General features: G+C 61.9%; 183 protein-coding genes and 3 pseudogenes (1 of these 186 cut by a window edge). 103 read left to right on the plus strand and 83 right to left on the minus strand.

What is annotated here, in order from left to right; all coding sequences use genetic code 11:
- Positions 1–804, minus strand: partial view of an ABC transporter substrate-binding protein gene (locus tag NCT05_RS26855; protein ID WP_008347733.1) — the 5' portion only. Its footprint begins 213 nt before the window's first position; only the first 804 of its 1,017 coding nucleotides appear in the window; its start codon is at positions 802–804; its stop codon lies beyond the left edge, outside the window.
- Between the two features lie 138 nt (positions 805–942).
- Positions 943–2,031 carry a LacI family DNA-binding transcriptional regulator gene (locus NCT05_RS26860; RefSeq protein WP_008347735.1) on the minus strand — a complete coding sequence of 363 codons (1,089 nt, stop codon included), beginning with the start codon at positions 2,029–2,031 and terminating at the stop codon, positions 943–945.
- A gap of 211 nt (positions 2,032–2,242) precedes the next feature.
- Here NCT05_RS26860 and NCT05_RS26865 point away from each other — a divergent pair, with 211 nt between their 5' ends.
- Both NCT05_RS26865 and NCT05_RS26870 read left to right on the plus strand, forming a co-directional pair.
- Positions 2,243–3,043, plus strand: coding sequence for a phytanoyl-CoA dioxygenase family protein (locus tag NCT05_RS26865; protein WP_008347737.1), 801 nt, complete (start codon positions 2,243–2,245; stop codon positions 3,041–3,043).
- Positions 3,040–3,972, plus strand: a complete 933-nt coding sequence (locus tag NCT05_RS26870) for an aldose 1-epimerase (protein ID WP_250503585.1) — start codon at positions 3,040–3,042, stop codon at positions 3,970–3,972. The genes NCT05_RS26865 and NCT05_RS26870 overlap by 4 nt, the downstream gene beginning before the upstream one ends.
- A 10-nt stretch (positions 3,973–3,982) precedes the next feature.
- Here NCT05_RS26870 and NCT05_RS26875 read toward each other — a convergent pair whose 3' ends face one another.
- The 3 genes from NCT05_RS26875 to NCT05_RS26885 form a co-directional block, all read right to left on the minus strand.
- The gene (locus NCT05_RS26875) at positions 3,983–4,282 is read right to left on the minus strand and encodes a hypothetical protein (protein ID WP_008347741.1); all 300 of its coding nucleotides are present in this window, start codon (positions 4,280–4,282) and stop codon (positions 3,983–3,985) included.
- Positions 4,283–4,590: 308 nt separating this feature from the next.
- The gene (locus tag NCT05_RS26880; protein WP_250503586.1) at positions 4,591–4,896 is read right to left on the minus strand and encodes a hypothetical protein; all 306 of its coding nucleotides are present in this window, start codon (positions 4,894–4,896) and stop codon (positions 4,591–4,593) included.
- A 107-nt stretch (positions 4,897–5,003) separates the two neighbouring features.
- Complete coding sequence (locus NCT05_RS26885) at positions 5,004–5,225, minus strand: hypothetical protein (protein ID WP_008347744.1); 222 nt, start codon at positions 5,223–5,225, stop codon at positions 5,004–5,006.
- Positions 5,226–5,338: 113 nt separating this feature from the next.
- Here NCT05_RS26885 and NCT05_RS26890 point away from each other — a divergent pair, with 113 nt between their 5' ends.
- Together NCT05_RS26890 and NCT05_RS26895 are read left to right on the plus strand one after the other, a co-directional pair.
- Positions 5,339–6,550, plus strand: a complete 1,212-nt coding sequence (locus tag NCT05_RS26890; protein ID WP_250440877.1) for a putative DNA modification/repair radical SAM protein — start codon at positions 5,339–5,341, stop codon at positions 6,548–6,550.
- A pseudogene (locus tag NCT05_RS26895) lies at positions 6,550–7,970 on the plus strand (UdgX family uracil-DNA binding protein). Before NCT05_RS26890 ends, NCT05_RS26895 begins: the two are co-directional and overlap by 1 nt.
- A 5-nt stretch (positions 7,971–7,975) precedes the next feature.
- Here the strand turns inward: NCT05_RS26895 and NCT05_RS26900 are convergent.
- Entirely contained in the window at positions 7,976–8,764 is a 789-nt protein-coding gene (locus tag NCT05_RS26900) for an SDR family NAD(P)-dependent oxidoreductase (RefSeq protein WP_008347750.1), read from the minus strand.
- A gap of 258 nt (positions 8,765–9,022) precedes the next feature.
- On the opposite strand from NCT05_RS26900, the gene NCT05_RS26905 reads away from it, so the two are divergent.
- From NCT05_RS26905 to NCT05_RS26915, 3 genes are all read left to right on the plus strand, one after another.
- Entirely contained in the window at positions 9,023–9,802 is a 780-nt protein-coding gene (locus tag NCT05_RS26905) for a DUF4410 domain-containing protein (protein WP_250503587.1), read from the plus strand.
- A gap of 78 nt (positions 9,803–9,880) precedes the next feature.
- Entirely contained in the window at positions 9,881–11,152 is a 1,272-nt protein-coding gene (cls, locus tag NCT05_RS26910; protein WP_250503588.1) for a cardiolipin synthase, read from the plus strand.
- 106 nt (positions 11,153–11,258) lie between these two features.
- Complete coding sequence (locus tag NCT05_RS26915) at positions 11,259–13,328, plus strand: putative bifunctional diguanylate cyclase/phosphodiesterase (RefSeq protein WP_008347756.1); 2,070 nt, start codon at positions 11,259–11,261, stop codon at positions 13,326–13,328.
- Positions 13,329–13,411: 83 nt separating this feature from the next.
- Here NCT05_RS26915 and NCT05_RS26920 read toward each other — a convergent pair whose 3' ends face one another.
- Complete coding sequence (locus tag NCT05_RS26920) at positions 13,412–14,953, minus strand: DHA2 family efflux MFS transporter permease subunit (protein WP_250503589.1); 1,542 nt, start codon at positions 14,951–14,953, stop codon at positions 13,412–13,414.
- A gap of 145 nt (positions 14,954–15,098) precedes the next feature.
- On the opposite strand from NCT05_RS26920, the gene NCT05_RS26925 reads away from it, so the two are divergent.
- Complete coding sequence (locus tag NCT05_RS26925; RefSeq protein ID WP_008347760.1) at positions 15,099–15,542, plus strand: MarR family winged helix-turn-helix transcriptional regulator; 444 nt, start codon at positions 15,099–15,101, stop codon at positions 15,540–15,542.
- Positions 15,543–15,629: 87 nt separating this feature from the next.
- Complete coding sequence (locus tag NCT05_RS26930) at positions 15,630–15,917, plus strand: DUF4148 domain-containing protein (RefSeq protein ID WP_008347763.1); 288 nt, start codon at positions 15,630–15,632, stop codon at positions 15,915–15,917.
- 45 nt (positions 15,918–15,962) lie between these two features.
- Here NCT05_RS26930 and NCT05_RS26935 read toward each other — a convergent pair whose 3' ends face one another.
- Complete coding sequence (locus NCT05_RS26935) at positions 15,963–16,145, minus strand: hypothetical protein (RefSeq protein ID WP_008347765.1); 183 nt, start codon at positions 16,143–16,145, stop codon at positions 15,963–15,965.
- Here NCT05_RS26935 and NCT05_RS26940 point away from each other — a divergent pair.
- The gene (locus tag NCT05_RS26940; protein ID WP_250503590.1) at positions 16,144–18,051 is read left to right on the plus strand and encodes a M60 family metallopeptidase; all 1,908 of its coding nucleotides are present in this window, start codon (positions 16,144–16,146) and stop codon (positions 18,049–18,051) included. The two genes, NCT05_RS26935 and NCT05_RS26940, sit on opposite strands and share 2 nt — an antisense overlap.
- Before the next feature lie 77 nt (positions 18,052–18,128).
- Here NCT05_RS26940 and NCT05_RS26945 read toward each other — a convergent pair whose 3' ends face one another.
- Both NCT05_RS26945 and NCT05_RS26950 read right to left on the minus strand, forming a co-directional pair.
- Positions 18,129–18,998 carry an EAL domain-containing protein gene (locus tag NCT05_RS26945; RefSeq protein WP_008347768.1) on the minus strand — a complete coding sequence of 290 codons (870 nt, stop codon included), beginning with the start codon at positions 18,996–18,998 and terminating at the stop codon, positions 18,129–18,131.
- A 454-nt stretch (positions 18,999–19,452) separates the two neighbouring features.
- A complete protein-coding gene (locus NCT05_RS26950) occupies positions 19,453–20,574 on the minus strand; it encodes an ABC transporter ATP-binding protein (RefSeq protein ID WP_250457200.1) in 1,122 nt (373 codons plus the stop codon).
- A gap of 190 nt (positions 20,575–20,764) precedes the next feature.
- Between NCT05_RS26950 and NCT05_RS26955 the strand changes: the two genes are divergently transcribed.
- The 6 genes from NCT05_RS26955 to NCT05_RS26980 are packed head-to-tail and all read left to right on the plus strand — an operon-like array spanning position 20,765 to position 26,840.
- On the plus strand, positions 20,765–22,135 hold the full coding sequence (locus NCT05_RS26955; protein ID WP_008347772.1) for an ABC transporter substrate-binding protein: 1,371 nt from the start codon (positions 20,765–20,767) through the stop codon (positions 22,133–22,135).
- Positions 22,136–22,163: 28 nt separating this feature from the next.
- The gene (locus NCT05_RS26960) at positions 22,164–23,093 is read left to right on the plus strand and encodes a carbohydrate ABC transporter permease (protein WP_235366216.1); all 930 of its coding nucleotides are present in this window, start codon (positions 22,164–22,166) and stop codon (positions 23,091–23,093) included.
- Positions 23,094–23,104: 11 nt separating this feature from the next.
- A complete protein-coding gene (locus NCT05_RS26965; RefSeq protein WP_008347776.1) occupies positions 23,105–23,956 on the plus strand; it encodes a carbohydrate ABC transporter permease in 852 nt (283 codons plus the stop codon).
- Between the two features lie 34 nt (positions 23,957–23,990).
- Positions 23,991–24,971, plus strand: coding sequence for a sugar-binding transcriptional regulator (locus tag NCT05_RS26970; RefSeq protein WP_008347778.1), 981 nt, complete (start codon positions 23,991–23,993; stop codon positions 24,969–24,971).
- Positions 24,972–24,981: 10 nt separating this feature from the next.
- Positions 24,982–25,728, plus strand: coding sequence for an SDR family oxidoreductase (locus NCT05_RS26975; RefSeq protein WP_008347780.1), 747 nt, complete (start codon positions 24,982–24,984; stop codon positions 25,726–25,728).
- Between the two features lie 41 nt (positions 25,729–25,769).
- Positions 25,770–26,840, plus strand: a complete 1,071-nt coding sequence (locus tag NCT05_RS26980) for an alcohol dehydrogenase catalytic domain-containing protein (RefSeq protein ID WP_250440884.1) — start codon at positions 25,770–25,772, stop codon at positions 26,838–26,840.
- A 120-nt stretch (positions 26,841–26,960) separates the two neighbouring features.
- Here the strand turns inward: NCT05_RS26980 and NCT05_RS26985 are convergent, their stop codons facing one another.
- On the minus strand, positions 26,961–28,085 hold the full coding sequence (locus NCT05_RS26985) for a VIT1/CCC1 transporter family protein (RefSeq protein ID WP_008347784.1): 1,125 nt from the start codon (positions 28,083–28,085) through the stop codon (positions 26,961–26,963).
- A gap of 770 nt (positions 28,086–28,855) precedes the next feature.
- On the opposite strand from NCT05_RS26985, the gene NCT05_RS26990 reads away from it, so the two are divergent.
- From NCT05_RS26990 to NCT05_RS27000, 3 genes are read left to right on the plus strand one after another with little or no spacing between them, the layout of a single operon-like run.
- The gene (locus NCT05_RS26990; RefSeq protein ID WP_008347788.1) at positions 28,856–29,311 is read left to right on the plus strand and encodes a (2Fe-2S)-binding protein; all 456 of its coding nucleotides are present in this window, start codon (positions 28,856–28,858) and stop codon (positions 29,309–29,311) included.
- A 1-nt stretch (position 29,312) separates the two neighbouring features.
- Positions 29,313–31,547 (plus strand): xanthine dehydrogenase family protein molybdopterin-binding subunit, encoded by a 2,235-nt coding sequence (locus NCT05_RS26995; RefSeq protein ID WP_250503591.1) that lies wholly within the window; start codon positions 29,313–29,315, stop codon positions 31,545–31,547.
- A gap of 10 nt (positions 31,548–31,557) precedes the next feature.
- Positions 31,558–32,817 carry a c-type cytochrome gene (locus NCT05_RS27000; protein ID WP_008347792.1) on the plus strand — a complete coding sequence of 420 codons (1,260 nt, stop codon included), beginning with the start codon at positions 31,558–31,560 and terminating at the stop codon, positions 32,815–32,817.
- A gap of 9 nt (positions 32,818–32,826) precedes the next feature.
- Here the strand turns inward: NCT05_RS27000 and NCT05_RS27005 are convergent, their stop codons facing one another.
- Positions 32,827–33,096 carry a DUF1488 family protein gene (locus NCT05_RS27005; RefSeq protein WP_008347794.1) on the minus strand — a complete coding sequence of 90 codons (270 nt, stop codon included), beginning with the start codon at positions 33,094–33,096 and terminating at the stop codon, positions 32,827–32,829.
- A gap of 460 nt (positions 33,097–33,556) precedes the next feature.
- Here NCT05_RS27005 and NCT05_RS27010 point away from each other — a divergent pair, with 460 nt between their 5' ends.
- A complete protein-coding gene (locus NCT05_RS27010; RefSeq protein WP_250503592.1) occupies positions 33,557–33,997 on the plus strand; it encodes a DUF3331 domain-containing protein in 441 nt (146 codons plus the stop codon).
- Between the two features lie 296 nt (positions 33,998–34,293).
- A complete protein-coding gene (locus NCT05_RS27015) occupies positions 34,294–34,695 on the plus strand; it encodes an H-NS histone family protein (RefSeq protein WP_250440886.1) in 402 nt (133 codons plus the stop codon).
- 14 nt (positions 34,696–34,709) lie between these two features.
- Here NCT05_RS27015 and NCT05_RS27020 read toward each other — a convergent pair whose 3' ends face one another.
- The 6 genes and pseudogenes from NCT05_RS27020 to NCT05_RS27045 form a co-directional block, all read right to left on the minus strand.
- On the minus strand, positions 34,710–36,182 hold the full coding sequence (locus tag NCT05_RS27020; RefSeq protein ID WP_250503661.1) for an amidase: 1,473 nt from the start codon (positions 36,180–36,182) through the stop codon (positions 34,710–34,712).
- Between the two features lie 26 nt (positions 36,183–36,208).
- A complete protein-coding gene (locus NCT05_RS27025) occupies positions 36,209–37,144 on the minus strand; it encodes an LLM class oxidoreductase (protein ID WP_250503593.1) in 936 nt (311 codons plus the stop codon).
- A 128-nt stretch (positions 37,145–37,272) separates the two neighbouring features.
- Entirely contained in the window at positions 37,273–38,754 is a 1,482-nt protein-coding gene (mctP, locus tag NCT05_RS27030) for a monocarboxylate uptake permease MctP (RefSeq protein WP_175980636.1), read from the minus strand.
- On the minus strand, positions 38,751–38,951 hold the full coding sequence (locus tag NCT05_RS27035) for a DUF3311 domain-containing protein (protein WP_309780095.1): 201 nt from the start codon (positions 38,949–38,951) through the stop codon (positions 38,751–38,753). Before NCT05_RS27035 ends, mctP begins: the two co-directional genes overlap by 4 nt.
- A 269-nt stretch (positions 38,952–39,220) precedes the next feature.
- Positions 39,221–39,949 (minus strand): annotated as a pseudogene (mnmC2, locus tag NCT05_RS27040) (tRNA (5-methylaminomethyl-2-thiouridine)(34)-methyltransferase MnmC2); the annotation flags it as partial.
- Positions 39,950–39,952: 3 nt separating this feature from the next.
- Positions 39,953–40,660, minus strand: a complete 708-nt coding sequence (locus NCT05_RS27045; RefSeq protein ID WP_250457206.1) for a YceH family protein — start codon at positions 40,658–40,660, stop codon at positions 39,953–39,955.
- A gap of 433 nt (positions 40,661–41,093) precedes the next feature.
- Here NCT05_RS27045 and NCT05_RS27050 point away from each other — a divergent pair, with 433 nt between their 5' ends.
- Complete coding sequence (locus NCT05_RS27050; RefSeq protein WP_250440888.1) at positions 41,094–42,566, plus strand: circularly permuted type 2 ATP-grasp protein; 1,473 nt, start codon at positions 41,094–41,096, stop codon at positions 42,564–42,566.
- Positions 42,567–42,626: 60 nt separating this feature from the next.
- Positions 42,627–43,622, plus strand: coding sequence for an alpha-E domain-containing protein (locus NCT05_RS27055; RefSeq protein ID WP_250436408.1), 996 nt, complete (start codon positions 42,627–42,629; stop codon positions 43,620–43,622).
- Positions 43,623–43,632: 10 nt separating this feature from the next.
- Here the strand turns inward: NCT05_RS27055 and NCT05_RS27060 are convergent, their stop codons facing one another.
- Positions 43,633–44,703 (minus strand): zinc-binding metallopeptidase family protein, encoded by a 1,071-nt coding sequence (locus NCT05_RS27060; RefSeq protein WP_250503594.1) that lies wholly within the window; start codon positions 44,701–44,703, stop codon positions 43,633–43,635.
- A gap of 165 nt (positions 44,704–44,868) precedes the next feature.
- Between NCT05_RS27060 and NCT05_RS27065 the strand changes: the two genes are divergently transcribed.
- From NCT05_RS27065 to NCT05_RS27080, 4 genes are all read left to right on the plus strand, one after another.
- The gene (locus NCT05_RS27065) at positions 44,869–48,303 is read left to right on the plus strand and encodes a transglutaminase family protein (RefSeq protein ID WP_250503595.1); all 3,435 of its coding nucleotides are present in this window, start codon (positions 44,869–44,871) and stop codon (positions 48,301–48,303) included.
- Between the two features lie 37 nt (positions 48,304–48,340).
- Positions 48,341–50,965 (plus strand): circularly permuted type 2 ATP-grasp protein, encoded by a 2,625-nt coding sequence (locus NCT05_RS27070; protein WP_250503596.1) that lies wholly within the window; start codon positions 48,341–48,343, stop codon positions 50,963–50,965.
- Positions 50,962–51,858 carry a transglutaminase family protein gene (locus NCT05_RS27075; protein WP_008347810.1) on the plus strand — a complete coding sequence of 299 codons (897 nt, stop codon included), beginning with the start codon at positions 50,962–50,964 and terminating at the stop codon, positions 51,856–51,858. Before NCT05_RS27070 ends, NCT05_RS27075 begins: the two co-directional genes overlap by 4 nt.
- 115 nt (positions 51,859–51,973) lie before the next feature.
- Positions 51,974–52,951: an aldo/keto reductase gene (locus NCT05_RS27080; RefSeq protein ID WP_250503597.1), complete on the plus strand. Its 978-nt coding sequence runs from the start codon at positions 51,974–51,976 to the stop codon at positions 52,949–52,951.
- Between the two features lie 6 nt (positions 52,952–52,957).
- Here NCT05_RS27080 and NCT05_RS27085 read toward each other — a convergent pair whose 3' ends face one another.
- From NCT05_RS27085 to NCT05_RS36860, 4 genes are all read right to left on the minus strand, one after another.
- Positions 52,958–54,472, minus strand: coding sequence for a phospholipase D family protein (locus NCT05_RS27085; RefSeq protein ID WP_250503662.1), 1,515 nt, complete (start codon positions 54,470–54,472; stop codon positions 52,958–52,960).
- A gap of 69 nt (positions 54,473–54,541) precedes the next feature.
- A complete protein-coding gene (locus NCT05_RS27090) occupies positions 54,542–55,882 on the minus strand; it encodes a TAXI family TRAP transporter solute-binding subunit (protein WP_502800898.1) in 1,341 nt (446 codons plus the stop codon).
- A gap of 171 nt (positions 55,883–56,053) precedes the next feature.
- Positions 56,054–57,118 (minus strand): hypothetical protein, encoded by a 1,065-nt coding sequence (locus NCT05_RS27095; protein ID WP_250503599.1) that lies wholly within the window; start codon positions 57,116–57,118, stop codon positions 56,054–56,056.
- A 135-nt stretch (positions 57,119–57,253) separates the two neighbouring features.
- Positions 57,254–57,379: a hypothetical protein gene (locus NCT05_RS36860; protein WP_284507572.1), complete on the minus strand. Its 126-nt coding sequence runs from the start codon at positions 57,377–57,379 to the stop codon at positions 57,254–57,256.
- Between NCT05_RS36860 and NCT05_RS27100 the strand changes: the two genes are divergently transcribed.
- Positions 57,378–58,331, plus strand: coding sequence for a D-2-hydroxyacid dehydrogenase family protein (locus tag NCT05_RS27100; protein WP_250503600.1), 954 nt, complete (start codon positions 57,378–57,380; stop codon positions 58,329–58,331). The two genes, NCT05_RS36860 and NCT05_RS27100, sit on opposite strands and share 2 nt — an antisense overlap.
- A gap of 1 nt (position 58,332) precedes the next feature.
- Here the strand turns inward: NCT05_RS27100 and NCT05_RS27105 are convergent, their stop codons facing one another.
- Positions 58,333–58,887 (minus strand): TetR/AcrR family transcriptional regulator, encoded by a 555-nt coding sequence (locus NCT05_RS27105; RefSeq protein ID WP_250440893.1) that lies wholly within the window; start codon positions 58,885–58,887, stop codon positions 58,333–58,335.
- Between the two features lie 63 nt (positions 58,888–58,950).
- Positions 58,951–59,376 (minus strand): hypothetical protein, encoded by a 426-nt coding sequence (locus tag NCT05_RS27110; protein WP_250503601.1) that lies wholly within the window; start codon positions 59,374–59,376, stop codon positions 58,951–58,953.
- A 145-nt stretch (positions 59,377–59,521) separates the two neighbouring features.
- Between NCT05_RS27110 and NCT05_RS27115 the strand changes: the two genes are divergently transcribed.
- Entirely contained in the window at positions 59,522–60,631 is a 1,110-nt protein-coding gene (locus tag NCT05_RS27115; RefSeq protein ID WP_284504395.1) for a peptidyl-alpha-hydroxyglycine alpha-amidating lyase family protein, read from the plus strand.
- Between the two features lie 5 nt (positions 60,632–60,636).
- Here the strand turns inward: NCT05_RS27115 and NCT05_RS27120 are convergent, their stop codons facing one another.
- Positions 60,637–62,607 (minus strand): MFS transporter, encoded by a 1,971-nt coding sequence (locus NCT05_RS27120; protein ID WP_250503603.1) that lies wholly within the window; start codon positions 62,605–62,607, stop codon positions 60,637–60,639.
- Positions 62,608–62,800: 193 nt separating this feature from the next.
- Entirely contained in the window at positions 62,801–63,724 is a 924-nt protein-coding gene (locus tag NCT05_RS27125; RefSeq protein WP_250503604.1) for a DNA-3-methyladenine glycosylase family protein, read from the minus strand.
- Positions 63,725–63,884: 160 nt separating this feature from the next.
- Here NCT05_RS27125 and NCT05_RS27130 point away from each other — a divergent pair, with 160 nt between their 5' ends.
- The gene (locus NCT05_RS27130; RefSeq protein WP_167561845.1) at positions 63,885–64,052 is read left to right on the plus strand and encodes a hypothetical protein; all 168 of its coding nucleotides are present in this window, start codon (positions 63,885–63,887) and stop codon (positions 64,050–64,052) included.
- Between the two features lie 12 nt (positions 64,053–64,064).
- Here the strand turns inward: NCT05_RS27130 and NCT05_RS27135 are convergent, their stop codons facing one another.
- A complete protein-coding gene (locus NCT05_RS27135; RefSeq protein WP_250503605.1) occupies positions 64,065–64,427 on the minus strand; it encodes a hypothetical protein in 363 nt (120 codons plus the stop codon).
- Positions 64,428–64,505: 78 nt separating this feature from the next.
- Entirely contained in the window at positions 64,506–65,261 is a 756-nt protein-coding gene (locus NCT05_RS27140; RefSeq protein ID WP_250503606.1) for a GntR family transcriptional regulator, read from the minus strand.
- 164 nt (positions 65,262–65,425) lie between these two features.
- On the opposite strand from NCT05_RS27140, the gene NCT05_RS27145 reads away from it, so the two are divergent.
- The 7 genes from NCT05_RS27145 (at position 65,426) to NCT05_RS27175 (ending at position 75,400) form a co-directional block, all read left to right on the plus strand.
- Positions 65,426–66,646: a pyridoxal-phosphate-dependent aminotransferase family protein gene (locus tag NCT05_RS27145; RefSeq protein WP_008347825.1), complete on the plus strand. Its 1,221-nt coding sequence runs from the start codon at positions 65,426–65,428 to the stop codon at positions 66,644–66,646.
- Positions 66,643–67,407: a 2-keto-4-pentenoate hydratase gene (locus NCT05_RS27150; protein ID WP_250503607.1), complete on the plus strand. Its 765-nt coding sequence runs from the start codon at positions 66,643–66,645 to the stop codon at positions 67,405–67,407. Before NCT05_RS27145 ends, NCT05_RS27150 begins: the two co-directional genes overlap by 4 nt.
- Positions 67,408–67,461: 54 nt before the next feature.
- Complete coding sequence (locus NCT05_RS27155; RefSeq protein WP_250503608.1) at positions 67,462–70,500, plus strand: FAD-binding and (Fe-S)-binding domain-containing protein; 3,039 nt, start codon at positions 67,462–67,464, stop codon at positions 70,498–70,500.
- 253 nt (positions 70,501–70,753) lie between these two features.
- Positions 70,754–72,043, plus strand: coding sequence for an MFS transporter (locus NCT05_RS27160; RefSeq protein ID WP_008347831.1), 1,290 nt, complete (start codon positions 70,754–70,756; stop codon positions 72,041–72,043).
- A gap of 65 nt (positions 72,044–72,108) precedes the next feature.
- Positions 72,109–72,918 carry an enoyl-CoA hydratase/isomerase family protein gene (locus tag NCT05_RS27165; protein WP_284504388.1) on the plus strand — a complete coding sequence of 270 codons (810 nt, stop codon included), beginning with the start codon at positions 72,109–72,111 and terminating at the stop codon, positions 72,916–72,918.
- Between the two features lies 1 nt (position 72,919).
- The gene (locus NCT05_RS27170; RefSeq protein WP_250503610.1) at positions 72,920–74,158 is read left to right on the plus strand and encodes a CaiB/BaiF CoA transferase family protein; all 1,239 of its coding nucleotides are present in this window, start codon (positions 72,920–72,922) and stop codon (positions 74,156–74,158) included.
- 93 nt (positions 74,159–74,251) lie between these two features.
- A complete protein-coding gene (locus NCT05_RS27175; protein WP_250503611.1) occupies positions 74,252–75,400 on the plus strand; it encodes a DSD1 family PLP-dependent enzyme in 1,149 nt (382 codons plus the stop codon).
- Here NCT05_RS27175 and NCT05_RS27180 read toward each other — a convergent pair.
- From NCT05_RS27180 to NCT05_RS27205, 6 genes are all read right to left on the minus strand, one after another.
- Positions 75,397–76,446 (minus strand): FUSC family protein, encoded by a 1,050-nt coding sequence (locus NCT05_RS27180; protein ID WP_250436432.1) that lies wholly within the window; start codon positions 76,444–76,446, stop codon positions 75,397–75,399. The genes NCT05_RS27175 and NCT05_RS27180 overlap by 4 nt on opposite strands.
- A 245-nt stretch (positions 76,447–76,691) precedes the next feature.
- Positions 76,692–77,888 (minus strand): c-type cytochrome, encoded by a 1,197-nt coding sequence (locus NCT05_RS27185; RefSeq protein WP_250503612.1) that lies wholly within the window; start codon positions 77,886–77,888, stop codon positions 76,692–76,694.
- A 74-nt stretch (positions 77,889–77,962) separates the two neighbouring features.
- Positions 77,963–79,702: a methanol/ethanol family PQQ-dependent dehydrogenase gene (locus tag NCT05_RS27190; protein WP_250457230.1), complete on the minus strand. Its 1,740-nt coding sequence runs from the start codon at positions 79,700–79,702 to the stop codon at positions 77,963–77,965.
- Between the two features lie 240 nt (positions 79,703–79,942).
- Positions 79,943–80,224 carry a pyrroloquinoline quinone biosynthesis peptide chaperone PqqD gene (gene pqqD / locus NCT05_RS27195; RefSeq protein WP_175980691.1) on the minus strand — a complete coding sequence of 94 codons (282 nt, stop codon included), beginning with the start codon at positions 80,222–80,224 and terminating at the stop codon, positions 79,943–79,945.
- 66 nt (positions 80,225–80,290) lie between these two features.
- Positions 80,291–80,365 (minus strand): pyrroloquinoline quinone precursor peptide PqqA, encoded by a 75-nt coding sequence (gene pqqA / locus NCT05_RS37045; protein ID WP_008347847.1) that lies wholly within the window; start codon positions 80,363–80,365, stop codon positions 80,291–80,293.
- 206 nt (positions 80,366–80,571) lie between these two features.
- Complete coding sequence (locus NCT05_RS27205) at positions 80,572–82,515, minus strand: sigma-54-dependent Fis family transcriptional regulator (RefSeq protein ID WP_250503613.1); 1,944 nt, start codon at positions 82,513–82,515, stop codon at positions 80,572–80,574.
- A gap of 352 nt (positions 82,516–82,867) precedes the next feature.
- Here NCT05_RS27205 and NCT05_RS27210 point away from each other — a divergent pair, with 352 nt between their 5' ends.
- A complete protein-coding gene (locus NCT05_RS27210) occupies positions 82,868–83,062 on the plus strand; it encodes a hypothetical protein (RefSeq protein WP_008347853.1) in 195 nt (64 codons plus the stop codon).
- Positions 83,063–83,203: 141 nt separating this feature from the next.
- On the opposite strand, the gene NCT05_RS27215 is transcribed toward NCT05_RS27210, so the two are convergent.
- From NCT05_RS27215 to NCT05_RS27225, 3 genes are all read right to left on the minus strand, one after another.
- A complete protein-coding gene (locus tag NCT05_RS27215; RefSeq protein WP_250436438.1) occupies positions 83,204–83,848 on the minus strand; it encodes a LysE family translocator in 645 nt (214 codons plus the stop codon).
- Between the two features lie 96 nt (positions 83,849–83,944).
- Positions 83,945–85,468 carry a sensor domain-containing diguanylate cyclase gene (locus NCT05_RS27220; protein WP_250503614.1) on the minus strand — a complete coding sequence of 508 codons (1,524 nt, stop codon included), beginning with the start codon at positions 85,466–85,468 and terminating at the stop codon, positions 83,945–83,947.
- Between the two features lie 255 nt (positions 85,469–85,723).
- On the minus strand, positions 85,724–86,560 hold the full coding sequence (locus NCT05_RS27225; RefSeq protein ID WP_008347857.1) for a FadR/GntR family transcriptional regulator: 837 nt from the start codon (positions 86,558–86,560) through the stop codon (positions 85,724–85,726).
- A gap of 213 nt (positions 86,561–86,773) precedes the next feature.
- Here NCT05_RS27225 and NCT05_RS27230 point away from each other — a divergent pair, with 213 nt between their 5' ends.
- The 7 genes from NCT05_RS27230 (at position 86,774) to NCT05_RS27260 (ending at position 94,182) form a co-directional block, all read left to right on the plus strand.
- Positions 86,774–87,982: an ABC transporter substrate-binding protein gene (locus NCT05_RS27230; RefSeq protein WP_008347858.1), complete on the plus strand. Its 1,209-nt coding sequence runs from the start codon at positions 86,774–86,776 to the stop codon at positions 87,980–87,982.
- Positions 87,983–88,066: 84 nt separating this feature from the next.
- A complete protein-coding gene (locus NCT05_RS27235; RefSeq protein ID WP_250436444.1) occupies positions 88,067–88,927 on the plus strand; it encodes a branched-chain amino acid ABC transporter permease in 861 nt (286 codons plus the stop codon).
- A 29-nt stretch (positions 88,928–88,956) separates the two neighbouring features.
- Entirely contained in the window at positions 88,957–89,946 is a 990-nt protein-coding gene (locus NCT05_RS27240) for a branched-chain amino acid ABC transporter permease (RefSeq protein WP_235366230.1), read from the plus strand.
- Positions 89,943–90,710 (plus strand): ABC transporter ATP-binding protein, encoded by a 768-nt coding sequence (locus NCT05_RS27245; protein WP_008347861.1) that lies wholly within the window; start codon positions 89,943–89,945, stop codon positions 90,708–90,710. Before NCT05_RS27240 ends, NCT05_RS27245 begins: the two co-directional genes overlap by 4 nt.
- The gene (locus NCT05_RS27250; RefSeq protein ID WP_175980699.1) at positions 90,707–91,408 is read left to right on the plus strand and encodes an ABC transporter ATP-binding protein; all 702 of its coding nucleotides are present in this window, start codon (positions 90,707–90,709) and stop codon (positions 91,406–91,408) included. The genes NCT05_RS27245 and NCT05_RS27250 overlap by 4 nt, the downstream gene beginning before the upstream one ends.
- 36 nt (positions 91,409–91,444) lie before the next feature.
- Positions 91,445–92,704, plus strand: a complete 1,260-nt coding sequence (locus NCT05_RS27255; protein ID WP_008347863.1) for a Zn-dependent hydrolase — start codon at positions 91,445–91,447, stop codon at positions 92,702–92,704.
- Entirely contained in the window at positions 92,701–94,182 is a 1,482-nt protein-coding gene (locus NCT05_RS27260) for a M81 family metallopeptidase (RefSeq protein ID WP_250503615.1), read from the plus strand. The genes NCT05_RS27255 and NCT05_RS27260 overlap by 4 nt, the downstream gene beginning before the upstream one ends.
- Positions 94,183–94,206: 24 nt before the next feature.
- Here the strand turns inward: NCT05_RS27260 and NCT05_RS27265 are convergent, their stop codons facing one another.
- Together NCT05_RS27265 and NCT05_RS27270 are read right to left on the minus strand one after the other, a co-directional pair.
- Positions 94,207–95,028, minus strand: coding sequence for a hypothetical protein (locus tag NCT05_RS27265; protein WP_250503616.1), 822 nt, complete (start codon positions 95,026–95,028; stop codon positions 94,207–94,209).
- Positions 95,029–95,122: 94 nt separating this feature from the next.
- Positions 95,123–96,589, minus strand: coding sequence for a mannitol dehydrogenase family protein (locus tag NCT05_RS27270; RefSeq protein WP_250503617.1), 1,467 nt, complete (start codon positions 96,587–96,589; stop codon positions 95,123–95,125).
- A gap of 121 nt (positions 96,590–96,710) precedes the next feature.
- Between NCT05_RS27270 and manD the strand changes: the two genes are divergently transcribed.
- The 12 genes from manD (at position 96,711) to NCT05_RS27330 (ending at position 109,519) form a co-directional block, all read left to right on the plus strand.
- Positions 96,711–97,919, plus strand: a complete 1,209-nt coding sequence (gene manD / locus NCT05_RS27275; RefSeq protein WP_008347871.1) for a D-mannonate dehydratase ManD — start codon at positions 96,711–96,713, stop codon at positions 97,917–97,919.
- Positions 97,920–97,966: 47 nt separating this feature from the next.
- Positions 97,967–99,337 (plus strand): MFS transporter, encoded by a 1,371-nt coding sequence (locus tag NCT05_RS27280; protein WP_033536187.1) that lies wholly within the window; start codon positions 97,967–97,969, stop codon positions 99,335–99,337.
- Positions 99,338–99,392: 55 nt separating this feature from the next.
- Positions 99,393–100,430 carry an L-idonate 5-dehydrogenase gene (locus NCT05_RS27285; RefSeq protein WP_008347875.1) on the plus strand — a complete coding sequence of 346 codons (1,038 nt, stop codon included), beginning with the start codon at positions 99,393–99,395 and terminating at the stop codon, positions 100,428–100,430.
- A gap of 91 nt (positions 100,431–100,521) precedes the next feature.
- Positions 100,522–101,820, plus strand: coding sequence for an MFS transporter (locus NCT05_RS27290; protein ID WP_250503618.1), 1,299 nt, complete (start codon positions 100,522–100,524; stop codon positions 101,818–101,820).
- Positions 101,821–101,885: 65 nt separating this feature from the next.
- The gene (locus NCT05_RS27295; RefSeq protein ID WP_008347879.1) at positions 101,886–102,692 is read left to right on the plus strand and encodes a GntR family transcriptional regulator; all 807 of its coding nucleotides are present in this window, start codon (positions 101,886–101,888) and stop codon (positions 102,690–102,692) included.
- A 132-nt stretch (positions 102,693–102,824) separates the two neighbouring features.
- Positions 102,825–103,979: an efflux RND transporter periplasmic adaptor subunit gene (locus NCT05_RS27300; RefSeq protein WP_239294906.1), complete on the plus strand. Its 1,155-nt coding sequence runs from the start codon at positions 102,825–102,827 to the stop codon at positions 103,977–103,979.
- 1 nt (position 103,980) lies between these two features.
- Complete coding sequence (locus tag NCT05_RS27305) at positions 103,981–104,673, plus strand: ABC transporter ATP-binding protein (protein WP_008347883.1); 693 nt, start codon at positions 103,981–103,983, stop codon at positions 104,671–104,673.
- A 6-nt stretch (positions 104,674–104,679) separates the two neighbouring features.
- Entirely contained in the window at positions 104,680–105,834 is a 1,155-nt protein-coding gene (locus NCT05_RS27310) for an ABC transporter permease (protein WP_250457249.1), read from the plus strand.
- Between the two features lie 9 nt (positions 105,835–105,843).
- Positions 105,844–107,010, plus strand: coding sequence for an ABC transporter permease (locus tag NCT05_RS27315; protein ID WP_250436463.1), 1,167 nt, complete (start codon positions 105,844–105,846; stop codon positions 107,008–107,010).
- Between the two features lie 103 nt (positions 107,011–107,113).
- On the plus strand, positions 107,114–107,506 hold the full coding sequence (locus NCT05_RS27320; RefSeq protein ID WP_008347888.1) for a tautomerase family protein: 393 nt from the start codon (positions 107,114–107,116) through the stop codon (positions 107,504–107,506).
- Between the two features lie 29 nt (positions 107,507–107,535).
- A complete protein-coding gene (locus NCT05_RS27325; RefSeq protein WP_008347889.1) occupies positions 107,536–107,907 on the plus strand; it encodes a GFA family protein in 372 nt (123 codons plus the stop codon).
- A 142-nt stretch (positions 107,908–108,049) separates the two neighbouring features.
- Positions 108,050–109,519 (plus strand): alkaline phosphatase family protein, encoded by a 1,470-nt coding sequence (locus tag NCT05_RS27330; RefSeq protein WP_008347891.1) that lies wholly within the window; start codon positions 108,050–108,052, stop codon positions 109,517–109,519.
- 16 nt (positions 109,520–109,535) lie between these two features.
- Here the strand turns inward: NCT05_RS27330 and NCT05_RS27335 are convergent, their stop codons facing one another.
- The gene (locus tag NCT05_RS27335) at positions 109,536–110,054 is read right to left on the minus strand and encodes a GNAT family N-acetyltransferase (RefSeq protein ID WP_250503619.1); all 519 of its coding nucleotides are present in this window, start codon (positions 110,052–110,054) and stop codon (positions 109,536–109,538) included.
- A 245-nt stretch (positions 110,055–110,299) separates the two neighbouring features.
- Between NCT05_RS27335 and NCT05_RS27340 the strand changes: the two genes are divergently transcribed.
- The 5 genes from NCT05_RS27340 (at position 110,300) to NCT05_RS27360 (ending at position 115,654) form a co-directional block, all read left to right on the plus strand.
- A complete protein-coding gene (locus tag NCT05_RS27340; protein WP_008347896.1) occupies positions 110,300–111,385 on the plus strand; it encodes a linear amide C-N hydrolase in 1,086 nt (361 codons plus the stop codon).
- 107 nt (positions 111,386–111,492) lie between these two features.
- Entirely contained in the window at positions 111,493–112,179 is a 687-nt protein-coding gene (locus NCT05_RS27345) for a DUF3348 domain-containing protein (protein WP_250436469.1), read from the plus strand.
- 10 nt (positions 112,180–112,189) lie between these two features.
- Positions 112,190–114,436 carry a DUF802 domain-containing protein gene (locus tag NCT05_RS27350; protein WP_250503620.1) on the plus strand — a complete coding sequence of 749 codons (2,247 nt, stop codon included), beginning with the start codon at positions 112,190–112,192 and terminating at the stop codon, positions 114,434–114,436.
- Positions 114,433–115,080 (plus strand): OmpA family protein, encoded by a 648-nt coding sequence (locus NCT05_RS27355; protein ID WP_008347904.1) that lies wholly within the window; start codon positions 114,433–114,435, stop codon positions 115,078–115,080. The genes NCT05_RS27350 and NCT05_RS27355 overlap by 4 nt, the downstream gene beginning before the upstream one ends.
- Positions 115,073–115,654, plus strand: a complete 582-nt coding sequence (locus tag NCT05_RS27360) for a DUF2894 domain-containing protein (protein WP_250503621.1) — start codon at positions 115,073–115,075, stop codon at positions 115,652–115,654. The genes NCT05_RS27355 and NCT05_RS27360 overlap by 8 nt, the downstream gene beginning before the upstream one ends.
- 42 nt (positions 115,655–115,696) lie before the next feature.
- Here NCT05_RS27360 and NCT05_RS27365 read toward each other — a convergent pair whose 3' ends face one another.
- The 8 genes from NCT05_RS27365 to NCT05_RS27400 form a co-directional block, all read right to left on the minus strand.
- On the minus strand, positions 115,697–116,680 hold the full coding sequence (locus NCT05_RS27365) for a transketolase family protein (RefSeq protein ID WP_250503622.1): 984 nt from the start codon (positions 116,678–116,680) through the stop codon (positions 115,697–115,699).
- Complete coding sequence (locus NCT05_RS27370; RefSeq protein WP_008347910.1) at positions 116,677–117,519, minus strand: transketolase; 843 nt, start codon at positions 117,517–117,519, stop codon at positions 116,677–116,679. Before NCT05_RS27370 ends, NCT05_RS27365 begins: the two co-directional genes overlap by 4 nt.
- Before the next feature lie 24 nt (positions 117,520–117,543).
- Complete coding sequence (locus tag NCT05_RS27375; protein WP_250436473.1) at positions 117,544–118,872, minus strand: MFS transporter; 1,329 nt, start codon at positions 118,870–118,872, stop codon at positions 117,544–117,546.
- Between the two features lie 55 nt (positions 118,873–118,927).
- Positions 118,928–119,677 carry an SDR family NAD(P)-dependent oxidoreductase gene (locus NCT05_RS27380; protein ID WP_008347913.1) on the minus strand — a complete coding sequence of 250 codons (750 nt, stop codon included), beginning with the start codon at positions 119,675–119,677 and terminating at the stop codon, positions 118,928–118,930.
- 93 nt (positions 119,678–119,770) lie between these two features.
- A complete protein-coding gene (locus NCT05_RS27385) occupies positions 119,771–120,664 on the minus strand; it encodes a LysR substrate-binding domain-containing protein (protein WP_175980739.1) in 894 nt (297 codons plus the stop codon).
- A 6-nt stretch (positions 120,665–120,670) separates the two neighbouring features.
- Complete coding sequence (locus tag NCT05_RS27390; protein WP_250503623.1) at positions 120,671–121,258, minus strand: peroxidase-related enzyme; 588 nt, start codon at positions 121,256–121,258, stop codon at positions 120,671–120,673.
- A gap of 48 nt (positions 121,259–121,306) precedes the next feature.
- Entirely contained in the window at positions 121,307–123,916 is a 2,610-nt protein-coding gene (locus NCT05_RS27395) for a PAS domain-containing hybrid sensor histidine kinase/response regulator (protein WP_175980743.1), read from the minus strand.
- Between the two features lie 230 nt (positions 123,917–124,146).
- Positions 124,147–124,332 (minus strand): hypothetical protein, encoded by a 186-nt coding sequence (locus NCT05_RS27400; RefSeq protein WP_250503624.1) that lies wholly within the window; start codon positions 124,330–124,332, stop codon positions 124,147–124,149.
- A 178-nt stretch (positions 124,333–124,510) separates the two neighbouring features.
- Between NCT05_RS27400 and NCT05_RS27405 the strand changes: the two genes are divergently transcribed.
- A complete protein-coding gene (locus NCT05_RS27405; protein WP_250503625.1) occupies positions 124,511–125,617 on the plus strand; it encodes an aldose epimerase family protein in 1,107 nt (368 codons plus the stop codon).
- A gap of 205 nt (positions 125,618–125,822) precedes the next feature.
- Here NCT05_RS27405 and NCT05_RS27410 read toward each other — a convergent pair whose 3' ends face one another.
- Positions 125,823–126,119 carry a hypothetical protein gene (locus NCT05_RS27410; RefSeq protein ID WP_008347927.1) on the minus strand — a complete coding sequence of 99 codons (297 nt, stop codon included), beginning with the start codon at positions 126,117–126,119 and terminating at the stop codon, positions 125,823–125,825.
- A 272-nt stretch (positions 126,120–126,391) separates the two neighbouring features.
- On the opposite strand from NCT05_RS27410, the gene NCT05_RS27415 reads away from it, so the two are divergent.
- Positions 126,392–127,444, plus strand: coding sequence for a helix-turn-helix transcriptional regulator (locus NCT05_RS27415; protein WP_250503626.1), 1,053 nt, complete (start codon positions 126,392–126,394; stop codon positions 127,442–127,444).
- On the opposite strand, the gene NCT05_RS27420 is transcribed toward NCT05_RS27415, so the two are convergent.
- Positions 127,395–128,684 (minus strand): MFS transporter, encoded by a 1,290-nt coding sequence (locus NCT05_RS27420; protein ID WP_250503627.1) that lies wholly within the window; start codon positions 128,682–128,684, stop codon positions 127,395–127,397. The two genes, NCT05_RS27415 and NCT05_RS27420, sit on opposite strands and share 50 nt — an antisense overlap.
- A 145-nt stretch (positions 128,685–128,829) precedes the next feature.
- On the opposite strand from NCT05_RS27420, the gene NCT05_RS27425 reads away from it, so the two are divergent.
- From NCT05_RS27425 to NCT05_RS27450, 6 genes are all read left to right on the plus strand, one after another.
- The gene (locus NCT05_RS27425) at positions 128,830–129,711 is read left to right on the plus strand and encodes an RNA polymerase sigma-70 factor (RefSeq protein ID WP_250503628.1); all 882 of its coding nucleotides are present in this window, start codon (positions 128,830–128,832) and stop codon (positions 129,709–129,711) included.
- 117 nt (positions 129,712–129,828) lie between these two features.
- Entirely contained in the window at positions 129,829–130,308 is a 480-nt protein-coding gene (locus NCT05_RS27430) for a carboxymuconolactone decarboxylase family protein (RefSeq protein WP_175980753.1), read from the plus strand.
- 38 nt (positions 130,309–130,346) lie between these two features.
- Entirely contained in the window at positions 130,347–130,754 is a 408-nt protein-coding gene (locus NCT05_RS27435; RefSeq protein WP_250503629.1) for a cupin domain-containing protein, read from the plus strand.
- A gap of 76 nt (positions 130,755–130,830) precedes the next feature.
- On the plus strand, positions 130,831–131,844 hold the full coding sequence (locus tag NCT05_RS27440; protein WP_250482013.1) for a LysR family transcriptional regulator: 1,014 nt from the start codon (positions 130,831–130,833) through the stop codon (positions 131,842–131,844).
- A 118-nt stretch (positions 131,845–131,962) separates the two neighbouring features.
- On the plus strand, positions 131,963–132,136 hold the full coding sequence (locus NCT05_RS27445) for an NAD-dependent epimerase/dehydratase family protein (protein ID WP_250436482.1): 174 nt from the start codon (positions 131,963–131,965) through the stop codon (positions 132,134–132,136).
- 39 nt (positions 132,137–132,175) lie between these two features.
- The gene (locus NCT05_RS27450; RefSeq protein WP_250503630.1) at positions 132,176–132,709 is read left to right on the plus strand and encodes an Ohr family peroxiredoxin; all 534 of its coding nucleotides are present in this window, start codon (positions 132,176–132,178) and stop codon (positions 132,707–132,709) included.
- Here NCT05_RS27450 and NCT05_RS27455 read toward each other — a convergent pair.
- The 4 genes from NCT05_RS27455 to NCT05_RS27470 form a co-directional block, all read right to left on the minus strand.
- Positions 132,691–134,055, minus strand: a complete 1,365-nt coding sequence (locus NCT05_RS27455) for an MFS transporter (RefSeq protein ID WP_250503631.1) — start codon at positions 134,053–134,055, stop codon at positions 132,691–132,693. The two genes, NCT05_RS27450 and NCT05_RS27455, sit on opposite strands and share 19 nt — an antisense overlap.
- 71 nt (positions 134,056–134,126) lie before the next feature.
- Positions 134,127–134,462 (minus strand): NIPSNAP family protein, encoded by a 336-nt coding sequence (locus NCT05_RS27460; protein ID WP_250457266.1) that lies wholly within the window; start codon positions 134,460–134,462, stop codon positions 134,127–134,129.
- A complete protein-coding gene (locus NCT05_RS27465; protein ID WP_250503632.1) occupies positions 134,459–136,204 on the minus strand; it encodes an FAD-dependent oxidoreductase in 1,746 nt (581 codons plus the stop codon). The genes NCT05_RS27460 and NCT05_RS27465 overlap by 4 nt, the downstream gene beginning before the upstream one ends.
- A 60-nt stretch (positions 136,205–136,264) precedes the next feature.
- Positions 136,265–137,104, minus strand: a complete 840-nt coding sequence (locus tag NCT05_RS27470; protein ID WP_175980766.1) for an SDR family NAD(P)-dependent oxidoreductase — start codon at positions 137,102–137,104, stop codon at positions 136,265–136,267.
- Positions 137,105–137,240: 136 nt separating this feature from the next.
- On the opposite strand from NCT05_RS27470, the gene NCT05_RS27475 reads away from it, so the two are divergent.
- A complete protein-coding gene (locus NCT05_RS27475; protein WP_250503633.1) occupies positions 137,241–138,134 on the plus strand; it encodes a helix-turn-helix domain-containing protein in 894 nt (297 codons plus the stop codon).
- A 133-nt stretch (positions 138,135–138,267) separates the two neighbouring features.
- Positions 138,268–139,917 (plus strand): alpha,alpha-trehalase TreA, encoded by a 1,650-nt coding sequence (gene treA / locus NCT05_RS27480; protein ID WP_250503634.1) that lies wholly within the window; start codon positions 138,268–138,270, stop codon positions 139,915–139,917.
- 60 nt (positions 139,918–139,977) lie between these two features.
- Here treA and NCT05_RS27485 read toward each other — a convergent pair whose 3' ends face one another.
- Positions 139,978–140,214: a tautomerase family protein gene (locus tag NCT05_RS27485; protein ID WP_008347957.1), complete on the minus strand. Its 237-nt coding sequence runs from the start codon at positions 140,212–140,214 to the stop codon at positions 139,978–139,980.
- A 69-nt stretch (positions 140,215–140,283) separates the two neighbouring features.
- Positions 140,284–140,994 (minus strand): SDR family NAD(P)-dependent oxidoreductase, encoded by a 711-nt coding sequence (locus tag NCT05_RS27490; protein WP_175980772.1) that lies wholly within the window; start codon positions 140,992–140,994, stop codon positions 140,284–140,286.
- Positions 140,995–141,180: 186 nt separating this feature from the next.
- Here NCT05_RS27490 and NCT05_RS27495 point away from each other — a divergent pair, with 186 nt between their 5' ends.
- Positions 141,181–141,903, plus strand: coding sequence for a haloacid dehalogenase type II (locus tag NCT05_RS27495; protein WP_008347961.1), 723 nt, complete (start codon positions 141,181–141,183; stop codon positions 141,901–141,903).
- A gap of 33 nt (positions 141,904–141,936) precedes the next feature.
- On the opposite strand, the gene NCT05_RS27500 is transcribed toward NCT05_RS27495, so the two are convergent.
- On the minus strand, positions 141,937–142,230 hold the full coding sequence (locus NCT05_RS27500; protein ID WP_008347963.1) for a DUF1330 domain-containing protein: 294 nt from the start codon (positions 142,228–142,230) through the stop codon (positions 141,937–141,939).
- 228 nt (positions 142,231–142,458) lie between these two features.
- Between NCT05_RS27500 and NCT05_RS27505 the strand changes: the two genes are divergently transcribed.
- Positions 142,459–142,758 (plus strand): DUF4148 domain-containing protein, encoded by a 300-nt coding sequence (locus NCT05_RS27505; protein ID WP_008347964.1) that lies wholly within the window; start codon positions 142,459–142,461, stop codon positions 142,756–142,758.
- A gap of 48 nt (positions 142,759–142,806) precedes the next feature.
- Here the strand turns inward: NCT05_RS27505 and NCT05_RS27510 are convergent, their stop codons facing one another.
- The 3 genes from NCT05_RS27510 to NCT05_RS27520 form a co-directional block, all read right to left on the minus strand.
- A complete protein-coding gene (locus tag NCT05_RS27510) occupies positions 142,807–143,688 on the minus strand; it encodes an isocitrate lyase/PEP mutase family protein (RefSeq protein ID WP_008347967.1) in 882 nt (293 codons plus the stop codon).
- A 97-nt stretch (positions 143,689–143,785) separates the two neighbouring features.
- A complete protein-coding gene (locus tag NCT05_RS27515; protein WP_502800899.1) occupies positions 143,786–144,655 on the minus strand; it encodes an amidohydrolase family protein in 870 nt (289 codons plus the stop codon).
- A gap of 7 nt (positions 144,656–144,662) precedes the next feature.
- Positions 144,663–145,946: an MFS transporter gene (locus NCT05_RS27520; RefSeq protein WP_250457278.1), complete on the minus strand. Its 1,284-nt coding sequence runs from the start codon at positions 145,944–145,946 to the stop codon at positions 144,663–144,665.
- 126 nt (positions 145,947–146,072) lie between these two features.
- Here NCT05_RS27520 and NCT05_RS27525 point away from each other — a divergent pair, with 126 nt between their 5' ends.
- From NCT05_RS27525 to NCT05_RS27540, 4 genes are all read left to right on the plus strand, one after another.
- On the plus strand, positions 146,073–146,954 hold the full coding sequence (locus NCT05_RS27525; RefSeq protein ID WP_250503635.1) for a LysR family transcriptional regulator: 882 nt from the start codon (positions 146,073–146,075) through the stop codon (positions 146,952–146,954).
- Between the two features lie 29 nt (positions 146,955–146,983).
- Positions 146,984–148,156 carry an alpha/beta hydrolase gene (locus NCT05_RS27530; RefSeq protein ID WP_250436493.1) on the plus strand — a complete coding sequence of 391 codons (1,173 nt, stop codon included), beginning with the start codon at positions 146,984–146,986 and terminating at the stop codon, positions 148,154–148,156.
- A gap of 144 nt (positions 148,157–148,300) precedes the next feature.
- Positions 148,301–149,497 carry an acyltransferase family protein gene (locus tag NCT05_RS27535; protein WP_250503636.1) on the plus strand — a complete coding sequence of 399 codons (1,197 nt, stop codon included), beginning with the start codon at positions 148,301–148,303 and terminating at the stop codon, positions 149,495–149,497.
- A 14-nt stretch (positions 149,498–149,511) separates the two neighbouring features.
- Positions 149,512–150,216 carry a class I SAM-dependent methyltransferase gene (locus tag NCT05_RS27540; protein ID WP_250503637.1) on the plus strand — a complete coding sequence of 235 codons (705 nt, stop codon included), beginning with the start codon at positions 149,512–149,514 and terminating at the stop codon, positions 150,214–150,216.
- Here NCT05_RS27540 and NCT05_RS27545 read toward each other — a convergent pair.
- Together NCT05_RS27545 and NCT05_RS27550 are read right to left on the minus strand one after the other, a co-directional pair.
- The gene (locus NCT05_RS27545; protein WP_250503638.1) at positions 150,201–151,508 is read right to left on the minus strand and encodes an MATE family efflux transporter; all 1,308 of its coding nucleotides are present in this window, start codon (positions 151,506–151,508) and stop codon (positions 150,201–150,203) included. The genes NCT05_RS27540 and NCT05_RS27545 overlap by 16 nt on opposite strands.
- Before the next feature lie 357 nt (positions 151,509–151,865).
- Positions 151,866–153,239 carry a sigma-54 dependent transcriptional regulator gene (locus tag NCT05_RS27550; RefSeq protein WP_008347976.1) on the minus strand — a complete coding sequence of 458 codons (1,374 nt, stop codon included), beginning with the start codon at positions 153,237–153,239 and terminating at the stop codon, positions 151,866–151,868.
- Between the two features lie 172 nt (positions 153,240–153,411).
- Here NCT05_RS27550 and NCT05_RS27555 point away from each other — a divergent pair, with 172 nt between their 5' ends.
- Positions 153,412–154,557 (plus strand): response regulator, encoded by a 1,146-nt coding sequence (locus tag NCT05_RS27555; protein ID WP_250503639.1) that lies wholly within the window; start codon positions 153,412–153,414, stop codon positions 154,555–154,557.
- Positions 154,558–154,560: 3 nt separating this feature from the next.
- On the opposite strand, the gene NCT05_RS27560 is transcribed toward NCT05_RS27555, so the two are convergent.
- The gene (locus tag NCT05_RS27560) at positions 154,561–158,649 is read right to left on the minus strand and encodes a response regulator (RefSeq protein ID WP_250503640.1); all 4,089 of its coding nucleotides are present in this window, start codon (positions 158,647–158,649) and stop codon (positions 154,561–154,563) included.
- Positions 158,650–159,000: 351 nt separating this feature from the next.
- Between NCT05_RS27560 and NCT05_RS27565 the strand changes: the two genes are divergently transcribed.
- A complete protein-coding gene (locus NCT05_RS27565) occupies positions 159,001–159,174 on the plus strand; it encodes a DUF3563 family protein (RefSeq protein WP_235366224.1) in 174 nt (57 codons plus the stop codon).
- Positions 159,175–159,199: 25 nt separating this feature from the next.
- A complete protein-coding gene (locus NCT05_RS27570; RefSeq protein WP_081851823.1) occupies positions 159,200–160,024 on the plus strand; it encodes an alpha/beta fold hydrolase in 825 nt (274 codons plus the stop codon).
- Here NCT05_RS27570 and NCT05_RS27575 read toward each other — a convergent pair whose 3' ends face one another.
- Both NCT05_RS27575 and NCT05_RS27580 read right to left on the minus strand, forming a co-directional pair.
- Positions 160,025–160,672, minus strand: coding sequence for a VC0807 family protein (locus tag NCT05_RS27575; protein WP_008347981.1), 648 nt, complete (start codon positions 160,670–160,672; stop codon positions 160,025–160,027). It lies immediately after the preceding gene.
- A gap of 147 nt (positions 160,673–160,819) precedes the next feature.
- On the minus strand, positions 160,820–161,131 hold the full coding sequence (locus NCT05_RS27580; RefSeq protein ID WP_250503641.1) for a hypothetical protein: 312 nt from the start codon (positions 161,129–161,131) through the stop codon (positions 160,820–160,822).
- 222 nt (positions 161,132–161,353) lie between these two features.
- On the opposite strand from NCT05_RS27580, the gene NCT05_RS27585 reads away from it, so the two are divergent.
- Together NCT05_RS27585 and ppk2 are read left to right on the plus strand one after the other, a co-directional pair.
- Positions 161,354–161,575 carry an HP1242/YdcH family protein gene (locus NCT05_RS27585; protein WP_008347983.1) on the plus strand — a complete coding sequence of 74 codons (222 nt, stop codon included), beginning with the start codon at positions 161,354–161,356 and terminating at the stop codon, positions 161,573–161,575.
- 52 nt (positions 161,576–161,627) lie between these two features.
- Positions 161,628–162,719 carry a polyphosphate kinase 2 gene (ppk2, locus tag NCT05_RS27590; protein WP_250503642.1) on the plus strand — a complete coding sequence of 364 codons (1,092 nt, stop codon included), beginning with the start codon at positions 161,628–161,630 and terminating at the stop codon, positions 162,717–162,719.
- On the opposite strand, the gene NCT05_RS27595 is transcribed toward ppk2, so the two are convergent.
- Positions 162,716–163,606 carry a LysR substrate-binding domain-containing protein gene (locus tag NCT05_RS27595; protein WP_175980791.1) on the minus strand — a complete coding sequence of 297 codons (891 nt, stop codon included), beginning with the start codon at positions 163,604–163,606 and terminating at the stop codon, positions 162,716–162,718. The genes ppk2 and NCT05_RS27595 overlap by 4 nt on opposite strands.
- Before the next feature lie 82 nt (positions 163,607–163,688).
- Here NCT05_RS27595 and NCT05_RS27600 point away from each other — a divergent pair, with 82 nt between their 5' ends.
- On the plus strand, positions 163,689–164,456 hold the full coding sequence (locus tag NCT05_RS27600; RefSeq protein WP_250503643.1) for a sulfite exporter TauE/SafE family protein: 768 nt from the start codon (positions 163,689–163,691) through the stop codon (positions 164,454–164,456).
- 223 nt (positions 164,457–164,679) lie between these two features.
- Here NCT05_RS27600 and NCT05_RS27605 read toward each other — a convergent pair whose 3' ends face one another.
- Complete coding sequence (locus NCT05_RS27605; protein ID WP_250503644.1) at positions 164,680–165,030, minus strand: hypothetical protein; 351 nt, start codon at positions 165,028–165,030, stop codon at positions 164,680–164,682.
- Positions 165,031–165,060: 30 nt separating this feature from the next.
- Between NCT05_RS27605 and NCT05_RS27610 the strand changes: the two genes are divergently transcribed.
- On the plus strand, positions 165,061–165,330 hold the full coding sequence (locus tag NCT05_RS27610) for a hypothetical protein (protein ID WP_250503645.1): 270 nt from the start codon (positions 165,061–165,063) through the stop codon (positions 165,328–165,330).
- 69 nt (positions 165,331–165,399) lie between these two features.
- Here NCT05_RS27610 and NCT05_RS27615 read toward each other — a convergent pair whose 3' ends face one another.
- A complete protein-coding gene (locus NCT05_RS27615) occupies positions 165,400–165,603 on the minus strand; it encodes a cold-shock protein (RefSeq protein WP_008347993.1) in 204 nt (67 codons plus the stop codon).
- A 242-nt stretch (positions 165,604–165,845) separates the two neighbouring features.
- Here NCT05_RS27615 and NCT05_RS27620 point away from each other — a divergent pair, with 242 nt between their 5' ends.
- Positions 165,846–166,634: an aldolase gene (locus NCT05_RS27620; protein ID WP_250503646.1), complete on the plus strand. Its 789-nt coding sequence runs from the start codon at positions 165,846–165,848 to the stop codon at positions 166,632–166,634.
- Between the two features lie 109 nt (positions 166,635–166,743).
- Here the strand turns inward: NCT05_RS27620 and NCT05_RS27630 are convergent.
- Positions 166,744–167,328: pseudogene (locus NCT05_RS27630) on the minus strand (DUF1349 domain-containing protein).
- 171 nt (positions 167,329–167,499) lie between these two features.
- Between NCT05_RS27630 and NCT05_RS27635 the strand changes: the two are divergent.
- Positions 167,500–168,912, plus strand: coding sequence for an HdeD family acid-resistance protein (locus tag NCT05_RS27635; RefSeq protein ID WP_250503647.1), 1,413 nt, complete (start codon positions 167,500–167,502; stop codon positions 168,910–168,912).
- Positions 168,913–168,929: 17 nt separating this feature from the next.
- On the opposite strand, the gene NCT05_RS27640 is transcribed toward NCT05_RS27635, so the two are convergent.
- Positions 168,930–169,187, minus strand: coding sequence for a hypothetical protein (locus tag NCT05_RS27640; RefSeq protein WP_033536198.1), 258 nt, complete (start codon positions 169,185–169,187; stop codon positions 168,930–168,932).
- Between the two features lie 38 nt (positions 169,188–169,225).
- The gene (locus tag NCT05_RS27645) at positions 169,226–169,678 is read right to left on the minus strand and encodes a Rossmann-fold NAD(P)-binding domain-containing protein (RefSeq protein WP_250503648.1); all 453 of its coding nucleotides are present in this window, start codon (positions 169,676–169,678) and stop codon (positions 169,226–169,228) included.
- Positions 169,679–169,720: 42 nt separating this feature from the next.
- Between NCT05_RS27645 and NCT05_RS27650 the strand changes: the two genes are divergently transcribed.
- A complete protein-coding gene (locus NCT05_RS27650) occupies positions 169,721–170,041 on the plus strand; it encodes a hypothetical protein (protein WP_250497375.1) in 321 nt (106 codons plus the stop codon).
- 13 nt (positions 170,042–170,054) lie between these two features.
- On the opposite strand, the gene NCT05_RS27655 is transcribed toward NCT05_RS27650, so the two are convergent.
- Positions 170,055–171,116, minus strand: coding sequence for a glycosyltransferase family 2 protein (locus NCT05_RS27655; protein ID WP_144403691.1), 1,062 nt, complete (start codon positions 171,114–171,116; stop codon positions 170,055–170,057).
- A 339-nt stretch (positions 171,117–171,455) separates the two neighbouring features.
- On the opposite strand from NCT05_RS27655, the gene NCT05_RS27660 reads away from it, so the two are divergent.
- Positions 171,456–171,830, plus strand: coding sequence for a hypothetical protein (locus NCT05_RS27660; protein ID WP_250503649.1), 375 nt, complete (start codon positions 171,456–171,458; stop codon positions 171,828–171,830).
- On the opposite strand, the gene NCT05_RS27665 is transcribed toward NCT05_RS27660, so the two are convergent.
- Positions 171,809–172,861: a LacI family DNA-binding transcriptional regulator gene (locus NCT05_RS27665; protein WP_008348007.1), complete on the minus strand. Its 1,053-nt coding sequence runs from the start codon at positions 172,859–172,861 to the stop codon at positions 171,809–171,811. The two genes, NCT05_RS27660 and NCT05_RS27665, sit on opposite strands and share 22 nt — an antisense overlap.
- 146 nt (positions 172,862–173,007) lie before the next feature.
- Between NCT05_RS27665 and NCT05_RS27670 the strand changes: the two genes are divergently transcribed.
- Both NCT05_RS27670 and NCT05_RS27675 read left to right on the plus strand, forming a co-directional pair.
- Positions 173,008–174,087 carry a fatty acid desaturase family protein gene (locus NCT05_RS27670; RefSeq protein WP_250503650.1) on the plus strand — a complete coding sequence of 360 codons (1,080 nt, stop codon included), beginning with the start codon at positions 173,008–173,010 and terminating at the stop codon, positions 174,085–174,087.
- Between the two features lie 17 nt (positions 174,088–174,104).
- A complete protein-coding gene (locus NCT05_RS27675; protein ID WP_008348011.1) occupies positions 174,105–174,413 on the plus strand; it encodes a non-heme iron oxygenase ferredoxin subunit in 309 nt (102 codons plus the stop codon).
- Positions 174,414–174,494: 81 nt separating this feature from the next.
- Here NCT05_RS27675 and NCT05_RS27680 read toward each other — a convergent pair whose 3' ends face one another.
- Entirely contained in the window at positions 174,495–176,450 is a 1,956-nt protein-coding gene (locus NCT05_RS27680; protein ID WP_175980809.1) for a methyl-accepting chemotaxis protein, read from the minus strand.
- A gap of 401 nt (positions 176,451–176,851) precedes the next feature.
- On the opposite strand from NCT05_RS27680, the gene NCT05_RS27685 reads away from it, so the two are divergent.
- Positions 176,852–178,141: an MFS transporter gene (locus NCT05_RS27685; protein WP_175980811.1), complete on the plus strand. Its 1,290-nt coding sequence runs from the start codon at positions 176,852–176,854 to the stop codon at positions 178,139–178,141.
- Between the two features lie 75 nt (positions 178,142–178,216).
- Here the strand turns inward: NCT05_RS27685 and NCT05_RS27690 are convergent, their stop codons facing one another.
- On the minus strand, positions 178,217–179,206 hold the full coding sequence (locus NCT05_RS27690; protein WP_008348017.1) for a LacI family DNA-binding transcriptional regulator: 990 nt from the start codon (positions 179,204–179,206) through the stop codon (positions 178,217–178,219).
- Positions 179,207–179,404: 198 nt separating this feature from the next.
- Here NCT05_RS27690 and NCT05_RS27695 point away from each other — a divergent pair, with 198 nt between their 5' ends.
- The 3 genes from NCT05_RS27695 (at position 179,405) to NCT05_RS27705 (ending at position 182,719) form a co-directional block, all read left to right on the plus strand.
- The gene (locus tag NCT05_RS27695) at positions 179,405–180,235 is read left to right on the plus strand and encodes an NAD-dependent epimerase/dehydratase family protein (RefSeq protein ID WP_008348019.1); all 831 of its coding nucleotides are present in this window, start codon (positions 179,405–179,407) and stop codon (positions 180,233–180,235) included.
- Entirely contained in the window at positions 180,232–181,140 is a 909-nt protein-coding gene (locus tag NCT05_RS27700; protein WP_250503651.1) for an SMP-30/gluconolactonase/LRE family protein, read from the plus strand. The genes NCT05_RS27695 and NCT05_RS27700 overlap by 4 nt, the downstream gene beginning before the upstream one ends.
- 232 nt (positions 181,141–181,372) lie before the next feature.
- Positions 181,373–182,719 (plus strand): MFS transporter, encoded by a 1,347-nt coding sequence (locus NCT05_RS27705; protein WP_008348022.1) that lies wholly within the window; start codon positions 181,373–181,375, stop codon positions 182,717–182,719.
- A gap of 43 nt (positions 182,720–182,762) precedes the next feature.
- Here NCT05_RS27705 and NCT05_RS27710 read toward each other — a convergent pair whose 3' ends face one another.
- A complete protein-coding gene (locus NCT05_RS27710) occupies positions 182,763–183,524 on the minus strand; it encodes a FadR/GntR family transcriptional regulator (RefSeq protein ID WP_175980814.1) in 762 nt (253 codons plus the stop codon).
- Positions 183,525–183,668: 144 nt separating this feature from the next.
- On the opposite strand from NCT05_RS27710, the gene NCT05_RS27715 reads away from it, so the two are divergent.
- From NCT05_RS27715 to NCT05_RS27745, 7 genes are all read left to right on the plus strand, one after another.
- Positions 183,669–184,514 carry an NAD-dependent epimerase/dehydratase family protein gene (locus NCT05_RS27715; protein ID WP_250503652.1) on the plus strand — a complete coding sequence of 282 codons (846 nt, stop codon included), beginning with the start codon at positions 183,669–183,671 and terminating at the stop codon, positions 184,512–184,514.
- Between the two features lie 103 nt (positions 184,515–184,617).
- Entirely contained in the window at positions 184,618–185,364 is a 747-nt protein-coding gene (locus NCT05_RS27720) for an amino acid ABC transporter permease (protein WP_250503653.1), read from the plus strand.
- Positions 185,361–186,014 carry an amino acid ABC transporter permease gene (locus tag NCT05_RS27725; protein WP_008348026.1) on the plus strand — a complete coding sequence of 218 codons (654 nt, stop codon included), beginning with the start codon at positions 185,361–185,363 and terminating at the stop codon, positions 186,012–186,014. The genes NCT05_RS27720 and NCT05_RS27725 overlap by 4 nt, the downstream gene beginning before the upstream one ends.
- Entirely contained in the window at positions 185,998–186,726 is a 729-nt protein-coding gene (locus NCT05_RS27730; protein WP_175980819.1) for an amino acid ABC transporter ATP-binding protein, read from the plus strand. The genes NCT05_RS27725 and NCT05_RS27730 overlap by 17 nt, the downstream gene beginning before the upstream one ends.
- A 47-nt stretch (positions 186,727–186,773) precedes the next feature.
- Positions 186,774–187,571 carry a transporter substrate-binding domain-containing protein gene (locus NCT05_RS27735; RefSeq protein ID WP_008348028.1) on the plus strand — a complete coding sequence of 266 codons (798 nt, stop codon included), beginning with the start codon at positions 186,774–186,776 and terminating at the stop codon, positions 187,569–187,571.
- A gap of 302 nt (positions 187,572–187,873) precedes the next feature.
- The gene (gene poxB / locus NCT05_RS27740) at positions 187,874–189,595 is read left to right on the plus strand and encodes a ubiquinone-dependent pyruvate dehydrogenase (protein WP_250503654.1); all 1,722 of its coding nucleotides are present in this window, start codon (positions 187,874–187,876) and stop codon (positions 189,593–189,595) included.
- Positions 189,596–189,598: 3 nt separating this feature from the next.
- The gene (locus tag NCT05_RS27745; protein WP_250503655.1) at positions 189,599–190,450 is read left to right on the plus strand and encodes an alpha/beta fold hydrolase; all 852 of its coding nucleotides are present in this window, start codon (positions 189,599–189,601) and stop codon (positions 190,448–190,450) included.
- Between the two features lie 29 nt (positions 190,451–190,479).
- On the opposite strand, the gene NCT05_RS27750 is transcribed toward NCT05_RS27745, so the two are convergent.
- From NCT05_RS27750 to NCT05_RS27760, 3 genes are all read right to left on the minus strand, one after another.
- Positions 190,480–191,142, minus strand: a complete 663-nt coding sequence (locus NCT05_RS27750) for a hypothetical protein (RefSeq protein ID WP_008348031.1) — start codon at positions 191,140–191,142, stop codon at positions 190,480–190,482.
- 219 nt (positions 191,143–191,361) lie between these two features.
- The gene (locus NCT05_RS27755) at positions 191,362–192,135 is read right to left on the minus strand and encodes a DUF899 domain-containing protein (RefSeq protein ID WP_175980823.1); all 774 of its coding nucleotides are present in this window, start codon (positions 192,133–192,135) and stop codon (positions 191,362–191,364) included.
- Positions 192,136–192,284: 149 nt separating this feature from the next.
- The gene (locus NCT05_RS27760) at positions 192,285–192,794 is read right to left on the minus strand and encodes a DUF6622 family protein (protein ID WP_008348033.1); all 510 of its coding nucleotides are present in this window, start codon (positions 192,792–192,794) and stop codon (positions 192,285–192,287) included.
- 314 nt (positions 192,795–193,108) lie between these two features.
- On the opposite strand from NCT05_RS27760, the gene panS reads away from it, so the two are divergent.
- Entirely contained in the window at positions 193,109–194,068 is a 960-nt protein-coding gene (panS, locus tag NCT05_RS27765) for a ketopantoate/pantoate/pantothenate transporter PanS (RefSeq protein WP_008348034.1), read from the plus strand.
- 60 nt (positions 194,069–194,128) lie between these two features.
- Here panS and NCT05_RS27770 read toward each other — a convergent pair whose 3' ends face one another.
- The 3 genes from NCT05_RS27770 to NCT05_RS27780 all read right to left on the minus strand — a co-directional run bounded on the left by NCT05_RS27770 (position 194,129) and on the right by NCT05_RS27780 (position 197,732).
- Complete coding sequence (locus tag NCT05_RS27770) at positions 194,129–195,388, minus strand: MFS transporter (protein WP_250440957.1); 1,260 nt, start codon at positions 195,386–195,388, stop codon at positions 194,129–194,131.
- 83 nt (positions 195,389–195,471) lie between these two features.
- Complete coding sequence (locus NCT05_RS27775) at positions 195,472–196,377, minus strand: LysR substrate-binding domain-containing protein (protein WP_250503656.1); 906 nt, start codon at positions 196,375–196,377, stop codon at positions 195,472–195,474.
- Between the two features lie 59 nt (positions 196,378–196,436).
- Positions 196,437–197,732: a sugar efflux transporter gene (locus NCT05_RS27780; protein WP_250503657.1), complete on the minus strand. Its 1,296-nt coding sequence runs from the start codon at positions 197,730–197,732 to the stop codon at positions 196,437–196,439.
- Positions 197,733–197,986: the final 254 nt, after the last annotated feature.

Below are 197,986 nucleotides of genomic sequence, written 5' to 3' on the forward strand. Positions count from 1 at the left end.
AACGATATCCTTGCCCGGCTGCTTGCCCGCCGCCTTGATCGCCGCGATCGCGCCGAGCGCCATTTCGTCGTTGTGCGCGTAGACCGCGGTCACGTCGGGATGCGCCTGCAAGAGCGTCTCCATCACCTGACGGCCCTTGTCGCGCGCGAAGTCGCCGCTTTGCGACGCAACGATCTTCATGCCGGGATTCTTCGCGATGACATCGTCGAAGCCTTTCTTGCGATCGTTCGCGGCGGACGCGCCCGTCGAGCCTTCCAGCTCGATGATGGTCGCCTTGCCGTTGGTCGCCTTCACGAGCCAGTCGGCGGCGCGCTGACCCTGATCGATGAAGTCCGAGCCGATGAACGTGATGTAGTCCTTGCCCGCCTTCGCCATCGACTGATCGATGTTGCGGTCGACCAGAATCACGGGAATGCCGGCTTTCTTCGCCTGCATCACGACCGGCACGAGCGGCTTTTCCTCGCGCGGCGGGAAGACGAGCAGATCGACGTGCTGCGCGATCATGCTCTGGATGTCCGAGACCTGCTTCGCCGCGGAACTGTTGGCGTCGGTCATGACCATCTGCCAGCCGCATTTCGCCGCGATGTCCTTGAAGCTCTTCGTCTCCGCGAGACGCCACGGATTATTGCTCTCGGTCTGCGCAAAGCCGACCTTCAACGGCTTCTTGTTCGGGATCTTCGGCAGGCCGTCGTCGGCGGCGTGGGCGGCGGTGAAGCCGGCCGCGAGCGTGAGTGCGGTCAGGGCGGTCAGTGCGGCAGCGAGCGGGCGCAGGCCCAGGCGCGATTTCTTATCTAATGACAGCATGTCTTCCTCCATTGAATGGTTAGGCTTTTTCTAATGACGCCGATGCTTGGTGTTGCCCGGTCTGCCTGCTGCGAGAGTCAAACTGCGTACCGCGTTCCGTGCGAATGCGGCGATTGCTTCAGCGCATTTCATTAACGATCAATCGCTAATATTATTAATGGCCAACTGTTTCGCCTCGGTGTTTTCCGCGACGGAGCCGCGCTCGATCAGCGGTCCGTCCAGCTTCACGGTGCGACGCCGAACGGGCGCGCCCGCGGCCCGGTTCTCTTCTTCCTGCAGCAGCGTCTCGACCGCCCAGCGCCCTAGCTCATAGTTCGGCAGCACGACGGTCGAAAGCGGCGGATGCGTATGCCGCGCGATTTCCTGATCGTCGTAGCCGAGCACGGATACATCGTCGGGCACGCGCAGTCCGAGCTGCTTCAACGCCTCGATCGCGCCGAGCGCCATCAGGTCGTTCGCGCAAAAGATCGCGGTCGGCGGATTCGGCTCGCGCATTAGCGAGAGCGTCTGTTCGAAGCCGGTGTCGGGACTCCAGTCGCCTTCGCGCACCAGTTCCGGCGCGAACGGCAGATCGGCTGTGGCGAGCGCGGTCCGATAGCCCTTCAGACGATCGCGGGCCGCGTCCTGCCACGGCTCGCCGTTGATATAGCCAATGCGCTTGTGCCCCGCGGCCAGCAGATGATCCGTCGCGGTGTGCCCGCCCGCGACTTCCGCCGGCACCACCGAAGACACGCTCGCATCGCTCGTGTAGCAGTTGAGCAGCACGGTCGGCACCTTGGCGAGCACGGCCGGCAGCGTGACGCGGCGGGTATAGACCGTCGCGTAGATCACGCCGAGCACGTTCGGATTGCCGAGCGTCGCGTCGAGCACGCGCGCCTCGATCTCCGCATTGCCGTGCGTCGAATAGACGGCGAGCATGCGCCCGTTGGCGAAGGCCGCGTCCCGCGCGCCGTCGATGCTTACGACCGGATGTGGGCTCGTCGAAATTTCGTCGGCGAGATAGACGATCAGATTGCGCTCGCGCTGGCTATCGAGCGCGGCGACCGGTTCGCGCTGCGTCATGCGATAGCCGAGATCTTGCGCGGCGCGCAGCACCTTGTCGCGCGTGGTGTCGGAGAACTTCGCGCCGCTTGCGTTGTTCAGCACGAGCGAGACCGTCGATTGCGAGACTCCGGTGAGCTTCGCGATGTCGGTCATCGTCGGGCGGCGTTGCGTGGATTTTTTCATTGTGCGTGCCGCGCCGGGCGGCTGAACTCTGCGCGAAACCTGTCTCGCGGGCCGGAGAAACTTGCCACTAATATTAGTGATGAACGACGCGGAAAGCACGTTTTTATTGGTCATTTCTGCTCAGGGTTTTCACTGGTTATTACTAATAATATTGACGAGCGGATTACACGCATGCGATTCTGTTTTCGGACTCGCAACGAGGAGAAAGTGCATGGGCAAGTACGATGAGAGCGCGCGAGACGCGCTCGCCGAAGCGTTCGAACGAGACGGCTTCGTCCTGCTGCGCGATCATTTCCCGCGCGCGACGATCGACGCATGGCGCGATGCGTTCGCGCCGCTTCTGCAACCGCACGTCGATGCAGCGCGCGAGGCGTCGGCGAGCGGCAATCGCGGACCGGGCCGCTATTACGTCACCCTGCCGTTCGAAGGCGAGTTCGCGGACCCGTCGGTCTTTTGCGATGAAGACATCGTCGGGATCGTCGAACGCGTGGCCGGGCGCGATCCGGTGATGTGCCAGCTCGCCACCGACACCCCGGTGCTCGGCTCCGAGTTCCAGGACTGGCATCGCGATACGCCGCCGCTCTTCGACGATGCGCCGGAAACGCCTTCGTTTCAGCTAGCGGTGAATTTCCCGCTCGTCGATGTCGATGACCGCAACGGTCCGCTCGAAACGACGCGTGGCACGCATCGCATGTCGCGCGATGAGGCGCTGGCCGGTCTCGAAGCAGGGCGCTTCCCCGCCGAGCGCGTGCCGATGAAAGTCGGCGACGTGATGATTCGCGATGTGCGCGGCCTGCATCGCGGTACGCCGAATCTCATCGGCGAGCCGCGTCCGATGGTCGTGATCGGCTACAGCCGCGCGTGGTATTTCCGGCCCGAGGTGCATATCGACGTGCCGCGCGACGTCTTCGCCGCGTTGCCTCCGCGCGCGCGGCGGCTGCTGCGCTTCAATCCTCAGGTGGAAACGACGGCGCGCACCTTCGACGAAAGCTATCGGCAGTTTGCATATTGAGCGCCGCGCCGTCCGATCCCCTCGTCGAACTGCGTCATGGCGCGCGGCGCGTGCTGCTTGCGCCGCACGTGGGCGGATCGATCGCGGCCTTCGACGAAACGCGCGACGGACGTACGATCGACTGGTTGCGTCCCGCGACGCCCGCCGCGCTGGCCGCACGCGATCCGCTCGGCATGGCGAGCTTTCCGCTCCTGCCGTACTGCAATCGCATCCGCGATGCGCGCTTCGTGTTCGACGGTGCGCTCATCGATCTTTCCGGCGACGGCAACGCCTTTGCGCACGCGCTGCACGGCAACGCGTGGCGCTTGCCGTGGCGTGTCGGCGATGTGTCGGACGCGCGCGCGCGTCTGCATTTTTTGCACGAACCCTCGCGCGATGCCGCGCGTCACTGGCCGTTCGCATACGAGGCGACGCAGGACATCGCGCTCGATGACCACACGCTAAGCGTGACGCTCTCCGCGCGCAACCTGTCCGATCGGCCGATGCCGTTCGGCATGGGACATCACCCGTACTATCCGCGCACGCGCAATACGCGCGTTCACGCACGCGTCGCGTCGATGTGGCACAGCACGCCCGATCTGCTGCCCACGCATGCGGGCGCGCATCCGTGCGTCGATGCGATGGCGTCGCAAGAAGGCATGCCCGCCGATGCCTTCGATCTCGACAACAACTTCGCCGGTTGGTCGCGCACGGCGACGATCGCGTGGCCCGACGAACGCCGCGCGGTCACGCTCAGCGCGCAAGCGCCGTTCGATGCCCTGGTGGTGTATGCACCGAAGTCGCATCCCGATTTGCTCTGCGTTGAGCCGGTGAGCAACGTGGCGGACTGGGTCAATCTCGATGTCGACCGCGCCGCGAAGGGCGGCGCGGTGCTGGAACCGGGCGAGTCGGTCAGCGCGACATTCGCCTGGACGACTCACACGGAATAAGGCGTCGCGCCTACTGACCGAAGAAAACGTTGCAGTTCGCCGGGCTGCAGTCGCTATCGCGATGTCCGCTCGCGGAGGCGGGCTTCATGCCGCCATACGCGGAGTCGCCGCCGGAGGCTTGTTGCGGCGTCGCGGCGGTTTGCGTCTGAGATTCATCGGGCATGGCCTGCGACATGTACATCGGGCGCATCGTCTGGACGAGTTGCTGCGCATCGGCGGGCATGCCTTGCGCGTGCGCGACACCGATTCCTGACACGACCGCGCATGCTGCCATCATCGCGAGAAATTTCGGGTTGATCTTTGCCTTCATGTTCCAGCTCCTTGAAACGAATGCACAAGCAGCCGGGAACGCGAGTCTCGGACTCCTTGCCGCTTTGCCGATGGACGGATGAATGGATCGAGCGCGGGCTCGCTTCGTCCGACGCGACAAATGACGACGCACCGGGCGCGACGAATGGCGCTCGGGGATTACCTTACGGCGATGGGAAGGCGCGAGAAATCCCTATCTGGCAGGGATACCTTGGTGGGGATAGGCGTGCGGGTTTAAAGAAGAAGCACGAAAAACGCGCCCGGACTTGCGAAAGTCCGGGCGCGCCGAAACGTGGAAACTCAATACGTTTATTCCGACTTGCCGGAGGTGCCGCTCGACATGTTCGATCCCGAGCTGCCCTTCTTGTGCATCTTGCTGCTGCCCTTGGACGAATCCATCGTGTTCGAGCCCGATGCGCCCGACGTCGAGCCGGTTACACCGTTGCTGTTCGGCGTGCCCATTCCGGTGCCGCCCTGACCGGCCCCGTTGCCGCCCGCCGTGCCGCCACCCGCGCCGCCGCCGCCGGCACCGCCGCCCGCGCCTTGCGCGAATGCCGCGCCCGACAAGCCCAGAATCATGGCCGACACAATCAAACTTCTCTTGGCGTTCTTCATGGTTTCCTCCCGTTGATCAATGATCTCGATGCGCGCCGCCTTGCGCAAAGCTGCGGCGTCGCCGATTACATTGCGCAATCACCGTGCCGCGGGAAGAAATCGAATTGTCATGCAGTCGCCTCGTCACACCACTCGATGGCCCACGCCCGCGCGCAATGGACGGCATCCGACTCGCTCGCGAACGCATCCAGCTCGCCGGATTCGAATACTTCCGCATGCGCGGTGCGCTCGTCCGCCGGACGCGTGATGCGTGCGTGCGCGTAGTAGCTGCCGTCTTCGTCGTGATGGGCGGTGCAGTCGATGTGAAACGTCTTGTAGTCGAATCGCATGAAAGGCTCCGAAAGAGATTGCGAGGGCAGGCGCGAAGCGTGCGATGCCGTGATTACCTTTGACTCCGCGCCTCTCGTGAGGTACTGTATAAACATACAGTACCATAATCAAGATGGATCTCTCCGAAAAGCTCGAAATTCTCGCCGACGCCGCCAAATACGACGCGTCGTGTGCGAGCGGCGGCGCGCCCAAACGCGAGTCGCGCGGCATCGATGGCCTCGGCGCGAGCACCGGCTCCGGCATCTGCCATAGCTTCACGCCCGACGGGCGCTGCGTCTCGCTGCTCAAGATTTTGCTGACGAACTTTTGTCTGTACGACTGCCGGTACTGCATCAATCGCCGGTCCAGTAACGTGCCGCGTGCGCGCTTCACGCCGGAAGAAGTCGTTACGCTCACGCTGGATTTCTACCGTCGCAATTACATCGACGGGTTGTTTCTCAGTTCCGGAGTGATTCGTTCGTCGAACTACACGATGGAGCAGCTCGTTCTCGTCGCGAAATTGCTGCGTGAGCAGCACGGATTTCGCGGCTACATCCATCTGAAGACGATTCCCGATGCCGATCCAGAACTCATCGCGCAAGCGGGACGCTATGCCGACCGTCTGAGCGTAAACATCGAATTGCCGACGGAAATCAGCCTCGAGCGGCTCGCGCCGGAAAAGAGCGGCCGCACGATCAAGCTGGCGATGGGCAACATCCGCGTCGCGCGCGAGGAATCGGAAGCGGAGCCGCGCGCGCCGAAGTTCGCGCCGGCGGGGCAGAGCACGCAGATGATCGTCGGCGCCGATGAAACCGACGACCGCACGATCCTCGGCACCGCCGAAACGCTGTACGGCTCTTATCAGCTAAAGCGCGTGTATTACTCGGCGTTCAGCCCGATTCCTGACAGCCCCTCGGGCGTGCCGTCGAAAGCGCCGCCGCTCTTGCGCGAGCATCGGCTGTATCAGGCGGATTTTCTGATGCGCGGCTACGGTTTCGCCGCCGCCGAACTGCTCGGCGATGCCGGCAACCTTCCGCTCGATGTCGATCCGAAACTCGCGTGGGCGCTTGCGCATCGCGAGCGCTTTCCCGTCGATCTGAACGCCGCGCCCGCGCGCATGATCGCGCGCGTGCCGGGCATCGGCATGCGCAACGCGAAGCGCATCGTGGAGTTGCGGCGCGAGCGGCGCGTGCGCTATCACGATCTCGTGCGGCTGCGCTGCGGCATGGACAAGGTGAAGCCGTTCGTCGTCACGGCGGATTACCGGCCGCCGCTCGACGAAGCGCCTTCGGACAGTCTGCGGCGCGCGCTCGCGACCGGCCCGGTGCAGCTCTCGCTGATCTGATGCACGTCATCGCCATCGACGACGAATTCGACGCCTGGCGCGTCGCCGCGCTCGATGCGCTCGCGCAAAAGCTCCCGCCCGAATCGATCGACTGGCGTACGGCTCAGGCGGAGCCGGCGTTGTTCAACGAGTCGGCGCGATCGGCAAAAGCGGCGAAGGCAGCGGATGCGCCGCCTATCCGCGTGTCGCGCGAACTCGCATCGCTGCTGAAAGACGCCGCGCATTTTCGCGACGCGCGCCGCTGGAGCTTTTTATATCGCGTGCTGTGGCGCTGGGCGCAGGGCGACCGCTCGGTGGCATCGCCCGCCGATGAAGACGGCGCGCGCCTCTACAAGATGGCGAAGGCGGTGCGCCGCGCGCAGCACGACATGATCGCGTATGTGCGCTTCCGGCAGCGCGACGCGTCGCTCGGCGCGCCGGAATTCGTCGCGTGGTACGAGCCGGATCACGACGTGCTCGCGTGGGGGCGGAGCATTTCGCCGCGCGCATGGGACGCTCGACGTGGCTCATCGCAACGCCCGACGGCGCCGCGATGTTCGACGGCGAGCGCCTGCAACTGGAGCGCGGCCGCGCGCGGGCGTCGGATCATGCGGCGGTCTTGCCGGATGCCGCCGAAGCGCTCTGGATGACCTACTACCGCAGCATCTTCAATCCGGCGCGACTGAACGAATCCGCGCTCGAACAGCATATGCCGGTGCGTTTCTGGAAAGGGCTGCCGGAAGGCGCACTGATCCCGAAGCTCGTCAGCGATGCGCGCGGCGGCGCGCGACGCGTCGCGCAGGCGCAAAACGTCGGCGCGCTCGGCGGCAAGGCGGTTCAGGTCGATGCGCTCGCAGCGCAGCCGGAGCGGGACGCGCCCACATCGCTCGATACTTGCCGCCGCTGCGATCTGTGGCGCAACGCGACGCAGGCAGTGCACGGCGCCGGTCCGTCCGATGCGCGCATCATGCTGCTCGGCGAACAGCCCGGCGATCAGGAGGATCTGAAGGGCGAGCCGTTCGTCGGACCGGCCGGGCAACTGCTTCAGGACGCGATGCAGCGTGCCGGCGTCGTGCGCGAGCATGTCTATCTGACCAATGCGGTGAAGCACTTCAAATGGGAGCCGCGCGGCAAGCGCCGTCTGCACAAGACGCCCGCGCAGCAGGAGGTCGAAGCCTGTTCGTACTGGCTCGAACAGGAACTGCACGACGTCGGCGCGAAGGTGATCGTCACGCTCGGCGCGACCGCGTTGGCCGCGCTTTTCGGACGGCGCGCGACGCTTTCGGCGCATGTCGGGCGCGTCGTGCCGTATCGGGACAAGCTGGTCGTCGCGACGTATCACCCGTCCTACGCGCTGCGCCAGAACGACGAAGCCGCGCGCGAAAAAACCGTCGCGGCTATCGTTGCGGCGCTGGAGCTGGCGTCGTCGTTGAAGGCCTAGCGCGCTCAGAACGCCGCGCGCACGACGCCGCCATCCGCGCGCAACGCCGCGCCGTTCGTCGCCGATGAAAGCTCCGAGCACACGTACGCCACCATGCTGCCGATTTCCTCGGGCGTGATGAAGCGCTTGAGAATCGACGTGGGCCGCGCTTCTTCGAAGAACTGCTTCTCGAATTCGCCGAAGCTCTTGCCGCCCGACAGTTTCTCGACGAACTCGGTGACGCCTTCGGAACTCGTCGGCCCCGGCAGCACCGAATTGACGGTCACGCCGGTGCCCGCGCAGGTTTCCGCGAGGCCGCGCGCGAGCGAAATCTGCGCCGATTTGGTCACGCCGTAATGAATCATCTCGACGGGAATCTGAATGCCGCTCTCGCTGCTGATGAACACGACGCGGCCCCAGTTCTTCTCCTTCATCTTCGGCAGATACGCGCGCGACAGGCGCACGCCCGACATCACGTTGGTGTTGAAAAAGCGCAGCCATTCGTCGTCGGGAATCTCTTCGAACGGCTTCGGATCGAAGATGCCCATGTTGTTCACGAGAATATCGACGTGCGGAAAGCGCTTTACGAGCGCGTCGACTTGCGCTGCGTCGGAGACGTCGCCGGCGAAGCCTTCGCCCTGCGCGTTGGGCACGAGTTCGCGCAGTTTAGCCAGCGCCGCATCGACAGACGCCTGCGAACGGCCGTTGATGATCACGCGCGCGCCTTCACGCGCGAGCGCCACGGCAATGGCATGTCCGATGCCCTTCGTCGATCCGGATACCAGCGCGAGCTTGTTGCCGATCTTGAGATCCATATCTGCTCCTTCGATTGGGTTGGCGGAATGCGCCGGCGATTTCGCCACGACGCGTTCCGGGATGTTAGCCATAAGCGCAGTACGTTGCTGAAGCCGCGTCCGGCAAGCGTTCGCCGCCCGTGAAACCCCGCGACATAAATGCTCGATGGCTTCCGCCGCGGTCATCGTCCATAGTTGCGTCCAGCGTGAAACGAAGCAGATGCAGCAGCGAGAACCGAGCCGTGTCACGCATCCACGAATCCACACAGGAGGTGCAACATGTCCAGCCCGATCAACTTGTTCAAGAAAGTGCGCGGCGCGGCGCTCGCCGGTTTCGTCGTCGGCACGGCGCTGCTTGCGGGATGCGCGAGCAATCCGGCGCAGGCATCGAATCAGTACGGGCAGTACGTGCAGACCGTCGCGGCTGCGCCCGCCGTGCGCCCCGACACGATCTACGTCTACGCATTCGCCAGCGACGCGAACGACGTCAAGCTCGACAATCACGGCCTGATTTCGAAGCTCGGCTCGGCGATGTCCGGCGATTCGCAAGCGCGGAAGCAGACGCAAGACGCCATCGCGGCGCGCCAGGAAGTCGCGAACGAAATCGTCGCCAAACTGCAATCGATGGGTCTGCCCGCGATCCGCGCCGACGTGCCGCCGCCGCAAGATCGGAGCGTGCTCGTCGTCGAAGGAAGCATCAATACGATCGATGCGGGCAATCGCCGCCGCCGCATGGTGATCGGCCTCGGCGCGGGCGAAAGCAAGGTCGGCGCGACGGTGCAGGTCGTCCTCAAGCCCGCGAACGGCGTGCCGCAACTGCTCGAACAATTCGACGCGAAAGCCGACAGCGGCCACGCGCCGGGCGTCGCGGAAATGGCGGGCGTCGGCGCGGCGGCGGGGCACGTCGCGACATCGCTCGCGGTGTCGGGCGGGCTGCACGCGGTGTCGGAGACGAAGCACGCGGATGTGTCGTCCGATGAAAAGCGCCTCGGCGACACCATCGCCAAGCAGATCGCCAAGCTCGGCCAGGAGCAGGGCTGGATGCCGGCGAAGAGCTAAGGAAAGCGGCGGCCGTTGCGCGGTCCGGAACGTGCTTGCACTAGAATCCGGACGAATGTTCGCTTCGCGAGGCTGCGCATGCCGACGATTGCCCTGATTGTCCTGACCGTTGTCGTGACGCTCGTCGTCGTGCTGGTGATCGCGAATCTGACGAGCGGCGAAAAGAAGATCGAGCACAGGATCGAACGGCTGTACGCGAGCGACGACCCGCAGTTTCTCCGTTCGATGGGTTTGCTGCTCGGTCCGCCCGTGGTCGGCGGCAACCGCTTCGAGGTGCTCGTGAACGGCGACGAGATTTTCCCGTCGATGCTCGAAGGCATTCGCGCGGCGCGAGAGACGATCACCTTCGAAACCTTCATCTACTGGTCGGGCGCGATCGGCGAGCAAATCGCGCAGGCGCTCTCCGACAAGGCTCGCGCGGGCGTATCGGTGCATGTGCTGCTCGACTGGGTCGGCACGTCGAAGATGGACAAGCGCTATCTGCGCATGCTGCGCGACGCGGGCGCGGAAGTGATCCAGTATCACAAGCCGCACTGGACCGGGCTCGGCCGCATGAATGACCGCACGCACCGCAAGCTGCTCGTAATCGACGGGCGCATCGGCTTCACGGGCGGCGTCGGCATTGCCGAGGAATGGACCGGACACGCGCAGGACGAGAAGCACTGGCGCGACACGCATTTTCGCGTCGAAGGCCCGGCCGTCGGGCAGATGCAGGCCGTGTTCATGGACAACTGGATCAAGACGACGGGCAACGTGCTGCACGGCCCGCGCTATTTCCCGGACATCGACGATGCGGGCGACGGCTTCGCGCACATGTTCAGCAGCTCGCCGTCCGGCGGCAGCGACGACATGCAGCTGATGTACCTCATGGCGATCACCGCGGCGACGCGTTCCATCCACTTGTCGAGCGCGTACTTCGTGCCGGACAAGCTGACGATCAACGCGATCGTCGAGGCGGCGCGGCGCGGCGTGCGGGTTCGCATCATCACGCCGGGCAAGCGCATCGACACGCATACGGTGCGCGAGGCATCGCGCGCGTGCTGGGGCGACCTGCTCGCGGCGGGCGTCGAAATGTTCGAATATCAGCCGACGATGTTCCACTGCAAGCTGATCGTCGTCGATGAGTATCTGGTGTCGGTCGGCTCGACGAATTTCGACAGCCGCTCCTTCAAGCTGAACGACGAAGCCAATCTGAACATCTACGACCGCGACTTCGCGCGCCAGCAAACGGCGATTTTCGATGACGACGTCGCCCGCGCGAAACGCATCACGCTCGAAGACTGGCGCCGCCGTTCGCTCACCGAGAAGCTGCTGGAGCGCGTGGCCGCGCTGCTCGATCCGCAGCTTTGACTTTCGCGCATTCCGTGTTGCGAATATTTCTCATCTTGGCCTAAAGATCGCCTGACGAAAGCCGATAAGACGCTCACGCAAACGGGTCTCTCGGTCTACGGCAATCATGCACGGCACCTATAACTTTTGGCTGGTCGCGGCATCGCTCGTAGTCGCCACGCTCGCTTCCTTTACTGCGCTCGATATCTCGGGCCGCATCGCATCGCTTGCGCAGTCGCGCACGCGGCACGTCTGGCTCGCGGGCGGTGCGGCGTCGATGGGCATCGGCATCTGGTCGATGCATTTCATCGGCGTACTCGCGTTCGAATTGCCTATCCCGCTCGGCTATGACCTGAAGATCACCGCCGGGTCGCTCGGCATCGCGGTGCTCGTGTCGTTCTTCGCGCTGCTCGTCATCACGAGCAGGCGTCTGACGATGAAGCGCCTCGTCGCGAGCAGTCTCTTGATGGGCGCGGGCATCGCGGCGATGCACTACACGGGCGATGCCGCGATGCGGATGCAGCCCGCGATCACGTACGACCCGCTGCTGTTCGCGGCGTCGATCGTGATTGCGGTGGTCGCATCGGGGGCGGCGTTGTGGATCGCCCATACGCTCTCGGATGCGAACCAGACCAACGTGCTCGCCAAGCGACTCGGGTCGGCGCTGGTGATGGGCCTCGCGATCACCGGCATGCACTACACGGGCAACGCGGCGGCGGAGTTTCTGCCGGGCTCGATCTGCGGCGCGGCCAACGACATCGACTCGCGCTGGCTCGCGACGACTGTCGTGCTATTCACGCTGACCATTCTGATCATCACGCTCGTGCTGTCGCGCTTCGATGCGCGCACGGCGCTGCTTGCAGGTTCGGTGTCGCGGCTGAACGGGCAGATCGTACGCATGGCGACCTTCGATACGCTCACGGACCTGCCGAACCGCCGCACGATGAACGAGCGCATCGATCGCGCGATCCGAAACGCGCGTCACAGCGACAGCCGTTTCGCGATTCTCTTCATGGACCTGGATGGCTTCAAGACGATCAACGACTCGTTGGGCCATACGGTCGGCGACGAAGTGCTGAAGGCATTCGCGCGACGTCTGCAGGAATGCGTGCGCGGCGGCGACACGGTGGCGCGTCTGGGCGGCGACGAGTTCGTCGTGATGCTCGAACACCTGCACGCGCCGACGGATGCCGAGAAGATGGCCGAACGCATCCTCGATACGATGAAAAAGGGACTCGTCGTCGGGAGTCATCCGTTGCAGGTGATGCCGAGCATCGGCATTGCGCTCTTTTCGCAGGATGGCGACAGCGTCGAATCGCTGCTCAAGCACGCGGACGTCGCGATGTACGAAGCGAAGCGCGGCGGGCGCAGCACCTATCGCTTCTTCGAGGCGAGCATGAACGAGGCGGCGGTGCGGACGCTGCAGATTCAGCAGGCGTTGCACGAGGCGCTGAATGGCGGCCATTTCTATCTTCTGTTTCAGCCGAAGTTCCGAGGCAAAAGCGGCGAGCTGGCGGGCGCGGAAGCGTTGATCCGGCTGGATCATCCGGAGATCGGCACGTTGACGCCGCTCGAGTTCATCCCGATCGCGGAGCGTTCCGGACAGATCGTGCAGATCGGATACTGGGTCGTGCGCGAAACGTGCCGGCACATGTCGCGTTGGCGCGCGGAAGGGCGTCCGCCGGTGAAGGTGGCGATCAACCTGTCGCCGCGGCAGATGCACGAGGCGGATCTTGTCGCGAACATCATGACGATCGTGCGCGAGGAAGGCGTCGAGAGCGAGCAGATCATGTTCGAGATCACCGAGTCGGTGGCGATGCAGGACGCGCCGCGCACCATCGAGATGATTCGCGCGTTTCAGGAGAACGGTTTCGAGATCGCAATCGACGATTTCGGCACCGGATATTCGAGCCTCGCGTATTTGCAGCGGTTTCGGGCGAAGCAGTTGAAGATCGATCGGTTCTTCACGAACGGGCTGGATGAGAACGGGCAGGAGGGGCGCGCGATCGTATCGGCGATTATTGCGCTCGCGCATTCGCTCGATATGGATGTCGTGGCGGAAGGCGTCGAGACCGGGTCGCAGCTCGATCGCTTGCAGGACATGATGTGCGATGAGATGCAGGGGTTTTTGCTGGCGATGCCTTTGTCGGCGGATGCGTTTGGGGGGATGCTGGAGAAGGCTGCTGTCGGTGTTTGATTTTTGGTCGTGGAATCCTGTGAAATCAGGATTTCACGAAACGAGCCCGAGGGAAAGCCACACAAAAGACGCAAACACGAACCTCAATCCATCGCCGCATGCGCCACCGACTCCTCCGCCGCGGTCTTCTTCGCCGGCCGGATCAGCAGCAGCAACGGCACCACCAACAACGTCGCGACAAACATCAGCTTGAAGTCGTTGAGATAAGCAATCATCGAAGCCTGCTGCGTGATCGTTTGATTGAGCATCGCCATGTCCGTCATCGAGCCGCCGGACAGCATCGGCTGCATCGCCGGATTGAACGGCGTCACCTGCGCGGCGAGGTCCGCGTGGGCGACCTGCGTGTTGCGCGTCATCAGCGTCTGCACGATCGAAATACCGATACTGCTGCCGATATTGCGCATCAGGCTGTAAGTCGCGGTGCCATCCGCGCGCAACTCGGGCGTGAGCGTCGAAAACGTCAGCGCCGACAGCGGCACGAACACGAGTCCCAGCCCGAAGCCCTGAATCACGCCCGGCCAAACGATATCCGATGCCGACAGCACGATCGTGTAATGCATCATCTGCCAGAGCGCGAACGCCGAAATCAGAAATCCCGACAGCAGCAGCACACGCGCATCGATGTGCTTCAGCAGGCGTCCGGCGACGAGCATCGCGATCATCGTGCCCGCGCCGCTCGGCGCCGTGACGAGGCCTGTCGTCGCGACCGGATAGTTCATCAGGTTCTGCAACATCGGCGGCAACAGCGCGCGCGTCGCGTACATCACCGCGCCGATCACGAAGATGAAGCACGTTCCGGTCGCGAAGTTGCGGTCCTTCAGCAACTGATATTTGAAGAACGAGCGCGACCCGGCCGTCGCCGTATGCGCGATGAAGAACACGAAACTCAGCGCCGCGAGAATCGCCTCGATGCGGATTTCCATCGATCCGAACCAGTCGAGTTGTTCGCCGCGATCGAGCATCGCCTGGAACGCGCCGATCGCAAGGCCGAGCGTCGCGAAGCCGAACGCGTCGAACTTCACCGCGCGGCGCGCGACCTGCGCGGGCAGAAACGTCACTACGCCGAAGAGCGCGAACGCACCGATCGGCACGTTGATGAAAAAGACCCAGCGCCAGTTGTAGCTGTCCGTGAGCCAGCCACCGAGCGTCGGACCGAGAATCGGACCGACCATCACCCCCATGCCCCAGACGGCCATCGCCTGGCCCTGTTTCTCGCGCGGATTGATGTCGAGCAGGATCGATTGCGACAGCGGCACGAGCGACGCCCCGAACACGCCCTGCAACAGCCGCGACGCGACGATCTGCGTGAGCGTCTCCGACAGCCCGCAAAACGCCGACGCGACGGTGAAACCCGCAATCGAAATACACAGCAGCTTCTTCACGCTCAACTGGTCCGAGAGCCAGCCAGTGAGCGGCGTAGCGATCGCGGCGGCGACGATATACGAGGTCAGCACCCAGGTGATTTCGTCCTGCGACGCCGACAGCGTGCCCTGCATATGCGGCAGCGCGACGTTCGCGATGGTGCTGTCGAGCGTCTGGATCAGCGTGGCGAGCATGATCGAGACAGTCAGCATGCCGCGGTTCAATGGCGCTGCGGCGCGTTCCGTGGGGACTTCGAGGGACATGGACGTGGCCGCAAGGCGGCGGCTTTTGTAAGTACGATGATGATAAGCAGGCTTATTATAGAGCGGCCGCGATCTCGCGCAATGCGGTCAATTACCGGGTGTGCACGAGATGCGCGCATCGAAAGGCGCTACATATAATCGCGCGATGGAAACCCAACTCGACAAACGCTTCGGCTTTCTGGTCGCGGACGTGGACCGCCTGTGCGGCAACCGCTTCGACGTGCTGGCGAAGTCATCGCTCAATCTGACGCGCGCGCAATGCCGCGTGCTCGCGTATCTCTCGCATTACGGCGAGGTCAATCAGGCGCGGCTCGCCGAGCTGCTGGAAGTCGCGCCGATTTCCGCCGGCCGTCTGCTCGATCGCATGGAAGAGGGCGGCTGGATCGAGCGCCGCCCGAATCCCGACGATCGTCGCGAGCGTCAGGTTCGCATGACCGCGAAGGCGGAGAAGGCGCTCGACCGCGCGCGGCGCGTCGGCGACGAGATCGCAGCAGAAGCGCTCGCGGGCTTCAGCCGGCAGGAAAGCGAGCAATTGATCGCGCTTCTGCAACGCGTGCGCGGCAATCTGAGCCGTATCGTCGATCGGTGATTCATCCGCGCTTGGATCGCCGATTGCTTCAGCGTTGTCCGCAAGCGTCGTTGTCCAGTGCCGCCATCCATCCGGAGAAGATCGATCATGAACAAACGCACCGCACCGTTGGCCGTCCTCGCGCTGTCCGTCGCCGCTTTCGTCTCGATGCCCATCGCGCAGGCGCAAGACACGGCCGCATCCACGCCGAAGCAGATCAAGAAAGCCCAGCGAAAGGAAGCGCGCGCGAAGAAGAACGCCGAGCTGAAGCAACTCGAGCAGAACGGCTACAACCCCGCTGGCGAGCAGACCAACTATCCGCAGAATCTGCAAAACGCGCAGTCGAAGATCAATGCGCAGAAGGCGGGCAAGCCGGCGCCGGCATCGACGCCGTAATCGGACGCTTGTTCCGGGACGACGCGGAAAACGCCATCCGCTTCATTAAGGCAGTCGATACGACGAGATCGCGTTGATCGCAAAGCGCGCGACGCATGATGCGGCAATCGCGTGATGTCCGGGCTCGACGCCGACGGCGGGATACGGCAGTATCTCGGCATCAGGCGCAAGTTCCAGATATGCGACGAAGAGCCGGAATACGGCCGATGTATCGGGGAGGCCACGCATGCGATGGCGGTCATGGCTGTTGATCTTCGCCCTGTGCGACGCACACGCGGCATCGCGCTACTACGCGCCCGTGACGTTTTATCCGCACGACGCGGTGCGGGTATCGCGTTTCGCATCGAAGACCGGGGCGATGCAGGTGCCTTACGGCGCAGGCGCGAAAGTCGAGGAAGGCGACTTCTATATCGTTTCGAATGCAACTTTCAAGGCGCTGACCGCGCAAGTGCAACGCGATGGCACGATCGCGCTCGTGCAGTCCGAGTGGACGCCCGAACGCGCCGCGAGCCAGATCTGGACCATCGACAAGGAAGGCAGCGGCTTTCGTCTTTACTCGAAGCTATATGGACGTTACGTGACGCTCGGCGCGCGTGTCGAGCTCGAAGCGCCATCGGGCGATGCGCGGCAGAACTGGAGCATCGAAGCCGATGCGAACGTCGTGACCATCGCGGCCACCGGCACGAAGACGGGACTCGTCGTCGGGCATCATGCGTTGCGCGACGGTGCGTCCGTCGAAGTCAATGCGCAGGCCGGACAGTGGCGTCTGTACAAGACCGGAAGCGATGGCGGCGATCATGCGTATCGCACGCTCGATGCTTCGGCGCGCTCGACTTACGACAACATCGGCAGGCGCTATCACTTGAGCGCGTATGCACCCGATGCGATCGAGGCCGAACGGCTCGGCGGTTTTCGCTGGACTGACTATCATCCGTCGGGGCTGCATGTGTCGAAGGGCGAAACCGTCGTGATCGATGTGAACGGTCTCGCCGACGATGGTCCCGATGGCCTCATCGTCATGGTCGGCAACAAGAACGGCTTCTATCGGCGGCAAGCCGCGGGCGATCCGCAAACGATCCTCGCGACCGAAGGACGCAACGCGTTCGTCGCATCGCGCGATGGCTTGCTCTACTTCGAATACATCGACAGCGGATACAACGAGAGGCCACGTACGTCGATCGATGTCATCGTGCGCGAAGGCGGCAAGCCGGTGCCGTTCTATGTCGAAGGTGCGACGACGCCCGCCGAATGGCGCGCGATGCTGCAGCGTCATGCGGATGCGCCGCTCGTCGAGATGGTCGGCAAGCGCACGATGTTCACCGTCGCGCGCGCCATGTACGACAAGTCGGGCGCAGCGGATCCGGCCGCATTGCTCGATTATGTCGAGCGCATCATGGGCTATCACGACGAACTGTCCGGACTCGATGGCACGGAAGCACTCGATGCGCCGTCGCCGTTGCGCGTGCATTTCGTGCAGGACGCGATTTCGACCCACGCCGAGTTGCAGAACACGTATCTCTACGCGACGTACTACATGATCGGCCTGCCGCTCAATAGCGCGGCCGAGACCTTGCTCAAGCCCGCGAAAGCCGACGAATGGGGCGTATGGCACGAGATGGGACACATGTATCAGCAATGGGACTGGACATGGCCGGGCGTGACGGAGACGACGGTGAACGTCTATTCGCTGCATGCGCTGGAACGCCTCGGCACGCCGATGCCTTCGCCGCTGCTGCAAGTCGTCGACGCGCGCGGCAAGAAGAATCGCATCGATCTCGCGGCGCAGTATTTCGCGCAGCCGTCACGCAATTTTCTCGACGATGCGTCGTTTCCGATGCCATCGGAAGCGCTCTGGATCAGGCTCGTCATGTACGAGCAGTTGCGCCGCGCACTCGGCAACGGCTTCTATGCGCGGCTGCACAAGCTGTATCGGCGGCATCCGCTGACGGAGGATGAAGGCGGCGACCAGAACGAAGTGCAACGCTTCGTGCTGCGTGCGTGCATGGCGGCCAATCTCGATCTGACGGATTTCTTCGAGCGATGGGGACTGCCGGTCGATGCTGGCACGCGTGCGGCGATTGCCGGGCTGAAGCTGAGCGCGCCGAAGACCGATTTGACGCGCACGCGGATTTAAGGCAAAAAAACGCCGACGCATGCACGCGTCGGCGAAGTCCTGGCTTTTACGAGGGCTGCCAGAAACGCTTCAGTTCCTCATGCTGCATCCGCGAGCCGAATGGTCTGCTGTTCTTTGCGCCGCGTCCCCGGCCGGCCGATGAGCGCGCCCGGCACATTACCGATGCCGAACGCGGGTCGCGCGAGAAAGAAACCCTGCGCGAGCACGTGCGGCCACTGCGCAATCCATTGCGCCTGCGCGGCCGTTTCCACACCTTCGACGACGATCGCCACCTTCAGCCGCGTAAGAAGCGTGAGCACCGACGAAAAGACCAGACACGCGTTCGGGCAGCGCGGCGCTTCGGCGAGCAGTTCCTTCGCGATCTTGACGGTGCCGAAGTCGATCGGTCCGAGCGCGGCGAGACATGAATAGCCGGTGCCGAAATCGTCCATCGCGACGCTCACGCCCTTGTTCTTGAGACGCCGCACGACCTTGCGCATCGCCGGCATGCGCGCGAGATCTTCGCTTTCCAGCAGTTCGAGTTCGATGCAATCGGGCGTGATGTCGTGCGCGCGGCAAATCGATTCCATCCGCTCGGCGAAGCCCGGCAACGCCGCGACCGATGGCGGGACGTTCACGGCGACCGAATAGTGTGCGCCGCCACTTTCGCGCCACTCGCCAATCTCGGACGCGACCGCGTCCAGCACGAACCATGTCAGTTCGCGCATGATGTCGGCGTCCTTGAACGCCTCGCTGAATGCGCCTGGCAGCAATACGCCGTATTCCGGATGACGCCAGCGAATAAGCGCTTCCATTTGCGCGAGTTCGCCGCCGTGGACTCGGTAGATTCCCTGATAGGCGATGCAGAATTCTCCGGCCTTGAGGCCTTCGAGTATGCGATGCCTGAATGCATGATCTGACTCCGGCGCGGCTTTCGCGACAGGCGAGCCGTGTGTCGTTCTTTTCATGCTCTAGCCATCCCTCCCAGTTGGTCGTGGAAGCGGTTGCACGAGTCGTGCCAGAAACTATGATCGCGCGTCGTCCAATCCAAGTAAATTCGGTGAGCCCCTTGGAGACAACGTTTGCCTCTTAAGGGGAGCGTTTGCGCTTGCGTGTGGACGCATCGTTCAGCCATCCCGAGTCACGTAACGCAACCGTAACGCGTGATGATCTGTGTGGGCTGGCGCACATAACGCAAGCACATATTGCGCTGCATCGGCATGGCGTTTTGCAGTTTTGTATATAGCGATTCCGGAACATTTGTAATCCCGACTAGTGCCGGCGCCGGGAAAATGATCGCTGCGAACGGCGGGCGCGCACCAAAAATGGGACACGCGGCGCTTCCGCACAGGCGACCGCCGGTCGATGAGCATGGGTATGCCGCTGTCTTCGCTTACGAGAGTCTTTCCGCGACGTCGATCGTCAGGCGGTCGCGGTTTCGGCGACAGGGCGCATGCGTTCCAGCGCGCTGCCATCCTCGCGGAACAGATGCACATGGCGAATGCTGAAGCCCGCGTTCAGGCGCTGTCCTTCGACGGCCGTCGATTCGCCCGAGCCTTTCACCTGAATCACGAGTTCGTTCGGCAAACGGACATGCAGCAGCGTCTCGCCGCCGAGATGCTCGATCACCATGACTTCGCCTGCAAGGCCGCTGTCGATATCCCCGCCGCCCGATTCGACGAAATGCTCGGGCCGGATGCCAAGCGTAAGCGTCTCGCCCGCGTGCACGGACGAAGCCGCGAACGGCAGCGTCAACGACTCGCCGCCCGGCAATTCGATGGTGACGCCCATAGCATCCACGCGCATCACGCGCACATCCATGAAGTTCATTTTCGGCGAGCCGATGAAACCCGCGACGAAGCGATTGTGCGGCGTGCGATACAGCTCCAGCGGCGAGCCGATCTGTTCGACGCGTCCATGATTCAGCACGACGATGCGATCGGCCATCGTCATCGCTTCGGTCTGATCGTGCGTGACGTAGATCATCGTCGCATTGAGCTGCTTGTGCAGCTTGATGAGTTCGAGGCGCATCTGCACGCGCAATGCGGCGTCGAGATTGGAGAGCGGCTCGTCGAAGAGAAAGACTTTCGGCTCGCGTACGATGGACCGGCCGATCGCCACGCGCTGACGCTGCCCGCCCGACAGCGCGCGCGGACGCCGTTCGAGCAACTGGCCGATCTGCAAGATCTCGGCCGCGCGATGCACGCGTTCCTTGATCTGCGCTTCGGGCAACTTGAGCATGCGCAAACCGAACGCGATGTTCTCGTACACCGACATGTGCGGATAAAGCGCATACGACTGAAACACCATCGCGACGCCGCGTTGCGAAGGCTCGAGTTCGGTGACGTCCTCGCCGCCAATCAGTACTTGCCCTGAGTCGCAGCGTTCGAGTCCGGCGATGGTGCGAAGCAAGGTCGACTTTCCGCATCCCGAAGGACCGACGAAAACCATGAACTCGCGATCGGTCACTTCTATGTCGACGCCCTTCAGCACGTCGACGCCAGCGAATGCCTTGCGGATCTGCTGCAAATGAACTGCGCTCATGCGTTGTCTCCCGTTTGCTGCTGCGGCAGCGCAGCATCCGATGCGTCGTCGAATTTGTTCTTGACAAGCTGTTCGCGCCAAAATATACAATTGTAAAACCGAAATTACAAGTGAAACGACGCGCACCAGGGATCACGAACGAACGCACCAGAGAAGCCGTATCCGCTCGAAAAATACCAAGGAGACAGGCATGAAGAAGCGCTTCATTCCGGCCATGCAAGCCGGTCCGATCAAACACGCCGCGGCAGTCGCGCTCCTCACGGCGAGCGCGGCGTTCGCAACATCGAACGCGCAGGCCTGGACTCTGAAGGAAGCGGCGCAGCCGTATTCGGGCACCACGATCAAGGCCATCTTTCTCGATCGTCCCGGCTACAAGGCCGCGCAGCAACTCATTCCGCAGTTCGAAAAGGAAACGGGCATCAAGGTGCGCTGGGAAGTGATTCCCTATGAGAATACGCGCGAAAAGGAAGTGCTCAACTTCGTCGGCGGCGGCGACCAGGACATCGTGCTCGTGGACGTCGTGTGGATCGGCGAATTCGCGAGCAACAAGTGGCTCGTGCCGATCAAGAAGTTCACCGACGATCCGAAGCTCGCGGATCCGAATCTCAACCTGAAGGGCTTCTTTCCGATCCTGCTCGATTCGTTCGGCTCCTGGGACAAGGTCACCTACGGCCTGCCGTTCGATAACTACTCGGGCCTGATGTTCTACAACAAGTGCATGTTGAAGGACGCGGGCTTCGACGAGCCGCCGAAGACCTGGGACGACTTGCTCAACACCTACGCGCCGAAGCTCACGAAGGGCGACAAGTTCGCGTTCGCGCTGCAATCGCGGCGAGGCGAAACGCAGTCGGCCGATAGCTTCATGCGCGTGCTGTGGCCGAACGGCGGGTCGCTTCTCGATGCGAAGTTCAAGTCGAATCTGATGTCGCCGCAATCGCAGGCGGGCCTCGAATATCGGCAGAAGCTGATGAAGTACATGCCGCCGGGCATCGTCGACTTCGATCACGCCGAAGCGGTCAACGCGCTTGCGCAAGGACAGGTCGCGATGATTACCGAATGGTCCGCGTTCTATCCCACGCTCACCGATCCGAGCAAGTCGAAGATCGGCAACTGTCTCGCGATCACGACCGAACCGAAGGGACCGGCCGGACTTAAGCCCGCGCTCGGCGGCTTCTCGCTTGCAGTGAACGCGAAGTCGAATGCGAAGAAGCAGGCCGCGTCGTGGCTCTTCATTCAATGGATCACGTCCGAAGCCATGGCGAAGCCTTATCTCGAAGCGGGCGGCGTGCCGGCGCGCATGGCGATCTATGAGGACAAGGCCGTGCAGGACAAGTATCCGTTCGTGAAGCCGATGGTCGAATCGTGGCAGGGCGGCGTGCCGGATTATCGTCCGCGCTTCCCGGAGTGGCCGGCGATTTCAGAAGTCATCGGCGAATGGGGCAGCAAGATGATGCTCGGCCAGGTGACGGTGAAGGAGGGCGCGCAGACCATCGGTCAGAAGACCGAGGACATCCTGAAGAAAGCGGGCTATTACGACGGCAAGAAGCCTTTGCTGAAGTAATTCTGTTCACGGGACCGGAGGCGATCGAATGGCATCACCTGTAATGCATGCGCGCGGACCGCGCAAGCCCGCGCGCTACTTCGGCGTCCTGCCGCGTTCGCCCGCCTTCTGGTTCCTGATACCCGCGATCGCGGCGCTCGCGATCATCGGCATCTATCCGCTGCTGCTTGCGCTCTATAACTCGTTTCATCAATACAAGCTCGCGGACCTGGCCTCGGGCACGCCGTTCGTCGGCGTCGATAACTACATCGCGACGCTGACCGATCCGACCTTCTGGGAAGCGCTCGGACGCACGGCATTGTTCCTGTGCGTGACCTTGCCGATCGAAGTCGCGCTCGGGCTCTTTGCAGCGCTGCTGTTGCATCGCACGGAGCTGCCGTGGATGCGGGCGGCGGCGCGCGTGAGTCTCGTCATTCCGATGGCGACGACGTATGCGGTGGTCGGGCTCATCGGCCGCCTGATATTCAATCGGCAGTTCGGCGTGGCGAACTATCTGACAGGTCTCATCGGCATTCCGCCGCAGGACTGGCTTGCGGACCCGACGCTCGCGTTCGTCTCCGTGATGATCATGGATATCTGGCAATGGACGCCCTTCTGCGCGCTGATCCTGCTTGCCGGGCTTTCGATGGTGCCGAAGGAAGCCGAAGAAGCAGCGCGCCTCGAAACGCCGAAGTGGAGCATGATTTTGTGGCACCTGCAGCGTCCGTATCTTCTTCCGGGTCTCACTGCGATTCTTATTCTTCGTTCCGCCGATATGCTGAAGATGTTCGACGCCGTCTTCACGATGACGCGCGGCGGGCCCGGCGCCGCGACGGAATTCATCAGCGTCTATATCCAGCGCGTCGGCTTTCGTCTCTTCGATCAGGGCATGGCTTCCGCACAGGCGATCATCCTGCTCATTCTGACGATCGTGCTGTCGCGTCTCTATATTCGCTTCGTGTATCGGGAGGCCGCGTGAGTTCGATAGGCATGCAAGGCACGCAACGCGCAAAGCGCGCACGCGCGGCAAGAAAACGCGCTACTGTATGGCACTTTCTGGGCCTCGTCGTAGTGTTCATGTCGTCGGTGTTTCCGTTCTACTGGATGGTCACGACGAGCCTCAAGAGTCAGGCCGATGCGCTCGCGTATCCGCCGAAATGGCTGTTCTCGCCGACGTTTCATCACTACTCGGCAGCACTGTTCGAACATGACGTCGCGAGTAGTCTGCTGAACTCGCTCATCATCGCGAGCAGCACGACCGTCCTCGCTATCCTGCTTGGCACGCCAGCCGCTTATGCGCTCGCGCGCTACGAATTTCGCGGCAAGGAAGACCTCTGGTTCTGGTTCATCTCGAACCGCATGGTGAGCCCCGTCGTGCTCGCGGTGCCGTTCTTTCTGATCGCGACGAAGCTCGATCTCGTCGATACGCATATCGTGCTGATCCTGCTGTATCTGACGTTCTCGCTGCCCATCGTCGTATGGATCTGCACGGACCAGTTCCGCAACATTCCCGTCGAGCTCGACGAAGCCGCGCGTCTCGATGGCGCATCGCCGTGGCGCGTGTTCTGGCGCATCAATCTGCCGCTCGCGATGCCGGGCATCGTCGTATCGGCGATCTTCGCGTTCATCTTCTCGTGGAACGATCTGCTCTATGCGCTCGTGCTCACGCGCAGCGACGCGATTACCTCGCCGGTTGCGGCGACGAGCTACATGAGCGGTTATGAATTGCCCTGGGGCGAGATCATGGCGACGGGCACGCTGATCGTGCTGCCCATGGTCGTGTTCGCGCTGGCCGTGTCCGGGCGATTGGTGCAAGGGCTCACGATGGGCGCGGTGAAATAAAATCGCGCGGCCTTTCATTGAACAACAGGACAACATGAGCAAGAGCGCACCGCCCATCGCCATCGCGGAAGCGGACGATTCCATCGATTCGGAAGAAGAACTGCAGGCGCGCGTCGCGTGGCATTACTACGTCGGCAATCTGACGCAGCAGGAAATCGCGCAGCGCATCGGCAGCAATCGCGTGCGCGTGAACCGGCTGCTTGCGGCGAGCCGCGAGTCCGGCCTCGTGCAGATCACGATCAATAGCAAGATCGTGCCATGCGTCGCGCTGGAAGAAGCGCTCGCGAAACGCTTCGGCCTCGAATGCGCGGTGGTCGTGCCGAGCGGCGCGAACAACGAGGCGAACAATGCGGCGCTCGGCATCGGCGCGGCGTCGTACTTCGCGAGGCAGATAGTTGCAGGGCAAACTATCGGCCTCGGCTGGGGCCGCACGATCCGCGCCGTGTTGCGCGCGCTGCCGCAGCGCACGTACGGCGCGGTGTCGGCGGTGTCGCTGCAGGGCGGGCTGTCGCATTGCCCGAGTATCAATACGTTCGATATCGTGTCGGACTTCGCGAACATCTGCCGCGCCGACAGTTATCTGTTCGCCGCGCCGATCTACGTGAGCAGCCAGAAAGCGCGCGACGTGATCCTGCAGGAAGAAACCGTGCGCGAGACCTATGAACTCGCGCGCAGTGCCGATCTCGCCTTGCTGACGTGCGGCGATCTGACGGAATCGCTCGTCGTGACATACGGCATCGACAATCCGGAGCAATTGCGCACGTTGCAGAAGGCGGGCGCGGTCGGCGACATGCTCGGCCACTTCATGGATGAAGACGGGGAGCTGATCGATCATCCGTTGAATCGACGCACCGTTGCGATCACGCTGGACGACCTGCGCAAGATCAAACGCGTGATTCTCGTGAGCGGCGGCAAGAAGAAATTTCATGTCACGCGCGCGGCATTGCGCGGGCGTTATCCATCCGTGCTCGTGACCGACGAGGACACCGCAAGACGCCTGTGCGACGAGCCCTGAAGACGACACCATGACGACCATCGACAGAAATCGCGAATTCGCGGGCAAGACCGTGCTCGTCACGGGGGCGGGCAAGGGCATCGGCCATGCAACGGTTCATCTGCTGATCGAGCGTGGCGCGCGTGTCATTGCATTGAGCCGCAGCGCAGCCGATCTCGATCTGCTGAAGAAGGAGACGGGTTGCGAGATCATTGCCGCCGATCTCGCCGATGCCGACGCCGCACGCGAAGCGGCGCGCGCCGTTCAGCCCGTCGATCTGCTCGTGAACAACGCGGGCATCGCGGTGTTGGAGCCGTTTCTCGATACGACCGTCGAAGCCTTCGATCTGACGATGAACGTCAACGTGCGCGCAGCGATGATCGTCGCGCAAGAGTGCGCGAAGAACATGATCGCGCGTGGCGCGGGCGGTTCGATCGTGAACGTATCGAGCCTGTCGGCGAATGTGGGCTTCGCGCTGCACGCGTCGTATTGCGCATCGAAAGGCGGACTCGACGCGATGACGCGCGTCATGGCCAACGAGCTCGGCCCGCACGGCATACGCGTGAACGCGGTGCTCCCGACCGTCACGATGACCCCGATGGGTGAAAGAGCGTGGAGCGATCCCGCCAAATCCGAACCGATGCTTGCGCGCATTCCGATGAACCGCTTCGTGGAGCCGGTGGAAGTCGCGCGCACGATTGCCTATCTGCTTTCCGACGATTCGAGCATGGTCAGCGGCGTGAGCCTGTTGGTCGATGGCGGATTTCAGGCGCGCTGAGATTAGCTTCGCGATTCAATCAACGACACCGGAGACTTGTAATGACCGATTCACAGATGACCGCGATCGTATGCCGCGCGCCGAAAGACTATCGCGTCGAACGCGTGCAACGCCCGAGCGCGGCGAGAAACGAACTCGTGATCCGCATTGCGGCATGCGGCATTTGCGCGAGCGATTGCAAATGCTGGTCGGGCGCGAAGATGTTCTGGGGCGGCCCGAATCCGTGGGTCAAGGCGCCGGTCATTCCGGGACACGAGTTCTTCGGTTATGTCGAAGAACTGGGCGAGGGCGCGGAAGAACATTTTGGCGTGAAGAAGGGCGATCGCGTGATTGCCGAGCAAATCGTGCCTTGTGCGAAATGCCGCTATTGCAAGTCGGGCGAGTACTGGATGTGCGAAGTGCATAACATCTTCGGCTTCCAGCGCGAAGTCGCCGATGGCGGCATGGCCGAATACATGCGCTTTCCGCCGACGGCGATCGTGCATAAGATTCCGGACGGCATTTCACTGGAAGATGCGGCGATCATCGAGCCGCTTGCGTGCGCGATCCATACGGTAAATCGCGGCGATATCCAGTTGAGCGATGTCGTTGTGATCGCGGGCGCGGGGCCACTCGGTCTGATGATGACGCAAGTCGCGCATCTGAAGACGCCGAAGAAGCTCGTCGTGATCGATCTCGTCGAAGAGCGGCTCGCGTTGGCGCGCGAGTACGGCGCGGACATCACGATCAACCCGAAGACCGACGATGCGCTCGAAACGATTCGCTCGATCACCGATCGCTATGGCTGCGACGTATATATCGAAACGACCGGCGTTCCTGCGGGCGTTACGCAAGGACTGGAGCTGATTCGCAAGCTCGGCCGCTTCGTCGAGTTCTCCGTGTTCGGCGCGGATACAACCGTCGACTGGTCGATCATCGGGGATCGCAAGGAGCTCGACGTGCGCGGCGCGCATCTCGGACCGTATTGCTATCCGATCGCGATCGATCTGCTCGCGCGCGGACTCGTCACGTCGAAGGGCATCGTCACGCATGGCTTCACGCTCGACGAGTGGGACGAAGCCATCAGGATCGCGAATTCGCTCGATTCGATCAAGGTGCTGCTCAAGCCGTAACGACTGCCGGCGTGCGCGTCGCGATTCCGATGCATGCGTTCGCGCCGGAGACGTTCGGGTCGTTCAGGATCTGATGATGTGAAAACCATGCGCCATGCGTTGCATTGCATGGCGCATCGTTCACGAAAGCGACACGCCCAGCAACTTGCCGATTCCATATGTGCAAGCGGCCGCGATCATTCCGATCAACGCTTGTCGCACAGCGGAAAACAGCGCGCCGCGTCCATTGAACAGCGACGTGAACACGCCGATGCCCGCAAGCCCGAGTCCGCTCAAAACGATGCATTGCACGATGCCTTCCGTACCGCTTGCCCAAAGAAAGGCGATGGCCGGAATGATCGCGCCCACGGCGAACAACGTGAACGATGCGAGCGCGGCCGTCCAGGGATTGCCGCCCAACTCGCGCGGATCGAGGCCGAGTTCTTCGCGCGTCAGCGTGTCGAGCGCCTTGTCCTTGTCGCGCATGATTTGCGCGGCGACGCGTTTCGCTTCGGCTGCATCGATGCCCTTTGCCTGATAGATGAGCGCGAGCTCATGCCGCTCCGCGTCGGGCATATGATCGAGCTCGTCCTTCTCCCGCGCGATTTGCGTGCGCGCGAGTTCGCGCGCATTCGTGACAGAGAGCCATTCGCCGAGCGCCATCGATGCCGCGCCCGCGATGAGTCCCGCGAACGCCGTGAGCAGGACCGTTTTGCTATCGCTGCCTGCACCCGCGACGCCCATGATGAGGCAAAAGTTCGACACGAGGCCATCGTTCGCGCCGAGCACTGCGGCACGTAAATCGTTGCCCGATGCGACGCCGCGATGCCACGACTCGGCCGCTGCGATCGCACCGCCTTTACTCAGCCCTTTGCTGCGACTCGCGACTTCCTGCACGATATCCGCGTGATGCCGCTCTTCCGCCGACATCTGCGCGGCATCGGGTTGGCCGGCATATTTATCGCGATCGGCCATTTCGTTTGCGGCGACCGAGCGCAACACGAAGTCCGGTCCGAACGCGCGTGCGAGCGTACGCATGATCCGCGTTTTTGCGCTGATGCGATGCGTTCGAACGGACACGCCATTCGCGCGCAATTTCGCGGCCCATATGTCCGCATGACGGCGCTCCGCTTCGGCCAGCTCGGCATAGACGCGCCGCTTGTCGTCCTGCTTTTCCGCTCGTGCGAGCGTGTCGTAGAGCGCGGCGCTGTCGAGTTCGTCCGCGAGATTGGAGGTAAAGCGCTTGAGTTCTGTCTGGGACGCCATGACGTCACCTTTATCGTTCGTCTCGTTGATTCAAGAGTAAAGACGAACGACATGTCGCGTTGCTAATAGCCCTACGATGCGCGCTGAGTGAGAATTGAATCGCGTCTCATCGTCGTCATTGTTTAGATGGGGCTTGATTAAATCTCGAATGGAGCGACGTGCGAATCTTTCTCGCGACTGCGCGAAGCGGTACGTTCGGCGCGGCAGCGAGGAGCGTGTTTCGCCTAAAGCGAAGATCGTTTTCGGCAGCAACAATCGCGATGCGCAGGCAACGATGTGCGCATCGAGTGCCGGCTATGCGGTATTGCCGTGTCCGTTAGGCGATGCCGATGCGCGCCTCAAGCGCTTCGATGTTGGTGTAGCGCCAGCCGGAAGAGACGTATGGTTGGTTATCACCGCGATCTCAGGCGAGTCGCGCGCTTGCGAGCTTTATTGAACGAAACGATGCCGACGCTAGGCGAAGGTATTAATCGGTATCAATCGATTAGCGATGCAACTAACTGTCCTTTGCGCTTATCCACTTCGAATCCGAGCCCAGGCCAGCGCAAAAGAATCAAATAAGCGAGCAGTCGGAGTTTTAGGCAATCAAAGAACTACTTCAAGGCCGCGCACCAAATCGATGCGTATTAGCGACGCTATCCGCAAGCGCTACGCGATCCAAGCTCGATTTTTAAAGCGGCGCTACAATCCCGATGCCTAAAACCGACTGGCGCCCCACACAGTCGGCTATTTGCGATATCCGCTGAAACCACTCAAAAGCCGGAGCGCTCATGACCACGCTTTCCATTAACGGCCAGAACCATTCGGTCGATGCGCCACCCGACATGCCGCTTCTCTGGGTATTGCGCGACATCGTAGGACTCACAGGAACCAAATTCGGCTGCGGCATTGCGCAATGCGGTGCGTGTACCGTTCATCTCGATGGCGTCGCGGTTCGTTCATGCGTTTTACCGATTGCCGCCGTTGGCGATCGCAAGGTGACGACGATCGAAGGCATCGGCGAAACACCCGCCGGCAAGAAAGTGCAAGCGGCCTGGCGTTCGCTCGATGTCGTGCAATGCGGGTACTGTCAGTCTGGACAAGTCATGTCCGCCGCGGCATTGCTCGCGACAGTCTCCGATCCCAACGACTCCGATATCGATGCCGCGATGGCGGGCAACATCTGCCGCTGCGGCACTTATCACCGCATTCGCGCCGCCATCAAGCAGGCCGCAAAGGAGGCGTGACATGTCGCAAGGATTGATCGAGGCGGGGCGTCATGCGGCTCGCGCGGGATTGTCGCGCCGCACGTTTCTGAAGTTCGGCGTGACCGCCGGCGTCGCTGCAAGCGGCGGATTGCTGATCGGCTTCAGCTTGCCGGCCGCGAGCCAGGATCAGGGCAAAGGCAAGTCGGTTATCGGAGGCGATGGCGTCGAGTCCGCGCAAGAAGGCGTGTTCGCACCGAATGCGTTCGTGCAGATCGACAAGAGCGGCAAGGTCGTGCTCATCATGCCGAAGGTCGAAATGGGACAAGGCGTCTATACCGCGTTGCCCATGTTGATAGCCGAGGAGCTCGAAGTGCCGCTCGATAGCGTCACGATCGATCATGCGCCGCCGAACGAAAAACTTTTCACGGACCCGCTGTTGGGCGGTCAATTGACAGGCGGTTCGACGTCCGTGCGCTATGCGTGGGAGCCGTTACGCAAAGCGGGCGCGGCCGCACGCATGATGCTCGTCGCGGCGGCGGCGCAGGAATGGAAATGCGATCCATCGTCTTGCCAGGCGCAAGGCGGCAAGGTTATGCATGCATCGGGAGAACGTAGCGCGAGTTATGGCGAGCTCGCCGAAGCGGCCGCGAAATTGCCCGTTCCGCAAGACATCAAATTAAAGGATCCGAATAACTTCAAGATCGTCGGCACGCCGGCGAAAAGGCTCGATTCGCCAGAGAAGGTCGATGGCACTGCAATGTTCGGTCTCGATGTGCGCTTACCCGACATGGTGTATGCAGCGATCGTGAATTGCCCCGTGTTCGGCGGAACGCTCGCATCCGTCGACGACAGCAATGCGAAGAAGATTCCCGGCGTGCGTCAGATCGTAAAGTTCGACAATGGCGTCGCGGTGATCGGCGATCATACGTGGGCCGCCAAACGCGGCGCGGCTGCCTTGCAGATTCAATGGAACGAAGGCGCGAGCGCCAACGTATCGACGAAGCAGATCGTCGACGACATGGCCAATGCATCGCAGCGCACGGGCGCGGTGGCGCGTAAGGAAGGGAATGCCGACAATGCGTTTTCCAATGCGAAGACGCGCGTCGATGCGGTGTACGTTCAGCCGTTTCTCGCGCATGCGACGATGGAGCCGATCAACTGCACGGTGCACGTGCGCCCGGACGGTTGCGATATTTGGCTTGGCACGCAAGTGCCCACGCGTATCCGCGATGCCGGAATGAAAGCGACTGGATTGCCTGCGGAAAAGATTCATGTGCATAACCATTTGCTCGGCGGCGGCTTCGGCAGGCGGCTCGAATTCGACATGGCCACGCAGGCGCTCAAGATCGGCAAGGCGCTCGGCGTTCCGGTCAAAGTAACGTGGTCGCGCGAGGAAGACATTCAGCACGACATGTATCGGCCGTGCTATTACGACAAGTTATCTGCGGGACTCGATGCCAACGGCAAGCCGGTTGCATGGACGCATCGCATCGTCGGGTCGTCTGTGCTCGCGCGTTTTGCGCCGCCGGCAGTAAAGGATGGGGTCGATCCCGATGCCGTCGAAGTGGCATCCGATCTTCCGTACGACTTGCCCAATCAGCTCGTCGACTATGTGCGGCTCGAACCGCATGACGTGCCCACCGCATTCTGGCGCGGCGTGGGACCGACGCGTGGCACGTTCGTCGTGGAAAGCTTTATCGACGAATTGGCCGTGCAGGCGAAAGTCGACCCCGTCAAGTATCGGCGAGATCTGCTTGGCAAGTCGCCGCGCGCACGCAACGTGCTCGATGTCGCGACGCAGGCGGCGGGCTGGGGACAGCAATCCGTGCCGCAGGGACAAGGGCGCGGCGTTTCGGTGATGCACGCATTCGGCAGTTTCTTCGCCATCGTCGCGGATGTCGCTGTCGACAAAGACGGCGAGGTGAAGGTGAATCGCATCGTGTGCGCCGTCGATTGCGGCATGGTCGTCAATCCCAATACGGTTGAAGCGCAAGTGCAGGGCGGCATCATATTCGGCATTACCGCCGCGCTCTATAGCGAAATCACGATCAAGGACGGACGCGTCGAACAAAGCAATTTCACCGACTATCGAATGCTGCGCATTCACGAAACGCCGCCGGTGGAGGTGCATATCGTCAAAAGCACGGAAGCTCCTGGCGGCATCGGCGAACCAGGCACAGCGGCGCTTGCGCCGGCTATCACGAATGCGATCCATGCCGCAACGGGCAAGCGATTGAGGCGCTTGCCCGTAGGCGATCAATTGCGTAGCGCCTGAGGAGCCCGTCATGAAGAACGCATTCAAGCCTCTCTTTGCGATGCTGTTTGCATTGGCGTCCTCGGCTCATGCAGCCGACGATGCACTCGTCACGCGTGGCGCCTATCTCGCGCGAGCAGGCGATTGCGTCGCTTGTCACTCGACTCAAAAGGGCAAGCCGCTCGCAGGCGGTTTGCCGATGATGACGCCGTTGGGCGCGATCTATACGACCAATATCACGCCCGATCCGGACACGGGAATCGGCCGCTACACGGAAGAGGACTTCGCGCGCGCCTTGCGCGAAGGCGTTGCGAAGGATGGGCATAACCTTTATCCGGCGATGCCTTACCCTTCTTATGCAAAGATAAACGACGAGGACATGCATGCGCTTTACGCGTATTTCATGCATGGCGTCACACCCGTCAAGCAGGCCAATCGTGAGCCGGACATGAAATGGCCGCTCAATATGCGCTGGCCGCTTAAGCTATGGAACGCGGTCTTTCTGGAAAAGGGCGTTTATCAGAACAAATCCGGAAAGGATGTCGCGTGGAATCGTGGCGCTTATCTCATTCAGGGACTCGGACATTGCGGCTCATGCCACACGCCGCGGGGCATCGCATTTCAGGAAAAAGGACTCGACGAAAGCAATAGCGCCTATTTGACGGGCGGCTTGCTCGATAACTGGTTCGCTTCCAACCTGACGGGCGAGCACAATACCGGCCTCGGGCGCTGGTCGGAGCAGGACATTGCCAGCTTTCTCAAGACGGGCGCGAACGCGCACGCGTCTGCATTCGGCTCGATGACGAGCGTCGTCAACAACAGCACGCAGATGTTGAGTGACGACGATCTTGCCGCGATGGCGCGCTATTTGAAGTCGTTGCCCGCGTCGGGGGGCAATGGTGGACCGCGCTATTCATATGATCCCAAAGCGACGAAAGTGTCCTTGTCGCGTCCGGCCGCATCGGATTCGGGAGCGCGGGTCTATACCGCCTATTGCTTGCATTGTCATGGTGCGGACGGCCGTGGCTTCGCACCCATGCTTGCGCCGCTCGCGGGCAATCCAAACGTTCTGGAAAAGGATGCATCGTCGCTGATCAACGTGACGCTGAACGGCACCGGCGATCTGGTTATCGGCGGCGTGCCCGCGCCTTACCCGATGCCGCGCTATGCACCCGTGCTGAACGATCAGCAGATCGCGGACGTACTTACTTTCATCCGGGGCGCGTGGAACAACGGCACGCCGGCTGTGCAGGCATCGGACGTGACGAAGATGCGCAAGGCGACGCAGTGACTGTATGGGTCAGGAAGAAAAATCGATGACATCCAGGTGAATCGAACTGGATGGATGCGCGAGGAATTTGCGATGCACACGTGCACTGATGCGCTCATAACCATCGCTCAGGGCTTTTAGCAAGCGCTCGTCGCTTGCTCCTGTCGGTGCCCAAAAGCACTGTTCCAACGCCTTGCGCGTGATGTTGCATTGAATGGCCTGCTCGCGAGAGAACGCGACGAAGCTGACGGAGGCGCGGTCCGCCGAAATAGTGGCATGGATCAGGAGCTTGCTCGTCATGGTTCGGCAGGAGAGATACGTTTCGCTGAATTTTATTGTGTCAGAATTTGGTGAACTCGCGAATCCTCGAATGAGCGCGAAACGTGCGCAAACGGCCAGAAGCAGGCGTTTTTCGCTTCAAGGCGGTTCCAACGCGGGGGACAAACTTCATATGAATGAATCGAACGTTCGTATTCGGCGTTCACCGACGTTAAAGATTTGCGGAGTAGTCTGAGGTGCAACCTGCGGGATTCGACGCCGCGCGAGATCCCATACCGGCAAGACTGGCGCGGTTGTCCATGAATGTCCATGAAAAATGAAAAGAAAAGCATGCTCAGGTGTACTACTCTAGGAACGATCATCCGAAGCGGCGCGGCACACCGCATCAGCAAGCGGGGCGTGCGGCGCATTCCCGGAACTTCACCGGCAACGTCTACGCGGCTTCTGTTGCGGCGGGCGTTGTCGCCAGCAGGAGCGGAACATGAAGCATCCATCGTTGATGGATCCCTGGAGCCGTACCCTGGCAATGCTCGACAGCCTTCCGAACCGCCCTTCGGAAGCGAACGAGAAGCTCTCACTGATGACACGACCGCTCGTACGGAATGTCCAAGGCAAGACCGCATGCATCGGATCCACCGACGGGCATTGCGTCAATATTCGCGTGCTGGAGCGCTTGAGCGAATCGACGCTCTCGCTATCCTGGCACGATCCCACGTCGTTCAATTACTCGGAGCAGGTCTGGGCCCTTTGCACTGCCCGCAAGCGCGGAACGTGTGCCTTGAGCGGTCAGGCGATCAGGCGCGGACAGCCTGTTTATAGGCCGAGGCGTGTCGGCAGTTCGGTCCCGCTCAATAGCGGCGCAATGATTCTGGCGCTTGCGCTCACTCCGGATGAACAGGAAGCGAGCCTCGTTTCCGAGTGATCGGCTTTCGTCCGCGAGACGCGTGCGCGAAGCAAGCGTCTGTGGCCATGCGCGAACTGCCTTGATGATTCAAAGGGATGCGATATCGCGTATCGTCTGATGAGCGGACGATGACCAAGCTCGTTCAAGTTCAGGTGTATCTGCGAGCGCGCTAACGACATCTGCGTTTTTCTTGCAAGAGCGCTTGGCTTGGGCGTTATCCATATAAGATCTGCAAAGGATGGCAATCGTGCGTCGCGCGGACGCATTACATTGCTCATTCCATTCGCCGCTTGCAGAAATCTATGGGAGGAGTTATGGCCACATTGGCACAGTTGGAAAGCCAGATTCAGAAATTGCAGCGTCGCGCGGATGTATTGCGGGAAAGAAAGTCGATCGAGGTCATCGCCAAAATTCGGGCAATGATGGACGAGTTCGGCTTGACCATTGCCGATCTCGCCAAGGCCGGTTCAGGCACGCGAAAAACACGCGGCCGTCCTGCGGGTTCTGGTCAATCGGCCGTTTCCAGAAAAGGAGCGACCAAGTCCAAGTTGCCGCCGAAATATCGCGACCCGGAATCGGGCGCCACCTGGAGCGGACATGCTCGTCCGCCCGCTTGGATCAAGGATGCACCTGACCGCAGCGTGTATCTGATCAATGGTGCTGCCAGCAAGAACGGCGCGCGCAAAAGAAAGAGTGCACGGAACGCCGCTGCCTAAAGGTAAGGGAAGGCTTAGGCGAGCAAAGGACTGCGCACGCGGGAAAAACCGCTTGCCCGATCATAAGCAAGCCCGATCTGCAATACGCCAAGATCGCCTTGCGTCGGTCCAATGATTTGCAATCCGGCCGGCAAGCCGCCGGCACCCAATCCGGCTGGCGCGCTTAGCGCGGGCAGCGATGCCATCGTCGCCGGAACGACGGTCTCCATCCAGCGATGATAGGTATTCATCTCGCGGCCGTCGATAACATGCGGCCAGTCCAAGTCCGCATCAAACGGAAAGACCTGCGCCGAAGGCAACACGAGATAGTCGAAACGATCGAATAGCGCATTGATTGCCTGATACCAGGCCGTCCGATCGCGAATTGCACGGGACGCATCTTCTCCCGATAACTTCAGACCTCGTTCAATCTCCCATACCGCTTCCGGTTTGAGCAACTTTCTCTTGGCGGCGTCGCGATAAAGCGGCGCATTGGTGCCGGAGAAGGTAAGGCTGCGCAAATCGATCCAGGCTTTCCATAGACAGTCGAGATCAAAGTCGATATCGGCAGCCTCCACGATGCAGCCCGCCGTTTCGAAGTGACGCAGCGCCGATAAATACGTCTCCATCAACCCCGCTTCCATCGGCAGATGTCCGTTCAGGTCGCCGAGCCAGCCAATACGCGTGCCGCGCACATCGCGCTCGAGCGCGTTCGCGAAGTCGGCGGGCTTGTCGTTTCTGCGTGAAAGAGGCGCGCGGACGTCGAAGCCGGCCTGTACCGACAACAATAGTCCCAGATCGGGAATGGTTCGCGCGATCGGCCCGGCGACGCTGAATTGCTGGAAGAAGACGTCGTCGCTTGGCGCATACGGCACGCATCCTGGCGTCGTGCGAAAGCCGAAGACGTTATTGAATGCAGCGGGCGTGCGCAGTGAGCCCATCATGTCGGTGCCGTCCGCGAAGGGCAGCATGTGCACCGCGACGGAAACCGCCGCGCCGCCGCTGCTTCCGCCCCCCGAACGCGATTGGTCGAAGGCGTTGCGCGTGGTCCCGTACACCGGGTTATAGGTATGTCCGCCCAAGCCGAATTCCGGCGAATTAGTGCGGCCAATGAATATTGCGCCCGCGTTGCGCATGCGCTCGAAGATGACGGCGTCCATCTTCGAAAGTTCGCCTGCATAGAGAGGAGAGCCTTTCGTCGTGACCATTCCCGCGACGGGAAGGATATCTTTGGGCGCTTGTGGAAAGCCATGCAGAGGTCCAAGGCTCTCTCCGCGGGATAGCTGTGCATCGCGCTCGGCGGCGAGAGAGCGTAGTGCATCGCGATCTTGCATCGCAACGATCGCATTCACGACAGGATTGAAGCGATCGATTTGCGCTAGATAGGCGTTCATCACTTCGACGCACGAGACGTCGCGCGCATGAATTGCTCGAGTCAGCGCGATAGCTTCGAGCGAAACAATATCCTTATCGGGCGTTGAGACGGACTTTGCGTCGAGTGCGGTCATGGCTATGTCGTGAATGGCAGACGGATTCAGCAATGAAACTCGGGAAGAACATGTGCGGCGACTTCTTCGATGATATCGCGCGCGGCTCGTCGTTCCGATGTGATGTTGAGCGTCACATGATGCGTTCCGTTCTCGCGCATCTCGCGCAAGAGCGCAACGAGCGCGCGACGTCCCGTGCGATAGCCGAGCGATATGTCGACAGCGGGTTCGTTCGCATCTTCGCTGAGATCGAGCCGCATTGCGACGCCGAATGCACGAAAAGCGCCGGACGCCGCGCGATCGACCGCAGCACGCCACATGCTATATCGCCCGCGCTGAGCTTGCGGCTCGCGATGATAAGTCATCCAGCCAAGCGAATGACGCGCAATCCAGTCGACGCTCTGACCGCCCGAACCGACGGCGAGCATTGGAATGGAAGTGTTATGGCGAGGCAAAAGATAGAAGTCGGGCGCGCCTCCAGGTGCATGATCGGGGATCACGCGAGAGGGCACGGTGACGGCAGCGGCGAGCGTTTCCCAATGTTGCCTGTACAGATCGCGCCGTGTATCCGGATCGCGGCCGAACGCGGCGTATTCCGGTGGACGATCGCCTGAACCGACGCCCAGTATGAAGCGTTGCCGAGACAGGGCGTCGACGGAGATTGCGCCTTTGGCGACATGAAGGGGATGTCTGAGCGTCAACACGATTGCGCCGCTGATGAGCGCAATGCGTTCCGTGTTCGATGCCAGCGCGCCGAGCAGCACCCAAGGGTCGAGATGTCCGACCGGATCGGGATACTCGATACTATTGAGCGGCACGTCGCGGACCCAGAGCGCACGAAAGCCGAGCCGGTCGGCCAGCCGCGCCAGCGATAGCTGTTCGCTGTAGTCGACGACGCTATCGTTATCGCGCGTGATCGGCAGCGTGATGCCGATAGAGAGCTTGTCTTGCGCGAAAACCGAGTTCGCGATCGAAGACGACATTGGAGTGTTTTCGCTAGCGTTCATGACACGCGTTGCGTCGAGGAAAGGGTCCGACGCTGATGGTATCACTGCCTTGATAAACGATGCCCGGCGCGATAAGGCACCAGGCATCGTTAAAGCGCGAGTTTTTAAGCAGCGGGCACTAGGCTGCGCCGAGTGACGAGCGATACGAGATACGTGACGATGACATTCACGACGAGTGCAATCAGGCCGATATAGACCGGCCACGAAGCATCACCGAGATGGACGACATAAACCGGCTTGAGGCCTTGCGAGATCGCGAGACCGGTGCCCAGCACGATACCGAACAGCCAACCCAGAGATAGGCCGGGCGTGGTCAATCGGCGCGTATAGAGCGTGAACACGATGGCCGGGAATATCTGCAGAATCCATACGCCGCCGAGCAACTGCAGGTCGATCGCATACTGTGTCGGCAGGAACACGATGAATAGCAACGCGCCGAATTTCACGACGAGCGATACGAGCTTCGCCGTCGATGCTTCAGCCGTGGATGACATGTCAGGCGATACGAGTGGACGCCACAAGTTACGGGTGAACAGATTCGCTGCGCCGATCGACATGATCGCCGCCGGCACGAGTGCGCTGATCGCGATAGCCGCAGCCGCGAAGCCCACGAACCACGAGGGAAACAGCGTGCCGAACAACGCCGGCACGACATCCGATGCCGACTTCACATGCACGCCCGCCGCGATCGCCATATAGCCCAGCAGCGCGATCAAGCCCAGAAGCAGCGTATAGGCTGGGAGGAAGATGGCGTTCTTGCGCACCGTCATCGCGGATGAAGACGAGAGCACCGCCGTCATCGTATGTGGATACATGAATGCGGCGAGCGCGGAGCCGAGCGCGAGCGATGCATAAGCCGTGAATTGTCCCGGCTTGAGAATGATGCCCGTCGGGCCACCTTTCGCCTTGAAGTATTGATCGGCCGAATCGAATACATGCGCGTAACCGCCCAGCTTCAAAGGAATCAGCCATACCGCCGCGATCACGACGATATAGATCATGATGTCCTTCACGAAGGCGATCATCGCGGGGGCGCGCAGCCCGCTCGTATAGGTATAAAGCGCAAGAATCACGAATGCGATGATGAGCGGCAGTTCGCCCGTCACGCCGAGGCCCTTGATGACAACTTGCATGCCGACGAGCTGAAGCGCGATATAGGGCATCGTTGCGACGATGCCCGTGATCGCCACCGCAGCAGGAAACCATTTGCCGCCGTATTCGCCCTGCACGTAATCTGCGCCCGTGATGTGATTTTTCGCATGGGCGATCTTCCACAGCTTGGGCATCACCGCAAACACGAACGGATAGACGATGATCGTATAGGGCAGTGCAAAGAAGCCATACGCGCCGACCGAATACACAAGTGCTGGGACGGCAATCACGGTATAGGCCGTATAGAAATCGCCGCCGACGAGAAACCATGAAATCAATACGCCGAACTGGCGGCCGCCGAGGCCCCATTCGTGAAGCTGTGTGAGATCGCCTCGCTTCCAGCGCGCGGCGAAGAAGCCGACGACGGTCACGAGCACGAAGAACGCGATGAAGATGGTCATCGCGACCGGATCGACTGGCGTGAGATCGTTCATTTCAGGCCCCTGTGCACGATGTAAAGCAGGAGCGAAGTGAGCGGCACCCACAAGAACTGATACCAATAGAAAAACGGAAAGCCCGCGAAGGAAGGCCGTGTGTCGTTATAGAACGGCAGCCAAAGCAGTGCGACGTAGGGTATCAAAAGCGCAACCCAAAGCCATGGGCCACGGGGCGCATCGTTATCGGATTCCAAAGCTATTCTCCTCGTGAATCGGCGCTGATAAGAACTTGCCGGCGCGCGGCCTCCGCGAATGTTCTGCCGATGGGAGTGAGCGCCGCGCCGCGAACGGCTGCGCATTATCCAACTAATTCGCTTTTATTGCCGGACGCCTAAGAGATGGAAAGGGCTTGTGCCAATCGATGCTTACGCAAGGCTTTCCGCGTCTGCCGAATTCGACGAATCGCCGATAGCTTTGGTCATTTCATGCCTTCAAAAAGCGCGATCTATGCTTACGAAGTTATGACGCGCGGAGAACTCGCTCGCATGCCGGCGAGCATCGCGCGCTTGCCGCCGAAGCCTGCAAGCTTGCGATATTCGAATCCGCTTTCGATGAGTGCGCGTTTGACAATGCCCGCGCTGGTGAACGTGGCGAAGGTTGCGTCGTCTTTTGCCATGCGCGCCAGCGAAGCGAATACGGCGGGCGTCCACATGTCCGGATTCTTGGCTGGCGCAAAGCCGTCGAGATAGATGGCGTCCGCTGCAACGCCATGATCGGCCAGGCGTGGCAAGAAGTCGGCGGCGTCGCCATAGCCAAGCGTCAACCTGACCGCGCCGGCAACGAACGTTCGCCGATGCACGCCGCCTTCGAGCAGAGGCCATGCGCGAATGAGCGCGTCGGCCAGTGGCGCGATAGCGGCATCGTCGATGATCGCCGCGTGCGCCGCGCGTAGATCGTCTGCGCGGAATGGATGCTTTTCTATCGATACGTATTCGAGCGTCGGCGGCCGATGTGCATCGTCGAGCCACGCGGCCCACGTCGCAAGGAAATTGATGCCCATGCCGAAGCCGGTCTCGAGCACCGTGAAGCCATGCTTGCCGCGCCAGCGCGCGGGCAAGTCATTGCCATCGAGAAAGACATGGCGCGCCTGAGCCAGCGCGCCCGCCGCGCTGTGATAGATGTCGTCGTGACGCGGCGAATACGGGGTTCCGTCACGGAACACGAGCGATGCCGGAATCAGCGGCGCTTCCATCGTTCAGGCATCGGGCGACGATTGATCGAGCGTGATGCCCAGTTCGCTTGCCATTTGCTGAACCATTGCGCGCAATTGCGTGACTTCATGAGCAAGGCGCTTTTGCTCGGACTTCAACGCTTCGAATTCGGAAAGGGAATAAGATTCGCCGCCTTGAGTTTCGCGCGAAGGCATATCGCTCAAGCTTACTTCGCCGCAAAGCAGATGCATCCAGCGGCTTTCGCGCTCGCCCGGTGTGCGCGGCAGCTTCACAACACGCGGCGGATCATTCGCGGCGAGTTCATCCAGAAAGCTCTCGACCGATGATATATCCGCGAACGAATGCAGCCGCGCACTGTTCGCGCGCAACTCCGCCGCGGTTTGCGGGCCCCGCAGGAATAGCGTGGCAAGTAGCGCGACTGACTGACTCGGCACGCCGAGCACGCGGTTCACGTTATGTTCGAAGCGCGGCACACGGCTGCTGCTGCCTTCGATGACGAGACTCAGGCGTTTAAGGCCATCGATCGTCGTCAGCACTTCGTCCTCGCTTACGCTCATCACCGGGGCGCGTGCGGTCTTCTGATTGCATCCCGCGGTTAGGGAATTCAACGAAAGAGGATAGGTGTCAGGCACGGTATGCTGTTTCTCGACGAGCACGCCGAGCACGCGGGCTTCAAGCGGCGTGAGTTCGCGCAGTGCGGGACGGGGTGTTGCTTCAGAGGGCGTGTTCATAAGCGTGATTGACGTGCAGTAAGACGCTTATCATACCGGCGCCGTAGGAAGCCTCTGTCATTCGCGCACCTCGATGCAGCATGAAGTTCATCCAACGCACGTGCATTGTCCGGCAGCGATGCGCTGTTTTGGTGCAAAAGATCGCGACGACGGCGTATTCGAAGCGTGCTTTATATAAGGAGGCGAACCGCTTTAATCATTGGCATCGAAGTTGCTTTTTCTGCATCGGCACTGGGCTGCCCGCGCAATCGATGCTTCACACAGCAATGGTGTGACGGATAAGTGAGCATCGCGCTTCGAGGTCGCCTATCGACGTACCATGCGGTCGGGTACGTCGCGTCTTTCGGGCTCTTCAAGCGTTTGCGAGTGCAACCAGGAATACGAGCGAAGGGGAATCGACGCCCCGGCATGCACTTCATTTGGAAGACCGGCTATGACGCAAGCATTCTTCAACGAGATGTTCGAGCGCAGCGATCTGGAGGCGCGCGGGTTGCCGGCGGTGGCATTTCGCGGCGTGGGTGATCCACGCTCGCATTACCGCGATTTCATGGCCTGGCTTTCCGCTCAAAGCGAGCAGCAGATCGATCTCAAACGCGCCGAAGCGGATCTCAACTTCAGGCGTGTCGGCATAACCTTCGCGGTCTACGGAACGAGCGATCTGCCCGGCATCATTCCGGAGCGCACGATTCCATTCGATGTCATTCCGCGCATCTTCCCCGCCGATGAATGGCGCGCGTTGGAGCGCGGCCTGCGGCAGCGCGTGAACGCGCTCAACCGCTTCATCCATGATATCTATCATCAGCAGGACATCATTCGCGCGGGCATCATTCCCGAGGCGCAGATACTCGGCAACGCTCAATATCGTCCCGAGATGCGTGGCGTCGATGTTGCGCGCGATATTTACGCGCACATCGCGGGCATCGATATCGTGCGAGCCGGGCAGGGTGAGTTTTATGTGCTCGAAGATAACTTGCGCGTGCCATCGGGCGTTTCGTACATGCTCGAGAACCGCAAGATGATGATGCGGCTATTTCCCGATCTATTCGCGCGCAATCGCGTGGCGCCGGTGGCGCACTATCCGGACTTGCTGCTCGATACCTTGCGCGCGGCCGCGCCCGCGGCAGTCGAAAATCCGACCATCGTCGTGATGACACCGGGGATGTATAACTCGGCTTATTTCGAGCACGCGTTTCTGGCGCAGCAGATGGGTGTCGAACTCGTCGAAGGGCAGGATCTCTTTGTCGAGAACGATTATCTGTATATGCGTACGACACAAGGGCCGCAGCGCGTCGACGTGATCTATCGCCGCATCGACGATGACTTTCTCGACCCGCTCGTGTTCCGGCCGGATTCCGCGCTCGGCGTGCCGGGTCTGATCGGTGCATACCGCGCGGGTAACGTCTCGTTATGCAACGCGGTGGGGACGGGCATCGCGGACGATAAATCGATCTATCCGTATGTGCCGGACATGGTGCGCTTTTATCTCGGCGAAGAGCCGATTCTCAACAATGTGCCGACGTGGATGTGCCGCAAGCCGGATGATCTGAAGTATGTGCTCGACCATCTTCCCGAACTCGTCGTAAAGGAGACGCATGGCGCGGGCGGTTACGGCATGCTGGTCGGCCCGGCTTCGACCGCGGCGCAGATTGCCGAGTTTCGTGCTGTGCTCGAAGCGCATCCGGAGAAGTACATCGCGCAGCCGACGCTCGCACTTTCCACCTGTCCGACATATGTGGAGACAGGAATCGCGCCGCGTCACATCGATCTGCGTCCGTTCGTGCTATCGGGCACTGAAGTGCGAATGGTGCCGGGAGGCCTGACGCGGGTTGCATTGCGGGAAGGTTCGCTCGTCGTGAATTCATCGCAAGGCGGTGGCACAAAAGATACGTGGGTACTCGAGCGCTGAGGTCAGTCATAAATAAAGCGCTGCGTCACCAAAGACAACGACAAACAACCGGGATCACCCATGCTGAGCCGTACCGCGGATCATCTCTTCTGGATGGCGCGCTATACCGAACGCGCCGAAAACACCGCCCGGATGCTCGATGCGAACTATCAGCTCTCGCTTTTGCCGCAGTCCGATGAGTATGCGGAACTGGGATGGCGCGCGATGTTGTCGATATCGGAATTGAGCGGAATTTATTCAGCCGCGCATCACGGCATGAAAAGCCGCGACGTGATCGACTTCATGGCGCGCGATCTGTCGAATCCTTCGTCCATCGTCAGTTGTTTGCGTGCTGCACGCGAAAATGCGCGGGCCGTGCGCAGTTCGACCAACAGCGAGTTATGGGAATCGCTCAACACGACGTGGCTCGACTGTCAGCGCATGCTTGCCGACGGCATTCTCGAGCGCGAACCCTATACGTTCTTCGAATGGGTGAAGTTCCGCTCGCATCTTTCGCGCGGCGTGCAGCTCGGCACGCTCGTAAAGGACGATGCGTTCTATTTCATGCGTCTCGGCACTTTCATCGAACGGGCGGACAATACAGCGCGCATTCTCGACGTCAAGTTTGAAATGATGGAACAGCGCGCGGATACTTCCGCACAGCCGTTCGATTATCACCATTGGGTGGCGGTGCTCGGTTCGGTATCGGGTTTCGAGGTGTATCGCCGCGTTTATCGCGATGTCATTACGCCCGAACGCGTGGCGGGGCTGCTGATTCTTTATGGCGACTGGCCGCGTTCCCTTGCAGCGAGCATCGCAGAAGTGGAGCAGTTGATCGGCCACGTGACGAAAGGGCGGGATACGGAAGCGGCGAGGCTCGCCGCGCAATTGAGTTCGGAACTGAAGAACGGGCGCATCGTCGACATCCTGAAAGGCGGATTGCACGCTTATCTCGTGGATTTCCTCGCGCGCGTGAACGATCTCGCAGGCCGTGTGAGCCGCGACTTTCTGTTGCCGATCGCGCCGGAACCGCCGATGCAATCGCAAACGCAGTCGCAGTCGCAAAGCAAAGGCTGAGCGCGTGCGTTCAGCGCTTGGCCGCCCCCGCGACGACACGATGCACGAAGCGGAGCTTGTCGATGACAGGCGGCGCGAGCGTGAACGGATAGCCGTCGGGCATGCCGAGGCTGCGATTCAGGCTATTCAGGACATAAGTGAGTGGAAACCAGCGTTTCATGAGGTTATCAAACGTGGTTTCGTCGACGGGCGTCTGATCGGTAAGCGTCGGCTCGTGCGGACTATCGGGCACGAGCACGAGGCCGCACGATACGGCGGTATCGAGCGTGTCGACGATATGCAGATAATGCGCCCAGGTCTCCGCCCAGTCTTCCCACGGATGCATCGTGGCGTAGGCACTGATGAAGTTGTCTTCCCATTGAGCGGGCGGACCTTCCTGGTAATGGCGGTCGAGTGCGGCGGCGTAGTCGGCTTGTTCGTCGCCGAATGCAGTGCGAAACGGTGCGATGCGAGCGGTGTCCGCGATCAGGCGATCAAAGAAGTAGTGCCCGGATTCATGACGGAAATGACCGAGCAAGGTGCGATACGGCTCGTGAAGCGCAGAGCGCGTTTTCTCGCGATGAGCATCGTCAGCTTCAGCGATGTTGAGCGTGATGATGCCGTTGTTATGGCCCGTCATTACGCCATGGCCTTGCGCATCGGCTTCGAGAAACTGGAATTCGAGGCCGCGCTCGGGATCTTCCTGACGCGACTTCACGGGCAGGCCCAACTCGGAAAACGTGTACAGCAGGCGGCGCTTCGCGGCTTCGATGCGATACCAGTAGACGCGGTTTTCCGGATTCGAGAGGTTGGGAATGGTGCTCGTCAATTGGCACGAGCAGCACAGCGGGTCGGTCGGATCGACGTCGGGCGCAGGAACGACCCAGTTGCAGACATTTTCGACCACGTAGTTATGGCACGGCCGATAGAGGAGATCTTTGGCGAGCGGATGCAGGCTGCGCCAGCGACCGTCCCCGTTTTCTTCGAAGGCGCTGATCTGACTGATCTCGGGCACATAGCCGAGCCGCGCGCCGCAGTTTTCGCAATGCGTGTTCTCGAAGAACACGAGCTGGTTGCAGCGATTGCAGTGAAAGGTCTTCATCGTGTGGTCGGCGGAAGTGTTATTGCGCGAGGTTCGGTGTGCGCGCTATCGGCGAAGCAGTCGCAAACATCGTGCCGTAGTCAGAACGTTTTTTCCATGACAAGCAGAAAAACGCGTTGCAGCGCGGCTTGTGTGCGCGGCGTCAATTGAGCAAAGGAGTCCGGTGTGTCCATTCGTGTCGCGTTGAACCATGTCACGCACTATCGCTATGACCGGCTCGTCGGTCTTTCGCCGCAAGTCGTGCGCTTGCGGCCTGCGCCCCATTGCCGGACGCCGATCGTGTCGTATTCGATGCGTGTCGAGCCAGAGGATCATTTCATCAACTGGCAGCAGGACGCGTTCGCGAACTATCAGGCGCGACTGGTTTTCCCCGAGAAAACGCGCGAATTCAAGGTAACGGTCGATCTCGTTGCGGAAATGGCCGTCTATAACCCGTTCGACTTTTTTCTCGAACCGGCCGCCGAAAAGTTTCCATTCAGCTATGCGCCAGAATTGCTGCATGATCTCGCGCCTTACATGGTCAAGCGTGAGCCGACTCCGCGCTTTGCCGCATTTGTCGAAAGTATCGATCGCTCCCCGCGCGCGACGATCGATTTTCTCGTCGAATTGAATCAAAGGCTATCCCACGAGATTCGCTATCTGATCCGCATGGAGCCGGGCGTGCAGACGCCCGAGGAAACGCTTGAAAGCGCGGCGGGTTCGTGCCGGGATTCGGGCTGGCTACTCGTGGAAACGCTGCGTCATCTCGGGCTGGCGGCGCGCTTCGTGTCGGGCTATCTGTTGCAGCTCGCACCGGATACCAAATCGCTCGATGGCCCGAGCGGCACCGAAGTGGACTTCACCGACCTGCACGCGTGGTGCGAAGTGTTCCTGCCTGGAGCGGGCTGGATAGGCTTCGATCCTACTTCCGGCCTGCTCGCCGGCGAAGGACATATTCCGGTCGCGTGCACGCCGGAGCCGGACAGTGCGGCACCGGTCTCTGGCGCGATTGACAAATGCGAAGTCGAATTCGTTCATGCGATGTCGATCGAGCGCGTGCTCGAAACGCCGCGCGTGACGAAGCCTTATAGCGAGGAAGACTGGAACGCGGTGCTGCGTATGGGCGAGCAGGTGGATGCGCGATTGAATGCATCCGATGTGCGTCTCACCATGGGTGGCGAGCCGACTTATGTTTCGGTTCGCGATCGCGATGAACCGGAATGGAACACCGATGCGCTGGGCCCGACGAAGCGCGCCTACGCCGTTTCGCTGATGGACAAGCTGCGCGCGCAGTACGGCGCAAGCGGCTTCCTGCACATCGGACAGGGCAAGTGGTATCCGGGCGAGCAATTGCCGCGCTGGGCGCTGTCGCTTTTCTGGCGCGCGGATGGCGAACCGTGCTGGCACGATCCGTCGCTTTTTGCGGACGAGCGGCAGCCCGCGTCTTACACATCGGATGACGCCGCGCGCTTCATTCGTCATCTCTCTGGCAAGTTGTCTTTGGATTCAAAATACATTCAACCCGCCTACGAGGATACGTGGTACTACCTGTGGCGCGAACGCCGCTTGCCGGTGAACGTCGATCCTTTCGACTCGCGTCTGGACGACGAACTCGAGCGCGCCCGGCTGCGGCGCGTGTTCGATGCAGGACTTCCGTCGATTACGGGCTACGCGCTGCCGATTTCGCGCGAAGACGCCCCCACGATGCAGCCGGGCCGCTGGACCAGCGGTCCGTGGTTCTTCCGCGACGAACGCATGTACCTGATTCCGGGCGATTCGCCGATGGGCTACCGCTTGCCGCTCGACTCGCTGCCGTGGGTTTCGGAAGGCGATTATCCGTGGCAGCACGCGCACGATCCGTTCGCGCCGTCGACGCCATTGCGCACCGCGACTGAATTACGCATGCAATATGCGGATTTGGATAATGAATCGCGCATGCAAAATGCCGATGCGGTGGGAACGCGGCATGCAATGGCAACGGGTCCGTCGCGGGAGCGCGTCCCGCAACGCGGCGAGTCGGCTGGCTGGATCGCGCGGACCGCTGTGTGCGTGGAAGCGCGTGACCCCGCGCGCGCGGCCGGTCCGAAAGCGGAAGCCGACGCCCTCGAAAAGCTCGGCAACGGCAACAAGCTGATGCATGTCTTCATGCCGCCGCTCACCGAACTCGACGACTATCTCGATCTGCTTGCGGCCATCGAAGCCACGGCTTCCGATCTGAAGATTCCGGTCATTGTCGAAGGCTATCCGCCGCCGCGCGATGCGCGTCTCAAGATGCTCCAGGTGACGCCGGATCCGGGCGTGATCGAGGTGAACATTCATCCGGCTGCGAACTGGAACGATCTTGTCGAACACACGGAGTTCTTGTACAACGCGGCGCACGAGTCGTATTTAAGCCCCGAGAAATTCATGCTCGATGGCCGGCACACCGGCACCGGCGGCGGCAATCACTTCGTGCTTGGCGGTGCGACACCCGCCGACAGTCCATTCCTTCGTCGCCCCGATCTGCTTGCGAGCCTGATCGCGTACTGGCATAACCATCCATCGCTGTCGATGCTGTTTTCAGGGCTTTTTATCGGTCCGACGAGTCAGGCGCCGCGCGTCGATGAAGCACGCAACGATCAGGTCTATGAACTCGAGATCGCGTTCGCCGAACTGCAAAGACAACTCGACATGCTCGGCGGACGCGGCAATGCCACTGTGCCGCCGTGGCTTATCGACCGCATTTTGCGCAACATCCTGATCGACGTAACCGGCAACACGCACCGCGCGGAGTTTTGCATCGACAAGCTGTATTCGCCCGACGGACCCACTGGCCGGCTCGGCCTGCTCGAACTGCGCGGCTTCGAAATGCCGCCGCACGCGCGCATGAGTCTCGTGCAGCAACTGTTGTTGCGCGCGCTCGTTGCACGATTTTGGAACGCGCCCTATACCGCGCGACTCACGCGCTGGGGCACCGAACTGCATGACCGGTTCATGCTCGGCACTTTCGTGCAAATGGATTTCGACGACGTGCTCAGCGAGTTGCGCGAAGCGGGCTTCGCATTCGAGCGAAGCTGGTTCGCGCCGCATTTCGAGTTCCGCTTCCCACTCGTCGGCGCATACGATACGAACGGCATCGCGCTCACGATCCGCAATGCACTCGAACCGTGGCACGTCATGGGCGAAGAGGGCGCGATCGGCGGCACGGTGCGTTTCGTCGATTCATCCGTCGAACGTCTCGAAGTGCGCGTGCTCGGCCTGAATGGCAATCGGCATGTCGTAACTGTCAATGGCGAGACGCTGCCGCTGCAACCTACAGGGCGCGTAAGCGAATACGTGGCCGGCGTGCGCTTTCGCGCGTGGTCGCAAGCCGCATCCCTGCATCCGACCATCGACGTACATGCGCCGCTTACCTTCGATATCGTCGATACATGGACCGGACGCGCGATCGGCGGATGTCAGTACCACGTCGCGCATCCGGGCGGACGCAACTATCAAACCTTCCCGGTCAACGCCTATGAAGCCGAAAGCCGCAGGCGCGCACGCTTCTTCGCGACAGGACACACGCCCGGTGCGATGCGTGTCGAAGCCCGCGAACGCAGCCTCGAATTCCCGTTCACGCTCGACCTGCGCTATCGTTAAAGTGCATTCATCATTCGAATAAAGAACAGAGACGACATTGGCCTATCAATCGACCTTGCCTTTCGACATCGCCTCGGCCCGCATCGATGCGCTCGCGCTGCTGCGCACGCTGCCCGCGCGCGAAGGGCATTGGGACGAATTGCGCGACGCGGCAGGCCAGTTGCGTGAGCCCTGGCGTCAGTTTTTCGAATTGCTCGGCGAGCAGGGCGTCGAGCGGCTCGACGATGGCGTCGCCGCCGTCGCGCAGCAGGTGCGCGACAACGACATCACGTACAACGTGTATGCCGATAACGGCAAGCCGCGTGCGTGGTCGCTCGATCTCCTGCCGCTCATCATCGATGAAGAAGAGTGGGCGCTGATCGAGCGCGGCGTTGCGCAACGCGCGCGCTTGATGGAAGCGATCGTCGCGGATGTCTATGGTCCGCAGACATTGCTGCATCGCGGCCTGCTGCCGGGCGCGCTCGTCTTCGGGCATCCCGGCTACTTGCGCGCGGTGAAGGGTTTCATGCCGCCGTGCGGCCGCTTTCTGCAGATCGTCGCTGTCGATCTCGCGCGCGCGCCATCCGGCTCGTGGACGGTCATCGCGCATCGCACCGAAGTGCCTTCCGGTTTGGGTTATGCGCTCGAAAACAGATTGATCGTCTCGAGCCTCTTCGCCGATCCCTTTCGCGCGATGCATGTGAGCCGTCTCGCGGCGACCTATTCGCAACTCATCGCGACGATCGCGCAAGCGGCTCGCGCGACGATGCACGATGACGACGACGGCCGCAGCGATGCATCGAACGATGCGCCGCATATCGCGTTGCTGAGTCCCGGCCCATTCAGCGAGACTTACTTCGAGCATGTGTTTCTCGCGCGATATCTGGGCGTGACGCTCGTCGAAGGCAAGGACCTCACGGTGCGGCACGACAAGCTCTATCTGAAGACGCTTGCCGGCCTGTCGCGCGTGCACGCAGTGATACGGCGTCTTGACGATGCGTTCTGCGATCCCGTCGAATTGCGCGCGGACTCCACCATCGGCGTGCCCGGCTTGCTGCAGGTCATGCGTGCGGGCAATGTGATGGTGTCGAACGTGCCGGGCGCGGGCTTCACGGAATCCCCCGCGCTCAACGCGTTTTTGCCGGGCATTGCGCAAGCCTTGCTGGATGAAACCCTGGAATTGCCGACGGTGCCGACATGGTGGTGCGGCGAAGAAGCCGCGCGGTCCGAAGTATTCGAGCGCCTCGATCACGCGCTCATCGCGCCGACATGGCCTGGCGCGCAGGCCGATCACGCACCGGGCATCGATGCGGGCGTGCAGGCGCTTTCGGCATGGCGCGAACGCATCGAACGCGCGCCGGATGTCTTCACGGTGCAGGAGAATCTGCCGTTCTCCACGGCGCCGCGCTTTCATGATGGCGCGCTCGGCTCGCGTCCATGCGTGCTGCGCGCCTATGCGATCGCCAACATCGACGGAAGCTGGAGCGTGATGCCAGGCGGCTTCACGCGGCTCGCGGCCGACAAGCGCGCGACCGTGTCCATGCAGTTCGGCGGCAGCAGCGTCGATACATGGGTGATGTCGAGCCAGCCCGGCAGCGCCGTGTCGTTGCAACCGACGCCGATGAAGCCGGGCGAGCTGCGCAAGCATCGCATCGTGTCGAGCCGAGCCGCGGAGAATCTTTTCTGGGCGGGTCGTTATGGCGAGCGCGCGGAAAACAACGTGCGCTTGTGCCGCCTTCTGCTCGGCATGCTCGATGGCAACGATGCTGAAGAACTCTTTCCGACGCTCACTGAACTCGCATCGCAATGCGGACTCATCCCATCGGGCGAAACGCTCGCGCGCAGCACGCCGCAAGCGTTCGAACGTGTGCTCGTCGCGGGCTTGCCGGAATCGAGCAAAGCGACGAGCATCGGCGACAATCTCGCGGATCAGGCGCGCGCATGTGGCGAAATTCGCGACCGGCTTTCGACGGACCACTGGCGCACGATCCTCGCATCGCGCAACGACTTCCGTGATGCGCTCGCGCGTCTCTCGCCGAGCGATAAGGCAGATGAAGGCACGGTTCGCATCGGCCGCGATTACGATCGCGTGATGCTTGCAGGCGCGCTCGAACATCTTGCGACGCAATTGTCCGCAATCAGCGGCGCGCAAGGCGATCGCATGACGCGTGATGAAGCATGGCGGCTGCTCTTCATCGGAAGACATATCGAACGCGTATCGACGATGGCTACGATCCTGCATGTCGTCGCCGAGCGGGGCACGCTCGCGTCGCCCGCGGGCTTCGATCTTCTCTTGCAACTCTTCGACAGCACGCTCACGTATCGCTCGCTTTATCCGGGAAGACTCGAAGTGCCGGCGTTGATCGATCTCATCGTCGTCGATCAAACCAATCCGCGCGGACTCTATGGGGTGTACTCGCGCTTGCGTACGAAGCTCGATGAGATCGCTGCCGCAGCCGGTGGCGCACGCCGCGCACAAGCGACACGTTTCGCTGATCTTCTCGTTCACGCCGATGCGTTGCCCGATCTCACCGCGCTTTGCGAAACGCGGGCCGATGGCCGTCACGATGCGCTGATCGCGGTATGCGACCGGCTCGTTGCGTCGGTCAGCGCGGCATCGAACGAAGTCAGCGCGCGCTACTTCAGTCACGCGAATACGCTTGCCGCACAGGTGTCGTCATGAGCCTTGGCCTGAACGATACCGTGCTCGCGGTCACGCATCGGACCACCTATCGATACTCGACGCCCGTCGAAATCGCGCAGCACCTGGCGACGATCCGTCCGCTGCATTGCCCCTGGCAGCAGGTTATCTCGCATACCGAGCGCATCGATCCGGTACCGTCTTATGTGCATAGCCGCGTCGATGCATTCGGCAATGACGTGTTGTACTTCTCGCTCGATGCGCCGCACGAACGGCTTTCGATGACGAGCGAAACCACGGTCCGGCTTACGCCGCGCTGGGATGCGCTCGATGCCGAAGCGACGCCGCCTTGGGAAGATGTCGCGGATCGCTTGCGCTACAGCGCGAGTGGTTCGTTCTATCCGGAAAGCGAATTCTGTTATGCGTCGCCCAATATCTCGCTCGATCATGCATTGCGCGCGTATGCGCAAGCGAGCTTCGATAAGGGCACGCCGCTCGTCGCGGGCGCCATCGATCTGATGCATCGCATTCATGCGGACTTCGACTACAAACCGTCTGCGACTGCGTTCGATACGCCCGCATCGCGTGCGTTCGAATTGCGTCATGGCGTGTGTCAGGACTTCTCGCAAGTGATGATCGGCTGCCTGCGTGCGCTTGGATTGCCTGCTCGTTATGTGAGCGGCTATCTGCGCAACGATCCGCCGCCGGGGCACCCGAGGTTGATCGGCGCCGATGCTTCGCATGCGTGGGTGTCGGTGCATTGTCCGCAAAGCGGATGGATCGACCTCGATCCGACCAATGATGTGCTCGCGGACCTCGACCATGTGACGCTCGCGACGGGGCGCGATTACAGCGATGTGTCGTTGCTGCGCGGGATGATTCTCGGCGGAGGCGCGCACCATGTGGATGTGGCGGTGAATGTGCTGGCGTTATAAGGTGCATGTCCATGCAAAGAAAGCACGCGATTCCATACTGCGTTAATGTTTAGGGCTTTCGTCGCCATGCGCAGGCTTTAGCGCATGCCTTTCGCTTTGCAAGGAGATTCGCACGATGGAATACGTGAAACTGGGCTCGACCGGTCTCGAGGTGTCGCGGCTCTGTCTTGGTTGCATGACCTACGGCGCGCCCGATCGTGGCACGCATCCCTGGACGCTCGATGAGGAAAAGAGCCGTCCGCTCATCAAGGAAGCATTGGACGCGGGCATCAATTTCTTCGACACGGCCAATACTTACTCGGACGGCACGTCGGAGGAAATCGTCGGACGTGCGCTGCGCGATTTCACGAAGCGCGACGACATCGTCATCGCGACGAAGGTATTCAATCGCATGCGTCCCGGTCCGAATGGCGCGGGGCTCTCGCGCAAGGCGATCTTCAACGAAATCGATAACAGCCTGAAGCGGCTCGGGACCGATTACGTCGATCTCTATCAGATTCATCGATGGGATTACACGACGCCGATTGAGGAAACGCTCGAAGCACTGCATGATGTCGTGAAGGCGGGCAAGGCGCGTTATATCGGCGCATCGTCGATGTATGCGTGGCAGTTCAGCAAAGCGCTCTATACCTCTCGCGCGAACGGATGGACCGAGTTCAAAACGATGCAGAATCATTTGAATCTGCTGTATCGCGAGGAAGAACGCGAGATGATGCCGCTTTGCAGGGATCAGGGCATCGGCGTGTTGCCCTGGAGTCCGCTTGCGCGCGGCCGTCTCACGCGCGAATGGGACGCGACGAGCGCGCGTCAGGAATCGGATACCTTCGGCAGCACGCTGTATCGCACCGACGATGCCGATCGCGCGGTCGTCGAAGCCGTGGCTGCAGTCGCGAAGGCGCGCGGGGTGCCGCGTGCGCAAGTGGCGCTCGCGTGGGTTACGCAGAAGGCGCCAGTGACCGCGCCGATCATCGGTGCATCGAAACCGGGACATGTGAGCGATGCGGTCGCGGCCTTATCGCTGAATCTCACGGCGGACGAGATCGCGCAACTCGAAGCACCGTATGTGCCGCATGCCGTGTCCGGTTTCAAATGACGCGAATCATAACTGCGATTCGATCGGCAAGATCCCGAGCATCCAGATCCCTGCGCGTTTGAGCGCAGGCACGTCCGGCTCGCTATCGAGTTCGGTCGTGTTGCCGTTTGCGTCGGTGTCGATCCACACCATGCGTTTGCCGCCGTTGCCGTCATCGTGCAATTCGACGCGCCACGCAATGCGATCGATGTTCGTGCCGATGCCGTCAGTCACATACTCGGCCGCATCCGCGCTATCGCAATAGACGCCGATTTCCGTGTTCAACTCAACGGAACGCGGATCGAGATTCATCGAGCCGATGAAGATGCGCTTGCGATCGAACACATATGTCTTCGCATGGAGCGACGCCTTCGACGATCCGAATGTCGTTTTCTTCGCGGTCTTGTCGGCGTCGCTCGATGCAACGGGCTTCAGCTCATATAGCCTCACGCCGGCTTCGAGCATATCCTTTCGATAGCGCTGATAGCCCGCATGCACCGCGGCGACATCGGTGGCGGCGAGAGAATTCGTGAGCACGGTGACACGCACGCCACGCGATGTCATCGATTGCAGCCATCGCACGCCTTCCTTGCGCGGGACGAAGTATGGCGACACGATCAGCATTTCCTGCGCGGGTTCGAAATCCAACGCCTTGAATTGCGACATCAGATGGCCTTCGCTGTCGCCGGGCGCGCGCGTGATCTTTGCGGGATCGTCATACAGAAGCGTGGCCTTGCCCCACGAAAAAGCCGTGTCGTGCGCCTCGATAACTTTGGTGTAACGCTCGCGAACTTGCGCGACATAGGGCGAACTCTGTTCCGACAACAAATACGTGTCGAGCTTCTGGCGGTAACCGGCGAGCGCGCCGGGGTCGGCGTGACGTCGCATCAGGTTATCGATCGGATAGGCTGCATCCGAGTTCCAGTACAGGTCGAATGCGCTCGATACGTCGCGCACGACGGGGCCATGCACGAGCACATCGAGATCGCCGAACGCGACCGTGCTCGACGCGCCGAAGTATTCGTCGCCGATATTGCGTCCGCCGAGAATCGCGGCCTGGTTATCGGCGATGAGCGCCTTGTTGTGCATCCGCCGATTCACGCGAAAGAACTCGATCGCGGAGCCTAGCTTCTTGAACGTGCGATTCGATACGGGATTGAAAAGCCGCACCTGCACGTTCGGATGCGAAGCGAGCGCGAGCAGGAACTGATCGTCCGCATTGGTGCCGAGGTCGTCGAGCAGGAGGCGCACGCGCACGCCGCGATCGGCGGCGCGCATGATCGATGCGGCCATTTCGCGGCCAGTCAGATCGTCGTGCCAGATGTAGTACTGGAGGTCGAGCGTGCGCTCCGCGGCTTCACTCAGAATCACGCGCGCGATGAGCGCGTCCATGCCGTTCGCTAGCAAATGAAACGCATTGTCGCCGGGATGCGCCGCTTCGCTCGCTGCGAAGGCCGTGCCGAGGCGCGTGTTCCCGGTGTCGGCCAGTGCATGCGTTTGCACGCGTCCTGTCTGCGGCGGAAGGCTCGCGCATGCGCTCATCAACAGTGTCAAAGCAAGGGCGATCCAGGTACGAAGTTTCACTGCGTGACCTCAATTACGGAGTCCGTACTATGCCATGTTCTTTTCCTTCCGCGAATTTTCGTTCAAACGCGCGCGCACGAAGCTGACATGCTCGCGCAGCACATAGAGTGCATCGGCGTAGGCGAGCGGCAGCTTGAGCGTATCGAGCGATTCCTCGATGTAATCGAGTTCGATGACGAGCGCCCGCCCTTCGTCTTCGCTGGTGACGCGCATCGCGCCGCGTTCCACCGCGATCAGCGCCCCGTAATAGCGATAGATGCGCGAGCGCACGCGCCAGCGATACAGCGCGGGCACGAGCCGCAGCGCAGGAAAGATGAGCACGGCGACCGGAAGCAACAGCACAAGGGCGCGGTCCGCGATATTCGCGAGCCAGAACGGCAGCGTGCGATAGAGGAAGCTCTTGCCCGAGCGGTAATAGCGGCTCGCGTCTTCGCTGATCGGATACTCATGCGCGACGGGACTCGGAAATTGCCCCGCGCGTTGCAGCAGACCGGCAGAGCCGTGCACTTCCTGCGCGGCTTCGATGAGCAAGTCCGATAGCGCCGGATGCAGGCTTGGCCGCGCGACGAGTTCGACCGTGGGGCTGATCAGATGCACGGTCTCCGGCGGGATGCGGCGGCCGAGATCGAGCACACCGGGCGGCAATTCGATATCGTCGAGATAGGGAAAAAGACGCGTATAGGCGCCCGATTCCTTGAAGTCCATCACCGAGATGCCGGGCACGCGCAAGAGGCGCAACATCAGGCCGCGCGTTGCGGAATCGCCGGAGAGAAACACTGCGTCGGCCTCGTTGCTGACGAGTTGCGTCGCGGCTTGCAGGCCGTCGCTCGGAAGAAGCTGCGTGTCGCCGCCAGGATAGATGCCGTTCGCTTCCAGCAGCTTGAGCGACAGCGTGCGCGTGCCGCTGCCTTCGCGGCCTATCGCGATGCGCTTGCCTTCCAGTTGCGAGAGGAGGGTGAGACCCTTGCCTCGATAGAACACGACAAGCGGCACATACGACACGCTGCCGAGCGACATCAGTTGCGATGCCTGTTCCTTCGTCGCGATCCCGCCTTGCACGAGCGCGAGGTCGACGTGCTGCTTCGGATCGAGCAAGCGTTCGAGATTTTGCACGGAGCCATCCGAAGGCAGCACCTTCAGCGTGATGCCATTACGCGCGAGCAGTTTCGCGTATTCCTGCGAGATGACGTAGAACGAGCTGTCGGGTTGACCCGCGCTCATCGTGATGGTTTTGGGCGGCGCCGGATCGACGAGCCAGTAGACGAGCGCGACGACGATCGCAATGACCAGCAAGACAGGACCGGCCGTCCATGTGATGTCATGCAGGACGCCTTTCGCATGATCGCGAGGCAGATGCGGGCGTTTCATGCGATGCCTCGTCATGAGCGTGCGTTCGTGACTGCGTGCGTGACTGGAAAGACATCGAGCATGTCGTGCCTATGTCGGAAGCGGCGTTGCTTCGCAGTGTAACGCGCGGCGCGGTCAAAACGACAAGGCCGGCTCGCATGCGGCCGGCCTTCGCTTTCAATCGATCCTCGATCAAGCCCAGTGTGCGGGAATCCAGAACCTGCCGACCCAGTGGCCCGGAATCAGGACCGCGCGATGCGGGACCATGTAGACGGTCTTCGCGGGCGGCGGGGGCGGCGCGACATACACCGTCCTGACTGGAGCCGGCGCGGGCGCGACGTACACGGTCTTGGCCGGCGGCGGTGTGACGACCACCGTCTTGGCGGGCGGCGGCGGAGGCGGTGTGACGACGACCGTCGACGAAGCCGGGGGCGGTGCGACCACCACGGTCGTCGCAGGCGGCGGGGGCGGCGGCACGATCACGGGCGCAGCGACGACGGTTGTTCCGGTGACGACCGGCGCCGTCGCGACCACCGTCGTGCTCGACGTCACCGTGCCGCCGCCGACTACCGTCGTGCTATGCGACCCGTTCGAGACCGTCGCGGTGCCCGACGTCGTGACCACGCCCGGCGCGACGCTCGTCGCGCTGCCTGAATGCGTGACGGTGCCGCCGTTGGCCGTGTTGACCGTGCCCGAGCGATTGCAGGTGTAGCCCGCGCAATTCGTCGATGCTGAGTGCGTCGACGTGTTGCCGTTCGGTCCCGTCACCGATCCCGATGACGAGTATTGGCCGGGCGCGGTACGCGTCACGGTATCGCTGCCGGTGGCGGTCTTGCCGTTCGGGCCGGTCGCGCTGCCGGTGTGCGAGCAACTGCCGCCCGCGCAGCTCGTGTCGCCCGCATGTTGCACCGAGCGGCCGTTCGGGCCGTATGCGGTGCCGGAGTTGGAGAACTGGCCCGGCGCGGTACGCGTAACGGTTCCGGAGTTGGTGCCGACGCGGCCCCATGGATTCTCGACGCCGCCCGCATGCGAGCAACTGCCGCCGCCGCACGAGCCGACGTGCGCGCCCTGGTATTCGCCGCGACCGGTGTAGGCCGTGCCGCCACGCGCCCAGCCCGCGAAGGCGGAGCTGCTGCACAGCGTAAGCGCGGCGGCCGCCGCGACGACGAGCAACTTGCGCACGCGGCGCTTGCTTGAGGGCGCGTCGGAGGCGAACGCAACGTGGGCGTTTGAAGCGAAAGTCGATCTGTTTTTCACGGGATGTCCTTCTCGGTTCCTTAGGCCACGTTGCGTTTCGAGTGGCGACGGAAGTGACTATAGAGAAACGGTCTTGCGAAGTCCCGCGGTAACTTATTTCACGCCATGTCATGGCTGATGGCATCGTGCTATGCCTTATGGCACGGGCTTTTGCAGCATTTCCAATAACTTTGCGAAGTCCGCGCGCAACACGATTTCGCGCATTGCGTCACACTTGCTGCTGCCGTCCGGCTTAATCGTCATAACAATCGAAATCATCATGGCCACATCTACTCCGATCCAAGTCGCCGTTCTCGACGATTATCAGAACATCGCGCTCTCGATGGCCGACTGGTCGCCGCTCGAGGCTCGCGCTGAAATTACCGTGTTCAACGATCACATCGCGGAGCGCGGCGCGTTGCTCGAACGTCTGCGCCCCTTCGATGTTGTCTGCGCGATGCGCGAACGCACGCCGTTCTCGCGCGACATCATCGAGAGCCTGCCTAACCTTAAGCTGATTGCATCGACGGGCGCGGCGAATGCATCGATCGATCTCGATGCCGCATCCGAACGCGGCGTCGAAGTGCGGCATACGGGCTATACGTCCACACCGACGATCGAATTCACGTGGGCGCTCATTCTCTCGATGATGCGCAACATTCCCGCCGAGAATCGCTCGCTCAAGGAGGGCGGCTGGCAGATTGCGCTCGGCACCGAACTCGCGGGCAAGACACTCGGCTTGCTGGGTCTCGGTCGCGTGGGGTCGGCCGTCGGCGTGATCGGCCGCGCGTTTCGCATGAACGTGGTCGCGTGGAGCCAGAACCTCACACGTGAGCGCGCGGAAGAAAAGGGCGTGCAACTAGTGGACAAGGACACGCTCTTCAAGACCTCCGACGTGCTCTCGATTCATGTTCGCCTCAGCGAGCGCACGCATCATCTCGTCGGTGCGCGGGAATTTGCGCAGATGAAGCCGACGAGCCGCATCGTCAACACGTCGCGCGGACCGATCGTCGATAGCGCCGCGCTCGTCGATGCGTTGAAGTCGGGCAAGCTCGCGGGCGCGGCAATCGACGTCTACGATGAAGAGCCGCTCGCTGCGAACGACGTGCTGCGTTCACTGCCGAACGTGCTCGCGACGCCGCATATCGGCTATGTGGCGGAAGAGTTGTATCGCACGTTTTATGGCGATACGGTGCGCAATATCGTCGAATGGCTCGATGCGCGTCAGGGTTGAATCACGACGCGCCCCATTTGTCGGATGGCAGAAGCGAGAACAACGTTTCGATCGCGGCGCTCGCGCGGCGCTTGCCATCCGCGCGGCCCATCGCGAGATCGATGACCGCAAGCCCGACGACAAGCGCATGCACCATCGACACATGTTCTTTCGTGACGGCGAGACCCATTGCTTCGAGCATGCGCGTGATGCGTACCGCGACGCCTTCCGCGAGCTCGCGAAAGAGGCTGCGAATGGTTGGCTCTTCGTCGGCGGCTTGCGCGAGCGCCATCAATACGCGCGTGTTTTCGTGGCGCATCGCGACATTGGCGATCGATGCAGCTGTGATCTTGGGCGATGCTTCGCCCGCGAAGGCATCGACGGCGGCGAGCTGGCCATCGATGGCCGTACGCGCGACAGCTTCGATCAACGCGAGGCGCGTGGGGAAATAATAAGTCAGATGACTCTGGCGCAGACCCGCGCGTGCAGCGACGCGCGGTTGCGTGAAGCCCGAATAACCTTCTTCGCGCAGAGTGGCAAGGGCGGCTTCGAGTATGGTCTGTCGACGATCCTGCACAGGGCGCGATCCACGTTTGGTTGAATTACCAAACCTTAGCGCGGGCGATGCACGGCGTCAACCTTATGAATTGTCATACGACGGTGGTTGCGGATTATGCGCGGGGTTCGTGTCGAACTTGCGGATATCGGTGATCGCAGCGCTCGCGAGCGATCGAAGAACGGCTTCGAGCGCATCGGCGAGTGCCTTGTCATAGACTTCGTCGCCATTCACGTAGAGCGTGAACGCTTCGAGATATTTCGCTTTTTTAGCCGGGTTTTCGATGGTTTCGCGTGTCCACCGATAAAGCGGATAGTGCTCGATGCCATCCCTTTCGGCCTGCGCGACGTAATCCACGAAGGCGTCGTACTGGCATTTCAATTGAGCGTCGTGTTCGATCAGCAGCGCATTGATCGCCGCGAGCTTTTCGTTTGCCGGATCTCGACGCGCCAGCATCGCATACTCGGGCGCGAGACGGATTCGAACTTGATATTGCAAGGATTCAGTCATAACGCCCTTTTCATGTTGAAAGCTATTGATAACTTCGCGTGTGAATAATGCAGTTCATGCACTACACTTCCTCTCGCATCGCGAATCGAACAAGAGGAGAGTAACAGTGAGTCTTCGACATTCGATCTATTGCCCATGTTGCGACATGGCGCCGAACGCCGCAAGCCGCCGCCGCTTTCTTGCGCTCGCGGGTCAAAGCGCCGCCGCGCTCGCGCTCTTTCCGCATCTCGCATACGCCGATAACGACGTACCGTCCATCGCCTACGATTCCGTCCCCGACCCTGTACGCCTGCCTCGCGATATGTACTTCGGCGAATGCTCGGGCGTGGCGTTGAATTCGGCCGGGCATATCTTCGTGTTATCCCGCGGCAATAGCACGGGTCCCGCTTATGGCGCCGCCGCCGCGCAACTGCTCGAATTCGATCGCAATGGACGCTTCGTGCGCGAAATCGGCCATAACCTTTATGCCTGGTCGTTCGCCCATACTGTGAAAGTAGATCGGCAAGACAATGTCTGGGTAACGGACAAGGGCTCGGACATGATCATCAAGTTCACGCCTGAAGGCCGCGTCGCGATGGTGTTCGGTCGCAAGCAGGAAGCGTCGGACGAAGAGACTGCGCCGCTCAAGCATCCGAATCCGCCGCTGCCTTCGGAGCCGGGGCGTTTCCGGCAAGTCACCGACGTCGCGTGGGACGCATCGGGAAATACCTATATCAGCGACGGATACATCAACTCGCGCGTCGCGAAGGTCGACAAGGACGGCAACTGGCTCAAGTCGTGGGGCGAGCGCGGGAAGGAGCCGGGGCAATTCCATACGCCGCATAGCATTGCTGTCGATAGAAACGGGCTCGTCTATGTCGCCGATCGAAGCAACCGGCGCATTCAGGTATTCGACCGCGAAGGCAATTTTCAGCGGCAAATCACGATCGATGTACCCGTGCCGCCCGATGCGCGTCCGGCTATCGGCAACATGCCCGACGAAGCGGCGATAGCAGCGGGAACATTTGCGCCGGGTTCACCTTGGGCCATTTGCATTTCGCCGGGGCCGAATCAAGTGCTGTATTCCGCCGATGCGTTTCCCGGCCGGATTTACAAGTTATCGCTCGACGGAGAATTGCTCGGCGTACTCGGACGATCCGGCAAGCAATTGAAGCAGTTCGGATGGATTCATGAAATGGCGTGTCCTTCAGAAGGCACTTTGTTCGTCGCGGAGTTGCTCAATTGGCGCGTGCAGAAGCTCCTACTGCATGGGTGATCGCATCACTGCTTCGAGGGCTTCGATCGCATCGACATAATGGGCTTGGGCTGCGCGTCGCATCGATCTTCGCGCCACGCGCGCAACGTATCGAGCGCGACGGAATTGCGCACATAGCGATGCCACACGAATGCGAGATCGAAGATCAGGATCGCGAGCCACCACGCATAGAGAAAGAAAGCGCCACCAAGCACGACGGGCCACAAGGGTTTGCCCGCGAGATCGCCCCATAGTCTGACGCCCACGATCAGCACCATCATCAGCGTGCCGAGCGCGACGAGAATACGCCGTCCCCAGTGCGGTTTGCGCGGCGCGAGCCAGCCGCTTATTGCGCAGACGAGGCCCGCAAGTACGAAGACCGCCTTGCCGACGACAGGATCGGCGCTATCGCGATGCAGGATATCGGCGAACGGGCTCGCGAGAAAAGCCGCCACGCCGCTCAACAGCACGAACCAGAAGATCAGCGCACCCGCGACGAACGACAGTAGCGCGACGATGCGCCAACGCAGCCATGCGGCCGTGCGATTTGTGCCTCGCGCCTTGACGAGACGCGGAAGGCGTGCGGCAACCGTCGTTCCCATCAAAAGGCAGGCGAGCGCGAACACCGAGCGCGTGAGATAGATGAATTCGGGCGCGGTGCTCGTGCCGCCCGCGCCCGAATCGGAAGTTGCGGTGACAGCTTTATAGATGAAGAACACCGCGAGCAGATGCAGCGCGAAGCTCAGAAGATAAGGAATTGCCGTGCTCACGATGCCGCGAAAATGCCTGTTTTGAGGGGTTTTCGCGGTGCTTCGGTCGAGCACGACGTTCTCGATGAAGTGGCCGAAGACATCGCCGTCGGTCCAGTAATCGGTGTGCGCTTTCCCCGGCAGCCAGTAGCGCGAAAAGCCAATGTCATGCACCGGCTCGAATTCGAATGCGAGACAACCATGACGACCGAGATAGGCGCGCGCCGTATCGAGTGCGAAGCCGACGGGATCGCCGAAGTCATAATAGTTGCGCCACCTGATGCGTGAAGGCAGCGTGATCGGGCCGCCGGGACGCTCGATCTGCGTGACGGCATCGCCCTTGCGTTCGCTCTTTAGCGCCATGCCTTCCCATAGCTTCGGCCATAAAAGGATGTGCTTGTCGATCGGCGAGCCGATGGTCATGAAGCCACGCAGACTCTGCACCCAGTCAGTACCGATGATCTGCTTGCCGTCCTTCGGGTCGGTGACGGTCGGTCTCGATAGCGCCTGCAGAATGCCGAGAAAACTGATCACGGTCCCTTCGCTATGCGCGACGATATACACCTCGGGCGCACACTGACAACGCGCGGTGGCGAGCGCGACAAGCCGCTCCATCACACGATGAAAGCGAAAGACGATGGTCTCTCGATGCTGCCTGAAATCCGCGACGAGCTGCACGTCGCCGACATAATCGCGCAGCATCGGCGCGAGATCGAACTTGAAAATGCCGGCTTTCTCCGTCACCGCGAGCAGGCTTTGCATGACGGCCACCGTTTCGACGATCTCTTCGACGACGCCCGACGCGAGCGAAAAGTCCGCGGGTTCGAGCTTGCGTTCATCGACGTTGAGCATGTAGGTCGCTTGCGCGCGACTCACGATCGACAGTCCCCACGCCTTGCTCTCTTCGAGCGTGTCGTCCTGCTTCACGACTTCGCGCGGAATGTCGGCCCAATACACTTCCGCGAAACCGAGCGCCGAATAGAAGTCGCGTTGTTCCGCGGTATAGGGACCGCCCGGCGGCAGATCGAGCTGGCGCACGTCGACTTCGCCGACGCCCGCGATATCGAAGTAGCCGAGCGGCATCACGGGAAGCGGCGGGTCATAACGCGCGCCGAACTGGCTCGCGACCGAGCGCACCGTGTCACTGTGCAACTGATTGCCGATGCCGTGTATCGCGACGACGATCTTCTGCACGCGCGGCGCTGTCGGCAGTTCGGGCGCGGGCGTCGTTTGCGATGATGCGTCCATGAGCGTCTCCCGATGGCGGTTCGTCAGCGCTTTTCACGTACACGGCTTTGCGGCTTCGGCAGCGGCCCGGCCGCTCGAAGCAGATTAGTTCATTTTTTAGACAATAGTGCGAAATGATCGGCGCCGTGTTTGCACTTTGCATGCGTGATGCCGAATGCAGGATGCAACAGCGGTCGATTGCATGCCCGAGAGTTCAGCCGCCGTGTGCAAGTCCTGTTTCCATTGCCACGCCGTTCCACAGATGCATCGCCGCATACGCTCTCCAGGGCCGCCAGCGTTCGGTACGCGCGCGCTGCTGGGCGGGCTTCACAAGCGATGGGTCGCGGCGCGCGATCGCCTGCATCAGGACGAGATCGGCTTCGGGCCAGGCGTCGGGATCGCGCAGCGCACGCATCGCGACATAGCCGACGGTCCACGGCCCGATGCCTGGCATGGCGAGCATGTCGCGCTTCACGCGTTCGGGATCGGCGCCGGGTTCATCGAGAGGAAGCGCGCCGGTTGCGACCGCGTGCGCGAAACGCTGCACGGTCTCGATGCGCTTGGTCGGCATGCCGATCTTCTCCAGATCCGCTGCGGCGAGTTCGGCGGGCGTCGGAAAGCGCCACGCGGTGCCCTCATGCGGATGGCCTTCGATCTTTTTGCCCGCGCGCTGCACGATGCGGTTCATGATCGTCGACGCGCCTTTGACGCTCACCTGCTGCCCGACGATGGTCCGCACCACAAGTTCGAAGCCGGACCACGCACCCGGCACGCGCAGGCCGGGCGCGGCTTCGACGAGCGGCGCGAGCACCGGATCGCCGGCGAGACAGCGAGCGATTTCGTGCGGATCGGCGTGCAGATCGAACATGCGCGCGAGCGGCGCGGCGAGGTCGCCGGCGTGCTGCGCCACCGCACCCTCGACATTCACGACGAGCCGATGCCTGCGTTCATGCGGCCGGACTTCGACGGTGCCCTCGGCGCCTTGCCATTCGATCGCGCGCCGATACACGCCGTCCTCGACCGACTCGACGCCCGCCGACGCGCGACCGCCGATAAATTCCAGCATCCGCGTCCAGTCGAAAGGCCGCTTGAAGGGCAGCTCGAGCGTGGCGGTCGATGTGCTGATGGTCGAATGCATTTTGAATGCCGAATGCGCGATGGTCGAATGAATGCGAATGTTACTCCGGCGAACCGGATGCCCGTCGCGGCGCCAAGCTCATTCTTCGCTAACCCTCGGCGACGACAATGCCTCACATCGACAGCAGCTAGTCCATCTCAGCCAACCGAAGGAGCCGAACATGAACGCCATCTCGATCAGCATCGTCGCCATCGTCATCACCGCTGCGCTCGCGGCCATCGCGCCGGTCACGCACTTCACGCAGCGTGAGATCGCCGTGCTGAGCGCCCATGCCGCGAACACGCGCGCCGAAGTCCAAATCGGCTCGGGTAGCGGACTGACGGCGTGATCGATGCGCCGATCAGCGGCGCGTCGCCAGTTCCATCGTGCTCGCGTTGAGCATCTGTCTGAATTCGGGATCGTGGGAAAGAATCTGGCGCGCGCTCGTGAGCAGTTGCGGGCGACGCTCCCACTGATCGGAGCGCACGACGCAGCGCGCGAGCACATCGCCGTAGATCGCATCAAGCCCTTCGCGGTCGTGCGCCGTGGTGAGTCGGGCGATGCGGACTTTCTCGTCACGCGTGAGTCCGCGTGTTAGACAGTCGACGGTCTCGCGGTCCATTCCCGCTTGGGCAGTGTCGAAGTCCGTCGAGTGATAGAAAGTAATGCCCGTGATGACGAACGCCGCGCCGAGTGCGATGCATGCCCCTCGAATCTTGGTCATCGTTTTCCCCGATGGTAGGCTCTGACGCCCTTCGCGCCATACCTTACCTTCCGCGAAATCACGCGACCGTTCTATTCGCTACCGCCCGTCCGGCGTCGGCTTGGCCGTTGAGCGCTTTCTCGATGGCGCCGGCTTCACCGTCGTCAACGTGCGCTCCGCGAGCACCGCATCGCGCTTGGAGAGCAAATGCTTGCGCAGGATCTCGCCCATGCGTCGGCTATCGCGCGTTTCGAGCGCTTCGATCATTTCTTCGTGATCGCGAATCGCGCTGTCCCACTTCGGTGTCTGGAAATTCGAACGAAAGCGCAATGCCATGAGACGCCGGTTGATCGATACGTAGGTCTGACGCAAGGCCGTATTGCGCGCCGCTTCGTTGATCTTGTCGTGGATGGCCTGGTTGCGGCTGTAGTAGCCGGAGAGATCGTTCTGCGCGCGGCACGAGAGCATCGCGTAATGCAGCGCCTTGATCTCGGCGATCTCCAGCGGCGTGATGCGCTCGCACGCGAGTTCGCCTGAGAACGCCTCCAGCCCGCTCATCAATTCGAACATCTCGCGAATTTCGAACTCGCTCATCTGCGATACCGACGCGCCCCGGTTCGGCGAAATCTCGATCAGTCCTTCGGCCGCGAGCACCTTCAACGCCTCGCGCAGCGGCGTGCGCGAAATGCCGAGCGTCTCACACAGCTTGCGCTCGTTGAGCTTGACGCCGGGAGCAAGCAAGCCTTCGACGATGAAGCCGCGCAAGTGATCGACGACGGTGTCGTGCAGACGCAGGCGCTCTAGCTTCGGAAGCGAGGACGAAACGTGCACGTCTGGTAAATCGGGATTTTGCATTCAATACCTCGCAATCTATTTGCGGCAATTTTAACGCAGTGCCAGCGGAAAAAACCGCCAGCGGGTTATCCCTAGGCCGTTCGGTCTATGTATTCCTTTACCTGCGGTTGTCGCTGCGTTATTGTATTTTGCATGCAAAATTACATTTATAAGGACGCGGACCCATGTTGAAGCTCGATTTCCATCCTGCTGGCCGTCACTTCCTGCAGATCCCGGGGCCGAGCCCTGTGCCCGATCGCATCCTGCGCGCGATGAGCTATCCGACAATCGATCACCGTGGGCCGGAGTTCGGCGCGCTGGGTCTCAAAGTGCTCGATGGCATCAAGAAGATCTTCAAGACGAGCCAACCGGTGGTGATCTATCCGGCATCGGGCACGGGCGCATGGGAAGCGGCGCTTTGCAACACGCTTAGTTCCGGCGACACGGTGCTGATGTATGAGACGGGCCACTTCGCAACGCTATGGAAGAAGATGGCCGAGAGCCTCGGGCTGAAGCCGGAGTTTCTCGGTCTGCCCGGCATCGAAGGCTGGCGGCGCGGCGTACAGGCCGACATGATCGAGAAGCGTCTGCGTGACGACACGAATCACGCTATCAAGGCCGTGTGTGTCGTCCATAACGAAACGTCGACGGGCGTGACATCGGATATCGCCGCCGTGCGGCGCGCGATCGACGCCGCGAAGCATCCCGCGCTGTTGATGGTGGACACGATCTCGGGTTTGGCATCGGCTGACTATCGTCACGATGAATGGGGCGTCGACGTGACCGTTTCCGGTTCGCAGAAAGGTTTGATGCTGCCGCCGGGGATCAGCTTCAATGCGGTATCGGAGAAGGCGCGCGAGGCGTCGAAGCGCGCCACGTTGCCGCGCGCATTCTGGGATTGGACCGACATCATCGAGATGAACAAGCAAGGCTACTGGCCTTACACGCCGAACACGAACCTGCTCTACGGCCTCTCGGAAGCGCTCGACATGATCCTTGGCGAAGGGCTCGACAACGTGTTCGCGCGCCATCAACGGCTCGCGGCCGCGTGCCGCGCGGCGGTGAACGCGTGGGGACTGGAGATTCAATGCGCCGATCCCGCCGTGTACTCGCCGGTGCTGACGGGCGTGATGACACCCGAAGGCGTCGATGCCGATGCGGTGCGCAAGCTCATCTACGAGCATTTCGATCTGTCGCTCGGTACGGGGCTCGGCAAGGCGAAGGGCCGCATGTTCCGCATCGGTCATCTCGGCGATTGCAACGACCTCACGCTGATGGCCGCGCTCACCGGTTGCGAGATGGGACTGAAGCTCTCGGGTATCGCGTTGAAGGACAGCGGCGTGGCGGCGGCGATGGACTATCTGACGAGCCACGTCGCGAAGCCCGCGTTGAAGGCGGCCGCATGAGCGCCGCGTTCGACGCCGATGCGCTCGCGCGGCTTCTCGTCGACGCGCGCGCGCATCGGGCGAAGGTCGACGCGCTGCCCTTGGGCGCACGTCCGTCCGACGCCGACGATGCCTACGCGGCGCAGGACGCGACGCTGCGTGCGCTGAACGCAGACATCGGCGGATGGAAGGTCGGCGCGAAGACGCACGACGGGCCGATCCAGGGTGCACCGCTTCCCGCCGATGGCATGCATAAAACCGGTGCGCGTCTCTCGATGCTCGCGTTCGGCAAGGCCGGTCTCGAACTCGAAGTGGCATTCAGGATCGGCCGGCGCTTCGAACCGAACAGCGGACCGTATAGCGATGAAGACGTGGTCGCTGCGATCGAGTCCGTGCATGCGGCCATCGAAGTGGTCGCGAGCCGTTTCGCCGCGTGGCCCGATGTCGAAAAGCCGTGGCAACTCGCCGATTTGCAGAATCACGGCGCGTTGATCGTGGGCGAGGGCGTGCCTTACGACGCGGCGTTCCCGTTCGTATCGCCCGCGATGGCGTTCACGTTCGACGGCGCGTCGCTTTTCGACGGCGTTCCGGCGAATCCTGCGGGCGACCCGCGGCGCCTGCTCGCGTGGACGGTCAATCACAGCGTGGCGCGCGGGCTCGCGGTCGAACGCGGGACCGTGCTCACGGCGGGTTCTTACACCGGCATGGCGTTTCCGGATGTGCCCGGCACGGCCATCGGCGCGATCGAAGGCTTGCCCGCCGTCGAATTGCATTTCGCATAACGCATTCATAAGGCCAGGAACCGCAAGGCACTCCGGCACTCACCGACAGCGACGATGCTCAATTCCCCCACAGACCGGCTCGTCAAGCCGATTCATCTGATGCCCGCTTCCGCGCGTGCGCGGGTCGCGTCAACGGCGACACCGCTGCAGGCGCGATTGCAGCGCGAGCTGAAAGGCGATGTGTTGTTCGATCGCGCATCGCGCGGACGCTATGCGACCGATGCGTCGATCTATCAGATCGTGCCGCTCGGCGTCGTCGTGCCGAAGGATCAGGACGACTTGCGCGTTGCGCTGCAGATTGCCCGCGACAGCCGCGCGAGCGTGCTGGCGCGCGGCGCAGGCACGAGCCAATGCGGGCAGACAGTGGGCGAAGCGCTCGTCATCGACACGACGAAGTGGCTCAACAACATCATTCACTTCGACAAGGACGCGCGCACGGTCACGGTCGAACCGGGCGTCGTGCTCGATCACCTGAATGCGTGGCTCAGGCCGCATGGCCTCTGGTTTCCGGTGGACGTATCGACGAGCGCGCAATGCACGATCGGCGGCATGGCGGGCAACAACTCGTGCGGCTCGCGATCGATGGAATACGGGATCATGGTGCATAACGTCGACGCGATCGACGCGATCCTCGCCGACGGTCACGAAGCGCGCTTCGGCAAGCTGTCGTCGATGACGACCGATGCACGCACGCGCGATCTCGTCGATGGCGTGCGGGGCATCGCCATGCGCGAGCAACAGGAGATGCGCGAACGCATCCCGAAGGTGCTGCGACGCGTCGCGGGTTACAACCTCGATCTCTTCGATTGTCAGAGCCCGCTTGCATTCACCAACGACGGCGAGCCGAATCTTGCAAACCTTCTGGTCGGCTCCGAAGGCACGCTCGCGTTCAGCCGTCAACTGACATTGACGCTCGCGCCGTTGCCCGCGCACAAAACGCTCGGCGTCGTGAACTTCCCGAGCTTCTACGATGCGATGGACATGACGCAGCACATCGTGAAGCTGGGGCCGGTGGCGGTCGAGTTGGTCGATCGCACGATGATCAACCTCGCGATGTCGAATCCGGCGTTTCGTCCCGTCATCGCGAAGGCTCTGGTCGGCGAGCCGGAAGCCATTCTGCTCGTCGAGTTCGCGGGCGCGGATCGCGATACGCAAGTAGCAAAGCTTGCGCAGCTCGTCGCGTTGATGAGCGATCTCGGCCTGCCGGGATCGGTCGTGCAAATGCCCGATGCGGGGCCGCAGAAGGCCCTGTGGGAAGTGCGCAAGGCCGGTCTCAACATCATGATGAGCATGAAGGGCGATGGCAAGCCGGTGTCCTTCATCGAAGACTGCGCGGTGCCGCTCGGACATCTCGCCGAATACACCAGTCGATTGACCGATGTATTCAGGAAGCACGGAACCGAAGGAACGTGGTACGCGCATGCGAGCGTCGGCACGCTGCATGTAAGGCCGATTCTCGACATGCGCCGCGACGGGGCCATCAAGATGCGCGCGATCGCCGAAGAAGCCGCGGCGATGGTGCGCGAATACAAGGGCGCGTTCTCGGGTGAGCACGGCGATGGTCTGTGCCGCGGCGAATGGGTGGCGTGGCAATACGGCCCGCGCATCAACGAGGCATTTCGCGAGATCAAGCGGCTCTTCGATCCGGAGAACCGGCTGAGCCCTGATCGCATCGTGGCGCCGCCGAAGATGGATGATGCGCGCAACTTCCGCTTTCCGCCTTCTTATCGCGAGCGTGGATTGACCCCTCGTCTCGACTGGTCGGCATGGAACGTCACCCGCGATCCATTGACGGGCGAGCACGGCGTGCCGGGATCGGGCGGCGATCTGTCCGGCGGGCTCGCGAAAGCGGTCGAGATGTGCAACAACAACGGCCATTGCCGCAAATTCGATGCAGGCACGATGTGCCCGAGCTATCGCATCACGAAGGACGAGCAGCATCTCACGCGCGGCCGTGCGAACACGTTGCGGCTCGCATTGTCGGGACAATTGGGCGATGACGGCCTCGCGAGTCAGGATGTGAAGGACGTGCTCGATCTATGCGTCTCGTGCAAGGGTTGCAAGCGCGATTGCCCGACCGGTGTCGACATGGCGCGCATCAAGATCGAGGCACGCGCCGCATGGACGCAGCGTCATGGCGTTCGATTGCGTGAGCGCCTGATTGCGTTCCTGCCGCGCTATGCGCCGTATGCGAGCCGCATGCCTGCGCTGTCGCATGTTTTCGAATCGAACATGCCGGGCGTGGCGCGCTGGCTGAAGTCGAAACTCGGTCTCGCGCGGCAACGTGCGTTTCCACGTTTCGAAAAACCGTTTCTCGCGAATGCCACGGACAAACCGGTTGCGTCTGTAACTAACGAAGTCCTGCTCTTCGTCGACACGTTCAACAACTACATCGAACCCGAGAACGCGCGCGCAGCCAAGCGCGTGCTCGAAGCGGCAGGCTATGCGGTTCATCTGAACGTGAAGGCGGCCGAGCGGCCGCTCTGTTGCGGGCGCACGTTTCTTTCCGCCGGTCTCGTCGATGAAGCGAAGGTCGAAGCACGCCGCACGCTCGACGCACTCATGCCTTATGTCGAGCGCGGCGTGATGATCGTCGGCCTGGAGCCTTCATGTCTGCTCTCGCTGCGTGACGAGTTTCTCGGGTACGGCTATGGCGATGCCGCGCGCAAGCTGTCGCAAGCGTCGTTTCTGTTCGAGGAATTTCTCGTGCGCGAAGAAGCGGAAGGGCGATTGCAACTGAAGCTCAAACCGCTCGGTCGATCCAAGGCTCTGTTGCACGGACATTGTCACCAGAAGGCATTCGATGCCGTGCGTCCCATCGAGAAAGTGCTCGGCTGGATTCCGGGGCTCGATGTGAGAACGATCGAATCATCATGCTGCGGCATGGCGGGCAGCTTCGGATATGAAGCGGAACATTACGACGCATCGCAGGCGATGGCGGAGTTGTCGCTGCTGCCGGCTGTTCGCGCCGCACACGATGCGCTGATCGTGGCGGACGGCACGAGTTGCCGTCACCAGATCGCGGATGGTGCACAACGTGAGGCGCTTCATGTCGCGCGAGTTCTCGCCATGGCGCTCGATGCGATGGATTGAAAAGAGCAGGACAAGCGTTTCATTCACCGAAGCAAAGAAAGCGGACATCGACGAGCCGCGATCAGGAGACGAACCATGACATCACCGCGCAAACCACGCATTCGCAAACTGCGCCGCAGAACGCAATAGGCAGGCTCATACCGAGCTGCAGTCCTCATCCGACGTATTCACGTGAAGTTCCGCATGCCGTGACATCGGGCGCCTTTCGACATTCGAAGGTGGCTCGCGCACGCACGCGGCCAACAAGGAGACGATGATGTTCCGTCGAGCCACGACGCGCGTTCTACTATTGCTATGCGCGATGTATTTCATCACCTATATCGACCGGGTCAATGTCAGCACGGCGGCGGCCCAGTTCGGCGCGGAGCTTGGCCTCTCGCACACGCAAGTCGGTTTCGTGTTTTCCGCCTTTGCGTATCCGTATCTCGTGTTTCAGATCATCGGCGGATGGGTCGGCGACCGGTTCGGACCGCGGCGAACGCTCACGCTATGCGCGATCATCTGGGCGGGAGCCACCGTCCTCTCCGGTCTCGCGGGCGGCTTCGTGTCGCTGATCGTGGCTCGCGTGCTGCTCGGCCTCGGTGAGGGCGCGACCTTTCCGACCGCGACGCGCGCAATGTCGAACTGGATGCCCGCCGATCAGCGTGGTTTTGCACAAGGCATTACGCATGCAGCATCACGCATCGGCAATGCAGTGGCGCCGCCGCTCATCGTCTGGCTGATGGTCGCGACGAGCTGGCGCGGCGCGTTCATCATCACCGGCGTCATCAGTTTCCTTTGGGCGCTCGCATGGGTCTTCTATTTCCGCGATAACCCACGCGATCATCCGCGCATCACGGAAACAGAATGCGCGACGCTCGCGACGTATTCGGGTGTGAAGCAACGCACGCCTGTGCCGTGGCGCACGCTGCTCGGCCGCATGGCGCCCGTCACGGCCGTGTATTTCTGCTATGGCTGGGTCCTGTGGCTCTTTCTCGGCTGGATTCCGCAATACTTTCTGCACAGCTATCACATGCAGCTCGGCAAATCGGCGCTGTTCGCCTCGGGCGTGTTCTTCGCTGGCGTACTCGGCGACTGGCTCGGCGGCTCGCTCACCGATCGCATCCTGAGAAAGAGCGGCAACGTGCGGCTTGCGCGCAACGTGATGGTCGGCGTGTGCATGCTGCTGACGCTGCTCTCGCTCGCGCCGATCATGCTGATCTCCAATATCTCCATCACGCTCGCGGCGGTGTGCCTCTCGGCCGGCTTCTTCTTCAACGAAATGACGATCGGCCCGATGTGGTCCGTGCCCATGGATATCGCGCCCAAGCATTCGGGCACCGCGGCCGGCATCATGAATTCCGGTTCGGCGCTTGCGGCGATCATCAGCCCGGTCGTGGGCGGCTGGCTGATCGACCGCACAGGCAACTGGAACCTGCCGTTCACCGTGTCGATGATCCTGATGGCGGCCGGCATCGTCCTTTCGTTCATGATGCGCCCGGACCGTGCTCTGGAAGTCGAGGAGGAAAAGAGCGACGCGGCAGACACCCGCAAGTTCGTCTGACTCTGCGCACGCGGCGGTTCGGTGCATTTTGCATGCATTGAACCGCATCGAATAAAGCATTCAGCATGCAGCATTCAATTCTTGGAGGCGACGTGGCGGAACCATCCATCCTGATCGAGCGTGACGGCGATATCGCGACAGTCGTGATCGACCGGCCCGAGAAGCTCAACGCAATGACCAAGCACTTGTGGCGCTCGCTCGGAGAGACCATCGAGACGCTTTCCGGCGACGACACGCTGCGCTGCATCGTGCTGCGCGGCGCGGGCGAGAAAGCGTTCTCGCCGGGCAACGACATCGCGGAGTTCCGCACGGATCGCTCGAACGTCGAACAGGCGCGTACGTACGGCGCGATCATGCATCGCACTTTGCATGCATTACGCGAGTGCCGGCATCCTATCGTCGCGATGATTCATGGCATCTGCGTCGGCGGCGGTCTCGAGATCGCGGCGATGTCCGATCTGCGCATTTGCGGCGAATCGAGCCGCTTCGGCGTCCCCATCAAGAATCTCGGCCTCGTGATGGCGCATGCGGAAATGGAAGGGCTCGTGCGTCTTGCGGGGCCTGCCGTCGCGCTCGAGATTCTTCTCGAAGGACGCATCTTCGATGCAAAGGAAGCGCTTGCAAAAGGACTCGTCACGCGTGTCGTCGCGGATGGGGAGGTGACGGCGAACGCGTATGAAACCGCGCGGCGCATCGCGGCCGGCGCACCGCTCGTCGCGCGCTGGCACAAGCAGTTCGTGCGCCGCGTGATGGAGCCTCAGCCGCTTACCGACGAAGAGCGCGATGAAGGCTTCGCATGCTTCGGCACTGAGGATTTTCGCATCGGCTATCAGGCCTTCCTCGACAAGATCAAACCGCAATTCAAGGGACGTTGACATGGCAGACACGAAATCGACAGCAGCGCCCGGCTCGGGACCGCTTGCGGGGATGCGCGTGATCGAACTCGCGCACATCATGTCGGGGCCCATCTGCGGGATGATGCTCGCGGACATGGGCGCCGATGTCATCAAAGTGGAGAAGATCCCCGGCGGCGACGATTGCCGTCGTTTCGCACCCATTCTTGCGAGCGGCGAATCCGCGTCGTTCATGATCGTGAACCGCAACAAGCGCGGCATCGCCCTCAATCTCAAGACCGAGGGCGGCAAGGAAGTGCTGAGGAAGATGCTCGCGAGCGCGGACGTCGTGACGGAGAACTATCGGCGCGGCACGATGGAAAAGCTCGGCATGGGCTACGAAACGCTGAAGGCCGTGAATCCGGGACTCATCTACTGCGCGATATCGGGCTATGGCCGCAGCGGGCCGATGGCCGACAAGGGCGGCTTCGATCTCATCGCGCAAGGGCTGAGCGGTTTGATGAGCATGACGGGCGAGCCGGGGCAGGCGCCGATCAAGGCGGGCTCGCCCGTCACCGACATCAACGCGGGCATCCTTGCGGCGCTCGGCATCAGTGCGGCTTATGCGCGCAAGCAGGCGACCGGTCTCGGGCAGATGGTCGATACGTCGCTCTTCGAAGCCGGCCTGCAGCAGATGTACTGGGCCTTCGCCAACTACTTCGCCGATGGCACCGTCCTGCCTAAAGCCGGCTCGGCCAACCCCACGAGCGCGCCGTATCAGGCGTTTCGCACGCGCGACGGCTGGGTGAACATCGGCGCGGCGAATCAGAGCAACTACGAGCGTCTCGTCGGCGTGTTGAATATTCCGGGACTCGCTGAGGACGAGCGCTTCCAGACCAACGCGGGACGTCTGAAGCATCGCGAGGCGCTCGTCGATATCCTGACGGCGCGTCTCATCGAACGCACGACCGACGAGTGGCTCGTTTCCTTCGATGCCATCGGATTGCCGAGCGGCGCGGTGTTGGGCGTGCCGGAAGCGTCGTCGCACGAGCAGGCCATGGCGCGCGGGATGATCATCGAAACGGAGCATCCGCTTGCCGGCCCGATGCGCGGCATCGGCTTGCCGATTCACTTCTCCGAAGGCTGCACGAAGGCTTCGCGTCCCGCGCCGCTGCTCGGTCAGCACACCGGCGAAGTGCTCGACGAATACGGTTTCGACGAGGCGCGCATTCAGGCGCTCAAGGACGAAGGCGCGATTCTGGAAACGGAGGTTCCCGCGTGAAAGCGACGGGCGAGCAAATGGTTTTATGCATTCATCATGCAGTATGCAGCGCTATGATCGATGTCTGATCCAACTTCATCGACACCCTCTGCCATGACGCTCGCACCTCCTCCCGCCGCTCGCGCGGGCGATTCGCTCGCTTCGGTCGCCACGCCTTCCCTGATGATCGATCTCGATGCCTTCGACGCCAATCTCGCGGCGATGTCGGCGTTCGCCGCGCGTCATGGCGTCGCGTTGCGTCCGCATGCGAAGGCGCACAAGTGCAGCGAGATCGCGAAGCGTCAGGTCGGCGCGGGTGCGGTCGGCGTGTGTTGTCAGAAGCTGTCGGAGGCGTATCCGTTCGCGGCGACGGGCATCGCGAGCGTTCATGTCAGCAATGAGTTCGTCGGCGCGGACAAACTCGCGATGGCCGTCGAACTCGCATCGCATGTGCATCTTTCGGTATGCGTGGATGCGTTGCCGCAAGTTCAGGCCCTCGGCGACGCAGCGGCACGCGCGGGCGTCACGATCGACGTGCTGCCGGAAGTCGATGCAGGTCGGCATCGCTGCGGCGTGACGAGCGAAGATGCGCTGCTCGCGCTCGTCGACGGCATCGCAGCGCAGAGCGCGCTGCGCTTCGCAGGATTGCAGGCGTATCACGGCGGCATCCAGCACGTCGCGGATTGGATTGCACGCAAGGCCGAAGCAAGCCGCGCCGCCGATATCGCCGCGCGCTACGTCCGCGCGCTCGATGTTCGCGGCGTGCGTTGCGGCATCGTGACGGGCGGCGGCACAGGCACTGTCGAGTTCGATGCTGCGAGTGGCGTCTTCACCGAATTGCAGCCGGGCTCGTATCTGTTCATGGACGGCGACTATGGCGGCATCGGTTGGGGCGGCGAATTGCGCTGGCGTCACAGTCTCTTCGTGCTGTCGACGGTCATGAGCGCCACGCGCCCCGGCATGGCCGTATGCGATGTCGGCCTGAAAGGGCTCGCGGTCGATTCGGGCTTGCCGCGCAGCGTGAACTGGCTCGGTGCGGGCGCCAAGCCCACGTTCAGTTATATCTCCGCGAACGATGAGCACGGCATGCTGCAAGCCCAGCACGATGCTGAAGGCGATTTCGCAGATCTCGTCGGCAAGCGTGTGCTGTTGCCGCCGGGTCATTGCGATCCGACCGTGAATCTCTACGATGAATACGTCTGCTATCGGGACGAACGCGTGACCGACATATGGCCGATCGACGCGCGCGGTCTTTCGCGCTAAGCCCGTGACTCCTTCGGCGGATAGATCGTGGCGATCAGCGCATCGACGTCGGCAACGATCAGTCCGATCACGAACTGCGCCACTTCCTGCGCGCCGTGCGTCGCTTCCTGTTGCTCGAGCATGGCCTTGAGTTCGTTCACGGCGGAACGTGCGCGCGCGAGCTTCTCATCGTCCTGACGATTCGCTGCAAGCACGCTCGCGAGCGTCTCGAACAAAGCCTGCAATTCGCGGCCGGCCGCGCCGAGCCGAGCCGCGCAAGTATCGCGATCGAGGCGCGATACAGCTTTCGCGAGAAAGAGCGCATCGCTATGGAGACGCCGCAGAAACGGTGCGGCCTTGTCGATGGCATCCGAGCGGCGGTTCTGCACGAGCACGATGATGTGTTCGCGTTCGGCTTCCTTCAACGCATCGTCGAAGGCTTTTTGCGCCTCGGTGCTTTGCGTTTCGAGGCGCGTCGCGCGAGCATCATCCCGCTCGCCCGAAAGATGGAGCGCGATCAACTGGCCGAGGCTCTTCAACGTATCGGCGACGCTGCGATGCGCGGCCGTAAGCGCACGATTGGGCCAGAGCGCCGACACGACGAACGACGAAGCCGCGCCGATCAGAATCTCGAGCACGCGATGCATCGGCCGCTCGAAAGGCGATCCCGGTCCCGCCGGAATCAGCACGACGATCACGAGCGTCACGCACGCAAGCCTGAACGCAGGCCGCTTCGCGCTCAACGCGGCAAGCGGCACGAGCGCGACCGAAAACACCGCGAGCGGCGGCGCGCCGCGGTTCATCGCGACAATGCCGAGCACGCCCGCGATCGCGCCGATGAATGCGCCGATGATCTGGTCGCGAGCAATATCGACCGCCTGCGAGAGGCTCGGTTGCGTCACGATGACGAGCGTCGTGATAAGTGCCCAGTAACCTTCGGGCAGTGCGGCCAGTCGTGCGGCGGCATAGCTGATCGCGCAACTCATCAGTGTGCGAAGAAGGCGTCTTGCTTCGGGTGCGCCGAAGAAGGCGCGCACCTGAACTCGAGTACGAGTGATCGAAGTCATGCGGTCTCGGTCGTTGACGAAACGGGACAAGCGAAGGAGACGCGAAGCATGCGCGCCCGTGCTGCATTATGCCAATGTGCACGGTGCGAAAAAATGAAGCTGTTCAGGAAGGGAAAGACAAGGCGGCACATATGCCCGATGTTTCCGGGGCACATGTGCCGCCTTCGTGTCGCGACGTAAGCATCGGCACGGCTTCCACCAGCGTCGCTATATGAGCCTGAGTGGCCGGTGCTGGCATGGCGACCTTATCGGGCCGGCCCGGCGTTGAGCGGGAGTTTCGACGCGCGGGCACTGTCGGCTGTCATCTTTGCACCGCCGGGCTTGTAGCCGTTCGACATCAGCAGGTAGGCCATGATGTCGGCATAGTCCTGGTCCTTCATCTTGCCTGGACGGTCCGCGGGCATGTTGGTGGCCATGTAGGTGAAGATGCCGCCCACGGTGAGATGCGAATTCGACGGCGGTGCGAACGACGGACCTTGCAACGCGGGCGCTGTGATGCCTTGCAACTGTGCCCCATGGCACTTCGCGCACGAGCTCGAATAAAGCGCCTTGCCGTGCGTCGTTTGCGCTTGTTCGAACGTCGGCGGCTCGACGGTTCCCTCATTCGCGACCTTGATGAAGCGGCCGGCGCGCGCGCCATTCATGTCGGCGAGCATGATGCCCGAGTGCTTCGACGGTGCTGCAGAAGACGATGCAGTTTGCACGGGAAACGTCCACTGTTTCGTGAGCGCCTGAAGGCGGCCTTCGTCGATCATCGATTTGAGCGCATCGTCGATGCGCGGACGCAACGCAGCGCTCCTGTCGCCGAATGCGAATGCCAGATGCCAGTCCGCGTAGGGCGAATTCGCGGCTGCGACGGTGAAGCTCTGTTGCGGATGCGCAATGCGATAAGCCACGACAGCGGGATACCACACGATCGCACGATAAGCGCGTCCGTTCGCGACTGCATCGACCGTCGATGCCGACGTGTTCTCCAGATCGAGCGTCACGTCGCGCTGCTGCACGGCGATCAGTTGTGCGGGGCTTGCATAGGTCGCGGCGACCGTGCGCTTTGCGGCATCGTTCAGGACCACGTCAGGCGCTTCGATGCTGACATAGCCCGCACGCAGATAGCCGCGCGAGAATTGCATCTTGCCACCCGATGCATCGGCGACGGTGGAACGGGGAAAGCCAGCGATCACATCGCAATCGCGCGCGAGCGTCTTGTCGAGTTCGTGAAGCGACACGCCGTCGTCGTCGCCTTCGCCGATACCGTGCGATACGAACGTTGCTGCGATGTTGGCGCGGGCGAAGACCGCTTGCGCGACGCTGCGGTCCAGCGCGGCCGAAGGACTGCCGGGAAACGTGCAGATCTTCACGGCCGCGTCGGAAGCCGATGGTGCGAGCGCGATGCATGCGGCCAGCATGCCTGCTGCGCGAATGGAGTTGAGCGAATGATTCATGTCGAAGCGTCCGGTGATGTCGGTGAGCACCGCAAGCGCGCGGCGATGCGCGCTCGCGGTTCGATCAGCATGGGTCAGGCGCGATTGAGCGCGAACACATAGAGCGTGCCGCCGCGCGGCACCTTGTCCGCGGCCTTCGCCATCGGTCCGCCCCAGATCGGATTGGCGCCACCGTATCCCGCGAGAATGGCAACGTATTCCTTGCCGTCGATCTCGTACACCGAAGGCTGGGCGATGATGCCGCTCGCGAGTTTGGGGCTTTGCCACAAGACCTTGCCGGTCTTTTCATCGAACGCGTAGAGATGGCCGTCGAGCGAGCCGCTGAATGCGAGGCCGCCCGCCGTCGTCGCGACGCCGCCGTTCCAAGGCAGCTTGGTCCAGTGGCTCCAGATCTTCTTGCCGGTGTCGACATCGATCGCCTGCAGTTCGCCGTAGCCCTTGCTGTTCGGTTCCGGCTTGATCTCGAAGCCTTCGCCGAGATAGGGCAGGCCTTCCATGTAGTTCACCGATTTGCCGGACAGGGACATGCACGCATGCAGCGCCGGCACGAAGGCTATATGTTTCTGCGGATCGTATGAAACGGACCACCAGTTCTTGCCTCCGAGGAAGCTCGGACACGTTTCGATGGTCGTGCCGGTCTTCGGATACTTGGCGGGATCCTGAATCGGCTTGCCATCGTCCGTATAGCCCGTGACCGATGTCGCGGTGACGAAGGGCCGCGCATAGATTAGCTTGCCGTTGCTGCGATCGATCGCATGGAAAAAGCCATTGCGGTCTGCGTGAATGATCGCGTCGTAGTCCTTGCCCTGATACTTGATGTTCGCGAGTACCGGCGTATTGACGCCGTCATAGTCCCACGTGTCATTCGTCGTGTATTGATAGTGCCACTTGAGGTCGCCCGTCTTCGGATCGAGCGCGAGCAACGAGTCGGAATAGAGGTTGTCGCCAGGACGAAGATCGGCGAGCCACGGTCCCGGATTTCCGACGCCCCAATAAAGCGTCTTGCTCGCCGCATCATAGGTGCCGGTGAGCCACGCGGGGGCGCCGCCATGCTCCTGCATGCCATCGGGCCATGTGTTGCCGCCGGGCTCCTTCGCGCCGGGCACCGTATAGCGTTTCCACAGCACCTTGCCGTCGTTGGGATCGAGTGCTGCGATGAAGCCGCGCGCGCCATACTCGCCGCCCGAGCTGCCGACGACGAGCGCGCCATCGAGTGCGAGCGGTGCGAGCGAGAACGCATATCCGACGCCCGGATCGAACATCGCCTTCTTCCACACGAGCGAGCCCGTTTGCGCATCGAGCGCGGCCACTTCGCCGTTCAACATCGCGACATAAACGTTCTTGCCGTATAACGCGACTCCGCGATTGACCACATCGCAACATGCGGTCTTGAACGATTTCGCATCGAGATTCGGCTCGTATTTCCAGAGTTGTTTGCCCGTTGCGGCATCGAATGCATAGACGTTGTCCTTGGGCGTCGTCACGAAGAGAAAGCGACCGTTGACGATGGGCGTGGCCTCGAAGCCTTGCTGCAAGTCCTTTGGAAACTTGTAGCTCCACACCTGCTTCAGGTTCTTCACGTTGCTCGTATCGATCTGCTTGAGCGGCGAATGCCCATGACCGTTATACGTGCGGTAATACGTGAGCCAGCCGGGGTCGTCTTGCGCGTTCGCGAGGCGTTCATAGCTGACGTCCGGGTACTGCGCCGGTGTGCCTTCCGCCGCGATGGCAAGATGCTGCGCCACGCCGAACGCAGCGACGGCACCTGCTGCAAGGGCCGCGACGCGCAGGGCCGGACTGAAGCGAATGTTCATCGTTGTCTCCTGGATATTGTCGATGCAACGTCTTATTGAAACTCGATAGCGATGCGAAGCAGTTGCGACGTCATCAAGGCAAGTCATGTGCCATCGACGACCGATACGCGCAATCGCCTTGCTGTACGCGGTTGTCGCGTCCAAAGCGCTCAATGCGGGCGCATTGAGGCGTTATTGAAGAGGTGTTGCATCGTGGAGCAGTGGGACGTTTGACGTGTTGCCCGATGTGACAACGCGAGCTCAGTCGAGCCAACCTAGTCGACGTGCTGCATCGACGAAGCGATAGACATCCGCGGCGAGACCTGCGATGCCGAAGCGCGTCTCCAGTTCGCCGATGATCTCGTCGAGCGCGCGCGTGCCATCGCAGCGTGCGAGTATCTCGCCCGCGCTGCGGTTCAGTTCGACGCTGCCGTGCCGATGAACGATCTCGCACGTTTGCATGTCCGCATGCCAATGCAGCTTGAATGACGCACGCAGGCGCGGGCGCGTGCATGCGTCCGCATGCGCGGTCGTAGAGTTCATGTGGGACGGAAAGGGAAGGGTGCAGGCCCGGGGCAGATTCGCCCCAGGCTTGCCGTCATCGAAGGATCAACGTGTAGCGATGTACATCGTGATCTCGAAGCCGAAGCGCAGGTCGGTGAAGGCGGGTGTCGTCCATTGCATGTTCATCTCCTTGATGATGTTCGAGTTGGATCGCGAGCCGTTTCGCGACCGGTCCTCGAAATGCAAGGTCCATGCCTTCGATCATCGACAGTGCATATGCACGCTCTTTGCCTTTCAATTCGATTTCGATGACGCGCAATGGATGTGACGATGTTGTTCCGCTTCGCAACAAGGGTGTACCGAAGTGAAACACTGCACTGAACAACTCATTGCTCCATCGATGAACATGCGGGCATCTTTCGATAGATGGTGTTGCGCGATATGCCCAAGGCGCGCGCGGCGGCGGAGACATTGCCACGATGTTGCGCGAGCGCCGCCGCGATCACGGATGCCGTGACTTCCTGCAGGCGTCCCGAAGCGAGCGCCGATGGAGCGCATGCTTCGGACACGCGATGCACGTTGGCGCGAGGTTCATCGAAGAAGTCTTCCGGTAGATGTTGCCGGCGAATGCAGCCGTCGTCGTCGACCATCGCTGCAGCAGTGCGTAGCAGGTTGCACAGTTGCCTGAAGTTGCCGGGCCACGCATAGCGCTCGAAGAGCGCCATTACGTCATCGTCGATGGACAGGCGCATGCCGCTCCCATCATCGGCGCTTACGGCGTGGAGCATCTTCGTGATCACGGCTGCGAGATCGGTGCGTTCGCGCAATGGCGGTAGTTTGACGACGAGCCCGTTCAGACGGTAGTACAAGTCCTCACGGAAGCGACTCTGCTCGATCATCTCGCGCAGGTTACGGTGCGTCGCGCAGATGATGGCGACATCGACAGGAATCGACTTGCTGGAGCCGAGCGGATCGACGACGCGCTCTTGCAGCACGCGCAAGAGGCGCACTTGCAGCGGGTAGGGCATGTCGCCGATTTCATCGAGAAAGAGCGTGCCGCCATTGGCCTGTAGCAGCTTGCCCGCCGCGCCCTTGCGCCGTGCGCCCGTGAACGCGCCTTCCTCATAACCGAAGAGTTCCGATTCGATCAGGTTCTCCGGGATCGATGCGCAGTTCACCGCGACGAACGGCCCCGCGCGACGCGGCGAATCGCTGTGAATGGCTTGTGCGAGCAGTTCCTTGCCGGTGCCGGTCTCGCCGGTGATGAGTATCGGTATGTCCTTGCCGATGACCTTGCGTACCTTTCCGATGACCGCGGCCACTTTCGGGTCGCCCGTGTCGAGCGATGCGAGCTTCGACGATGAATCGATCGCAGCCGATGCGCGCGGCGCGGATGTCATCGGCAAGGACGTGGACGCCGTTTCGACGAAAGGCGCGCGGTTGAGGCGCACGCGGGCGCATACGACTGCGCCATTGTTGAGATCGAGCGACATGTGCGGCGCGCGGCTCGCTTGCGAACGATCGATCAGTTGCGCGCTCGTCAGTCCGAAGAGCGACGACAGCGTATGCGCGCGCAGCGCCGAGAGCGGCAAGCCGAACTGAAACTGCGCGCTGCGATTGGCAGAGAGAAAACGTCCATCGCAGGTGAAGGCCATGATCCCTTCCATCAGCGTGCCGAGAAACTCGGGGCGGCTGTGAAATGCGATCTGCAACATCCCCTGAAAAGTGCTGGAAAACAGGTGGTTTTCGATCATCTGGACGGACATGCGCGCGAGGGCCATCGTGTGTCGATGGTAGCTGCGATGATCGCCGGTGACGTCGAGCACGCCGATCAGATCGCCGTACGGATCGAGAATCGGCACGCTGGAGCAGGTCAGAAAACGATTGGCCGCAAGATAGTGTTGATCGCCGTGCACGACCGTCGGCGAGCGCTCTGCGATGGCCGTGCCGATGGCGTTGGTCCCTTGCCGTTCCTCGGCCCAGTTCGCCCCCGCCCTGAGCGCGACCTTTTCTGCGCGTGCGAGGAAGTCGTCATCGCCTGTGGAGTGGAGGATGAGCCCGTGTGCGTCGGTCAGTACGATCATGCTTTGCGTGTTGACGATCTGTTCACGCAGCGTTTCCATCACCGGCGTCGCGTGCGCGCATAGCACGCGGTTCTGCTCGAGCTTGAGGAGCAACTCGCCTTCGGTAAGCACGTCGTAGTCGGGTCGTGTCGAGGCGTTCAGACCGAATGTCTCGGAGCGTTCGTGCGCCTTGCGTATCGCGGGAATCAGCCAGGCGCTCTGTCGTTCATCGTGGGTAGCCGCGATCTCGTGGATGTCGTCTTGCATCGTCTCCTCCGTTGTGCAAGTGCCGGTCATGTCGCCGGATATTTGAGCGGGGAGAAAAGCAAGTCATGCGCCAATGAGCGCCGTCGACGGCTGTTGTTGGCTAATCGAAAGGATGCGGGATGTCATCGTGACGCCGACAGCTCCGCGGACGTTGTGTTGGGCTGCGTATGACTCGACGCGCTGACGGAGCACGTGTGTCTGCACCCTGCGAGCGCGCCGCGCAAGGCGCTGCGGGCATTCGAGCGTTGCGCCCGCGCGTTGGCATATCCAATGCAAAAGACCAGGCGAGCGCCGACACACGCTCGATTCGACTCAAACGAACGCTTGCTCATGCACCGTAAGGAGAAACACCATGACGAACCTGAAGCTCGACGATCTGCAACATAGTCAGGAGCTTTCCGCTTCCGAGATGAAGCGCATCATCGGCGGAGACAAAAAGGAGCCAGCCGGCAGACCCATCCATATCGACGCTCAGAGCGGCGTGCTGACGTTCAAGGACGGCTCGAAGTGGACGATGGATCTTGACGGCAAGCTGCATCCGCTGTGATTCGCGCACATCGATGCTGCTTGCAGGAAGGCCGGACGGGCCTCGCGGCGCGGCCGGCCTTTTATCTTTTGCCTTTTGTCTTTTGCCTTTTGCATTCAGAGTTTCCGAAGGCTTTTTGAGTTACGCGTTTTGCATGCGAAATCAAAGGCCGGTTCGACCCGCCGTCAGCACGAGGCGCAGGCCGAGCATCGCGATGACGCTCGCTGCGAAACGGTCGATCCACTTCCTCGCCCGCAGATACATCTCGCGCGGACGCTTGCTTGAGAAGCCAAGCGCGACGATGGTGTACCAGCCCGTCTCGATCACGAAGACCATAGGCGGCAATACGAAGTAGCACCACAGCGGAGGATGCTGCGGCAAGAGCGCCGCGAAAATGCTGCCGTACCAGATGGCTGTCTTGGGATTGCTCAGTTGCGTCGAGAGGCCAAGCCAAAAGGACTTTCGAGCGCGCCCGGTGAGCCGGGACGCGCCGTCCGTTGCCGGCATCTCCATCGGCTGCGCGGCGCCCCGCCAAATCTTCGACGCCACATAAATCAGATACAGGCCACCGGCGACCTTCAGCGCGAGATAGAGCCACTCGACGGCAACGAGCAGCGTGTACAGTCCCGCGAGGGCGACGCCGCCGAAGAAGATGCCGCCCACGCCCATGCCGAGCGCGGTCGCGAGGCCATCGGCGCGTGATATGCCGATGGCATTGCGCGCCACGATTACGAAGCTCGGGCCCGGAATCATCGCGCCCAGCAACAGTGAAAAGAGAATCGCGAGTACGGCGGTCGAAGCGGTCATCGGAATAACTCCTTCGGATGTGCAGTTTGAATGCGGCATGCAAAACGCCGGATTGCATTCACGACGCATGATACGTCCGACTTCACGTGCATCGCGTCAGGCGCCGCTGCCGGCGACGCTGTCTTCGTGAATGGCGCGATTGCGCCCGCTGCGTTTGGCGAGATAGAGCGCGGCGTCGGCATTGTTCAGCAACTTGAGCGCGTCGTCGTTATGGCGTGGCGAGGCCGTGGCAATGCCGATGCTGATCGTCAGCACGCTCCTTGGCGCCGCGCTGTGAGGAATGGCGAGTTGTTCCACGTTCTCGCGCAGACGCTCGGCAAATGTGAGCGCGCCGCTCGCCGCGGCGCCCGGCAAAACCACGACGAATTCTTCGCCGCCATAGCGCGCGACGATGTCGCCGGGGCGCTTCGCGGCATTTTGTATACAGTCGGCCACGGCGATGAGCGCGTCGTCGCCCATCGCGTGACCGTAGGTGTCGTTATAGAGCTTGAAGTGGTCCACGTCGATGAATAGCGCGGACAGGGGCTGATCGACGCGGCGCGCTCGCCGCCATTCTTCGTCGAGCTGCCGGTCCAGCGCGCGGCGGTTGCATAGTCCGGTGAGCGCATCGGTACCCGCGAGCCGTTGCAGCTTCTCTTGCGCGATTGCTCGCGAGCGCAGTGAAATTGCGAGCAGCCATGAGATGACGATGAAGCCGCCTCCGAACGCCATCGTCAATCCGCCGATGACGAGGCTGCGTTCGCGCCACGCCGCGAGGACGTCATCCTCGGCCGGCGCGACCGCCGCGATCAATCGGGTGCCGGGTACATGCTGGAATGTATAGAGCCGCCTGACGCCATCGAGCGGAGACCGTGAGATATATGAGCCTGAAGCCGCGTCGCGCATCGCGGAGAAGGTCGGTGACTTCGCGACGTAGCCGTCGCTATCGCCTGGCAGCGCAGGCTTGCGCGCGATCATCACGCCATCCTGCTGCACGATGAACACCGCGCCCGAAGTGCCGAGCTTCACGCGCGACAGCAGGTCCTTGAAGTAGGAGACGTTCAAGGCGATCACGGCGACGCCCGCAAACGAGCCATCCGATGCATCGATGCGCCGGCTCAATGCGAGCGAAGCCGCGCCCTTGCGCAATCGCGACGCATAGGGTCCGGAAATGTAGAGACCGGCGTCGGGGTGCTCGGCGTGGACCTTGAAGTAGTCGCGATCGTTGAAGAGCAAGTCGGCATGATCGGAAGGATCGCGTTCGATGACGATGCGTCCCTCGCGATTCATCACGAATGCGCCGCCGACGGAGTTCATGCCGGTGGCGCCATCGAATAGAACAAGCTTGCGCAGATCAGGCGGAAGCCCCATTACGGCAGGGTTTCTAACGCCATTGGCGATGGTGCGCAGCGACAGGTCGCTCGATTCGATATTGCGCGCGATATCGGCGCTCAAGGTGGCGACGAGATTGGCCGCAGCCTGATGCGCGTTTTGCAGCGCTTGCGCGCGTCCCTGCCACAGCGCGGCAAACGACAACACGGCCATACAAATGGCGATGGCGGTGCCGATAAGACCAGCGAGCGCCGGAAAGTGCGAAAACACTTCGGCGAAACGGATTGCGGCGGTGCTGTTGCGTCGCATCAACCGGCGACTGACCATGCGTCCGGTCTTACGAACGGCTTTTAATCTGGCGGGCATTCAGGTTCTCCGCGCGGCGCGATTTCCGCACATCCGGGCACGACATGATGTGCGGCGCGACTGCGCTATGCGTCGAAAAACTCCGTATCTTATGGATTGGTTTGCATCTTATGCGCTATGTGGTGAACAGCGCCGCGCGTATTTGCACCCCGATTGTAGTCGCTCAGGCTCAATCCTTTCTGCACGGCCATGCTCTAATCACCCGCCGCGCCCGCCCATGCGCTTGCGAATCTCCGAGTCGAGAATGAGCCGCCCGCGCAACTTGCCCTTCATGCGCTTCACATAGCGCGGCGCCTCGGTCATGTGAATCACCATCAGTTCTCGAACCTTGTCCGCGTCCCGCGCGCGCGCCGCTTCGGTGATCGCCTTGTGAATCTTCACGTTCGCGCGGCCGAAGCGTTCATGTTCGGCTTGCGGCGTGTCGTTCCTGAACTCGATGAGTTGCCGGATCATTTCGTTGATCAACTCGCAGGTGAAGCGCAAAAACGGATTGGGATTCGCAGCGGCCAGAATATCGTGGAAGTTCACGTCTTCCTGTCGTTGCCGGACGATGTCGCGATTCGCGTGCGCCGAGGCCGGCTCGTCGCAACAAGCGATGTTCGCTTCCAGCGCGTTGAAGTCATCGTCGGTGAGATGCGGCACTGCGCCCGCCGCGAGCTCCGGTTCGAGCAACTGACGCACCGTATAGATATCGTCGATGGTCACGTCCTTGAAGAACAGATAGTTCTGCAAAAGTTGCAAGGTGCGATCGAGCGGCACCTCGACGATCGTGCCGCCACCCGAAGGTCCCGTCGTCACTTTGATCAGCCCTTGCACTTCCAGCGATTTGAGCGCCTCGCGCGTCGTGCTCTTGCTGACGGAAAAGAGCTGCTGCAATTCCACTTCACGCGGCAGCTTGTCGCCGGGCTTCAGGTTCTTTTCCGTGATCAGCCGCTTGATCTCTTCGGCGACGAGATCCGCGCGCTTGGGCTGTTTGATCGGCTGCTGCGCGATTTCGATTGCCGCCCCGGTGCGTTTTGCACGCTCCATCACCATGTCGATGCTCCCTGTCTTTGTCTGCTTTATACGCGTGCGTGTCGCGAATTCGCAGACTGGAATATTGCCTTATTGACACCCGAATTTATTGTTCCTAGCATCGGGTTCATTCTATTTATCATGATAAATAGAATGAAGCGAGCCGAGGTTTGAACCTACCACGAAAAAAAAGCGGGGCGGCTGCGCGGGTCATCTTCTCAAGGAGCGTCAATTTTGAATCGCCGAAACATGTTGAAGCTGGCCGCGCTGTCGGCCATTCCAGGATCGTTCGAAGCGCTCGTCGCAAGAAGCGCCTTTGCGCAGGGCTCGCCGATCCAGTTCGCATGCCCTGTGCCGATGTCCGGTCCGTTCGCGGCCAATGGCAAGTACGCCGATCTCGGCATGAAGCTGGCTATCGAACAATACGGCAAGGTGCTGGGTCAACCGCTCGCCTATGCGACGCTCGACACCGAGGGAAAACCCGCAACGGCCGTGCGCCGCGTGCAGGAAATCGCGCAGCAGAAGAACGCACGTTATTTCGCGGGCGGCATTCTTTCGTCGGAAGCACTCGCGATGGGCAAGGAAGCGGAGAAGGCCGGCGGCATCTTCATCACGACTGCGGGCGCCGACGAACTCACCGGCAAGGATTGCAACAGCGCGACGTTTCGCTGGTCAGTGCCCACTTTCGGCGCGATCGAGCAAACGGTGCGGCCGCTCATTCAGTCGATGCCCAATGCAAAGCGCTGGTACACGATCACGCCGCAATACGTGTTCGGAGACGGGCTTTTATCGGCGGCGAAGAACATCTTCAAAGAGAAGGGTATCGAGCATGTGGGCAACAGCTATCACTCGCTCAATGAAAAAGAGTTCAGCGGTTATTTGACGAATGCTGTCGCGGCGAAGCCCGATGTTCTTCTTATCCTCAACTTCGGCTCGCAATCATCGGACACGTTGCGTCAGGCCGTGAGCTTTGGCATGAAGAACAACTGCACGATCCTGATGGCATGGGCGTCGGGGCTGGAGCAATTCGAAGCACTCGGACCGGAAATCTGCGAGGGCGTCTATTTCGGCGCGCAATACTGGCATGCGGTCGATACGCCGCTCAATCAGGACCTCGTCAAGCGCGTGAATGCGGCTTATAAGTCGAACCCTAACTATAGCCTCGCGGGTTCGTACATCTGCACGAAGATTTTGCTCGACGGCATCGTAAAAGCGGGCACCGCCGACCCGAAAAAAGTCGTCGCTGCGCTGCAAGGCATGAAGTACGCGGGCCTGACCGGGCCGGAGGAAATTCGCGCGGGCGATCATCAGGTGTTGAAGAACTACTATCTTCTCAAAGGCAAGCCCAAGAGCAAGATGAAGGATAAAGACGATTACGCCGACATCGTGAGTTCGGGCCAGTCGTTCCTGCCGCTCGACAAGACGCAATGCAAGCTTGCGTGATCGCCTGATCTTGTGACGCGCGTTGTTTTCATGCGAATGCGGGCGAGTTCTGCATTCGCGTTGCCACTCTTCTGATGCAAGGCCATGAACGTTTATCTGTTGCAGGTCGTGAACGGCATCGGCGTGGGCATGCTGTATTTTCTGCTCGCGGTCGGGTTGTCGATCGTGTTCGGGTTGCTGCGCTTCGTGAACTTCGCGCACGGCGCTTTCTATCTGCTGGGCGCGTACTTCTGTTATCAGGCGATGCAGTGGTCGATGAACTTCTGGAGTGCGCTCGCCGTCGTGCCCATCGTCGTCGGCGTGATCGCATGGATCGTCGAGAAAGTCGTGCTGCGCCACGTCTATGCACAGCAACACGAGTTTCATATTCTCGCGACAGTCGGCCTTGCGCTCGTGATTCAGGAGTGCGCGATCATCGCGTGGGGACCGCTCGGCGATAACGTCCCGGTGCCGGACGTTCTCAACGGCGTTGTGATGTGGGGCAGCTTCATCTACCCGAAGTACCGTCTCTTCGTCATCGCGTTCACGGCGGTGCTGGCGGGCATTCTATGGTGGGTGCTCGAAGGCACGCGGCTCGGCAGCGCTGTGCGAGCGGGCAGCGAATCGAGCGAGATGGTATCGCTGCTCGGCATCAACGTGACGCGCATCTTCAGTCTTGTATTCGCGCTCGGTGCGGGAACAGCGGCACTCGCGGGCGTGCTTGCCGCGCCGATACGCGGCGTCGATCCGTTCATGGGGATCGAAGCACTCGGCGTCGCATTCGTCGTCGTGGTCGTGGGCGGCATGGGCAATTTTCTGGGTGCGCTCGTCGGCGGACTGCTCGTCGGCATCGTGCAGAGCGTGATGAGTACGCTGTGGCCGGAAGGCGCGCGTCTCATGATCTATGTGGCGATGGCCGCGGTGCTGCTGCTGCGTCCGAACGGATTACTCGGGAGGACCGCGTGAATTCCAAACTGGATTCGAAGACACTGGACATGAGCGCGCCACCGCGATCCCTCAGGCAGTCGCTTCATCGCTATCGCTTTCTGTTGCTCGCGGCCATCGTCGTCTGCGTTCTTCCGCTGACGATTCGCTCCGGATCGCTCGCAACCGAAGTGCTCGTCTATGCGCTCGCCGCGCTCGGCTGTAATCTGCTGCTCGGGCATACGGGCCTGCTGTCGTTCGGACAAGGCATATTCTTCGGTCTAGGAAGCTATGCCGCGGGTCTGATCCTCACGAAGTCAGGGCTTCAGATTCCTGCGGCATTGCTCGGCGCCATCATCGCGGGTGCGCTCGCCGCGGCTCTCGTCGGATGGTTCTCCATTCGTCAGCGCGGCGCGTACTTCGTGATGCTCACGCTCGCATTCGGGCAGATGTTCTACTTCCTTGCCTATACGACACCCGATCTCACCGGCGGCGACAACGGCTTGCTCGATATTCCGCGGCCCGCGTTGTCATTCTTCGGGCAGCCACTCGTTTCGCTCGTGTCGCCGTGGCAGTACTACGCGTTCGTCGCCGTATTGTTCTTGATCGCATTCTGGTTCATGTTGCGCGTGTCGCATTCGGTCTTCGGCCGCACGCTGCTCGCAATCCGCGATAACGAGGCGCGCGCCGCTGCCGTAGGTTATGACGTAAAGCGTTTCAAGCTGGCCGCGTTCGTCGTATCGGGTGCGGTCACTGGCCTGGCCGGGGCATTGCACGCGATGATGACGGGCATCGCGCCGTTGTCGAACATCGACTACCACACGAGCGAGATGATTCTCGTGATGACCGTTATCGGCGGTACGGGCAATCTCTTTTCTTCCGTACTGGGCGCAGCGTTCTATGTGCTATTCGCCGACTGGCTTTCAACGCTATGGCCGCGCTGGCTGCTGTTGCTCGGGCTCGTGCTGATCGCGGTAAGTCTCTTCATGCAGCGCGGTTTGTGGGGTCTGGGTGAACGCATCTGGCGCGCGATGAAGCGCGATCGAGGAGAGCCGGCATGAGCGCGTCGATACTGGAAGCAAAGGGCGTCGTGAAGCGCTATGGCAAGTTCGCCGCGCTAACCGATGTGAATCTGCGCATCGCAAGGAACACGGTGCATTCCGTGATCGGACCGAACGGTGCGGGCAAGACCACACTGTTTCATGTGTTGACCGGGACCGTGCCGATCACCGCGGGCAATATCGTGTTCGATGGTCACGACGTGACACAGGAACCCGATCATCGTCGTGTGAAGCGTGGCATCGCACGATCGTTTCAGGTGACGAGCCTCTTCACGAATCTGTCGGTGCGTGAGAATCTGCGGCTCGCCGCGCAAGGCGTGGACTCGAAGCGCGCACTCAACGCATGGACGCCGCCGCGCGGCGCGCTGGAACATCGCGATACGGTCGATGGCATTCTCGAGCGTCTCGCGCTGCAACGCCTGGCGTCGACGCAGGCGAGCGCGTTATCGCATGGCCAGCAGCGGCGTCTCGAAGTGGGCATGGCGCTCGCCGCCCGGCCCAAGGCGATCTTTCTCGACGAGCCGACCTCGGGTATGGGCATCGACGATCTCGACGACATGAAACATCTGATCCGCAGTCTGCGCGATGACTACACGGTCGTGCTGATCGAGCACAACATGGATATCGTGATGGACATCTCCGACATCATCACGGTGATGCAGCAAGGCCGCGTGCTTGTCGAAGGCAAGCCCGCCGATATCCGCGGGGACGAACGTGTGCGCAGCGCCTATCTCGGCAACATGATCACCGGAGGACGCGCATGATGCTCGATGTCGATAACATTCACGGCTATTACGGCAAGAGCCATATTCTTCAAGGCGTCTCGCTCACGATGGGCGAAGGCGAAACCGTCACGCTGCTCGGCCGTAACGGCGCGGGAAAATCGACCACGCTGAAAAGCATCGCCGGCGTCGTGGCGCCGCAGCGCGGCAGCGTGAAGTTCAAGGGCGTCGAGCTCGCGAAGATGCCGCCGCACAAGATCGCTGCGCGCGGCGTGTGCTTCGTGCCGGAACATCGCGGTATCTTCAAGCTCTTGTCCGTCGAAGAGAATCTGCGGCTCGGCGCGCGCAAAGATTCTCCATGGCAACTCGCGGATATCTATCGCATCTTTCCGCGTCTCAAGGAGCGCCGGACGAACGGCGGTGGCCAACTCTCGGGCGGCGAGCAGCAGATGCTCGCGATCGGCCGCGCATTGATGAATCATCCGCGCTTGCTGATGCTCGATGAACCGGTGGAAGGACTCGCGCCTGTGATCGTCGAGGAAATCGTCGCGCAACTGAAGCTGATTCGCCAAGCGGGCGTGACGATTCTGCTCGTCGAACAGAATCTGGAAGTCTGCACGCAACTCGCCGACCGCCATTACATCATTGAGCAAGGGCGCATCGTGTACGAAGGAACGAACGATGCGTTCATCGCCGATGAATCGATCAAGGATCGCTATCTCGGCGTGGGCGTCGTCTGAACCTCATATCTGCATCACTCAGCTCAGGAACCTCGAATGCAAGCTCATGATATGCCAGCGCAGGCCGCTCTGCGCATCGACGGTGCGCGTCTCTGGAATAGTCTGATGGAACTCGCGCGCATCGGCGCGACGGAGAAGGGCGGCGTGTGCCGTCTCGCATTGACGCAACTCGACAAGCAAGGCCGCGATCTTTTTATCGCGTGGGCAAAGGAAATCGGCTGCACCGTGCGCGTGGATGCGATCGGCAACATTTTCGCGCGCCGTGCGGGCACGCGTGACGATCTTCCGCCTGTGATGACGGGCAGCCATATCGATACGCAACCGACGGGCGGCAAGTTCGATGGCAACTATGGCGTGCTGGCGGGCCTCGAAGTGTTGCGCACGCTGAATGACAATAACGTGCGTACGGTTGCGCCGCTCGAAGTTGCCGTCTGGACTAACGAGGAAGGCTCGCGCTTCGTGCCGGTGATGATGGGTTCCGGTGTATTCGCGGGCGCGTTCACGCTGGATCATGCACTCGCGCAGAAGGATCGCGACGGCGTGTCCGTGCGGGACGCGCTGGCATCGATAGGTTATGCGGGAGATCGCGTCGAGGCGCATGACGTGGGTGCGTATTTCGAAGCGCACATCGAGCAGGGTCCGGTGCTGGAGGCGAAGGACAAGGTGATCGGCGTCGTGCAAGGCGCGCTCGGTCAACGCTGGTACGACGTGACGATCGAAGGCATGGAAGCGCACGCGGGTCCGACGCCGATGGAACTGCGCCGCGACGCCTTGCTCGTCGCGGCAGATCTCATTCGCGCCGTCAATCGCATCGCGATCGATCATGCGCCGCATGGACGCGGAACGGTCGGCTGGGTCGACGTGCATCCGAACTCGCGCAATGTCATTCCGGGGCGCGTCAAGCTGACCGTTGATCTGCGCGCGCCAGACGACGCGACGCTTCTCGCAATGGACCGTGCAATGCGCGACGCATGCGAGCAAGCGGATCTGCCGGTCAAGGTAGACGAAGTTGTCTACTTCGCGCCGCAACCGTTCGACGCATCGCTGGTTGCGTCGGTGCGCGAGAGCGCCGATGCGCTCGGCTTCACGTCGATGGATGTCGTGAGCGGCGCGGGTCATGACGCCGTCTATCTCGCACGCGTGGCGCCGGCAGCGATGATCTTCGTGCCGTGCAAGGACGGCATCAGCCACAACGAGATCGAGGATGCGCGCGCCGATCATCTCGAAGCAGGCTGCAATGTGCTTCTGCAAGCGATGCTGCGCGCAGCCAACGCGTCCGAAGGAGACGCAGCATGAAGATACTCATCGCCCGCATGAACCACGAGACCAACACGTTCTCGCCCGTTGCGACGCCGCTCGAAGCATTCGGGCGCGACGGTCCGTGTCATGGCGCCGAAGCGTATAACGAGAATGCCGGCATGCGTACGGCGATGTCCGCATTCATCGATGCTGCGAAGCGCGAACATGCGGACATCGTGACGCCGATATCCGCTTCGGCAAATCCGAGCGGTCGCGTCGCTGCCGCCGCTTATGACGCGATCTGCCAGTCGATCGTCGATGCAACAGAAGGCTGCGATGCCGTGATGCTCGACCTCCACGGCGCGATGGTCGCGGAGAATTCGCCCGATGGCGAAGGCGATTTGCTGGAACGCGTGCGACGCGCGCTGCCACATGCGCCTATTGCCGTATCGCTCGATCTGCATGCGAACGTCACGCAGAAGATGATCGACAACGCGGACGTGATCACGAGCTTCAAGACCTATCCTCACGTCGATATGTACGAGAGCGGTGAGCATGCGGCGCGACTGCTGCTCGATCTGATTCATGACAAGGCGAAGCCCGTGATCGCTTGGGCGCAGCCGCCGCTGCTCACGCATACGCTGAGGAGTTCGACAGCGGACGGTGCAATGAAACGTGCAGTCGATGCCGCGCGCGCAGCCGAAGCTGAAGATGGCGTGCTGGCCGTGTCGGTGCTATCCGGTTTCTCGCTGGCGGATATCGCCGCGCCTTGCATCAGCGTGGTCGTGGTGGCGGATGGCGAGCGCGCGAAGGCGCAGTGCGTGGCGGACCGCATCGCGCGGCAAATCTGGAACGAGCGTGACGCGTTCGTTTATCGCAGCGTGCCGCTCGCGCAATCGATCAGCGAGGGCGCTGCGCTCGCACGCGAAACGGACAAGCCCGTACTGCTGCTCGACCACGGCGACAACTGCATGTCGGGCGGAACGTGCGACACGACCGACGCATTCGAAGAAGCGTTGAAGCAAGGACTCGATGGCATCGTCGTGGGACCTTTATGCGATCCCGAAGCTGTCGCGCAACTCTTCGCAGCCGGCGAGGGCGCAACGGTCACGATCGGCGTCGGCAACAAGCTAGCGAGCGTGGCGTCGCGAGCAAAGCCGCCGCTCGAGGTTACCGGCATAGTGCGGGCGTTGACCGATGGCGAATACATCATCAGCGGACCGACGTATACGGGACAGCGTGCGTTCATGGGCCGCGCGGCCGTGATCGAGACCGCCGCGGCGCGCATCCTTGTGACGGAACGCACGCACGAGCCGTGGGACCTGGGCGTGTTCGAGAGTGTCGGCATCGACCCACGCGGCGCGCGCTTTCTGATTCTCAAGTCCCGCATGTACTGCCGCCCCGTCTTCGTGCCGATATCGGGTGGCCTCGTCGAATGCGATAGCCGCGGCGTCACGAGTTCGGACTATGGACTCTTCGCATTCGAGAACCTGAAGCGGCCCGTCTATCCGCTGGATCCGAACGTCGAATATTGATCGAGCAGGAAAGCGGCGCGCCTTTCACTTCACGAGGCGCAGCCGCTTCGTAATGATCGTGCCTTCCTTGCGATCGATGAGCCACGCTGCATCGACATGGCCCATCAATATCGATGTTCTGCGCGTGATATCCGTGGGTTCTTCATCGGTGGGCGCGTTATGCTCGATGTCGTCCGTCAGGTAGGGTGGCGCGAGCGTGCAGATGAGCACGATCGCGAAGTCATCGCTGCCATGCGCGCGGTCGAAGTTCGGAAGCACGATGCTGCCTCTGACCGTGGTTCTCGCGCTGCCTTCCTGCTTCAGTTCAATGCTGTCGAAGGTCTGAACGAAACCCTTTTCCTTGGCTTCAGGCGCAACAACGAGCTTGCGGCCGCTTTGCCCCTTTACCGTTTCCTTCAGCAGGATGGCATCCGGATCGTGAGACGCCGCCAGGGAGACGTTCACCGTCAGCACTTTCTTCTTCGACAGATAGCGCACGCCGTATGAAACCGGAATGACGAACGTGAACGTGCGATCTGTCTGCGCGCCGGGTTGGCTCGCGGCATGCTGCGCCTTGGTGAAGGGCCGCGAAAGAAACGCCCGTACGCGGCCGGTTATCGATGCAGGCTGTCCCGGTGCGGAATGACCTGCCAGCGCATCGCGGACGTGTTCCGGATCGTCGCCGGTAAAGTTCGGTGCAAGCGCGTCGGCCGACATGATGCCTTGCGCCTTGGCGCCGCTCGCGATGTCGGCAGCGCTCGCTGCACGGCCAGGCTGCGGCGCGGCCGCCAGAGCGGATACCGATACCCACGACAGCGCGCATGCGATGCACAGAGCAGAGCTACATCCACGTTTCGATAAATACACCTGCCACTCCTGGCGCGTCAGGGCCGCTCATGATGGAAGTGGCTATCTTAAAACGAAGCGGACCGTTCGGCATTTTGCATGCGTGATAATGAATTCAATCCAACCGCACATATTCGTCGATCGCCGTGAGCGCGCCGTTCCCGAGCCTTGTCGCGGCGCGCAGAAGCGCTTCCCGGAGAACCGGATTGCGTGCCAGCGATGCGGGGAAAACATCGCTTGCGCCGACGAGCGCATCGACGAGGCCTGCCGGCGTGGTCGCATCCTCCGCCGCTTTCGTGAGACGTTCGGCCAGCGGATCGCTGATCGCGTAACGGGTGCCGTCGTCCGCTCGTCCGCGCAGAAACGTGAACCATGCCGCCACCGCAAGCGCGAGCCGTTCGAACGGCTGACCCGCGTCGAGCCTTGCCTGAATGGTCGACAAAATTCGCGGCGGCATCTTCTGGCTACCGTCCATCGCAATCTGGCTGCAACGGTGTTTCAGCGCGGGATTCGCGTAGCGGTCGAGGAGCGCGTCGCGGTATGCGGCGAGATCGAACGATGCCGGTACCGCGAGAGTCGGCGCTATCTCGCGCGTCATCATCGCGTGGATCAGTGACTTCAGCGGCGGGTGGCCGACGGCGTCGCTGATCGTGTCGAAACCGGCGAGCATGGACAGATACGCGAGCGTCGAGTGTGTCGCGTTGAGCATGCGCAGTTTCGCGATCTCGAAGGGCGCGACGTCGTCGACAAGTTGGGCGCCTGCCGTTTCCCACGCAGGACGCCCGGCGGGGAAGCGATCTTCGATGACCCATTGCCTGAACGGCTCGCACGGCACGGGCACTTCATCGCCCACGCCCAGCGCCGCTTGGGCGGCTTCGCGATCCGCGTCGGTCGTGGCGGGGACGATGCGATCGACCATCGTCGACGGAAACGCGACGCGCGTCTCGATCCACGTCGCGAGCGCCGGGTCCAGCCTGCGTGCGAACGAACACACCGCCTGACGCAATGCATCGCCGTTGTGCGAGAGGTTGTCGCAGGAAAGCACGGTGAAGGGCGTGGCGTCCGCGTCGCGTCGCGCTCGCAACGCGGCGCAGAGTATGCCCGGCACGGTGGACGGCTCGTCCGGATGCGCGAGATCGTGCGCGACGCCCGCGTGCGCAAAGTCGGCATCGCCGGTTCGCGGATCGCGACAGTAGCCTTTTTCCGTAACCGTCAGCGACACGATGCGGACGCGTTCGTCGGCGAAAAGCTCGACGAGACGTGCGCGATCGAAGGGCATCGCCAGCACTTCGCGCAATGCACGCACGACCGTCACGCGCACGCCGTCCGGCCCGCGTTCCACGACGCTGTAGAGGCCGTCCTGTGCCATCAACGCATCGCGCTTGGTGACGTCGCCCTGCAGCGTGACGCCGCAAATGCCCCAATCGCCCGGCTCGGCGAGCATCGCCTCTTCGGTATAGAGCGCTTCATGCGCGCGATGAAAGTTGCCGATGCCCAGATGCACGATGCCGATAGCTGGCTCGTGCCACTCGCGCGACAGGCAATGGCCTTCGAGTGCAGTGAGCGATGTACGGGAGAGCATTGATTTCTCAGGCATTTTCGATGGCATTTTGAATTAGGAATCGGGAAAACCCGTTATTGACGTCGTAACATACTGGTATGGTAGTATCCGCCACATCGAATGCCCATTCAAGGAAATACCTATGAAGATCATCCGCGCCGACGTGATCGTGACTTGCCCCGGCCGCAACTTCGTCACGCTGAAGGTGGAAACGGACGAGGGCATCTACGGTATCGGCGATGCGACGCTCAATGGCCGCGAACTCGCTGTCGCGTCGTATCTGAAGGATCACGTATGTCCGCTGTTGATCGGGCGCGAAGCGGGCCGCATCGAAGACACCTGGCAGTTTCTCTACAAGGGCGCGTACTGGCGACGCGGCCCCGTCACGATGACCGCAATCGCCGCCGTCGACATGGCGCTCTGGGACATCCTCGGCAAGGCCGCGAACATGCCGCTCTACAAGCTGCTCGGCGGTGCGTCGCGCGACGGCGTGATGGTCTACGGACACGCAACCGGCCGCGACATCCCCGAAGCGCTCGACCGCTACGCGGAGCATATCGAAGAGGGCTACAGGGCGATTCGCATCCAGTGCGGCGTGCCGAACATGCGTTCGGTTTATGGCGTCGCGAAGGGCGACGGCATGTATGAGCCGGCGACGAAGGGTGCGGTCGAGGAGCAGAGCTGGTCCTCCGAAAAGTACCTGGATTTCGTGCCGAAACTCTTCGAAGCCGTGCGCGACAAGTTCGGTTTCGACACGCATCTGCTGCACGATGTGCATCACCGGCTTACGCCGATCGAAGCGGCGCGGTTCGGCAAATCGGTCGAGCCGTATCGCCTGTTCTGGATGGAGGATCCGACGCCCGCCGAGAATCAGGCCGGCTTCCGTCTGATCCGCGAGCACACCGTGACCCCGATTGCGGTGGGCGAGGTGTTCAACAGCATCTGGGACTGCAAGCAGCTGATCGAAGAGCAACTGATCGACTACATCCGCGCGACGCTCACGCATGCGGGCGGCATCACGCATCTGAAGCGCATCGCCGATTTCGCATCGCTGTATCAGGTCCGCACGGGCTGCCACGGTCCTTCGGATCTGTCGCCGGTCTGCATGGGCGCAGCGCTGCACTTCGACTTGTGGGTGCCCAACTTCGGCGTGCAAGAGTACATGGGCTTTCCGAAGGAAGCGCTCGATGTGTTCCCGCATGCATGGTCGTTCGATCGCGGGATGATGCACCCGGGCGAAGCGCCGGGGCACGGTGTAGACATCGACGAAAAGCTCGCCGCAAGGTATCCGTACGATCCGGCGTACTTGCCGGTGGCGCGCCTCGAAGACGGCACGCTCTGGAACTGGTAATCGCGTTTGGTTTAAGGCATTCAAAACACAAGATACCGGAGACAGACATGGCACACAGGGAAACCAGCGCGATGCTGCGCCGGGTGGCAGCGGCATCGACCATCGGCACGGCGGCGGAGTATTACGACTTCTTCGTGTACGGCACGGCAGCGGTGCTCGTGTTCGGCGCAAAATTCTTTCCGAGCCACGATCCGCTGATCGGCACGCTGGCCGCGTTCGCCACGTATGCGGTCGGGTTCGTCGCGCGGCCTGTGGGCGGTATCGTGTTCGGGCATTTCGGCGACAAGATCGGCCGCAAGAAAGCGCTGATTGTCACCATTCTGATCGTGGGTCTGGGCACGTTCGCCATCGGCTTGTTGCCGGATTACTCGCAGATCGGCATCTGGGCGCCGGCGGCGCTTGTGCTGATCCGCGTGCTGCAAGGCTTCGGCGTCGGCGGCGAGCAGGCCGGCGCGGTCTTGCTCACCGCCGAATATGCGCCGCCGCGCGAACGCGGCTTCTTCGCGAGCCTCGTGCAGCTCGGCGCGCCCGCGGGCTTTCTGATCCCATCGGGCATCTTCGCCGTTCTGACCGCGATGCTCACGCACGAACAACTGATGGACTGGGGCTGGCGTCTGCCATTTCTCGGCAGCATCGTGCTTGTCGTCGTCGGGCTTTATATTCGACTGCGCACCGAGGAATCGCCGGTGTTCGCGGCGATCCGCGAGACCAAGGCGGTCGAATCGCGGCCCGTCGTGGAAGTGGTGAAGCAGCACGGCGCGACGATCGTGAAGGGTGTCGGCGCGAAGCTGATCGAGGCTTGCACGTTCGCGATGTACACGATGATCGTGCTCGCCTACGGCCGCGCGCACGGCATCGCCGACTCGCTGCTTCTGCAGACGATCATCGTCGCGGTCGTGCTCGAACTGATTGCGATCCCGCTCGCTGGCGCACTGTCGGATCGCATCGGTCGGCGCGCGACATTCATCGCGGGCGCAGTGCTGCATGTGCTGCTCGTCATGCCGCTCTTTCACGCTATCGATAGCGGCAGCCGCCTCGCGATCCAGACCGTGATGATTCTCGCGATCACCGTCGGCCACAGCCTTTGTTATGCGCCGCAAGCATCGCTCTTTCCCGAGCTCTTTCCGGCACGCGTGCGATGCAGCGGCATTGCGCTCATCTGGCAGATCGGTTCGCTGATCGGCAGCGGCGCGCTAGGTCTCGTCGCGGTGAAGCTGATTCAGGCGACGGGCGGAAGCTCGATCGGTCTCATCGTGTACGTTGCCGCGCTCGGCATCGTCTCGACGATCTCGCTTCTGCTTCTGCCCGAGACCGCGCCGGCGCGCGTCGGCCGTGATCTGCACGACTGGGGCGCGCCGCAACACGATGCCGCGATCGCCGGATCGAACGCAGAACCGGCGCTCGCCGCCCGCCGTTGATTGCATGCGAAACGCTTTATACAAAGTGCAAACTGCAGATTCCAGGACATAGATCATGCTCGCAGCCGTTCTACACGAACCGAAGAAGCTCGTCATCGACGAGATCGACACGCCCGAACCAGAACCCGGACAGGTGCAGATTCGCGTGCGCGCGGGCGGCATCTGCGGGTCGGATCTTTCGTATTACTTCAAGGGCAAAAGCGGCGACTTCGCCGTGCGCGAGCCGTTCGTGCTCGGTCACGAAGTCGCGGGCGAGATTGCCGCGCTGGGCGAGGGCGTGACGGGCCTTGCAGTCGGCCAGCGGGTCGCGGTGAATCCGGGCCTGAATTGCGGAACGTGCCGCTTTTGCGTGAAAGGCATGCCGAACCATTGCCTGAAGATGCGCTTCATGGGCAGCGCGTCGACGTTCCCGCATATGCAGGGCATGTTCCGGCAATACATCACGGCAGCCGCGCGGCAATGCGTTCCGGTGCCGGATACCCTCGATTTCGCGCAGGCGTCGATGGCCGAGCCGCTTGCTGTCGCGCTGCACGCGTTGAAGCTCGCCGGCCCGCTCGTCGGCGCGAAGATGCTGCTCGTGGGTTGCGGGCCGATCGGCTGCATCGTGTTGGCCGCCGCGCGGCGCGCGGGCGCGCATCGCATCGTCGCGCTCGATCTTGCTGACAAGGCGCTCGCGATGGCGGCGTCGCTCGGCGCCGACGAGACCGTGCTCGCGAACGATCAGGCGCGCATCGATGCCTGGTCGCGCGAACGCGGCACCTTCGACGTCGTGATCGAGGCATCGGGCAGCCCCGCCGGTCTCGACACCGCGTTGCGCTCGGTGCGTGCGGGCGGCACGGTGATCCAGCTCGGAAATCTGCCGGCCGGTCAGTCGCCGGTCGCGGCGAACCTCGTGATGGCGAAAGAGCTGCGTTATCAGGGCTCGTTCCGCTTCACCGATGAATACGCGATCGCCGCGGATGAAATCGCCTCGCAGCGCATCGACCTTCGTCTGCTGATGACGCACGCATTTCCGCTCGCCGAAGCGAATCGTGCATTCGAAGTCGCGCTGGATCGCTCTCAATCGATGAAGGTGCATCTCCAGTTCGACTGACGGGCGCCACTTGGCATTGGCATTCAAAATTCATCATTCATGAAACCGCCGGACCGGAAGGCCACAAGAAGCGGTGCATCGGAGACTCGACATGATCAAAAGTCAGCGGTGGTTCGTCGTCGGCCTGCTGTTCCTCGCGGGCGTCGTCAACTATCTCGACCGCGCGGCGCTTTCCATCGCCGCTCCGCTCATCCAGAAAGACCTGCATTTCACGCATGCGCAGATGGGCATCGTGTTCAGCAGCTTTTTCATCGGGTATGCATTATTCAATTTTGTCGGCGGCGTGCTGTCGGACAGGATCGGCGCGAAGAAAGTCTTCGGCGGCGCAATGGGCATCTGGTCGCTGTTTTGCGGTGCGACTGCGCTGGCGAGCAGTCTCGTGTCGCTGATCGTGCTTCGCGTGCTCTTCGGCATGGGAGAGGGACCGTTCAGCTCGTCGAACAGCAAGATGGTGAACAACTGGTTTCCGCGTCGTGAAGTGGCGAGCGCGATCGGGGTCATCAGTTCGGGGACGCCGCTGGGCGGCGCGCTCGCCGGCCCGGTCGTCGGTTACATGGCGATCCAGTTCGGCTGGCGCTGGGCGTTCGTCATCATCATGATGATCGGCTTCGCGTGGCTCGTGCTTTGGGCGCTTTCGACGACCGAGCATCCGCAACAGAACAAGCGCGTCACGCAGGCCGAACTCGATCTGATCGTCGCGGGCCAGCAGGACGCCGCGTCGATGGAGCACGGCACGCACGGCAAGCAGGCGAATCTCGGCTTTTATCTGCGTCAGCCGATCATCCTCGCCACGGCATTCGCGTTTTTTGCATACAACTACGTGCTGTTCTTCTTTCTCTCGTGGTTCCCGACGTATCTGACCGAAGCGCATCACATGTCGCTGCGCGACATGAGCTTTGCGACGGTGATTCCGTGGCTGCTCGGCAGCATCGGGCTCGCGGCGGGCGGCTTCATCACCGATGCGATTCTGCGTATCACAGGCAAGCCGCTCATGTCGCGCCGCGTCGTGCTGACCGTGTGCCTCGGCATGGCGGCGCTGTGCGTCGCGTTCGCGGGGCGTGTGGAGAGCACGCAGGGCGCGGTGGCGTTGATGTCCGTGACGATCTTCTTCCTCTATGTAACCGGGTCCGTGTACTGGGCCGTGATTCAGGACACGGTGCGGCGCGAGAACGTCGGCGGCGTGGGCGGTTTCGTGCATCTGCTCGCGAATCTCGCGGGCGTGATCGGACCGGCGGTGACGGGCTTCATCGTCGAGGCGACGCACGGGGCGTATGGCAGCGCCTTCGTTCTGGCGGGCGCGATCGCCGTGCTCGGCGCGCTGTGTTCGCTCGTATGGATTCGCGAGCCGAAAGCGCGCGCGAAGCGTGAAAGCGCGGCGAGTGCTGCGTGATAGTATCGGGAAGCGAGGCGCGCGAACGTGGCTCGCTTTCTCCTCATTAGCGTTCAGGTTCAATCATGCAAGACGGTATCGTGTCGAATGGCTCGGCTGCAGTGCGGCGTGCGCGCGTACGCAGGCCGCTCGCATCGCAGAAGTTCGAATTGCCCGATCTGACTTCGGCGATATCGCACGACTCGCATGAGCCCATCGGCAAGCAGATTTTTCGGGCGCTGCGTCAGGCTATCTTCGCGGGACAACTCGTGCCCGGCACGCCGCTTTCCGAAAAGGAAGTCGCGGAGATGTTCCAGGTTTCGCGGCAGCCGGTGCGCGAGACCTTCATCAAGCTCGTCGAGGCGGGCGTGCTGCAAGTGCTGCCTCAGCGCGGCACCTTCGTGAAAAAGATCTCGCCGCGTCAGGTGCGCGAAGGGCGTTTCATTCGCGAGGCGATCGAAACGGCGGTCGCGCGCAAGGCCGCGGTCGCCATCACCGATTCGCAACTCGACGATCTCGCCGCGAATCTTCGCGAGCAGAAGAGCGCATCGAAAGTGAACGACACCACTGCCTTTCTCGCACTCGATGAACAGTTCCACATGCAGATCGCGCAATCGATCGACTGCGTCGCTGCATGGGACACGATCCAGGACATCAAGGCGCAGATGGATCGCGTGCGTTATCTGAGCTTGCCGGATGTATCGCCGCTCGATCTGCTCATCAAGCAGCATGCGCGCATCGTTAGCGCGTTGAAGGCGCATGATCCCGATGGCGCCGAGGAAGCGATGCGCGCGCATCTGCGCGAGATTCTGGTGTCGTTGCATCCGATCGCGGAACGCAATCCCGATTGGTTCGAGCCCGACGAGCCGGAGCGGGTGGCCTTGGGAAGCTGATTGAAAGGACAGCGCTATACTGACCATCCTTTCACCGCATGCCGATCCGCGGGCCCATTCCGCGGCGCACGTCCAAAATTGGCTGAACACAACTTAGAAAAACTCAAGATCGACCGGGGTCCGTCTGCCGCGATGCCGCGGCGCCGGCGCAACTGGCTTCGTTACGCCATCATCGTTGCGATTCTGCTCGCGCTCATCGGCGTGGCGTTTCGTCTCACCGGCCCGCAGGCCGTCGAAACCGCCACGGTCACGTCGGTGTATCCGTCGCAGAGCTATACGCTTCTGAACGCCACGGGCTATGTCGTGCCGCAACGCAAGGCCGCAGTCGCATCGAAAGGACAAGGGCGCGTCGAATGGCTCGGCGTGCTCGAAGGCACGCCGGTGAAGGAAGGGCAGATCATCGCGCGGCTGGAGAGCAATGACGTGGCTGCGTCGCTCGCGCAGGCCCAGGCGCAGGTCAAGGTCGCGCGGGCGAATCTCGAGCTGCAGCGCGCCGAACTGAAGAACGCGGAAGTCGATCTCAAGCGCTACAAGATCCTCGCACCGCAAGGCGCGATTCCGGCGACACAGTACGATGCCGCGCTCGCCCGCTTCGACAAGGCCAAGGCGTCGATCAACAGCGACGAAGCCGCGATCGTCTCCGCGCAAGCCAACGCGCAGGCAGCGCAAGTAGCCGTCGATCAAACCGTGATTCGCGCGCCCTTCGACGGCGTCGTGATCGAGAAGCACGCGAATGTCGGCGACAACATCACGCCGTTCTCATCGGCGTCGGACAGCAAGGGCGCGGTTGTCACCATCGCTGACATGAAGACGCTCGAAGTCGAAGCCGATGTCGCCGAGTCGAACATCGCGCGCATCGCTGTCGATCAGCCGTGCGAGATTCAACTCGATGCGCTGCCCGACGCGCGCTTTGCGGGCCGCGTGTCGCGCATCGTGCCGACGGTCGATCGATCCAAAGCCACCGTGCTCGTGAAAGTGCGTTTCGTCGAACGCGATTCGCGCGTGCTGCCCGATATGTCCGCGAAAGTCGCGTTCCTGTCGAAGCCGGTGCCGCCCGAGGAGAAGAAGGCGGTTGTCGCCGTGCAGCCATCGGCGGTCGTCACGCGCGATGGCAGGAAAGTGGTCTACGTGGTCGATCACGACGCCGCGCGCGAAGTGCCGGTGACGACGGGCGAGCGCATCGGCGATCTGCTAGCCGTGCAGGGCGTGAAGCCCGGCGACGTGCTCGTGCTCGCGCCCGGCGACAAGATCAAGGACGGCGCCAAAGTCACGCTGGCGAAGAAATAACGTGAGCACGACGCCTCTCGTTCAGATCAGCCACGTCGCGAAGTCGTATCGGCGCGGTGTGCAGACCGTGCCGGTGCTCACCGACATCACGTTGTCCATCGCGGAAGGCAATTTCGTCGCGTTGATGGGGCCGTCGGGTTCGGGCAAGAGCACGCTGCTCAACCTGATCGCGGGCATCGACCGGCCCGATAGCGGCGAGTTGCTCGTCGGCGGACTCGATATCACGCGCCTGCCCGAAGCCGCGCTTGCCGACTGGCGCGCGGCGAACGTCGGCTTCATCTTCCAGTTCTATAACCTGATGCCGGTGCTGTCCGCGTTTGAGAACGTCGAGTTGCCGCTGATGCTCACGCGCCTCACGCGCCACGAGCGCAAGGAACGCGTCGCGATGGTGCTCGACATGGTCAACATGGCCGATCGCATGAGTCACTATCCGTCGGAGCTGTCGGGCGGGCAGCAGCAGCGCGTCGCGATCGCGCGTGCGCTGATCACGGACCCGAAGCTGATCGTCGCCGACGAACCGACCGGCGATCTCGACCGCAGCTCCGCCGCCGATGTCCTCGCGATGCTGCAACGTCTCAACGACAAGCTCGGCAAGACCATCATCATGGTGACGCATGACGCGCACGCGGCCGGCGCGGCGAAGGCGCTCGTGCATCTGGAGAAAGGCGAGCTGATCGATGGAACCGTGGGCTAAGCCATCATGTTCGTGTTCAAGCTGATCCTGCGCAACGCGCTGCGGCACAAGCTGCGCACCACGCTGACGGTGCTCGGGCTGACCATCGCGGTGCTCGCATATGGTCTTTTGCATACCGTCGTCGATGCGTGGTATGCAGGCGCCGCGGCTGCATCGAACGCGCGGCTCGTCACGCGCAATGCAATCTCGCTCGTGTTTCCGTTGCCGCTCGCCTATGAGAACCGCATACGCGGCGTCGAGGGCGTGACGCTCGTTGCGCGCTCGAACTGGTTCGGCGGCGTGTATCGCGATCCGAAGAACTTCTTCGCGCAGTTCGCCGTGTCCGACAACTATCTCGATCTCTATCCCGAGTTCATCGTGCCCGAGCAGCAACGCGCCGATTATCGACGCGATCGCAAAGGCGCGCTCATCGGCCGACAGCTCGCGGATCAATACGGCTTCAAGGTCGGCGACGTCATTCCGCTCAAGGGCACGATCTATCCGGGAACATGGGACTTCGTCGTGCGCGGCATCATGGAAGGGCGCGACGAATCGACCATTACGCGGCAACTGATTTTTCACTACGACTATCTGAACGAGACGATCCGCAAGACGACCAAGCGCAATGTCGATCAGGTCGGCGTGTACGTGGTCGGCATCAAGGATCCGGACGAAGCGGCTGTCGTGTCGCGCAAGATCGACAATGTCTTCAAGAACTCGCTCGCCGAAACGCTGACGGAAACGGAGCAGGCGTTTCAGCTCGGCTTCGTCGCAATGTCGAATCAGATCATCGCGGCGATACGCGTCGTGTCATATGTAGTGATCCTGATCATCATGGCGGTGATGGCGAACGCGATGGCAATGAGCGCGCGCGAGCGCATCACCGAATACGCGACATTGAAGGCGCTCGGCTTCGGCTCCGCATTTCTATCGGTGCTCGTGTTCGGCGAATCGATGGCAATCTGCGCGATCGGCGGTGGCATCGGCATCCTGGCGACGCCGCCGATGGCCGAAGTCTTCAAGCACGCCACAGGCGGCGTGTTCCCGGTCTTCATGGTGTCGCACGAGACGATGCTTCTGCAGGCGGCATGCGCGTTCGCCGTCGCGATGGCAGCGGCGATCGTGCCGGCGGTGCAGGCGAGCCGCGTGCGCATCGTCGAAGGCCTGCGGGCGATCGGCTGAGGACGCGCGATGGCCATTCCCGTTTCCTACGTCGCACGCAATCTCTGGGCGCGCCGTCTCACGACGATGCTGACGGCAGGCGGTCTCGCGCTCGTGGTGTTCGTGTTCGCGACCGTGCTGATGCTCGACGCGGGACTGAAGAAAACGCTCGTATCGACGGGCGAAGCGGACAACGTCGTCGTGATCCGAAAGGGCGCGGAGACGGAGATACAAAGCGCGATCGACCGCAATCAGGCGAACGCGATGGAGATGCATCCGTCGGTCGCGATGAACGGCGACGGCGAGCCGCTCGCATCGAAGGAAACCGTCGTGCTGATCTCGCTCACCAAGCTCGGCACCAACACGCCCGCCAACGTCGTGATTCGCGGCGTCTCGCCGATGGGCGTGCAATTGCGTCCGCAAGTGAAGCTCACGGCGGGGCGCATGTTCAGGCGCGGCTCGTCGGAGATCATCGTGGGCAGCAGCATCGCGAAGGGGTTCGGCGGCACGCGCATCGGCGACTCGCTGCGTTTCGCGCAGCGCGACTGGACCGTCGTCGGCCATTTCGATGCGGGCGGCAGCGGCTTCGATTCGGAAATATGGGGCGACGTCGATCAGTTGATGCAATCGTTCCGGCGCACGAGTTATTCGTCGATGGTCGTGCGGCTCGCCCGCAGCGATGCATTCGAGCGCTTTCGCGGCGATATCGACGTGGACCCGCGCCTCGCCGACGAAGCGAAGCGCGAACAGGTGTTCTACGGCGATCAGTCGAAGGCGCTGTCGACGTTCATCAATATCCTCGGCTTCACGCTGTCGATCATCTTTTCGATCGCGGCGATGATCGGGGCGATGATCACGATGTACGCGTCGGTGGCCAATCGTGTCGCGGAGATCGGAACGTTGCGCGCGCTCGGCTTCAAGCGCTTCGACGTGCTCGGGGCGTTCCTGCTCGAAGCGTTGTTGCTCGGGCTGGTCGGCGGCGTGGCCGGACTTTCGTGCGCCGCGCTGATGCAATTCGCTTCGTTTTCCACGACCAATTTTCAGACCTTCGCGGACTTGTCGTTCCGCTTCATCCTGACGCCTTCGGTGATCGCAAAGACACTCGGGTTCTCGCTCGCGATGGGACTCGTCGGCGGATTCCTGCCGGCGATGCGGGCGTCGCGGATGAATATCGTGGACGCGCTGCGCGCGCGATGATCCCGTTTAGTCGAACGGTCGCTCCGAAAGTATTCAATATTCAACATGCGTTGTGCGGCGTAGAGTCGAGATCACCCGAACTCGATCTCGAAGGAGTTTCATCATGCCGCTCGTCAGAATATCGCTCATGAAAGGCAAGCCGCGCGAGCATATCCGCGCGATCTCGAACGGCGTGCACGAAGCGCTCGTCGAAGCGTTCAAGGTCCCCGCCGACGACCGCTTTCAATTGATCGACGAACACGAGCGCGACCACTTCATTTACGATCCCGGTTATCTCGGTGTCGAACGCAGCGACGACGTCGTGTTCATCCACATCACCGCGAGCGACTGGCGCGACACGGCGACGAAGAAAGCGTTCTACAAGACACTGGTGGCGAAGCTCGCGGCATCGCCCGGACTGCGGCCCGACGACGTGATGATCGCGCTCGCGCCGAATCGCCGCGAAGACTGGTCGTTCGGACGCGGACTCGCGCAGTACGTGGAGGACGCGGCCTGACCGAAAACCGCAAAGGAGCCGTATCCACGATGAACCCGACGACCCTGAAAGGCGCGTGTCACTGCGGCGCGATCACCTTCGAAGTCGAAACTTCGCCGGAACCCGCCGCGCGCTGCAATTGCAGTTTCTGCCGAAGGCGCGGCGCGGTCATGTCGCCGCCCTTTGTCAAAGAGAAGTTGCGCATCCTGTCGGGCGAGGACGAACTCACGCTTTATCAATTCAACACGCAGGTCGCGAAGCATTACTTTTGCAAGCGCTGTGGAATTTACACGTTCCATCAAACGCGTTCGAATCCTGCTGAATGGCGCGTGAACCTCGGCTGTGTCGATGGCGTGGATGCGTATTCGCTCGATGCACCCGTCAAGGACGGCGCGAGCAGTTCGGTAGTGGGGCGCGCATAGCAGCGTCGCCATGTGAGTGAAGGGTGCCGGGAACGCGGCGTGCTACAACCCGGCACCCACAAGCCGTTCGCGTTCGATGTTCAAGGCGCAACCGCGTTTCCGAGAACGGCGTTCGATAACAACACTCACATGGAGCGCCGTCATGGCACACAAGCCTTCCAACGAACCCGACGCGGTACGCCGGCGTCTGCTTGCCGCGTTCGCCAGCACGGCGATGCTGTCGGCCTGCGGTGGCGGCGGCAGCGACGATGACTCGGGCACCGTCACGCCGACGAGTCCTATCGGCACGATTCCGTCCGATCGCGCGAATCTGCCGCGTCCGGCGTTGCCCGCGCCGGAGACTTCGGGCATCGATCATATCGTGCTCGTGACGATGGAAAACCGCTCCTTCGATCACATGCTCGGCTGGGTGCCGGGCGCGGAGGGCGTGCAGGCGGGCAAGCAGTTCACCGATGCGTTCGGCACGGTGCAATCGACATTCGCGCTGTCCGCCAACGCTGCGTTTGGTTATCAAGGCTGCCAGTTTGCCGATCCCGATCACGCCTACGACGCAGGCCGCACGCATCTCGCGAACGGCGCGATGAACGGCTTCCTGCTCACGCCGGATACGAACAAGACGCGCGGCGATCTGCTGCCGATCGGTTACTTCACCGGCAGCGATCTCGAGTTCTATCGACAGGCGGCGACGCAATACACCGTCTGCGATTACTACATGAGCGGCATTCTCGCCGACACGTTTCCGAACCGCGTCTATCTGCATAGCGGCGAAACTGATCGCTTGAGCGATACGCTCGATACATCGTCGCTATCGACGATCTGGGACCGGCTCGATGCGAAGAACGTGTCGTCGAAGTATTACTTTCATGACGTGCCGTTCACGGCACTTTACGGCACGCGTTACGTCGGCCGCTCGAAGCTCTTTTCCGATTTCCTGTCCGATGCGGCGGGCGGCAATCTGCCGTCGTTCTGCATGGTCGATCCGAGCTTTGCCGGCGAGGCGAACGGCACGTCCAACGACGATCATCCTCATGCCGATGTCCGCAACGGCCAGGTCCTGCTCGCGCAAATCTACGAAGCGCTGCGCACGAGCCCGAACTGGAGCAAGACGCTCATGATCGTCGTCTACGACGAGTGGGGCGGATTCTTCGAGCATGTCGCGCCGCCGGTCAAGTCGCTGTCGGAGGCGGAACAGAAGCTCGGCAACGACGGCCGCTTGGGTTTTCGTGTGCCATGCGTATTGCTCGGACCGCGCGTGCGCGCGAACAACGTGGCGCGCTATCCGTTCGATCCGAGTTCGATCCATCAACTGCTTGCCTGGCGCTTCGGGCTCGATCCGCTGGGCGTGCGCGCGAGCGATCCGACCACGTTCAACATGGCTTACGCGCTCGATCTGAGCGATGCGCCACGCACCGATGCGCCCGCGATTACGGTGGCGCAAGGGCCGTTCGGACTCGAATGCTCGAACACGGCGTCGACAGGATCGGGTCTCGAGACCATCGACAAGTCGCGGACGGCGAAAGCAGCGGAGGGCGCATCGCAGACGCCGACGCCCGGCGGGCGCTTCGCCGACTTGCGCGCCAAGGCAACTGCGCTGGGATTCCCTTCTTCGTGATTTCCTGATCGACGCGCTATGCACCGCGCGCGAAGTCGAGCGTCATGAGGACCGAATCGTGATACGTGCCGTCGATCTTCAGCGCACGCGGCTCGCGCGCGTATTCGACGAATCCCGCCGCGCGATACAGCCTCATTGCAGCGAGATTCTCCGGCGCGACTTCGAGCTTGATTTCGTCGACGATGCCCCGCGCGTACGCAAGCACGGCATCGACGAGCGCAGCGGCAAGTCCCGTGCCGCGCGCACTCTCGCGCACGTACATGCCCCAGAGAACGCCTTTGTGCCGGAGCTTTGCGCCCGTCGGCACGAGCAGCCCGGCTACCCCGGCTAACATGCCATCGCGGCCGTCGCCACCGAACACCGCGTGATCCGCGATGCGCGCGCCGAACCAGTCGGGCGTCTGCATGCGCTCGTCGTCATACGAAGCGCCGAACGACGTTGGATAACGCTGCAGGCCTTCGAGACGAATATCGCGGAACGCTTGTGCGTCGGCGGACGTCAGGCGTCTGATCGGCGGGATGATGGCATTCTGCATAACGCATGCAATGAACAAATGGGCGGACATCCATGATAGCCGGGCGCCTCACATCTCCTCTTCGCAGACGGACGAATCGGAAATAAATCCTTAGCCCATGCGCCGATCGAATGTCTTCAGGTAATTGTCACCATCGGGTAATCATAAAGACGACGCCCTTGTTGCCACCGGTGCGCTTTACAAAGCAGGGCGAATCCAATATTTCTGAAGGCGGCTTCACGAACCAACGAAAAGGGAACACGGCCATGACCCGTCTGATTCGAACGTTCGCTTTCCTCTTCGCGCTGGCATTGCTCTCCACGTCGCTCGCGCTTGCCTGCACGCGCACGCTCTATGTCGGCGACAAGGGCCTCGTTATCACCGGCCGTTCGATGGACTGGTCCGAGGACATGCGTTCCAATCTCTGGGTGATGCCCGCGGGCATCGAACGCGATGGCAACGCGGGGCCGCGCTCGATCAAATGGAAATCGAAGTACGGCAGCGTGGTGGTGTCGGGTTATGAAATTGGCACGGTGGACGGCATGAACGAGCGCGGGCTCGTCGCCAATGCGCTCTATCTCGCGGAGACCGATTACGGCAAGCCCGACCCGAAGCGCGATCCGATGTCTATCAGTCTGTGGGCGCAATATGCGCTCGATAACTTCGCGACCGTCGGGCAAGCCGTGTATGTGATGTCGCGCGAACCGTTCCAGATCATCGCGCCGCCCCTGCCCAACGGCAAGCCGCTGACGATCCATCTTTCTCTTTCCGATGCGCGCGGCGACTCTGCGATCTTCGAGTACATCAACGGCAAGCTCATCATTCATCAAGGCAAGAAGTACAAGGTGATGACCAACTCGCCGATCTACGATGAACAGCTTGCTATCGATACTTACTGGAGAAGCGTCGGCGGCATGGGCTTCTTGCCGGGCACGAATCGCGCGGCGGACCGCTTCGTGCGCGCGTCGTTTCTGCTCGATGCGATTCCGAAGCAGGCCGATGCGAATTACATGGCGGGCGTGCCGCAGCAGTCGTACGCGTTCCAGGCCGTCGCGAGTGTGATGAGTCTCATGCGTTCGGTGAGCGTGCCGCTCGGCATCAGCACGCCGGAGCAGCCGAATCTGTCGTCGACGATATGGCGCACGGTCTCGGATCAGCAGAACCTGATCTATTACTTCGATTCAGCGACGCGGCCCGATACGTTCTGGGTGTCGCTCAAGAAGCTCAACCTGAATCCAGGCGCGCCGGTGATGAAGCTGACGATCGATTCGGGACAGGTCTTCTCCGGCGAGACGGCGGGCAGCTTCGTCGCGACGCAGCCTTTCGCGTTCATGCCCGCGAAGGCGCCATGAGCCAGCATTTGCCTCGACGTTGTCGCGGCTCCGCACGAAACGGGGCATCGATTTCGCCCGCGCAGGTAAAATAGTGTCCTTTTGCCCCCGGTGATCCTGTGCAAGGCATGAAGCGCACGGCATTCAGCGGCCCGGCGCTCGTTCGCCTGCTGGCACATTTTGCCGATCTCGACGTTCACGAACCCGCTCAATCGCTCGCGGACCGCCTGAGCCAATGGCTCGGCTGGACCGATGCGATTGCGCTGTCCACTGCGCTCGCATCCGATCCGCCCGCCGCGTCGGGCGCGCGATCCGTTGCGCGCGAGGTGGAAGAAGAGTGCGCGCGCGTGCGCAATTCGCTCGCAGGCGCATTCGCACGCGAGGAAGCGGCCGCGCGCCGCAGGAATCGTACGCCGGTGAAGCCGTCGTCCGACGATGCGCCCATCGACTACGCGGACTTTCGTCAGCGCTATGTGTCCTTGCAGCAAGCGATGGAATCCGACATCGGTGCGCTGCGCACGCGTCTGCGATCGACGCTCGCGACGAAATCGCCGGACATGGCGCGTCTCGCCGTCGTCGATGCCGTGATGGAACAGGCGTTGAGCGCGCGCGAACGCAGTCTGCTCGGCAACGTGCCCGCGCTGCTCGGCAAGCATTTCGAGCGTCTGAAGCGCGCTCAAGCCGCTGTCGAGACATCGGCGCCGAATGCATGGCTCGACGTGTTTCGCAAGGATCTGCAGAGCGTGCTGCTCGCCGAACTGGATGTTCGTTTTCAACCGATCGAAGGCTTGCTCGCGGCTCTTCGGCCCCGCTAACTGGCTCGCTATGCCCCGAAATCTTTTGAACATCGCTGTATTTTCGATTGGCCTCGCCGCGGTGCTCGGCATCGGCATTGCATACGTCACGTCGAATGCGATCGCGTTCGCCGTCACGCTCGTGATCGCCGCATGCTATCTCGCGGGCGCGGCGGAATTGCGCCGCTATCAACAGATCACCGGCTCGCTCGAACAGGCCGTCGCACAACTCTCGACCGCGCCGCGCAGCCTCGCCGTGTGGCTCGACAGCCTCGATCCGAGCCTGCGCAATGCGGTGCGTCTGCGTGTCGAAGGCGAGCGCGCGCCGTTGCCCGGTCCGGTGCTCGCGCCGTATCTCGTCGGTCTGCTCGTGTTGCTCGGCATGCTCGGTACGCTGCTCGGCATGGTCGCGACCTTGCGCGGCACCGGCACGGCGCTGCAAAGCGCATCCGATCTGACGGCGATCCGCGCATCGCTTTCCGCGCCCGTGACGGGGCTGGGCTTCGCGTTCGGCACGTCGATCGCGGGTGTCGCGACATCCGCGATGCTCGGCCTGCTGTCGGCGCTGTGCCGTCGCGAGCGTCTTCATGTCACGCAGCAACTCGACGTGAAGATCGCGACGACACTTCGCGTCTTCACGCAGGCGCATCAACGCGACGAAACGTTCAAGCTGCTGCAGCTTCAGACCGAACTGATGCCGAAGCTCGTCGATCGTCTTCAGTCGATGACGATCGCAATCGAACAGCAAAGCCTCGCCGCGAGCGAGCGTCAGATCGCGAGTCAGGATGCGTTTCATGCGAAAGCGGAGACGTCGTATCGGCGGCTCGCAACATCGGTCGAACTGTCGTTGAAGCAAAGCGTTGCCGATAGCGCGCGCGCCGCGAGCGCCGCGTTGCAGCCCGTCATGCAGGCGGCGATGGACGGCATCGCGCGCGAAGTCACCGCGTTGCACGGCAATGTCGAGCAGGCGGTGGCGCGTCAACTGGAAGGCTTGTCGAGCGGCTTCGAGGCATCGTCGGCGAAGGTCGCGGACATCTGGAACGCATCGCTCGCGAAGCACGCGCAGTCGAACGCAACGCTCGTCGGCGAGATGAGCGCGTCGCTCGATCGCTTCGCGCAAGCATTCGAGCAACGTTCGACGCATCTCGTCGATGGCGTGTCCGCGCAAATGGATCGCGTGTCGGGCGCGCTGGCGTCGTCGGTTGCGAAGCACGACCAATCGCGCGATGCGCTCGTCGCACGCATGGATGCATCGCTGGAACGCTTCGCACAGACTTTCGATACGCGTTCGTCCGGCTTGATCGACGATGTGTCCGCGCGCCTCGAAACCGCGACGGGCAACATGTCGCAAGCGTGGACCGATGCGCTCGCACAGCACGCGCGCGCGAGCGAGCAGGCAGCCGCGCAGAACCAGAACGCGTTGACGACCGCGGCGGCCAGCTTCGAGCAACATGCAGCGGCGCTCGTGCAATCGGTCGATCGTTCGCATGCGGATTTACGCGCCGAACTCGCGCAAAGCGGGGAAGAGCGCCTCGCCACATGGAGCAGCGCGCTCGACTCGATGACCGGCTCGTTGCGCGAGCAATGGCAGCAAACGAGCGACGTCGCGGCGAATCGTCAGAAGGACATCTGCGATGCCCTCGCGCAAACCGCGCGCGACATGTCCGCGCAATCGCAGACACACGCGAGCGCGACCATCGCGGAGATCGAGCGGCTCGTGCAGGCTGCATCGGAAGCACCGAAGGCAGCCGCCGAAGTCGTCGCCGAAATGCGTCAGAAGCTGTCCGATTCGATGGTCCGCGATACCGCGATGCTCGATGAACGCAGCCGCTTGCTCGCCACCGTCGAGACATTGCTCGGCGCGGTGAACCTCGCATCGAACGAGCAACGCGCCGCGATCGATGCGCTCGTCGACACATCGGCGACGCTGCTCGAACGCGTCGGCGCGCAGTTCACCGGCACGGTCGAAGCCGAGGCCGGCAAACTCGTTTCGATGGCCGCGCAAGTGACGACGAGCGCCGTCGAAATGGCGAGCCTCTCGGATGCGTTCGGCGCGGCCGTGCAGTCTTTCGGCGAATCGAACGACAAGCTCGTCGCGCATCTCGAACGCATCGAAAGCGCGCTCGACAAATCGCTTGCGCGCAGCGATGAACAGCTCGCGTATTACGTTGCGCAGGCGAAGGAAGTGATCGATCTGAGCATGATGTCGCAGAAGCAGATCGTCGAGGACTTGCAGCATATCGCCGGGCAACGCGTGGCCGGAGCGCGCGCCGCATGAACGAGGAAATCGACGGCGGCGCGGAACACGCCGCGCCGATCTGGGCCGCGTTCGCCGATCTGATGTCGGTGCTGCTGGGCGCGTTCGTGCTGATACTCGTCGGCGTGATCGGCGTGCAGTTGCAGCTGGAGAACAAGCTCGACGAAGAGGTGAAGCATCGTCAGGAAGAGACGCAGCGCCGCAAGACGCTGGAACAGGCGCTCGCGGGACCGCTCGCATCGGGACGCGTGACGCTCGTGAACGGTCGCATCGGCATCAGCGGCAGCGTGCTTTTCGCGCTCAATTCCGATCAATTGCAGCCGCAGGGCCGCGATGTGCTGAAGAGTCTCGCAGCGCCGCTTTCGACGTATCTGCGTGCGCATGAAGAGATTCTCATGGTGAGCGGTTTCGCCGACGATCAGCAAGTCCACGAAGGCAACCGCCGATTCGCGGACAACTGGGAGCTTTCAGCGAAACGCGCACTGACGGTCATGCGCGCGTTGATCGATGCGGGCGTGCCTTCGTCGTCGGTGTTCGCGGCGGCGTTCGGCTCGGAACAGCCGGTGAGTTCCAATGCCGATGAAAGCGGGCGCGCGAAGAATCGTCGCGTGGAGATTTCAGCTGTGCCGCGTTCGTCGGATGGCGCGGTGAAGGCGCATGAGTAACGTGGCCTCTGCACGCGCGATACTCGAAGCATGGCGCGCGAATGGCGACGATCGCGCGAATCCCGTGCGCTTCCATCTGATCGATGCGCTGGACAAGCGCGCGGCCGCGTATGAAGGCGAGGCGCGTCGCCTGCTCGATGAACGTATCGCGCAATTGCTCGATGCGTATCGAAGCGATATGGAACGTGCTGCATCTTCGGATGCACCGATAAGCGATGCCGATGTGCGCGGTCCGCTGGCAACGCTGATCGCTGACATCGCCAAAGCATCTTCGATGCATGGAACATCTCATGCGGAGTTGCTCGATTACTTTCGCGCGGTATGGTCGAAAGTCAGTGCGGAAAAGCAGTTGCGCGATTCGCTCGCACAGGTGCCCCGAAACGCAGGACCGCTCAATTCGAGCAGTCTCGTGCATCGTTCGTTGTCGCTGATGCGCGAAGTATCGCCGGGTTATCTCCAGCAATTTCTTGCCTACGTCGATGCGCTTTCGTGGATGGAAGAGTTGAACGGGCCGACTGTGACCGTCGCGAAAGAAGCGTCGGGTGCGAAGAAGGGCGGACGCAAGAAGAAGTGATGAAGCGCCGCGCGATTCATCGATCGCGCGGCATGCAGCCTGTTACGCGAGCCAGCCTTTGATCGTGCTCGACATCACGTTCGTCGAAATGCCGTAGCGATCGTGCAGCGTAGGCAACGCGCCTGCATCGAGGAACGCATCGGGCAATGCGATCTGACGATAAGCCGGCGCGCCCCCCGCCGTCAGCAGTGCGGTTGCCACCGCTTCGCCGAGCCCGCCGATCACCGTATGGTTTTCCGCCACCACGACGAGACGTCCCGAGCGCTTCGCTTCGCGGACGATCGTCTCCGTGTCGAGCGGCTTGATCGTCGGCACATGCAGCACGGCGACATCGACGTTATCGGCTTGCAATGCCTTCGCGGTTTCGAGCGCGCGCATCGTCAGAATGCCCGACGAAATGATGAGCACGTCCCGGCCATCGCGCAGCAGCTTCGCCTTGCCGAGTTCAAAGCGATAGTCGTATTCGTCGAGCACGGCGGGCACGTTGCCGCGCAAGAGACGCGCATACACCGGACCTTTGTGCGCGGCGATCGCGGGCACCATCTGTTCGATATCGAGCGCATCGCACGGATCGATCACGGTCATGTTCGGCATCGCGCGCATCAGTGCGAGGTCCTCCGCGGCTTGATGGCTCGGGCCGTAACCCGTCGTGAGTCCCGGCAGCGCGGCGACGATCTTTACATCGAGATTGTCTTCCGCGATCGTTTGATGGATGAAGTCATACGCACGGCGCGTCGCGAATACCGCGTACGTCGTCACGAACGGCTGCGCGCCTTCGTGTGCGAAGCCCGCAGCCGCGCCCATCAGCAATTGCTCGGCCATACCCATCTGGTAGTAACGCTCGGGGAATGCCTTCGCGAAGATATGCAGGTCCGTGTACTTGCCGAGATCGGCCGTCATGCCGATGATATTCGTCTTCGTGCGCGCTTCTTCCACGAGCGCATGGCCGAAGGGCGCCGAACGCGTGACCTGTCCTTCGCTTGCGATCGACGCGATCATCGCGGATGTCTTCAAACGAGTGCTCATGCTTGTCTCCCTGCTTCGAGTGCTTGCAGCGCCAGTTGCCATTCATGGGCATCGACGCGGATGAAGTGGTTTTTCTCGCGTTGTTCGAGAAAGGGCACGCCACGGCCCATCTGCGTATCGCATACGATGATGCGCGGCTTCGCGTCCTCAAGATTGCGCGCGTTGTCGAAAGCGTTCTTCACCGCATCGATGTCGTTGCCGTTCACGCGCTGCACGTACCAGCCGAATGCTTCGAGCTTGTCGACGAGCGGCTCGAACGACATGATCTGCGTCGACGGGCCATCCGCCTGCTGATTGTTCACATCGACCATTGCGATGAGATTGTCGAGCTTCCAGTGCGCCGCCGACATCAAACCTTCCCAGATCGAGCCTTCATCGAGCTCGCCATCGGAGAAGAGCGTGTACACGAAAGACTTCGAGCCCTTGCGCTTCAGACCGAGGCAACGGCCCACAGCGATCGTGAGACCTTGCCCGAGCGACCCGCCGGACATTTCCATGCCGGGCGTGTAGCTTGCCATGCCGGACATCGGCAGACGGCTATCGTCGCTGCCATACGTTTCGAGTTCCTCTTGCGGCAGGATGCCTGCTTCGAAGAGCGCGGCATACAGCGCAATTGCATAGTGACCGTTCGACAGCAGGAAGCGGTCGCGGCCTTCCCATTCGGGATCGTCGGGGCGGTAGTTCATCGCGCCGAAGTAGGCGACGGCCAGCACATCGGCGATATCGAGCGCCTGGCCGATATAACCTTGACCTTGCACTTCGCCCATCAGAAGGGCATTGCGGCGGATACGATAGGCGCGCTCGGCGAGCGTCACCTCTTCGATAACGGGAGCATTCATGCGTTGTCTCCTTGATTAATAAAATTAGCGATTGACCGTTTTCGCGGGCACGAAGAACACGAGCGCCGCGCCGATCACGATGGCTATGGAAATGAAGATCAGGCCCGCGGTCGATTTGCCGGTGAAGTCGTTGAGCCATCCGACGATGGCAGGCGAGAAGAAGCCCGCGAGATTGGCGAAGCAGTTGACCGCGGCAATGCCCGCCGCCGCCGACATGCCGCCCAGCACAGCCGTAGGCAAGGACCAGAATTGCGACGATGACGCGAGGATGCCTGCTGCCGCGATGCTCACGCAGACGATCGATGCGCCCACGCTGCCGAGCATCGGCAAGGTGGCGAAGCCGGCTGCGGACACAAGCATCGGAATCGCGAGATGCAGGCGGCGTTCGCGACGCTTGTCGGCACTTGCACCGATCAGCGGCAGCGCGACGATGGCGCAAAGATACGGAATCGCGGTGAGAATGCCGACCCACAGCGGGTCCGCTACGCCGGTGCGGCGCACGATGGTCGGCAGCCAGAACGTGAGTCCGTATTGACCCATCACGACGCAGAAGTAGATCGCGGCCATCAGCCAAAGACGACGATCGCCGATGAATGCGCGGATCGATACGTGCTTCACCGTCTGCGCGTTGTCCTTCTCGACATTGCGCCGAAGCAATGCTTTCTCTTCGTCGCTGAGCCACTTCGCGCCGGCGATGCCGTTGTCGAGGTAGAACAGGATCGCGACACCCAGGAAGAGCGAAGGCAGCGCTTCGAGCATGAAGAGCCACTTCCATCCGGCGAGCCCCTGCACGCCCTGGAACGCATGCATGATGTAGCCCGAGAGCGGTCCGCCGACGATGCCCGCGAGCGGAATCGCCATGAAGAACAGCGAGAGCGCTTTGGCGCGGCGCGCGGCGGGAAACCAGTACGTCAGATAGAGAATGACGCCCGGCGCGAAACCCGCTTCTGCGACGCCCAGCAAAAATCGCAGGACATAGAAGACTGTCGGTGACTTCACGAACACGAAGCTCGCGGATATCACGGCCCACGTCAGCATGATGCGTGCGAGCCAGTTGCGCGCGCCCACTTTATGCAGGATGACGTTACTGGGCACTTCGAACAGGAAGTAGCCGAGAAAGAAGATGCCCGCGCCGATGCCGTAGATGGTTTCGGAGAAGCGCAAATCGTTGAGCATCTGCAGCTTGGCGAAGCCGACGTTCACGCGATCCAGATACGCGCCGAGATAGCACAGCATCAGAAAGGGAATCAGGCGGCGTCCGACCTTGGCATAGGTCTTTGCTTCGAAGCTGGCGGCATCGTCGGACGATGTGAACTCAGCGCTTACCGCCGCCGCGGATAACTTTGGTTTCATGTGTGTCTCCATCCATGTTCGGCGCCCTGGTTTCCAGGTGCGCCCGTACGTGCAATCAATGAATCAGCATGCCGCCGTTGACATCGAGTGTGACACCGGTGAGATAGGAAGAAAGATCGCTCGCGAGATACAGGCACGCGTTGGCGATATCCGCTGCATCGCCGAGACGCGCGAGCGGAATGCTCTTGATGATGTCCGCGCGCATTTCGGGCGTGAGCTTGTCACCGGTGATGTCGGTTTGAATGAGGCCCGGCGTGATCGAATTCACGCGAATGCCGTCGGCGCCGAATTCACGCGCCATTGCCTTCGCGAGGCCCAGCACGCCGGCCTTCGCCGCGCTGTAATGCGGCCCGCCGAAGATGCCGCCGCCACGTTGCGCCGACACTGACGACATGCATACGATGCTGCCGCTCTTCTGCTTTTTCATCTGCGGAATAACGGCTTGCGACATATACAGCGTGCCGCGCAGATTGACGTCGATGACGGCATCGAAGTTATCCGCGCCTATCTCCAGCGTCTTGATCGGCTGCGTGATGCCCGCGTTGTTGATGAGCGCGTCGATGCGTCCGTACTTATCGATGGTGGCATTGGCGGCCGCGATGCACGCGTTCTTATCGGTGACGTCGCAAGCGAGACCGAGATGGCCATCGCCCAGATCGTTCGCGGCGCTTTGCGCGTCTGCTTCCTTCAGATCCAGCACGACGATGCGCGCGCCTTGCGCCGCAAGCGCCTTCGCCGTTGCCTTGCCGATACCGCGCGCCGAAGCCGCGCCCGTGACGATCACTACCTGGTTCTCGAGCAACATCGTTGTCTCCGTTGGTTGTCTGGTGTAGGCGCAGTTTCTCCGCCTTCGACCTGACGATCAACGCAGTTTGGCTCAACTATTGCTGAGAAATTTTCAGGTATCGCCGCGACGCTCGATTTGCTGATCCATCCACGCCAGAAACTTTGCGACGCGCGGCAATCCGGCGTTTTGACTCGGGTAAACGAGATGATGCGCGCCGACTTCGACCGCGTATTCCTTGCCGAATACAGGCACGAGCGAACCGCGTTCCAGATGCCCGGACGCGAGCATCGTGCTTTCGAGCGCGATGCCGTGACCGAGCGCGGCCGCTTCGAGCGACATGTACGAGCGGTCGAATGAAAAGTCGAATGCCTTGCGCTTCACCGCGACGCCGAACTTGCCGAACCACTGCTGCCATTGAACGAGCGGCGATTCGGAGAGAATCAGACGACGGTCGAGCAGATCATCGGGCGTAGCGACTGGAAAGCGTTCGAGATAGGCGCGCGAAGCGAGCGGCGCAATGCTTTCATGCCGCAGCGTCTTCACTTCGACATCGGTCCAATGAGCATAGCCATGACGCACGGCGATATCGTAGTAACCCGATGTGAACGACACGTCTTCATACGAACACGCGAGGTTCATTTGAATATCGCCATTGGCTTCCTGAAACGCGGCGAGACGCGGCAATAGCCACATCAGGCCGAAGCTCGGACTCGAATGAATGCGCAGTATCTCGACGGATGTTTCGCTCGATGCGCGTTCCGTCGCGCGATTCAATTCGGCGAGCGCGCCGGTGACGTCGGCAAGATATTGCGTGCCGGTCGGCGTGAGGACGAGACCGCGGCCGAACCGCGTGAACAACGGCCGCCCGACGATGCTCTCCAGATTCGCCAGTTGATGACTGACGGCCGAAGGCGTGAGGCCGAGTTCGTCGGCGGCGCGGTTGACGCTCTTCGTGCGCGCGACGCTCTCGAACGCGATGATGGATTTGAGCGGAGGAAGGCGCATGGAAGCTTACTTCGGCTCCTTCGGCACGCGCCCCATCAAAAAGAACTCGTCGTTGGGCCGCATTGAAATGACATTCGCCATGCGATTCGATAACCCGAAAAATGCGGTGATCGCGGCGATATCCCAGATATCTTCATCGCTGAAGTCATGCGCGTGCAATGCCGCGAAATCGGCATCATCCACCGTGCCCGATGCGCGGCATACCTTAAGCGCAAAATCGAGCATCGCCTTCTGACGCGGCGTGATATCCGCCTTGCGATGATTCACCGCCACCTGATCCGCCACGAGCGCGTTCTTTTCATAGATGCGCAGAATCGCTCCGTGCGCGACGACGCAATAAAGGCAATCGTTCACCGCGCTCGTCGCGACGACGATCATCTCGCGCTCGCCCTTGCTCAGGCCGCCTTCCTTGAGCATCAGCGCATCGTGATAAGCGAAGAACGCGCGGAATTCATCGGGCCGGTGCGCAAGCGTGAGAAACACGTTCGGCACGAACCCCGCCTTGTCCTGCACTTCGAGAATGCGTGCGCGGATATCGTCGGGCCATTCTTTCGGATCGGGAACGGGATAGCGGCTGATGGGCTTTGGCGTCATGACGTCCTCGAAGGCTTGATCGAACGCCCATTGTAGAGCGAGAGTTCGTCAACGCGTGACTGTGAGCGACGACAATAGCTTCAAGAGGCTCTCGACATTCACGGGCTTCACGAAGTGATAGTCGAAGCCTGCCGATTGCGCGCGCAATCGGTCTTCGGCCTGGCCATAACCCGTGATCGCGATCAGCAAAGGCGTCGTGTCTCCCTTGCGACGCAAACGACGCGCGAGTTCGTAGCCGTCGATATCTGGCAGGCCGATATCGAGCAGCGCCACATCGGGCTGCAAGAGCGGCGCGGCTTCCAGCGCTTCCGCCGATGAATACGCGACGCGCGCGACATGTTCCTCCGACTCGCACAGCATCGCGAGCGAATCGGCGGCATCGCGGTTATCGTCCACGACGAGAATGCGCAGCGCCGTGCGCGTCTCGCGCATGCTCGTCTCCGAAAGTGCGAGCGCGGAATGCCTTTCGTGATGATGCAAACGCGGCAGCCGCACGGTCACCGTCGTGCCGAGGCCCGGTCCCGGGCTTTGCACGGTGATCGTGCCTTTATGCATTTCCACGAGCTTCTTCACGAGAGAAAGCCCGATGCCGAGGCCGCCGTTCGAGCGGTCGAGCGTGCGCTCGCCTTGCGAGAATAGCTCGAATACTTTCGGCAGAAGGTCGGCGGAAATGCCCGTGCCCGTATCGGCGATGACGATAGACACCGAATCGTCGGCAGCCTGCACACTCACGCTGATACGGCCTTGCTCCGGTGTGTACTTGCTCGCATTGTTCAGCACGTTGACAAGGATCTGCGAGAGACGCGTGGGATCGCCGCAGACCCATGTCGTCGCATCGGAAACATCGACTTGAATGTTTTGCGAACGCGACTCGACCATGCCCGCAATGGCTTCGACTGCGTGATATACCGCCGTGCCGACGAGAATCGGTTCGAGTTGCAAGGCGATGCGTCCCTGCGTAATGCGCGAAACCTCCAGCAAGTCGTCGACGATGCGCGTCATGTGCTCCACTTGCCGGCGCATGAGATCGATAAGATCGCGCGGATGCGTGTCGCCATCCTGATCCTTTTGCAGGAGCGCGATGGCCGTTCGCAGCGGCGCAAGCGGATTGCGCAGTTCATGCGCGAGCATCGCGAGGAACTCATCCTTGCGTCGTCCCGCTTCGCGCAACATCAGCTCCATATGCTTGCGTTCGGTGATGTCTATCACGCTGCCGATGATGCGCAGCGGCTCGCCGTCCTTGCTGCGCTGGAGCAGGGCGCTGCCTTGCATCCACTGTTCTCCGTGCATGTTGCGCACGCGAAACTCGAAATGTCCCTCGGCGTCTTCACCGGCCGCGATGCTGCGCACATAGCGATCGAGCATGGCGCTGTCATCGGGATGCACGCGTGCGAGCGCTGCCTCATAGCTGAGCGTTTCGGTGGTCTGACGCTCGCCGCCGGTTTCGAGCGACAACGTCCACGTCGCGAGTTCCAGCGACGCGATATGAATGTTCGCGGCCTGCATCGCCACCGTGAGGCGCAAGCTGCGCGCCTCGATTGCGGCTTGCGCTTCGAAGCGCGGCGTGACGTCGGTCGTCGTGCCGAACCATTCCTGCAAGCTGCCCTTGTCGTCGTAGAGTGGCGCGGCGTGCGCCTGCACCATGCGATAAACGCCGTCGCGACGGTACATGCGAAAGGTGAGCGTGCAAGCGACGCCGTCGCGCAATGCATCGAGCCACGCCTGATGCGTGCGCTCGCGATCGTCGGGATGGATGTAATCGAGCCAGCCCCACCCGGACAACACGTCCGGTGATGTGCCCGTGAACTGTTCCCATTCGCCGCCAGAAGGACGGATTTCGCCGTTTGCATCGGCGGACCAGACGAGCGCGCCCGTCGTTTCGACGAGCGCCCGATAGCGTCGTTCGGAAAGGCTCAGGCGATCTTCATCGGCGCGTTGCGTGCTGATATCGAAGCTCACGCCATAGACGCGCGTGAGCACGCCATGACGGTCGAACTCGGGATGCCCGCGCATGCGCAGCCATCGACGTTGTCCTTGTTCGCTTTCGAGAACGAAGTCGAATTCGAATGGTCCGCCATCGCGCAATGCTTCGGTCAACTTGCGCTGAAACGGCTCGCGATGTTCGGGCGCGACGCGGTCCCACACTTCCGAAAGAAGAACCGCTTCGGTTCCGGGCGGAAAAGAATAGAGCGCGGCGAGCTGTGCGGTCATGCGTACGACGCGCGTCTTCATGTCCCATTCCCACGCGCCCATGCGTGCGCCCGCGAAAGCGGCCTGCAAGCGCCGCTCGCTGGCTTCATACATTGCCCATGCGTGACGACACTCATGAATGTCGATGGCCACACCGACCGTCTCGCCGATCTGCCCTTCCTCATCGCGCCGCGCCTGAAGATGGAGCGTATGCCAGCGGAACGCGGCATCGTTGCGTAACAGGCGCACATCGACGTTGCGAAGCAGCGTGCCGTCGCGCATCTGACGCAGTGCTTCGAGAACCGGCGGGATGTCGTCGGGGTGAACAAAAGCTTTCCAATGCTGCCCGACGAGTTCGGGAAACGGAATGCCGAGATACCGGCAAGCCCACGGATTGGCGTACTGGATTACCCCGTCTCGTGCCGCGCGCCACACAAACGACGGCAGGAAATGAGCAGGATCGTGCATGGCGTCCTTGCTTCCTTACTCCGGCGAAAAGCGTCGCCGCGCACGCCATCCAAGGCTTTGATAGCTTAGGGATACCATACAACAAAAGCGATGGGCTTCATCGCGATACGGCGATGCAGCCATCATCGCTCCGAAAGGTTATATGTAATTTATACGTATCAAAGAATGTTTCGTCTTATGAATCAGCGCGTCGCCTTATTGATTCATTGGACGATAACAAGCACGCAAGATCAGCCGGCTTCACCTACGTCTTTCGGATTCGGCAGCTTTTCTTCCTTGCTTTCATCGGTGCGCTTCGGCGGCTCGGGCTCATTTCTCATCGTGCGCTTTTGCTCGTCGGACAAGCGGCGGTCGGCCATGTTCGGGTCTTCTGGCGTTTGGATGGGCGGCGTCGGTCGATCGGTTTGCTGATTCATGAGCGGCTCCTTGTCGTGTTCGTCGGATGACATGAAGATCTCGCATCCGACGTGCCCGCCGTACCGGGTACAGCCGATGCTCAATTCACACTCCGATGTATCGATCGAACGTTCTTCTCTCATTGCTCTTATGCAGTTCGCGAAAAACACGCTCATTCGTTTTGCCGCTATCGCATGCATGATTTTGTTATCGCCGCGCGGCTTCGCTGCTTCGATTGCCTCCGCGCCCTATGGCGCGACCCAACAAGGCCAGGCGGTCACGCAATTCACGTTGTCCAATGCGCGCGGCGTGTCGATGAAGTGCATCACGTATGGCGGCATCGTCACGCGTCTCGATGTGCCGGACCGGCGCGGGCGTCGCGCGGATATCGTGCTCGGCTTTGGCTCGCTCAACGACTATGAGAAGTACAACGGCAAGATCCATTTCGGCGGTCTGATCGGGCGTTATGCGAATCGCATCGCCGATGGAAAGTTCGAACTTGATGGCCGCGACTACAAGCTGCCCGTCAACGAGCCACCGAATACACTGCATGGCGGTCCGCATGGATTCGACGAGAAAGTCTGGACCGTGGTGAAGACGTTTCAGGGCGCGCAAGGCGCGGGCGTGCAGCTTCGCTATGTGAGTCCCGATGGCGAGAACGGCTTTCCCGGCACGCTTACTGTCGACGTAACCTACACGCTCACCGACGATAACGAAGTGCGTATCGACTATCGTGCGAAGACGGACAAGCCGACCGTCCTGAACCTCACGAACCATAGCTACTTCAACCTCGCGGGCGAGGGCAGCGGCAATGTCGAAGGGCAGCTCATCATGATCGCGGGATCGAGCTATACGCCGACGCGCGCCGATTCGATTCCGACCGGCGAGATGGCGAGCGTCGAGAACACACCGCTGGATCTGCGAGCGCTGACGCCGATCGGCGCGCGTTTGCGTTCGTCGAATCAGCAGATGCGTTATGCGCGCGGCTACGACCACAACTGGAAGCTCAACAAGAACGGCCAGCGCACTGGAGAACCCGGCTTTGCCGCGCGCGCCTACGATCCGTCGAGCGGCCGCGTGCTCGATGTCTATACGACGCAGCCCGGCTTGCAGCTCTACACGGGCAACGGTCTCGATGGCAGCGCGATCGGCACGTCGGGCGTGGCGTATCGACAAACGGATGGCTTCGCGCTAGAAACCCAGCATTTCCCGGACTCGCCGAACCGCCCCACGTTCCCATCGACCGAACTCAAGCCCGGCGACGAGTATCACGAAGTCACCGTCTGGAAGATCGGTGTGCGTTAGCGCATGTGTCGGGTGCGAATCGCACCCCGGGACGCGAAGCCACACGTAGAGGCACTTTTCGACGCGGTGGTCGGAATCGGCCCCCGCGTCGAGTGCTCTCTCTCAGGCTGGCCCTCGGAATTCGTTCGGCGCAAACGGAATTTTGCGTTTTGCATTCGAAATGCCTTGTCCTGCTTTGCATTTCGCATGCGCTGCTGGCGGAGCGCTAGGCGGCCGCCTTGTCGGAGTCTGCTGCCCGGTTCTGTTCGAGAAGATCGAGGAGCCGCAGCACGCGGGCGCGTTGCGTCGAGACGAGATCGCTTTCGTCGCCGACCGCGGCGAGCCGCCTTTTCCAGTAGGCATGATCGAACTGGTCGACCGCCTTTGAATTTCCCGATAGCGCGAGCGAACGGATCATGTGCTCGAGATGATCGAGCTGGGTGTCCGCGAGACGCGCGGGCTTGAGCATCGCTCGCGTGGCCTGCGCGGCGCGCCCGACTTGCACAATTTTCGACTTTTCCATGTGTGACGCCCCGAAACGTCTTTTCTCTCTTTATGTGCGGCTGAATTTTTTATCTTGACTAGCCGTAAACCCTAGGATGGGGAGTCAGCAATGTGACGGCGGGATGAAGGCAAGGAATCGCCGACCTGGCCGCCCACGACGCCGCACACGCTGCTCCTCGTCCAGCACGATATACCGGCATTCAAAATACGCTTTACCATGCGTCTCATTTGCTGGCGCGTATCGTGCGCGCCACAGCGCGAAGGACGACCCGACAACATCGACTGCCGCATATGCCCGCAGATTCCGATCCGCCGAAGATTTCCACGCACTTTTCGACGCGCGCCTGTCCGCGTGAGCGTCAATTGCTCGCATGGCGCGATCGGGTCGGGCATGTGGTCGATGTCGTGCCGGACAAGGATCAGATTGCACGCGGCTTCTCGGGCAGCATCGATTTGCATGCGGCGGGCGGCCTCGTGTTCACGGAAGCGCGCACCGACGCGCTCGTGCTCGAGCGATCTATCGCGCGCGTCTCCACTGACACGCGTCGCGATTTCGCATTTCACGTCTATGTGGAAGGCGAGACCGGTCACGTCAGCGGGCTGAGCGTCAAGCGCAGCGCGCCTGGCTCTGTGCGCGGCATCATCGCACTCGATCTGAATCAGCGCTTTCGCGTCGAACGTCCGGCGTGCCGCGTGCTGACGATGTTCGTACCGCGTGCAATCGTCGCCGCGCATATCGGCGACTGCGACGCGTTGCACGGTCGCGTGCTGCCCGACCAAGCGCCGCTCGTGCATTTCGTGTTCGAACATTTCGAGGCCACCGCGCGAGAATTGCCCGTGCTCGACCGGCCCGACGCCGCTGACGCGCTCGATGCCGGCGCGCGGCTCCTGCTCGCGGCATTCGCCGACAAGCCGAATGCCGCGAGCGATTCACGCGCCGCACTGCAAACGGCCGTGAAGAGCCAGGTGAAGCGTTACATCGAAACGCGCCTGCATGAGGCCGATCTCACGCCGACCGCGATCGTCGAGGCACTCGGGCTCAAGCGCGCGACAGTCTATCGGTGGTTCGAGCAGGAGGGCGGGCTCGCCGCATATATTCGACTTCGCCGCTTGCGCGAAGCGGCCGACGAACTCGCGCTGTTTCCCAATCTGCAGATAGCGGATATCGCATTCGGTCTCGGCTTCAAGAGCGCATCGGATTTCACGCGCGCGTTTCGCCGCGCGTTCGACGTCAGTCCGCTCGAGATGCGCCTGCGCGCGCTCGAACTGTTGCGCGCGACGAGTGGCGATCCCGTCATGCGGATGCGCGCCGCGCACTCGCGCGGCCTTCCGGAAAGCGGCTGAGCGCAAGAAGCGTCAGGCAGTTCGCGGCGAGCAGATACCACGCGGGCGTCATTACGTTCCCCGTCGCGCCGACGAGCCATGCGACCGTCAACGGCGAGAATCCCCCGAAGATGACGACGCCGAAGGTATAGATCACGGCGAGGCTCGCCGCGCGCCGATGCTTCGGGAAGGCTTCGAGCATGAGCACCGAAGCGGCGCCCGCGTTGTTCAGCGCGACTGCGACATAGAGCAGGATGATGACGAGCGCGAGCCCATCCGGTGCGCCTCGCGTGAGCGCATAAAACGCGGGATAAGCCGTCGCGAGCGCGGCGAAGAGCGAGGCATATTGCAGCGTCTTGCGGCTCATCAGCCGATCGGCCGCAAGCGCGACGAGCGGCGTGACGATCAGAATAACGAGGCCGGAGAGCGACGCGATCAGAAAGCTGATGACAGGCGGCCGCTGCAGCGTATGCGTCAGATAGCTCGGCATGTACAGCACGGCGATGTAGATGCTCGACGATGGCGCGGCCATCATCAGGATGCCGCATGCGAGCGGGCGCGCGTGCTCGCGCAGTACAGTTGCGAGCGGCGTGCGCGCGGGTCGGGGCTTCGACGTGGATGCGTCGCCCGGCATGCGGCGCAGAAACCATCCGAGCGGCGCGATCAGTCCGCCGATGAAGAAGGGCGCGCGCCATCCCCATTGCAAGAGTTGCTCCGGCGACAGAAGCGCCGATGTGCACGCGCCGACGAGCGCCGCCACGCACGCGGCCGCGCCCTGACTCGCACCACGCCAGCTGACGATGAAGCAGCGCCGTTCATAAGGCACGGATTCCATCAGCAGCGCCGATGCCGGTCCGATCTCGCCGCCCGCCGCGAGTCCTTGCAAAAGCCGCGCGACCACGATCAGCACGGTCGCGCTCGCGCCGATCGCCGCGTGCGTCGGCAAGCATGCGATCAGCCACGTACCCAGCGCCATCACGGCGATCGACAGCCGCATGCCGGCTTCGCGTCCGCATCGATCCGCGTATCGTCCGATGAGCACTGCGCCGAGCGGACGCATCACGAAGCCGGCGCCGAATGTCGCGAGCGATAGCAGCAGAGACGAGGCGGGATCATGCGCGGGAAAGAACAGCCGCCCGATGATCGCCGCGGAGAAGCCGTACACAGTGAAGTCGTATGCGACGAAGCCGTTGCTGATCACCGTCGCTACGATGATGCGGGTCAGATTCGCGGGCGCTTGTGGACGTTCGATTTCAGTCATGAATGAGATTGGCGCGTTCGATTCTGGCCATCGATATTAACGGCCGTGTTATTCATATCTTTAAAGGAATATCGCGCACGCGTAATATACGATCTCCTTTCAAGCCGATGACTTCACAGACGTTCAGTAACGAGGAATCGCCTTCATGGATGACGCCACGCGCGAATTCGACCGCTTGCGCCCTCGTCTGCAGGGCATTGCGTATCGCATGCTCGGGTCGGTCGCCGAAGCCGAGGATATCGTGCAGGACGTATGGCTGCGCTGGCATGCGGCGGCTCACGAAGCGATCGGGAATGCCGAGGCGTGGCTCGTCGCAGTGACGACGCGCCATTCGATCGACCGGTTGCGCGCCGCGAAGTTGCAGCGCGAACACTACACCGGCATCTGGCTGCCCGAGCCGCAGATCACCGAGCCGCCGGCAACGCCGGAGGAAGTCACCGAGCGCGCGGACGACGTATCCGTCGCGTTCCTCATGCTGCTCGAACGCCTCACACCCGAAGCGCGCGCGGCGTTTCTGTTGCGCGAGGTCTTCGACGCCGACTATGCGGAGGTCGCGAACATCATCGGCAAGACGGAGGCCGCATGCCGCCAGCTCGTGAGCCGAGCCAAGGCACAACTACGCGAAGAGCGTCCGCGACGTTCGGTGTCGCGAGAGATTCAAAGGCGCTTGCTGCATGCATTCGCGCACGCGATGGAGCTCGGCGATTTCGCAGCGATTCACGCGATGCTCGCGGAGGACGCCATGCTGATCGGCGATGGCGGCGGGCGCGTGCAGAGTTTCCCCAAACCGCTTTTGGGCGGCAAACGCATCGCGCAGCTTTTTTATGCGGCCTTTCTGCGGTATGGAAACGGCGTGTGTCTCGAACTCGTCATGCTGAATGAGCAATGGGCGCTGCTGCGTTTCATCGACGGCAAGCTCGAATCCGCGCAGACTTTCGATATCGAAGATGAACGCATCGTACGCATACAGGTGCAGCGCAATCCGGATAAGCTCGAACGCATTGCGGCTCGCCATGGCAATGCATGAACGCTCGCGATTCGATTGATGCATGCGAGGCAACAGCGTGGGCACGTTCGCATGTCTACCGCGACAAGCCGCGCAAACCTAGGATGACATCCATCTTCAACCAGACATGGAGTAATCATGACGCAGCGAATCAACTACATTCAACAATCTCCCGAGCTTTTCCGGAAGTTCTATGAGTTCAGTCAGGCGGTGCGTGAATGCTCGATCGAGCAGACGACCCGCGATCTCGTGACGCTTCGCGCATCGCAAATGAATGGCTGTGCGTTTTGCGTCGATATGCATGTGAAGGAAGCGAAGATTCATGGCGAGCGCGAACTGCGCACGCATCACGTTGCGATCTGGCGTGAATCGCCGCTGTTTTCGCCGCGCGAACGTGCCGCGCTCGCGTGGACCGAAGTGCTGACGCGCATTCCCGAGCATGGCGTGTCCGACGATCTCTTTGCACGCGTGCGTGAGCAGTTTTCGGAGAAGGAGTTGTCGGATCTGACGTATATCATCATCGAGATCAATGGGTGGAACCGTGCGAATGTCGCGTTTCAGACGGTTCCGGGTTCGTCGGATAAAGCTTTCGGCCTAGACAAGGCAAACCTGTCGTAGTGCGTTCGCGCCGTCGTTCGATCATGGGAGAACGGATCATGCACAGCATCAAACGCGTGGGACTTGCACTCGTCTTCGGATGCGCGGCGCTCGCGGCGAGCACGGCGCACGCGGCGCCGGAGGCCGGCGTCAAGGAACTCATGACGAAGCCGCTTCCGGAATATCCCGGCAAGGAGGCGCTGATGATCAGCGTGGAGTATCCTCCGGGCGCGGTCGATCCCGTGCATCGTCACGACGCTCATGCCTACGTATATGTCCTGGAAGGTACGATCGTCATGCAGGTTCGCGGCGGCAAGGCCGTGACGCTCAAAGCCGGCGATACCTTTTATGAAGGCCCTGACGACATTCACACTGTGGGACGCAACGCGAGCAACACGAAGCGCGCGAAATTCATCGTGCTGCTTCTCAAGGACAAGGACAAGCCCGTTCTGACGCCCGTTAAATAAGAAATTCGGCATGGCGCGTCACAAACCGTGTGGCGCAAACGTCTTGTTGGACAGAGCCACTACGTTTCGTGCCGCCATGCCATCAGACCTTGTGTGTCATTCCGACGATTCTCTCGCGTATAGCTTCGTAGCGAGTTATGCGGGCGTCGTTTCTTTTCTTGCCGTCGCCAACGAAGGCAGCTTCGCGAAAGCGAGCGACCGCCTGGGCATCGGCCGTTCCGCCGTCAGCCGCAACGTACAGAAGCTGGAAGCACAGCTCGATGCGCGTCTCTTCCTGCGCACGACGCGCAGCACGTCGCTCACACGCGAAGGCGAGCTCTTCTACAAGAATTGTCAGCCAGGCGTGGAGCGCATCGTGCAGGCGCTGGAGGACATGCGCGAGTTGCGCAACGGGCCGCCACGCGGTCACTTACGCATCGCGTCGGCGCCGGGCTTCGGCCGCAAGGTCGTCGCGCCGCTTCTAGCCGGCTTTAATGCACGCTATCCGGACATCGCACTCGAACTGCTGCTGAACGATCGTCCGTGCGATTTCACGGCAGATCGGGTGGATGTCGCGTTTCGCGATGGTCACATGGAAGATAGCGAAGTCGTTGCAAAGCAATTGATTCCGATGCAGATGATCGTCTGCGCATCGCCGGCGTATGCGCGCGAGCACGGCCTGCCGCGTCATGTCGACGATCTCGACGACCATCGCTGCATCAATTTCCGCGCGCCGGCGGGGCGCATCGCTGAATGGGAATTCAAGGTCGACGGCCTTGCGCGAAAGCGCTCGCCTGCGGCCCGGCAAACCTTCAACGATATCGACCTGATGCTGCAAGCAGTGCTCGACGGGCAGGGCATCGCACAACTGCCTGCGTATCTCGTCTGCGATTCGCTCAAGGCGGGGCGCCTCGTCACCTGTCTCGCGCAATACGCGCCCGACGATGGCGGCCACTATCTTTGCTATCTCAGCCGCAAGCATTTGCCCGCGCGCGTGCGTGTATTCGTCGATTACATGACCGAGCAGACGCGGGCGCTTGATCTGCATTGCCTGACGACGTTCATCACGAACCCACGTGCGGGCGTGCAGCAGCTCGTCTCAACTGATTGATGCATCGAAGGCAACACTGCGCATCCGTGCGAGGCGCTACCGGATGCACGCCTGCACGCCTACGATGCGTCACGCATCGCGCATTCGCGCATTCGCGCATCGTTTCGAGGAGGAAATCATGAACACCGTAGTCATCGGCGGAAGCGGACTCATCGGCAGCAAGGTCGTGGAGCGTCTGCGTGCGCGCGGGCACGAAGTAATCGCGGCATCGCCGGCATCAGGCGTCGACACGATGACAGGAAAGGGCCTGCAAGAAGGGTTGCAGGACGCGCGCGAGGTCGCGGCGCCTTGAGCGATCGTGCAACGTTCGCGCGAAGAATGGATGACCGCCATGGAGCATATCGATCCGCCGCGCGTCAGCCTGCTCGACAGGTATCAAGGACGCGACGTGCAACCCCTGTATTCGACGACCGTCGCGGTGACGGGTGGCGATGCGGGACATGGCCGCGCGACGGGCGAGGCACGATCCGACGACGGCAATCTCGCTCTTGACCTGCGTATGCCCGAGGCGCTCGGCGGTCCCGGCGGCGGCACGAACCCCGAGCAACTGTTCGCCGCGGCCTACGCTGCATGTTTTCATGGCGCGATGGTCCTGCTTGCGGCGCGCGCCGGCATCGTTGTCGAGGCTGCAAGCGTGTACGTCACGGTCGAATTCAGCCGCGATCCGATGGACGGGCTCTTCGTGTTGACCGCCCACACACGCGTGCAGATGCCCGGCATCGAACGCAGCGTAGCTGAGGAACTCGTGCGCAGCACGGAACGCTTTTGCCCTTATACGAAGATGGCGCGTCAAGGCATCGTCAACATAGTTGCGCTTGCAAATACCGACGATGCCTCGAAAGCACATCAAGTCATCAAACGTTGAGTGGCTTCACTCGCTCTATCGCGCCGGCTCAACGCGCCCAACGCGAACGCGGCGATGATTGCGGGAATCGCGAGCAGCGTGAAGACCGCGCCAAATTGCAGCCCCATGCTCATGAGCACGCCGCCGGTCATTGCGCCCGCGACCGCGCCCATGCGGCCGATGCCAAGCATCCATGCGACGCCGGTCGCGCGGCTTCGCGTCGGATAGAACGACGCGGCGAGCGCCGACATCGATGTAACCGCGCTCGTCACCGCTGTTCCGGTCAGGAAGATCAGCAGAGCAAGCCAGAACTGATCCGCGATGCCGCGTCCGATTGTCAGCACCATCGCCGCTGCGAGCACATAAGCGCACGCGTTCACGCGTCGCGGATTGGCCTTGCCCATCACCCAGCCAAGGCACAGGTTGCCGAGAATGCCGCCGAGCGGAAAGAGCGATGTCGTGAGCGCAGCGCGCTCGGCGGAGAAGCCTGCATCCTTGAAAAGCGTAGGAAGCCAGTTCGTCAGCAGATAGAAGATCATCAGCCCCATGAAATAGGCGAGCCATAACATGGACGTGCCAAAGCGATAGGGACGCGAGACGATGATGCCGAGCGAAGATTTGTCGGCGCCAGCCGTGCGCGTATCGGCAGAAGTGAACGTGACGCGCGCGCCTTCCGCGAGACGCGGATCGTTCGAGATGCGGCGCAGGATGCGCGCGATCTTTCGCGTAGGGCGTTGTCTCACGACCATGAACTGTGCGGACTCGGGCAACAGAACGAGCAACAGCACGGTGAGCACGATAGGACCGAGTCCGCCGGCGACGAGCACGCTTTGCCAGCCGAAATGCGGTATGAGCCATGCGGCGCAGAGCCCGCCAAGCGATAGTCCTACGGAGAAGCCGCAGAACATCGCATTGACGGCGATAGCACGAACGCGCGCCGGTGCGTATTCGGACATCAGCGTGACCGCGTTGGGCATTGCCGCGCCGAGACCCAGGCCGGTGAGAAAGCGCCACGCGGTTAGTGTTTCGACTGAGCTTGCTTGTGCCGATGCGAGGCTCCATACGCCAAAGAAGAACACGGAAAGGGCAAGCACCGCCTTGCGTCCGATACGGTCGGCGGCCGGCCCGGCCACGAGCGCGCCGATGCCGAGACCGACGAGCGCCGCACTCATCACCGGGCCTAACGCGGCGCGCGTGATGCCCCAGTCGCCGATCAACGACGGCGCGATAAAGCCGATTGCCGCGGTATCGAAACCGTCGGCCGCGACGACGAGAAAGCACAGGATCAGAATGACCCATTGATAGGGCGAGAAGCGCTCGCCGTCGATAAAGCTCTGGACCTCGATGGTCCCGACGTTCTTTTCCATGCCGTTATGTCTCCATTCATTCATGTGCAAGCGGAAGAACGCGGCCTTCGTCGTGCCGCTATGCCGCGCGTTTATCGAACCGCTGGCGATAGACTCTTGAACTCGACGCGCCTGATGATGCGGCTTTCCTGGGCGACGATGAGATGCGCCGACGCATGCAGATAAGCGGGCCATTCGGGGTCGTTGTCGCGCGCGGTGCGCCGCTGGTCGTAATCCGCGATGCTCTCGTAGCCCCACAGATGCACGACCTGATTCAACGCGCCGATATCGCTCATATAGAAACCTACGGGCGCGCCGAGATATCTGGTCTGAATAGGCATCGCTAGACGCTCGAATACGTCGATGAATTCCGACATGCCGCGCGGCTTGATCGTATAGATGCGGTGATCGATGAAAGGCTTGCTCATGCTGCGCTCCTCAATTCGCTGGACTTCGCGTGCGCGTCGACGCTGCCCGCGAGATGCAATCCGGTGAGATAACCGAACGTCATGATTGGACCGAGCGTGATGCCCGCGCCGGGGTAGTTGCCGCCCATGACGCTCGCGCGGTCGTTGCCGACGGCATAGAGCCCTGGTATCGGCTCGCTGCCCTTGAGTACCTGGCCATGCGGATTCGTCGCGATTCCGTCGAAGGTGCCGAGATCGCCCATAACGACCTTGAGCGCGTAGTACGGACCGTCGCCAATCGGTGCGATGCAAGGATTCGGCTTGTGAGCGGCATCGCCGAGATAGCGGTTGAAAGATGTCGTGCCACGGCCGAAAGCAGTGTCCTTGCCCTGCGTGGCATCGCGGTTATAGTCGCGGACCGTCGCTTCGAGCGCTGTGGCGTCGATGCCTGTCCGCCGTGCCAGTTCCGCGAGCGTGCGGCCTTTGACGAGATAACCGTTCTTCAGATGAGGACCGACCGGTAGCGGCGCGGGCTTTACAAAGCCGAGGCCGTATTTGCGAATCGTCGCGTGATCGCAGATGAGCCACATGGCTGTTTCGCTTTCATCGCGACAGGCTTCGATCATCGCTGCGCCGACATCGTGGTAGGAATTCGATTCGTTGGTGAAGCGCACGCCGCTGCGTGTCACGCCGATCAAGCCCGGCTTGTAGCGATCGAGCAGATGCGGGAACACGCCGTATTTGCCGCCTTTTAGCGGCACGCGCGAGACCGGCATCCACGCAGCGGGCTGCGGATAGCGAATATCGACACGTCCGCCCACGCGCTCGGCCATGCGCGCGCCATCGCCGGTATTGCCTGCCGGCACAGGCGATACATGTTCGCCGCCGCGCCGCACATGCGGATAGGCCTTTGCGATGCGCGCGACATCGTGAGAGAAGCCGCCACACGCCAGCACGACACCGCGTCGCGCAACGATGCGCGTTTCATGTCCGTTCGCAATCACGATCGCCCCGGTCACGCGGCCCTTCACCGTAATCAGTTCTTTCGCGCCCGTTCGCGTGTGAATCGGAATGCCGAGATCGAGCGTGGATTTCGCGAGGCGCGCGGCGAGTGCGTTGCCGCTCGTGATCTGCACGCCGCGCTTGTATTGTGCGAGTTCCCGGATATGGCTCGCGAGTCGCTTCGCGACATACCACGCGGATTCGATCGATTTCGTCGCGTTAAAGAAATGCTTGAGATCCGCGCTCGACGAATTGAACATCATGCCGATGAAAGTTATCGTCTTGAGCGGCGGGCGCAGGCGCACGATGTCCTTGCCAAGCGCGCGTGCGTCGAACGGTTTTGCAACGACGGAACGTCCCACGTCGACACCGCCCGGCGCATCGGGATGATAGTCGGGGTAGAGCGTCGGCAGAAATTCGACCGAGGTCTCGCGCTCGAAGAATTCGATCATGCGTGGGCCGCTTTCAAGGAACGCTTCGACGGCTGCTTCGTCATACATCGCGCCCGTTTCGCTGCGCATGTATCGAACTGCGGCTTCGCGCGTATCCTGCACGCCCGCTTCTTTCGCGTGGCGATTTCCCGGTATCCACAAGACGCCGCCCGAGAACGCGGTCGTGCCGCCGAAGTATTCCTCCTTCTCGACGACGATCACGTCGAGCCCTTGCTTCTTCGCTGTAATGGCCGTGGAAAGGCCGCCGGCGCCCGAGCCGATCACGAGCACATCGCAAGCGAGATCGGACGACCGCGTTACGGTAGTCATGATGAAGTCCTTTGATTGAAGCCGGGCGCTTCGCACGCCCGTGAGATGAGAAGCAGCGTGTCAGGCGTTGCGCGGCGCTTCGAAGCCGGGACGTGGAACGAGATCCATCAACATGCATTCGAAGCCGCCGTCGACGGCAAGCTCCGCGCCGTTCACATAGGCCGCGCGCTGGCTTGCGAGGAATGCAACCACCTCGGCGATATCGCGCGGTTCGCCGATGCGCCGGCTTGCGATCATTGCGCTGCGGCGCGCTTCGACATCGCCTTGCTCATAGAACGCCATCGAAAGCGGCGTGCGGATCATGCCGGGGCAGACCGTATTGCTGCGCACGCCGCGCCCGCCCCATTCGGCGGCGATCTGACGGGATAACATTGCGATGCCCGCCTTGCTCGGGCTATATGCGCCGCTCCACGTCTGCGGATGATGCGCCGCCACCGATGCGATATGCACGATGCTTCCGGCGCCGCGCGCGAGCATGTCGCGTCCGAATGCCTGCGCACATAACATGTAGCCGGTGAGATTGACGGCGAGCATCGCATTCCATGCATCGAGGCCGATATCTTCGATGCCGCCCGCGCGCAACAGACCTGCGTTATTGACGAGCACATCGACCTGACCGAACTTGCGTGCAACCTGATCGCGTGCGCGGTTCACGCTCGTTGCATCGCCGATATCGCAAGTTATGGCGATAGCATCGACGCCAGTCGCGCGCAATGCTTGCGCCGCATCGTTGCAGCCCGCTTCATCGCGATCGAGTAGCGCGAGCCTTGCGCCCGCATCGGCGAATGTCGATGCAATGGCGCGCCCGATTCCGCCGGCCGAACCCGTCACTACGCATACGCTCGATTCGAGGCCGAGCCAATGCTGCGCGGTGTGATCCCGCGCGACCTGATTAGTCATCCTTGTCTCCTGAGTTCGTTCGATGCAAAGGCGCCGATAGCCTTGCCTGTGAAAAAAGTATATTCACGGCCATGCACGAAAGATTGGACAAAGGACGCAGACGACAGGACAATTTGTGCATCAGGAGACGCAGGATATGAGGAAAATCCCTAACTACAACTTGTACGGGGAATCGGCGCGTCCACCGTGGTATGACGCGTTCAACTTCGAATGGATCGTCGAGCGCAGCGCGCCCAACGACTGGCATATCGACGCGCATCGCCACGACGCGCTCTTGCAATTTCTGTACATTCGCGGCGGCGGCGGGCAAGTGCTGATCGAGAACAGCATGATCGATCTCGTGCCGCCGTGCGTCATCATGCTGCCCGCGCAAACGGTTCATGGATTCAACTTCGCGCCGAACGTGGATGGTCTCGTCGTGACCGTCGCGCAAAGATCGATCGAGGCGCTGGCATCGATCGCGGCGCCGGGACTCGTTCCGGTGTTGCAACGCGCAGGCGTCTCGCGCATGAGTGCCCACTCCATGAAGGAAAGCGCATTCTTGCCGATCGTCGAATTGCTCGAGAAGGAATTCCGCGCGACGAATCGCGGTCACATGGCGGCGGGCATGTCGCTATTGATTGCACTCTTTGTGCATGTCGTGCGCCTATGCGAAAGCGCATCTGCGCCGAGTGTCGCATCGACCGAAAGGCGGGCGCAGCAGATCAAGCGCTTCAGGGAACTGGTGGCCGCGCATTTTCGCGAGCATCGACCTGTCGAGTTCTATGCGCAGAAGCTCGGCATGACGGTCACACAACTCGGGCGGATATGCCGCGAAGAGATCTCGAGTTCGCCGCTCGCAATGATCAACGAGCATCTTGTGCGCGAGGCGCAGCGCGATCTCGTTTATTCCAGCATGTCGGTCAAGCAGATCGCACATGGACTGGGCTTTGCCGATATCGCTTATTTCAGCCGCTATTTTCGCAAGCAGACCGGCGTCACGCCGACCCAATTCCAGGCGGAAGCGCACAAGGCGCTGGCCATTCAATAGCCCGTTCGCTTCCTTCTTCGAGGGTTGCCAGCTTCGTACAAGCGTGCGATGCTTCGCCGTGCTGTAAATCGATAACAACAAGAAAGGCCCGAGCGAGACCAGTCCGGTTCAATCACCCTTCGAAGGAGTGAACATGATCGTACTGTCATCGGATCCAGCGGCGCACGACGCGTCGCGGCGCTTCCGCATAAAGGCACGCGGAATGCTGTGCGCCTGGCTCGTCATGAGCTCGGCTGCCAATTTCGCCTATGCCGACGCACAAACGGCGTATACGCTTCTGCCGCCACCCAGCGAGTTATACGGTGACCTTTTCGTCGCCGTGCAGACGCAGGGCGTCTATCCCGATCAGAAGACTTTCGTCGATGCCATACCCAAGATAGACCCCGCGCAGATCGTGCAGGCTTATCATCAGCAGATGTCGGTGCCGGGCTTCTCGCTCGCGACGTTCGTCGCACAATACTTCACGCCGCCAACGGATCAGGTGATTACGCCGCCGCCGAATCAGAGCCTGCGCGAACATATCGACTGGCTTTGGCCCGAACTCACGCGTCTGACGACGACCGCGAACGTACCCGCCAACAGTTCCCTGATTCCGATGCCAAAGCAGTACGTGGTGCCTGGCGGACGCTTTCGGGAAGGTTACTACTGGGATACCTATTTCACGATGCTCGGTCTGCAGGAGGCAGGCCGCGAAGATCTCGTCGACGATATGCTCGATAACTTCGCGTATCTGATCGACACGATCGGCCATATTCCGAATGGCAATCGCACATACTATGTGAGCCGTTCGCAGCCGCCGTTCTTCTCCTATATGGTCGAACTTGCCGCGCACAAGGAAGGTGGACGTGTTTATCAGAAGTATTTGCCGCAATTGCGCCGCGAACATGATTACTGGATGCAAGGAGCGGATACGCTGCAGCCAGGCGGCGCGGTACGCAACGTCGTGATGATGCCGGACAAGACCGTGCTCAATCGGTATTGGGACGAACGCGATACGCCGCGCGACGAGTCCTACTCGGAAGACGTGGCGACCGCCAAGCTGGTCACGAACCGTCCGGCGAACGAGGTGTATCGCGACTTGCGTGCGGCGGCCGAAAGCGGCTGGGACTTCAGCTCGCGCTGGTTCGGCGACAATATGACGCTTGCGACGATCCGCACGACATCGATCATTCCCGTCGATTTGAATAGCCTGATGTTCCACCTCGAAACGACGATCGCAATCGGTTGCGGCGAGGCGCGTGATTTCCGTTGTGTCGGCGAATTCGTGGGGCGTGCGGCCAAACGCGCGATCGGCATCAACAGATATCTCTGGAACAAGAACGGGTATTACGGCGATTACGACTGGAAACTCGGTCAGCCGCGCAACAACCCATCGGCTGCTATGCTCTATCCGCTCTTCGCCAACGTGGCGTGGCCGGAGCGCGCGCACAAGACCGCGGAAACCGTCGAAGCGATCTTGCTCAAGCCGGGCGGACTCACGACGACCACGTACAACACGACGCAGCAATGGGACGCGCCGAATGGCTGGGCGCCATTGCACTGGATCGCCGTGCAAGGATTGAAGCGCTATGGGCGCAGCGATCTCGCGCAACAGATCGGCACGCGCTTTCTTGCCGACGTGAATAACGTCTATAACACTCAACATAAGCTCGTTGAGAAGTACATCGTGGAAGGTAGTGGAACGGGCGGCGGAGGAGGTGGGGAATATCCGTTACAGGATGGTTTCGGATGGACGAATGGCGTGACGCTGAAACTGCTCGATCTCTATTCGCCGGGGCAATGAGCCGATGAAACGGCGGGCATCGTCAAAGGTCATGTAGCGATGCCCGCGTTTCGGTTCATGTCAATCCTTCTTCGCCTGCTTTTGCCGCCGATATTCCGGTACTGTCATGCCGCCCACGCCCCAGTTCTCCATTTCAACTTCCTGGATGACGACGAACGTGGTATCGAGCGGCTTGTTCAATACTTCGAGAAGGAGTTGGCTCGCGCCCTCGATGAGTTGCTTCTTTTCCTCGGCAGTCACCGCGTTCGTGCCGGGCTTGTTGCCTTCGCGTGTCACCTGAATCGTTACGATCGGCATGACGATCTCCTTGAGTGGGAAACGACGAAGCGCCTGCGAGAGGCGCATCCTCAACGGGTAAAGAATCGATCAATGTCCCGCGCTTTGACCGCCGTCGACGTGCAGGATCTCGCCCGTCACGAACGGCGCCGCATCAAGATACAGCACCGCGTTCGCGATGTCGCTCATTTCGCCCATGTGTCCCATCGGATGCAGTGCGCCGAGCGCGTCGTGCGTTTCGGGCGCATGCATCGGCGACTTGATGATGCCGGGCGACACTGCATTCGCGCGAATGCCTGACTTCGCATACTCGATAGCAAGCGACTTTGTCGCGGAATTCAGACCGCCCTTGGTCAGCGACGCCAATACCGAAGGCACGCCGCTTACCGCATGATCCACGAGCGACGTGGTGATGCTGACGATGTGGCCGCTCTTGTTCTTTTCCATTTGCTCGATAGCCAGTTGCGTGATGTGAAAGAAGCCATTCACATTCACGTTCAGAACCGCGGCATAGTCTTCCTGCGTATATTGCGTGAAAGGCTTTGCGACGAATATGCCGGCGTTGTTGACGAGCGTATCGATGCGGCCGAACTTTGCGATTGCCGCTTCGACCACGCGCTGCGCGGTGGCGCGATCGCCGATATCACCGGCGACAGCGACGACGTTCGGATCGTCCGGTTGCTGAATTGAACGGGCGGTCGCGACGACGCGATAACCTTGCGCACGGAATGCCTTGACGATTTCAGCGCCGATGCCTTGCGATGCACCGGTAACGATAGCGACTTTGCTTGCGTTGCTCATGATGAACCTCGATGAATGTTGGTTTGGGCCTGTTGCGGATCGGACCGACGGCTCCGATGGCTCGTAATCTAGGCCTTTCGAGATTCCTTGCGTACACCCGTGATGGACAATCAGTCTTGCGTGCGAGGAACAAATGGGCCGCAGCGAAATCGATCAGACGAATGAATCACCGATAGGAGAAACGACGTGACGCTGCAAAACGTAAAGGCCTTCGTGTTCGACGTATTCGGCACGGTAGTGGACTGGCGCGGCGGAGTTGCACGCGAGGCTGCGCCATTTCTTCAACGCCACGGCGCGATCGACGCAACGCCCGAAGCGTTCGCCGATGCATGGCGAAGCCGCTACGTGCCTGCGATGCGCAAGGTGATCAACGGGGAGCGGCCATTCGTGCGGCTCGATGTGCTGCATCGCGAGAATCTGCTCGACGTGCTGCCGGAGTTCGGCATCGATCCGAATGCCGTGGCTGCCGAAGCGCTTGAAGAGTTGAATCTTGCATGGCATCGGCTCGATCCGTGGCCGGATTCGATAACGGGTTTGCAACGGCTCAAGGCGCGCCATATCATCGCGCCGCTTTCGAACGGCAATATTCGATTAATGGTCGATATGGCGAAGCGCGCCGGTCTGCCTTGGGATGCGATTCTCGGCGCGGAGATTGCGCAAATCTATAAGCCCGATCCGCAGGCGTATTTACGCACGGCCGAAGTGTTGATGCTGACGCCGGAAGAAGTATGTCTCGTCGCCGCGCATAACGACGATCTCGCGGCGGCAAGAAGGTGTGGGTTGCGCACGGCGTTCATCGCACGGCCCTATGAACGCGGTCCCGCTCAGACAGTGGATTTAAAAGCCGAAAGCGATTGGGATGTCGTTGCCAAGGATATGAACGAATTGGCCGATGCCGTGGGTGCGTGAGCGCTGCGAGCATCGGCCAATGACGAGCTGGATTTAAGCGACGCCTTCGACGATGCGGAAGTCGCGCACGACGGAATCGCCCAGCACTTCCAGTGCGCGCTTATACGTTGCACTGTTATAGGCGGCGACGGCTGCTTCGAGTGAATCGTATTCGATGACGACGGTGCGCTCGAGCACGCCTTCGCCTTGCACCATCGACGCAACGCCGCGCACGAGCGGACGGCCGCCGCCTTCTGCAATAGCCTGCGTTGCGATCTTCGAGTATTCCGCAACCTGATCGGGCTTCATGATTTTTGTGTACACACTGACCCAATATCCCTTTGCCATCTTTATCTCCAGTGTTTGAAGGGCGCCTTGCGCCATGAGGCGAACGCACTGTGCTTTTGCATTCAGTCCGGCGGACAGCATAGCAAATTCTCGATTAAGCGCGTTTCGGTGAAAGGTGCTTTCTTGCGCTAGGGGTTAACCCGAGAGCACCTGCGTCATAAACTGCTTTCACTGCTTCGAAAGGCACTGTGTTCGAAGCCGGGCACCTCATAACACTGGAGTTTCATCATGAAGTCGATCATCCGCGCAGCACTCGTCGCAACCGCTCTCGTCATTCCCGTCGCTTCGTTCGCGCAAAGCCAGATCACGCGCGCTCAAGTGCGCGCGGAATTGGCGGCATTGGAGAGCGTCGGCTATCACGTCGGCGACGGCGATCAGGCGCACTATCCCGAAGCCATTCAAGCGGCCGAAGCGAAGCTCGCCGCACGCGATGGTGCGACGGCCTATGGCGGCGCGGCCAACGGTGCATCGCAATCGGGTAGCGCACGTGTGTCGCAGTCCGACTGGAACGCAATGTACTCGCGCTAAATGCGTGAATGACTGAAGCGGTCTATATGACCGCCTCAGGCGATGCATTCAGTCCGCAGCGTATTTGCGGTCGAGTGCATCGAAGAGCGGCTTGTTCACAAGCCGCTGACGCTCGGCGAAAGGCGCAACGACAGCGGGATTTTCGTCGAGACGTCCCTGCGATTTCAAGGCGCCGAGCGCGGTCTGCATGCCGCGCACGGCGCTTTGCAATGCCGCATTTGCATAGAGCACGAGGCTGAAGCCGAGGCGTTCGAGATCCGCGCGGTCGGTAACAGGCGTCTTTCCGCCGATCACGATGTTGATCAGTTGCGGCGCGTCGAGCAGCTTCGGCAGTGACGCGATTTGCTCCGGCGTTTCGATCGCTTCGACGAAGAGAATGTCGGCGCCCGCTTCGACGAATGCGCGTGCTCGTTCGATCGCTGCATCGAAGCCCTCCACCGCGCACGCATCGGTGCGCGCGATGATCAGAAAGTTATCGTCTTCGCGGGCATCCGCCGCTGCGCGTATCTTCCCTACCATTTCATTCGTCGATATCACGGCTTTGCCCGCGAAGTGCCCGCATTTCTTCGGCATAACCTGATCTTCGAGCTGAATGGCGTCCGCGCCCGCGCGCTCCAGCGTGCGTACCGTGTGACGCACGTTGAGCGCATTGCCGAAGCCCGTGTCCGCGTCGACGATAAGCGGCAGGTCCACTGCATCGCGGATGCGCGACGTATGCTCCGCGATTTCCGCGAGTCCCATGAAGCCGAGATCCGGCAGGCCGAGCGACATGTTGGTTACACCTGCACCGGTGATGTAGATCGCCTCGAAGCCGAGATCGGCGGCGACTTGCGCGCTCATTGCGTTGAATGCGCCGGGCAGCAGCAGGGCGCTGCGAGCGTTGACCCGTTCGCGAAAGGCCGCGCGGCGGCGCGAGGAAGAAGTGGTCATGGCTAAGGTTCCGGAAAGATAGTTCGTGTTCAGCGTCGATGCATGCGCCAGCGTCTGCAATGCTAACGCGCGATGCGCTTCGGCGCTCGCACGAACGTCATTCGAAGCGGAACAGCGCACGCGCCGAATCGCGCAACACGATGGTACGCAGCGATGCGTCGGGAATCCAGCGGTCGAGCGCATCGCGCGATGCGCCGTAGTCCATCAGGCTTTGATGTTGCGTGTGCGGCCAGTCGCTGCCCCACACGAGCCGCGCTGCGCCGAATGAATCGAGCAAGGCGGACGTGAGCGTCTGACCGAGCGACGTGCCGGTTTCGCCTTCCACGCTGCGGTAAGCCGCCGATAGCTTGACCCACACGCGGCCGCATTGCGCCGTCGTCAGCAGATAGCGAAAGCCCGGATCGTCGGCGCCAAATGCCGGATCGGGACGGCCGAAATGATCGATCACGATTGTGCAGGCTTGTTCGAGCAATGGCGCGATAAGCATCGGCAAGTCCACGGCATCGCGATGAATCTCGACGTGCCAGCCGAGCGCGTTGACGCGCTCGAATAACGCTCGCCAACGCGCTTCACGCAGATCGGGCAACGCAAGCCCGATCAGATTGAGCCGCATGCCGACGACGCCGAGTGCCGCGAGGCGATACAACTCCGCGTCGCTGATCGAAGGATCGATAACGGCCACACCGCGAAAGCGTTGCGGATAGCGCTGCAGCACATCGAGAAAATACGAATTGTCGGTGCCGAGAAAACTCGGTTGCACGAGCACCGCATGAGAGACGCCGTTGGTGCGCAAGTGTTCCGCATAGGCGTCGAGCGTTGCGTCGTAGTCGGGTGCGTGTCGACGATGCGGTGCCAGCGGCAGGCCGCGCACGAAGACATGCGCGTGACTGTCGATCGCTTCGATGGCGGCAGGCTTCGATTCGAGCCATTGCTCATCGCCGAGCGTGGAATGAAGTGAACGCATCATGGAAAGTTCAGACATGCTTGGGCGAACGCTCGTTCGATGCAGCTTGACCAGGCACAGCAGCAATGCGACGGCCTTTCGTTTCAGGCAAGAGCAACGCGGCCACGACGACGAGTCCATAGGCCGCGCCCGCGTCGATGCCGATTGCCTGTCCGATCGGCATCGAATTGCCCATGTGGCCGACGAGCACCGGAAACGCCGCCGACACGACGCGTCCGAAGTTGTAGCAGAAGCCGACGCCCGTACCGCGCACGCCTTGCGGATAGAGCTCGTTGAAGAGCGCGCCGAGCGTTGCGGGAATGCCCGCGGAGAACAGACCGAGCGGGAAGCTCAATACGAGCATGGCAATATCGCCGATGGGCAGGAACACATAGACGTTGACCGTGACCGCGCAACAGACAGCGAAGAGAATCACGTTCTTCCTGCGACCGATCTTGTCTTGCAGCCATGCACTGACAAAGCATCCGATGATGAATGCCGTAATCACGACAGCCAGATAGCCGCCCGTGCCGAGCACCGACAAATGCCGCTCGGTTTTCAGGTAGGTGGGCAGCCATGTGGTAATGGCGTGATAGCCGCCGTGCGCGCCGAGGCCGATCAATCCGCCGACGATCGTCGTGCGCAGCACCGAAGGATGAAAGATTCCAGCGAGAATGGCGAGAGCGCTCTGACGTTGTGCATGTTCCTTTTCGGCAGGTTTCGATTCACGCGGCGGCTCTTCGATATTGCGGCGCATATAAATGACGAGCACAGCCGGAATGAGGCCGACGGCGAACAGCACGCGCCAGGCCCAGTCGGGTGATACCCATGAAAACACGATTGCATAGAGCAGAACCGCACCGGCCCAGCCAAAGCCCCATGCGCTTTGCACGATGCCCATAGCTTTGCCGCGATGTTTCGCGCGAATCGTCTCGCTCAACAATACTGCGCCCGCCGTCCATTCGCCGCCGAAGCCGAGTCCCTGAAGCGACTTGAGCACGAGCAACTGTTCGAAATTCTGCGCAAAGGCGCTGAGAAACGTGAAAAGCGAAAACCAGAGAACCGTGACTTGCAAGGCCTTGACGCGTCCGATTCGATCGGAAAGCACGCCCGCGAAGAGTCCGCCCAATGCGCCCGCGACGAGCGTCGCGCCGCCGATCAGACCGGCTTGTCCTTTTCCGATGCCCCATGTCGCGATGAGTGTCGGAATGACGAGACTGAATAACTGCGTATCGACGCCGTCGAGCGCCCAGCCTGCAAAGCATCCCCAAAGCGTGCGTCTTTCCGCCGTGGAAATTTCACGGTACCAATTCATCTCGCGTCTCCTGTGCTGGCCTCTGGCCGGCTCTTGTTCAATATGCCACTGAATTCTAAAAACGAATCGCGGCCGCGCATACTATGGATACGTTCATCTTTCATAGCATTTTGATATGCTCGCAAGATGGAGACGCGCAACCTCAAATACTTTCTCGCGGTAGTCGATGCAGGCAGCGTCACGCGCGCGGCCGAGGTACTCGATATTGCGCAACCCGCGTTGAGTCAGGCGCTTTCGCGCATGGAGCGCGATCTTGGCGTGAAGCTTTTCGAGCGCACGCGACGTGGCGCGCAATTGACTCCGGCGGGCGACGCAATCGTCGAAGACATTCGATTGAGCGTGGCGCGCATTGACGCGGCATCGCATCGTGCGCGTGAAATCGGTGCGCAGCGCGGCGGGCGTCTGACGATAGGCTTTGCATCGGCGGCACTTTTCAGCCTGTTGCCTCGCGCGATTGCGGCGCTGCGCGAAGAGGTGCCGAACGTCGAACTCATGCTAAAAGAAATGAGCAATGCGGAGCAGGCAAGCGCGTTGGAGAAAGGAACGATCGATATCGGCTTGCTGCATACGCCTGTTGCCGTGGGCGGGCGCATGCGCGAAAAGTTGATCGTGAGAGAGCGCTTGCTCGCGGTACTGCCGATGTCTTTTGTTATTGGCGACGATGGAAAAGTCGGTTTGAAGGAGTTATCCGATGCAGGCCTCGTATGGTTTCCGAGCGATCAATTGCCGGTAATTCGCGCGGGCATCCTCAGTGCTTTTCGTAAAGCGGGTTGCGAAGCCAACGTCGTGCAGGACGCGAATCGTTCTCTGACGGTATTGGCTTGCGTCGCGGCCGGATGCGGCGCATCGCTCCTGCCGCAATCCGTGACTGCGTTGCAGTTCGCCGGCGTGCGCTTCTGCGACGTGCGCGACGGCGATAACCTGCCACCATTCGAACTCAGCGCAATATGGCCGATGCGTTCCCGCCCGACGCTCGCGGATCGCTTCGCGGCCTTGCTCGAAGCATGAGCGCATGATCGCATCGCAAGGAGACACGCATGAATGAAACATCGAACGATCTGCCGCTACCGGACGGCATTCGCGCGCGCATGATCGACAATGGCAATGGCCTTTCGATGCATGTGCTCGAAGCCGGATTCGATATCCCCGGTCGGCCTTGCATCGTGCTCCTTCACGGCTTTCCCGAACTCGCTTATAGCTGGCGCAAGATCATGAAACCGCTTGCCGATGCGGGCTTTCATGTCGTCGCGCCGGATCAGCGCGGTTATGGGCGCACTATCGGCGGTATTGCTTCATTCGATACCGATCTCGACGAGTTCACATTTCCGAATCTGGTCCGCGATGTACTGGGTCTCGTGTCGGCGCTGGGTTATCGCAGAGTCGCATCGGTTATCGGTCACGATTTCGGCTCGCCCGTTGCCGCGTGGTGTGCATTGATTCGTCCCGATGTATTCGCATCGGTCGTGATGATGAGCGCGCCTTTTGCGGGGCCGCCTGCATTCGCCTTCAATACCGCGAACGACGATGCAAGGCTCGCGCGCGTCGAGACGGCGCAATCGATCATGGCCGAAGCGGTCGCCGGGCTCGCGTCGCTCGATCCGCCGCGCAAGCACTATCAATGGTATTACTCGGGCGCGCAGGCGAATGACGACATGTGGCACCCGCCGCAAGGACTCGCCGCGTTCTTGCGCGCGTATTACCACATGAAGAGCGCGGACTGGCCGGACAATGGTCCGCATCCGCTCGCATCCGTTTCTGCCGATCAACTGGCTTTGCTGCCCACGTACTACGTGATGAACGCGGATGCGACGATGCCGCAAACCGTCGCCGAACATTCGCCCGACGCCGATCAAATCGCCGGATGTGCCTGGCTGTCCGACCGCGATTTGAACGTCTATGCGAGCGAATACGCGCGCACGGGATTTCAGGGTGGACTGAACTGGTATCGGTGCGGCACCGATCCGAGTCTTGCTGCTGCACTGCGGATGTGGTCGGGGCGCACTATCGACGTGCCGTCATGCTTTATCGCAGGCGCGAGCGACTGGGGCTATTACCAGCGGCCGGGCGATTTCGAAGCGATGCGCGTGCTGGCCTGCACCGATTTTCGCGCGACGCATCTGATCGAAGGCGCAGGGCATTGGGTGCAGCAGGAGCAGCCGAGCACCGTCGTCAGCCGCATACTGCGGTTTCTCCGTCAGAATGCGCCATAGAAATGTATCCATACGTGTATGAAGTTTCTTGTTGTAAGAGTGTCATCTGAATGAGTTGTCCGGCGGAACTTCATTGAAACCGCGTCTGTCCACGAGCCTCGCGGCCTTTTTTGTAGGTCGGCATGAACCGCGAGGAGAGTATCGATGGATAAAGGACGTGTTGCCGCGCTCGACGCTGGCCGGGCGCTCGCGATCGTCGGGGTAGTCGCAGTACACCTGTCGTTTCAGTTTCCCAATCTGCCGGGCACCGTCACGCTCATTGCGCGCATGGGCCAATACGGCGTGCAGTTGTTCTTCGTGATCAGCGCGATCACGATCTTCATGACGCTCGAAGTGGATCACGCGCGCTGCGCGGATGCGCGTCATGTCACGTTGCGCTTCTATATCAAGCGTTTCTTTCGCATAGCGCCGATGTACTACGCGGCGATCGCGGTCTATGGACTCATCAGCTATGGCGCGACGCGCTCGGGCATCGAACGCGCATGGATTCTCGGCGCACATGGGCCGATGGACGTGCTGCTCAACCTGGTCTTTCTGCATGCGCTTTCGCCGACAGCGATCAATAACGTCGTGCCAGGCGGATGGTCGATCGGCGTGGAGATGCTGTTCTACCTGATTGCGCCACTTCTATTTTTTCTCGCGATGAATCGCGCGCGCCTCTTGCTGGCTACGGTGTTGTTGCTCGGCCTCTCGTATGCCGTGATGTCGATGGCCGATTGCAACGGCACGCTCGATTGCAATGTCGCCAATAACACGTTCAGCTATTTCTGGCCGCCCGTGCAGGGTCCGTGCTTCATCGTCGGCATGTGGGCGCGGTATGCATTTCGCTCGCATCTTCTCGGCGCGTCCGACGTGACGGCGCGCGTGTCTTTACTGTATTTTTCACTGGCGCTGGCTTTTGCGCTCACGACCGCAGCGCTCGGCGTGTGGCTCGACAAGGCGCATGCGCTCGCGCCCGTATTCGCGGCATGCAGCGCCGTGGCCTTTCTGCTCTTCGTGTGTTCACGTCATGCCCGCAAGCATCGCGATAACAAGCATGCCGTGCCGCGCGTCACACTCGTTCGACGCGCCGCCGCCGCGCTCGGCCGCGAAAGTTATGGTATTTATCTCTGGCACTTCATCTGCGTCTACGTGACGTTTCATTTCTTCGATCGCTCATTCGGACAGAAGAATGGAGAGACGTCGCTTGCGTTGTTCGGCGCGACGCTGATCGCGGTGCTCGTCGTCTCTTATGCATTGTCGCGTGTGTTGGACCGGCTGATTCAAGGGCGTGCTACACGCTTGTCGAGACGCCTGCTCGCATCGGTCGATCGACGCTTTCATCTGACGCGCGACGCCTGATCGCGAGGATAAGCATGAGCGGAGAACGCCTGACGGAAAGCCGGCATGGCTCGGCTTTCCCGCTGTCAAAGTACACGCGCGCGTTCATTCGATTCGCTCGCAAGCGAGGTGGGGTATTGCTGGATATCGGCGCAGGTTATGGAACCGCGTCCCTGCCTGCGTTGAGCAAACGCACGCGCGTGATTGCGAATGACATTTCCCGGGCGCAACTGGAGCAAATCCGGCAGGCTGCACCAGCCGCGTACGTCAGTAATCTCGTCTTGCTGGAAGGCGCGTTCCCGCACTACGAACTCGAAGCCTCTTCTCTCGACGTGATTCTCGCGTCTCACGTACTCCATTTCCTCGCGCCCGATGATTTCCGTACGGGCGTCGCCCGGCTATACGATTGGCTCAAACCCAACGGCAAGGCATTCGTGCTGTGCTTCACGCCGTATCATCGTTTCATGGCGAAGATGATTTCCGACTACGAGCGGGCGATCGTATCGGGCAATGCATGGCCAGGATGGACGGAGGATTCGGATCGCTATGCACTCGCGCCAAAGCTATTGCCCGCGACAGTCAACCTCATGGACCCGACGATACTCGCCCGCGAATTCATGCTCGCGGGTTTTCGCATCGAGTGCGTGGAATTCACGCCGTGTCCTCGCGGCGTGGATCCGGAATACTTCCCTCTCGGTGGCCGCGAGTGGGTCGGACTCGTTGCCTACAAAAGCGCCTGATTCGTCGTCGCTGGCGCGGGCAATTCGAACCGCCTTCCGCGCGTGCGATACAGCACGATGCTCAGAGCCAGCGTCGCAAGCTCGGTGATGGCGACGGTCATCCAGATGCCGCGCGGCCCGAACCATTCGGTCAGAAGCCATAGCATCGACAAGAGCAGCAGCCAGCTTCGCAACAGGGCGACGACCATCGACGCGAGCGGCGCTTCGATGGCCGTCAGATAGCCGCTGATCGCTACGTTGATCGCGGCAGGCAGGAACGCGAGCGCGCACCACGGCAATGCGTCGCGCAGAAGCGCTTGTGCCGCAGGACTGTCGGGCACGAAGAGCGCCCCGAGCGGTTGCGCGAGCGCGAGGATCGCGAAAGCGGCGGCGAGTGCGAAGCCTGCCGTAACGATGACGCCGATTGAAAACGCGCGCGACACGGCATGCGCGTTGCCCGCGCCGCGCTGAAAGCTCACGATAGGCTGCATGCTCTGTACGAGCGCGACCATCGTGACCGACGCGATCATCGTCATGTATTCCACGACTGCGAACGCAACGAGGCCGGTGTCGCCGAGCCAGCGCAATACAGCGTGATTGAACGCGAAGAGCGTGACGCTTGGCGCGATCTCGCCGAGAAACTCCGATGCCCCGTTATAAGCCATGCGCCATGCGTGATCGAGCCGCGTGAAAGCATGGGCAACAGGCCGAACGTGCCGGGCCTTGACGAAGTGGTAGGCGAGCATCGGCATGCAGGCGAGCGCCTGGCTGATGCCCGATGCGAGCGCCGCGCCACGCATGCCCCATTGCATGTGGCTCACCATCCACCATGTCAAGGCGACATCGGCGATGCCGCCCGCGATCAGGCAGACGAGACCGAACTTCGCCGCGCCTTCGATTCGCAAGAACAGTTCGAGCGCATAACATGCGGTCGGAAACAGAACGAAAGGCGCATAGGCGTGCAGGAAGTCTTTCGCGAGCAGCGCAAGCTCGCCGCGCGCGCCCGTCCATTGCACGAAGGTATCGGCATAGAAATGGATCGCCATCGCGAATGTCACGCCGCATAGACCGAGCAGCCAGAGCGCCTGTGTGAATGCTTCGGCGGCATCGCGTTCGCGCTGCTCGCCGAGCAATCTCGAGACGAGCGTCGATCCGCCGACGCCGATCATCACGCTGAATGCGTAAGGCAGATAGAGCAACGGAACGAGCACATTCAACGCGGCAAGCGCATCTGGGCCGACATGGCGTCCGATGAAGATGCCGCTGATGACCGAGTGCATGCAGTACACCCATGCAGCTAGCACGGTGGGCACTGCATAGTTCGAAAATTGACGAATGAGAGAAGCGTTGTTATTGAAAGCCATGACTGACAACCAGACGTTACTCGCTAGGCACGCCCATAAGAATTCGCGACGCATCATGCGTGCGAATGAATGTTATGGCATGGCGCATTAGCGCAGAATGAGCGCGCCGAAGATACGCAGGCGGGCCGCAAATGATTGAAACGAGACTGCGTAGCGCGGGAGCGCTACGAGAGGAACTGCGACGTGCGTGAGGTACGAATGCGGTGTGAATGCCGCTTCACGCTTTCATGACGCCGTGATTGGAGCGGCGAAGGCGAATGAAGGTTCCTTATTGCCCTTTTAAGCGAATCATGATTCGCGCACCGGTCAGCCGCCTGATGCCTCCAGCGGCCTGTCGGCCTTGGCGCGCAAGCCATAGGCAGTCAACATGCGATACAGCGTGACGCGCGAGATGCCCAGTTCGTCCGCCGCTTCGCCGAGACGTCCGCGATGACGTAACAACGCCACGTCGATAGCCTGTCGCTCGGCTGCTTCGCGCGCTTGTGCGAGCGTCATCGGCGCGGCTTCCGCATATTCGCCCAGTTCGAGATCGCTGGCGAGAATCTGCCTTCCTTCCGACATGACGATTGCGCGACGCACGCGATTGATCAACTCGCGCACATTGCCGGGCCAGCCATAGTTATGCAGCGCTGCAATCGCGCACGGCGCGAAGCCGCGAAGCCGCCGGCTCGCGTCCTTTCTGAAGCGATCGAGCATGTGATTCGCAAGCAGTTCGATATCCTTGCCGCGCACGCGCAGCGGCGGCTCGTCGATCTGCAATACGCACAGGCGATGGTACAAGTCCGCGCGGAAGCGTCCTTCGAGCATGGCCGTCTGCATGTCGACGTGCGTCGCCGAAATGATGCGTACATCGACGTCCGTCGAACCTTGTCCGCCGAGACGCTCGATCTTGCGCTCTTGAAGAAAGCGCAGCAGACTCGCCTGACTTTCGAGCGGCAGATCGCCGATTTCATCGAGAAAGAGCGTGCCGCCGTCGGCCGCTTCAACGCGACCAATCTTGCGTTGATTGGCGCCGGTAAATGCGCCGCGCTCATAACCGAAGAGTTCCGACTGCAACAGATGCGCGGGAATCGCGCCGCAGTTGATCGCGACGAAAGGCCGCTCGCGCCGCACGGATCGCTCGTGAATCGCAACAGCGGTGAGTTCCTTGCCCGTGCCCGATTCGCCGGAGATGAAGACGGGCGCATCGGTCATCGCGACTTTTCGAATCGAGCGATAAAGCGCCTGCATCGCATCGCAGGAACCGACCATGCTGCCTTCCTTGCATTCGTCCTTGCGCGGATCGTTGCTCGCGGCATCGTGCAGCGAAACCATGCCGTATGCGTGTCCCACTGCATCGACGATTCGATCGGCGGTGGACGGCACGGTCACATAATCGAAACAAAAATCGCGAATGAGGCGGCAGATATCGGGGTTATCGACATGCTCGGCGTCGACCGTCGCGACCCAGCCGATCTGATAACTTGCGAGCATCGCGGTGAGCGCGGCCGCGTCCTGTGCAAAACCGCGACTGGTGAGATCGACGATACCCGCCGCTGCGCGTTTGCCGTGTTTGGCGGACTTGGGCGGCTTGGCCGGGTCGATGCGCTCGACGGTCCAGCCACGAGCGCACAAACGCTCGGAGACATCGTCCGATAATGCGCGGCCCACGAAGTAGAGCGTTCTGGCTTCCCCGTACATGGCTATTCCCGGCTTTTATAGATATTCCGGCAAGTATGCGCCCTGAGGTCGCAATGTAAAAAGCCTCGCAAACGATAAGCCGTTTTTGAATGTTTACATTGATCGGCGGATTCGATTAAAAACGTCATAGCATTTTTTTCGGGACGCCCGTGCGAAAATCTGCGGAACAAACGTGCTTTATCCGGCCGTGCCCTACGTGACACGGCCGGGCGCGCGCGGAGCGCTCGGAACAAGTTACTTATTCACTTATGAATATGTCCATGCACGAAAGTATTTGCGGAACAGAAATCTGCGAGCACTGAAATATCAGATAATTAATACCTCCACGCATTTCACTTTGCGGCGCACGCATTGCGGGCGTAGAGTTCATAAAGGTGCATCTCGTCTGATGAATGACCGTTCGAATATGGATAAAGCAGAGAACTCCACCTCAACGTACCAGCCGCGTTTGCTTCTCGTCGACGACGACCCGGCGATGATTCGCATCATTGGGGACATGCTCGCGGAGTTCCCCAACCAGCGCTTTGCCACCACTGGCGAAGCGGCACTCGCGCTGGCGCGCGAGTCGACGCCGGATCTGATCCTTCTCGACGCCAATCTGCCCAACATGACGGGCTTCGATGTCTGCGAAATCCTCAAGCGCGATGCGAAGCTCGCGCGCGTGCCGGTGATATTCGTCACCAGTCACGACGCGCCCGCGCTCGAAGTCGACGCCTTCAACATCGGCGCGGCGGATTACGTCATCAAACCGCTGGTCGCGCCGCGCCTGCAGGCACGTGTGCGGGCACAGCTTCGTCTGCGGCATCGCGTGATGGAGGCGCAGGCGCGTCGGCACGAGCAGGGTAAAGCGGCGGCGTCGAAACCTACGGGCGTGCGCGTGCTCGGCATCCTCGGGGACGACACGATCGAGGCGCATCGGCATGCGCTCGAAGGCATCGGCGCACTCGATCTCGCGAAGGATTGCAATGCCGCGCTAGGTCTTGCGCAAAGCAAGGAGCCGGATGCGATCGTGCTGGATGCGCGTTGCTGCGATAACCCTTGCGCGGCGGTGCGCGCATTGTTGTCGGAACTGGCCCACGTACCGATCGTCGTGCTGGCCGATGCGCGCGATGTCGAAACGGAGCAATGCACGCTCGATGCGGGCGCGGCGGATGTCATTGCAAAGCCGGCCAGGTCCGCCGTGTTGCAGGCGCGCGTGCAGGGCGCGCTGGCTTCTGCGCGCAAGGCGCGGGAAGAATTGCGCGCGATGCTGGACTCGGCATGCGGCGCGAACGTCCATCCGTTTCCGGTGTATGTTCGCGATGCAAATGGCCGCTAACGTCTAGCGTTCTCGTTCGGCTCGAACCTGTTCGAGCATATCGCGCGCGATCTCCGATGCGCGCGCGAATTCGAGTGCGCGCACGCACGCGAGAAACTGCTCGAAGTGCTCGCGATACGCGCTCGGCGCATAAGGCGACAAGTTCTCGGATAGCGCGATCGCCTGCAGATTCGATGCATCGAGCAATTCGACGATAGCAGTGAGGCGTGCGCGCCAGTCGTAGTCTTGCAGCGGTGAAACGTTGGAAGTGTTCCGTGCAGGCGATCGGGGCCGACCGAATTCATCGACGAGTTGCGCCACGCTCGATGCAAGCAACTGCTGCATGCGCGGCAACGCCACGCGCGCAGCTTCCAGAAGATGCGCGTCCTTCTCGAGCGTGCTCGCGAGCCGCGCGAGCGCAGCAGCGCCGATCGTGCCCGCGCTGCCTTTGATCGCATGCAGCATCGCCGCGGCGCCGCGCACGTCGTGCGCCGCGAGCGCCGAGGCGAGCATCGCGAGTTGCTTGCCAGTCTGCGCGTCGAGGCCGTCGATCGCCTTGCGGATCAGATCGACGTTGCCGCCGAAACGCGCGACGATCGAATCACGCGGCTCGATGATGGATTCGATATCGGCATTCGCGTGATGTGCATCCGGCGCTTGCAGCGTGCGTTCGGTGTGCGCGCGCAGCACCGCGACCAGCCGCTCCACATCGATTGGCTTGCCTACATGTTCGTTCATGCCGGCCGCTATGCATGCATCGCGATCCGCGCCCGATGCATTGGCCGTCATCGCGATGACGGGCAGCGCGGCGAAGCGACCGTCCGCGCGAATGAGGCGTGTCGCTTCGAGTCCATCGAGATCGGGCATCTGTACGTCCATGAGCACCGCGTCGAAGCAGGCGTTTGCTGCGATGACCCGATCGACGCCTTCACGGCCGCTTTGCGCAAGCGTGACGGATGCGCCTTCAGCGAGCAGCACGCCTTCGGCAACCTGGCGGTTGAGCGCATTGTCTTCGACGACGAGCAACGCGAGTCCCGCAAGGCGGCGAGCTTTCATTGTCGGCAGCGGCGTGACGGGCCGCGTCGTTTCCGTGTCGCGAGGCAGCGCGGCACGGATTGCCGCCGCGAGTTGCTTCGGCGTCACGGGCTTCGTCAGGAAGCCGGCGAAAGGCGCGTCGCCGCCTTCCTGCGACTCCTTCAACACCTCGCGGCCGAATGCCGTGACGAGCAGCACGAGAGGCGGCGCAGCGCGGCCTTTCATCGCGTGAATCTGCCTGGCGGCGTTGAGCCCGTCGAGTTCCGGCATGCGCCAGTCGAGGAGGGCGATGTCGTAGGGCGCATCGTTCAGCGCAGCTTCGCCGATGCGTTCGACCGCTTCGCGTCCGCTCGTCACGATGTCCGCGCGCCAGCCGAGCGAGCGCACCGTGCGCGCCATGATCTCGCCTGCGATCGCGTTGTCATCGGCGATGAGAATGCGCGCGCCATGTTCGAGGTTCGCGCTTTCGTCATGCGTCAACGCGCTCGCCGTTTCGACGCCAAGCGTGATGTCGAACCAGAAGCGGCTGCCTTCGCCCACGCGGCTTTCGACTTCGAGCTGCCCGCCCATCATCGCGACGAGCCGCTTGCTGATGACGAGCCCGAGGCCCGAGCCGCCGTAACGGCGCGAAGTCGATGCCTCCGCCTGCGTGAAGCCCTCGAAGATGCGTTCGAGCTGTGCCTCGCTGATGCCGATGCCGCTATCGCTGACCGTGATACGCAAGCGCACCGCTTCGCCGGATGCATCGGGCGAATCGTCGAGCCGATGCACGCTCACGACGATCTGCCCCGCCGACGTGAACTTGAGCGCATTGCCCGCGAGATTGATCAGCACTTGCTGAAGGCGGAAGCTATCGCCGACGAGCACAGTCGGCACGGAGGGATCGAGATCGAACAGCACTTCGACATCCTTCGCGCCCTGGTTGCCCGAGAGCACGATGCCGAGCTCTTCCATCAGTTTTTCCGGCTCGAACGGATGGCTGTCGAGCTGCAGCTTGCCCGCTTCGATCTTCGAATAATCGAGAATATCGTTGAGCAAATTCAGCAACGATCTGGCCGCGGTTTCCGCCTTGCTCACATAGTCCTGCTGGCGCCCATTGAGCGCCGTCAGCTGCACGAGATGCAACATGCCGAGCACCGCGTTCATCGGAGTGCGGATTTCGTGGCTCATGTTCGCGAGGAACGAAGACTTCGCCGCGCTCGCGGCATCGGCCTGCTCCTTCGCATTGCGCAGATGGAACTCCAGTTCGTACTGGTCGGTGACGTCGTAGTTCACGCCGGTCATCACGACGGGCGTGCCATTCGCGTTGCGCTGCGTGCGCAGCCCGCTCTGGATGCGCCGCGTCGTCCCGTCTGGCAGGACGATCCGGAACGGCTGCAAGGTCTCGATCTCTCCTGCGGCGGCCGCGCGCAGGTTCGCCATGATCGCGTCGTGATCCTCGGGATGTATGCGCAGGCGCCAGTGCTCGAAGTGCAGCCCGTTATCGAGCATCTCCGGCGGATATTGATAAATCTCGAACATGCGCGCGTTCCAGTGCAGCTTGTCCGTCACCAGATCCCACGACCAGATGCCCAGTTCGGCAATGTCGGCAGCCAGAAGCAACTGGTCGCGCGCGTGCGCCAGTTCGCTGCGTTCCTTCCGCTGCCTGGAGATATCCGTAATTACAGATACAAAATGCAAAGCGCCATCGAGACGCATCGCGCCCGTCGATACATGCGCAGGAAACGACGTGCCGTCCTTGCGCTGTCCGGCGAGTTCGCAGTCGGCCGTCGCGACGCCGCTTTCCCCCTTGAATTGCATTATGTATTCGTTATACAAATCCAGATGGGGCGGCGGCACCAGCATCCGGATGTTTTGCCCGATGACTTCGCTCGCCTTATAGCCGAATACCTTTTCGCCGGCCGAATTGAAGGAGCGGACTGCGCCGCGCTCGTCCACGGTGATGATCGGGCTGATCGCGGTGTCGAGGACGGTTTGAGTCGTCGCGAGGCTGCGAGCGAGCGCCTGCTCGATGTGGGTGCGCGCCGTGACCTGACGCACGAGCCGTGCGCCGAACATCGCGATGACGAGCGCGAGCACGGTCGTGACGGAGGCGTGCCAGAGCGTATCGCGCCACCACGGGCCGAGGATTTCATCTTCCGAAAGTGCTGCGGCGACGAAGAGCGGATAGTCCTGCAATTCCCGCAGGCTGTTCAGACGCGTGACGTGATCCTGCGACGATTTGGTCGTGAACACGCCCGAGCGGCCGTCCAGATGCGAGCGATAAAGGGCGGTGTCGCTCACGTTCTTGCCGACGAAACGATCCTCGAAAGGGCGGCGCACGATCATCGTGCCCGAGTTCAGCACGAGAACCGCCGCGCCCGACTGGCCGAGATCGAGGCTGTCGTAGAAGCGCGAAAAGAAATCGATGTCGATGGTCGCGAGCGCGACGCCCGCGAAGCTGCCGTCGGGCGCGTCGATGCGGCGTGATACCGGCACGATCCACTTTCCCGTCGAACGGCTCTTGACCGGCGGCCCGATGTGCGAGCCCTGATCGGTATGCGTGCGGTGATATTCGAAGTACTCGCGGTCCGAGTTATTGAATCGCGAGTCGAGCTTCGCCTGCGAATTGACGATCCACGCGCCGTCCTTGTCGAAGATGAAGAGCCCGTTCAATTGCGGCAACTGCTGCACGCGTGACACGAGCGAGCGGTGCAGGCGCGCGAGGTCGGCCGGCGACGTGCCGTCCTCCTCGACGCGCTCCACCATGCCGATGAGCGTCGTATCGGCTTCCTTGAACGCGTCGTTCGCGTGCTGCGCCATCGCGCGCGCGAGGTTGGACGTCGCCGTCGTCATCTCGTCGATCTGCGCGCGGCGTGCGGCGACGCTGCGCCAGAGATCGGTGCCGATGAGGAGCACGCAGACGACGCCGATGAACACCGTCATCCTGAAAGTGAGCGAGTGGCGACTGTGCAAGCCGTTTGCCTCCGAATGAGCGATTGCGGGACGCAAAGATCGAACGCTGCCGTATCTTATCGCGCCATCCGAAGCGGGCCGGTCTACGGGCAGGCGCGCCGGGCGAAGCGACTTTCGCGGCAATCAGCCGTATTAACGGCGCGGCGGCGCGAAAGCTTGATCCCATGCGAAGGGAATATTCTCGCGGCCTTTTCCGTATCTCACGCAAGGAGTCGCTTCCGACGAGGTCCGGCGACGTGTTCGACGTCCGCCGTCTTTCCGAAGACGAAGCGTTGGCTCGCGCCCGACACTCGCGTCGGCCTGCGCGCGGCTGATTTCGCCCCGAGCCTTGACTGGCAAGGCATCGGCGAAACTGGCACGGTCGCTGCATTGCATCGACACCCGCCGCCTCAGCGACTCTCCGATTCATCCGTCTTGCACGTTCGCTCAGCCGGCATTTCATGGAAGGTCTCGTTGGTGCAAGTGGAGCGAATCATGTTGGGATACCTAATCAATGTCGGAAAGGACTTCATGCTGCCGCATCTGATCTGCTGGACCGGGATGCTGCTGGAACGTGCGGAGCATAGCCGCCGCGACGCCTATCTCGGATCGTGCGCGGATATCGGCGAGCTCGAACGCCGTATGCGCGCGTGCGACGGCGACGCCTGATCACTCACGAAAGCGAGAACGAACGATGATGGATTCGAACGACGAACACACCGCCGCAGCGGTCATCGCGCTGCACTGCTCGGGCGCGGGCGCGAATCAATGGCGCCAGCTCGGCGAAACGCTCGACGCACTCAACGCGGATCACGCGCGCTACACGTTGATGGCGCCGGAGCACTATGGTTGCGACAGCGTCGGACCGTGGAGCGGCGAGCGCGCCTTCACGCTCGCGGACGAAGCAGCCCGCACGATCGACATCATCGATCGTCAGCGCGGCAAGGTGCATCTCGTCGGACATTCGTATGGCGGCGGCGTCGCGTTGCGCGCCGCGCTGGAACGGCCGCACGGCGTCGCGAGCATCACGCTTTACGAGCCGTCGGCGTTTCATCTGCTGAAGAGCATGGGCGCGCGCGGTGCGACTGAATTCGCCGAGATTCTCGCGATCGCGGCGCGCACGGCGGAGGGCGTCGTCGCCGGCGATCTGCGCGGCGCGGCGCGTTCCTTCGTCGATTATTGGGGCGGACATGGCGCATGGTCGGCGTTGCGGCCGTCCGTACAGGCGATGCTCACGCGCTGGGTGCCGAAAGCGCCGCTCGATTTTCGCGCGCTGATTCACGAGCCGACGCCGGCGAGCGCGTATGCGAAGCTGCGCATTCCCACGCTCGTCATGCGCGGCGAGCACGCGCCCGCGCCGACGCGCCTGATCGCGGAAACCTTGCCCGATCTGATGCCGGCGGCGAAGCTGATCGTCGTGCCGGATGCGGGACACATGGGGCCGCTCACGCATGCCTGTGCGGTGAACGCGGCGATCGCGGATCACATCGCGATGGCGACGTGCGCGCCGCTGGCCTAGCTAGCCGAGCAGACCGTCGCGCGACGACGCGCTTTCTCCCTGACGCTCGATGAGCCGCGCGCGGAACCAAAACGTCCACGCGAGCAATCCGCCGTAGATCACGTAGCTCACGACCGGCGAGACGACCAGATAACGCTCGACCGGCCACGTCCACGCGAACCAGAAGCGCAGCACGGTCTCGAGCGAGAGCCCGACGCCCCACACGAGCGTCATCAGCCGCAACGACATGCGCAGCGAAGCGCTCTCGCTCCAGTACGCCTCGAAGCGTTTCGCGCCGTCTTCCTGCTCGCGCGTGACGGTCGCGCGGGCGAGATAGAAGACGAGCGGGCGCTCGAAAAACAGCGAGATCAGAAAAACGATGCCCGTTGCGCCCGCCGCGAGCGATTCGCGCACGAGCAGGATGCGCGGGCTGCCGCCCATCGCGAGCATGACGATCGATAGCGCGATGCCGAACAGCACGAGCGCGGAAAGCGCATCCACGCGGCGCGAGCGCGCGAATTCGGCGACGCTCCACATGAGCGGCGGCGCGGCCGATGCATACAGCGCGCCGACATCGCCCCAGTAAGGCAGCGCGAGCCGGTACGCAAGCCACGGAAGCAGCAGGTTAGCGACGAGTTCGAGCACGAGACCGGGTTTGATCTTTTTCATGGACTCAGGAATGTGCGCTTTGAATGGCAATGCCTGAGCCAAGTATAAGAGATCGACAATGCGCGGCCGTGCGAACGCGCGCTCCGGTTCGCTGGGAAGGGCTCGGGCCGCTCCCGATCCAACGAGCGGCCCACGCGCACATGGCGCCTACTTTCTCGGGGGCGCGCCCGCGGCGGCGGGCGTTCCGGGCACGGCGCCGTTTGCCGTATTGCCCGCGTTGGGGTTGTAGTTCGAGTTCGCGTTGTAGTTCGGCGTCGTCGTATTCGCGTTCGGCGTGTTCGGCGTCGCCGGCTTCAGGGGCTTCGGCTGCAGTGTCTGGTTGATTACGCCCATCTGGCCCATCTTCTTCGCGGCTTGGCTGTCCGCGCTGGCCGCCGTGGCGAAGCACAAGCCAGCAGCGCCGGCGATCAACGCAATGTGCAGGGCGCGTCCCTGCGCGCGATTGCGGCTTTTCTTCATGTCGGCCTCCTTGGCTCACGCCGGCCGCGCGGATGCCCGGCCGGCGACATCATTCTGTGCAAGGACGATACCCGGGCGAAAGAGGGTTTTGCCTAGGTGCTTGCAAATGCAATCCGCGGCGGTCTGACACAGCATCGCTTGATATTTGTCTAAGAAAAGGCCCTCTCCGGTCGGTAATATGTACTTCGAATTGCTAATTGTTTATCAACCGGAGGATCAAGCATGTTTCCCGAATATCGCGATCTCATCTCGCGCCTGAAGACCGAAGACGGCCACTTCTCGCGGCTCTTCGAGCGCCACAACGAACTCGATCATCAGATCCACAACATGGAGACCGGTGTCACGCCTGCGGATGGCTTCGCCATCGAATCGCTGAAAAAAGAAAAGCTGCTGCTGAAGGACAAGCTCTACACGGTCTTGCGAAAGGCGCACGAAGCCGCCTGAAGACAAAACGACGTGAGAGACAGAGACTCCGAGCAACAACATCGAGGAAGGAATGAAGTTGATATCGCCAGGTAACACTGCCGAATCGAGCGACGGCGGCGTCGCGGCGCGAACGAAGCCGCCGTCCATCGAACAGGAAGAAACGGGCCGCGCTGTCGAAGCGGCGCATGACCTGCTGACGAGCAGCCTGGACGACATACTGAAGCGCTTCGACGCACGAGACGGCGCACAAGCTGAATCGCTGGTCGATACCGTCCGAACGTTGATCGGCGGTATGTCGCCGGATGAAGTATCGGCGTTGCGCGCCCATCTTTTCGATGGCGACGCGATGCTGCGGGCCGCCAACGGCACGCCTGATCCCGACGACGAACTGTCGCCGTCGTGGCGCAATGGCGGCTATCCGTATCGGAACCTGATGTCGCGGCGCGCGTATGAGAAGCAGAAGTATCGCCTTCAGGTGGAGCTGCTGAAGTTGCAGGCGTGGGTGCGCGACACGGGTCAGCGCGTCGTCATCCTCTTCGAAGGGCGCGACGCGGCGGGCAAGGGTGGCACCATCAAGCGCTTCATGGAGCATCTGAATCCGCGCGGCGCGCGCGTCGTCGCACTGGAAAAGCCGTCCGAGCGCGAGCGCGGTCAATGGTATTTCCAGCGCTATGTCGAACACTTGCCGACGGCGGGCGAAATCGTGCTCTTCGACCGCTCGTGGTACAACCGCGCGGGCGTCGAGCGCGTGATGGGCTTCTGCTCGCCGCGCGAATACGAAGACTTCATGCAGCAGGTGCCCGCGTTCGAACGGCATCTTTCGCAGAGCGGCACGCACGTCATCAAGCTGTGGTTCTCCGTGAGCCGCGCCGAGCAGCGCCGACGCTTCAAGGAGCGCGAGATTCATCCGCTGAAGCAATGGAAGCTGAGTCCGGTCGATCTCGCGTCGCTCGACAAGTGGGATGCGTACACCGACGCCAAGGAAGCCATGTTCGCGCATACCGATAGCGCGGACACGCCCTGGACCGTCGTACGCTCCGATTGCAAGAAGCGCGCGCGCCTCAACGCGATGCGCTATGTGCTGCACAAGCTGCCCTACGCGAATCGCGATCTCAAAGCGATCGGCGCGGTCGATCCGTTTATCGTCGGGCGTCCGTTCTAGCTTGCGGTTGCGCCGTCCATCAACGTTTCGGCGAGCAAACGCGCGTGCGGCGTGAGCGCGCGGAAGTCGCGGGCACACAGATGCAGACGGCGTGTCGCCCACGGCTCCGATAGCGGCACGACCGCGAGCGTCGGCCGCTCCAGCATCCGCGCCGATGCCTCGGACAGAATCGCGAGTCCGATGCCCGATTCGACGAGCATCCCGACGTTGTCGATACTGCGCATGCGGATTCGGTAGCCGATCTGCCGGCCAAGTCGCGAGGCGCGCTCCGCAAGATGCAATTCGAGCGCGGCATCCGACAGCCCGACGAATGCCTCGCCGACGATTTCCGCGAACGCCACCTCGCTTTCTCCCGCAATCCGATGCGCGCGATTCGCCACGACCACGAGTCGATCCTTCGCGAGCAGATGCGTCTCCAATTGTCCAAGATCTGTCGTGTCCGAGACGACGCCGAGATCCGCGCGCCTCTCCGCGAGCGCCTGCACGATCTCCACACTCGGGCGTTCGTCGAGATCGATCGAAAGATCGGGATAGGCGACGAGAAAACGCGAGAGTCTCGGCGGCAGGAAGGCGGCCAGCGCCGCCGTGTTGGACATCAGCCGGATGCGGCCTTTGAGGCCGGTTGCGAACGAGCGCAGCTCGCCGCGCATCTGCTCGACCTGGCCGAGAATCGCGCGCGCGTGGCGCACGAAGGCATCGCCGGCGGCGGTCGCCTGCACGCCGCGGCGGTTGCGCTCGAGCAGCGGCGCGCCAAGCGCGGCCTCCATGCCCGCGATGCGCTCGCTCGCCGAGGCCAGCGCGAGGTGCATCGCCTGAGCGCCCGCCGTGATGCTGCCGCGCTCGACCACGGTCAGGAAAAGCCGCATGTCGGTCAGATCGAAACGCATCGCGCTTCCTTCGGATTGGCCGAAGCCTCGCATTGGAAATGCCAGATTGTAAGGGGACGGCCGCGTCGCTAGCATCTGTCGCATGGAACCCTTCATTGTCGTTATCGGCGCCGGTTTTCTTGCGGGCGCGATGAATGCGCTGGCCGGCGGCGGCTCGTTCGTGAGCCTCCCCGCGATGATCGCCGCCGGCTTGCCACCGGTTCAGGCGAACGCTTCGAGCACCGTCGCGCTGTTTCCGGGCGGTGTCGTGAGCGCGTGGGCCTATCGCGACGGGCTCGGTCCGGTCGGCTCGGTGTCGATCCGCAAGATGCTCGTGACGACGCTCGCCGGCGGGCTCGTCGGCGCAGTCTTGTTGCTGTCCACGTCGTCGCGGACGTTTTCGTTCGTGCTGCCGTGGCTGCTTCTGTGCGCGAGCTTCACGCTTGCGTTCGGCCGCAAGTTGGGGGAGATGTTGCGGCGGCGCTGGCATATCGGCGCGGCGGCGGTGCTGTCGATCCAGTTCGCGCTCGGCGTGTATGGCGGGTATTTCGGCGGCGCGGTCGGCATCATGATGATGGCCGTCTGGGGCCTGCTCGATTCGCGCGACCTGAAGAGCCTTAATGCGCCGCGCACGTTGCTCGTGAGCGCGGCCAACTCGGTGGCCGTGCTGACGTTCGCGGCGGCGCAGGCAGTGCGCTGGCCGGAGACGATCGCGATGCTAATCGCGGCGATCGCCGGCGGGTATGGCGGCGCGCAGATCGGCCGGCGCGCGCCGCCGCAGTGGGTTCGCGCGGGCACCTTGATCGTCAGCGCCGGTATCACGATTGCATTTTTCGTAAAGACCTACGGGCCGATGCTCTCGCATCGATGATCGAGTGCGTCGACGTTCAGGGAGACAGACATGATTCCCGCCTTGCTTGAGACCATCGGGGCGCTATCGCTGCTCGCAAGCATCGCGGCGAAGGTCATCCTGCTGCACGGATCGCGCGAGGAAGACGAGCCCGAAACGCCGAAATCCGCATCGATCAGGCGCGCGCGAATCGGATGTTTTCGCTCGAGAATCCGCGACGAAACACATCGCGCCCGTATGCCGCTCAGTGCGCGTTGCGTTCGATTGGCGGCAGGCCGAGCGGCTTTCTCGCGGACTCGTAGGCACGGATGAAGCGCGGATCGTCGTCGAGTTCGCGCGCCATCCACTTGGACAGATCCGCGCCGCAAGCCGGGTCGGCGATGTCGCGGAAGCACGGCGAATTCGCCGGCATCATGCTGGCGGCCCAGTAGAAGCCGAAGAGCGCCTGCTTTTCCGCTGGGTCCATGGCGATGGCCTGGGGATCGGCGCCCGAAAACCAGCGATCGAGCCTGGCAGACAAGGACGCTTCGGTTTCGCGGCTATCGTAGGAAAACACGTAACCGCCGCCCGCCTGGGCGGTGCGAAAGTCGTTCATCACAACCTCCGAGACGAAACGCGCGGCATTTTGATTCGCCGCGAACGATTGCGCGCGCGCATCGCAAGTCAGGAACCAAACGAAGACGAGCAATGCCTTTGTTTTGTGCCGAACCAGCGGACGGCATTTTTTCCGATTGCTTGCCGAGTTCACGTGAATCAGAGGAAAGAATTTCGCATCACCGTCAATGAGAACGGCGCTGCAAATACAGTATTTATTCTACTGATTTATTCAAAGGACATGCGCGCCGAGGTCAGTTTGCGCTGGCGCGAAAATCCCGACCATCCGGTAGATAAATAATCTCCGCGTGCACCAATGCAAAAACGGCCCATACGGGCCGTTTCGTGCCTGAGGCGCCAGCGTTGAAACTTACAGCGGCTGGATCGTCGAAGCTTGCTTGCCCTTCGGGCCTTGCTTGACTTCGAAGCTCACCTTTTGATTCTCCTGGAGAGACTTGAAACCCTTGGACTGGATTTCGGAGAAATGTGCAAACAAGTCTTCACCGCCGTCGTCCGGCGTGATGAAGCCAAAACCCTTTGCATCGTTGAACCACTTCACAGTACCTGTTGCCATTTTTCCAAACCCTATTGAGACGAATTACGTTGAAGATGCGCTTCGAATTTCGAGCGGCATAGAGTTTTACCATGCCACAAGTCGGAGTTCAAATAAGCGTTTCTGCTAAGAGACATGACATACACGCGTCATACTCCGCGCTCAGGCGCCGGTCGCGCTGATTTTTTTTGTCGGACATAATGCGCGCGTCCGTTCGATTATCCTCGCCTTCACGGTCACGCAAACGACAAAGGCAAGCTCATATGGCACATACGCTTTCCAGCGGCGCACCGCGCGCCGCGTCCGCTTCCGCACGGCTCGACGCGCCCGGGATCGCCGAAGCGCGCCGGCAGCTTGCAGCCTGCTTCCGGCTGGCGGCGCTGAACGGGTTCGAAGAGGGCGTCTGCAATCATTTTTCCGCGATGGTTCCAGGGCACGACGATCTGTTCTTCGTGAACCCCTACGGCTATGCGTTCGGCGAGATCACGGCGTCGCGTCTGCTGATCTGCGATTTAGACGGCAATGTAATCGACGGCGAAGGCGAGCCCGAAGCGACCGCATTTTACATTCACGCACGCGTGCACAAGCTGATGCCGCGCGTGAAGGCGGCTTTTCATACGCATATGCCGAACGCGACCGCACTGTGCCTGCTCGACGGCCCGCCGCTTCTGTGGCTCGGGCAGACGTCGCTGAAGTTCTACGGCCGCACGGCGGTCGACGAGGACTACAACGGTCTCGCACTCGACAACGCGGAAGGCGATCGCATCGCGCGCACGATGGGCGACGCCGATATCCTGTTCCTCAAGAATCACGGCGTGATGGTTGCAGGCGCAACTATCGCGGAGGCTTGGGACGATCTCTACTATCTGGAGCGCGCGGCCGAAGTGCAATTGCGCGCGATGAGCGCGAACCGGCCGCTCAAGCCGGTGCCGCACGAGATCGCGCAGCGCACGTACGAACAGATGCGCGCGGGCGATGCCGAAAGCGCGCGGGCGCATCTCGCGAGTGGCATGCGCCAGTTGCGCGCGCGAGGCATCGATTTCGAGGCGTGATGACTCCTTCGCGTCGAAGCGCCTGAACCAGCCGCGTTTGCCCATGTCGGTCTGCTGCAGGAATCGCGGCCTGGCCCTGCAAATGAGTGTTTTTGCGAGCCGGTGTGCCTTACATCGAGATGTCGTGCAGGTCTTTCACGATGGGCGGCCCGATCGTGAAGTCTGAGAAATGGACCGTGAGACCGCCGCGCTCGGGCGTGCAACACATCGGGCCGACGAGCCATCGTGCGTTCGCGCCGCTCGATGAGAAAGGCGCGAGACGCATGAGCGTTCAGTTGCGTTCATCGGCGCTGCATTGCACTTTCAGCACGCCTTGCGCGATCGTCACGCGAAGCCGGAAGCGGTTTGCGCCGGCACGCGAGCCGAGCGACCAGTCCGAGAGGTCGTTCGTGAGTACGGTGCTGAACGTGAGCGCGCCGTCGTTGTATTCGGCGCCGGCCTTGATCCAGCGCTCGGGGCTTTCGCGGATCATCAGGCCCGCCTGATCGTATAGCGCGGAGAAATCGCCAGCGACGGCGACTTCCGCCGTAAAGTCGCCTTCCACGCTCGCCGCGAAAACATGGCCGTTGTCGCGCACGAAGCCGTAATGCGTCTTGCGCCAGAAGTCGGTGTTCGTGTCGGTGGTGACGATGAGCGTGTCGTTGTCGACGCGCCATTGCGCGGGCTCGTTGATCCATCGGCATTGCTCGAACATGGCGTCTGGCGTCGCGTGAAGATGGCAGCGCAAGTATTTCACGGCGCGCAAGCCGTCATGCTGCCGCGCGTGACACAGTGCAGGGCAACGAACGGTCGTAGGAAAACGGTTTTCTGTGTCGACTGCATTAACATACGAACACTTACCGTCACGCTTTGAATCGAGAGAACGATGGTCAAGCTGATGATGATTCTGCTGGGCGTCGACTATTTGCGCAATCGTTGGCGCAGCCTGACGGTCACGGGCTGGTTGCTTCTGGCCGTCGGCATCGGCGTCTTCATCGATGCCCTCGACGGCGCGCTCGGCTTTCCGGTCGCGTTCGTCGGCTGGCTGCTGCTGATCGAGGGCGCGCTGACATTGTCCGTCGCGTGGGCGGGCGTCGGCGGACAGCGCAGACTGCGCTATGCGAAGGGCATTGCATTCGTTCTTACTGCCGCGTTGATCTTCGAAGGCGATCATCACGGTCACTTCGTTCTTTCGATCCTGATCGGGCTCGCGTTTATCTTCGACGGCCTGTTGCAGGCGACATCGGCGCTTGTCGTACGTTACCGGCGCTATCGTGTCGCACTCGGCTTCGCCATCTTCGAGATCGTCCTCGGCATCTTCATGATTCAACCGTATCCGACGCATTACAAAGGCACGGTGCCGTATTGCATCGGTGCGTTCTTTATCTTCGCGGGCTGGAATCTGATCATGATCGGCATGCGCGTGCGCAAGCTGACGAGCAATCCGGCCGTATGGGGCGATGCAAGCGCGGAAGCGGCGAGCGTTGCGGACAAGGCGCCCGATAACGAAGCGCGCGTCTTGCAAGCCAGCGAATGGGACGGCCCACCCGCCGATAACGAACCGGCGCTCACCGTGCATGTGTGGACGCCGGTCGGATCGTCGAAGGCCGAAACGCAATGGCACCCGATCGTCGATCGTTATATCGCCGCGGTGGATCGCAATGGCGTGATCTCGACGGGACACGCGGCGCTCGAATCGCCGGAAGGCATCTATGTGAGTCTCTATCCCGCGGTTGAAATCGACCGCTCGCCCGATGACTTCGCGCGCCTGCTGCGTGCCACGCGCGAGAACGATGTGCCCGGCGTGTTCCAGCCGAGTTATGCGATCGAATCGAAGGCATGGTGTCCATCGACCGTGCGCGTGCGTATCCGCAATTACGACCCGGCGCGGCTCGATAGTTTCTGGCGCAACTATCGCGCGGATACGACTTATAACCTCACGCACCGCAACTGTTCGAGCAGCGTGTCGCGCGCACTCGACGCCGCGCTCGAAGGGGCGGCAGGGCGCCTTTACGGTTCGCGCGCGGGTTGGGGCGCGCTCGTCAGGATGATCGTGACGCCGGAACTGTGGGTCGCGGCGCAGATACGCAAGCGCGCGGTGACGATGGCCTGGACGCCCGGCCTCACGCTCGACTATGCGCGCGCGCTCAGCATGGTTGCCGATCCGCGTCCCTATGGCTGGCTAAAGGTCGCGCGCATGGCGCTTACGAAGATGCGCAAGTCGCGGCGTGCATGGCGCGAGGAAGGTGCGCTTGCGCAGAACGGCGGATCGAATGCCGATCCGCCCGCACGCGTTTGATGCGCTGCGCCGCTACGCTATAGATCGAGGTCTTCGGCTTCCTTGCGTGCGCGGCGTTCCTCGTTCGCGCGCCGTGCGCGCAAGCGCTGACGCGATAGCTGAGCGATCACTTCGCCCGTCGACGCGCCCGGCGGAATCTCATTGCGAATGACCTTCGGTACCATCGGCAATCCCATGCGTTGTCGACGCAGCGCGCGGGCGATGGCGGTGCGGCATTCCTGACCGTGACAGTCCCATTCGTCACGGATTCGCTCGCAGTAGGGACATTTTTCCATCCCTCAAGTCTACCGCGAAACAGTGGCGGCTTCGTGCGTCACACATCCCATACGCCGCTCGCCGTGGCTCGCGTGGCGTAGTCCTCGAACGAGCAGGCTTCGCGATGCAACGCGGCGCGCACGCCATCGGCGGGCTTGTCGTTGGGGCCATCCAGCACGGTCGTTAAGAGATAGAGAATCAGGTCGGTCTCGGGCTTCGGCACGCCAGCCGCGAGCAGAGCGTCGCGAAATGCATGGGGCGGCACGGGCACGAGCCGCATGTCACGTCTCGTCGCTTTCGCGATGCATGCGAGCGCTTCGGCGAAAGTGATCGCGCGAGGTCCGGTGAGTTCGTAACGCCGCTTTTCGTGGCCTGGCTGCGTGAGTGCGGCGACGGCTGCATCGGCGATATCTTCCGCATCGACGAAAGGCTCTTTGATATCGGCGACGGGCAGCGCGAGCGTGCCCTCACGGATCGGATCCAGCAGAAAGCTCTCGCTGAAGTTCTGCATGAACCAGCTGCAACGCAGGATGGTCCAGCTCGCCCCGGAGCGTTGCAGCGCTTCTTCCGCCGCCTGCGCTTCTTCTTCGCCACGTCCCGACAACAGCACGATGCGTTCGGCGCCGCTCGACAACGACGCGTCGAAGAATACATCGAGATCGCGGAGAGCCGCGCGTGCGGCGCATTGCTGGCGTCGGCGATCCGGCGCGTGATGCCGCGTGCGGACAGCAAGCGCGTCAATGCGCTCGCGTTCCTGATCTGGCAGCCAGGCGAAGAAACAATGCGCCTTGCCGTCGCGCACAAGCGCGGCGAGGGCGCATTGCTCGTCGATGCCTATAAGCGAATGAGCTTGCGCGCCATCGAAGAGGCGTGAAAGGGGGGCCGCGTCATCCGCTCAACTGATTGGACGTGCTCGGCCGCCGCGCCCGCTGATGATGATCGAGGCTGCGGCGCAACACCTTTTTCACGAGGCCCTTGAGGAAGTGGATCGAGCGGTCCGCGCGTACGTTCAGATCGAACGGCTTCAGTTCGACAACCTGACGCTTGCCGCCTTCGGTGAGTTTCTCGCGCATCTTCCGATGATCGACGGCCATGGCCGTGAGCGTCTCGGACGCCTGCTTGAACGAAGCGCGATCGACGCGCGCGCAAACGTGGCACGCACGCTGAAAGAGCTTGTCGAAGACGGTGAGCCAGAAATCGTCCATGTCACTGCCGTCGCAACGTGCGAGCGCTTCCTGCCCTGTGAGGCGCAGATTGTGCATGTCGCGCAGCTTGGCTGTCTGCGTGATGCTGCCGAAGCGCCGCCGATAGCCGATCAGCGGCGCGGGAATCCGATAGATGCTTTTTGCGCGCAGATAAGTCGAGGGCACGAGGGCCATGTCTTCGTAGTTTCGTCCTTCGGGAAAGGGCGCTGCGTCGAACAGGTCGGTGCGATAGACGCGCGCCCACGCAAAGGTATGGAATCGATCGGCAAACTGCTGCAGCGCCGCGCGATCCATCGGATGACCGCCGCTCGTCGCATGGTCGACGAGTTCGATGTTATCGAGCTCGCGGTCGTCGTCATCGATGATCTTGACGTTGTACTCCACCACATCCCACTTGCGCTCGGCGAGCACCGGGATCATCGCTTCGGTGAAGCCCTTCAGATAGATATCGTCGCCGTCCAGGAAGCCGACATAAGGCGTTCGCACCGCCGCGAGGCCGGTATTGCGCGCGGCGCTCAGGCCGCGATTTTCCTGGTGTATCAATTCGATGTGCACGCCGCGATCGCGCTCCACGACCGAGCGCGCTGCCGCATAGGTCTCATCGCGAGAACCGTCATCGACCACGATGATCTTCATCGCGTCGATATGAGGTTGGGACAGGAGGGATTCGAGCGCTTCCTCGATGTATCCCTCGATGTTATAAGCCGCCACGACGATGCTGAGCAGCGGACTGGTGTCTCGCAAGGAGTCACTCTCAAACGGCATGGATGACGCTCTCCGTCGATTGATTGGGCTCTGTCTCTCCGCACGCACCATGCGAAGAGCCGTTGTCGATGTCCCGCCGTGCCGCCGCGCGCAAACGCGCATCACCTTGTGATTGATTGCGGCACGACCGGACATGCAGCTGGTCTGATGGATGAGGCTGGCTCGATCACCGTACAAGACGGGAAGCTCTGGCAGCGCATTATTGTTGGAGCATGTCACGTCATATGGCGGGCCCCGGACACCCCGGCCTGACGTGCATGTCGATGGAACAATCGTTAATAGAGCCGTTTTTGCCGGGCGGGTTCCCCGAGCGACTGCATGCTAGTCCTTCAAAGCAACGAAGCGATGACACTCGCCTCTTTCAGCGTGCAGGCAAATGCAGTCCACCGGGACATACTAGTGGAAAAACGGCCGCGTGAAGCTGGGATTTCATCGCCGCCGCCTCATATCGGCGACGCAGGATGGCTCGCAAACGTTATCGTCCTGAGTCGATGGTCGCCGTTCGGTGCGCTCGGCCACATGCCCGAGCATCTTCAGCATTCAGTCGTGACAAACGGTTTCTGCGTGCAAGCGACTGTAGCAATGCACTGCATATTTTTCTCATCACTTTCGCATCGTGAGGTCGAAGAAGAAAAAAATACGCATTCGGTTGAATCGGCACGCTGTCAAGCTCAGACGTTCTCCGGCGTATAAAGCTGCGCCGGCAGCGGATACTGGCTGGCCTGTGCTGCTTCGCCCGGCAGCGCTTGCAACGCGCGCAGCATTGCCTGAATGGCCGTCTCGGCGATGCGCTGAAGCGGCGTGTCGATCACGAGATCGATGACGCCTTCGACGAGCGCCTCGTACCGGTCGGGCATCAGGTCGCTGCACACGGTGACGATGCGTCGTCCCGCGGCCTCTTCGCGCAGCGCGCGTATCACGCCGCCCACGCCGCCGCCGGGGATATAGAGGCCGGCGAGATCGGCATGACGGGCGAGCATCGCGAGCGTCGCTTCGTAAGCGAGTTGCTTGTCTTCGAGATTGATCTGCGTATCGAGCACGCGCAATCCGGGCGCATGTTCGCGCAAGTACGAGCGAAAGCTGATCTCGCAGCTTTCCTGACCGAGATAACGCGGCGTGCCGACGAACACGCCAACAGTGCCTTCGTCGCGACGCGTGAGGCGGCTCACGGCCCACGCGGCCGTGCGTCCGCTCTTGCGCGGATCGACGCCGATATAACCCGCGCGTAAGGGCGCACTCAGATCCGATAGCAACGTGACCGTCGGCTTGCCCTGCCCGTGAAGCGTTTCGATTGCGGCGGTCACATGCGGATGGTCCACTGCGACCACGCCGAGCGCATCCACCTGCTCGCCGAGCGTAAGCAGCGTGCGTGCGATGGAAGCCGGATCGAGTTCATCCATGTACTCGATGACGGCGTTGCAATGCTCCGGTTCGTGGCGCGCGGCGGCATCCGTCAGAATGCGCGCGAACGTCTGATAGAAGGGATCCGCACGTTTCTGCAGACAGAAGCCGAGGGCATAGCGTTCATGGCGCTCGCCGCGTTGCGCGCGCAGACGTTCGCGCATCAAGCCTGCGCCGTGATAGCCGATGCGCTCGGCGGCCTCGATCACGCGCAATGCAGTGCCTTCGCGCACGCTGAGACGTCCGTTGAAGACGCGATCCACTGTTGCCGGACTGACGCCGGCAGCCTCGGCCACGGATTGAAGCGTGGGACGCTTGCTCATCTTTGATGTAATTGATGGGTTTTCAATTCGCGCGATGATGCCTAAAGATAGCAAATGCGCGTGAAGATTGCGCGGGCGATGCATCCGCTTTTATCATCGAATCAGCAATGACGAATGATGCAAATCCAATCATCGCTTGAGGTGACATGATGGATTCCGAGCAGGCGCAAGGTGCGGGCGCGCGGGACGGCTATCGCGATTACCGGCTCATCGACGGCGCAGGCGAGCGTGCGAAAGCGTCGGGCCTGGTCAATGCGGACTGGTACAAGTGCGCGGTGCCGCGGCCGGTCATGAAGAGCCTGATGCAGCGTGGCGATGCACGCGCCATCGGCGACACCTTGCTCTGGTATGCGTCGATCATCGCGAGCGGCGTGCTGGCGTGGTTCGCATGGCAAGCGCATTCGCTCTGGGCGATTCCCGCATTTCTTCTTTACGGCACGCTCTATTGCAGCCCCGCCGATTCGCGCTGGCACGAAAGCGGTCACGGCACCGCATTCAAGACGTCGTGGATGAACAAGGCGCTCTATCAGTTCGCGTCGTTTCAGGTGTTTCGCCGGCCGACGATCTGGCGCTGGAGTCACGCGCGTCATCACACGGATACGCTGGTCGTCGGAAGGGATCGCGAGATTGCCGTGCCGCTGCCGACGGACTGGCTGAGTCTCGCATTGAACGTCTTTGCGCTGAAGCACGCAGCGGGCGAAGTGCCGAAGATCGTTTCATCCGCGTTCGGCAATATCGGAGACGAAGAAAAGACCTACGTGCCGGAATCGGAATGGCCGAAAGTCATTCTTGAAGCGCGCGTGACGCTCGCGATCTATGCGGCGGTGATTGGCGCATGCTTCGTGTCTCATTCGATCCTTCCCCTGCTTTATATCGGCTTGCCGAGTCTGTACGGCGCGTGGCTCTATCTCTTCTTCGGCCTCACGCAGCATGCGGGCATGCCTGAGAACGTGCTCGATCATCGCAAGAACTGCCGCACGGTGATGATGAATCCCGTGTTCCGCTTTCTGTATCTGAACATGAACTATCACGTCGAACATCACATGTTCCCGATGGTGCCTTATTACGCGCTGCCGCGCCTGCACGAAGCGGTGAAGCATGACATGCCGCCGCCTTACACGAGCACGATCGCGGCATATGCAGAGATCATTCCGGCGCTCGTGCGGCAAACGCGCGATCCGTCGTATCACGTCGAAAGACCGATGCCCGCCGCGACGCAGGCATGACCAAGGAGGCCGTTCCGATGACGCAATGGATCGATGCAGCTGCGATGGACGATATCGAAGACGAAGACGTGATGCGTTTCGATCACGATGGCCGCACCTTCGCGATCTATCGTGTGAACGATGCCGTCTATGCCAGCGATGGCCTATGCACGCACGAGCACGTTCATCTGAGTGACGGATTCGTGATGGACCACGTCATCGAATGTCCGAAGCACAACGGACGCTTCGACATTCGCGACGGCCGGCCGCTGTGCGCGCCTGTTTGCGAAAAGCTGCGGACGTATCCCGCGAAAGTCGAGGATGGCCGCATCTTCATCGAGGTCTGATGCCCCGTCGACGATCGACGTCGGTATGTGGCGCGCACGACGACGCGACGTCCGCTTGAACCGCTATGAATGCGCGAAGGCTTAAACGCGGAACATGCTGACGACGCGCGCAAGCCGCTCGGCCTGATCGCGCAGTTCGGCGGTGGAATGCTCCGCTTCACCGACGAGCGCGGCGTTCTGTTGCGTCGCTTCGCCGATCAGCATGACCGCGCTGTTCACCTGCTCGATGCCGCTTGCCTGCTCGCGTGACGCAACGCCGATTTCATCGACGATGGCATTCACGCGCGAGACTTGCTCGACGATGCCGCCCATCGTGCTGCTCGCTTCCTCGGCGATCTTGTAGCCGTGCGAGACCTTCGCGGCCGATTCGGCGATCAGCACTTCGATCTCTTTGACTGCGCCCGCGCTGCGCTGTGCGAGCGCGCGCACTTCCGATGCGACCACCGCGAAGCCCTTGCCGTGCTCGCCCGCGCGCGCGGCTTCGACGGCAGCGTTCAACGCGAGAATGTTGGTCTGGAACGCGATGCCTTCGATCGTCGCGGTGATGTCGGCGATGCGTCGCGCCGATGCGTCGATCTCGCCCATCGTCGCGACCACGCGCCCGACTGCATGACCGCCTGCGCGCGCGGCATCGGATGCGGACGCGACGAGCGTCCCCGCCTGCGCCGTATTCGCAGCGTTCTGCTGCACGGTGCTCGTGATTTCTTCCATGCTCGCAGCGGTTTCTTCGACGCTCGCGGCCTGGGTTGCGATGCGCGTGGCGATATCGCTGCTGCCCGATGCAATGCGCGCCGTCCCTTCGTTCATGTCCGCCGATGCGCTGCGCACCTGCGCGACGATGCCCGCGAGTCCGCGCGCGATGCCGTCGATCGCACGCATCAGCCGGCCGATATCGTCCTCGCGCGCGCTGTCGATACGCACGGTCAAGTCGCCCGCGGCGATGCGTTCCGACGCGCGCGTCACGTCGTCGATGGGACGGCCCACGAGTCGCGTGACCGCATAGAGCAGCACGCCGACGAGCAGCGCCACGATGACGAGCCCGAGAACCAGGAAGCGATTGCGGCTCGCGTGAACGTCGGCGAGCACTTCGTCGCGATATGCAATGCCGCCGATCATCCATTGCCATTGCGGCACCGTCATATAGATGATTTCCTTGTTGCCGCCATGCACGCGCGAATCCGCGCCCGCGATATCGGGGCCGTCGAACGAGAGCTCGCCTTCGTGCGTGTCGAGCATCTGCTTGAAGGGCGCAACGCGCTCATCGGCCAGTTCGCCTTTCGAACCGGGATGCACGAGCAGCTTGCCGCGGTTCGGGCCAGTCGATGCATCGACGACGAAGTGATAGCCGCTCGCGCCGATCGCGAGCTTCGCGATGGTGTCCTGCAACGCTGCGAATTCGGATGTCACGTCGACGCCAACGAAAAGTGCGCCGATGATGCGTCCCGATGCATCGGTGACGGGCTTGTACGCGGTGATGTACTGCTTGCCGAAAAGCGCCGCGATGCCGATATAGGGCTTGCCTGCAAGGATCGGCGCATACGCGGGGCCCTTGCGGTCGAGCAGCGTGCCAATCGCGCGCGTGCCGTCCTGCTTCTTGAGCGACGTCGTCACGCGCACGAAATCGTCGCCGGTGCGGGCGAAGATCGTCGCGATGGCGCCGCTTTCCTCGAGGAACGCGTCGGGAATCGTGAAGTCGTTGTTCAGCGCCTTGTCGCCCGCGAGGAAAGTCGGCGTGGCTTTACCGTCGATGTCCACGGTGCGGGTTTCATCGAGCGCGAACGTCGAAGGCAGACGATGCGCGAAGATCGTCATGAAGCGCGTGACTTCCGCGCTCACGGCCTTGTCGAAGAGGCCGATCATCGTCGCGATCGAGCGATTCTCGCTTTCGACGCGCGCGAGCGCATGCGTATCGACTTGCTCGCCCGCGCTGCGCGTGACGGCGATGGTGAAGAACGCGACGACGACTGCCGTGAGCGCGCAGGCGAGCACGGCGAATTTGGTCCCGACGTTGGTCCGGGCCAGAACATTACGAAACATGGGGAATCACTGGGCGATAAGAGTTGTGATGATCCTTATCGGCAGACGCTTAAGAAACTTTAATTTGCCGCGGGCATGAAAGCCATTGCGATGGCTTCGCGTGCGCCGAGCGGCTCCTGTTTCCCAAGACAACTCCTAGAAAACGATTAACTTTTCGTACGCGCCGATACGGGTGGTGAAAGGGCTTCCAACTCGCCCGTCAGCAACAGTTCTGCCACAGATTAGGGCAAATACTAGGATAGCCAGTAGGCAGCAAACCCACTATTCTTCGAAAAAACGTTTTCCAAAACCTCGGCGAGCTTGCGCTTTTAACCGGCGCAAAGCCATCGCCCACGGCGCTCGTCGCCGTTCACGCAACAAGAAACGCGGCACGACGAGCGCCGCCGCGTCCGGAGACTTACATGAACACTGTCGTTGCCGGCGTCGTGCGTACCGCCAGCCGCTATCGCTGGACCGTGTGCGCGCTGCTGTTTTTCGCCACGGTCATCAACTACATGGACCGGCAGATCCTCGGTCTGCTCGCCCCGATGCTGCAGCACGACATCGGCTGGACGCAGGTGCAGTACGGCCGCATCGTGATCGCGTTCTCGGCTTTCTATGCGATCGGCCTGCTGTGTTTCGGGCGTATCGTCGACTGGCTCGGCACGCGCATCTCTTATGCGCTCGCGATGTTCGTCTGGAGCATCGCCGCGATGCTGCACGCGGCCGTCGGCTCCGTGATGGGCTTCGCCATGGTCCGCGCGCTGCTGGGCATCGGCGAGGGCGGCAACTTCCCCGCGGCCATCAAGACGACCGCCGAATGGTTCCCGCGCCGTGAGCGCGCCCTCGCGACTGGTATTTTTAATTCCGGCGCGAACATCGGCGCGGTCTTCGCACCGGCACTCATTCCCGCGCTCGCGGTGGCCTTCGGGTGGCGCGCTGCGTTCGTGATGGTCGGCGCGATCGGCCTCGTGTGGCTCGTCGTGTGGTTCGTGATGTACCGCCAGCCGGACGGCCGCGCGCACGACGACGAAATCGCCGACGAAGGCGATGACACCAACGCCGCCGACGCGGCCAACGCCAAGGCGCGCGCGCCGGGGTTCAAGGAACTCATCAGGAAGCGTGAGACGTGGGCATTCATCGTCGGCAAGTTCCTGACGGACCCGGTGTGGTGGTTCTATCTGTTCTGGCTGCCAAAGTGGCTCAACGAATCGCGCGGCATGGACATGCAGCACATCGGCTTGCCGCTCGTCGTGATCTACGCGATCACGACCATCGGCAGCATCGGCGGCGGCTGGATTTCTTCCGCGCTGCTGCGCGCGGGCTGGACCGTGAATGCGGCGCGCAAGACGGCAATGCTGATCTGCGCATGCGCCGTGTTGCCGATCGCGTTCGTTTCGCAGGCAGAAAACCTGTGGGTCGCGGTGGCCATCGTCGGTCTCGCCGCAGCAGCGCATCAGGGCTGGTCGGCGAACCTCTTCACGACGGCATCGGACTTGTTCCCGCGACGTGCGGTGGGCGCGGTGGTCGGCATCGGCGGCATGGCCGGTTCGATCGGCGGCGTGCTGTTCTCGGAAGTGATCGGCCAGGTGCTGCAACGCACGGGTCACTACTGGGTGCTGTTCGCGATCGGCGCATCGGCGTACCTCATCGCCTTCGGGATCATGCACTTGCTCACGCCGAAGATGACGCCGGCGAAGCTCGCAGCGTAATTCGTATTAGCGATTATTAGTCAGGACATGCGCCGCGCCGCCCGCACTCGCAACTTGCAGGCAGCGCGGCGTACGTCATGCAGCGGCAGCAGTCGATTCACGCACGATGAGCCGCGGCTCGAACATGGAGTTGCCCGGATCGGGATGACCGGCGAGGGCGTCGATGAGCTTCTGCATCGCGAGTTCGCCCATCTTCTCGCTCTGAATGTCGACGGTCGTGAGTCCCGGCGCGGCGTATGCGCCGTAGGGCACGTTGTCGATGCCGGTCACCGAGACGTCCTGCGGCACGCGAATGCCGAGCGAAGCGGCTTCCTTCATGAAGCCGAGCGCGATCAGGTCGTTGTAGCAGATCACCGCTTGCGGGCGCTTCGGACCGAGCATCACGCGCGAGCAAGCCTGTTCGCCGGCAAGCGACGTTGGCGCATGGGCTTCGTAGATATCGAGTTCGAGGCCCGCTTCGGCGAGACACTCGCGCGCGCCGCGAATGCGTTCATCGTTGATGCGCGCGTGCTCGAAGCCGAGATACGCGATGCGGCGATGCCCGAGATCGAGCAGATGACGCGCGAGCATGTAAGTAGCGAGGCGGCTGTTGATGCCGACGCTCGGAATCGGCAGCTCGGCGTTACGCAGCAGCACGACGGGCTTGTCGAGATCGAGCATCCACTGCGCGTTTTCGTCTGCCAGGCGCGAGCTGACGAGCAGGCCGTCCACGCGTTGCGCGAGCGCTTCGATGAGCGGCCGCTCGCGCGCCTGATTCTCGTCGATATCGACGAGCAGCAGCGTGTAGTCGTGCCGCAGCGCAATGCGGTTCGCGCCTTTCACGACATGCGTGAAGTGCGGATTGCTGATGTCGAGGATCGTGAGACCGATGGTGCGCGTCTTGCCGGTAATCATCGAGCGCGCAAGCGGGTTCGAGCGGTAGCCGAGCGAATCGATGGCTTCCTTGAGCTTGGCCTCGACCGGCGCGGAGAAGCGCTGCGCGCCATTGATGTACTTCGAGACGGTCGCGACGGAGACGCCCGCCGCAGCGGCGACGTCGCGAATGGTCGGGGAAATTTTTTTCATTCGAAGGGTAACGTTTTCGCACTGTTAACGGATTGTCGCAGAAATTCGGGAAACGATGACATCGAAACTTGCGTTTTGCATGCGGCGTTTTGCATGCCAGACGGCGATTGACGGCGCGTCGCGCCGATCGATATAGTCCCGAAAACGTTTTCTTCCTTATTGCTTTCAACGCATCAGTACGTATTGACAGGAGTCTCGATGAATCAGCCAAACGCAGCGGCCAAGCCGTTCAAGCGTCTGCTTCTGACCGGCGCGGCCGGCAATCTGGGTCGTCAGTTGCGCGGCGCGCTCGCTCAATGGGCCGACGTCGTGAGGCTCTCCGACATCGCGCCGCTCGACGATGCAGCGAGCCATGAAGAGATCAGCGCCGTCGATCTCGCGGATCGCGACAAGGTGATGCAGCTCGTCGAGGGCGTCGACGCGATCGTGCATCTCGGCGGCATCTCGATCGACGCGCCGTTCGACGATCTGATCGAAGCGAATATCCGCGGTACGTACAACATCTATGAAGCGGCGCGCCGTCATGGGGTGAAGCGCATCGTGTTCGCGAGCTCGAACCATGCAATCGGCTTTCATCCAGTCACCGAAGTGCTCGACGCCGATTCGCCCCATCGCCCGGACAGTCTTTATGGCGTGACCAAGTGCTTCGGCGAATCTCTGTCGCGCTATTACTTCGATCGCTTCGGCATCGAGACGGTGAACCTGCGCATCGGTTCGTCGTTCGAGGAGCCGAAGAATCCGCGCATGCTCGTCACGTATCTGAGCTACCGCGATTTCATCGAGCTCGTGCGCTGCTCGCTGTTCACGAATCGCGTCGGTCATGCGGTGGTGTACGGCGCTTCTGACAATCCGGTGAAGTGGTGGGACAACTCGAAGGCGGGCTTCCTCGGCTTCAATCCGCAAGACAGCTCGGCCCAGTTCGACGGGCTCTTTCCGGTGACCGGACCGAGCGCCGATCGCGATGATCCGGCGCAGCGCTTCCAGGGCGGCCCGTTCGTATTGGGCGAGCCGATGGAGCGCAAGCGATGAGCGCCGCCGTGCGCGCGGAACGCATCGACGCGGCCGGGCGCGCGACCGTCGGCGAATGTCCGGTATGGCGCGCGCAAGAGGGCGCGCTGTATTGGGTCGATATTCCCGCGCGACGGATCGTCAGGCTCGAGATCGAAAGCGCGAGACGTACGGAATGGGCGTTCGACGAACAGGTGGCATGCTTTGCGTTCGACAAGGCTGGGCGCGTCGTCGCGGGCATGGAAAGCGGCATGTTCGGCGTGACGCTCGCCGACGCGAACCAGGCGCACGCCGTGAAGCTCGCCGCGCCTTCGTTTCCCGCGACGGGCATGCGCTTCAACGATGGCCGCTGCGACAGGCAAGGGCGCTTCTGGGCCGGAACGATGGTGATGGACATGTCGCTCGCGAGTGCCGTCGGCGCGCTGTATCGCTTCGATGAGAAGGGCGCTTTGTCGGAGCCGGTCGTCGGTGGTCTGATCACGCAGAACGGCCTGGCATGGTCGCCGGATGGCAGAACGATGTATTTGTCGGACTCGCATCCGCAACGGCGCATGATCTGGGCATTCGACTTCGACCCCGACACCGGCACGCCGCACGCGCAGCGCGCATTTGCCGATCTGCATCACTACGCGGGCCGTCCCGATGGCGCCGCGGTCGATGCGGACGGCTGCTACTGGACGTGTGCGAACGACGCCGGCCGCCTGCTGCGTTTCACACCGCGCGGCGAACTCGATCGCGAGATCGTGCTGCCTGCGAGCAAGCCGTCGATGTGCGCGTTCGGCGGCAGCGATCTGAAAACGCTCTATGTCACGACTATTCGTCCGGCAATGAATGCCACTGACGACGACGGTCACGTGTTCGCATTCAACCCCGGCGTGCAAGGATTACCGGAGCCGGAGTACGCCGCGCTGTTACCGGTAGCATAAACTTCACGAAAACGGGGCGATCATTCGCCCCGTCCGCATTTTTTTCGCATGATTTGGGACGCAAACGATTCGAGCGCACTTTATTGGCGCGCATCGAAATGATGGACACGTCCCCCTTCGGAACCGATACCAAGCACAAACACCAATGCTGCAAGTCCTTCTGAAAGAGTAGTCTCCGCAGGTATCTCAAGCACCCGCGATCAACAGATTCTCTAATCCGGAGGAGACATTGATGGACCTTGAAGCTCGCACCATGAAGCGCGTGATGGTTCGCCTCGTGCCGTTCCTGATCTTGTGTTACTTCATCGCATATCTGGACCGCGTCAACGTCGGCTTTGCCGCATTGCAGATGAACAAGGCGCTCGGTTTCACTGCGAGCATGTTCGGTTTCGGCGCCGGCATTTTCTTCATCGCCTATTTCTTTTTCGAGGTTCCTTCGAACCTGCTGCTCGAACGATTCGGCGCGCGCCGCTGGATCGCACGCATCATGTTCACGTGGGGCATCCTCGCAGCCGCGATGGCCTACATTCCGCATATCGCGCAGGCGACGGGCCTCTCCAACGCATACGTGTTCTATGGCTTGCGCATCCTGCTCGGCGTCGCGGAAGCGGGCTTCTTTCCCGGCATCATCTTTCTGCTGACCTTGTGGTTCCCGGCGAAGTATCGCGGCCGCGTCGTCGGCTATTTCATGGCGGCGATTCCACTGTCCACCGTGATCGGCGGACCGATCTCCGGCGCGCTCTTGCAGATGGACGGCATCAACGGCATGGCGGGCTGGCAGTGGCTGTATCTGATCGAAGCGATTCCCGCGTTGCTGCTCGCGTTCGTCGTGTACTTCTATCTGACCGACAAGCCTTCCGACGCACACTGGCTTGCAAAAGAAGAGCGTGACTGGCTCGTCGATCGTCAGGCGCAAGAGCGCGCGCATCGCGAATCCGTGCATGCGTTCAGCGTGAAGGAAGCCATTTTCAATCCGCGCGTGCTCGCCATTGCCCTGATCTACTTTGGCGCGAATGCCACGAACTATGGGCTGAGCTTCTTCCTGCCGCAGATCGTCAAATCGTTCGGTCTTTCCAACTTGCAGACCGGCTTCGTCACGTCATTGCCCTATGCCGTGGGCGTGATCAGCATGGTGCTGTGGGGCCGTCATTCGGATCGCAAGCTCGAACGGCGCTGGCATGTCGCGATTGCGTTGATGGTCGCGGCGGGCGGCATCGCGGCATCGGCGGGCCTCGACGATCCGGTGATGAAGATGATCGCGCTGTCGATCGCGGGCTTCGGCATCTTCGGTTGCCTGCCGGTGATCTGGACGCTGCCGGCCTCGTTCCTTTCGGGTGCGGCGGCGGCGGGCGGCATCGCGGCGATCAACTCGCTCGGCAATCTCGCGGGCTTCTTCGGTCCCTATGCGATGGGCTGGATCAAGGACAGCACGGGCGGCTTCGGCGCGGGCCTGCTGTGCCTGGCAGGGGCGGGCATGGTCGGCGTGGCGGCGGTCCTGCTGCTGCATCACGATCAGGCACTGGAGACGATTTCCGGCGCGCATGACGTCGAGGATGGCGAGCCGAACATGGCGCGTTGATGTTGCATCGCGAGGACCGCGCCAACGCGCGGTACTCGCGTATTCATTCAAGCGACGACTGCGCGCGTCGCAATCTCTCCCGGCTGTTGATCAGATGCAGACGCATCGCGGTGCGCGCCGAATCGGCATCGCCGCGTTCAATGGCGTCCGCGATCTGTTCATGCTCGCGATTCACGCGCATCAGGTAATCCGCGTATTGATCGCGCGGAATCGGCGTCGCCGTGATGCGCGTGCGCGGAATCATGCGCGTGCCCAGATGCTCCATGATCTCGACGAAATAGCGATTGCCCGTTGCATGCGCGATCTCCATGTGAAAGCGCAGATCGGGCGATACGGTATCGCTTGCTTCGCCCACATTTCTTGAAAAGTCCCCGAGCGTCGAGCGCATCGTCGCAAGACGCGCGGCATCGCAACGCATTGCGGCAAGTCCCGCGCTTTCGGTTTCGAGACTGATGCGCAATTCGAGGATGGCGAGCGCATCCATCGAACCGGCGACATCGGCGGGATCGAGTTGCAGAAGAGGCGACATGCCCGCTTCACACACGAACGTACCGATGCCATGCCGCGTTTCCACGAGTCCTGCCGCTTGCAGACGCGACAGCGCCTCACGCACGACGGTGCGGCTCACGCCGAAGCGCTGAACCATTTCCGCTTCCGTCGCGAGCCTGCTGCCGCCCTTCAGTTCCTGTGCATCGATCTGGGCGCGCAAGGCGTCGACGAGTTGCGCGGTCAGACTGCGTCGCGCTTGCGGCGATGCAATCGAGGATGCGTCGGTGCCGGCATGAAGATCGGGCGATAGCGTCACGGTATTCTCGTTGGCGTGGGTTTTACACACATTGACAAATCGTTCGGCAAATGATGATATGCGTCATGCAGTGATATGACAACGTACAAGAAGATGCGCGCAGGGTAATCCCTAGCGACGACAGCCTTCAGGAGACACAACACGATGGAACAACAAACCAGCACGCCGTCCGCCGACGAAGATGCGCAATTCGATCGTCTGTTGCTGACGGGCGCCGCCGGCGGAATCGGCCGCGCGATCCGGCATCGCGTCGCCGAGTTCGCGCGGCATGTGCGGATCTCCGACTTGCCTGGCGTGTTGCAGGGCGACGCCGCGCCTCACGAAGAGATCGCTCCTTGCGATCTCGCCGACCGCGACGCCGTCGATGCGCTTGCGATGGACTGCGACGCGATCATTCATCTCGGCGGGGTATCGGTCGAGCGTCCGTTCGAAGAGATTCTTGAAGCCAACATCAAGGGCGTTTTCAATCTTTACGAAGCGGCGCGCCGTCAGGGCGTGAAGCGCATCGTGTTCGCAAGCTCGAATCACGTCACGGGTTTCTATCGGCAGGACGAACGAATCGACGCCGCTGCGCGCAAGCGCCCCGATGGCTACTACGGCTTGTCGAAGTCCTTCGGCGAGGACATGGCGCAAATGTATTTCGACCGGTACGGCATCGAGACGGTGAGCATTCGTATCGGCTCCGTGTTTCCGGAGCCGAAGGACCGCCGCATGATGGCGAGCTGGATGAGCTACGACGATTTTCATGACCTGTTGCGCCGCAGTCTCTTCACGAAAGACGTCGGCCACACGATCGTCTTCGGCATGTCGGCGAACGCGCATACATGGTGGGACAACCGCTGCGCCGCGCATCTCGGCTTCGTTCCGCGTGACTCGTCCGAGCAGTTCCGCGAAAAGGTCGAAGCGACGCCGCCGCCGGCGCCCACCGATCCCGTGGCGGTGCTGCAGGGCGGTGCCTTCACGACGACTGGCCCGTTCGATCCGGTTTAATGCATGCGAAATGCAGTATCACGGCACTCGTAGTATGTCGTCATACATCCAGAGCGGGCGCACAGCGTGTTAGCGCCCACACCTGACAGGAACTCTTGCCGCCATGTTCTCTCTCGATTTTTCACCGCTGCTGCCGTACTGGCCGACGTTCCTGCTGGGCGCATGGCTCACGCTCAAGATGACTTGCGTGGCTGTGTTCTTCGGGCTGATTCTCGGCATGCTGGTGGCGTTCGCGAAGCGCGCGAAAGTGCCGGTCCTCACGCGCCTGTGCATCGTCTATATCGAGGCGGTGCGCAATACGCCGTTCCTCGTGCAGATCTTTCTGCTGTACTTCGGTCTTGCGAGCATCGGCTTGCGCATGCCGACGTTCGCGGCCGCCGCGCTCGCGATGACGATCAACATCGGCGCATATGCGGCCGAGATCATCCGCGCGGGACTCGAATCGGTGCCACGCGGACAAATCGAAGCGGCCGAATGCCTCGGGCTTCCGAAGTGGCGCATCGGCTGGCATATGATGTTGCAGCCGTCGATCGAAAAGGTCTATCCCGCGCTGACGAGCCAGTTCCTGCTGATGATGCAGGCCTCCGCGATCGCCTCGCAGATTTCGGCCGAAGAGCTCACGGCGGTCGCGAACACTGTGCAGTCCGATACGTTCCGCTCGCTCGAAACGTACATCGTGGTCGCGGCGCTATATCTGGCGTTGTCGCTCGTCATCAAGCTCATCGCGTGGGCGGTGGGAGAACATCTCTTCAAGCGCCGCCGCGCGATCCGTCTTGCTGCTAAACGCGCCGGCAAGACGCCGCCCGATCCGCAGCGCATCGATACGGTCATTCCCGGAGGTGCGGCATGAGCGGCGGATTCACGTCATCGCACCTTGTCTATCTAGTGCAATCGATCGGCTGGACGCTCGTGCTTTCCGCGCTTGCGTTCGTGCTCGGCGGTATCGGCGGCTTTGCCGTGATGCTCGCGCGCATCTCGCCGCGCGCATGGCTTGCGCGCGTGGCGCTCGTGTATATCGAGGCGATTCAGGGCATACCGCTGCTGATCCTGCTGTTCATCGTGTACTTCGGCCTGTCGGTGTACGGCTATCAGGTGCCCGCGCTCGTCGCGGCCGGCCTCGCGCTGATGATCTATTCGAGCGCATATCTCGGCGATATCTGGCGCGGCTGTATCGAAGCGATGCCCAAGCCGCAGTGGGAAGCGTCGGAATGCCTGTCGCTCACGCGCTGGCAGACGCTGCGCCTCGTCATCATCCCGCAGGCGATGCGTCTCGCGCTGCCGCCGACCGTCGGGTTTCTCGTGCAGCTCATCAAGATGACGTCGCTTGCTTCGGTGATCGGCTTCATCGAGCTGACGCGCGCGGGGCAGATCATCAATAACTCGATCTTCCAGCCGTTCCTCATCTTCGGTCTGGTCGGCGCTTTCTATTTCGTCCTGTGCTATCCGCTTTCGCGCTGGAGCCAATCGATGGAGAACAAGCTCAATGTCAGCAATCGTTAAGGTCGGCGATATTCACAAGAGCTTCGGCTCCAATCATGTTCTCAAGGGCGTTTCCTTCGAAGTCAACAAGGGCGAGATGATCGCCGTGATCGGCGCGAGCGGTTCGGGCAAGAGCACGGCGTTGCGTTGCATCGACAGGCTGGAGACGATCGACCAAGGGCAAATCGAAGTGTGCGGCATTCGCGTCGATGATCCGAAGGTCGATCTGCATCTGTTGCGCCGCGAAGTGGGCATCGTGTTTCAAAGCTATAACCTCTTTCCGCATCTGACGGTCGAAGAGAACATCATGCTCGCGCTGCGTCACGTCAAGAAGATGTCGCGCGACGAAGCGCGGCGCATTGCGATAAACGTGCTGGAGCAAGTCGGTCTCGGACAGAAGGCCGATGCGTATCCCGAGCAATTGTCGGGCGGACAGCAGCAGCGCGTGGCGATCGCGCGCTCGCTCGCGATGTCGCCAAAGGTGATGCTGTTCGACGAAGTGACCTCGGCGCTCGATCCGCAATTGACGGGCGAAGTGCTGCGCGTGATGGAAGACCTCGCTGCCGACGGCATGACGATGCTGCTCGTCACGCACGAGATGGCCTTCGCGAAGCGCGTGGCGGATCGCATCATCTACATGCATCAGGGAACGGTTTGGGAAGTGGGCGACGGCAGCATGCTCGATGCGCCGCGCACACCCGAATTGCGCGCATTCCTCGATAACGGACTTTGATAACCGCAGCATCAATTCAGCAACACTAATAACGACGGAGACGTAACTTGAAAGCGAAATCAATCATTGCACGCGCAACGCTCGCAACGTTGATGATGGCAGGCGCGGTTCACAGCGTGATGGCCGATGAACTCGACGACATCAAGAAGGCAGGCGTCGTGCGCGTCGCGATCGCCATCGGCACGCCGCTCTTCAGCTATGCCGACCAGAACCTGAAGCCCGCGGGATCGGACGTCGATACTGCCGCCGCGCTTGCGAAGGATCTCGGCGTGAAGCTAGAACTCGTGCAGATCACCAACGCCGCGCGCATTCCGACGCTGCAGGCGAAGCGCGCGGACCTCGTGATTTCCTCGCTGTCGGTCACGCCGGAGCGCGCCAAAGTCGTCGATTTCTCGAACCCGTATGCGGTCATCTCGATCATCGTTGGCGGCGTGAAGACGGCGAACGTGAAGAGCTATGCGGATCTCGACGGCAAGACCATCGGCCTCACGCGTGCAACGGTGAACGACACGCTGACGACACAGCAGGCGAAGGGCGCACAGATTCAACGCTATGAAGACGATGCGACGCTCATCACGTCGATGGTCACGGGACAGGTCGACATCTTCTCGAGCACGCCTTCGAACTTGAAGGAGATGCAGGATCGCGCTCCGCAACGCAACATCGAGATGAAGTTCGAGCAGAAGACGTTCGATCTCGGCATCGCGATGAACAAGGACCAGCCGCGCCTGAAGGAATGGGTGAACAACTGGGTCGGCGCGAACATGAAGAGCGGCAACCTCAACACGATCTACAAGAAGTATCACGGACGGGATCTGCCGGAGAACATGCGCAAGGGCGCCTGAGCGCAGGGTCTCGCTTCAGTCATGCGCAACGGCGGCGGGTCATCGATCCGCCGCCGTTGTCGTTTGCATTACGCATACCGGATTCATTCCGGAATGATGCATTCAAAATACCGCGATCGCCTATCCTGAACGCCCGCACCACGCGGTCTCGACACGGTTCAGGACAAACCGCCGCGCTCCGGCGTACACTCCTTTTGCGTTTTGAATCCTGCATGCATTGAGCCAACACGGATGCGCGCCACGTCATTCCGTGCGCGGCTCCGTCGATCACTGGACATCCTCTCTTCATCACGGGACACATCATGGCCAAGGGCACGATAGCGGACTATCTGGCGAAGACACTGGCGGCGGCGGGCGTAGAGCGAATCTGGGGCGTGACGGGCGACAGCCTGAACGGTTTGGCGTTCAGCCTCGATCGTGTCGGCTCGATCCGCTGGATGCATACGCGTCACGAGGAAGCAGCCGCTTTCGCGGCCGGAGCCGATGCCGCCGCGACAGGCAAACTCGCGGTATGCGCGGGCAGTTGCGGCCCAGGCAATCTGCATCTCATCAATGGTCTTTACGACTGTCATCGCAATCATCAACCGGTGCTCGCCATCGCGGCGCACATTCCATCGACGGAAATCGGCCTCGGCTACTTTCAGGAAACGCATCCGCAGGAATTGTTCAGGGAATGCAGTCACTTCGTGGAGCTGGTGTCGAATGCGTCGCAGTTTCCGCGCGTGCTCGAACGCGCGATGCGCGCCGCGATCGATCAGCGCGGCGTCGCGGTGATCGTGTTGCCGGGCGACGTCGCATTGAGCGAAGGCCCGGCCGTCGAGCCGCGCTGGACCGCGAGCGCGCCGGGCGCGATCGTGCCGGCAGACGCCGATCTCGACAAGCTCGCGAGCCTTCTGAACGGCTGCGAAGCGGTGACGATCATGTGCGGCAGCGGCGTCGCCGGCTCGCACGACGAAGTGGTCGCGCTCGCCGATACGCTCGGAGCACCGATAGTGCATGCGTTGCGCGGCAAGCAGTTCATCGAGTACGACAACCCGTTCGATGTCGGCATGACAGGGCTCATCGGTTTCAGTTCGGGCTATCACGCGATGATGTCGTGCGACACGCTGCTCCTGCTCGGATGCGATTTTCCGTATCGCCCGTTCTATCCGCCGCAAGCGAAGATCGTGCAGATCGACTGGCGCGGCTCGCAACTCGGACGCCGCGCGCCGCTGGAAATGGGGCTCGTCGGCACGATCAAGGAAACGCTCGCGGCGCTCTTGCCGAAGCTCCAACGCAAGGATGAGCGGCGTTTTCTCGAGAACGCATTGAAGCACTATGCGACCGCCCGCAAGGACCTCGACGATCTCGCGACGCCATCCGCGCCGGGACGTCCGATTCATCCGCAATATCTGACGAAGCTCGTCGATGAAATCGCAGCCGACGACGCGATCTTCACCGTCGACGTCGGTACGCCGACACTGTGGGCCGCGCGTTATCTGACAATGAACGGCAAGCGCCAGTTGCACGGCTCGTTCAATCACGGCTCGATGGCAAACGCAATGCCGCAGGCGCTCGGCGCTCAGGCCGCGCGGCCGCAACGGCAAGTCGTTTCGCTATCGGGCGACGGCGGTTTGTCGATGCTGCTCGGCGATCTGCTCTCGGCCGTGCAACTCGATCTCCCGATCAAGGTCGTCGTGTTCAACAACAGCCTGCTCGGTTTCGTGTCGATGGAACTGAAGGCTGGCGGCTATCTCGACACCAACGTCGATCTCAGCAAGACCGATTTCTCGCAGATCGCGAAGGGCGCAGGCATCTGGTCGGTGCGCGTCGAGGAATCGGAGCAACTCGAAAGCGCGCTGCGCGAAGCGTTCGCGCACAAGGGACCGGCGGTCGTCGATGTCGTCACGTCGAAGCATGAACTCGCGATGCCGCCGACCATCGAACTGTCGCAAGCGAAGGGCTTCAGCCTCTATATGTTGCGAGCGATCCTGAGCGGGCGCGGCGATGAGATCGTCGAACTCGCGCGCACGAATCTGCGTTGACCCATGAACGAATCGAACGATACGCTGCCACTCGATCACGTTTTCGAATACGAAGGACAAGCCGTGCGCTACGGCATGATCGGCGAGGGCGCGCCGCTCGTGATGGTTCACGGTACGCCGTTTTCATCGCAGGTGTGGCGACGCATCGCACCGGTAGCGGCGCGTTTGCGGCGTGTGCATTACTTCGATCTGCTGGGCTACGGTGCGTCGGAGATGCGCGAGGGGCAGGACGTATCGCTCGGCGTGCAGAATCGCGTGCTCGCGGCGCTTCTCGCGCACTGGTGCGGTGAGTGGAACGGTGCCTTGCCCGATGTGCTCGCACACGATTTCGGCGGCGCGACATCGGTGCGAGCCGCGTTGATCGACGGCTGCGCGTATCGTTCGCTGATGCTCGTCGATCCGGTCGCCGTCGCGCCGTGGGGATCGCCCTTCGTGCGTCATGTGCGACAGCATGAAGCCGCGTTTGCGGGTGTGCCGCCGTACATGCATCAGGCGATGCTCGATGCGTATCTGCAGGGTGCGGCGCATCGGCGGTTGCAGCAAGAGACGCTGCGCGTCTATACGCGGCCGTGGACCGGCAAAGTCGGGCAGGCCGCGTTCTATCGGCAGATCGCGCAGATGGATCAGCGCTATACCGATGAAGTGCAATCGCGCTATGGCGAATTGAAATGCCCCGTATCGATTCTTTGGGGCGAAGAGGACGAGTGGATACCGGTCGAGCGCGGTGTCGAACTCGCATCGCTGATTCCGGGCGCGCGCTTTACGCGCGTGCGCGGATCAGGGCATCTGATGCAGGAAGATGCGCCCGAAGCGATCGTCGGCGAATGGCTGGCGTTCGCGGGCGGAATCCAGTAACGCGATCAGAAGCGCTATCAGAAGCGCGATCAGAAGCGATAAGTGACGCCGACCTTTACGATCGGATAGAAGCGCAACTTGTCCGCCTTGTTCTGCAGATCCTGCTGTTCCGCGTCGATGTTTTCCTGTCCCGCCGCCGCGACGATATCCGCCGGAACGTCGAGCGTGACGCGCGGGCGGCCATACGCGACGCCTGCATCGAAGAACGCGGAAAAGCCTTTCTCGGCAACAGGCGTATGCCCGAAGCCGATGCCGATATACGGACGCACGGCCGGGAACTTAGCCTTGGCGTGAATGCTTTCCCCGAAAGTCGGATAAGCGATGCCGTCGATGGTGTAGGTGCCGTTCATGCTGGTCGCGGTGCCATCGACATGATCGCCGCCGATGAGCGCGCCAGCCGTGATGCGAAAACCGACCGTTCCCGGCGCCGGAAAAAAGTCGAAATAGAAGCCGCCGTGATAGATGCTCGCGGTGCCGTCGTAGTGGAGACCGCCAGCGTCGAAGTTATGCGAGAACTTCAGGCCGTTGAATTCGGCGCGCACGTTGTCGCGCGTGCCGAGCGGTTCCGAGTAGCCGATGCCCACGCCTTCGGTGCCGATCTGACCGTAGATTTCGCGGGCGTGCGAGAGCGGAGCGGCAAGCGCGGCGAGCGTGCCGATAGCGGCCGCGCATGCGGCCAACGACTTCTTCATTGCAGATTATCCGTGGAGGAGATGGACGAGAGGGCGTCCAGGCGAAAGCGGCGAATAGTGCCGGCTGGTGCGGGAGAGCCGTGCGCGACGGAGGCGTCGCTGTTGATGATTGTGTTTACGGAAACGTTTGCCGAAAACTTTAGCTAAATCGTTCCACAAAAATGCGGAACGGAACCGGCAAGAAATGATGACCGGTTCCGCATTCAACATCGCTCGTTTTTAGACCTTGTTCCTTGCGCTTTCAGCACGGAATGCCGCTTCGCCGGCATCGGAGATTTCGACCCATTTTTTATCGGGCGGCGCATCGTCGACATAACGGTCGTGCCAGTTCCACCACTTATAGGTCGGTGTCTGCGGATAGCCTTCAGGCGAGTCTTCCCAGAGTTCCTGTCGGCCGAGCGGCGTGATGTCGAGATAGTTCCAGGTATTGCCCATCTGCTCGTCGCCGCGATTGTTGAGAAAGTACGTGCGAAATGCACGGTCTCCTTCGCGGAAGAACACGTTCGTGCCGTGCCACTCGTCGACGCCGAAGTCGGCATCGAAGCGATCCGTCAGCGTGAACCAGGGAATGGTCCAGCCCATGCGTTCCTTCAGCCGCGCGATGTCCTGCTGCGGCGCGCGCGATACGAAGACGAGCGTCGTGTCGCGCGCATTCAGATGTGCAAGATGCGCGACCTGATCCGCGACCAGCGAGCAGCCGCGGCACGCGTGCTCCGGCCATCCGAAGACGCCCGGCTCATAGAACGCGCGATAGACGATCAACTGACGCCGGCCATCGAAAAGATCGAGAAAGCCGATCTTGCCCGCGGGGCCTTCGAACATGTAGTCCGTCTTCACGGCGGTCCAGGGCATGCGGCGGCGTTCAGCGGCGAGCGCGTCGCGGGCGCGCGTCTGGGCTTTCTCCTTCACCAGCAACTGCTGACGCGCTGCTTCCCATTGCTCCTGCGACACGACGGGCGGCGTGCGCATCCCTGTTTCGTCGGATGTAGTCATGGCCTTGCAACCTCCTGAGTTGGACTCTTGCTCGTTGTTTGCCGTGATTCAGTCTGACTCCGATAGCGGAAAACGGAGAGTAACAAGTGTGACGCCATTTGCCCGATCGCGCGTTCCGATGGCCCGACGCGCGACCGCAGCAATCAGGGTCAAGCCCACGAAGCGCGCAGCGCGTGCATCGTTTTCCAGTACGTGAAGAAGCGTCCCGCGAAGATGCCCGCGACGATGCCCGACACGGCGGCGTCGATTGCCGCATAGGTCGTGAGCGCGGGCAGATAGGCGACGGTCGCCATCTCGAAGCCGAGCCAGAACTTCGCGATGAACGTCGCGAGGATCAGCAGCATCGGCAACATGGAGCCGGGCAGCATCACGGTTCGCGCGATCGGATCGACGATGAAGCGGCTCTGGCTCGCAAGGAACACGCCGCCGACGATGCCCGCGCCCAGCGTGGCGATCCACACGGCGACGGCCATCCATCCGGCGAGCGGCGACGCGACGAGATGCGCGATGCCCATGCCCGCGAAAATAATCGGAACGATTGCGAGCTTCGACAGCGGGGTGGTGCTGGCCTGCATCGCCTTGATGCCGCGATACAAAAGGAATGCGAGCAGCACCCAGACCCACGTCGGCGTGCCTTGAACGATGGCGATTGGCGTCATGATCATCTCCTTGCAAGTGGTTGTTTGATGCGCATGATGACGCCGGAGAATTAGCCGCGAATGAGTTGGCGAGCGTATGCGCGCGTCGCGGGAATTAAGCGAATTCCGAAAACCCGTCGCGCGACGGGTAAAATGCGGCGCCTGCCCGACGATCGGCTAGAGAGACCGCGCGTGACCCGCGCGCGCCGGCATCGCGGGCAGCGTCCGCCCCACGAGGGCAAGCTTTCGTCCGTCTGCGCCTGTCCGGTCAACCCGCGCACCGCCGCTTTCGCTGAACCAAACACGACACGCAACGACATTCGAGGATCGTTTTCATGCTTGCCCGCATCACCCGCCTTTTCCCGCTCTGGGCCGTGCTGGTTTCCATCGCCGCCTATAGCGCGCCTTCATCCGTGACGGGCATCGCGCCGCACGTCACGACGCTTCTCACGATCATCATGCTGTCGATGGGCGTCACGCTTTCCATCGACGATTTCAGGCGCGTGTTCACGCGGCCCGCGCCGGTCATCGCGGGCATCGTGCTGCATTACCTCGTGATGCCGCTCGCCGCGTGGGTCATCGCGAAAGCGCTGCACATGCCGCCCGATCTGATGGCGGGCATGGTGCTCGTCGGCAGCGTCGCGAGCGGCACGGCGTCGAACGTGATGATCTATCTCGCGCGTGGCGACGTGGCGCTGTCCGTCACGATCAGCGCGCTCTCGACGCTCGTCGGCGTGTTCGCGACGCCGCTGCTCACGCGCCTTTATGTCGATGCCTCCATCGCCGTCGACGTGCACGGCATGCTGATGAGCATCGTGCAGATCGTCGCGCTGCCTATCGTCATCGGCCTCGTCGTGAACCATCTGTTCGGCAAGCTCGTGCGCAAGATCGAGTGGATGCTGCCGCTCGTGTCGATGGTGGCGATCCTGCTCATCATCGCCGCGGTGGTCGGCGGCACGCAGAAGAGCATCGCGTCGGTGGGCATGGTCGTCGCGGTGGGCGTGGTGCTGCACAACGGCATCGGTCTATTGGGCGGCTATTGGGGCGGGCGTCTGCTCGGCTTCGACGAAGCCGTCTGCCGCACGCTGGCAATCGAAGTCGGCATGCAGAACTCGGGGCTCGCGGCGACGCTCGGCAAGCTGTATTTCACGCCGATCGCGGCGTTGCCCGGCGCACTTTTTTCGGTGTGGCACAACCTGTCGGGGTCGATGCTCGCGGGCTATTGGGCGGGACGTCCGGCGAAAGGCTCGACGCGCGAAGCCCACGCGCAGGCCGCCGTCGCGCGGCACGGCTGAACGTGTGAATCGATCGAAAAAAAACGCGCCGATTGTGGCGCGTTTTTTTCGGACGCGAAATCAACTCGCCGCGAGCGATGCTTCCGCGACCGGCCGGTCATCGATCGGAAAATGCAGCAGCGCCGCGACGAGTCCGGCGATTGCCGTCGCGGCCCAGATCAGCGAGTACGAGCCGGTCGTGTCGAACACGTAGCCGCCGAGCCACGCGCCGAGAAACGATCCGAGCTGATGACTGAGAAACACGACGCCGAATAGCGTGCCCAGATGCCGCGTGCCGAACACCTTCGCGATGAGTCCGTTGGTGAGCGGCACCGTGCCCAGCCACGTCAGGCCCATCACGGCGGCGAAGACGACGACGGATACGCTCGTCGTCGGCAACAGGACGAAGAGGGCGATCGCGCCGCCCCGAATCAGATAGAGCCACGCGAGGACGTGATGCTGCCGCCAGCGTCCGCCGAGCCAGCCGCATCCCCAACTGCCGATCATGTTGAAGAGGCCGATCAGCGCGAGCGCGGTCGCGCCGAGTCCGACCGGCATGTGGCACAGCATCAGATAGCCGGGCAGATGTGTCGCGATGAACGCAAGCTGAAAGCCGCAAGTGAAAAAGCCGAGCGTCAGCAGCCGATAACCGCGATGCCGCGACGCATACGCGAGCGTTTCGCGCAACGGCATCGCGGCGGCTTGCGCGTGCGTTTCGTGCGATGCCGAAGATGCCTTGCTCCGGCGGCTCGCGCGATCGAGCGCGATGCCGAGCGGCGCGGCGAGCAGCAGCACGAAGGCGAGGGCATAGAGCGACGCCGGCACGCCCGCATGCACGCGCACTTCCTGCGCGAACGGCACCATCAGCACCTGGCCGAGCGAGCCGCCCGCGCTGGCCAGGCCCATCGCGACGCTGCGTGTTTGCGGCGACGCCACGCGTCCGACCGTCGCGAGCACGACGCCGAAACTCGTGCAACTGATGCCGATGCCCACGAGCAAGCCGAGACCGAGCACGAGCATCCAGCCGGAAGTCGCGGCGGCGGCGAGCGCGAGCCCGGCGGCGAACGTGGCCGCGCCCGTCGCGACGACCGGCGCTGCGCCGTATCGATCGGCGGCCGCGCCCGCGAACGGCTGCGCGAAGCCCCACACGAGGTTGTGCAGCGCGATCGCGAAGGCGATCAGCGTGACGGGCATGCCGCGATCGAACGAAAACGGCCCGATGAAAAGCCCGAACGTCTGGCGCACGCCCATCGCGGCGCTCAGGATCAGCGCGGCCGCGCCGATGAGCACCCACGTCGTCGCGCGGTCCGTGGCCGATCGTGTGGTCGATAAAGACGACATGGCTCGTTCCTCCTTGCGGCCATCGTCGCAGGCGAACGTCCGTGCTGACAAACGAAAAGATTTCGCCGTCGGATGAGCGCAGTTCAACCGTTATCGGCGAAACTGGTCGCTTGTTCGATCAGCCAGTTGCGGAACGCGACGAAATCCGCGCGCGCGCTCGCTTGCGGCGTCTCGCAGAGCCAGTAGGCGGTTTGCGTCTCGACGCTCGTCGCGGACGCTTCGACCAGCGTGCCCGCCGCCAGCTCGCGATCGACGAGCGGACGCCTGCCGATGACGACGCCAAGCCCGGCCGCGGCGGCATCGAAGCCGAGCTGAACGGTATCGAAGCGAAGGCCGCCGTGCAGATCGAGACCGTCGATGCCCGCGCCGTCCATCCACGCTTGCCAGTCCTGACTGGCCGTATCGATGTGAATGAGTGCGGCGCGGGTGAGATCCGGAACGGCGCCGGCGCCGGTCAGCATCGCGCGATAGGCGGGGCTGCACACCGGCACGAGTCGCTCGCCGAAGAGACGTTGCCACGACGATGCGCCATCGACCGGGCCGCGCGAGAGGCGCAGGCCGAAGTCGAAGCCGTCGACGGGAAAGCCCGCCTGGCGGCGCGAAGTGTCCACGGTGACGTCGATGTTGGGCCAGCGCGCGCGGAAATCGGCGAGGCGCGGCACGAGCCAGCGGGCCGCGAGCGTCGGCGCGCACGTAACCGAGATCGCGCGGCGCTTGCGCCTGTCGGGCAGCGACTGCGTGCCGACGACGATAAGCGAAAACGCTTCGGCGATGTACGGCAGATAGTGTTCGCCGGCGGCGGAGAGCGACAGCCCGCGCGGCTCGCGCACGAAAAGCTCGACGCCGAGCATCGCTTCAAGCGCGCCGATGCCGTGGCTCACGGCACCCGGCGTCACGTTGAGTTCGGCGGCCGCGAGCTTGAAACTGCGATGGCGCGCGGCGGCTTCGAAGAGACGCAGGGCGTTGAGCGGCGGGAGGCGCTGAGACATGATCGCGTGGGAATCGACGAAAGGTGCGCCTATATTGCCATTCCCCGATAGCGAAGAGGTCAGGCCGATGTCTGCCGCCGCGCCTTCCACCGGTCGAGAATGCGCCGCGTGATGAGCGCGAACGGCGGATTGGCGAACAGCACCGCCGCGCTCAACGCGATGCATCCGCACACGAGAAACGTTCCGCGATAGCCGAGCGCGGCCACGAGCGCGCCGGACAGAACGCCCGACAGGATCGATCCGACGCGCGACGCGTTGAAGAAAAGCGCCGTCGCCGATCCGGGGCTTTGCGGCATCAGATCCTGCATGTACGTCATGCCGAGGCACGACGTCACCGAGACGACGAAGGCGTTGAAGGCTTGCATCGGAATGAGGAAGTGGACGTTGGGCGACGCCGCCACCGCAATGAAATAAATCAGATGCACGACGGCGCACGACGCGAGCCATCGCTGCTTGTCGAGACGCGAAGCACGCGCGCCGAGCGCGAGCATCATCGGAATTTCGAGGAATGCGCCGAGGCCCAGCATGATCGATACGTCGATGCGCGTGCCGTGCATGCCGTGCACGACGTAGAGCGGCAGGACGATCATCGTAGCGCTCGCGGCGAGCCCGATGAGCGTCATCGCGACGGTCGCGCGCCAGATCTCGGCGCGAGAATGCGACGCGCCGGGGTGCGGCGGGACGAGCTCCTCGGTGTCGGGCGCGGTGACTTCGAGCAGCGATGTCGGGTCGCCGGCGTAGTGCGCCGGTGCGCTGTGCGGGTCGCCCCTGGGCGAGCCGTGCATGCGCCAGACGATCGCGCCGCACGCGACGAAACAGGCCGCCGCGAACAGAAACAGGCCGTAGAAGCCGGCGCCGGCGAGCACCAGCGCGCCGACGGAGGGTCCGAAGACCCACGCCATCGAAAGAACGGTTCGCAAGGTGGCGAGCGCGAGGGACCGCTCGGCTTCGTCGTCGACGGGCAACGCGGCGCGCGCGAACGAGAACACGAGCGACATCGCGGAGCCGCCTGCGCCGAGAAACAGGATGCCGATCACGACCAGCGCGGTGTAATTGCGCACGACGCACATCAACAGAAAACCGAGCGATGAAGCAATGAGCGCCGCGAGCAGCAATTCCCGATGATGGCCGTGCCTGTCGGACCATTTTCCGGCAAACGCGCTGGCCACGACGCCGCTCGCGGCGATGACCGTCATGAAGACGCCGAGCTTCAAGGGGCTCATATCCGCCTGTTCGACGCTGAACAGCGACAGATACGGCGCGGTGAACGACATCGCGACGCCGAGCATCAGGGTCGCGCTGGAGAGCGGCAGGAAGAACGGAATGCGGGTGAGACCGAGCAGGCGTGTGTTCATCGGGACGTGGGTCGGCTTGGGGACTCGGGCCGAAAAGGCAGGTCGTGCTTTGAGCGCAAGCGGCGTACCGCTTTGAATGCGGCAACGCGCGGAACTTGCGCAGTTTGCCATCGTTGTCGGAGGATGCGTGTAGCGATTAGTTAACCGTGATTGACATAATGCAAATTAGCGCGGGAATTGATGTAGGAGCAACATGAGAATGTCGTGTTCTAGCAAGATACAAATGTCGTGTTTTTGCGACCACTGGCAAGCTG

The sequence above is a fragment of the Caballeronia sp. AZ7_KS35 genome (assembly GCF_023631045.1).
Classification (GTDB): Bacteria; Pseudomonadota; Gammaproteobacteria; order Burkholderiales; family Burkholderiaceae; genus Caballeronia; species Caballeronia zhejiangensis.

What these genes read in the sequence shown, in the direction of transcription:
- NCT05_RS27100 (WP_250503600.1), top strand. Translation starts at nt 57,378, where the DNA reads ATGGCCACATCTACTCCGATCCAAGTCGCCGTTCTCGACGATTATCAG.
- NCT05_RS27535 (WP_250503636.1), top strand. Translation starts at nt 148,301, where the DNA reads ATGGATAAAGGACGTGTTGCCGCGCTCGACGCTGGCCGGGCGCTCGCG.
- NCT05_RS27760 (WP_008348033.1), bottom strand. Translation starts at nt 192,794, where the DNA reads ATGACGCCAATCGCCATCGTTCAAGGCACGCCGACGTGGGTCTGGGTG.
- NCT05_RS27485 (WP_008347957.1), bottom strand. Translation starts at nt 140,214, where the DNA reads ATGCCGATCGTAACGATTCAGGTGACACGCGAAGGCAACAAGCCCGGC.
- NCT05_RS27270 (WP_250503617.1), bottom strand. Translation starts at nt 96,589, where the DNA reads ATGCTCTCCCGTACATCGCTCACTGCACTCGAAGGCCATTGCCTGTCG.
- NCT05_RS26900 (WP_008347750.1), bottom strand. Translation starts at nt 8,764, where the DNA reads ATGGATCTCAAGATCGGCAACAAGCTCGCGCTGGTATCCGGATCGACG.
- NCT05_RS27410 (WP_008347927.1), bottom strand. Translation starts at nt 126,119, where the DNA reads ATGGAAAAGTCGAAAATTGTGCAAGTCGGGCGCGCCGCGCAGGCCACG.
- NCT05_RS27045 (WP_250457206.1), bottom strand. Translation starts at nt 40,660, where the DNA reads ATGAACACGCCCTCTGAAGCAACACCCCGTCCCGCACTGCGCGAACTC.
- NCT05_RS27115 (WP_284504395.1), top strand. Translation starts at nt 59,522, where the DNA reads ATGGCGCCGAACGCCGCAAGCCGCCGCCGCTTTCTTGCGCTCGCGGGT.
- NCT05_RS27780 (WP_250503657.1), bottom strand. Translation starts at nt 197,732, where the DNA reads ATGAACACACGCCTGCTCGGTCTCACCCGCATTCCGTTCTTCCTGCCG.
- NCT05_RS27730 (WP_175980819.1), top strand. Translation starts at nt 185,998, where the DNA reads ATGTCAGCAATCGTTAAGGTCGGCGATATTCACAAGAGCTTCGGCTCC.
- NCT05_RS27125 (WP_250503604.1), bottom strand. Translation starts at nt 63,724, where the DNA reads ATGCATTCGACCATCAGCACATCGACCGCCACGCTCGAGCTGCCCTTC.
- NCT05_RS27370 (WP_008347910.1), bottom strand. Translation starts at nt 117,519, where the DNA reads ATGAATGCTCCCGTTATCGAAGAGGTGACGCTCGCCGAGCGCGCCTAT.
- NCT05_RS27645 (WP_250503648.1), bottom strand. Translation starts at nt 169,678, where the DNA reads ATGCAGAACTTCAGCGAGAGCTTTCTGCTGGATCCGATCCGTGAGGGC.
- NCT05_RS27175 (WP_250503611.1), top strand. Translation starts at nt 74,252, where the DNA reads ATGACGCTCGCACCTCCTCCCGCCGCTCGCGCGGGCGATTCGCTCGCT.
- NCT05_RS27665 (WP_008348007.1), bottom strand. Translation starts at nt 172,861, where the DNA reads ATGAGCAAGCGTCCCACGCTTCAATCCGTGGCCGAGGCTGCCGGCGTC.
- NCT05_RS27620 (WP_250503646.1), top strand. Translation starts at nt 165,846, where the DNA reads ATGGCACATACGCTTTCCAGCGGCGCACCGCGCGCCGCGTCCGCTTCC.
- NCT05_RS27550 (WP_008347976.1), bottom strand. Translation starts at nt 153,239, where the DNA reads ATGTACGGGGAAGCCAGAACGCTCTACTTCGTGGGCCGCGCATTATCG.
- NCT05_RS26935 (WP_008347765.1), bottom strand. Translation starts at nt 16,145, where the DNA reads ATGCGTGGCCTCCCCGATACATCGGCCGTATTCCGGCTCTTCGTCGCA.
- NCT05_RS27395 (WP_175980743.1), bottom strand. Translation starts at nt 123,916, where the DNA reads ATGCACGATCCTGCTCATTTCCTGCCGTCGTTTGTGTGGCGCGCGGCA.
- NCT05_RS27255 (WP_008347863.1), top strand. Translation starts at nt 91,445, where the DNA reads ATGCAAGCTCATGATATGCCAGCGCAGGCCGCTCTGCGCATCGACGGT.
- NCT05_RS27430 (WP_175980753.1), top strand. Translation starts at nt 129,829, where the DNA reads ATGACGCAGCGAATCAACTACATTCAACAATCTCCCGAGCTTTTCCGG.
- NCT05_RS27770 (WP_250440957.1), bottom strand. Translation starts at nt 195,388, where the DNA reads ATGTCGTCTTTATCGACCACACGATCGGCCACGGACCGCGCGACGACG.
- NCT05_RS27405 (WP_250503625.1), top strand. Translation starts at nt 124,511, where the DNA reads ATGATTTTGTTATCGCCGCGCGGCTTCGCTGCTTCGATTGCCTCCGCG.
- NCT05_RS27225 (WP_008347857.1), bottom strand. Translation starts at nt 86,560, where the DNA reads ATGGTGATGGAGCGTGCAAAACGCACCGGGGCGGCAATCGAAATCGCG.
- NCT05_RS27020 (WP_250503661.1), bottom strand. Translation starts at nt 36,182, where the DNA reads ATGACCGCACTCGACGCAAAGTCCGTCTCAACGCCCGATAAGGATATT.
- NCT05_RS27140 (WP_250503606.1), bottom strand. Translation starts at nt 65,261, where the DNA reads ATGCAAAATCCCGATTTACCAGACGTGCACGTTTCGTCCTCGCTTCCG.
- NCT05_RS27215 (WP_250436438.1), bottom strand. Translation starts at nt 83,848, where the DNA reads ATGACCGCTTCGACCGCCGTACTCGCGATTCTCTTTTCACTGTTGCTG.
- NCT05_RS27260 (WP_250503615.1), top strand. Translation starts at nt 92,701, where the DNA reads ATGAAGATACTCATCGCCCGCATGAACCACGAGACCAACACGTTCTCG.
- NCT05_RS27505 (WP_008347964.1), top strand. Translation starts at nt 142,459, where the DNA reads ATGAAGTCGATCATCCGCGCAGCACTCGTCGCAACCGCTCTCGTCATT.
- NCT05_RS27120 (WP_250503603.1), bottom strand. Translation starts at nt 62,607, where the DNA reads ATGGACGCATCATCGCAAACGACGCCCGCGCCCGAACTGCCGACAGCG.
- NCT05_RS27635 (WP_250503647.1), top strand. Translation starts at nt 167,500, where the DNA reads ATGGTCAAGCTGATGATGATTCTGCTGGGCGTCGACTATTTGCGCAAT.
- NCT05_RS27640 (WP_033536198.1), bottom strand. Translation starts at nt 169,187, where the DNA reads ATGGAAAAATGTCCCTACTGCGAGCGAATCCGTGACGAATGGGACTGT.
- NCT05_RS27515 (WP_502800899.1), bottom strand. Translation starts at nt 144,655, where the DNA reads ATGATGCGTTCACTTCATTCCACGCTCGGCGATGAGCAATGGCTCGAA.
- NCT05_RS26960 (WP_235366216.1), top strand. Translation starts at nt 22,164, where the DNA reads ATGGCATCACCTGTAATGCATGCGCGCGGACCGCGCAAGCCCGCGCGC.
- NCT05_RS26970 (WP_008347778.1), top strand. Translation starts at nt 23,991, where the DNA reads ATGAGCAAGAGCGCACCGCCCATCGCCATCGCGGAAGCGGACGATTCC.
- NCT05_RS27415 (WP_250503626.1), top strand. Translation starts at nt 126,392, where the DNA reads ATGCCCGCAGATTCCGATCCGCCGAAGATTTCCACGCACTTTTCGACG.
- NCT05_RS27670 (WP_250503650.1), top strand. Translation starts at nt 173,008, where the DNA reads ATGATGGATTCCGAGCAGGCGCAAGGTGCGGGCGCGCGGGACGGCTAT.
- NCT05_RS26865 (WP_008347737.1), top strand. Translation starts at nt 2,243, where the DNA reads ATGGGCAAGTACGATGAGAGCGCGCGAGACGCGCTCGCCGAAGCGTTC.
- NCT05_RS27750 (WP_008348031.1), bottom strand. Translation starts at nt 191,142, where the DNA reads ATGAAGAAGTCGTTGGCCGCATGCGCGGCCGCTATCGGCACGCTCGCC.
- treA (WP_250503634.1), top strand. Translation starts at nt 138,268, where the DNA reads ATGATCGTACTGTCATCGGATCCAGCGGCGCACGACGCGTCGCGGCGC.
- cls (WP_250503588.1), top strand. Translation starts at nt 9,881, where the DNA reads ATGCCGACGATTGCCCTGATTGTCCTGACCGTTGTCGTGACGCTCGTC.
- NCT05_RS26955 (WP_008347772.1), top strand. Translation starts at nt 20,765, where the DNA reads ATGAAGAAGCGCTTCATTCCGGCCATGCAAGCCGGTCCGATCAAACAC.
- NCT05_RS26915 (WP_008347756.1), top strand. Translation starts at nt 11,259, where the DNA reads ATGCACGGCACCTATAACTTTTGGCTGGTCGCGGCATCGCTCGTAGTC.
- NCT05_RS27510 (WP_008347967.1), bottom strand. Translation starts at nt 143,688, where the DNA reads ATGACCACTTCTTCCTCGCGCCGCCGCGCGGCCTTTCGCGAACGGGTC.
- NCT05_RS36860 (WP_284507572.1), bottom strand. Translation starts at nt 57,379, where the DNA reads ATGATGATTTCGATTGTTATGACGATTAAGCCGGACGGCAGCAGCAAG.
- NCT05_RS27575 (WP_008347981.1), bottom strand. Translation starts at nt 160,672, where the DNA reads ATGAAAAAGATCAAACCCGGTCTCGTGCTCGAACTCGTCGCTAACCTG.
- NCT05_RS27465 (WP_250503632.1), bottom strand. Translation starts at nt 136,204, where the DNA reads ATGACTACCGTAACGCGGTCGTCCGATCTCGCTTGCGATGTGCTCGTG.
- pqqD (WP_175980691.1), bottom strand. Translation starts at nt 80,224, where the DNA reads ATGAACTCTACGACCGCGCATGCGGACGCATGCACGCGCCCGCGCCTG.
- NCT05_RS27060 (WP_250503594.1), bottom strand. Translation starts at nt 44,703, where the DNA reads ATGAAGACCTTTCACTGCAATCGCTGCAACCAGCTCGTGTTCTTCGAG.
- NCT05_RS26965 (WP_008347776.1), top strand. Translation starts at nt 23,105, where the DNA reads ATGCAAGGCACGCAACGCGCAAAGCGCGCACGCGCGGCAAGAAAACGC.
- NCT05_RS27000 (WP_008347792.1), top strand. Translation starts at nt 31,558, where the DNA reads ATGAAGAACGCATTCAAGCCTCTCTTTGCGATGCTGTTTGCATTGGCG.
- NCT05_RS27245 (WP_008347861.1), top strand. Translation starts at nt 89,943, where the DNA reads ATGAGCGCGTCGATACTGGAAGCAAAGGGCGTCGTGAAGCGCTATGGC.
- NCT05_RS26990 (WP_008347788.1), top strand. Translation starts at nt 28,856, where the DNA reads ATGACCACGCTTTCCATTAACGGCCAGAACCATTCGGTCGATGCGCCA.
- NCT05_RS27050 (WP_250440888.1), top strand. Translation starts at nt 41,094, where the DNA reads ATGACGCAAGCATTCTTCAACGAGATGTTCGAGCGCAGCGATCTGGAG.
- NCT05_RS27210 (WP_008347853.1), top strand. Translation starts at nt 82,868, where the DNA reads ATGACGAACCTGAAGCTCGACGATCTGCAACATAGTCAGGAGCTTTCC.
- NCT05_RS27015 (WP_250440886.1), top strand. Translation starts at nt 34,294, where the DNA reads ATGGCCACATTGGCACAGTTGGAAAGCCAGATTCAGAAATTGCAGCGT.
- NCT05_RS27565 (WP_235366224.1), top strand. Translation starts at nt 159,001, where the DNA reads ATGTTGGGATACCTAATCAATGTCGGAAAGGACTTCATGCTGCCGCAT.
- NCT05_RS26980 (WP_250440884.1), top strand. Translation starts at nt 25,770, where the DNA reads ATGACCGATTCACAGATGACCGCGATCGTATGCCGCGCGCCGAAAGAC.
- NCT05_RS27400 (WP_250503624.1), bottom strand. Translation starts at nt 124,332, where the DNA reads ATGAATCAGCAAACCGATCGACCGACGCCGCCCATCCAAACGCCAGAA.
- NCT05_RS27460 (WP_250457266.1), bottom strand. Translation starts at nt 134,462, where the DNA reads ATGAGCAAGCCTTTCATCGATCACCGCATCTATACGATCAAGCCGCGC.
- NCT05_RS27695 (WP_008348019.1), top strand. Translation starts at nt 179,405, where the DNA reads ATGAATCAGCCAAACGCAGCGGCCAAGCCGTTCAAGCGTCTGCTTCTG.
- NCT05_RS27310 (WP_250457249.1), top strand. Translation starts at nt 104,680, where the DNA reads ATGTTCGTGTTCAAGCTGATCCTGCGCAACGCGCTGCGGCACAAGCTG.
- NCT05_RS27450 (WP_250503630.1), top strand. Translation starts at nt 132,176, where the DNA reads ATGGAGCATATCGATCCGCCGCGCGTCAGCCTGCTCGACAGGTATCAA.
- NCT05_RS27685 (WP_175980811.1), top strand. Translation starts at nt 176,852, where the DNA reads ATGAACACTGTCGTTGCCGGCGTCGTGCGTACCGCCAGCCGCTATCGC.
- poxB (WP_250503654.1), top strand. Translation starts at nt 187,874, where the DNA reads ATGGCCAAGGGCACGATAGCGGACTATCTGGCGAAGACACTGGCGGCG.
- NCT05_RS27500 (WP_008347963.1), bottom strand. Translation starts at nt 142,230, where the DNA reads ATGGCAAAGGGATATTGGGTCAGTGTGTACACAAAAATCATGAAGCCC.
- NCT05_RS26885 (WP_008347744.1), bottom strand. Translation starts at nt 5,225, where the DNA reads ATGCGATTCGACTACAAGACGTTTCACATCGACTGCACCGCCCATCAC.
- NCT05_RS27605 (WP_250503644.1), bottom strand. Translation starts at nt 165,030, where the DNA reads ATGAACGACTTTCGCACCGCCCAGGCGGGCGGCGGTTACGTGTTTTCC.
- NCT05_RS26925 (WP_008347760.1), top strand. Translation starts at nt 15,099, where the DNA reads ATGGAAACCCAACTCGACAAACGCTTCGGCTTTCTGGTCGCGGACGTG.
- NCT05_RS27330 (WP_008347891.1), top strand. Translation starts at nt 108,050, where the DNA reads ATGGCACACAAGCCTTCCAACGAACCCGACGCGGTACGCCGGCGTCTG.
- NCT05_RS26920 (WP_250503589.1), bottom strand. Translation starts at nt 14,953, where the DNA reads ATGTCCCTCGAAGTCCCCACGGAACGCGCCGCAGCGCCATTGAACCGC.
- NCT05_RS27475 (WP_250503633.1), top strand. Translation starts at nt 137,241, where the DNA reads ATGAGGAAAATCCCTAACTACAACTTGTACGGGGAATCGGCGCGTCCA.
- NCT05_RS27775 (WP_250503656.1), bottom strand. Translation starts at nt 196,377, where the DNA reads ATGTCTCAGCGCCTCCCGCCGCTCAACGCCCTGCGTCTCTTCGAAGCC.
- NCT05_RS26905 (WP_250503587.1), top strand. Translation starts at nt 9,023, where the DNA reads ATGTCCAGCCCGATCAACTTGTTCAAGAAAGTGCGCGGCGCGGCGCTC.
- NCT05_RS27180 (WP_250436432.1), bottom strand. Translation starts at nt 76,446, where the DNA reads ATGACTTCGATCACTCGTACTCGAGTTCAGGTGCGCGCCTTCTTCGGC.
- NCT05_RS27295 (WP_008347879.1), top strand. Translation starts at nt 101,886, where the DNA reads ATGCAAGACGGTATCGTGTCGAATGGCTCGGCTGCAGTGCGGCGTGCG.
- NCT05_RS27345 (WP_250436469.1), top strand. Translation starts at nt 111,493, where the DNA reads ATGAAGCGCACGGCATTCAGCGGCCCGGCGCTCGTTCGCCTGCTGGCA.
- NCT05_RS27525 (WP_250503635.1), top strand. Translation starts at nt 146,073, where the DNA reads ATGGAGACGCGCAACCTCAAATACTTTCTCGCGGTAGTCGATGCAGGC.
- NCT05_RS27390 (WP_250503623.1), bottom strand. Translation starts at nt 121,258, where the DNA reads ATGACGCCAAAGCCCATCAGCCGCTATCCCGTTCCCGATCCGAAAGAA.
- NCT05_RS27190 (WP_250457230.1), bottom strand. Translation starts at nt 79,702, where the DNA reads ATGAACATTCGCTTCAGTCCGGCCCTGCGCGTCGCGGCCCTTGCAGCA.
- NCT05_RS27680 (WP_175980809.1), bottom strand. Translation starts at nt 176,450, where the DNA reads ATGTTTCGTAATGTTCTGGCCCGGACCAACGTCGGGACCAAATTCGCC.
- NCT05_RS27420 (WP_250503627.1), bottom strand. Translation starts at nt 128,684, where the DNA reads ATGACTGAAATCGAACGTCCACAAGCGCCCGCGAATCTGACCCGCATC.
- NCT05_RS27375 (WP_250436473.1), bottom strand. Translation starts at nt 118,872, where the DNA reads ATGAAACCAAAGTTATCCGCGGCGGCGGTAAGCGCTGAGTTCACATCG.
- NCT05_RS27170 (WP_250503610.1), top strand. Translation starts at nt 72,920, where the DNA reads ATGGCAGACACGAAATCGACAGCAGCGCCCGGCTCGGGACCGCTTGCG.
- NCT05_RS26860 (WP_008347735.1), bottom strand. Translation starts at nt 2,031, where the DNA reads ATGAAAAAATCCACGCAACGCCGCCCGACGATGACCGACATCGCGAAG.
- NCT05_RS27075 (WP_008347810.1), top strand. Translation starts at nt 50,962, where the DNA reads ATGAGCCTTGGCCTGAACGATACCGTGCTCGCGGTCACGCATCGGACC.
- NCT05_RS26985 (WP_008347784.1), bottom strand. Translation starts at nt 28,085, where the DNA reads ATGGCGTCCCAGACAGAACTCAAGCGCTTTACCTCCAATCTCGCGGAC.
- NCT05_RS27350 (WP_250503620.1), top strand. Translation starts at nt 112,190, where the DNA reads ATGCCCCGAAATCTTTTGAACATCGCTGTATTTTCGATTGGCCTCGCC.
- NCT05_RS27110 (WP_250503601.1), bottom strand. Translation starts at nt 59,376, where the DNA reads ATGACTGAATCCTTGCAATATCAAGTTCGAATCCGTCTCGCGCCCGAG.
- NCT05_RS27205 (WP_250503613.1), bottom strand. Translation starts at nt 82,515, where the DNA reads ATGCAAGACGACATCCACGAGATCGCGGCTACCCACGATGAACGACAG.
- NCT05_RS27530 (WP_250436493.1), top strand. Translation starts at nt 146,984, where the DNA reads ATGAATGAAACATCGAACGATCTGCCGCTACCGGACGGCATTCGCGCG.
- NCT05_RS27595 (WP_175980791.1), bottom strand. Translation starts at nt 163,606, where the DNA reads ATGCGTTTCGATCTGACCGACATGCGGCTTTTCCTGACCGTGGTCGAG.
- NCT05_RS27690 (WP_008348017.1), bottom strand. Translation starts at nt 179,206, where the DNA reads ATGAAAAAAATTTCCCCGACCATTCGCGACGTCGCCGCTGCGGCGGGC.
- NCT05_RS27010 (WP_250503592.1), top strand. Translation starts at nt 33,557, where the DNA reads ATGAAGCATCCATCGTTGATGGATCCCTGGAGCCGTACCCTGGCAATG.
- NCT05_RS27300 (WP_239294906.1), top strand. Translation starts at nt 102,825, where the DNA reads ATGCCGCGGCGCCGGCGCAACTGGCTTCGTTACGCCATCATCGTTGCG.
- NCT05_RS27585 (WP_008347983.1), top strand. Translation starts at nt 161,354, where the DNA reads ATGTTTCCCGAATATCGCGATCTCATCTCGCGCCTGAAGACCGAAGAC.
- NCT05_RS27160 (WP_008347831.1), top strand. Translation starts at nt 70,754, where the DNA reads ATGATGTTCCGTCGAGCCACGACGCGCGTTCTACTATTGCTATGCGCG.
- NCT05_RS27435 (WP_250503629.1), top strand. Translation starts at nt 130,347, where the DNA reads ATGCACAGCATCAAACGCGTGGGACTTGCACTCGTCTTCGGATGCGCG.
- NCT05_RS27355 (WP_008347904.1), top strand. Translation starts at nt 114,433, where the DNA reads ATGAACGAGGAAATCGACGGCGGCGCGGAACACGCCGCGCCGATCTGG.
- NCT05_RS27470 (WP_175980766.1), bottom strand. Translation starts at nt 137,104, where the DNA reads ATGACTAATCAGGTCGCGCGGGATCACACCGCGCAGCATTGGCTCGGC.
- NCT05_RS27725 (WP_008348026.1), top strand. Translation starts at nt 185,361, where the DNA reads ATGAGCGGCGGATTCACGTCATCGCACCTTGTCTATCTAGTGCAATCG.
- NCT05_RS27235 (WP_250436444.1), top strand. Translation starts at nt 88,067, where the DNA reads ATGAACGTTTATCTGTTGCAGGTCGTGAACGGCATCGGCGTGGGCATG.
- NCT05_RS27130 (WP_167561845.1), top strand. Translation starts at nt 63,885, where the DNA reads ATGAACGCCATCTCGATCAGCATCGTCGCCATCGTCATCACCGCTGCG.
- NCT05_RS27600 (WP_250503643.1), top strand. Translation starts at nt 163,689, where the DNA reads ATGGAACCCTTCATTGTCGTTATCGGCGCCGGTTTTCTTGCGGGCGCG.
- NCT05_RS27135 (WP_250503605.1), bottom strand. Translation starts at nt 64,427, where the DNA reads ATGACCAAGATTCGAGGGGCATGCATCGCACTCGGCGCGGCGTTCGTC.
- panS (WP_008348034.1), top strand. Translation starts at nt 193,109, where the DNA reads ATGCTTGCCCGCATCACCCGCCTTTTCCCGCTCTGGGCCGTGCTGGTT.
- NCT05_RS27185 (WP_250503612.1), bottom strand. Translation starts at nt 77,888, where the DNA reads ATGAATCATTCGCTCAACTCCATTCGCGCAGCAGGCATGCTGGCCGCA.
- NCT05_RS27055 (WP_250436408.1), top strand. Translation starts at nt 42,627, where the DNA reads ATGCTGAGCCGTACCGCGGATCATCTCTTCTGGATGGCGCGCTATACC.
- NCT05_RS27280 (WP_033536187.1), top strand. Translation starts at nt 97,967, where the DNA reads ATGGCACACAGGGAAACCAGCGCGATGCTGCGCCGGGTGGCAGCGGCA.
- NCT05_RS26890 (WP_250440877.1), top strand. Translation starts at nt 5,339, where the DNA reads ATGGATCTCTCCGAAAAGCTCGAAATTCTCGCCGACGCCGCCAAATAC.
- NCT05_RS27250 (WP_175980699.1), top strand. Translation starts at nt 90,707, where the DNA reads ATGATGCTCGATGTCGATAACATTCACGGCTATTACGGCAAGAGCCAT.
- NCT05_RS27455 (WP_250503631.1), bottom strand. Translation starts at nt 134,055, where the DNA reads ATGGAAAAGAACGTCGGGACCATCGAGGTCCAGAGCTTTATCGACGGC.
- NCT05_RS27520 (WP_250457278.1), bottom strand. Translation starts at nt 145,946, where the DNA reads ATGAATTGGTACCGTGAAATTTCCACGGCGGAAAGACGCACGCTTTGG.
- NCT05_RS27440 (WP_250482013.1), top strand. Translation starts at nt 130,831, where the DNA reads ATGCCATCAGACCTTGTGTGTCATTCCGACGATTCTCTCGCGTATAGC.
- NCT05_RS27745 (WP_250503655.1), top strand. Translation starts at nt 189,599, where the DNA reads ATGAACGAATCGAACGATACGCTGCCACTCGATCACGTTTTCGAATAC.
- NCT05_RS27660 (WP_250503649.1), top strand. Translation starts at nt 171,456, where the DNA reads ATGCTAGTCCTTCAAAGCAACGAAGCGATGACACTCGCCTCTTTCAGC.
- NCT05_RS26945 (WP_008347768.1), bottom strand. Translation starts at nt 18,998, where the DNA reads ATGAAAAGAACGACACACGGCTCGCCTGTCGCGAAAGCCGCGCCGGAG.
- ppk2 (WP_250503642.1), top strand. Translation starts at nt 161,628, where the DNA reads ATGAAGTTGATATCGCCAGGTAACACTGCCGAATCGAGCGACGGCGGC.
- NCT05_RS26995 (WP_250503591.1), top strand. Translation starts at nt 29,313, where the DNA reads ATGTCGCAAGGATTGATCGAGGCGGGGCGTCATGCGGCTCGCGCGGGA.
- NCT05_RS27155 (WP_250503608.1), top strand. Translation starts at nt 67,462, where the DNA reads ATGCTCAATTCCCCCACAGACCGGCTCGTCAAGCCGATTCATCTGATG.
- NCT05_RS27720 (WP_250503653.1), top strand. Translation starts at nt 184,618, where the DNA reads ATGTTCTCTCTCGATTTTTCACCGCTGCTGCCGTACTGGCCGACGTTC.
- NCT05_RS27240 (WP_235366230.1), top strand. Translation starts at nt 88,957, where the DNA reads ATGAGCGCGCCACCGCGATCCCTCAGGCAGTCGCTTCATCGCTATCGC.
- NCT05_RS27675 (WP_008348011.1), top strand. Translation starts at nt 174,105, where the DNA reads ATGACGCAATGGATCGATGCAGCTGCGATGGACGATATCGAAGACGAA.
- NCT05_RS27150 (WP_250503607.1), top strand. Translation starts at nt 66,643, where the DNA reads ATGAGCGCCGCGTTCGACGCCGATGCGCTCGCGCGGCTTCTCGTCGAC.
- NCT05_RS27290 (WP_250503618.1), top strand. Translation starts at nt 100,522, where the DNA reads ATGATCAAAAGTCAGCGGTGGTTCGTCGTCGGCCTGCTGTTCCTCGCG.
- NCT05_RS27340 (WP_008347896.1), top strand. Translation starts at nt 110,300, where the DNA reads ATGACCCGTCTGATTCGAACGTTCGCTTTCCTCTTCGCGCTGGCATTG.
- NCT05_RS27025 (WP_250503593.1), bottom strand. Translation starts at nt 37,144, where the DNA reads ATGTCGTCTTCGATCGCGAACTCGGTTTTCGCGCAAGACAAGCTCTCT.
- NCT05_RS27570 (WP_081851823.1), top strand. Translation starts at nt 159,200, where the DNA reads ATGATGGATTCGAACGACGAACACACCGCCGCAGCGGTCATCGCGCTG.
- NCT05_RS27755 (WP_175980823.1), bottom strand. Translation starts at nt 192,135, where the DNA reads ATGACTACATCCGACGAAACAGGGATGCGCACGCCGCCCGTCGTGTCG.
- NCT05_RS27285 (WP_008347875.1), top strand. Translation starts at nt 99,393, where the DNA reads ATGCTCGCAGCCGTTCTACACGAACCGAAGAAGCTCGTCATCGACGAG.
- NCT05_RS27315 (WP_250436463.1), top strand. Translation starts at nt 105,844, where the DNA reads ATGGCCATTCCCGTTTCCTACGTCGCACGCAATCTCTGGGCGCGCCGT.
- NCT05_RS27380 (WP_008347913.1), bottom strand. Translation starts at nt 119,677, where the DNA reads ATGTTGCTCGAGAACCAGGTAGTGATCGTCACGGGCGCGGCTTCGGCG.
- NCT05_RS27360 (WP_250503621.1), top strand. Translation starts at nt 115,073, where the DNA reads ATGAGTAACGTGGCCTCTGCACGCGCGATACTCGAAGCATGGCGCGCG.
- NCT05_RS27365 (WP_250503622.1), bottom strand. Translation starts at nt 116,680, where the DNA reads ATGAGCACTCGTTTGAAGACATCCGCGATGATCGCGTCGATCGCAAGC.
- NCT05_RS27005 (WP_008347794.1), bottom strand. Translation starts at nt 33,096, where the DNA reads ATGACGAGCAAGCTCCTGATCCATGCCACTATTTCGGCGGACCGCGCC.
- NCT05_RS27700 (WP_250503651.1), top strand. Translation starts at nt 180,232, where the DNA reads ATGAGCGCCGCCGTGCGCGCGGAACGCATCGACGCGGCCGGGCGCGCG.
- manD (WP_008347871.1), top strand. Translation starts at nt 96,711, where the DNA reads ATGAAGATCATCCGCGCCGACGTGATCGTGACTTGCCCCGGCCGCAAC.
- NCT05_RS27580 (WP_250503641.1), bottom strand. Translation starts at nt 161,131, where the DNA reads ATGAAGAAAAGCCGCAATCGCGCGCAGGGACGCGCCCTGCACATTGCG.
- NCT05_RS27615 (WP_008347993.1), bottom strand. Translation starts at nt 165,603, where the DNA reads ATGGCAACAGGTACTGTGAAGTGGTTCAACGATGCAAAGGGTTTTGGC.
- NCT05_RS27445 (WP_250436482.1), top strand. Translation starts at nt 131,963, where the DNA reads ATGAACACCGTAGTCATCGGCGGAAGCGGACTCATCGGCAGCAAGGTC.
- NCT05_RS26975 (WP_008347780.1), top strand. Translation starts at nt 24,982, where the DNA reads ATGACGACCATCGACAGAAATCGCGAATTCGCGGGCAAGACCGTGCTC.
- NCT05_RS26940 (WP_250503590.1), top strand. Translation starts at nt 16,144, where the DNA reads ATGCGATGGCGGTCATGGCTGTTGATCTTCGCCCTGTGCGACGCACAC.
- NCT05_RS27490 (WP_175980772.1), bottom strand. Translation starts at nt 140,994, where the DNA reads ATGAGCAACGCAAGCAAAGTCGCTATCGTTACCGGTGCATCGCAAGGC.
- NCT05_RS27090 (WP_502800898.1), bottom strand. Translation starts at nt 55,882, where the DNA reads ATGAAACGCCCGCATCTGCCTCGCGATCATGCGAAAGGCGTCCTGCAT.
- NCT05_RS27320 (WP_008347888.1), top strand. Translation starts at nt 107,114, where the DNA reads ATGCCGCTCGTCAGAATATCGCTCATGAAAGGCAAGCCGCGCGAGCAT.
- NCT05_RS27220 (WP_250503614.1), bottom strand. Translation starts at nt 85,468, where the DNA reads ATGCGACGCAACAGCACCGCCGCAATCCGTTTCGCCGAAGTGTTTTCG.
- NCT05_RS27080 (WP_250503597.1), top strand. Translation starts at nt 51,974, where the DNA reads ATGGAATACGTGAAACTGGGCTCGACCGGTCTCGAGGTGTCGCGGCTC.
- NCT05_RS26875 (WP_008347741.1), bottom strand. Translation starts at nt 4,282, where the DNA reads ATGAAGGCAAAGATCAACCCGAAATTTCTCGCGATGATGGCAGCATGC.
- NCT05_RS27165 (WP_284504388.1), top strand. Translation starts at nt 72,109, where the DNA reads ATGCAGCATTCAATTCTTGGAGGCGACGTGGCGGAACCATCCATCCTG.
- NCT05_RS26950 (WP_250457200.1), bottom strand. Translation starts at nt 20,574, where the DNA reads ATGAGCGCAGTTCATTTGCAGCAGATCCGCAAGGCATTCGCTGGCGTC.
- NCT05_RS27085 (WP_250503662.1), bottom strand. Translation starts at nt 54,472, where the DNA reads ATGAGCGCATGCGCGAGCCTTCCGCCGCAGACAGGACGCGTGCAAACG.
- NCT05_RS27145 (WP_008347825.1), top strand. Translation starts at nt 65,426, where the DNA reads ATGTTGAAGCTCGATTTCCATCCTGCTGGCCGTCACTTCCTGCAGATC.
- NCT05_RS26930 (WP_008347763.1), top strand. Translation starts at nt 15,630, where the DNA reads ATGAACAAACGCACCGCACCGTTGGCCGTCCTCGCGCTGTCCGTCGCC.
- NCT05_RS27540 (WP_250503637.1), top strand. Translation starts at nt 149,512, where the DNA reads ATGAGCGGAGAACGCCTGACGGAAAGCCGGCATGGCTCGGCTTTCCCG.
- NCT05_RS26880 (WP_250503586.1), bottom strand. Translation starts at nt 4,896, where the DNA reads ATGAAGAACGCCAAGAGAAGTTTGATTGTGTCGGCCATGATTCTGGGC.
- NCT05_RS27335 (WP_250503619.1), bottom strand. Translation starts at nt 110,054, where the DNA reads ATGCAGAATGCCATCATCCCGCCGATCAGACGCCTGACGTCCGCCGAC.
- mctP (WP_175980636.1), bottom strand. Translation starts at nt 38,754, where the DNA reads ATGAACGATCTCACGCCAGTCGATCCGGTCGCGATGACCATCTTCATC.
- NCT05_RS27385 (WP_175980739.1), bottom strand. Translation starts at nt 120,664, where the DNA reads ATGCGCCTTCCTCCGCTCAAATCCATCATCGCGTTCGAGAGCGTCGCG.
- NCT05_RS27705 (WP_008348022.1), top strand. Translation starts at nt 181,373, where the DNA reads ATGGACCTTGAAGCTCGCACCATGAAGCGCGTGATGGTTCGCCTCGTG.
- NCT05_RS27715 (WP_250503652.1), top strand. Translation starts at nt 183,669, where the DNA reads ATGGAACAACAAACCAGCACGCCGTCCGCCGACGAAGATGCGCAATTC.
- NCT05_RS27425 (WP_250503628.1), top strand. Translation starts at nt 128,830, where the DNA reads ATGGATGACGCCACGCGCGAATTCGACCGCTTGCGCCCTCGTCTGCAG.
- NCT05_RS27325 (WP_008347889.1), top strand. Translation starts at nt 107,536, where the DNA reads ATGAACCCGACGACCCTGAAAGGCGCGTGTCACTGCGGCGCGATCACC.